This window comes from Kangiella sp. HZ709, from assembly GCF_009674675.1.
Lineage (GTDB): Bacteria > Pseudomonadota > Gammaproteobacteria > Enterobacterales > Kangiellaceae > Kangiella.
Map to the genome: position 1 here is coordinate 288,358 of NZ_WKJC01000001.1, position 230,686 is coordinate 519,043.

The 230,686-nt window shown below is 39.0% G+C and carries 183 protein-coding genes, 3 tRNA genes and 1 pseudogene (2 of these 187 running past the window's edge); 88 read left to right on the forward strand and 99 right to left on the reverse strand.

Features of this window, described 5'->3' with window-relative positions:
- The 10 genes from GJS41_RS01410 to GJS41_RS01455 form a co-directional block, all read left to right on the forward strand.
- Positions 1-865 carry the 3' portion of an amidohydrolase gene (locus tag GJS41_RS01410; protein WP_154245559.1) on the forward strand. Its footprint begins 539 nt before the window's first position, so only the last 865 of its 1,404 coding nucleotides appear in the window; its start codon lies off the left edge, out of view; its stop codon occupies positions 863-865.
- The gene (locus GJS41_RS01415) at positions 862-2,145 is read left to right on the forward strand and encodes an amidohydrolase family protein (protein ID WP_154245560.1); all 1,284 of its coding nucleotides are present in this window, start codon (positions 862-864) and stop codon (positions 2,143-2,145) included. The genes GJS41_RS01410 and GJS41_RS01415 overlap by 4 nt, the downstream gene beginning before the upstream one ends.
- A gap of 22 nt (positions 2,146-2,167) precedes the next feature.
- The gene (gene nhaC / locus GJS41_RS01420; protein ID WP_154245561.1) at positions 2,168-3,616 is read left to right on the forward strand and encodes a Na+/H+ antiporter NhaC; all 1,449 of its coding nucleotides are present in this window, start codon (positions 2,168-2,170) and stop codon (positions 3,614-3,616) included.
- Positions 3,609-5,021, forward strand: coding sequence for a transglutaminase family protein (locus GJS41_RS01425; RefSeq protein ID WP_154245562.1), 1,413 nt, complete (start codon positions 3,609-3,611; stop codon positions 5,019-5,021). The genes nhaC and GJS41_RS01425 overlap by 8 nt, the downstream gene beginning before the upstream one ends.
- A gap of 415 nt (positions 5,022-5,436) precedes the next feature.
- The gene (locus GJS41_RS01430; RefSeq protein WP_154245563.1) at positions 5,437-6,285 is read left to right on the forward strand and encodes an alpha/beta fold hydrolase; all 849 of its coding nucleotides are present in this window, start codon (positions 5,437-5,439) and stop codon (positions 6,283-6,285) included.
- Between the two features lie 16 nt (positions 6,286-6,301).
- Complete coding sequence (locus GJS41_RS01435) at positions 6,302-7,957, forward strand: AMP-binding protein (protein WP_154245564.1); 1,656 nt, start codon at positions 6,302-6,304, stop codon at positions 7,955-7,957.
- 119 nt (positions 7,958-8,076) lie between these two features.
- The gene (locus tag GJS41_RS01440; RefSeq protein ID WP_154245565.1) at positions 8,077-9,222 is read left to right on the forward strand and encodes an HRDC domain-containing protein; all 1,146 of its coding nucleotides are present in this window, start codon (positions 8,077-8,079) and stop codon (positions 9,220-9,222) included.
- Positions 9,223-9,271: 49 nt separating this feature from the next.
- Positions 9,272-9,535, forward strand: coding sequence for a YcgL domain-containing protein (locus tag GJS41_RS01445; RefSeq protein WP_154245566.1), 264 nt, complete (start codon positions 9,272-9,274; stop codon positions 9,533-9,535).
- Entirely contained in the window at positions 9,536-10,006 is a 471-nt protein-coding gene (locus GJS41_RS01450; RefSeq protein WP_154245567.1) for a YcgN family cysteine cluster protein, read from the forward strand.
- Positions 10,007-10,187: 181 nt separating this feature from the next.
- Positions 10,188-10,264 (forward strand) — tRNA-Asp (locus tag GJS41_RS01455).
- A gap of 175 nt (positions 10,265-10,439) precedes the next feature.
- Here GJS41_RS01455 and GJS41_RS01460 read toward each other — a convergent pair.
- The gene (locus tag GJS41_RS01460) at positions 10,440-10,925 is read right to left on the reverse strand and encodes a hypothetical protein (protein ID WP_154245568.1); all 486 of its coding nucleotides are present in this window, start codon (positions 10,923-10,925) and stop codon (positions 10,440-10,442) included.
- A 369-nt stretch (positions 10,926-11,294) separates the two neighbouring features.
- On the opposite strand from GJS41_RS01460, the gene GJS41_RS01465 reads away from it, so the two are divergent.
- Positions 11,295-12,050, forward strand: coding sequence for a hypothetical protein (locus GJS41_RS01465; protein ID WP_154245569.1), 756 nt, complete (start codon positions 11,295-11,297; stop codon positions 12,048-12,050).
- A gap of 24 nt (positions 12,051-12,074) precedes the next feature.
- The gene (locus tag GJS41_RS01470) at positions 12,075-12,671 is read left to right on the forward strand and encodes a tetratricopeptide repeat protein (protein WP_154245570.1); all 597 of its coding nucleotides are present in this window, start codon (positions 12,075-12,077) and stop codon (positions 12,669-12,671) included.
- Between the two features lie 10 nt (positions 12,672-12,681).
- Here the strand turns inward: GJS41_RS01470 and GJS41_RS01475 are convergent, their stop codons facing one another.
- Complete coding sequence (locus GJS41_RS01475) at positions 12,682-13,509, reverse strand: ABC transporter substrate-binding protein (protein ID WP_154245571.1); 828 nt, start codon at positions 13,507-13,509, stop codon at positions 12,682-12,684.
- Positions 13,510-13,739: 230 nt separating this feature from the next.
- Between GJS41_RS01475 and GJS41_RS01480 the strand changes: the two genes are divergently transcribed.
- From GJS41_RS01480 to argS, 9 genes are read left to right on the forward strand one after another with little or no spacing between them, the layout of a single operon-like run.
- Entirely contained in the window at positions 13,740-14,393 is a 654-nt protein-coding gene (locus GJS41_RS01480; RefSeq protein WP_154245572.1) for a MotA/TolQ/ExbB proton channel family protein, read from the forward strand.
- Positions 14,394-14,398: 5 nt separating this feature from the next.
- A complete protein-coding gene (locus GJS41_RS01485) occupies positions 14,399-14,815 on the forward strand; it encodes a biopolymer transporter ExbD (protein ID WP_154245573.1) in 417 nt (138 codons plus the stop codon).
- The gene (msbA, locus tag GJS41_RS01490) at positions 14,815-16,569 is read left to right on the forward strand and encodes a lipid A export permease/ATP-binding protein MsbA (protein WP_154245574.1); all 1,755 of its coding nucleotides are present in this window, start codon (positions 14,815-14,817) and stop codon (positions 16,567-16,569) included. The genes GJS41_RS01485 and msbA overlap by 1 nt, the downstream gene beginning before the upstream one ends.
- Positions 16,570-16,583: 14 nt before the next feature.
- Positions 16,584-17,558, forward strand: coding sequence for a tetraacyldisaccharide 4'-kinase (lpxK, locus tag GJS41_RS01495; RefSeq protein WP_154245575.1), 975 nt, complete (start codon positions 16,584-16,586; stop codon positions 17,556-17,558).
- Between the two features lie 7 nt (positions 17,559-17,565).
- Positions 17,566-17,757 (forward strand): Trm112 family protein, encoded by a 192-nt coding sequence (locus tag GJS41_RS01500; RefSeq protein ID WP_154245576.1) that lies wholly within the window; start codon positions 17,566-17,568, stop codon positions 17,755-17,757.
- Between the two features lies 1 nt (position 17,758).
- Positions 17,759-18,517 carry a 3-deoxy-manno-octulosonate cytidylyltransferase gene (gene kdsB / locus GJS41_RS01505; protein ID WP_154245577.1) on the forward strand — a complete coding sequence of 253 codons (759 nt, stop codon included), beginning with the start codon at positions 17,759-17,761 and terminating at the stop codon, positions 18,515-18,517.
- A 3-nt stretch (positions 18,518-18,520) separates the two neighbouring features.
- The gene (locus GJS41_RS01510) at positions 18,521-19,018 is read left to right on the forward strand and encodes a low molecular weight protein-tyrosine-phosphatase (RefSeq protein ID WP_154245578.1); all 498 of its coding nucleotides are present in this window, start codon (positions 18,521-18,523) and stop codon (positions 19,016-19,018) included.
- Positions 19,018-19,554, forward strand: coding sequence for a DUF924 family protein (locus GJS41_RS01515; RefSeq protein WP_154246942.1), 537 nt, complete (start codon positions 19,018-19,020; stop codon positions 19,552-19,554). The genes GJS41_RS01510 and GJS41_RS01515 overlap by 1 nt, the downstream gene beginning before the upstream one ends.
- A 60-nt stretch (positions 19,555-19,614) precedes the next feature.
- Positions 19,615-21,381, forward strand: a complete 1,767-nt coding sequence (gene argS, locus GJS41_RS01520) for an arginine--tRNA ligase (protein WP_154245579.1) — start codon at positions 19,615-19,617, stop codon at positions 21,379-21,381.
- A 35-nt stretch (positions 21,382-21,416) separates the two neighbouring features.
- Here the strand turns inward: argS and GJS41_RS01525 are convergent, their stop codons facing one another.
- From GJS41_RS01525 to GJS41_RS01545, 5 genes are all read right to left on the reverse strand, one after another.
- A complete protein-coding gene (locus GJS41_RS01525) occupies positions 21,417-22,316 on the reverse strand; it encodes an aspartyl/asparaginyl beta-hydroxylase domain-containing protein (RefSeq protein ID WP_154245580.1) in 900 nt (299 codons plus the stop codon).
- Between the two features lie 81 nt (positions 22,317-22,397).
- A complete protein-coding gene (locus GJS41_RS01530) occupies positions 22,398-23,144 on the reverse strand; it encodes a HesA/MoeB/ThiF family protein (RefSeq protein ID WP_154245581.1) in 747 nt (248 codons plus the stop codon).
- A gap of 71 nt (positions 23,145-23,215) precedes the next feature.
- Positions 23,216-24,793: a cryptochrome/photolyase family protein gene (locus GJS41_RS01535; RefSeq protein ID WP_154245582.1), complete on the reverse strand. Its 1,578-nt coding sequence runs from the start codon at positions 24,791-24,793 to the stop codon at positions 23,216-23,218.
- Positions 24,790-26,250: a deoxyribodipyrimidine photo-lyase gene (locus GJS41_RS01540; protein WP_154245583.1), complete on the reverse strand. Its 1,461-nt coding sequence runs from the start codon at positions 26,248-26,250 to the stop codon at positions 24,790-24,792. The genes GJS41_RS01535 and GJS41_RS01540 overlap by 4 nt, the downstream gene beginning before the upstream one ends.
- 29 nt (positions 26,251-26,279) lie before the next feature.
- Positions 26,280-27,650: a DASH family cryptochrome gene (locus GJS41_RS01545; protein WP_370515591.1), complete on the reverse strand. Its 1,371-nt coding sequence runs from the start codon at positions 27,648-27,650 to the stop codon at positions 26,280-26,282.
- A 413-nt stretch (positions 27,651-28,063) separates the two neighbouring features.
- Here GJS41_RS01545 and GJS41_RS01550 point away from each other — a divergent pair, with 413 nt between their 5' ends.
- Genes GJS41_RS01550 through GJS41_RS01585 form a run of 8 tightly spaced genes read left to right on the forward strand, consistent with a single transcriptional unit; the run spans position 28,064 to position 35,311 of the window.
- Positions 28,064-28,612, forward strand: a complete 549-nt coding sequence (locus tag GJS41_RS01550; protein ID WP_154245584.1) for a GbsR/MarR family transcriptional regulator — start codon at positions 28,064-28,066, stop codon at positions 28,610-28,612.
- Positions 28,613-28,656: 44 nt separating this feature from the next.
- Complete coding sequence (gene cyoA / locus GJS41_RS01555) at positions 28,657-29,523, forward strand: ubiquinol oxidase subunit II (RefSeq protein ID WP_370515592.1); 867 nt, start codon at positions 28,657-28,659, stop codon at positions 29,521-29,523.
- Positions 29,524-29,551: 28 nt separating this feature from the next.
- Complete coding sequence (cyoB, locus tag GJS41_RS01560) at positions 29,552-31,588, forward strand: cytochrome o ubiquinol oxidase subunit I (protein ID WP_370515667.1); 2,037 nt, start codon at positions 29,552-29,554, stop codon at positions 31,586-31,588.
- A 12-nt stretch (positions 31,589-31,600) separates the two neighbouring features.
- Positions 31,601-32,224 (forward strand): cytochrome o ubiquinol oxidase subunit III, encoded by a 624-nt coding sequence (cyoC, locus tag GJS41_RS01565; RefSeq protein ID WP_154245586.1) that lies wholly within the window; start codon positions 31,601-31,603, stop codon positions 32,222-32,224.
- Entirely contained in the window at positions 32,224-32,586 is a 363-nt protein-coding gene (cyoD, locus tag GJS41_RS01570) for a cytochrome o ubiquinol oxidase subunit IV (protein ID WP_154245587.1), read from the forward strand. The genes cyoC and cyoD overlap by 1 nt, the downstream gene beginning before the upstream one ends.
- The gene (locus GJS41_RS01575) at positions 32,587-33,192 is read left to right on the forward strand and encodes an SCO family protein (protein WP_154245588.1); all 606 of its coding nucleotides are present in this window, start codon (positions 32,587-32,589) and stop codon (positions 33,190-33,192) included.
- A gap of 13 nt (positions 33,193-33,205) precedes the next feature.
- A complete protein-coding gene (locus GJS41_RS01580; protein WP_227551221.1) occupies positions 33,206-34,387 on the forward strand; it encodes a YbfB/YjiJ family MFS transporter in 1,182 nt (393 codons plus the stop codon).
- A 21-nt stretch (positions 34,388-34,408) separates the two neighbouring features.
- Positions 34,409-35,311 (forward strand): iron-siderophore ABC transporter substrate-binding protein, encoded by a 903-nt coding sequence (locus GJS41_RS01585; protein ID WP_154245589.1) that lies wholly within the window; start codon positions 34,409-34,411, stop codon positions 35,309-35,311.
- Here GJS41_RS01585 and GJS41_RS01590 read toward each other — a convergent pair.
- A complete protein-coding gene (locus tag GJS41_RS01590) occupies positions 35,308-36,006 on the reverse strand; it encodes a hypothetical protein (protein WP_154245590.1) in 699 nt (232 codons plus the stop codon). The two genes, GJS41_RS01585 and GJS41_RS01590, sit on opposite strands and share 4 nt — an antisense overlap.
- A gap of 357 nt (positions 36,007-36,363) precedes the next feature.
- Here GJS41_RS01590 and GJS41_RS01595 point away from each other — a divergent pair, with 357 nt between their 5' ends.
- From GJS41_RS01595 to GJS41_RS01610, 4 genes are all read left to right on the forward strand, one after another.
- Positions 36,364-55,524 (forward strand): putative Ig domain-containing protein, encoded by a 19,161-nt coding sequence (locus GJS41_RS01595; RefSeq protein ID WP_154245591.1) that lies wholly within the window; start codon positions 36,364-36,366, stop codon positions 55,522-55,524.
- A gap of 5 nt (positions 55,525-55,529) precedes the next feature.
- Positions 55,530-55,856 carry a hypothetical protein gene (locus tag GJS41_RS01600; protein ID WP_154245592.1) on the forward strand — a complete coding sequence of 109 codons (327 nt, stop codon included), beginning with the start codon at positions 55,530-55,532 and terminating at the stop codon, positions 55,854-55,856.
- Positions 55,857-55,971: 115 nt separating this feature from the next.
- Positions 55,972-56,541 (forward strand): hypothetical protein, encoded by a 570-nt coding sequence (locus tag GJS41_RS01605; protein WP_154245593.1) that lies wholly within the window; start codon positions 55,972-55,974, stop codon positions 56,539-56,541.
- Between the two features lie 31 nt (positions 56,542-56,572).
- Positions 56,573-56,929 carry a hypothetical protein gene (locus tag GJS41_RS01610; RefSeq protein ID WP_154245594.1) on the forward strand — a complete coding sequence of 119 codons (357 nt, stop codon included), beginning with the start codon at positions 56,573-56,575 and terminating at the stop codon, positions 56,927-56,929.
- Between the two features lie 3 nt (positions 56,930-56,932).
- Here the strand turns inward: GJS41_RS01610 and GJS41_RS01615 are convergent, their stop codons facing one another.
- Genes GJS41_RS01615 through GJS41_RS01735 form a run of 26 tightly spaced genes read right to left on the reverse strand, consistent with a single transcriptional unit; the run spans position 56,933 to position 76,928 of the window.
- On the reverse strand, positions 56,933-57,631 hold the full coding sequence (locus GJS41_RS01615) for a sigma-70 family RNA polymerase sigma factor (protein ID WP_154245595.1): 699 nt from the start codon (positions 57,629-57,631) through the stop codon (positions 56,933-56,935).
- A complete protein-coding gene (gene fliP / locus GJS41_RS01620) occupies positions 57,628-58,377 on the reverse strand; it encodes a flagellar type III secretion system pore protein FliP (protein ID WP_154245596.1) in 750 nt (249 codons plus the stop codon). The genes GJS41_RS01615 and fliP overlap by 4 nt, the downstream gene beginning before the upstream one ends.
- A gap of 1 nt (position 58,378) precedes the next feature.
- Positions 58,379-58,714 (reverse strand): hypothetical protein, encoded by a 336-nt coding sequence (locus GJS41_RS01625; protein ID WP_154245597.1) that lies wholly within the window; start codon positions 58,712-58,714, stop codon positions 58,379-58,381.
- Positions 58,715-59,020 carry a FliM/FliN family flagellar motor switch protein gene (locus GJS41_RS01630; protein ID WP_154245598.1) on the reverse strand — a complete coding sequence of 102 codons (306 nt, stop codon included), beginning with the start codon at positions 59,018-59,020 and terminating at the stop codon, positions 58,715-58,717.
- 8 nt (positions 59,021-59,028) lie between these two features.
- Complete coding sequence (locus tag GJS41_RS01635) at positions 59,029-59,766, reverse strand: FliM/FliN family flagellar motor C-terminal domain-containing protein (RefSeq protein ID WP_154245599.1); 738 nt, start codon at positions 59,764-59,766, stop codon at positions 59,029-59,031.
- 4 nt (positions 59,767-59,770) lie between these two features.
- The gene (flgF, locus tag GJS41_RS01640) at positions 59,771-60,952 is read right to left on the reverse strand and encodes a flagellar basal-body rod protein FlgF (protein WP_154245600.1); all 1,182 of its coding nucleotides are present in this window, start codon (positions 60,950-60,952) and stop codon (positions 59,771-59,773) included.
- Between the two features lie 4 nt (positions 60,953-60,956).
- Positions 60,957-61,358 carry a flagellar hook assembly protein FlgD gene (locus GJS41_RS01645; protein WP_154245601.1) on the reverse strand — a complete coding sequence of 134 codons (402 nt, stop codon included), beginning with the start codon at positions 61,356-61,358 and terminating at the stop codon, positions 60,957-60,959.
- Positions 61,355-62,200: a hypothetical protein gene (locus GJS41_RS01650; protein WP_154245602.1), complete on the reverse strand. Its 846-nt coding sequence runs from the start codon at positions 62,198-62,200 to the stop codon at positions 61,355-61,357. Before GJS41_RS01650 ends, GJS41_RS01645 begins: the two co-directional genes overlap by 4 nt.
- The gene (locus tag GJS41_RS01655; RefSeq protein WP_154245603.1) at positions 62,193-62,642 is read right to left on the reverse strand and encodes a hypothetical protein; all 450 of its coding nucleotides are present in this window, start codon (positions 62,640-62,642) and stop codon (positions 62,193-62,195) included. The genes GJS41_RS01650 and GJS41_RS01655 overlap by 8 nt, the downstream gene beginning before the upstream one ends.
- The gene (locus GJS41_RS01660; protein WP_227551222.1) at positions 62,639-63,988 is read right to left on the reverse strand and encodes a FliI/YscN family ATPase; all 1,350 of its coding nucleotides are present in this window, start codon (positions 63,986-63,988) and stop codon (positions 62,639-62,641) included. Before GJS41_RS01660 ends, GJS41_RS01655 begins: the two co-directional genes overlap by 4 nt.
- Positions 63,978-64,679, reverse strand: a complete 702-nt coding sequence (locus GJS41_RS01665) for a FliH/SctL family protein (protein ID WP_195758310.1) — start codon at positions 64,677-64,679, stop codon at positions 63,978-63,980. The genes GJS41_RS01660 and GJS41_RS01665 overlap by 11 nt, the downstream gene beginning before the upstream one ends.
- A complete protein-coding gene (locus GJS41_RS11385) occupies positions 64,669-65,034 on the reverse strand; it encodes a hypothetical protein (protein ID WP_195758311.1) in 366 nt (121 codons plus the stop codon). The genes GJS41_RS01665 and GJS41_RS11385 overlap by 11 nt, the downstream gene beginning before the upstream one ends.
- The gene (gene fliF, locus GJS41_RS01670) at positions 65,034-66,410 is read right to left on the reverse strand and encodes a flagellar basal-body MS-ring/collar protein FliF (RefSeq protein ID WP_154245605.1); all 1,377 of its coding nucleotides are present in this window, start codon (positions 66,408-66,410) and stop codon (positions 65,034-65,036) included. Before fliF ends, GJS41_RS11385 begins: the two co-directional genes overlap by 1 nt.
- An 8-nt stretch (positions 66,411-66,418) precedes the next feature.
- A complete protein-coding gene (gene fliE, locus GJS41_RS01675; RefSeq protein ID WP_154245606.1) occupies positions 66,419-66,715 on the reverse strand; it encodes a flagellar hook-basal body complex protein FliE in 297 nt (98 codons plus the stop codon).
- Complete coding sequence (locus GJS41_RS01680; protein WP_154245607.1) at positions 66,712-67,125, reverse strand: flagellar basal body rod protein FlgC; 414 nt, start codon at positions 67,123-67,125, stop codon at positions 66,712-66,714. Before GJS41_RS01680 ends, fliE begins: the two co-directional genes overlap by 4 nt.
- 2 nt (positions 67,126-67,127) lie before the next feature.
- The gene (locus tag GJS41_RS01685; RefSeq protein ID WP_154245608.1) at positions 67,128-67,502 is read right to left on the reverse strand and encodes a hypothetical protein; all 375 of its coding nucleotides are present in this window, start codon (positions 67,500-67,502) and stop codon (positions 67,128-67,130) included.
- 10 nt (positions 67,503-67,512) lie between these two features.
- A complete protein-coding gene (locus GJS41_RS01690; protein WP_154245609.1) occupies positions 67,513-68,637 on the reverse strand; it encodes a flagellar basal body P-ring protein FlgI in 1,125 nt (374 codons plus the stop codon).
- Entirely contained in the window at positions 68,634-69,203 is a 570-nt protein-coding gene (locus GJS41_RS01695; RefSeq protein WP_154245610.1) for a flagellar basal body L-ring protein FlgH, read from the reverse strand. The genes GJS41_RS01690 and GJS41_RS01695 overlap by 4 nt, the downstream gene beginning before the upstream one ends.
- On the reverse strand, positions 69,193-70,152 hold the full coding sequence (locus tag GJS41_RS01700) for a flagella basal body P-ring formation protein FlgA (protein WP_154245611.1): 960 nt from the start codon (positions 70,150-70,152) through the stop codon (positions 69,193-69,195). The genes GJS41_RS01695 and GJS41_RS01700 overlap by 11 nt, the downstream gene beginning before the upstream one ends.
- Positions 70,152-70,925, reverse strand: coding sequence for a flagellar basal-body rod protein FlgG (flgG, locus tag GJS41_RS01705; RefSeq protein WP_154245612.1), 774 nt, complete (start codon positions 70,923-70,925; stop codon positions 70,152-70,154). Before flgG ends, GJS41_RS01700 begins: the two co-directional genes overlap by 1 nt.
- Before the next feature lie 18 nt (positions 70,926-70,943).
- Positions 70,944-71,633: a flagellar hook-basal body protein gene (locus GJS41_RS01710; protein ID WP_154245613.1), complete on the reverse strand. Its 690-nt coding sequence runs from the start codon at positions 71,631-71,633 to the stop codon at positions 70,944-70,946.
- Between the two features lie 9 nt (positions 71,634-71,642).
- Positions 71,643-73,670 (reverse strand): flagellar biosynthesis protein FlhA, encoded by a 2,028-nt coding sequence (locus GJS41_RS01715; protein ID WP_154245614.1) that lies wholly within the window; start codon positions 73,668-73,670, stop codon positions 71,643-71,645.
- A 1-nt stretch (position 73,671) separates the two neighbouring features.
- The gene (locus GJS41_RS01720) at positions 73,672-74,736 is read right to left on the reverse strand and encodes a flagellar biosynthesis protein FlhB (protein WP_154245615.1); all 1,065 of its coding nucleotides are present in this window, start codon (positions 74,734-74,736) and stop codon (positions 73,672-73,674) included.
- A complete protein-coding gene (locus GJS41_RS01725; protein ID WP_154245616.1) occupies positions 74,736-75,500 on the reverse strand; it encodes a flagellar biosynthetic protein FliR in 765 nt (254 codons plus the stop codon). Before GJS41_RS01725 ends, GJS41_RS01720 begins: the two co-directional genes overlap by 1 nt.
- Before the next feature lie 3 nt (positions 75,501-75,503).
- Positions 75,504-75,764 carry a flagellar biosynthesis protein FliQ gene (gene fliQ / locus GJS41_RS01730; protein ID WP_154245617.1) on the reverse strand — a complete coding sequence of 87 codons (261 nt, stop codon included), beginning with the start codon at positions 75,762-75,764 and terminating at the stop codon, positions 75,504-75,506.
- A 39-nt stretch (positions 75,765-75,803) separates the two neighbouring features.
- Positions 75,804-76,928, reverse strand: a complete 1,125-nt coding sequence (locus GJS41_RS01735) for a tetratricopeptide repeat protein (protein WP_154245618.1) — start codon at positions 76,926-76,928, stop codon at positions 75,804-75,806.
- A 418-nt stretch (positions 76,929-77,346) separates the two neighbouring features.
- Between GJS41_RS01735 and GJS41_RS01740 the strand changes: the two genes are divergently transcribed.
- Together GJS41_RS01740 and GJS41_RS01745 are read left to right on the forward strand one after the other, a co-directional pair.
- The gene (locus GJS41_RS01740) at positions 77,347-92,961 is read left to right on the forward strand and encodes a polymorphic toxin type 15 domain-containing protein (protein ID WP_154245619.1); all 15,615 of its coding nucleotides are present in this window, start codon (positions 77,347-77,349) and stop codon (positions 92,959-92,961) included.
- Positions 92,962-92,966: 5 nt separating this feature from the next.
- Entirely contained in the window at positions 92,967-93,599 is a 633-nt protein-coding gene (locus tag GJS41_RS01745; RefSeq protein WP_154245620.1) for a GAD-like domain-containing protein, read from the forward strand.
- Here GJS41_RS01745 and GJS41_RS01750 read toward each other — a convergent pair.
- Entirely contained in the window at positions 93,596-94,087 is a 492-nt protein-coding gene (locus tag GJS41_RS01750; RefSeq protein ID WP_154245621.1) for a hypothetical protein, read from the reverse strand. The two genes, GJS41_RS01745 and GJS41_RS01750, sit on opposite strands and share 4 nt — an antisense overlap.
- Before the next feature lie 69 nt (positions 94,088-94,156).
- Here GJS41_RS01750 and GJS41_RS01755 point away from each other — a divergent pair, with 69 nt between their 5' ends.
- From GJS41_RS01755 to GJS41_RS01765, 3 genes and pseudogenes are all read left to right on the forward strand, one after another.
- Entirely contained in the window at positions 94,157-94,636 is a 480-nt protein-coding gene (locus tag GJS41_RS01755) for a hypothetical protein (RefSeq protein WP_154245622.1), read from the forward strand.
- 406 nt (positions 94,637-95,042) lie between these two features.
- The gene (locus GJS41_RS01760; RefSeq protein WP_227551223.1) at positions 95,043-95,570 is read left to right on the forward strand and encodes a PepSY domain-containing protein; all 528 of its coding nucleotides are present in this window, start codon (positions 95,043-95,045) and stop codon (positions 95,568-95,570) included.
- Between the two features lie 88 nt (positions 95,571-95,658).
- Positions 95,659-96,225, forward strand: a pseudogene (locus tag GJS41_RS01765) (tyrosine-type recombinase/integrase); the annotation flags it as partial.
- A 70-nt stretch (positions 96,226-96,295) separates the two neighbouring features.
- Here GJS41_RS01765 and GJS41_RS01770 read toward each other — a convergent pair.
- Positions 96,296-97,273, reverse strand: coding sequence for a lipid A deacylase LpxR family protein (locus GJS41_RS01770; protein WP_154245624.1), 978 nt, complete (start codon positions 97,271-97,273; stop codon positions 96,296-96,298).
- Positions 97,274-97,287: 14 nt separating this feature from the next.
- Positions 97,288-97,905: a TetR family transcriptional regulator gene (locus GJS41_RS01775; RefSeq protein ID WP_195758312.1), complete on the reverse strand. Its 618-nt coding sequence runs from the start codon at positions 97,903-97,905 to the stop codon at positions 97,288-97,290.
- A gap of 72 nt (positions 97,906-97,977) precedes the next feature.
- On the opposite strand from GJS41_RS01775, the gene GJS41_RS01780 reads away from it, so the two are divergent.
- The 7 genes from GJS41_RS01780 to GJS41_RS01810 all read left to right on the forward strand — a co-directional run bounded on the left by GJS41_RS01780 (position 97,978) and on the right by GJS41_RS01810 (position 108,436).
- On the forward strand, positions 97,978-99,045 hold the full coding sequence (locus GJS41_RS01780) for an efflux RND transporter periplasmic adaptor subunit (protein ID WP_154245626.1): 1,068 nt from the start codon (positions 97,978-97,980) through the stop codon (positions 99,043-99,045).
- 25 nt (positions 99,046-99,070) lie between these two features.
- Positions 99,071-102,121: an efflux RND transporter permease subunit gene (locus tag GJS41_RS01785; RefSeq protein WP_154245627.1), complete on the forward strand. Its 3,051-nt coding sequence runs from the start codon at positions 99,071-99,073 to the stop codon at positions 102,119-102,121.
- Positions 102,114-103,496, forward strand: coding sequence for an efflux transporter outer membrane subunit (locus GJS41_RS01790; protein ID WP_154245628.1), 1,383 nt, complete (start codon positions 102,114-102,116; stop codon positions 103,494-103,496). The genes GJS41_RS01785 and GJS41_RS01790 overlap by 8 nt, the downstream gene beginning before the upstream one ends.
- Before the next feature lie 15 nt (positions 103,497-103,511).
- Entirely contained in the window at positions 103,512-103,955 is a 444-nt protein-coding gene (locus tag GJS41_RS01795; protein WP_154245629.1) for an ion channel, read from the forward strand.
- 14 nt (positions 103,956-103,969) lie between these two features.
- On the forward strand, positions 103,970-105,169 hold the full coding sequence (gene gltS / locus GJS41_RS01800) for a sodium/glutamate symporter (RefSeq protein ID WP_370515593.1): 1,200 nt from the start codon (positions 103,970-103,972) through the stop codon (positions 105,167-105,169).
- Between the two features lie 387 nt (positions 105,170-105,556).
- On the forward strand, positions 105,557-107,086 hold the full coding sequence (locus tag GJS41_RS01805; protein WP_154245630.1) for a phospholipase D family protein: 1,530 nt from the start codon (positions 105,557-105,559) through the stop codon (positions 107,084-107,086).
- Between the two features lie 15 nt (positions 107,087-107,101).
- Entirely contained in the window at positions 107,102-108,436 is a 1,335-nt protein-coding gene (locus GJS41_RS01810; RefSeq protein ID WP_154245631.1) for a patatin-like phospholipase family protein, read from the forward strand.
- 402 nt (positions 108,437-108,838) lie between these two features.
- Here the strand turns inward: GJS41_RS01810 and GJS41_RS01815 are convergent, their stop codons facing one another.
- On the reverse strand, positions 108,839-109,741 hold the full coding sequence (locus tag GJS41_RS01815; RefSeq protein ID WP_154245632.1) for a LysR family transcriptional regulator: 903 nt from the start codon (positions 109,739-109,741) through the stop codon (positions 108,839-108,841).
- Positions 109,742-109,851: 110 nt separating this feature from the next.
- Here GJS41_RS01815 and GJS41_RS01820 point away from each other — a divergent pair, with 110 nt between their 5' ends.
- The 12 genes from GJS41_RS01820 (at position 109,852) to GJS41_RS01875 (ending at position 122,578) form a co-directional block, all read left to right on the forward strand.
- Positions 109,852-110,817, forward strand: a complete 966-nt coding sequence (locus tag GJS41_RS01820; protein ID WP_154245633.1) for a glutathione S-transferase family protein — start codon at positions 109,852-109,854, stop codon at positions 110,815-110,817.
- A 24-nt stretch (positions 110,818-110,841) separates the two neighbouring features.
- Positions 110,842-111,813, forward strand: coding sequence for an MBL fold metallo-hydrolase (locus GJS41_RS01825; RefSeq protein WP_154245634.1), 972 nt, complete (start codon positions 110,842-110,844; stop codon positions 111,811-111,813).
- Between the two features lie 44 nt (positions 111,814-111,857).
- Entirely contained in the window at positions 111,858-112,715 is an 858-nt protein-coding gene (locus tag GJS41_RS01830; protein ID WP_154245635.1) for a pirin family protein, read from the forward strand.
- A 2-nt stretch (positions 112,716-112,717) separates the two neighbouring features.
- Positions 112,718-113,347 (forward strand): CDGSH iron-sulfur domain-containing protein, encoded by a 630-nt coding sequence (locus GJS41_RS01835; RefSeq protein ID WP_154245636.1) that lies wholly within the window; start codon positions 112,718-112,720, stop codon positions 113,345-113,347.
- Positions 113,340-114,764: an alginate export family protein gene (locus tag GJS41_RS01840; RefSeq protein ID WP_195758314.1), complete on the forward strand. Its 1,425-nt coding sequence runs from the start codon at positions 113,340-113,342 to the stop codon at positions 114,762-114,764. The genes GJS41_RS01835 and GJS41_RS01840 overlap by 8 nt, the downstream gene beginning before the upstream one ends.
- A gap of 6 nt (positions 114,765-114,770) precedes the next feature.
- Positions 114,771-115,049, forward strand: a complete 279-nt coding sequence (locus tag GJS41_RS01845) for a GNAT family N-acetyltransferase (protein WP_154245638.1) — start codon at positions 114,771-114,773, stop codon at positions 115,047-115,049.
- A gap of 20 nt (positions 115,050-115,069) precedes the next feature.
- Positions 115,070-115,492 carry a (4Fe-4S)-binding protein gene (locus GJS41_RS01850; RefSeq protein ID WP_195758315.1) on the forward strand — a complete coding sequence of 141 codons (423 nt, stop codon included), beginning with the start codon at positions 115,070-115,072 and terminating at the stop codon, positions 115,490-115,492.
- Between the two features lie 13 nt (positions 115,493-115,505).
- Entirely contained in the window at positions 115,506-117,038 is a 1,533-nt protein-coding gene (locus GJS41_RS01855; RefSeq protein ID WP_154245640.1) for a glutamate synthase-related protein, read from the forward strand.
- Between the two features lie 432 nt (positions 117,039-117,470).
- Positions 117,471-119,255: a cation:proton antiporter gene (locus GJS41_RS01860; protein ID WP_154245641.1), complete on the forward strand. Its 1,785-nt coding sequence runs from the start codon at positions 117,471-117,473 to the stop codon at positions 119,253-119,255.
- A 454-nt stretch (positions 119,256-119,709) separates the two neighbouring features.
- Positions 119,710-120,315, forward strand: a complete 606-nt coding sequence (locus tag GJS41_RS01865; RefSeq protein WP_227551224.1) for a site-specific integrase — start codon at positions 119,710-119,712, stop codon at positions 120,313-120,315.
- Between the two features lie 28 nt (positions 120,316-120,343).
- On the forward strand, positions 120,344-121,474 hold the full coding sequence (locus GJS41_RS01870) for an FRG domain-containing protein (RefSeq protein WP_154245643.1): 1,131 nt from the start codon (positions 120,344-120,346) through the stop codon (positions 121,472-121,474).
- A gap of 9 nt (positions 121,475-121,483) precedes the next feature.
- Entirely contained in the window at positions 121,484-122,578 is a 1,095-nt protein-coding gene (locus GJS41_RS01875) for an HNH endonuclease (RefSeq protein WP_154245644.1), read from the forward strand.
- Between the two features lie 175 nt (positions 122,579-122,753).
- Here GJS41_RS01875 and GJS41_RS01880 read toward each other — a convergent pair whose 3' ends face one another.
- The 19 genes from GJS41_RS01880 to GJS41_RS01970 all read right to left on the reverse strand — a co-directional run bounded on the left by GJS41_RS01880 (position 122,754) and on the right by GJS41_RS01970 (position 141,813).
- Positions 122,754-123,269, reverse strand: a complete 516-nt coding sequence (locus GJS41_RS01880; protein WP_154245645.1) for a DUF6702 family protein — start codon at positions 123,267-123,269, stop codon at positions 122,754-122,756.
- A complete protein-coding gene (locus tag GJS41_RS01885) occupies positions 123,269-125,710 on the reverse strand; it encodes a M1 family metallopeptidase (RefSeq protein ID WP_154245646.1) in 2,442 nt (813 codons plus the stop codon). The genes GJS41_RS01880 and GJS41_RS01885 overlap by 1 nt, the downstream gene beginning before the upstream one ends.
- A 133-nt stretch (positions 125,711-125,843) precedes the next feature.
- Positions 125,844-128,045 carry a carboxy terminal-processing peptidase gene (locus GJS41_RS01890; RefSeq protein WP_154245647.1) on the reverse strand — a complete coding sequence of 734 codons (2,202 nt, stop codon included), beginning with the start codon at positions 128,043-128,045 and terminating at the stop codon, positions 125,844-125,846.
- Between the two features lie 300 nt (positions 128,046-128,345).
- Positions 128,346-129,524, reverse strand: a complete 1,179-nt coding sequence (locus tag GJS41_RS01895; protein WP_154245648.1) for an acyl-CoA dehydrogenase — start codon at positions 129,522-129,524, stop codon at positions 128,346-128,348.
- Between the two features lie 147 nt (positions 129,525-129,671).
- A complete protein-coding gene (locus GJS41_RS01900; protein ID WP_154245649.1) occupies positions 129,672-130,457 on the reverse strand; it encodes a TatD family hydrolase in 786 nt (261 codons plus the stop codon).
- A gap of 92 nt (positions 130,458-130,549) precedes the next feature.
- The gene (locus GJS41_RS01905; RefSeq protein ID WP_154245650.1) at positions 130,550-130,900 is read right to left on the reverse strand and encodes a PilZ domain-containing protein; all 351 of its coding nucleotides are present in this window, start codon (positions 130,898-130,900) and stop codon (positions 130,550-130,552) included.
- A gap of 45 nt (positions 130,901-130,945) precedes the next feature.
- A complete protein-coding gene (gene holB / locus GJS41_RS01910) occupies positions 130,946-131,995 on the reverse strand; it encodes a DNA polymerase III subunit delta' (protein WP_154245651.1) in 1,050 nt (349 codons plus the stop codon).
- On the reverse strand, positions 131,992-132,651 hold the full coding sequence (gene tmk / locus GJS41_RS01915) for a dTMP kinase (RefSeq protein ID WP_154245652.1): 660 nt from the start codon (positions 132,649-132,651) through the stop codon (positions 131,992-131,994). The genes holB and tmk overlap by 4 nt, the downstream gene beginning before the upstream one ends.
- 29 nt (positions 132,652-132,680) lie before the next feature.
- A complete protein-coding gene (mltG, locus tag GJS41_RS01920) occupies positions 132,681-133,676 on the reverse strand; it encodes an endolytic transglycosylase MltG (protein WP_154245653.1) in 996 nt (331 codons plus the stop codon).
- Between the two features lie 19 nt (positions 133,677-133,695).
- Positions 133,696-134,496 (reverse strand): aminodeoxychorismate lyase, encoded by an 801-nt coding sequence (gene pabC / locus GJS41_RS01925; protein WP_154245654.1) that lies wholly within the window; start codon positions 134,494-134,496, stop codon positions 133,696-133,698.
- On the reverse strand, positions 134,496-135,176 hold the full coding sequence (locus GJS41_RS01930) for a murein L,D-transpeptidase family protein (protein WP_227551225.1): 681 nt from the start codon (positions 135,174-135,176) through the stop codon (positions 134,496-134,498). The genes pabC and GJS41_RS01930 overlap by 1 nt, the downstream gene beginning before the upstream one ends.
- Positions 135,177-135,306: 130 nt before the next feature.
- Positions 135,307-136,545 (reverse strand): beta-ketoacyl-ACP synthase II, encoded by a 1,239-nt coding sequence (fabF, locus tag GJS41_RS01935; RefSeq protein ID WP_154245656.1) that lies wholly within the window; start codon positions 136,543-136,545, stop codon positions 135,307-135,309.
- A 118-nt stretch (positions 136,546-136,663) separates the two neighbouring features.
- A complete protein-coding gene (gene acpP, locus GJS41_RS01940; RefSeq protein ID WP_154245657.1) occupies positions 136,664-136,903 on the reverse strand; it encodes an acyl carrier protein in 240 nt (79 codons plus the stop codon).
- 159 nt (positions 136,904-137,062) lie between these two features.
- Positions 137,063-137,809 carry a 3-oxoacyl-ACP reductase FabG gene (fabG, locus tag GJS41_RS01945; RefSeq protein ID WP_154245658.1) on the reverse strand — a complete coding sequence of 249 codons (747 nt, stop codon included), beginning with the start codon at positions 137,807-137,809 and terminating at the stop codon, positions 137,063-137,065.
- Positions 137,810-137,943: 134 nt separating this feature from the next.
- Positions 137,944-138,867 (reverse strand): ACP S-malonyltransferase, encoded by a 924-nt coding sequence (gene fabD, locus GJS41_RS01950; RefSeq protein ID WP_154245659.1) that lies wholly within the window; start codon positions 138,865-138,867, stop codon positions 137,944-137,946.
- 78 nt (positions 138,868-138,945) lie between these two features.
- The gene (locus GJS41_RS01955; RefSeq protein WP_370515668.1) at positions 138,946-139,908 is read right to left on the reverse strand and encodes a beta-ketoacyl-ACP synthase III; all 963 of its coding nucleotides are present in this window, start codon (positions 139,906-139,908) and stop codon (positions 138,946-138,948) included.
- 28 nt (positions 139,909-139,936) lie between these two features.
- A complete protein-coding gene (gene plsX, locus GJS41_RS01960) occupies positions 139,937-141,016 on the reverse strand; it encodes a phosphate acyltransferase PlsX (protein ID WP_154245660.1) in 1,080 nt (359 codons plus the stop codon).
- Positions 141,017-141,105: 89 nt separating this feature from the next.
- The gene (gene rpmF / locus GJS41_RS01965; RefSeq protein ID WP_154245661.1) at positions 141,106-141,270 is read right to left on the reverse strand and encodes a 50S ribosomal protein L32; all 165 of its coding nucleotides are present in this window, start codon (positions 141,268-141,270) and stop codon (positions 141,106-141,108) included.
- A 21-nt stretch (positions 141,271-141,291) separates the two neighbouring features.
- Positions 141,292-141,813, reverse strand: coding sequence for a YceD family protein (locus tag GJS41_RS01970; RefSeq protein WP_154245662.1), 522 nt, complete (start codon positions 141,811-141,813; stop codon positions 141,292-141,294).
- 25 nt (positions 141,814-141,838) lie between these two features.
- On the opposite strand from GJS41_RS01970, the gene GJS41_RS01975 reads away from it, so the two are divergent.
- Positions 141,839-142,561: a nucleoside triphosphate pyrophosphatase gene (locus GJS41_RS01975; RefSeq protein ID WP_370515594.1), complete on the forward strand. Its 723-nt coding sequence runs from the start codon at positions 141,839-141,841 to the stop codon at positions 142,559-142,561.
- 27 nt (positions 142,562-142,588) lie between these two features.
- Here GJS41_RS01975 and GJS41_RS01980 read toward each other — a convergent pair whose 3' ends face one another.
- From GJS41_RS01980 to GJS41_RS01990, 3 genes are read right to left on the reverse strand one after another with little or no spacing between them, the layout of a single operon-like run.
- Complete coding sequence (locus GJS41_RS01980) at positions 142,589-143,644, reverse strand: cysteine synthase A (protein ID WP_154245663.1); 1,056 nt, start codon at positions 143,642-143,644, stop codon at positions 142,589-142,591.
- A 3-nt stretch (positions 143,645-143,647) separates the two neighbouring features.
- A complete protein-coding gene (locus tag GJS41_RS01985; RefSeq protein WP_154245664.1) occupies positions 143,648-144,361 on the reverse strand; it encodes a hypothetical protein in 714 nt (237 codons plus the stop codon).
- Between the two features lie 5 nt (positions 144,362-144,366).
- Positions 144,367-145,113, reverse strand: a complete 747-nt coding sequence (locus GJS41_RS01990) for a fructosamine kinase family protein (protein ID WP_154245665.1) — start codon at positions 145,111-145,113, stop codon at positions 144,367-144,369.
- Between the two features lie 136 nt (positions 145,114-145,249).
- Here GJS41_RS01990 and rimK point away from each other — a divergent pair, with 136 nt between their 5' ends.
- Positions 145,250-146,164: a 30S ribosomal protein S6--L-glutamate ligase gene (rimK, locus tag GJS41_RS01995; RefSeq protein ID WP_154245666.1), complete on the forward strand. Its 915-nt coding sequence runs from the start codon at positions 145,250-145,252 to the stop codon at positions 146,162-146,164.
- Entirely contained in the window at positions 146,164-146,586 is a 423-nt protein-coding gene (locus GJS41_RS02000; protein WP_154245667.1) for a RimK/LysX family protein, read from the forward strand. Before rimK ends, GJS41_RS02000 begins: the two co-directional genes overlap by 1 nt.
- Here GJS41_RS02000 and GJS41_RS02005 read toward each other — a convergent pair.
- From GJS41_RS02005 to GJS41_RS02015, 3 genes are all read right to left on the reverse strand, one after another.
- On the reverse strand, positions 146,560-147,240 hold the full coding sequence (locus GJS41_RS02005) for a hemolysin III family protein (RefSeq protein WP_154245668.1): 681 nt from the start codon (positions 147,238-147,240) through the stop codon (positions 146,560-146,562). The two genes, GJS41_RS02000 and GJS41_RS02005, sit on opposite strands and share 27 nt — an antisense overlap.
- Before the next feature lie 128 nt (positions 147,241-147,368).
- Positions 147,369-148,322 carry a sensor domain-containing diguanylate cyclase gene (locus GJS41_RS02010; protein ID WP_195758317.1) on the reverse strand — a complete coding sequence of 318 codons (954 nt, stop codon included), beginning with the start codon at positions 148,320-148,322 and terminating at the stop codon, positions 147,369-147,371.
- 190 nt (positions 148,323-148,512) lie between these two features.
- Positions 148,513-150,546, reverse strand: a complete 2,034-nt coding sequence (locus tag GJS41_RS02015; protein ID WP_370515669.1) for an FAD-dependent oxidoreductase — start codon at positions 150,544-150,546, stop codon at positions 148,513-148,515.
- A gap of 253 nt (positions 150,547-150,799) precedes the next feature.
- Between GJS41_RS02015 and sppA the strand changes: the two genes are divergently transcribed.
- From sppA to GJS41_RS02030, 3 genes are all read left to right on the forward strand, one after another.
- A complete protein-coding gene (gene sppA / locus GJS41_RS02020; protein ID WP_370515595.1) occupies positions 150,800-152,674 on the forward strand; it encodes a signal peptide peptidase SppA in 1,875 nt (624 codons plus the stop codon).
- 163 nt (positions 152,675-152,837) lie between these two features.
- Positions 152,838-153,857 (forward strand): asparaginase, encoded by a 1,020-nt coding sequence (gene ansA / locus GJS41_RS02025; RefSeq protein WP_154245670.1) that lies wholly within the window; start codon positions 152,838-152,840, stop codon positions 153,855-153,857.
- A 100-nt stretch (positions 153,858-153,957) separates the two neighbouring features.
- Positions 153,958-154,545 carry a heme-binding protein gene (locus GJS41_RS02030; protein ID WP_195758318.1) on the forward strand — a complete coding sequence of 196 codons (588 nt, stop codon included), beginning with the start codon at positions 153,958-153,960 and terminating at the stop codon, positions 154,543-154,545.
- Between the two features lie 39 nt (positions 154,546-154,584).
- Here the strand turns inward: GJS41_RS02030 and GJS41_RS02035 are convergent, their stop codons facing one another.
- The 11 genes from GJS41_RS02035 to GJS41_RS02085 form a co-directional block, all read right to left on the reverse strand.
- A complete protein-coding gene (locus tag GJS41_RS02035) occupies positions 154,585-155,841 on the reverse strand; it encodes an alanine dehydrogenase (protein WP_154245672.1) in 1,257 nt (418 codons plus the stop codon).
- A gap of 11 nt (positions 155,842-155,852) precedes the next feature.
- The gene (locus tag GJS41_RS02040; RefSeq protein WP_227551226.1) at positions 155,853-156,170 is read right to left on the reverse strand and encodes a YeaC family protein; all 318 of its coding nucleotides are present in this window, start codon (positions 156,168-156,170) and stop codon (positions 155,853-155,855) included.
- Between the two features lie 134 nt (positions 156,171-156,304).
- Entirely contained in the window at positions 156,305-157,120 is an 816-nt protein-coding gene (locus GJS41_RS02045; protein ID WP_154245674.1) for an ion transporter, read from the reverse strand.
- Positions 157,121-157,315: 195 nt separating this feature from the next.
- Positions 157,316-157,392 (reverse strand) — tRNA-Arg (locus tag GJS41_RS02050).
- A 111-nt stretch (positions 157,393-157,503) separates the two neighbouring features.
- Positions 157,504-157,594, reverse strand: a tRNA-Ser gene (locus GJS41_RS02055).
- A gap of 99 nt (positions 157,595-157,693) precedes the next feature.
- Positions 157,694-157,918, reverse strand: a complete 225-nt coding sequence (gene csrA, locus GJS41_RS02060) for a carbon storage regulator CsrA (protein WP_154245675.1) — start codon at positions 157,916-157,918, stop codon at positions 157,694-157,696.
- Positions 157,919-158,066: 148 nt separating this feature from the next.
- The gene (gene alaS, locus GJS41_RS02065; protein ID WP_154245676.1) at positions 158,067-160,700 is read right to left on the reverse strand and encodes an alanine--tRNA ligase; all 2,634 of its coding nucleotides are present in this window, start codon (positions 160,698-160,700) and stop codon (positions 158,067-158,069) included.
- A gap of 69 nt (positions 160,701-160,769) precedes the next feature.
- Entirely contained in the window at positions 160,770-161,237 is a 468-nt protein-coding gene (recX, locus tag GJS41_RS02070; RefSeq protein ID WP_154245677.1) for a recombination regulator RecX, read from the reverse strand.
- A 29-nt stretch (positions 161,238-161,266) separates the two neighbouring features.
- The gene (locus GJS41_RS02075) at positions 161,267-161,410 is read right to left on the reverse strand and encodes a hypothetical protein (protein WP_154245678.1); all 144 of its coding nucleotides are present in this window, start codon (positions 161,408-161,410) and stop codon (positions 161,267-161,269) included.
- A gap of 31 nt (positions 161,411-161,441) precedes the next feature.
- Complete coding sequence (gene recA / locus GJS41_RS02080) at positions 161,442-162,473, reverse strand: recombinase RecA (RefSeq protein ID WP_154245679.1); 1,032 nt, start codon at positions 162,471-162,473, stop codon at positions 161,442-161,444.
- A gap of 179 nt (positions 162,474-162,652) precedes the next feature.
- Positions 162,653-163,213 carry a GNAT family N-acetyltransferase gene (locus GJS41_RS02085; protein ID WP_154245680.1) on the reverse strand — a complete coding sequence of 187 codons (561 nt, stop codon included), beginning with the start codon at positions 163,211-163,213 and terminating at the stop codon, positions 162,653-162,655.
- Positions 163,214-163,303: 90 nt separating this feature from the next.
- Here GJS41_RS02085 and GJS41_RS02090 point away from each other — a divergent pair, with 90 nt between their 5' ends.
- Positions 163,304-163,825, forward strand: a complete 522-nt coding sequence (locus GJS41_RS02090; RefSeq protein WP_227551227.1) for a peroxiredoxin — start codon at positions 163,304-163,306, stop codon at positions 163,823-163,825.
- 29 nt (positions 163,826-163,854) lie between these two features.
- On the opposite strand, the gene GJS41_RS02095 is transcribed toward GJS41_RS02090, so the two are convergent.
- The 3 genes from GJS41_RS02095 to rluC are packed head-to-tail and all read right to left on the reverse strand — an operon-like array spanning position 163,855 to position 166,002.
- A complete protein-coding gene (locus tag GJS41_RS02095) occupies positions 163,855-164,391 on the reverse strand; it encodes a YaeQ family protein (RefSeq protein ID WP_154245682.1) in 537 nt (178 codons plus the stop codon).
- Positions 164,391-165,044 (reverse strand): HAD family hydrolase, encoded by a 654-nt coding sequence (locus GJS41_RS02100; RefSeq protein ID WP_227551228.1) that lies wholly within the window; start codon positions 165,042-165,044, stop codon positions 164,391-164,393. Before GJS41_RS02100 ends, GJS41_RS02095 begins: the two co-directional genes overlap by 1 nt.
- A complete protein-coding gene (rluC, locus tag GJS41_RS02105; RefSeq protein ID WP_154245683.1) occupies positions 165,037-166,002 on the reverse strand; it encodes a 23S rRNA pseudouridine(955/2504/2580) synthase RluC in 966 nt (321 codons plus the stop codon). The genes GJS41_RS02100 and rluC overlap by 8 nt, the downstream gene beginning before the upstream one ends.
- A 614-nt stretch (positions 166,003-166,616) precedes the next feature.
- On the opposite strand from rluC, the gene rne reads away from it, so the two are divergent.
- Complete coding sequence (gene rne, locus GJS41_RS02110; RefSeq protein ID WP_154245684.1) at positions 166,617-169,268, forward strand: ribonuclease E; 2,652 nt, start codon at positions 166,617-166,619, stop codon at positions 169,266-169,268.
- Positions 169,269-169,431: 163 nt separating this feature from the next.
- Here rne and ligA read toward each other — a convergent pair whose 3' ends face one another.
- Genes ligA through smc form a run of 3 tightly spaced genes read right to left on the reverse strand, consistent with a single transcriptional unit; the run spans position 169,432 to position 175,895 of the window.
- Positions 169,432-171,444, reverse strand: coding sequence for an NAD-dependent DNA ligase LigA (gene ligA, locus GJS41_RS02115; protein WP_154245685.1), 2,013 nt, complete (start codon positions 171,442-171,444; stop codon positions 169,432-169,434).
- Position 171,445: 1 nt separating this feature from the next.
- Positions 171,446-172,381 (reverse strand): cell division protein ZipA, encoded by a 936-nt coding sequence (gene zipA / locus GJS41_RS02120; RefSeq protein WP_154245686.1) that lies wholly within the window; start codon positions 172,379-172,381, stop codon positions 171,446-171,448.
- A 13-nt stretch (positions 172,382-172,394) separates the two neighbouring features.
- Positions 172,395-175,895 carry a chromosome segregation protein SMC gene (gene smc / locus GJS41_RS02125; protein WP_154245687.1) on the reverse strand — a complete coding sequence of 1,167 codons (3,501 nt, stop codon included), beginning with the start codon at positions 175,893-175,895 and terminating at the stop codon, positions 172,395-172,397.
- A 168-nt stretch (positions 175,896-176,063) separates the two neighbouring features.
- Here smc and cysZ point away from each other — a divergent pair, with 168 nt between their 5' ends.
- On the forward strand, positions 176,064-176,825 hold the full coding sequence (gene cysZ / locus GJS41_RS02130; RefSeq protein ID WP_154245688.1) for a sulfate transporter CysZ: 762 nt from the start codon (positions 176,064-176,066) through the stop codon (positions 176,823-176,825).
- Position 176,826: 1 nt separating this feature from the next.
- On the opposite strand, the gene GJS41_RS02135 is transcribed toward cysZ, so the two are convergent.
- The 3 genes from GJS41_RS02135 to GJS41_RS02145 all read right to left on the reverse strand — a co-directional run bounded on the left by GJS41_RS02135 (position 176,827) and on the right by GJS41_RS02145 (position 182,307).
- Entirely contained in the window at positions 176,827-177,378 is a 552-nt protein-coding gene (locus tag GJS41_RS02135; protein ID WP_154245689.1) for a hypothetical protein, read from the reverse strand.
- Positions 177,379-177,443: 65 nt separating this feature from the next.
- The gene (gene hrpA, locus GJS41_RS02140; protein WP_154245690.1) at positions 177,444-181,340 is read right to left on the reverse strand and encodes an ATP-dependent RNA helicase HrpA; all 3,897 of its coding nucleotides are present in this window, start codon (positions 181,338-181,340) and stop codon (positions 177,444-177,446) included.
- Between the two features lie 133 nt (positions 181,341-181,473).
- Positions 181,474-182,307: a hypothetical protein gene (locus GJS41_RS02145; protein ID WP_154245691.1), complete on the reverse strand. Its 834-nt coding sequence runs from the start codon at positions 182,305-182,307 to the stop codon at positions 181,474-181,476.
- Between the two features lie 170 nt (positions 182,308-182,477).
- Between GJS41_RS02145 and GJS41_RS02150 the strand changes: the two genes are divergently transcribed.
- Both GJS41_RS02150 and GJS41_RS02155 read left to right on the forward strand, forming a co-directional pair.
- Complete coding sequence (locus GJS41_RS02150) at positions 182,478-184,889, forward strand: acyl-CoA dehydrogenase (protein WP_154245692.1); 2,412 nt, start codon at positions 182,478-182,480, stop codon at positions 184,887-184,889.
- 142 nt (positions 184,890-185,031) lie between these two features.
- Positions 185,032-186,354 (forward strand): amidohydrolase, encoded by a 1,323-nt coding sequence (locus GJS41_RS02155; RefSeq protein WP_255473385.1) that lies wholly within the window; start codon positions 185,032-185,034, stop codon positions 186,352-186,354.
- A gap of 14 nt (positions 186,355-186,368) precedes the next feature.
- Here the strand turns inward: GJS41_RS02155 and GJS41_RS02160 are convergent, their stop codons facing one another.
- Positions 186,369-188,663 carry a DNA internalization-related competence protein ComEC/Rec2 gene (locus tag GJS41_RS02160; protein ID WP_154245693.1) on the reverse strand — a complete coding sequence of 765 codons (2,295 nt, stop codon included), beginning with the start codon at positions 188,661-188,663 and terminating at the stop codon, positions 186,369-186,371.
- Between the two features lie 53 nt (positions 188,664-188,716).
- Here GJS41_RS02160 and GJS41_RS02165 point away from each other — a divergent pair, with 53 nt between their 5' ends.
- Entirely contained in the window at positions 188,717-189,271 is a 555-nt protein-coding gene (locus GJS41_RS02165; RefSeq protein WP_154245694.1) for a DUF2062 domain-containing protein, read from the forward strand.
- Positions 189,272-189,449: 178 nt separating this feature from the next.
- On the forward strand, positions 189,450-190,736 hold the full coding sequence (locus GJS41_RS02170; protein ID WP_154245695.1) for a diguanylate cyclase: 1,287 nt from the start codon (positions 189,450-189,452) through the stop codon (positions 190,734-190,736).
- Here the strand turns inward: GJS41_RS02170 and lolD are convergent.
- Together lolD and GJS41_RS02180 are read right to left on the reverse strand one after the other, a co-directional pair.
- A complete protein-coding gene (gene lolD, locus GJS41_RS02175; RefSeq protein WP_154245696.1) occupies positions 190,733-191,413 on the reverse strand; it encodes a lipoprotein-releasing ABC transporter ATP-binding protein LolD in 681 nt (226 codons plus the stop codon). The two genes, GJS41_RS02170 and lolD, sit on opposite strands and share 4 nt — an antisense overlap.
- Positions 191,406-192,653 (reverse strand): lipoprotein-releasing ABC transporter permease subunit, encoded by a 1,248-nt coding sequence (locus tag GJS41_RS02180; protein WP_154245697.1) that lies wholly within the window; start codon positions 192,651-192,653, stop codon positions 191,406-191,408. The genes lolD and GJS41_RS02180 overlap by 8 nt, the downstream gene beginning before the upstream one ends.
- A 238-nt stretch (positions 192,654-192,891) precedes the next feature.
- On the opposite strand from GJS41_RS02180, the gene GJS41_RS02185 reads away from it, so the two are divergent.
- The gene (locus GJS41_RS02185; protein ID WP_154245698.1) at positions 192,892-193,176 is read left to right on the forward strand and encodes a hypothetical protein; all 285 of its coding nucleotides are present in this window, start codon (positions 192,892-192,894) and stop codon (positions 193,174-193,176) included.
- A 76-nt stretch (positions 193,177-193,252) separates the two neighbouring features.
- Here the strand turns inward: GJS41_RS02185 and GJS41_RS02190 are convergent, their stop codons facing one another.
- From GJS41_RS02190 to nagZ, 3 genes are read right to left on the reverse strand one after another with little or no spacing between them, the layout of a single operon-like run.
- Complete coding sequence (locus GJS41_RS02190; RefSeq protein WP_154245699.1) at positions 193,253-193,588, reverse strand: DUF2288 family protein; 336 nt, start codon at positions 193,586-193,588, stop codon at positions 193,253-193,255.
- Positions 193,578-194,693: a mechanosensitive ion channel family protein gene (locus GJS41_RS02195; RefSeq protein WP_154245700.1), complete on the reverse strand. Its 1,116-nt coding sequence runs from the start codon at positions 194,691-194,693 to the stop codon at positions 193,578-193,580. The genes GJS41_RS02190 and GJS41_RS02195 overlap by 11 nt, the downstream gene beginning before the upstream one ends.
- A 36-nt stretch (positions 194,694-194,729) precedes the next feature.
- Positions 194,730-195,734 (reverse strand): beta-N-acetylhexosaminidase, encoded by a 1,005-nt coding sequence (nagZ, locus tag GJS41_RS02200; protein WP_227551229.1) that lies wholly within the window; start codon positions 195,732-195,734, stop codon positions 194,730-194,732.
- Positions 195,735-195,932: 198 nt separating this feature from the next.
- Here nagZ and GJS41_RS02205 point away from each other — a divergent pair, with 198 nt between their 5' ends.
- Positions 195,933-197,819, forward strand: a complete 1,887-nt coding sequence (locus tag GJS41_RS02205; RefSeq protein WP_154245701.1) for a M2 family metallopeptidase — start codon at positions 195,933-195,935, stop codon at positions 197,817-197,819.
- A gap of 293 nt (positions 197,820-198,112) precedes the next feature.
- Complete coding sequence (locus tag GJS41_RS02210) at positions 198,113-198,322, forward strand: cold-shock protein (RefSeq protein ID WP_154245702.1); 210 nt, start codon at positions 198,113-198,115, stop codon at positions 198,320-198,322.
- Positions 198,323-198,366: 44 nt separating this feature from the next.
- On the opposite strand, the gene GJS41_RS02215 is transcribed toward GJS41_RS02210, so the two are convergent.
- Positions 198,367-198,858, reverse strand: a complete 492-nt coding sequence (locus GJS41_RS02215) for a CinA family protein (protein WP_227551230.1) — start codon at positions 198,856-198,858, stop codon at positions 198,367-198,369.
- Between the two features lie 93 nt (positions 198,859-198,951).
- Between GJS41_RS02215 and mutS the strand changes: the two genes are divergently transcribed.
- The 5 genes from mutS (at position 198,952) to GJS41_RS02240 (ending at position 205,103) form a co-directional block, all read left to right on the forward strand.
- Positions 198,952-201,558 (forward strand): DNA mismatch repair protein MutS, encoded by a 2,607-nt coding sequence (mutS, locus tag GJS41_RS02220; RefSeq protein ID WP_154245703.1) that lies wholly within the window; start codon positions 198,952-198,954, stop codon positions 201,556-201,558.
- A gap of 45 nt (positions 201,559-201,603) precedes the next feature.
- Positions 201,604-201,927 carry a ferredoxin FdxA gene (gene fdxA / locus GJS41_RS02225; protein ID WP_154245704.1) on the forward strand — a complete coding sequence of 108 codons (324 nt, stop codon included), beginning with the start codon at positions 201,604-201,606 and terminating at the stop codon, positions 201,925-201,927.
- Positions 201,928-201,960: 33 nt separating this feature from the next.
- A complete protein-coding gene (locus tag GJS41_RS02230; protein WP_154245705.1) occupies positions 201,961-202,518 on the forward strand; it encodes a 2OG-Fe(II) oxygenase in 558 nt (185 codons plus the stop codon).
- Positions 202,518-203,690, forward strand: a complete 1,173-nt coding sequence (locus tag GJS41_RS02235) for an aspartyl/asparaginyl beta-hydroxylase domain-containing protein (protein WP_154245706.1) — start codon at positions 202,518-202,520, stop codon at positions 203,688-203,690. Before GJS41_RS02230 ends, GJS41_RS02235 begins: the two co-directional genes overlap by 1 nt.
- 165 nt (positions 203,691-203,855) lie before the next feature.
- Positions 203,856-205,103, forward strand: a complete 1,248-nt coding sequence (locus GJS41_RS02240; RefSeq protein ID WP_154245707.1) for an HD-GYP domain-containing protein — start codon at positions 203,856-203,858, stop codon at positions 205,101-205,103.
- Positions 205,104-205,136: 33 nt separating this feature from the next.
- Here GJS41_RS02240 and GJS41_RS02245 read toward each other — a convergent pair whose 3' ends face one another.
- On the reverse strand, positions 205,137-206,495 hold the full coding sequence (locus GJS41_RS02245) for a hypothetical protein (protein ID WP_227551231.1): 1,359 nt from the start codon (positions 206,493-206,495) through the stop codon (positions 205,137-205,139).
- 181 nt (positions 206,496-206,676) lie between these two features.
- Between GJS41_RS02245 and mfd the strand changes: the two genes are divergently transcribed.
- From mfd to GJS41_RS02280, 7 genes are all read left to right on the forward strand, one after another.
- A complete protein-coding gene (mfd, locus tag GJS41_RS02250; protein ID WP_154245708.1) occupies positions 206,677-210,123 on the forward strand; it encodes a transcription-repair coupling factor in 3,447 nt (1,148 codons plus the stop codon).
- 96 nt (positions 210,124-210,219) lie between these two features.
- Complete coding sequence (locus tag GJS41_RS02255) at positions 210,220-211,005, forward strand: CsiV family protein (protein WP_154245709.1); 786 nt, start codon at positions 210,220-210,222, stop codon at positions 211,003-211,005.
- A complete protein-coding gene (locus GJS41_RS02260) occupies positions 211,002-212,141 on the forward strand; it encodes a saccharopine dehydrogenase family protein (RefSeq protein WP_154245710.1) in 1,140 nt (379 codons plus the stop codon). Before GJS41_RS02255 ends, GJS41_RS02260 begins: the two co-directional genes overlap by 4 nt.
- Before the next feature lie 25 nt (positions 212,142-212,166).
- Positions 212,167-212,406: an EF-hand domain-containing protein gene (locus GJS41_RS02265; protein ID WP_154245711.1), complete on the forward strand. Its 240-nt coding sequence runs from the start codon at positions 212,167-212,169 to the stop codon at positions 212,404-212,406.
- Positions 212,407-212,443: 37 nt separating this feature from the next.
- Positions 212,444-212,764 (forward strand): antibiotic biosynthesis monooxygenase, encoded by a 321-nt coding sequence (locus tag GJS41_RS02270; protein ID WP_154245712.1) that lies wholly within the window; start codon positions 212,444-212,446, stop codon positions 212,762-212,764.
- Between the two features lie 240 nt (positions 212,765-213,004).
- Entirely contained in the window at positions 213,005-214,525 is a 1,521-nt protein-coding gene (locus GJS41_RS02275) for an aldehyde dehydrogenase family protein (RefSeq protein ID WP_154245713.1), read from the forward strand.
- 114 nt (positions 214,526-214,639) lie between these two features.
- Positions 214,640-215,671: a Glu/Leu/Phe/Val dehydrogenase gene (locus GJS41_RS02280; protein ID WP_154245714.1), complete on the forward strand. Its 1,032-nt coding sequence runs from the start codon at positions 214,640-214,642 to the stop codon at positions 215,669-215,671.
- 56 nt (positions 215,672-215,727) lie between these two features.
- Here GJS41_RS02280 and GJS41_RS02285 read toward each other — a convergent pair whose 3' ends face one another.
- Positions 215,728-221,112 (reverse strand): hypothetical protein, encoded by a 5,385-nt coding sequence (locus GJS41_RS02285; RefSeq protein WP_154245715.1) that lies wholly within the window; start codon positions 221,110-221,112, stop codon positions 215,728-215,730.
- A gap of 215 nt (positions 221,113-221,327) precedes the next feature.
- Here GJS41_RS02285 and GJS41_RS02290 point away from each other — a divergent pair, with 215 nt between their 5' ends.
- Both GJS41_RS02290 and GJS41_RS02295 read left to right on the forward strand, forming a co-directional pair.
- Positions 221,328-221,876 (forward strand): ECF-type sigma factor, encoded by a 549-nt coding sequence (locus tag GJS41_RS02290; RefSeq protein ID WP_154245716.1) that lies wholly within the window; start codon positions 221,328-221,330, stop codon positions 221,874-221,876.
- Positions 221,877-221,882: 6 nt separating this feature from the next.
- Positions 221,883-224,447, forward strand: a complete 2,565-nt coding sequence (locus GJS41_RS02295) for a serine/threonine-protein kinase (RefSeq protein WP_154245717.1) — start codon at positions 221,883-221,885, stop codon at positions 224,445-224,447.
- Here the strand turns inward: GJS41_RS02295 and GJS41_RS02300 are convergent.
- From GJS41_RS02300 to GJS41_RS02310, 3 genes are all read right to left on the reverse strand, one after another.
- Positions 224,427-224,978: a PadR family transcriptional regulator gene (locus tag GJS41_RS02300; protein WP_154245718.1), complete on the reverse strand. Its 552-nt coding sequence runs from the start codon at positions 224,976-224,978 to the stop codon at positions 224,427-224,429. The genes GJS41_RS02295 and GJS41_RS02300 overlap by 21 nt on opposite strands.
- A 24-nt stretch (positions 224,979-225,002) precedes the next feature.
- A complete protein-coding gene (locus GJS41_RS02305; protein ID WP_154245719.1) occupies positions 225,003-225,713 on the reverse strand; it encodes a hypothetical protein in 711 nt (236 codons plus the stop codon).
- Between the two features lie 86 nt (positions 225,714-225,799).
- Positions 225,800-226,672 carry a DMT family transporter gene (locus tag GJS41_RS02310; RefSeq protein ID WP_154245720.1) on the reverse strand — a complete coding sequence of 291 codons (873 nt, stop codon included), beginning with the start codon at positions 226,670-226,672 and terminating at the stop codon, positions 225,800-225,802.
- Positions 226,673-226,761: 89 nt separating this feature from the next.
- On the opposite strand from GJS41_RS02310, the gene bioA reads away from it, so the two are divergent.
- Positions 226,762-228,060: an adenosylmethionine--8-amino-7-oxononanoate transaminase gene (gene bioA, locus GJS41_RS02315; protein ID WP_154245721.1), complete on the forward strand. Its 1,299-nt coding sequence runs from the start codon at positions 226,762-226,764 to the stop codon at positions 228,058-228,060.
- On the opposite strand, the gene yaaA is transcribed toward bioA, so the two are convergent.
- The 4 genes from yaaA to GJS41_RS02335 all read right to left on the reverse strand — a co-directional run.
- Positions 228,061-228,831, reverse strand: coding sequence for a peroxide stress protein YaaA (yaaA, locus tag GJS41_RS02320; protein ID WP_154245722.1), 771 nt, complete (start codon positions 228,829-228,831; stop codon positions 228,061-228,063).
- Between the two features lie 76 nt (positions 228,832-228,907).
- Entirely contained in the window at positions 228,908-229,297 is a 390-nt protein-coding gene (locus tag GJS41_RS02325; protein WP_154245723.1) for a VOC family protein, read from the reverse strand.
- 10 nt (positions 229,298-229,307) lie between these two features.
- Complete coding sequence (locus GJS41_RS02330) at positions 229,308-230,024, reverse strand: rhodanese-like domain-containing protein (protein WP_195758319.1); 717 nt, start codon at positions 230,022-230,024, stop codon at positions 229,308-229,310.
- A 4-nt stretch (positions 230,025-230,028) separates the two neighbouring features.
- Positions 230,029-230,686, reverse strand: partial view of a 2OG-Fe(II) oxygenase gene (locus GJS41_RS02335; RefSeq protein WP_154245725.1) — the 3' portion only. Its footprint extends 305 nt past the window's final position; the window shows 658 of its 963 coding nt (coding positions 306-963); its start codon lies beyond the right edge, outside the window; the stop codon is at positions 230,029-230,031.

Sequence of the window (230,686 nt, forward strand, 5' to 3'; positions counted from 1 at the left end):
GGGCCGCTCTGTGATGGATATGAAATTTCCTGAGGCGCCTCATGGTTTGAAAATGGCTTGTGGTGAGAATCCAAAGCGTGTTTATGGTTCAAAGGGTAGAGCGCCAGCCACACGAATGGGTAATGTCGCGGGTTACCGCAAATCTTGGATCCAAGCTTCCGATTATAAGAAGCAATGGGATGCTTATAACAAGTCGGTTGAAGCAGGTAAGCCAGGTAAAAAACCAAAGCGTGATTTAAAACTTGATACTTTGATGGGTGTATTAAATGGCGAAATTTTAGTGCATAACCATTGCTATCGCGCCGATGAAATGGCGGTGATGCTCGATATTGCTAAAGAGTTTGATTATAAAGTATCAACGTTCCATCATGCGATTGAGTCCTACAAAATTGCCGATCTATTAGCTGAGAATGATGTTTGTTCTGCAATGTGGTCAGACTGGTGGGGTTTTAAACAAGAAGCTTACGATACGGTTCCTGAAAATGTGGCATTAGTCGATAAAGCCGGTGCTTGTGCGATTGTGCATTCTGACTCAGCCGTTGGTATTCAACATCTAAATAAAGAAGCCGCAAAAGCCATGACTTCAGGCGTTAATATGGGCTTAGATATCAAAGCGGAAGATGCGATTAAGTGGATCACTATCAATGCTGCTAAAGCCATTGGTGTAGAAAAACAAACGGGTTCTTTAGAAGAAGACAAAATGGCAGACATCGTGATTTGGGATGGCAATCCTTTTAGTGTTTATTCTAAAGCGGAAAAAGTATTTATTGATGGAGCTTTGAAATATGATCGCGCTAATGCAGAGCTTCAACCTGTAAGCGATTTTGATTTAGGTGCAGTTAAGCCAGAGGAGAATAGACTATGAAACTATCCAAATTCTTATTGGCAGGATTAGTAGCTGCGACCAGTTTTACTGTTTCAGCAGAATCAATTTTAATCAAGAACGCCAAAATCCATACCCTAGGTTCTCAAGGAACATTGCAGCAATCGGATGTGTTTATTAATAACGGAAAAATTATTTCTGTGGGTAAGAAATTAACCAATTCTGCGGATCGCGTGATTGATGCGACTGATAAAGTAGTGACCCCAGGTATTTTCGCAGTTGCTAACAGTTTAGGTCTAGCTGAAATTGACGCGCTTAATCAAACTGTTGATTCCGTTACTAATGATGAAATGTCAGGCGCTAGTTTTAATTTAGATGAAGCCTTTAATCCAAACTCGACTTTAATTCCTCATAATCGTGTTAATGGCGTTACTCGTACTCTTGTCAGTCCTGCTTATAGCAGCGTACATCTAGTTTATGGGCAAGGCTCGATTATGAGTTTAAATGGTAACTATAATCCATTAATTAAAAGTGCGGTTGCTATTTTTGGATCTTACGGTGAGTCAGGTTCTGGCAGAGTAGGCGGTTCAAGAGCAACGGCCTTGAAAGAACTACAAACCTTATTGGATGAAGCTAGAGAGTATGCTGATAATTACGAAGCTATTTTTGCCGGTGAATATCGCGAGTTAGGTTTTTCGATTGATGATTTAAAAGCCATGCAAGATGTTTTGAATCGCAACACGCCATTGGTTATGAGTGTTAATCGTGCCAGCGATATAATGACATTATTACGATTCGCTAAGAAAAATAGCATTCGTTTAGTACTGAAAGGAGCCGCAGAAGGCTGGATGGTGGCTAAAGAGATTGCTGCCGCTAATGTCCCTGTGTTAATCGATCCGCTTGATAATATTCCTAGAAGTTTTGAAGCGTTAGGGCAACGCATCGAAAACTCTAGCTTAATGAACAAAGCTGGCGTGGAATTGATGTTTCTAGGACCTGGTTTTCAAAATACCCATAATGCACATACGGTGCGTCACTCAGCAGGTGTCGCGGTAAGTTATGGCATGCCTTATGAAGCCGCCTTAAAAGCATTCACAGCAACTCCAGCAAAAGTTTTTGGAAGTGATACAAGCTATGGCAAGATTATGTCAGGTTATGATGCTGAATTGGTCGTTTGGGATGGCGATCCGCTAGAAGTGACTACGAGTGCAGTCAGTGTCATTATCGATGGTGAGCTTGTCAATATGGCAACCAAATCGAAGCGCCTTCGTGATAGATATAAAGATATTTCTACAGATAAGAATACGGCTTATCGTAAATAGATAAAAAAGAAAAGGATTAAAGATGGTAGATTCTCAAAGTCGCCAACCGAGTATTTTACAAGCAATAATACCAATCTTATTTTTGATTGGTTTATTGTTTTTATCGGTGCAGTTATACGGTTCAGACTCTTCCTATGGTGCTAACCAAATAGCATTGATACTAGCTGCTTCTATAGCAATTATTATTGGCCTGCTTAATGGTCAAACCTGGAAAGAGTTAGAAAAAGGTATTGTCGAAGGCATCAGTCTTGCCATGGGAGCAATGCTGATCTTGTTGATGGTTGGAGCCTTAATCGGTGCTTGGATTTTAGCCGGGACAGTGCCAACTATGATCTACTATGGATTGCAGGTCTTATCACCAGAATACTTTTATGTGGCTTCTACAGTGATTTGCGCCATTGTTTCTATCAGTATAGGAAGTTCTTGGACTACGGCAGGAACCGTTGGCGTTAGTCTTATTGTTATTGCAGACAGTTTAGGTCTAAACCCGGCAATCGCAGCGGGAGCTATTATTTCAGGTGCCTATTTTGGCGATAAGATGTCGCCTTTATCAGACACTACCAATTTAGCTCCGGCAATTACTGGAACTGATTTATTTACCCATATTCGACATATGGTTTGGACCACCTTGCCATCATTAATTATTGCTATGGTTATTTTCACCATTATTGGTTTAAGGCAAGAGGCGGCAGAAGCAGCGTTGGGCTTACAGGAAACTCTAACGTTATTAGACAGTAACTTTAATATTAGTTTGTGGTCACTAGTGCCTTTGTTAGCGGTTTTTGTCATGGCATTTAAAAAAGTACCAGCAGTAGCGACTATTTTAGTTGGCGCACTTTTAGGTTGTATTTTTGCAGTGCTTTTACAAGGCGATGCAGTAACTAACTTTGTTAATAATGATAAGTTATCAACAGTCGCGACTTACACAACCGCTGTTTGGAGTTCGTTGTTTTCTGGCTACTCAATTAACACAGGTGTTGAAGCCTTTGATCGCTTGTTGAGTCGTGGTGGAATGTCGAGCATGCTCAATACCATTTGGTTGATTATATGTGCGATGACTTTTGGTGCCGCTATGGAAAAAACCGGTCTGTTGCAAAAGTTGGTTCATTCAATTATTGGAATGGCAAAATCCACTGGATCACTTATCGGTTCAGTTCTTCTTACCTGTATTGGCATGAATGTAATTGCGTCAGATCAATATATTGCAATTGTATTACCAGGCCGTATGTATCGCGCTGAATTTAAACGTCGCGGTCTGGATGCGAAAAATCTTTCTCGTACGTTAGAAGATGCAGGAACCATTACTTCGCCATTAATTCCATGGAATACCTGCGGTGCTTATATGGCTGGTACTTTAGGTGTTGCAACAGGTGCTTATTGGATTTATTGTTTCTTTAACTTAATCAATCCAATTGTATCGTTCATTTATGGAATTTTAAATTTCAAGATCACCAAAACTGCTGATGCTTAAAGCAAAAAATACACTTGTTTTAATAGTGCTGTTAAGCCTTCTAGGTTTAGCAGCATTTTTCTTTTACCCAAATGATAAGTCTGCAACTCATCCTTGGCAGCCTGAAAATTTACAGTCGCAGAAATTTTGGTATCAAATTAATTGGCAAAACCAAGCGGTTGGTTGGGCAAGCTTATCTTTAGAAAAAAACCGTGATCATTTTGCAGTTACCGAAGAAGATTTTATTACTGGAAGGGTGCAATCCCAAAGAATGGAGTTTAGTTTTAAAAGAGAGTTGGTATTTTCAAGTAAATCACCATACCAATTAAGTCAGATTACTATTACTTCAAAAGAACCCTATTTATCAGTCGAGAAGCAGATTAACAATGGTAAACAACTATCGGCTATTGAAACTCGGAATGGTAAAGCTACGGAACTTCTAGCTCCAACCATCAACTATACGTTAGAAGATTACTTAACCAAGTATTCTTGGCTACAACGAAAAAACACTAAACCAACACAAATCGTAAAAGAATTTAATAATGACGATTATGGATTACATTATTCTCGCTATGAGTTAATGGGAACTGCTCCTAATAGCAATAACGTTTATCGAGTTAAGCATCAGTTGCAAAATAGCGCTGATATTAACGACAGCTATCAATCGCAAGCTTCACTATTAGAGTTTTCCCAAGAGGGATATTTGTTAAAAGAAACCAAAGCCAATGGCATGATCTATATTAAAAGTGATGGCAAAGTAACTATTAATCCTGAAATGCAACGGGATTTGTATTTAGCCTCGGGGATTGCTGTTGATCAAGCTTTAGGGAAAACGCAACAAATTAAGGGTTTGGAATTGCTTATAACACCTGCTTTAAAGCTTAGTAATGCCCATCCGGCTCTAAATATCGAAAATAATCGACTCAGACTTAAGCGTGGTTATGAGTATCCTGGTCAAAGGTCAACAATTGAAGCGGCGCACCCTAGAGCTGGAGCTTTAGCACAGTCATTGATAAAGTCCTCGCAAACTATTAACGAAAAAGTTGAGTCCTTAGTCTCGCATGTCCATAACCGCTTGACCTATAAAACGCTTCCGGCTAGCTTTGAAATTGATGATATTTTAGATAATGGAATAGGGGACTGTACCGAGCATGCTCTATTATTGACAGAGATGTTAAATGCTATCGATATCCCAGCCAGACAAGTTAGCGGCCTTATCTATTTAGGGGATGAAAAACAGCGTTTCGGCGGCCATGTTTGGGTTGAATTCTTTAACGATGGTTATTGGCAAGCCATTGATCCTACGTGGAATTTGACTAATGTGTCAGCGACTCATATACCCTTAATGCTTGGTGCTAATAAAACTCCTGAGTTACTCTTAAAAGCCACTGAAATTGAGTTTAAAGTAATCGATGTTCAGCGTTAATTGTAAAATGGACATGTTATTCCGCTTTAACTTAAATACTTAAGCTATTGTTTTATAAATCAAGTCTTGTTGAGATTGTAAAATGCCAGCAGAAAAGTTGCTAAGTGCTTCATGAGGTTGAACTTTTTGGCTATTTAGCACTCTTATATTATGAAGAGAGTAGAAAAGTTTCCCCTCTCTGAATTGCACTAGCAATACTTTTCTACTGTCTTGGTTGTCATTGTCACTTCTCTTTTGAGAATTCTTACTCAAATGGGTCATTTAATAAATGACCCTTTTTTTATGCCTACAAAAAATGAAGATTTCAGTAATAGAGGCTAAAGATAATAAATCTGGAATGACCAGTTTATCTTTGACCGAGAAGTCCCTATAATTTTGGCACATTTCATAAGTGGTAGTTTTAAACTAAACGCAGATGCAATTTCAATTTGAACGCGAATATCATTTAGTTGTAAATGATAAGAAGATCTCAGTGATAGAGTGGGGAGAACCCGATGCTGAGCCAGTGATCTGCATGCATGGCTGGCTGGATAATGCCGCTACGTTTCATTATCTAGCTCCATACTTGGATAAAAAATATCGGCTGATAGCTTTTGAGATGCCAGGGCATGGTCAGTCTGAGCATTTATCCCAAGACGCAGATTATCAATTCGTTTCGGGCATTTCTGTAATCGACTCTGTTCTGAACACCTTAAACATCGAATCATGTCAATTCATCGGACATTCAATGGGGGGCGCTTTGGGTTTATTGTATGCAGGAGCGATTCCAGGCAGGTTCACACGTATGGCATTGATAGATTCGATGGGGGCTATTACCGCACCTTCTGAGCAAGCAGTTGAGCATTTAGAAGAAGCTATAATCCAAAGGCGCAAAAAAACTAGTAACAAGCGATTTTTCAATGATCTGGAAATCGCAGCTAAGGCTCGAGCCCAAGTTTCAGAACTTAACTGGAAAATCCTTTATCCCTTAATCGAACGAGGTGTTATGTTGACGGATAAGGGTTATCAATGGTCCAGTGATGCTCGTTTAAAACGTATGTCCTGGTTGAGGATGACTGAGAATCAGCACTCCGCAATAATAGCCAAGGTTGAAGCAGATGTGTTATTGTTGAAGGCAAATAATGGAATATTAAATCAATTCCCAATTGGATCTCGAACGGCTCAAATAAAGAATTTTGAACAAATTAACTGTGAAGGTGGCCACCACTTTCATATGCAGTACCCCAAGGAAACTGCAGAAAAGATATTAGAATTTTTAAAATAAGATTAGTAGGTATTGAATGGAACCCATCTGGTTTAAAAACTACCCAGAAGCGGTAGCGCAAAATGTAGACTGTACCCAATATAATAATTTAGCTGAAATTTTGGCGGAAAGCGTTGAAAAGTATGGTGATAGACCTGCAGTTTCAAATTTAGGTATTACGCTTACATATAAAGAGCTTGACCAAAAAGCCACTGATTTCGCCGCTTTTTTACAACAAGATCTAGGCTTAGAAAAGGGCGATAAACTTGCTCTTATGATGCCCAATTTATTGCAATATCCAATTGCATTGTATGGTGCTTTAAAAGCAGGCATTGCAATTGTTAACGTTAATCCTTTATACACGCCAAGAGAATTAAAGCATCAACTCAATGACAGTGGTGCTGATGCGATCGTCATTCTTGAAAACTTTGCTAGCACCCTTGAAGAAGTGCTTAATGACGTTAGTTTAAAACAAGTCGTGCTGACAAATGTAGGCGATGCTTGTTCGGGTATAAAACGCTTCATCGTTAACTTTGTAGTTCGTCGAGTAAAAAAAATGGTGCCAAAACATTCTGTTAAAGGCATTTCATTTGTTGAAGCTTTAAACCGAGGCAATGCTTTAAATCTTGAAGCGATTTCAGTCAATCAATCGGATGTTGCTTTCTTGCAATACACCGGAGGTACGACTGGTGTTTCTAAAGGGGCAGTTTTAAGCCATAGAAATATGATTGCTAATTTGATGCAAACTGACGCTTGGATGCGACCATTTTTGGCGCTGGGCAAAGAAACGATCATTACTGCTTTACCGCTTTATCATATTTTTTCTTTAACCGTTAATTGCTTGTTGTTTACTAAAGCGGGCGGTCACAGTGTCTTAATCACAAATCCACGTGATATGAAAGATTTCTGCAAAACTTTGAATAAATACCCATTCACCGCTATCACTGGAGTGAACACTTTATTTAATGGCTTGTGCAACACCGCCGATTTTAAAAGTTTAGACTTTAATCATTTAAATTTAGCGATTGGCGGCGGAATGGCTGTCCAAAAATCAGTATCCGATGCTTGGCAAAAAATCACAGGCGTTCCAATTTTAGAAGGCTATGGCCTTACTGAAACCTCGCCTGTAGTGAGTATGAATCCGTTAGATGCCACTAGCTACAGCGGCACTATTGGTTTACCTGTGCCAAATACTGATATTGAAATTCGCGATGATGATAATAATGTGCTTGGGCTGAATGAAGCTGGAGAGTTGTGGGTCAAAGGTCCGCAAGTAATGGAAGGATATCTAAATCGTCCTGAAGAAACTGCAAAAGTCATTGATGCAAATGGCTGGTTGGCGACTGGCGATATGGCGACTATAGACGAAGGTGGTTATTTAAGAATTGTCGATAGAAAAAAAGATATGATCTTAGTTTCTGGCTTTAATGTTTATCCAAATGAAATTGAAGATGTAGTGGCGCTACACTCTGGTGTATTAGAGGTCGCTGCTATTGGTGAACCTGACGATGTTAAAGGTGAAGTGGTTAAGATCTGCGTCGTTAAAAAAGACGCTAATTTAACGGATAAAGATTTAATCGAGCATTGTCGCGAGCATTTAACCGGTTACAAGATCCCTAAAGTTGTTGAGTTTTATGACGAATTGCCAAAATCGAATGTTGGGAAGATTTTAAGAAAAGAACTAAGGAAATAATTAAGAGAAGAACAGGGTAAATAACTAAAAAAGTACTAAAATAAGTAATCTAGGTAATTATTCAGTAACTAGATAAAATATGAATACATATAGCAACGGAAAAATCGTTAAGGACAAACTTGCAGGATTTTAAATTATCAGAACATGATGAAAATGTTTCAGTATCCTTTATCCGTGATACTGAAACCTTAAGTCGACTTTGTTCAGAATGGCTCAGTAAAGAAGCGATAGCAGTTGATACTGAGTTTGATAGAACCAATACCTATTTTCATAACTTAGCGCTGATTCAAATTAATGATGGCCAACAAATTTGGTTTATTGATCCTCTAGAGCTTAAAGATGTCTCGCCTCTAAAAAGTGTTTTTGAGAGTGAAACGCTAGTAAAAATTTTTCACAGTTGTGGTGAAGATTTAGAAGCACTATTTAACAAATACCATTTCAAATTTAATCAAATCTTTGATACGCAAATAGCTGCCGCTTTCGCCGATATGGGGCCTAGTTTAGGTTATTTACGTTTAGTTGAATTGATTTCAGGTGTCAGTCTAGATAAAGAGCATACTAAGACTGACTGGATGCAGCGGCCCTTACAGCAAGAGCAACTTATTTATGCCGCACAGGATGTTCAGTTCTTACTGCCTTCTTATTATATGCTTCGCGATAAAATGTTAGAGCTAGGAACTTTTGAGTATGTAATTCAAGATGTGGACAGCATGTTCGAAGCGGTTTCAGCTCCAGAAAACTATGATAGTTATTACCTTCGGATGAAAGGCATTTTTCGCTTAGATGCAAAACAAACTAATCGTTTAAAGCACGTTGCCAGCTGGCGTGAGCAATTAGCCAGGCTCAAAAATATACCCAAGACCTTTATTTTTCGTGATCCACAATTATTAGAGATTTGCCAAACCCCAAATCCAAAAATGTCAGACCTATTGGCTGCTGGTTGTCATCGCGCAAGTATACGCCGCTATGGTGCTGAATTATTAGCGACCATAACACAAGCCGATCTTGTTAACCCAGAACTATGGCCAGAGCCAGTAAAAGCTTTTCATAAAATTCCTAAAGCCAAAGAGCTTTCTAGGCAATTGAAAGCTTTGGCGAATCAAGTGGCTGATAAGAATGATATTCCGCAAGAGGTTTTAACTAACAAAAGACTGATTGAATATTATATAATGCGTAATATGAAGTTGGATGTTAGACCAAACCGCTTTTGGAATGATTGGCGAAAAACATTGCTTTCGGAAGCATTTGAAGCCGTTCAATTCTAAAGTACTAACGCAGCTAAAACCAAACGCAAAAAGCTAAAGACAATTACCTATGATGTGCTCAATCTATAAAAGTTCGAAAAGGTTAGATACCTACCTCTATGTTCCTTTTAATAGCAAGCTAGAATCATTACCAGAAACCTTACTGGCCATGTGGGGCGATCCAGAACTTGTAATGCACTTAGATTTAGCTAAGAAAGATAAACTAGCGCTAGTAAAGATAGAAGATGTTAAATCTAAGCTTGAAGAAGATGGTTACTACTTGCAGATGCCGCCAACCGAAGACGATATTGCTCGCTTAATAGGAACCAACTAATTGAGTGATTTCTGGTTAGAAACGCCAATGCGAGAAATGACTTCTGAGCAGTGGGAGTTATTGTGTGATGGTTGCGCCAAATGTTGCCGTATGCAGTTTGTAGATGAGGAAGAGGGCCTTTTGATGCAAACCGATGTGATTTGTTATCTGCTGGATGAAAAGTCGCTTAATTGCACTGATTATGGCAATAGAACTAAGCTGGTTCCAGACTGTATGCAAATCACCCCGGATAATATTCATGACTACTATTGGCTACCTGATACATGTGGCTATCGCCGCGTAGCAGCTGGGAAAGATTTACCTGACTGGCATCATCTTAAAACCGGCGATAGAGAAACGGTCCATAAACTCGGTTTTAGCGTTAGAGACAAAGTTACTCCGGAGAATCTGTTAGGCGGTCAAGATATCGAAGATAGAATTATATCCTGGATACCGATTGAAGACTCAGATGAAGATCTTGACCAAGACTAAATATTAAGCAGCTTTTCATTATATATCGCTCAGCTTTGCCTTAGTTATAGCCTATTTGAAAAATATTTAAAAAAGGTGTTGACGCAAAAAACGAAGGCCAGTATTATGCACGCCGTTGACCGAGAGGTCACCCAGCAAACACCTTGTTAGTCATAGTTATCTATACACTAACACTCGTCGCGGAGCGGTAGTTCAGCTGGTTAGAATACCGGCCTGTCACGCCGGGGGTCGCGGGTTCGAGTCCCGTCCGCTCCGCCATTATTTCAAAAACCAGCGTAAGCTGGTTTTTTTGTTTTAAGGTCATTATGTCTTTCCGACGTAAGAATGCGAATGAGCAGGGGCAGCAATTAAGTCTGTAAAGGGTTTATTGAATAAATACGCTCGCCTCTGGGAAGAGGCGGGCCATAGCTGTTATATTTTTAGAATTTCTTAATTAAAAGAAAGGAAAAAGTTCTTTGGTTTTTTCATCCACGGCATCCTGCTCTGCTTGATCGCCTTCTTGATCCCACAATGTCATGCGGCAGCTTCTGTTAAAGGTGACTTCCGCTTCTTCGTATTGAGTAATGATTTCGCCATCAGGGAAGCGAACGTATTCGTAGTAATGGATATCAACAGTATCTTCGTCAATTTGCTCAAGGTGCTGAATGTCAAACTCAAAGCCGATAAAGTTAAACGTTGTCAGCCAACCAATCGGACTTAACAAGAAATTATTGGTTTTTGTATCGACGCCATTATGAAATTTTTTGAAGTTCCAAGCATAGCCTCTAGCTGCACAGAAGGCGTTTTCCACATCAATACAGTCTAAAACTCTGGTTAATTTTTCAACAGGGTTTGCGCAAGATGCGGCTTTTGCGTTAACAGATATACCTAAAGCCGCAGCAGTTAAGACTGCTGCGATAGTTTTATTAAATAGTTTCATGAGTATCCCCAAGTCATATAGTTATGATTCATTATTGTAAGATTGACTCAAGAGGCTGGCTTTATCAGTCACATAGAGATTAACAAAGTTATTCAAGCCTCTTGAAGTCAACAAAGTAAGATTTACTTCGCTAGCTATCTTACCTAGCTCCTTATTCTGAGGTTTGTCTGTAAGTGTCAAAGGTTTAACTAAAAATGCTATAAGCCGGCTTTATAACAAAGGCCGTACTTCATTTTTCAGCACGATTTCTATTTTGTGGTATAAACAATTTAGTTATCGGTTTTGTATTTTCGTGAACTGGTAAATCTTTCAACTTTGTTTTTGGTGGTAACGTTTCGTTTTTAATTTTTGTAATTCATAGTGATAAATATGAACAAAACCTCTCTAGCGTTAATCGCCATTGGTGTAACTTTTTCTGTGGTTTCTTGCGGTGATGCTAATAACGATATCGACCCTAATGCTATAGTTTCTAATAAAGAGAACAGTTCGTTTAATGAAGATTTCTTAAGCTCTAATGACAATGAGGGTGGGCCGTATTACGATGAAATTTACCCAGAATATTGCGAAGTGGTTTCTCCTAAGGCTTTGTCTGGAATTGAATGTGACTATTTAGTCCAATCGGTTCCATATCAAGAGCCGGCCTATTTACTGCAAGTTGCGATTCAAGACTATCCCTCTGAATACCTTGATGACGTTGGGGTTTTGGGGATCAGTATTCGTCCAACTGATAATAGAGCCACTTTCACAGCTGGAAAATATCCAGTGACGGGTTTGAGTTTTTATCAAGCTGAAAAAGCTACAGAATATCCTAAAGTCGCTTATGAAATGCCTTTCGGTACTATGGTTCATATTAATGAAATGAATAGTTTCTCCGATGGATTGCCTAGTGTGGTTACTCATGTCTTTCATCATGCAGAACTCGATATTACCCATGCTGACGCTATTGCTTTTGAAGATGAAGAGCAGAACCGTTGTGAGCTTTTGCAACTACAGGGGGAGTGCGGTAGGCAATACGTTAAGGGCACTGCGAGTTTAAAAATATCTACCTTAGATAAAATAGACACAGCTGAAACAATTATTTTTAAGTTTGCTAGCTATGTCGATTGGCATGATCAAAATCAATAAATCAAAAGTCATCTAGTTAAGATTATGAATCTTCGAGATACCAGCGCTAAATGGAAAAAGGCGTACCAAGCTAAACGCAAGGGCAATTACGAGCAAGCCAAGATTCATTTTTTGCATCTAGTAAATTTAGGCGAGGTTCAAGCCTATGTTGAAATCGCGCAATTGTATCGCCTTCCATCAAAAGACAACTGGAAACAGGACTATTCGCAAGCCTTAGAATGGTATCAAAGGTCAATTCAACACATCGGCGATGATTTTGCTTATCTAGGTGCGGCAGAGTTATATTTTTTAGGACTCGGAACTACGAAAGACTACGCTAAAGCCAAGGAATACTTTAGCGCAATAACCGATCCTAATATATTGCAGAAACAATTGTATCTGGCGAACTGTTATCAATTTGGACTGGGTTGCCAAGTTAGCGAGCGTCGAGCCATGGTGCATTACCGTAAGGCCGCACAAGAAGGCAATTTATCCGCAAAAAAAGCGTTGGCAAATTATTTAAACGATCAGGGCAAGACTTTTGCCTCGGCAATGATGAATGCCAATTACTTTTATTCAAAAGCTACCAGTGTTTTTAAAGCTAAAAACAGCAATACTAAAGTCACTGTATTGGACGGTTAGTATTGCTGGGCTAATCGATAATGCTTAACTGTTTAAGCTTATCGGTTACTCTATCGATCAACTCTGAATTTAAGCTGACTTTTTTATACCACTGAGTCGAATCAAACCAAGTTTTTACATCAGCCAACTCAAGTTGATACTGCTCTGCGATTAATTGCTCTGCGATTGGTGATTGTTTTAAATGTTTGGCGCTCTTTAGTACGCTTTTCATCAGCTGCTTTATTTGCTTTGGATTGTTTTGCAAAACCTCTTTTCTCATGCAAGTCACAAAGCAAGACCAAGGGGTAGGGAAGTCTGCAATTCGAATCATTTCGCCACCATCCACTAATGGTTTTGTCATAAACTTTTCCCACAAGAAAATGTAATTACCGCCTTTTTTGAATAAGTTTCGCGCACCCTTCAAGTTATCAATAATTTCGAATTTTAAATTATCAACGGATAAACCTTGAGATTCAGCTAATAAATACGCCATTAGGTTTGAACCAGAGCCATAGCGACTGATGGCAAAAGTGGCTTTACCTAGATCCTTTAGAGACTTGATATCAGTCTCTAGCGGGGTATGAACCCCCCAAATTAGGGGGGATTTAGTGTAGAAAGCATAAAGCTCAAACTGGCAGTCTTTCTGCGCGGCAGCTTTAATAGCGCCTTCGGTTAGTAAAGTCGCTACATCTACTTCACCATTGTTTAGTGCTTGAACCATAGCGCCTGTCCCGCTATGAAACTCTTGCCATTGGGCATTGATATGATGTTTTTTCAGTGCACCAGAACCAATGGCTAAGCGCCAAGGCAAGTTAAAATGTTCCGGTACGCCGCCGACTTTAAGAGATAAATGTTTCAATGGATTCCTCTATTAACTGCTTTTTACTAAAAGGGTGTTATCAACACTTTGCCCAATTATAGCGTTAGTCGCTATTTAGGGATAATTTTTATATTAATAGAAGCAGATCTCAAGAGTGAAATTAATCTCGATAGCGGTTTGTAACCAAAGGATTTGTTGACTAGAATAGGCTTTATAAAACAAATACTTCAAACAATAACTTCAGGAAGAATCAAATTGAGGACTATTCAATGCTAGCCACATCAAGCTCTACAGGCATGTTGCTGGATTTATTAAAAGCCGGCGGCTGGACCATGGTTCCAATCATTTTGTGTTCCTTTATCGCTATGGGGATTATTTTTGAGCGATTTTGGTCATTACGCAAAGACAGTATTTTGCCAAAACACTTAGTGGCTCAGGTCTGGACATGGATTAAAAATGGTCAATTCGATAAGTCCAAAATGCGCGACCTCAAGAATTCATCAGCTTTAGGCGAAGTTTTAACTGCAGGTTTACTTAATCATCAGTTTGGCCGAGAGGCGATGAAAGCAAGTATTAATGAGGCTGGGCGAGGTATTGTTATTCGTCTAGAGCGCTTCCTAAACACTTTGGGCTCTATCGCTCTAGTAGCGCCCTTATTGGGGCTTTTAGGTACCGTTATCGGTATGATTAAAGTCTTTACCGTGATTCGTCTGGAAGGTGTGGGCAACGCTGATGCGCTAGCAGGCGGTATTTCTGAAGCCTTGATAACTACTGCCGCAGGAATGGCTATCGCGATACCTACGCTTGTATTGCATCGGTACTTTACTCGCAAGGTTGAAGAGTTAGTGACTGAGATGGAGCAAGAAGCCTTAAAAATGGTGGATGTTCTTCATGGCGAAAGAGAAATCTTTACGGGAGCTTAAGCTTTATGTGGCTTAAAAAGCGAAAGGAAGATTTACAAATTAATTTAACACCTTTGATTGATGTGGTGTTTTTACTATTGATTTTCTTCATGGTTTCCACCAGTTTCAAAAAAGAAACGAAAATCACAGTAAATCTGCCTGAAGCCAGTGGCGAACCGTCAGAAGCTTTACCAGCTTCAGTAGATATCAGCATCACCAAAGCGGGTGAGATTTATATCAATGGACAAGGTTTGTTAAATCGCCAAATCGATACCATTAAAAGCGCCATTCAAAGCGTTTCAAACGATATCACTATTCCCGTGGTTATCAGTTCTGATGAAGATGCACCTGTCAAAGCGGTAATCAAAGTTATGGATGCAGCAGGGCAGTTAGGCTTTAGTAATATCCAAATGGCAACACAGCAACCAAGCGAAGAGTCTTAATGACAGAGTCATCCGCCACAGAACAAAACAGCAAACAAGTTTATGGTCGTATCTTGGGTTATACCAAACGATATAAGTGGGCTGTATTTGTCGGTATCCTTGCTAATATTTTATATGCATTAGTAGAAGCTTCTTTTGTAAATGCAATTCAATATCTGGATGTTGCCATTGAAAATAAAGATCGCTATGTATTATTGGTAAAAACACCTTTAGTAATCATAGGGGCTATTTTTTTGCGTGGCATTTTAAACTTTATTGCTACCTACTGCATTGGGTGGACCGGCCGAAAAGTGGTTCAATCACTAAGGCAGGAATTGTTTGAGCATTACTTATATCAGCCGAACAGCTTTTTTAAAAATCGTTCTGCTGGTGAGCTAATCGCTAAAATCACTTTTAATATAGAGCAAGTCGCTCAAGCAAGTTCGCAGGCTATCACCATTGCGCTTCGTTCTGGCGGCATGGTGATCTTTTCATTGATCTATATGCTGATAATCAGTTGGCGCTTAACATTGTTTGTATTGATTATCGCCCCAGCGGTTGGCCTGATTGTTAATGTCAGTGCAAAACGCTTTAAAAAAGTCAGTAAAGGTATACAAAATACTGTTGGCGATGTTACTCATAAAACTGAAGAAAGCGTTAGAGCGCAAGAAGTCATAAAAATGTTTGGTGGTCACAGTAAGCAAGTGAGTGATTTTAATCAGGCTGCAAATAAAAACCGACTGCAAGACATGAAGTTGATTATTGCCCAAGGTCTAGCATCACCTATGATTCAATTTATTGCCGGAATTGGCTTTGCGGCAGTTGTTTACTTTGGCTCATTACAAATCCTTGATGGTCGCATGGCTGGCGGCCAATTTATTACTTTTATAGGCTTCATGATGTTGATATTAAAGCCATTAAAAGAATTATCTAACGTTAATAGCATATTGCAAAAAGGTATAGCCGGCGCGCAAAGTGTCTTTGAAATTTTGGATCGACCGTCAGAAAATGATAAAGGCTCCCTTGAGCTACACTCGGTTGAGCAAGGTATAGAATATTCAAATGTCAGCTTCAGTTATAAGAAAAGTGATGAGTTAGTTCTAAACCAAATTAGTTTCGAGGTAAACAAGGGCAAAACTATTGCCTTAGTTGGGCGCTCCGGTTCGGGCAAAAGCACCATTACTCATTTGTTGCCTCGCTTGTATGATTTATCACAAGGGGCAATCAAAATTGATGGGACTGAGATTCAGAATTTCCAATTAAAATCACTCAGAAAACAAATTGCGATTGTCTCTCAGAACGTCATTTTGTTTAATGATTCAGTTAGAAACAATATTGCTTACGGTTTCGCTGAAGACGCTACTGATGAAGATATTATTAATGCTGCAAAAAACGCTAATGCTTGGGAATTCATACAAGAATTACCTGAAGGGTTAGATACCAATATTGGAGATAATGGTTCTTTATTATCCGGAGGGCAAAGACAACGTATAGCAATAGCGCGCGCAATTTTAAAAGATGCGCCTATTTTGATCCTTGATGAGGCCACTTCAGCTTTAGATACTGAGTCCGAACGTCATATTCAAAATGCTTTAGAAAACTTGATGCAGAACCGAACAACAATCGTTGTAGCGCATCGTTTATCAACTATAGAAAGTGCAGATGAAATTTTAGTTATTCATAATGGTGCAATAAAAGAGCAGGGCAGTCATCTAGAGCTTATAGCGGCTAAAGGTGAATACTATCGCCTACACCAAATGCAATTCTCAGAGTAAACCGATTAAAGTGTATGGCTATCAGTAAGTCGCAAATTTTCTTTGAAAAGTTATGGTACCGAGACACTGTTTGGTGGCTTTGGCTGTTTATACCTCTTCATTGGCTTTTAAAGGTTTTAGTTTGGCTTAGACATTCTTTTTATAAACTCGGTTTCTTTAAATCTAACAAACTAGATGTGCCGGTTATAGTTATAGGTAATATCAATGTTGGTGGTACCGGCAAAACACCTTTCGCGGTTTATTTACTTAATTACTTAAAGGAACTAGGTCATAAGCCAGGTTTGATTACTCGTGGTTACGGTAGTGATACATCTCTACATCCGCAGCATGTTCAGCAGCAATCACAACTTAATGAAGTAGGCGATGAACCACTCTTAATTGTTAAAAATACCCAATGTCCTATCGTTGTTGATTATCAGCGATCGCGTGGTGCTCAACAACTGATTGATGATTTTGGCTGTGATATTGTGGTTTGTGATGATGGTTTACAGCACTATGCTTTACAGCGCGATCTTGAAATCTTAATTGTCGATAATTCACGTGGTTATGGTAATGGCTGGCTGATGCCATTTGGACCTTTGCGCGAGCCAATAAGTCGTGCCAAGCTCTGTGATGTTAAAATCCTTAATGGTAAGGATATGACATTAGAGACATCGACATTAAAGTTCGTAGTCGATAGTTCATCAATTACGCCTGATGAATTAAAAACCCCCATCCATGCTGTTGCTGGCATTGGTAATCCACAGAGATTTTTCAACAGCCTCAAATCATTGTCTTTAGAGTTTTCCGAACAAAGCTTTCCAGATCATCATAATTTCCAAGCAGGCGATTTTACTGAGGAAGCAGGAAGTATTATCATGACTGAAAAAGATGCGGTGAAATGCAAAGCTTTTGCTGATAAACGTTTTTATTATTTACCGGTGACAGCAATACTTTCTCCAGAAAGCCAATCTGCATTACAGCAAGCCTTGAATAAATTATTAGACTGAGTGAATCATGAATTCAAAATTATTAGATATTTTAGTTTGTCCCTCTTGTAAAGGGCAGTTGTTATTCTTAAAAGATAAAGATGAATTGGTATGCTGTTTTGACAAATTGGCTTATCCGATCCGTGACGACATTCCAGTGATGCTTGAAAGCCAAGCGCGAGAATTGAGGTTCGAAGAACTTGAGGCAATTAAAGCTTAAGATGGAATTTATTGTTGTCATACCTGCGCGTTTTGCCTCAATGCGCCTACCAGGAAAACCGCTTGCCCTAATTGGTGACAAGCCGATGATTCAGCATGTATACGAACGCTGCAGACTGGCGAATGCTGCCAGAGTAATAATCGCCACCGATGATGAGCGAATCGCTAAAGCTGCATCTGAATTTGGAGCCGAAGTTTGTATGACTGCTGCTGAACATCAATCAGGCTCTGATCGGTTGGCCGAAGTTTGTAGAACTCTTAATTTTTCAGATGATGATATTGTTGTTAATGTTCAAGGTGATGAACCATTTATCTCGCCGCTTAACATTGAGCAGGTTGCTTTGGGCTTAGCAAATTCCAAATCGAAAATGGCAACTTTGTCTACTCCAATAACCAGCGATGAAGAAGTTTTCAACTCTAATGTGGTTAAAGTGGTCTCAAATAATAACGACGAAGCACTATATTTCTCTCGAGCACCCATTGCTTGGCAAAGGGGAAGCTTTGAGCAAAAAGAAGTAAAAGATTTATCTCACTGCCAAAGGCATATCGGTATTTATGCCTATAGAGCAGGGTTTTTAGCTGACTATGTTAAGTTGCCTGTATCTACTCTTGAGCAATTAGAATCACTCGAGCAGCTACGTGTACTAGAAAATGGCTATTCGATTCATATTGAACCAGCGAAAGAAGCCCCGGGTATGGGAATTGATACGCAAGAAGACTTAGCCCAAGCCCAGATAACCTATAAACTACTTCAGCTTTAGCTTATGTATTCAGTACTGTTTGTCTGCTTAGGTAATATTTGTCGCTCGCCAACCGCTGAAGGCGTCTTTAAAAGCTTGGTGACCGATGCTGGTTTATCTAACCAAGTCTTCGTGGATTCCGCTGGTACCAGTGCTCACCATGTTAATGAAGCTCCGGATCCTCGATCGCAACAAGAAGCTAAACGTCATGGCTATGATTTATCAAGGATCCGTTCGCGCAAAGTAACGCCAAATGACTACGAAAAGTTTGATCTCATTATTGCGATGGATGAATCTAATCTTAACAATTTAAAATCATTTAAATCAAATGCTTACGATTCTAAGTTAAAGTTATTTTTAAAAGATTTTGCACCGCTTTTAAATATTCATGATGTGCCAGATCCTTACTATGGTGGGGCCAAAGGTTTTACCAAAGTCGTTGAATTAGTTGAACACGCTAGCGAAGGCCTACTGGAGCTTATTAAGGCTGAAATTAAGAGCAAGAGCCAGAAATACATATGATGCATCCCGAACAGATACTCGATTTTTGGTTTAAAGAGATTCCCAGTAAACAATGGTGGATTAAAGATCTTGAATTTGACCTAGAAATAAAAGAGCGTTTTTTCGATGTCCATAAACAAGCCATGCTAGGTGAATTAGAACATTGGCGAGAGTCTATTAAGGGGCGTCTTGCAGAAATAATTATCTTAGATCAATTCTCCAGAAATATGTTTCGCAATTCTCCTGCAGCATTTGCATCGGATCCCTTGGCTTTATGTTTAAGTCAAAGTGCCGTTGATACTGGTTTAGATGTGAATATGTCTAATATCCAACGGCAGTTTCTCTATATGCCTTATATGCACAGTGAGTCAAAATTGATTCATCAAGCCGCGGTTAAACTTTATAAGCAAATTCCCGAGCATGGTTATGAATTTGAACTTAAGCATAAAGTAATTATCGATCGCTTTGGTCGTTATCCTCATCGTAATGCAATTTTGCAACGTGAATCAACTCACGAAGAAATCGAGTTTTTATCTAAGCCGGGCTCAAGCTTTTAAGTTTCAAAAGCCTATAATCTAGGTATAATGGCGCCAGTTTAAACATCCAATGACAGTCATATGTTGCTAAGTATTGAGCAAGAACTTTCGGAAATTTTCGGTAAAGCATTCGAATCATTAGAACTTCCTTTTAAATTAGGTGCTGTACAGCGCTCTAATCGTCCCGACCTTGGTGATTTCCAATGCAACGGTGCTATGGCTGCGGCTAAGCTTGGTGCAGGAAACCCTTTTGTTACCGCAGAGAAAGTTGCTGAATTGGTAAACTCTAACGATCTGATTGAAAAGATTGATGTGGTGCGTCCAGGCTTTATTAATTTATTTATTAAATCTAGCGCAATTTCGCAAAAGTTATCTCAACTAGCAGACGATTCTACTTTTGGTGTCGCTGAAGACCTGTCAGCTCACAAAGTTATGATCGATTTTGGCGGCCCGAATGTTGCCAAGTCAATGCACGTCGGGCATTTGCGTACAGCTATTATAGGCGATTCGTTACAACGTATTTTTCGTTTCAAAGGCTATGAAGTAGTTTCTGACGCGCATTTGGGCGATTGGGGCACTCAAATGGGTATGCTGATCGAAGGCCTTAAAAAACGCCAACCTGATTTAGTTTATTTCGATGAAACGGTGACCAATGATTATCCAACAGAGTCTCCAGTTTCTATTCAAGATTTGGAAGTGATATACCCAGAAGAGTCAGGCTTATGCAAAACCGATCCGGAAGCTGCCGAAAAAGCTAGAGCTGCAACTTTAGAATTGCAAAATGGCCGAGCTGGTTATAGAGCTTTATGGCAGCATTTTGTTAATGTTTCTGTTGCTACTCTAAAACGTGATTATGGAGAACTTGGCGTTGGTTTTGATCTATGGAAAGGGGAAAGTGATGCTGATCCATTTATTCCTGCAGTATTAGAAGAGTTAGCTGACAAAGCGATATCTATTCAAGATCAGGGCGCTTTAATTGTACCTTTTAGAGATGAGGAGGGTGAAAACATTATGCCTCCTTTAATCTTGCGTAAGTCAGATGGCGCAGTAATGTATGGCACCACTGATTTAGCTACTTTGTATGAGCGTGTGCGTGACGACAAAGCTAAAACTGTTTTATATGTAGTTGATGGACGTCAACAACAGCATTTCAAACAAGTCTTCGCAGCCGCAGATTTGATGGGGTTTAATGAAAACACTCAATACGAACACAGCTATTTTGGCACGGTAAATGGCAAAGATGGCAAGCCATTTAAAACGCGTTCTGGCGGTGTTATGAAGCTGCACGATTTAATTCAAATGGCCAAAGATGAAGCAAGAAAGAAAATTGCTGAATCTAATTTTGGTTCAGATTTCTCTCAAGATGAAAAAGAAGAAATTGCTCATAAGGTAGCGATTGCCACTTTGAAATTTGCAGACTTAAGAAACTTTAGAATTAAAGACTATATTTTTGATTTAGAAAAATTTAGTGAGTTTGAAGGTAAAACAGGTCCTTATTTGCTCATGCAGGTTGCTAGAATAAAATCCATTTTGCGAAAAGCGAAAGGCATTGGCGCTGAAGCTGGAGCTCTTTTAGAAACCTCTGACAACGAAAAAGCCTTAAGTTATCGTTTACTGGAGTTTCCATCAGTTATTGATCGAACCATAGATAAAAGAGCGCCGCATTTTTTATGTGAGCACTTATATAACCTTGCTCAAGAGTATAGTTCTTTTTACCAAAAACAACATATTATGAAAGAACAAGATAACTTAAAACAAGCAAGTTTGCTTCGTTTAAGTCAGATTTGTATGCAGCAACTTGAAGCGGGACTTCAACTTCTAGGCATCGAAACTTTAGAGCGGATGTAGCGGTCAGAATGTTTCTGACCACAAGAAATGATTAGTTAAAATATTATCGCGTAAAGAACTAAGCCTATGAGCAACCACTTTACTAAATAATAAAGATTCTTATTATATTGCTTAAGGTTTTTACCAACCTTTCTAATAGGATAAACCAGACCAAATATTTTGTTTAAGAAGCCTGTTTTATCTTCTTTACTATTTGGAGATTGAGTTGCCCGTGCCATTGTCATACTAAAAATCTTGTTAACTATGCTTGCCAAGAAATTATTAGTAGGGCGTTCAATATCACAAAAGAATATGATTCGGTTTTCATCAGTTTGATTTTCAGCTCTATGCACGAAGGTCTCATCGAACATAACGGCTTCACCATCTCTCCATGAGTATTTTTCGCCGTCCACGTAAATTGCACAATCATCAGAGTTAGGCGTTATAAGTCCTAAATGATATCGCAAAGAGCCCGCATAAGGATCTCTATGAGGGTGTAATTTAGAGCCCGGTGGCAAAGCAGCGAACATTGCGGCTTTTACAGTTGGTATGCTAGAAATCAATTCAACTGTTTTGGGACACGCTTTTAATGCAGATGGCAGAGGTCCGTGATACCACTTTAAATAAAATCTCTTCCAACCTTGACGAAAAAAAGAGTTAAATCCAGCGTCATTATATCTATCTGAGCTTTTTATTTGCTCTTGTGATTGGAGTGCAAGAGCTTCTTCACGGATGATTTCCCAATTATCTTGAATGACTTGCAATTCTGGGAATTGCTGAAGATCAACATAAGGTTTGTTTGGTACTTTTGAAGAGGCATACATCAAACAGTTCACAGGTGAGAAAAAAGCAGAATGATCCAAAAGTTGTCTAAATACTTTTAACCTTAACTTGCCACGGAAGTGAATGTAGCCGGTACAAACTAGGAATACGGAAATGATAATAATAGCGGTCATTATGTTTGGCTAAAACAAATAAAAATTAATTATAACTTCCTTTGTATGTTAGTGAAAGAAAGCTTAGAAAAAGACTTTGCATTAACTAGAACAACTCGGGCAACTAGGGTTTTTAGATAACTTAAAGGTATTGATCTTATTGTTTAGCAAATCAAACGTTTGATAATAGCCATCCAAAGCATTCAGCCCCAAAATCACTTTCAAGACTTCAGAAGCTTGCATGGAGCCGATTACACCTACAATAGGAGGGAATACGCCTTGTGATTCACAGTTTTCGTCATTGTGGTTGTTATTTTCAAACAAACATTCGTAGCATGGAGAGTTTTCAGTCAAGTTAAATGTAGTAATATGTCCTTGAAACTTAATTGCAGATGCATGTATCAATGGTATTTTCTTGGATAACGAATATTTATTTAACAAGTATCGAGTAGGGTAGTTGTCACTACAATCAATAATGACATCAATTTCATGATCCTTTAGCAACTGGCTGTTATCATCACTGATATTTTCGCTAACGGTATTAATTATGGTTAGAGGGTTGATGGAATTAATCTGATTTTTTGCAGACTCTACTTTAGCAACACCTATATAATCGAATGAGTGAGCAATTTGTCGTTGTAGATTGGAACTTTCTACTCGATCGCCATCCACCAATAGCATTTCCCCAATTCCTGCTGCAGCCAAGTAAAGCGCGCAACTTGAACCTAATCCTCCTAAACCAATAATGGCGACTTTGCTGCTTTTTATCTTCAACTGACCACTATCATCAATTTCAGGCATGATAATTTGACGACTATAGTGTATTAACTCTTTATCCGAAAGTGACATAGCACCAGAACGGTATATTTGGGCATTGGCAGTATTTTACTGCAACCTTAGCAATACTTCATCAAAAGCTGCTAAAGACTTTCAATATTCTCCAGTAAATACTCGGCTCTTTTAATTAAAGCATCTTGTTCTAGGTCAGTTTTATTGTTCCAATTACGATAAGCTAGCGATAATCGAGGAAGTTTGCCAAGTTGCTCTTTATTCATCGCTAAAAAGTACCAATAAAAACTATTAAAAGGGCAAGCTATATTAGTTTCTTTTTCTTTGACACTGTAGTGACAGCTCTTACAGTAATCACTCATATTATTAATGTAATTACCGCTAGCTGCATAGGGCTTGGTTGCAATTAACCCAGCATCAGCGAATTGACTCATGCCTAAAGTGTTAGGTAGCTCAACCCATTCAATGGCATCAATATAAATTCCTAAATACCATTGCTCTATTTCTTTAATGTTAATGCCGGTCAGTAAAGCAAAGTTACCAGTGATCATAAGACGCTGAATATGATGAGCATAAGAATAATCTAAGGACTGCTGAATGGCTTTTTGCATACAATTCATTTGTGTTTTGGCTGTCCAAAAATACTTCGGCAACTTTCTTTTGGTATTTAAAAAGTTCATCTGAGAGTACTCGGGCATATTTTGCCAATAAACTGCTCTTACATACTCTCGCCAACCTAGTATCTGCCTAATAAAACCTTCAATTTGGGCTAAATCTATAGCGTCATTGGCATGGTACGCACTTAATGCTTTTTTAATAACCATTCGTGGGCTTATCATTTTCGCATTCAATGCAAATGACAACCTAGAATGAAACAAAGACCAAGCGTACTCACTGTTTTCTGTCATGGCATCTTGAAATTTACCGAATTGCGGCAAGCAGTGCTTACAAAAGTAATCCAAAACTTGCATGGCTTGCTTGCGATTTACCGGCCATAACACTGCCTCACTAATATTTCCAAAGTAACTGAACCCGTGTCGGTCCAATCTTTTTTTATACTCCGTGATGTTGTTAGTAAAAACTTTCGGTTTCGGCAGACCGTTTAAATCAAAAGGTTTTAATTTGTTTCGATTAGCTTTATCAAAGTTCCATTGACCTCCAGAGGGTCCTTCTTTGTCCATTAGAATGTTAAAACGCTTACGTAACTTGCGATAAAATGTTTCTAGACGATTATGTTTTTGGGGTTTGATGTATTGTTCAAACTCGTAATGATGAAGATAAAAGTGTTCGCTATCGTATGGGGTAATTTTAATATCATTTCCAATATTTAACTTCGCTAACTGAGATTTAAGTCGGAACTCATCAGGGAGTTGATATTCAAAAGTTTTAACCTTTGTCTTTTTAGCGATAGTAGTAAGCAACTCTGTTAGTGATTGATACTGACAAGTTTCATCTAGATTTAAGTAAAGAACGTGATGTCCTGATAAGCTTATAGCATGAGCAAACTGGTCTATTGCGGCAAAAAAACTGCAGATTTTTTGTATATGGTGTTGAACATAATTTATCTCCTGCGGCAATTCTGCAATTACATATAAAATAGAATCATGATCGTTTCTGTACCATGTGTGCTTTGCATTAAGTTGATCGCCAAGTATCAATCTTAAGGTCGTAAAGTTACTCTGAACTTGATCTAGAGTTTTATATATCATCTTGGTCTAACATGCCTAGCTAAGATACGCTGATTTTCAAATTGTACTGCAGGTTTTTTTCGCCACTCCCAAAGTAATTCTCTGGTATTTCGAGCGGTTTCTTTTATATCGACTATCGGTTTGGGATAGTTTTTTCCTACTTCAAAATCATACATTGCTTGTTCCATTGAAGTTAGCTCCCAAGGTGTATGAATTAACTCTTTAGGTAATGAACTCAGTTCAGGCACATATTTTTTTATAAATACGCCTTCAGGATCTTGTTCTTGTGATTGCTTTATAACGTTATAAATCCTGATGGTATTAATCCCAACAACGCCTGCTTGCATTTGAAACTGTGAATAGTGAATACCAGGTTCAAAGTCTAAAAATAAACGAGCTAAATGATGAACACCTTGTCGCCAGTCAATCATTAAATTATGAGTCAAAAAGCTTACCAACATTGCACGCATTCTAAAGTTAATATAGCCGGTTTGGTGCAAGCAGCGCATGCATGCATCGACTAATGGGTAACCAGTTTGTCCACCCATCCATGCTTCAAGGTGACGATTAACTGTTAGATCTTCTCTGTAAGGATAGTCCTGATAGCCTCTATTAAAATGCTCAAACTCCATATGCGATTCACTCTCAAATTTTTGAATAAAATGACAATGCCAGTGCAGTCGAGAAGAAAGAGCGCTTAAGGCCCGACGCCAACCTTTCTTATTCCAATGGGATAACAACGTTTGATAGACTTCTCTTAAACTTATATTTCCCCAGGCTAAATAGGGCGATAGTCTAGAACAAGAAATTCTACTGTGTTCTGGTTTCGAAATGTTTTTTGAATAATTGATACCTCTATCATCAAAAAAAGAATTCAAATATAAATAAGCTTCGGTTGTACCACCAGTTTGAAAATCACTTTTTTTTTGTTTCCATTCGATAGGAATATCTGGCTCTTTATAATTAATGAGCTGTGCCCAATTTGCTTTAGAAAGATCTGGGATATCAAGTTCACTGCGCATTGCTTTTTTCCATTCTTTATCCCAGTTTTTACGACTCGATAAAGGACGAATTACCGCATCTTTTTGATACTCTTTCCAATCAATCTTGTGTCTAAAACACCATTTTTTGAGAGCTTTATCTCGTTGATAAGTAGCCGCCACACCTGTTTCTTCATGGCTATATATAGTATTGATGCCATGCTCTGCTTGAATAGATTTTAAAGTATCACTTAAATTCCCTACATAAATATGTACTCGCGAATTGTATTGTTTGAGATGCTGATCTAAATCTTGTAAAGATTGCCATATAAAGCGCCAATGACGAGTATCATAATGGGGGTCATTTATTAAAATAGTTTCAAAACAAAAAATTATAATGAGTGGGAATGAAGAGCCACAAGCTTGTTGCAGTGGCTTATGATCGTTAAGCCTTAAATCACGCTTAAACAATACTATATTAGCTTTATTAACTGACATATTTTATCGACAAATAGACTACGCGATTGTTATTGTTGTTCTATTGGCCAGTCGACCATATCTACTGAGTCTAATGAAACAGGCTTACTTTTATTTATACTATTAGCGCTATCATTCGCATCTGTCCACTTTTTGATGAAATCGCCATTTGGATCATACAACTGAGTTTGTTTATTCAGATTGACATGCCTTCTGGGTTGAGGATCAGCCCCAACTCCAGCAAGGTATTGCCAATTCCCCCAATTGGTAGCAACATCGTAATCTATCAGCTGTTGCTCAAAATAAGCAGCTCCAAAACGCCAGTCAAGTTGAAGTTCATTGACAAAGCAGCTAGCAACTATTTGTCGGCCACGATTGGACATGTAACCAGTGGCTTTAAGTTGTTTCATGCAAGCATTAACAATTAGATAAGGAGTATTTCCATTTACCCACATCTGATAACGCTCGGGATAAAAACAATTTAAGCCGCAGCGCTTGTCTCTAGAAGTCTGTATTCCTTTATATTGAAATAGCTGCTGAGCATACTTCTTTGAATACCAATGAAAGTATTCTCGCCATAATAATTCAAAACCAATCCAATAAGTTGAATCATTCTGTTCAATTTCAGCTTCATACTGTTTCAAACGTAAAGCAACATTTCGAACTGAAATAGAGCCATTGGCAAGCCAAGCTGAAAATTTTGTTGAGTTTTCCCATCCATCAAGCTCATTTCTAAAAACTTTATAGCTGCTAGGTAGTTGACTATTAAAGTAGTTATGAAGTTGCGTGTAACCTGCTTGAGTACCTCCTTTAAACTCAGAAGTAATATCTTGAAGGTTCTCGGTAAATAATTTTAATTTAGGGTCCCAAGTAGACTGTTCCAGTGGCTTAGGAATGTTGCTGAAACTACAGTTTGGTATATTAATTTCAAGCTTTTCTACTTTCTTACGAAATTTACTGAAAGTTTCAGGTAACTCGTCAATACTGAAGGGGAGACTAGTTTCATCAAATAGAGTATCGCTATCGTACTCTTCAAAGCAAACATCAGGGTGCATTGCTTTTAATTCTGACCAAATTCGATTCTCATAATAGCTATTAGTTTTAGAGCGAAAGACAGCGTCAAGGTTATAGCCTTTAATATATTCATCAATAACTTTAATAGGGTTAAGGAAAAATGTACCTAAGCTGAGACCTATAGTTTCAATTTGATTTTTCAAATCACCTACAGATTCAGACAGAAACTTAAGGCGATTGTCTGAAATACGACTGATGTTAAGTCGCTTTGGTTCTATCAAAGCAGGGTTGAAGCAATATATTGTGTGCAACGTAGCTGACTTCATGCAAGCTTTTTGGAAAGCTAAGTTGCATTCGACTCGTAAATCTTGGCAGAACCAGAATAAGGCTTTAGTATTTTTTTTCACGCTATTTCAACTATAACTATTTGAAAAGCTATGTTATCGATGCAGGTGTAAATTTTTTGTATGTATCAAAGCTAATAGTTAAAGCTACAAATAGAGAGTCTTTGTTTTCAAATAGTTATAAAAATGGGCATTTGTTTGCTCTAATTATCGATAAAGTTTCAATGCCTTACGATAGATTACTTCAAAGATGACTGAAAAATAATCAATAAGCTTATGAAATGAACATAAAAGCAATTTATTATTATAATAACTAATGCATAAGGTAATAGGCGATAGTGTTTTCTTATAAAGAATCGTGACAATATGCCTTTATATATAAGCTATTTATTTTATTTTCTTTGTCATTCGATTTTAATTGACTTAGAATAATTTATTGTTAAAATTTCAGTAATTTCTGAAAATTGGATATTTTGATGCAAATACCTAGCCACATTCATAGTTTTATCCAGCATTTTGGCGAAATGGGTAGCCGCTGGGGTTTCAACAGAACGGTGAGCCAGATATGTGCCTTATTGGTCATTTCAGAAGAACCTCTTAATGCTGATCAAATCTCTGAACATTTGAGTATTTCTCGTTCAAATGTCAGTATGGGTATCAAGGAATTACAGTCTTGGAATTTATTAAGGATGATATCTATTCCAGGTGATCGAAAAGACTATTTCACTACTTCCGATGATATTTGGGAGTTAGCAAGAACCTTGATCGAGGAAAGGCGAAAAAGAGAGGTCGATCCTACTTTGTCCATGTTACGAGGTTTACTGCTACAACGTGATGATACTCAAGAGAATGATTATGCTATTAATCGCATGCAAGAAATGCATGATTTGATTGAGCTATTTGTTAGTTGGTTTACTGATATGCAAAGTTTAAATTCTAAACGCTTGAAGAAGTTAATGAAACTTGGCTCTGGCGTTAATAAAGTTTTGGATATGACCGATAAACTTGCGGGAAAAACTTCTTAGTTTAACGGTGTATTAACTTACATTTTTTACCAGGTGAGACTTTCGTGAAAAATTTATTTCAGAAAAGTTTGAAAATAAGTGTTGGTGTTGCTCTTGCTTTATTTTTAACTTCGTGTGGCAACTCTGAATATAAGCTATTTGATCCAAAAGGACCTATAGCTAATGAGCAGATGTGGCTTATTATTCATTCAACTTGGATTATGCTTCTCGTAGTTGTTCCTGTCATTATTATGGCGATTTGGTTTCCCATAAAATACCGTAAAAATAATGATAAAAATGAATACCTGCCTGATTGGGAACACTCTAATAAAATTGAAGCTGTTGTATGGACGATTCCAATCCTAATTATTATTGCATTAGGTGTCATTACCTATATAACTTCTTTTTCGTTAGATCCAAGAAAACCTATTAAATCTGATAAACCGGCCATGGTTGTGCAAGTCGTTGCAATGGATTGGAAGTGGCTATTTATCTATCCAGAGCAGCAAATAGCCACTGTCAATGAGATAGCTATCCCTGTAGATCGCCCCATAGAATTTTTAGTTACTTCTGACACTGTTATGAATTCATTTTTCATTCCAAATTTAGGCTCTCAAATTTATGCGATGTCTGGTATGGAAAATCGCTTGCATTTAATAGCTAGTGAAGTTGGTACTTATCAAGGCATCTCTGCAAACTATAGCGGATTCGGATTCTCAGGGATGAAATTTTCTACCATAGTAACTAATGAACAAGGTTTTGATGAATGGGTTGTTAGTGTTAAAAGTTCGCAAAGCCCATTGGATGATTCAGCTTTCAGAGAACTTAGAGTTAAAAGTAGAGATGTTCCCCCTAAATATTTTTCAGACGTCAATCCATTATTGTTCAGTGAAATTATTGAACAATATACTGGAGGTTTAAATGGCAAGTAAGCATACAGTGGTTACCGATCCGGATCCTATTTTCGGTAAATTGACCTGGGATTCTTTCCCTTATCACGATCCAATTCTAGTCACGACTTTTATCGTTGTGATTATTGGCTCAATTGGAATTATTGGTTCGATTTTATACTTCGGAAAGTTAAAATATTTATGGAAAGAGTGGATAACATCAGTCGATCATAAAAAGATCGGCATCATGTACATTCTTGTTGCTTTTATCATGCTTCTGCGAGGTTTTTCAGATGCGCTTCTAATGCGCTCTCAGCAAGCTATTGCAGTAGCTAGTGAATCCGGGGCAGGTTATTTACCACCAGAACATTACGATCAAATCTTTACCGCCCACGGCGTGATAATGATTTTCTTTGTTGCTATGCCGTTTATTGTTGGGTTGATGAACATCGTTGTCCCATTACAGATCGGCGCCCGAGATGTTGCTTTTCCATTTTTAAACTCACTAAGCTTTTGGTTGTTTGTGGCCGGTGCTTTATTATTAAATATTTCACTGTTTGTAGGTGAGTTCGCAGCAACAGGCTGGTTAGCATATCCGCCGTTGTCTGGACTCGAATACAGTCCCTGGGTTGGGGTCGATTATTGGCTCTGGGCGCTGCAGATATCCGGGATAGGAACATTGCTCACCGGTGTAAATTTTGTGGTGACCATCCTTCGGATGAGAGCACCGGGCATGACTTTAATGAAGATGCCCGTATTCACTTGGACATCTTTTTGCGCCAACGTATTAATCGTAGCAGCATTCCCAATTTTAACAGTTACTATTACGTTATTAACTTTAGATCGTTACCTAGGTACTCATTTCTTTACCGGCGATATGGGTGGTAATCAAATGATGTACGTTAACCTTATTTGGGCTTGGGGTCATCCGGAAGTTTATATCTTAATTCTTCCTGCATTTGGTATTTTCTCAGAAATTACAGCTACCTTCTCGAGGAAAAGGTTATTCGGTTACACATCTTTAGTCTGGGCGACCGCAGCTATCATGATTTTGTCGTTCATTGTTTGGCTGCATCACTTCTTTACTATGGGCGCGGGGGCGAGTGTTAATGCTTTCTTCGGTATCGCAACCATGATTATATCGATACCAACAGGTGTGAAACTCTTTAATTGGCTATTTACCATGTACAAAGGTAAAGTTGAATACAGTTCACCCATGTGGTGGACAGTAGCCTTTTTCTTAACCTTTGCTATCGGCGGTATGACCGGTGTTATGCTCGCCATTCCAGCAGCAAACTTTGTATTACATAACAGCTTATTCCTAGTGGCTCATTTCCATAATGTAATTATAGGTGGCGCTTTATTTGGCTACTTTGCAGGATTAACATACTGGTTCCCAAAAGCAACTGGCTTTAAGTTAGATGAGAAACTAGGTAAGTGGGCTTGTGGTTTCTGGACGGTTGGTTTCTTTGTCGCCTTTATGCCTTTATACATCTTGGGCTTTATGGGTATGACTCGTCGTTTAAATTATTACGATAATCCAACCTGGAACTTTTGGTTATTAGTAGCTGGCGCAGGGGCACTAATTGTATTAGTTGGTATTTTAATTCAATTTTATCAAATCTTTGCCAGTATTCGAGATCAACGGAAAAATCGTGATCGGACCGGTGATCCATGGAATGCAAGGACACTTGAGTGGTCTACATCTTCACCGCCACCATTCTATAACTTTGCCTTATTACCAGAAGTAAGAGACCGTGATCATTGGCATGATATGAAGCAACTTGGTTTAGCATATAAAAAACCTGAGCAATACCATCGAATTCATATGCCTAAAAATACCTGGGCGGGCATCGTCATTAGTGGTTTTTTACTAGTGTTTGGTTTTGCTATGGTTTGGCATATTTGGTGGATGGCAATTGCTGGCTTTGTTGGCATGCTTGCTTCTTGGATTATCTACGCATTTGAGCGTAAAAAAGATTACTACGTTGAAATCAATGAAGTTGAAGCCGTAGAAGCGAAACGATATCAACGCTTAGAGCGTGCTAAGCAACTAGCTGAAGAAGCAGAACGCGACGCCGATAAAGCTACAACCATTAGTGTATAAGGTGGTAATAATATGAATGCAACTTTAGGAAAGCCAAGACCAGGATTTACAGGTTATGTTACCGAAGAAAGTCATCATGATTATGCTGGCGATACGGTTTTTGGCTTCTGGGTTTACATACTCAGTGATTGTATATTGTTCGCGACTTTATTTGCGGTGTATGCAGTTATAGGAACTAACTATGTTGGTTCTACTGACGCTTTAGAGCTATTCGATTTAGGCTTTGTCTTAGGAGAAACAGCTTTACTTTTATTGAGTAGTTTCACTTTCGGTATGGCCATGTTGGAAGCTAACAAAAGTAATATGAAAGGTTTAATTGGCTGGCTTGGAGCCACTTTTGTTTTGGGCTTGGCTTTCTTGGTAATGGAAGTATACGAATTTGTACACTTTACCCAAGAAGGTGCTGCAGCTTGGGATAGTGGCGCTTGGTCAGCTTTTTATGCTTTGATTGGCACACATGGTTTGCACGTATTTGCCGGCATGATATGGATGATTGTTTTAGTCATTATGATATTGAAAGAGGGCCTAACAGGCGATAACAGAACTCGTTTGATGTGTTTAAGTTTATTTTGGCACTTCTTAGATATTATTTGGATATGTGTATTTAGCTTTGTATATTTGATGAGGTTTGTCTAATGGCTTCAATAAATGAAAATCAATCGCAAGGTCATGAGTCTCATCATGCAGGTGGGGCGGCTCATGGTAGCGTTAAAGAATATGTTACTGGATTAATCTTATCCGTCATATTAACAGCAATACCTTTTGGTATAGTGATGTCAGGTAGTGCAGGAGAAGTACTGAGTATTAGCTTAATACTGCTATGTGCCGTAGGGCAGATATTTGTGCAGCTTATCTATTTCTTACACATGAACACATCTTCAGAACAGATGTGGAATAATATTTCAGGGATACTAGCATTTATTTTAGTGGCGATTCTTATCGTCGGCTCAATTTGGATTATGCAGCACCTGAACCATAATATGCTTATGGGCCATTAGATGACTAGCAGTAAGAAGTTTATTTCGATTGCTTTATTTATTGCTTTTGCAATCGTGGGATTACTTGGATATGCATTGCTTACCGGTAATGAACATCCCCTGATAGGAGTCGGTGGTAAAGATGGCAAGCTTGGTGGCAATTTTACCTTACAAAGTGCTGATGGACCTGTTTCATTAACTGATTACCGAGGTCAAGTTGTAGTTGTTTATTTTGGTTTTTTGAGTTGCCCAGAAGTTTGCCCGACTTCAATGGGTATTTTAAAAAAAACCTTTAAACGATTATCAACAGATGGTTTGAATAACGTGCAAGGTGTATTGATAAGCATTGACCCGAAACGGGATAGTTTCGAAAAACTAAAGAACTTCTCTAGCTTCTACCATCAAAATATTACTGGTGTGACAGGAACGCCAGAACAGGTGGATCAAGTTGCACGAGATTATGGTGCATATTTTAAGATGATTGAGGCTGAGGAGTTTAAGCAAGAATATGCTTTTGAACATACTTCTCGTTACTATGTCATTGATCAAGAAGGCCGGTTAGTTGACGCTATGCGCCATAGTACGACAGCCAATGAATTAACTGCGAAGATTAAAACGCTTTTATAAGTGGAGAAATATTTTGTTTAAAGCAAATAGAATTAGTGTCTTAATTTCAGGGATTTGTGCCTTAATTTTAAGTATGGGTATAGCCCGTTACTCTTTCACGCCAATGATTCCAAGTATGCAAGAGCAGGTGGGAATGACCGAAAGTCTTTCAGGTTGGTTAGCCGGTTGGAATTACATGGGCTACCTGACAGGTTTATTTATTGTTTGGCTAGTCAGTAACTTAAGGGCTAAGGATTTCTTCTACCGTTATGGGCTGCTCGTAGCAGTAGTTGCCACACTAGCTATGGCCGCTTCTGATCATGTTTTAGTCTGGTACGTCAGTCGATTTTTTGCCGGAATAGCCACGGCAGCTGGCTTCATGTTAGGAACTGGCTTAATTGTTAATTGGTTACGAAATAACGGCTACAGAAGTGAGCTGGGAATTCATTTTTCAGGTATTGGCTTAGGTATCGTTGTAGCCGCTGTGATAGTAGACGTGACCAATATAGGTTCAATGTTTGAAACCAATTGGCGTTTACAGTGGGTCGTTTTGGCTGCAGTTGGCTTTATTTTGTTATTGCCATCAATGTTTATGTTACCAATACCAAAAGATGATGAAATAGAGAATTCTCGAGGAGAAGCTCTGGGTGTTGGTGAAGTAAAACCGCCGTCAGAAACTTGGCTATGGCTTTTACAAATAGCCTATTTCTGCGCGGGTTTTAGCAATACCGTCAATGTTACATTCACTTCTTTAATAACAGAATTACAGCCGTTAGATGGCTGGGGTGCCAAAATGTGGCTAGTGGTAGGTATTGCAGCTACACCAGCCCCATTTATTTGGGATAGGGTTGCCAGGAAGATTGGACGCTTAGATGCTTTACGCCTAGCGTTTTTAATCAATGTAGTGGGTAATATTACCTTGGCCCTAACATTCTCAATGACCACTACTATTTTAGCAGCAATATTATTTGGCTTTACCTTTATGGGTATCGTTTCTTTAACTTTAAGTACTGTAGCCAGTCGATATGGAAATAAAGCAACTCAAGTTATGGCTCGTTTGACATTAGGCTATTGTGTGGCACAAATTTTATCACCTGTAATGTCCGGTATTGTGGCGGAAAAAACAGGAAGTTTTGCTATCCCACTTTACATTGTTAGCGGCATTATTCTAATTGGACTCGTGTGCTTACTTCTTATGAAAAAGCACCGCGCATAGAACTGTTAGTAGGGGAGAGCTGTGTTGAGGCTAATTTATAGAGTCTTAATTTTTACACTCACTTTCTTTTTATGTGATTTGGCTATAACAAAAGATTATCAAGTCACTGATACTTTTGGTCGCCATTGGTTTAAGAAAACGCCTGAAAGAATTGTAGTGACTGATTGGACTTTGCTACAAAACCTTCTGGAGCTAGGGATCACACCTTTGGGAGCTCCAGAAATTGATAAGTATAAACAATATGCCGTGGAACCGGCATTACCAAGTTCGATAGCAGATATTGGCTTAAGAAAAGCTCCCAGCTTTAAACAGATCCAAGCCCTTAAACCAGACTTGATCATTCTTGGAACAGGACAAAAAAAGCTTGCAGTCCCCTTATCGAGAATTGCAAAAGTTGTCTATTACAAATCGTTTAGTTCTCACTATAGAACTAATGGCAAGAAATCTAGAACCATTTTTTTGCAAATGGCAGAGCTTTTCCAAAAAACAAAAGAGGCTGACCACTTACTTTCTTCTTTAGATGAAAATTTTAAAGTGCTTAAAACACAGCTGTCAGCAAAGTTTAAAACGAACAAACCTAAGGTTACATTTATTCGCTTCAGTGAAGAAGCGCAGCCGCTTGTTTATGGTAATAACAGCATGCTAGATCACATGCTTAAGCAACTGGATCTCAAAAGTGAATTTGAAATTCGGAAAAACAATTGGGGCGAGCAGCGTATAGCAATATCCGATTTGAATACAATCAATGGCTACCTAGCCATAATTGAGCCTATCGATAAACAGTTCCTAAATAGCCATCCAGATTGGAAGGAAATACCGGCAGTAAAAAATAATAAAGTTATCTTTATACCCGCCAATTGGACGTATGGCGGGGCACTGTCTATACTTCCTATCGCACAGTCACTTATACAACAATTGAATTAGCGCAGCTCATTAATCTCAAGGTAAATATTTTGCAATGATGATGCTTTAACATCGAGTGCGTCGGCCAATTCCATAGTTTGAGCATATAAGTTCCTGGTTTTTATATGTATAGTTTTTTTTACGACCAAAGGGGCGCTAACCCCAATAATATGATCAGAAGCGGGGCGACCGTTAATAACTCTATAATAAAAATGACTATTATCACTTTTAGATGGAAGGTGACGATATTCAATAAGACCATCGCCCAACGAAGTCCCTAATACTTTATTCTCATATAATTGCTCAATTTCAAAACGAGCTAATTCAATCGCTTTAACACCTTGTCGTTCAAAATGGCCATCATACACTGAGCCGGAAAATTTAAAATTTTTCTCAATTTTATTGAGATCAAACACCTCTGGCACTAAAGTCAAATATGTATCTTTATTTAGTAACACGCTCAACTGCGCCATTAATTCATTGTTAACTTTGATTTTCGCAATGACCTGCATATCATGCGGATGATTAAAAAGAGGTAGGTGGGATACATAAATATTCTCTGAATCACCAAAGATCAGCATGCCGTGCGTGCCTATGCGCATTGAATCATTTGAATCTAAATTTTTATGATTATGATTTATTGACTGAACGCAACTAGTAAGGGCAGTGACTAAAACGATGACAATGAGTGCTAAAGCTTTACTAAGAAAAGTCATGAAAATACTCCAGATGATGAATAATTAATGGAGCCGTCCCCGATGATATTGAGAGGTAAGGTCGTCCTTACTTCATAAGAGTTCCAATTCTACCATATAAATAATGCTCCAGCAGTTCTTGCTGTTTTACATGCAAAATTCTAACGCTTTGTGAAATATACCTTTCCAGAATTTTTTTCCGAATGCCTAGAATCACTTATTTCATTACTGACAAATATTTAATGATCATACTTAAAGTAACTTCTAGGCACATATCAATTAAATGCAAATTTGCATTAAACAATCCTAATTTTTATTCGAATTAACTAATAACGAAAAAAGATAACAATAATCATCATTATTGATCAGGAATATTTAATGAGCGCAACGATTCTTTCGAACGATTTAGGTCTTATCAACTCATCTTTATCCTTGTTGGGTCAATCCTTTGGCCAAGCGGCTTTAGGCCAAGCAGGGGAGCGCAGTTACGTCAATGCGTTATCGGGCAATTTAGTGGTCCAACATCGCGACCAATTGTTGGTGGGCTTAGGCGTCGATGCAGCTTATACGCGCACTTACAACAGCCAAGGTCAATTGGATGATGATAACGGCGATAATTGGCGCACGGGTGTTGCTCGCTTAAAGCCCGTTCAGGGGGCGGCTAATAGTGCTAGTAGCAGCATCACTCGGGTGAATGCTGATGGTAGTGAGACGGTGTATTTATACGATACAGCCAGTGGCAAGTATCGTTCAACGGATGGTTCGGGTGCTCACGATACCATCGCATTGAACGGTGACGGCACCGCGATTTGGTATCAAGACAATGACACAGGCTTGCACGAGATTTATGCTGCCGACGGTCGTATGATTGAGATGCGCGATAGGGACAATCGTAAGACCTGGTTCAGCTACATTAACCATCCGACTTCCAGCGGTGACTGGTTGCTTAAAAAAATCACCAACTCTTCGCAAGCCATCGTTTTGGATTACCTGATGGGCACCAGCACCTTAAGCGCTATCCGTATCAATACAACGGAAGTTAATGGCGATGAAGAGACCAATACCAGTAAGACAGTTTCTTATGGCTATGACGGTAATGGCCGCTTGGATAGAGTGTCGGTGGACTTAACACAGGAGAATGCTAACGACAGCAGTTTCTACGAAACGACCTATTCTTATGTGGGCGATACCAATCGCATTCGCACCATCAGTCAAAGCGATGGTACCAGCGTTACTTTCACTTATGAGAATAATGCAGGTCAGTACCGCGCCAAGACGGTGACCGATGGTACTGGCAATGTGATGACTTATACTTACGACTTAAGTAACAGCGTTGGCACCTATACCAAAGTCGAAGATACGCAAGGTCACAGCAGCCGTTTTTATTACGATACCGAAGGCCACTTAACGCGCAGCGAGAGCACGGCGATTGATGGTCGTAATTATGGCGTGGATTATGCTTACGATGCTGCCGGTAACGTTACCTCCATTACAAAGTATGGTCGCTTAAGTACTCAAAATAGTTTTGAGTCGTCTGACACGACGGTTTTTGAATACGATGCTCAGGGTAACTTGACCTTAGAGCGCGATGCTTCGGGCAATACCATTACTCGCACATATACCCCTAACAATCAGTTGGCGACGGAAACACTGTATTTAGTGGCAGATCCGGATGGCGCAGGCGTCGCTCTGCCTAGTGAGCCGTTAACGACCCGCTATGTCTACGACTTAGAAGGTCATGTGCGTTTTATTTTAAGCCCGCAAGGTGAAGTGGCCGAGCGTTTGTACAACCCGTCGGGGACTTTGGCTAAGGAGTACATTTACAGTCAAAACACCTTTGATGTGAGCAGTTTCAGTAAAGAGCAGACGCCAATCTTATCGGCGTTAGAGTCCTGGTCAGCAGGCTTGGATAAATCGGGCTCTATCTTGACTCAATACGCAGTGGACTTTAGAGGTCAGGTCATCAGCTCAACCATCTTTGATGAGGTGAATGCTGGCGGTGCGGGTGTTGGCACTGGCTCAAAAACGGAATACATCTATAACCACCGCGGTTTGTTGCTGCAAACCATCTCGGCTAACGGTCAAATGACGTCTGATTTAAACGATTATAAAACTTCGTACAGCTACGATGGTATGGGTCGCTTGTTGAGCATGACGGATCCTGAAGGCAACGTGGCTTCGACGGCTTACCACAATGGTGGCCAAATCGTCTCCAGTTCGCCGAACGGTTTATTGCGCACGACTCAATACGACGCAGCAGGTCGATTAATCAGCAGTGTGGCGACCGATGGCGCTTCAGCTCAGTTTGGTGCGAGCAGTACCCATTACGATTCGCGCGGTCAGTTGGTGGCGAGCCGTGACCAAGATGGGGCGATTGATTATATTTTCTATGACAACTTAGGACGCGTCAGTCATACGGTGGATGCGACTGGCTCAGTGGTTGCTTTTGAGTATGACTTTAGAGGCAATGTCGAAATCACCACGGCTTATGCTAACCGCATTAATACCACCGGTTGGTACAACTCGACGACGGATACTTACAGTTTAGCGGAGCGTTTTGATGCGGCTTGGTTGACGGTGGATTCAGCTCATGACCGCGTGAGCAGTAGTACTTACGATGCTTCCGGTCGTTTGCAGAGCATGACCGGCCCTGAAGGTACCGTGACTGAGTATTTTTACGATGGTGCCAACCGAGTGGTGAAGACCGAAATCAGCGGGGTTGATGGCACTCGTGTTACCCGTACGTTTTATGATGATTCTGGTCGCATTGAAGCGGCTTTGGATGCTGAAGGTTATTTGGTTCATAACGAATACGATGCCGCCGGCCGTTTAATTAAAACGACGGCTTATGCTAAACAAACCAGCGAAGGGTTACGAGCCACAAGCACCTTCGCACAACTGCAAGCAGATGCCAGCAACGACTTAGTGTTGAATCTGAATAATGTCGTCAGTCGTTTGATATATGACAGCCAAAACCGCGTAGTGGGTTCGATTGATGCCGAAGGTTATTTAACCGAGACGGTTTATGACTTACAAGGTCAAGTGACGAGTACGACTCGTTATGCGAATCCTGTAGCGGATGCGAATTTAGATAAGGCTTCCTTAGGAGAGGTGCGTCCAGCAGCCGTAACTGGCAAAGATCAAACCTCAAGCTTTACTTACAATGAACGCGGCTTGTTAGAAACGAGTACGGATTATGAAGGTGTGGTGACGAGCTATCGTTACGATGCACAAGGTCAAGTGATTGAAACCACTCGTGGTGTAACGGATGTTCGTCGCTCCTACAACCAGTACGATGCCGCAGGGCGCTTGATTGGTAGCGTTAATGGTGAAGGCTCGGATGAGCTGGGTGCGAATGCTACGGATACAAACATTGCGGGTAAAGTTTCAACGCATGGAACTCAATTTATTTACGACCAAGCCGGACGTTTAGCTAAGAGCATTGATGCCAATGGTAACACCAGTATTTTCTTTTACGACCACGAAGGTCGCCAGATTTTTACGGTGGATGCTGAAGGCGCCTTAACCGAAACGGTCTACAACGCTTTTGGTGATGTACAAAAGAGCATTCAATATGTTAACCGTTTCCCAGAAGGGCGAATGGACGCTTGGGAAGGCGGTTACATTGATCAAGCAGCCGCTCAAGCTATCGTCGATGAAATCCGTGATTCATCCAAAGACACAGTAACCGAATTTAATTATAACCGTCGTGGTCAGTTATTAGAGGCGATGCGTCAGGTGACTAACTCGACGGGTAATTTATCGCACTATAACTCGAGCAACGCTTACAATACTTGGGGTGAAATGAAGGCCTCGACTCAAGGAATAGACTTTGAGTCGGTAGCCAACGGTAAAGCGGTGACCACCGAATACCTATACGACCAACGTGGTTTAGCCACGAGCGTTATCCGTGACGCCGGCGGTTTAAACCTCACCACCAAAACCGAATACGATGCTTTTGGTCGTGCGGTGAAAGTTTGGGATGCCAATAACAATTTTAGTCAAATTGAGTATGACCGATTAGGTCGTACCGTGGTCACGACAGATCCATCCAATTCAACTCGCTCAATGGCTTACGATGCCTTTGGTCGAGTGCTGACGCAAACCGATGCCTTGGGCAATCAAGTGCGCTATGAGTACAGCGACTCTGACAAGAGCTTAACCAGTTTCTTTGAAGAAGGCGTGTCTACAAAATCAATCCGTAATGAGCATGGCGAGACGGTGGTTGCGTTCGACGGTAAGGGCAACAAAACCGAGTTTGTTTACGACAAGAACGGCCAGCTGAGCAAGACGATTGATGCTTTAGGCAATGAAACGCGTAACGAATACGATAACGCGGGTTTATTAACCGATACTTATGATGCTAAAGGCAATCGTACTCAGTTTAGTTACGATGCGGTGAATCGTGTTTTAGAAAAAACTATTGATCCGGATGGTTTAAACATCAAAACGACTTACGCTTACGATGGCAAAGGTCAAGTGGTGACTGCAACCGATGCTAAAGGCGTTAAGACACAGACGCATTACGATAAGCTGGGTCAGGTTACCGAAATCGTTGTAGACTCAACGGGCTTAAACATCAAAACTCGCTACGAGTATGATGGTCAAGGCAATCAACTCAGAGTGATTCAAGCGCCAGGTCAAGCTGAAGAGCGAGTGACGGAATATCAATACGACAATTTGGGTCGTTTAGAAACAAAGATCCAAGATCCAAGCGGCTTAAATATCCGTGAGAGTTACGCTTACGACTCGAACGATAATTTAATACAGTCGACTGATGCTAGTGGCGCAGTTACTCGCTTTGCATACGACGAGAAGAACCAACTTCGATTTACGGTAGATGCTGAAGGGTATGTCTCTGAGAATGTCTATGATGTTGAAGGCCGAGTCATTGAAACTAAGCGCTATGATAAAGCTATATCTTTATCAGGGACTATTTCTGAAACGAGTGTTAGTAACTTGTTAACAGGCTGGTCTGTAATAGAAGATTTTACCGATGTATCTTCTTCTGATTTCAACACTAGTACGTTTGATCATCCATCTGGGGCATTGACGTTAGTAGATGGAAAGGCAGTACTACAAAAACAAGACTACTCCACTAATACTTGGCCGTCTTTAATAACGAATAAACGAGTAGACATGGACTCAAAAGTAAATCTTACTTTTGAACTTACTACAACTGATTTTTCAGGAAACTACTCTATTACGGGTTTGCACAACACCAAGAGCTGGGGCAGTGACGAATTATTTAGACACTCTATATATATAACTGGCGGTAATATTTATGCTTATGTGGTCGAGCAGTCAAATAGTAAGAACGTACGTTTAGGCAGTCCAAATGCCAATACGACATACGTAATTGAGCAAATTGTAGAAAATGGAGTATCGACTTTATATGTTTATGAGAAAGGTCAGAGCCGAGAAGAAGCATTTACACATTCCTTAGCTGTTTCTGGTGAAGTTTGGGGTGATACACGCTTTCAAGCCTACTCCTTTGCCGGCCCAGGAGTATCTGGTGATGCAACTTACCTAGACAACTTTAGTATTAGAGAAGAATTGGCTTTTAGCGGTACTAAATACTTTTATGATGATTTAGGTCGCCAACAATACTCAATTGATGGAAATGGCTATGCATCTGAAACGATTTATGATGCGAGTGGTAACGTCGTTCAAGTTAATCGTTTTGAAGGTAAAGTTGCTAGCCGAGATTTGGCTGGCATTAGCTCATTGGACAAAACCACGGTTTCTACTCAGTACTTCTCGTACGATGCTGCTAACCGTCAGGTGTATTCGATTAATGCTGAAGGGCATATCACTAAGAATGAATTTGATGCCAATGGCCAAGTCATTGCTCAGCATTTATATACCGATTTAAATCTTTCAAATTTAAGTTTATCTACCGATTATAATGCACCCTCCGAGGATATTAACTCTTGGGAAGTCTACGATAAAACGCCTGAAGGGGCGACTATCAGTCGCGTTTTTGATACTGAAGCGAATAAAGAAGTTATTCAGCTACAAGGTTCTGGTCGAAGCAATGGTTATCGTTTGTGGAGTAATAGCTCAAAAGCTTCATGGGTAAATACTAATCAATCGACTATCAGTTGGGATATGAAATATTCCCAAGGATATACGATTTATGTCAGCACCCAAACCAATAAAGGGCATCGTTATGCAACTTATTACGTGGGTGATGGCCAAGACCGCTACAACAATAACGGTTACTCTCTTCATTATCTAGGTAACGATTTACATGATGGAAATTGGCATACCGTAACCAGGGATTTGCAAGCGGACTTAGCACAAACGGACCCTGATATTGAGCTTCTTCATGTTAATGCTTTCTTGATTCGTGGTAGCGGTTTAATTGGCGACATTTCTTTAGAAACCAACTTGTCAAAAGCTTCAGAGGTTGAAGCGGCGATTAATGCTTACTCTGGTGATAAAACTACCAATGCCTCTCGCACTATTTATGATAATGCTGGTCGTGCGCAATATGTGATTAATGCTGAAGGGCATGTCTCTGAAAATGTGTTTGATGCCAATGGTAATATTGTTGAAGTTAAACGCTATGCATCACAAGGGCATGAATCAAATTCTAATCAGTTCATCGGTTCAGTAAGCTGGCAAGATTATGAAACAGGTATAGAAGCTTCTGGGGATTCATTAAAGTTAGACGATGCTGCACCAGCAGGATGGAAGTATGGAACTCGAAGTCAAGAAACCATTCGAGGAGAAGGTTTTGTTGAGTTTAGTATGCCTGTGGCGAATAAAAATGTCATGGTCGGTTTTAATGATGCATTTGCGACTAATGGCTGGACAGATTTAGATTTTGCTTTCTATCATTATACTGATGCTCATCTTAGAATTTATGAAGAAGGCGCTATTGAAAAACTGATACATAATGCAGCTAATCCAGACAATCGCTACCGTATCGAACTGAAAGATGGCAAAGCGCATTACTACGTAAAAGCCCCTGGTTCTCAAAGCTTTGACTTAGTGCACACTTCAACTCGTAATGTTGATCCAGCTAAAGAGTATTTTGTGGACACTTCAATTTATCGCCCTGGCGGTGAAGTTGTCGATGTTGAGTTAGGACCTCTTTCTATAACGAATCAAAATTATATTTCGACAAAAACCATCGTTGATAATTTAGGTCGCGGAGTTTATAGCGTTGATGCGCTAGGTTACTTAACAGCAAGTATCTACGATGATGTAGGTAACTTGATTGAGTCGCGCCAGTATTCGGATGTTTTCAATACTATCGCTGCAAATTCAACAATTGCAGAAATTAAAGCCTTAACCGCAAATAAAGACTATCGCTCAGAACGATTTACTTACGATGATTTAGGACGTGTGGTATTCAACGTGGATGCAAAAGGCCATGTGATTGAAAATGGCTATGATGCTAATGGCCGGGTTACGCGTGTGTTTGAATATGAAAAAGTTTACGTTGGAAATGACTTTTCTTTATCGGCCTTGCAAACGGCCTACAATAGAAGTAGTACTGCTTTAGTCTATCGTGAAACGCAAACGCAATACGATGACTTAGGTAATGTGGTAAAAGTTATTGATGCTGAAAATTATTCAGAATCTTATACGTACAATTCGCTCAATCAAGCCATCACTTTTACTAATAAAAAAGGTGATACTTGGAAATATGCATATGACCGGTTAGGTAACTTAACCAGCGAGATAACACCTCAAGAAACGGTTCATTATTATAATTCAGCTGGAACACTAACCTCTGAGTTATTAAAGCTAGTCACTCGTATGGAATACGACTATATGGGCAATGTGACCTCTCGTACTGAAGCTTATGGTGAGGCATTTGCTCGTACCACTAAGTACGGTTATGACGTTATGGGCCGTCAGAACCGTGTTGAACATCCAATCACTAAAACATCAACAGGAACTGATGTTAAGTATGAAGTTGATACTTGGTTTGATACGCAAGGTAATGCCGTAGTTAACCGTGATGTACAAGGCAATTACAGTTACAAAGCCTATGATGATTTAAATCGCGAACGTTTTGCAGTAGATGCCGAAGGCTATGTTACTGAATACCGTTATGATGCTTTTGGTAACAAAACCGATTTAATTCGTTATGCGAACAAGTTATCGGGTTTCGATGCTAAAGGCGCTAATGCTTATACAGAAATAGAACTAGAAACAGCTGTTCAATCACTTGCATCCAGTGATGACCGTCGCTTGCAGCATCTGTATAACGATAAAAATCAATTGATTGAAACGATTGAGCCGCAAACTTTGATTTACGATGCGCAAAGTCAAACCACTTATCAGTTTGCACCAAGAACGACCTACCAATACAACGCTTTTGGTGAGCTGGTGAAAACTGCTAAGTTGATCCAGGATGCGCAATCAGGTCGAGGAGAAGTGTGGGCTTCAACTTTCTATTATTACGATGATTTAGGTCGCAAGGTCACTGAAGTTGATGCTGAAGGTTACATGACTCAATACACTTATGATGTGTATGACCAAGTGGCTTCTCAAACTGAATATGCAACAGCTATCGATTCATCGGTATTGGTTACTACTAATGCACCAGTTGTTCCACTTGCTGGTTCCAACACCGGTAATAGTGCTACTGGCTTAGATCGTCTAATTTCTTTTGAGTACGATAAGCTGGGGCAGTTAGTAAAGCAGCATCGTGAAGACGTTATTTACCAAGATGATGATGGTAATAGCTTGGCACCGAGTCGTATCACTTCAGAGAGTGTTTATGATGCGGTAGGGAATGTAGTTCAGACCATTCAGGCTGGTGTTACGGTCAATCAAACTTTCTACAACAAGTTAGGTTCGAAAGTTGGTATTAAAGGCGCCGCGGTATCTGTTTTAAATGATACCAATGTCAATGGTGGGATTGATCCGTCTCAATTAGTGACTCAATCGGATAGAACGACTAATGATGTGGTTTCGCATGCATTCAATACGACGACTATGTCTTCTTACAGCAGTTTTAAAGTTGATGCATTTGGAAATGTTCTGCAAGTAAGAGATTCTGCTGCCGGCTATGTATCCAGTATTCCGGCCGAATCCGCTGATGACCGAGTTTCAAATTATGTGTATGACGCCCATGGCCGTGTGACTACTGAGACCAATGCAGAGAATCACTCTACTCGATATCAGTACGATCAATTAGGCAATATTCTAGTTACTGAAAAAGATTATCAAGGCAGTAAGGGCACCCAGAGTTTTGTGGCTCGCAGCACTTATGAGTACGATAGAGCGGGCAGACAAATTGTTACTGAAATTGAGTTAGGTGCAGCAAATCAGTTAGCCTCTGCGGCAGTTGAGAATCAAGTAGTTGCCGTGGTGTATAACGCCTTTGGTGAAGTGATTGCAAAAGGTGATCATAAACAGGGTAGCCTGAGTGATTCGGACTATATTACCAGCTTGCAAGAGCAAATGATCTACGATAATGCAGGACGAATAGTCGAAGAAAAACGTCTTGATTATGCATACGATAAAGATACCAAGCAAATACAAGATAATGGATTTATTGTTCATAAAAGTTATAGCTACAATGAGTCTGGAAAGGTTGCAAAAGAGTCTGAACTTTCAATGGGCGACAAAGTTTATTATTACGATAAGTTAGGGCGGGACTTAAAGACTGAATATCAATCAACTACTCAAAACTTTAAAGATTCTGCTGCACCGGCTACTTTGACACCTACAACTGAAAAAACTTTAGACCGTTGGGGCAACGTTTTAAAGTTTGTCGATATGCGTAGTCAAACGAGTTATATGCGTTACAACCAGAGTAATCAGGTCGTTTTCCACCAAGCTCCAACTATGTTCGTTAATGGACAAGAAGCTTGGCCAACGACCACTTACGGTTATGATAAATTTGGTCGAGAGATTATAACTGAGGATGCTCGTGGTAATAAGCGTTTAAAAGAATATAACGACCTTGGTCAATTAACAGTTGAGAAAAACACTTTAGGCTATGAAACGCATTACGCTTACGATGTACTAGGCAGACAAATTGCTAAACAAGCTGCAAACGGTTATGTCACTACTCAAATTTATGACAAGTTGGATCAAGTTTTGTCGATCGGAGATCTTCGTAAAAATGATTCTGAGTTATGGGTTAACCAAGTCTTAACTCAATTTGAATATAGTGCCTTAGGTAATAAAACTAAAACAAGTCATGCACAATCAATTGAAGCTAATGGCACCATCAAGTGGGCTGATAACTTTGTTGATTACGATGTAAAAGGTAATACGATTCGCGAAGAAAAAGTTATTACCGGTTCGACAAATTTAATCAAAGAGCACGTCTATGATTCGCAAGGTTTTAAAATTGAAACCGCAAATAATCTTTCAATTAATAACAGCTTAGAAAATGATCGCTTAAGCTGGACTTATGACTATTTTGGGCGAATACATCACTATAACGATTTAGCTGCTAGAGATTATATCTACGTCTATGATGATAAAGGTCAACTTACCTTCAGAGGCTATACTAATCAAGTTACGGTTGTAGAAAGAGAACCAGGCTCTCCGTTAATTGATTTTACTTATGATGAAACGGTCGGCATTCATTACGAGTATTATGAGAATGGTCAAATTAAGTCGGTGGATGATTATACCACTGACCGTCATGCTAAATATGAATATGATGAGCAAGGTCAAAGAACTTACGAACATATTCAAGGCAAAACTAAAGTTGGCAACGAATGGGAGACATACCAACAAAAAACGATGACTGATTACGATAGTCATGGTCGTATGGCTCGGGTTGTTGTTGATGATGTTATACAAAATAAAGTGACATTAGATGCCCGTTATTTCTATGATGAAATGGGCAATCGTACTTTAGTTCGTGTAGCTGATAGTTACTCTTCAGATGATATCGTTGAATTTAATACCGCACCAACAGTAAACAAAGCGATTAATGATGTTAGTCTTGAAGAATTGGCTACATTACCTGTTTCAATCGGAACAGATCTGTTTACTGATTTAAATGTTGGAGATACCTTAACGTATTCTGCTCGCTTAGAATATGGAGTTTACGAAGGTAATGTTTATAACAGTTTAGCAACAGCAGATTTACCGCAGTGGCTCCAGTTCAATGCAAATAATATTTCCTTTAATGTAGCAAGCCCGCCAAAAGGTGCTTCGCAATATACAGCTTCTGGAGAAGGTGCAGGCGTACATCGTGTTTTAATTACTGCAACGGATTCACAAGGTGCAACGGCATCCACTCATTTTAATGTCGCCATTACTCCTTATCAAAATAAACGCCCGACAGTCGATGCTGGAGTTTCCACTATCGCCGTAGATGAACTGTCGGTTATTAACCAACCGATAAATGCTAATGCTTTCGCCGATGTTGAAGGTGATGTTTTAGCCTATTCTGCAAAATTATTAGAGTGGGTCGATCCGCCTGCTTACACTGTTACAGAAGGGCCAGATACTATTGTCATTGATCCTCCTGGAAGATGGGAAGTACGAGACTTACCATCTTGGTTATCGATTAACGCAGCAGGTGTTTTCTCTGGAAATGCTCCTGCTCTAGCTGACCATCAAGATACCACCTATCGTTTACGTGTTTATGCAACAGAGACAAGCACTTCAGAGTTATATCAAACTTATAGTGATTTTGACTTTATCGTTAAGGGTATTAACGTAGCGCCTACTATTGACGCGGGTTTAGGCGGTGAAAAATATGCCGAAATCGGCACTGCATTTAATTTCCCAATTCCAACAAATGCCTTTGAAGATGGCAACAATGACGCTTTAACTTACACCGTTACCGGCAAGCCTTCTTGGATGCAATTTGACGGTGCCAAGTTGTATGGCACGCCGCCATTAGGAAGCGATGGTTTGTTTACTATTACGATTACTGCAAGTGATGGTGAGTTCAGTGCTAGCACGACGGTAAAAGTTCGAGTGAATTCTAAGCCTACAGCTTCAGGAACACTGCCTAATTTAAGTTACCAAGCTCAACGACCAATGAGTTTTAATGTCCGCACGCCGTTTGCAGATGCTGATGGTCACGGTCTAACTTATGAAGCAACTTACTGGAACGGTTCTACCTATGTAGCATTACCAAGCTGGTTAGCAAGTGGTTTTAATGCTTCAAATGGTTCCTTCACAGTGACTCCGCCAAGCTCAGCTGTTGCTAACTATACCATTAGAATTCGCGCAACCGATGGCTTTGCTATTTCTAGCCCTAAAAACTTTACTTTAAGTATTACACCTTATGTCAATCAAGCGCCAACGGTTGTTAATGCTATAAGTAATAAAACCGTCAACGAAAGTAGCTTATTTAGTTATACGGTCCCAACGATGACGTTTAACGACCCAGACGGGCATAGTTTAACTTATACAGTTGTTAAAGTGGTTCCGGGTCATTACGAGTGGGTTAGTGTACCTGGAGGTCCTGGAGAGCCAGATGATTATGTACAACAGTGGGTTCCAGAAGCAGAAGTTGCCTTAAACACAACAGGCTGGTTGTCTTTCAATAACTCAACTCGTGTAATTTCAGGAACACGCAACGGTATTACCACTAACGAGCTAACAATTTTGCGAGTTAAAGCCACCGATCCGCATGGCGCAGTAGCAAAAGAAGATTTCAATTTAACCGTTTTAGCAGCGAATGACGGTCCTACCGTAACCGTTGCTCCGGCGGCCAGTTATTATGCTGAAATTGGTCAGGCGCTTGTTATTGATTTACCTCAAAATACTTTCACAGATATTAATGGTGATAGCTTAACCTATACGGTAACCAATAAACCTAGCTGGTTAACTTTCACAGCTTCTACACTAAAATTTACGGGTACTCCTACACTAGCAAATGCAGGCACCTATAATATTAGTTTAAAAGCGAATGATGGCCGAGGTGGAACGGCAACTACCATCGTAAAAGTTGTGGTTGATGCAGCACCAGTAACGACGGGTACTTTATCCAATAAGTCATACCAGGCGACCCGCACCTTTAGTTTGAACTTGGCTCAGTATTTTAACGATCCTAACGGTGATGCATTAAGCTTTGTTGCCAAGAATAAAGTTACCACCACGATTCATGATCATGAACATGGAACTACAGAAACATTTACCTCATATCAAAACTTGCCAAGTTGGATGAGCATTAATGCTTCTACAGGTATTTTGACTGGTACACCGCTAACTTCCGAAGTAGGCGATACTTTTACACTGCGTATCACTGCATCTGATGGCCAAAACAGTGTCTATCGTGAGTTTAATTTGTCGGTATCTGCCTTTGTAAATCAAGGTCCTTATGTTAACAGTTATTTAGCCGATCAATCAGTTCAAGAAACTGGTAGTAAAGGCTATACCTTCTCGTCTACAGCATTTAAAGATAACGATGGGCATAGTCTAACTTATAGTGCCAAGTTAAACAGTGGTGCTAGTTTGCCGAGCTGGATTAGCTTCAATGCTTCGACGCGTACTTTTACCTTTAATCCGGCTTACGGCCACAAAGGTGCACATGATATTCGTGTCACTGCTAGTGATGGTAATGGTGGAACAACATCTGATGTGTTCCGTGTCAACGTATCGGCAGGTCCAAACCGTGCGCCTTATGTTAATGCGGCTATTCCAAATACTTCAGTTCAAGAGACTGGAAGCAAAAATTACGTATTCTCATCAACGGCATTCAAAGATCCTGATGGTAACGGTTTAACTTACAGCGCCACTTTATCAAACGGCACAAGTTTACCGAGTTGGCTGACCTTTAATGCTTCGACTCGCACATTTAGCATGAGTCCTACTTACGGTCATCAAGGTGCTTACGATGTTAAAGTTAAAGCCCAAGATCCGTCTGGCTTAAGCATTACAGATACATTCCGAATCACAGTTACTCAAGGCCCAAATAGAGCCCCTGTTTTAAACACCGCTCTAGCCAATAAAGCCGTTCAAGAAACAAAGACTTTAACTTATCAATTTGCCTCAAATGCCTTTACTGATCCGGATGATCATGGCTTAACTTATAGCGCTTCCTTATCAAATAACAGTAGCTTACCAAGCTGGATTACGTTTAACGCTTCCACTAGAACATTTAGTTTCAATCCGGCTTATGGTCATAAGGGTGAGTACGATATTAAAGTCACAGCAAACGATGGTAATGGCGGCACAAAGTACGATGTTTTCCGTCTTTCGGTAACGCAAGGTCCAAATCGTGTACCTTACGTTTCTACGGCTTTAGTTAATCGTTCAGTTCAAGAAACTAAAACGGCAACATACCAATTTAGCTCGACTGCATTTAGAGATCCGGATGGAAATACGTTAACTTACTCAGCTTCACTATCGAACAATAGTAGCTTACCAAGCTGGATTACCTTTAATGCATCCACAAGAACGTTCAGTTTCAATCCTGCTTACGGCAATAAGGGACAATATGACATTAAAGTCACTGCCAACGATGGTAATGGTGGAACAGTCTATGATGTATTCCGTTTAAGTGTTAGCCAAGGCCCTAATCGTGCCCCTGTGGTAAGCGCAGGCATTCCGAATGTGGCTGGACAAAAGAGCACTGCGTTTAACTACACATTCCCAAGCAATGCCTTTAGTGATCCAGATGGCAATACCTTGACTTATATTGCGCAATACTACACGCCAGCAAGCTGGGAAATTACTGGTTGGGATCAACATGGCGAGCCTATTTTAACGCAAACGCCAGCGCATTGGTCCAACACCTTACCGAGCTGGCTAAGCTTTAATGCAAGCACGAGAAACTTTAGTGGTACGCCGCCACGTAACTTTGCAAGCACAGTGCAAATGCGAGTTTTAGCCAGAGATCCGTCAGGGGCTCAAGCGATAGATACGTTCAATATTAATTTATCGGAAGCGCCTAACCGAGCTCCAACAGTTGTTAATCCAATAACGGATAAGAGTATTTATCAAGGACAAAGCTGGAGCTATGCGTTTACGACCAATACTTTTGCCGATCCAGATGGCAATCCTTTAACCTATACTGCTAAACAAAGTAATGGTAGCGCTCTACCAACTTGGTTAAGTTTCAATGCTTCGACTCGAACCTTCTCAGGTAATCCGACTACAACTGGCATCTGGTACATACAAGTTACCGCTAATGACGGAAATGGCGCTACTGTTAGTGATACCTTTAAGTTAACCTCGGTAACTCAGCCGAACTCAGCTCCTTACGTGGCGACAGCATTACCTAATCAAGTTGTTGATCAGTACGATAGTTTAGTATGGTCATTCTCAAGCACAGCTTTCCGCGATGCTAATAATGACGTTCTAACTTACAGCGCAACCTTAAGTAATGGAGCGGCGTTGCCCAGTTGGTTAACCTTTAATGCTTCAACCAGAACTTTCGTTGCAGGACCAAATACTTACGGTGCTTTTGATATTAAAGTCACTGCTAATGATGGCAAAGGTGGTACTGTTTCTGACATATTCCGTTTAACCGTTGTTCAATACAGCGGTGGTGGAGGCGGTGGCGGTGGAGGCGGCGGTGGCATTCAGCTATTTAGCGTAGCCTCACCAACGCTACTGGAATCTAGTAAAACAAATAAAGGGCAGGGTAAAGGCAAAAAAAGTAATGATTTGAATAGTTTCTCTTTAGAATCGAGTAACCGATTGTCAACAACATCGACAAGCAGCTTCTCGACTCAAAGTCTTGAGGAACCAAATACAACGCTAGACGAGCCAACGATTATTCCTGATGCGCCAGAGGTCCCAATTTATAACCCCGGTGATTACAATTTTGATACCACCGTAGTGGGTAACATCCGCGAATATACCTTCGCATATGATTCTGAAAACCGTGTTGTCGATATGTTGGATTATAAAGTTCAAGCATCGGGTAACGACTATGTTCAAGCGGCAGGAACACAAAAACGTAGTTGGATTGAGTATGATGAAACGGGTAATCAAATCCTACGAGCGACTAAAAATACTCATGGTGCGATTGTTGCTGAGATGTTTGAGTATGATCAACAAGGCCGAGTCACCAATGTTTATAACAGTAGAACCTTAGCTTCAAGCAAACCAGGTACAGCTGCGATTCCTGCTGTGAATTGGGAAAATGCAACTGAACGCCGCGCTGCAATTAGCAACGGTGATGTTTGGGACTTACATTTGACTAAGCGTTATGACTTAGCAGGTCGAGTGGTTGAATCGCGCGAATATACCAGAGAAGTTAATACCCATACGGTCAATTATGCAAGCCAGCTACCTGGATCAAATCAAGGGCAACAGGACTATTACAGCATTGACTTTGGTAAACAATTGAAACGCCATACCGTAAACTATTATCGTGATGATGGTAATTTAACGAAGAGTGAAATTTTAGGTTTAGGCAAAAATACTTACCAATCAATGATGCAGACTATCTATTTAGATTTTGTGCGTGATATTGGTTACGACCCGAATGCAATACAACAAGAAATGCAACGAGTTGCTTATCAATTTAATGCTGAGACCAGTGGTAGTTTAAGACTCTTAAATACCGTTAGTTATGGTGGTAGCTCTACAATAGGTTATGATAATACCGGTAAAATAATCGGTTATACCTTAACCAAGCATACGGCAGGCTTGAACGATAACGAATCTAAATCGTCTTATATACATACTTATCAGTATTCCTATGTGAAGTTTGATGGTTATTTAGAGTCAAAGGTTCATGGTACCAGTAAAGATTTAGACGGAAGTTCGAATCATTATAAGCCGGGTACGACTTTGTCTTATTACGATAAGCACGGTAATCGCACCAGCGTTACTGAATCCTACGATATCGATGGCTATAAGAAATACCAAGCACGTTTCTTAGCGTATAACTTAGATGGCCATATTATTCGTAAAGATACAGGCGAGTTTGATGACGGTATTTATACCTCTGAACACTTGATTGAAGATGAAGACGGCGCCCAAGCAAACAGTAGCTGGAATCTGCAAAAGAAAGAACACGGAACCACGCATTATTATTACGCTAATGGAAAACAATTAGGACAGATCGACGGATACGGCCGTATCGACTTTAGCGACATGGGCTTTACCGCCATGACTAAAGATGTCTCGACTTCGGATACGACTTATACCGCTAACACAGGCGATACACTGCGTAGTATTTCTCAGATGTTCTATGGAACTTCTGATTTATGGTATCTAATTGCTGACGCTAATGGATTCCAAGAAGACAGCGAGCGCATTGTTCAAGGCCAATCCCTAACCATTCCAGGTAAGGTTAATAGCTTTAATGATGCCAACACTTTTAAAACCTATAACGCTGCGGAAATCGTAGGCGATACCACCCCAGGTATCCCATTCGTACCGCCACCGCCAAAACCAGGTTGTGGCATTATCCAGATCATTATGATTGTGGTTGCGGTTGTGGCGACAATTTATACAGCAGGAGCTGCTGCGAGTGCATTGGCTGGAACTACTGTTTCAGGTACAGCCGTTCTTAGTGGCGCCGCCGTAAGTGCAGGAACAATTGGCGTCGGAACTGCTGTTGCGGGAGCTTTTGTCGGTGGTTTTGTTGGAAGTGTAGCTTCTCAATTGACAGGTAAAGCTTTAGGTGCTGGCAATAGTTTCTCATTAAGAAGCGCCTTCTCCAGCGGATTAACAGCGGCCGCTACCGCAGGTATTGGAGGTTACTTATCGGGAACAGAAACGTTTGGTGAAGCTCATAAAGCGATAGAAGGAGCTAAGCAGTTAAACACTTGGGGTAAAGTTGCAGCTGGTGCTTTGTCCGTTCCTATTGGAGTTGCTTCAAATAAACTTGCAGGGATAAAAGATAGTTTTAGCTGGAGAAATGTTGCTGTTTCTGCAATTTCAGCTGGTATTAATAGTTATATTGGTGAAACTGAAATTGGCAATCAATTGGGGCTTGGAAGTGCTATTGATGATAAGAGTGGATTTAGTTTAGCCAATGTAGCTCAACAAACTTTACAAGGAGTTGTTCAAGCGGGTGTTAGGCATACAGTGCAGAAAAATATTGCAAAAAATGGTACTTGGAGCTCTCGTCAAGTTGCTGCTAATGCCTTTGGAAATGCTTTAGCTAATGGCATTATTTCAGAGATTCAGTTGCAATCAGTTCCAAAGAAAACCCGTGAACTTGGAGATAAAGCTACTAAGGCTTATCTAGCATCTATGGCAGCAGGGTTATCTTCAAAAAGTTCAGAAAGTAATGGTACTACTGCATATAATAAAGAGCTCAAAAATGCTTATGCTAGATATGAGGCTGACCCTTCTGACTCTAACAAAAAAACCATTACAGAAATTCTTGGGCGCTCCATAGGCGGTTTAGGTGCTTTATCGGATAGCTCAGGTTCTGAAGATGCTACAAGTATCAATACTAAAGCTCAAAATTATAAAGACTTAATAGATCATGGAACCAGTATAAATCAAATTGGTACAAGAGCTTCTGAAGATGATGAGTTTTTTAATCAAATAGTCAATGACATACGTGAAAATGGCTACAGTTCTGATTATGCAAGAATTAGTGGTTTGACTTTAAAAACTGATGATAATGATTTATTAGCTAATACGGTGCTTTCTAATAAAGAGCAATTTGTAAATTCTATTTATGATAAAGCAGAATTTGCTATTGCTTTAGGTGTAAAAGGGTTAAGAACTATCGGCTATACAGAGTTTACAGATTTACAGTCTTTAGGCCTAAGTGAACTTCCTGACGTTGACCATAGTTTTATGAAGTATGTTGGGAGTGATACTTTGGACTATTTTGGTGATCCAGAATCCATGCAAGGCTTGAGCCGAACAACACTAGGCGCTTTAAATATGGCTGGATTTTTAGATTTTAAGACCACCTATATGTTAGATAACTTAGGTGGGGAAATTAGAGGTTCAAAAATTGATTTAGCTATGGCTGCAGTTACACTTGGCGGAAGTATACTTAAAAATCCGAAAGGAGTAGTTTCTGCTTTTAAAGGCGCTAAAGGTTTTACTTTGAATACACTTGCCTTAGGAGTTAAACAGTTAAAATTAATAAAAGGTATTGCAGCTGGAAAGCTGTCAATGATTTATTCTAAGGTAGGTAATTTAAGATCTAGTCTGACACATATTGAGAATAGGATTGCTAGACGAATAGACGGTAGAGAAATAGGTGTTATTATTGACTCTAAGAATGGAAATGTAATTAATATTACTAAAGGAAATCGGCCGATAAACGGTGCTCCTGCTTCAGTAAGATTTTCGAGCGATGCTATTAGAAGTATGAGAGGAAATATAGTCACTCATAATCATCCTAGCGGCGCTACGTTTTCGTGGCAAGATATAGGTACTGCTTTGGGTGCTGGCGTTTATGAGATGAGGGCGGTAGTCGAATCTGGTACCCATATTATAAAATTTAGAGATGGTGCAAAGTACTTTGGTAAAGGTGATGATGCTATGAATCATATTGCTGGTGCTTATAAATCAACTCAGGTTGAAATTCTGAGTGATATTAAGTCTGGGGCTTTAAATGTTAGCAACTTAAATACGGTACAAAAGGTAGATCTAGTATTTCAAAGAATGTTACCTAAAATTGATGGTATTATTTATGACTTTATACCTAGGAATTAAAATCAATGAGCAATAAAATGTATAATAGTATAGAAGACGTAATTCAGATCTTTTTAGATTCTTTAAATGTAGAGAACAAAAAAATATTGCTAGATTATGTACCGAATATAATGGTAAAAAATGATGAGTTTGATTTTTTTAATCATTTAAACGATATTTTCGAATTAACAGGTAAAGATAGCTGTATTATCGACTTAATACATATGGAGTCTCCCGAAGAGGCTAGCGTCTTTAGTCTGGGTAATACAGAGTGGGAGCAACATTATATTTTAGATAAGGCTATCGAAACTTTAAAAAATACTGACAAAAGCAACTCCTATTCTTGTTTATAGTATATAAATGACAAAAGCAACTTGACTAGAAAAATTAGATTAATGATATTTGTCTAACTTAATTTATAACCGTATAATTCAGCTAGATAAACTTTATTTTTCTCTAAAAATTATTATGAAATACACCGTTGAAGAATTACTCCAGTTAGCTATCCGTGCTATGAATCAGTCACAAGATGATCATGCGTTGAATTATCTTAATCAGGCGCATGAACAAGATTCGGATAATGCATCTGTTAATTATTTATTGGCTGCACAGTTTGCGGAGATGGGCTTGTATGAGAAGGCTCTAGCCTCATTTGAAACTACTTTATCGAAAGAGCCAAATATGCATTACGCACGTTTCCAGTGTGGCTTATTGCAGTTAACGCAAAATATTATCGAGCCGTCTCGTGAGAATTTTGAGTATTTAACTCAGCAAGAAGATAACCCTGAGCTTGCACTGTTTGGCCGTGGGTTGATAAAGCTTATTGAAGATGACTTTGAAAACTCTAAGATTTTATTAAATGAAGGTAAGTCGATTAATACTTTAAACCCGGCGTTGAACAATGATATCGATAAAATTTTAACTCAAATCAATATTCACCTTAAAGGTGGCGATGCAGAGTCTGGGAAAGCTGCTGATGCTTCGAAAGGGCAGTCTTCGGTCTTTTTGTCGGCCTATCAAAATAACGATGACGATTAATTAATTTACATGTTTGTTATGGAAAACAATTATGGTTGATAAAATTAATCAAGCGACTTCTATACCGAAGTCGCGATCGGTAAAACGCTCAAAAGAATCGAATCAAACTCAAAAACAAAATGGTTCTTCAGACGAAGAACTGCTGGACTCTCCTTTACTAGAAGGTGGAGTTAATCCATCAAAGAAATTACAACTATTAGTTGAAGAGCAGGGCGTTGATGTCGCTCGAAGACAATTAATTCGTGAGATCCTATTGGAAAAATTTGGTTCTGAGTTAACGAGTAGCGCTGAGTTTGAGCATTCTTTAGAAAAGTTGAATCAACGGATTGAATCTATTCCAGAGCTTAAAAATGAATATGATAACTATTTGTTAAAACTTAAAACCTAAGTTTTATGGTTCTAGGTAAGCCTCTTTGAGTTTCTGAATGGCCAGTTTGTGCATTTGCGAAACTCTACCTCTGGTTAATCCAAGGTGTTCTGCAATTTCAACAAAGCTCCACTGATAATAATAATGGTATTGGATCAAGATTTTCAGTGGCCCCTCTAAACTATCAATAATACCCAACAGTTGCTTTTTAAGCTGCTCAAACTCCATGCTATTATAGGGAGAATGGGTGACTTGATTGATTAGATAGAAATTCTGATCTTCTAATAGCTCTAATAGATATAAATCTACCGTTAATTCTACGATTGCTTCGGTTGGATTCTTTTTATGGCGATTTATAAAAGAAATAAACTTACTGGTTTCTGCTTTTCTGATCTGATTTAAGTGATGTGTCTTTTCAGTAAAAGTAGCTACATTATCTAATATTTCACCTTTTAACCGCTTTATGGCAAATGCTTCGAACGGAATTTTTAGATCGCTATTATAGCGTTCGATAGATTCTAATAAAGCAATGGTGGCATAGTGGATATAGTCTTTTAGATCCGAACCATTAACCCGATACTTGTTATATAAAAATTTAGCTTCAGACACAGACCATTCAGCATAAACATCGAAAAGTTTATGCTTAATCTCTACGGTAGGGTTCTCTTTCCATTTAGTCCAAAGCAACAGCTTTGGACAGCTCTCATCCTTTGGCATCGTCATTGAAAACTTGTAATTAAAGATCCTGCGATGAGTGTCCAGCCATCAATTAATACAAACATTAATACTTTCATCGGTAACGATATGGTCATTGGCGGAACCATGATCATACCGAGTGACATCAATGAGCTTGCCACCACTAAATCTATTAATAAAAACGGCAGGAATAGGACAAAAGCTATTTTAAATGCGGTTTTAAGCTCGCTAATCATAAATGCCGGTATTAATTGCTTTAAGCTAACCTCATCAATCGAGTTCGGCGCTTCTTCACCGGAGATATCAATAAATAGTGCTATAGAGGATTCATCCGTTTGGCTCGCCATAAAGCGTTTTAAAGGGGCTACGCCGCGATCAAGAGCTTCTTGTGTGGTGATTTGATTTTGCGAATAGGGATCGTAGGCTTCTTCTTTTATCTTCTGAATGGGCTCCGCCATAATGAAAAAGGTCAGAAACATGGATAACGCTATTAGTACGTTATTGGGCGGTGTTTGTTGCATACCTAATGCGAATCGCAACATCGATAATATAATAATGATCCGAGTGAAGGATGTAACCGCAATAAGTAGAAATGGAATAAAAGATAAAGCAGTTAAAAAGATAACCAGCTTTAAAGGTGTACTTATGCTATCAAAGCTGGAATTCAGCAATGAATCCAAATCACTGGTAGTCGGCAAGCTAGTTGCCATACTTTCAGGTGAAAAAAATAGTCCTAACAATGCGAGTATTGTTAGCAAAGATTTACTTTTCATTTTAGTCAGTCTTTTTATTATCGAGAGTATTACTCAAATCCAAGAGGTGATTGCCATTGTCCATAATCAAATATTCTTTATTCATATATTGATAGTGAATCAAAGATGTATTTTGACTTAACTTACTTCGATGCAGAACCTTAAGAGATTTATCCTTGCCTTGTATGCCATAGGGCTTGATAAGGCCAAATTTCTTTAGCAAAAGCAAAATTGCTACATAGGCAATGATCAGCCCCATCAGCACTAGAAATATATAACCAATATAACTAGTCGGAAGTGTCTCTGCAGAGCGAAACAAAGGCTCTTTTGGTACAGCAGTCAGTAACGAAAAAAACATTTAGTTTGCAATCTCCGTCACTTCAACACCAAAGTTTTCATCAACAGCGATTAAATTGCCTTTAGCGATAAGTTTGCCATCAATAAATAAGCTAATAGGAGTATTGATTTCTTCGTTTAGCTTTATTTTGCTGCCTTGCTTTAAATTAAAAAGCTCATCTACAGATAATGTGCTGGTGCCTACTTGAGCGGTTAGCTCGACGTCGACGTCTTTAATTAAGTTAATATCCATGGAGACTATATTTCCACCTTGTTTGCTTTCTTCTTGAGATTCAAGTTCTATCTGTTGTAGGGTTTCTTCGCTCATAAGATCCTCTAAGAAACTAAAATTGATTTATGATGCTGATCTTTGCCAAGATTACACTTAGCAATTTCAACGGAATTCTCAAGCCTTAAATTTAACGGCTCAAATATTTTATGCTCTAGCTTTAAAACATCGCCCACACTAAGACTAAGAGTGTCATTGACCTTGATAGTGGTATTGTTCAAACTGATATTAATATTAATGTCTTGTTTGCCCAAAGCACTTATCGCTTTAACCAAAGGCTTGTTGTTAGTTTGCTTTGAAAATTTAGCGGCCAGCCAATGGTTTGGTAGTTGGATAAATAAAGATTCATTATCTATTTTAAGTTCAAAATACCAGCTGATGAAGTCATGAGAATCTGATTTGCTTTCTATGGTGCAAGTTGTAATGTCCAAACTGGTTATCGTGGCCATTAGATCTTGTAGCATGCTGCTAACAATTTCATCGGTGTATTTGGACTCTTTGATTTGTTCTGAATCAGAAGGAACCAATTTACTTAATAACAAGCTTTTGCAGTCAGCAGAAAATACAATGCTATTAGCAGAAGCATTAGTTTTATAATGCCATATGCTACTGCTATTACTAATAGTTGCTTTGTTTACTATTGCCAGCTCATAATCCAGCGTTATAACGTTGCCTGCCGAGTCACGCAATAACCAATCTTTAAACAAGTTCTTGACTGGTTCTGAAACTTCCTTGAGCAAAATTTCTTTGTGATTATCACTAAGAAAGATAATAGGGGAGCTCATAACATTAGCCACCCGTATTACTGTATAGCTGCTCAATCATTTGATTGGCCACATTCATAACTCTTGAACTAGCTTGATAACCGCGCTGAACAATAATCATATCCGCAAACTCTCTTGCTAACTCAACGTTTGATAACTCAATACTGCCAGGAGCGATGCTACCAAAGACATCTTCTCCGGGTTCGCCCATTTGAACATCTATGGCTGAATTTGCAGAAAAGCGATAACCATCAACTTGATTTAATGCATTTTCATTTTGGAAAAAAGCCAATGCCAGTTGAGCACCGGTTTCTTCTTCGTCATTTGCGTAGCGAATAATAACTTCGCCTTGTTCATTGAAATTAATGCTAACAAATGGCTGGGCCGCATTACCGTCTTCAATTGTTGCAGATGCAGTTGAAACAGTTCCGCCTGAGAAAGAAGTAGTAGAGGAAAAAGAGCCTGGCTCACCAAAGGACAGCGAGACGTCCATAGCGGTACCTAATGTTCCATTTATATCGGCTGGTATAGTTAAGTCAACAGAATTAAAACCATCTAATAAAGTTCCATCAGGACCGAACCTAACTTCTCCATTCCCAATCACGCGGCCATTTTCGTCTGTAACTTCTACTAACCAGTTGCCTGCGGTATTAGCTGTATCGTTAGTGAAATTAAAGTTAACTAAGATTTCTTCGCCAATTTCATTAAAAACTCGAATATCATTAATTTGATGTGCGTCGTCACCAGTTGATAAGTTACCTTCAAAATTAATTTGAGAGGTTACCTCTGGTGGCAAAGTTAATAGATCTTGAACATTAATTTCAGTCAAAACGCCATTCTCATCAAAGCCCATAACTCTAGAATCAGAATTTTGGTCAACAAGAACGCCATCATTATCGAATGTAAACTGACCGGCACGAGTATAGAAGTACTCTCCATCCTTCTCTAGAATAAAGTAACCTTGGCCTGAAATAGCTAAGTTAGTACCATTACCCGTTTGACGGATGTCACCAGATTCAAAACGTAAATTTTGATCTAAAATTTGCGGGCCAATGCCTACGCCTCTTGAGTTAATAAGGTTGCGATAAAAAACATCACTACCTCTAAAACCAGGGGTGTTCATATTCGAGATATTATTACTGATAGTATCTAAGTTTCCAGAAAAGGTTAGCATTCCGGATAGTGCTGTAAAGAAAGCTTGAGACATCGGTTTACTCCTGTGAAATTATTTGTCTAATTTGGCTAAGAGGAATGTCGTTAACAAACTCTCCTGCAGAGGTTTCTAGACGAAATCTGGGACCTTGTTCAGAGAAGGTAACGGCTTTAATTACACCATCGATATTCCCTAAATCAACTCTCTGGCCTAATAAACTTGATGCTTGGCTAGAAGCAGTGGTAAATAGTAGGTTTTCAATATTTTGACTGGTTTGTCTTGCTTGTTCTAAAGCAGAGAACTGTGCCATTTGTGCCAAAAACTCGCTGTTATCCACCGGCTCTAACGGATCCTGATAGGTCAGCTGCGCGAGAAATAGCTCAATAAATTCTTGTTGATCAATATTGTTATTTTCGTTCTGTTGAGTCTGAAAGACGGTACCAATTGATTCTATGTTCATTTGACCTTCCTATATGTTGTTCCATTAATAATCACTTTCGTTTGTTTATTAATAGATTCTTGTGTATTTAAAAATTCTTGGGCAGTTTTTGCTAATTGTTCTTCTTGTTGCTGACTTAATCGATAATCTCTTAACAACAAAATATTGTGATCTTTTGCTTCAATAAAATTAAAGTTTTTTGCCATGATTTTTTGATTGCTCAGAGAAGACTTATAAAGCAAGGCTTCTTGAGATTCATTCAATTCAAAATTAACTTTGCTATTAGTTTTAACGTTACCACTGGCGAATTGCTGGTTTGTAGGCTGAGTCACTTTGCTTTCGTTAGGCAGTGATTTCCCTGGCGCCGGATAGGTAGCAGAGTAAGAGTGAGTTACTTTCTGATTAGATTCAGAAGTCGTATTTGAAGCTATATTACCCACTAAAGATGTATTAAATTCATTTTTAAACGATAATGAGCCTAAAGCGAAAGCTGTTAGCGGCAAGACTTTTTCATTTGCTGTTTTCTGATTTAGGTATTGCTCGGTGCTCTCTAATTGATTTAGATTAGAATCGGACTGCGCATACTTTTCTTCACTTATTGCATGGACCTCATCTTGTGACAGAATGTACTGAAGCTCTTCCTCTTGCTGAAGATCTTCGATATCTTGCTGTTCATCGGCAAGCATATTTAAATCTGTATTTTCTTTAAACGTATCAGGCATCATCAAGTTGTCAGTTTTATCACCCATATTTTTTTCATTCAGCAGCTCATCAAATGTCCTATCAAGTTGCTCTTTTACACCTTGAGTCTTATTTTGAGTTTGCAGAGACAATGAGTTTATTAAGTCTGTTAAGTTAATCATTTAAGTACCTATTAGATTGCCATTGCTCTTGCAACTTAGAATCTTCGTTTTTATTGAGCATCTCAATCTGTTTTTTTCTTTCGTTGTTCGCTAAATTTGAATATAGCTTTTCTTTTTTATATTCACTTGCCACTTCAATTTTGAGGCTTGATTTTTCTTTTTCTACAGCAATCAATTTCTGTTGTAAATTAGCTATATTTTTTTGCACTATAGTAATAGTCTCTGATTCTGCTAAATACTTGGTGCTATCAATTACAGCTGAAGAGACTCTTGTTTCTCTAATTTTTTGATACATGCTTTTAAGTGAGACTTCTTCATCTGCGATTGATTGCTTAATATTCTTAATTTCATGATTGATAGCATCTAATTTTTGAGCAACCAAAAGTTTTTTATTGTTTTTAATCTCAGATAACGTATCCAGGCTTTTTATATAGCTATTCATAGATTACCTTCGAGTAAATTATACTTTCTCAATATATTTTTTAATAACACGATTAAGTCAGCATATTGAGTAACTTCATCAGAATCCTGTTTTAAAAAGGATTCAATTTCCGGATAAGCTTTTATAACATTATCTAAATATACGTTTTTACCTTCTTCATACGCGCCAATATCAACCATATCCTTAATCTGTAAGAATTCAGAAATCACTTTCAAGCCATTATTTATAAGCTTAATATGCTCTGCATCTACCACCTTACTGGCTAAACGGCTACTACTTTGCTCAACAGATATAGGAGGGTAATGACCTTTATTGGATAGTTTCCTATCCAACATGATATGTCCGTCAATTAACGAACGCATGCTATCCGAAATCGGCTCGTTAAAATCATCGCCTTCTACTAAGACTGTATAGATTGCAGTAATAGAGCCCTTATCTTTGAAGTTGCCAGCTCTTTCCAATAGCGGAGGCAGGTTCGAGAACACAGAGGGCGGGTACCCTTTTGTAGTAGGGGGTTCGCCGACTGCTAAACCAATCTCTCTTTGCGCCATGGCAAATCGCGTTACTGAGTCCATAACAAGCAGTACATCTTTTCCTTGGTCTTTAAAAAACTCGGATATGGATAACGCAGTAAATGCTGCATGGGTCCTTTCTAAAGCAGATTGATCTGATGTAGAAGTGATTATCACAGATCTAGCTAAACCATCCTCACCTAAGTGGTCAGTTAGAAATTCATTAACTTCTCTTCCTCGCTCACCAACTAAGCAAATAACGTTAACATCAGCCGTTAAGTTTTTCGCCAGTTTACCTAAGAGAGTACTCTTGCCAACGCCGCTGCCAGCGAAGATACCAATTCTTTGTCCTAACCCAATTGGTGTGAACATATCAATCGCTTTTACACCTGTTTCGAGTAGTTTATTAATAGGGGAACGCTCCAAAGGATTCGTTGGTTTTGTATAGAGAGGATATTCTGTAGCGCTTTCTAATTTGCCTTTATGATCAATTGGTTTACCAAAAGCATCGACTATTCTTCCAAGTAGGCTATTAGAAACTTTGACACTAGAAAGTTGACCTGTTGCAAATACTTTAGAGTTGATGGATATGCCTCTCAATTTAGAGTAGGGCATTAATAATGAACGGTTGCTCTTAAAACCTACGACCTCAGCCTTAATTCGCTCTCCTTGGCTAGAAACTATATAACAGAGCTCACCTAAACGAACATCAATATTCGTAGCCTCAATGATGCCACCATAATATTGATATACTGAACCAAAAGAATCATAAAAGGAATGATTCGTTGCTTCAATTTTTAAATCGTTTAGAAGTGCGCTAATTTCAGCCATCATATTTCGCTCTTAGTAGCTTTTTCACATTGGATAAGATAATTTCTAGTCGGGCATCCAAAGTACAGTTATCTGTTTCTATGTATATTCCGCCATTATTTAAAGATTTATCTTCAACAACTTTATATTTGTCAGATTTATCTGTAAGAACTTCAGATTCTATAAAGTGTTTATCATTCGGATGAACAAATATAGTGTAAACCTGTTCTTTATTCGTCGTAGCTGCTGCCTCAATGGTTTTGCTAACAAGGTCTTTATAGAAGCTAGGTTCCTCAATCAAATTTCCAATTATTGAAAAAATGACTTCTAGTAATTGCTCCTTTTGGTTGCTGACTATAGCTTCAGACTTCTCAACGAGAGCCTTGTCTAGGCTTTCTATAAGCTCTAGCTTTTTATCTAGCTCACTAATTTTTTCGGCATTCGAAGCATCAGTTTCTTTTTGAGCTTTAACTAACCCTTCTTCGTAACCTTGTTTTTTAGCCGCTGCTCTAACATCGGATTCAATTTTTTCGATCTCATTTTGATACAAAAATTTGAGTTGCTCGATATCTACTTCAGGTTTTTTGTCAGTCTCATTTTTGTCTAAGTCTGATCTATCAGTTTCAATAGTTTCATTTATAGCTTCAATTGTTCTAGTGCCAATTTTCACTCTCGATTCTTTATAATGGACTTCAGATATTTTTTTAACGGTCATTATCTTGTCCATAATCGTGTTGCTCCATCTGGAAAAGTTGCTGCTTGACTTTAAACGAGGGAACATAGTCTGCTTTTCCATCTAGGCAATACTCAATAAGCTCTTTAAATTCAGGCTGAAAGCTAGGTGAACTGATTTTAGTTAGTAAATCCAGCTCTTGTTTGCTATAAGACAAATACCTGTCAATAACAAGATCAGTTAACTTTGTATCTGCTTTATCTGATATAGCAGACAAAGCAGAGAGATGGCTGCGGATTTCAGAGACTTCATTTTCATTTAATTGGTGTAAAAGCCAAGATCTATCTTCTTCAGAAATAGACCATAACTTTACAGCTATCTTCTTAAACTTACTCATTACTCTTTTAACCAGTTTTGGACATCTGTTAAAAGCTTTTCACGTTGATAATTGTTCAGCTTTTGGTTTCTTCGAAATAGAAGGCTGATCAGCAGCAAAAATAGAGACAAGCCAAGAGCAATAACCAGATACTCTTTCTTTAAATAGGGATGCTCTAAAAGACTATTTATTTTAGGCTGTTCATTTATCGCCACTTTACTTACATCTTCTTTTAGAACTTTTACGGGTAACGAAGGCTTTATAACCTGAAGATCACTCGACGTAACGACCTTGTCAGCATTGTCTTTAGTAACAGTGTTTTGAGTTGTCCCAATAGCTAGACCATCCTCAAGCTTGTCAAAAACAACCACTGTCAAACTGTCGCCTCGCTCCTTATTGATACCAATGGCATCTAAAATAACTTGATTCAGCTTTTGAATTGCAGCGTCAGACATTGATTTTGTTAAAATAATGCCCGCACTAATTCTTTTAATTTCGCCCGTTGAATGCTCTATCGATTCTATTTTTGTTCCATACCCATACTCAATATTTTGATTATTGGTCTTCTTGTTTCCTGTGGAAGTTGACTTCTTAAGTATTATTTCTTTGCTAGGCGAAATAAAGTCGTTGTTTGTTTCTTTGATTTTGTTGAAATTCAACTCAACATTTACCGATAACTCATATTGAGTAGGCTCTATTATAAGATTTAATATTGTTGATATTTTATTTTCAATCGCACTCTCATGCATTTGTTTTTGTTCTAGCTTTCCAGAAACGTTAGAGCCAACGTCTGCTTTAGAGTTAAAAACTGTACCTTTGGTGTCGGTTATAATAACGTCTGCTGGTTCTAAGTTGTCAATAGATGCAGCAACAAGTTCTTTAATCGAATTAAGTTTGATGTTGCTTATGTCTGTTCCAGCTATTGCTACTGCTGCAGTAGCTTTTCGCTGGTCATTTTTAAATAAACGCTTTTCTGGTGTTGATAAATGAACTCGAGCATACTTTATTCCATCTATATTTTTTATGCTTCTTGATAGCTCACCTTGCAAAGCTCTCTGGTAATGAACTTTCTGCGAAAACTCTGTCATTCCATAATCAAGGTTATCAAAAATTTCTAAACCGACAGCTTCACTCACTAGAACTTTTTCAGAAGTCAGTTTTAATCGTGTATTTGCTTTTTCAGAAGCCTTTACCATGACAGTGCCATCAGGTGATACTTTATGCTCCACCTTTAACTCTTCTAGCGATTTGATTATTTTTGCAGATTCAATTTCATCAGCGTTATCGGTTAAAGCTACCCAAGAATTAGTAGATTGCCAAAAATAAAACCCAACGATTGCAATAAAAGCGATGCTGAAAGCAATAATAACGTGCTCTTTTTTAAGATTGTTAAACATCAGTTCACCTATATTTGCATGCGCATTACTTGCTGATAAGCTTCCAGCATTTTATTTCTAGTTTCAATCATGAGTTCGAACGACATTTTTGCTTGTTCCATTTGAATTAGAACTTCATGGGTTTTTATTGGTTTTCCCAGCGCCGCGTCTTGTAAGCTAATATCAGCTTGAACTAATTGATCATTAATCTTATTTAGGTGTTCAGCAAAACTTGTCAAACCAACATCATTGGTGCTGCTACTTACTAAATTTGTAGCAGTCATATTTGCTGCTGTGATTGCCTGAATACTCTCTATAGAACTCATCGGTTTTTACCTATTTCCATTGTTTTTTGAGCCATTGAATAGATTGTGTTTAATGCTTTAACATTGGCTTCATAACCGCGCTGTGAAGAAGTAAGCGTTATCATTTGATCACTTAAACTTATACCAGGCATAAAAACCATCCCATCGGAATTAGCTTCGGAATGATTTGGTTTATGGACACTTCTTAAATCACCATCATAGTAATAGCTGACACTTCCAGAGTTATTGAGTGAATCAATAAACTTAGGCGAAGCGTTAACTTGAACAGCACCAAGATTTGATTTATTTTTTAAAGCGTTATTACTATATATAGTGTTTTCATTAGCAATATTTAAAGATGCAGCTTTTAGACGCATTCTTTCTAAGTTCATTCCGTATTCGCTAATAGCGTAGATTTCTCCAAAGCTCATTCTTATCTCCTATTACTTACTGCCATTTTCATTAAGCCAAAGTTCCTATTAAGTAATTCAACGATGCCGTTGTATTGCTTTGAATTCTTAACTAATTCAGCTACTTCTTTATCTAATTGAACAGCATCATTTAATAAACCCTCAGCTCTATATGTCATAGCAGGCGAGAGTTCGCCAGACTGTAACTGTTGACTTAATAAATTATGATTTTGCTGTATGCTTTGTAATTTATTTAATGCATCTGAAAAGTCAGCTCTAACGGCCTTGTAGCCATTGACATTAGCATTTGCAATATTTTGCGATATGTATGACTGCTGTTCTAAGATACGGCTTAAAGACCATGTTGCTAACTTAGTAGTAACGTCAGAAATTTCCATAATGTTGCCTTTACTGTAGGATTAAATTTGCGTGTAATGCACCAGCCTGTTTTAAGCTTTGCAGTATCACAATTATATCTCGAGTGCTTAATTTAACTTCTTGCAATCTCTCGACTAACTCTATGACGGTAGCACCTTCTGATAATGAAACGGATTGAGGGTTTTCCTCCTCAACTAAAATATCCGTTTCTGAAACGATAGCGGTAACAATGCCATCTGATTCATTTCTACCTATGAAACTTGGCTGAGAGACATTAAACCGAGTTTTAATAGCTACCTTTATATCCCCATGAGAAATAACAGTAGGCGCTATATTGATATTGCCTCCTGATACTATTGTTCCTGTACGTTCATTAATAACAATTACAGACTCAGAGTCGGGTTCTACAACGATTGATTCAAGCTTGGCCAGAACATCAAACAGTTGTTTTGAATCTTGGCTGGTAGGTTCTATCTCGATTTTCCCAGGTTGACTAGCAATGATTTTATTGTTGGGCAATGCTATTGCTAACGTTTTCAATACTCTTTGGGATGTCGTAATATCAGGTTTATTTAGAATTAAACCAATGTTGCCATTTTTATTAAGTATTTTTTCATTAGTAGTATTTTCAATAGTTGCACCCAAAGGAATTCGGCCTACAGTAGGATGATTTTTTTGAACCACATTTCCATTCAAATCATATTTATACCCACCAATACTGATAGGCCCTTGTGCCAAGGCATATACTTTCCCATTGGGTGCTTTCAAAGGTACCATTAATAAGGTTCCGCCAACTAGGCTTTTAGCATCGCCCATTGATGAAACGTTCACATCAAGTTTATCACCTAGCTGAGAGAAGGGTGGGAGAGTGGAAGTTATCATTACTGCTGCAACATTCCTACTGCGAATGTCATTGCTATGAATATTTAGATCAAATGCCTGCAAGGTATTTGCAATAGATTGTATGGTTGCTCTATTTCGGGACGAATCACCTGTGTTAGCTAGACCAACAACAATACCATAACCTACCAGAGCATTGCTCCTGACACCTTCAAATCTAGATATCTCTTTAAGTCTAATGCCGGCATTCTTACTACTAGCTACAACAGAGTCAGTAGATAAAATGAGTGCGATAAATATTAAAAGGTTTTTCATAAAATACCTAACCAACCTAAAATTGTTTGTATTATCCCTTTGCCTTGGTCATCACCAACCGTGCCTTCTCCGGTGAAAGTAATTTCTGCTTCAGCTAATCTATTCGATAAAGCAACATTCTTAGAATTAATGTCTTCTGGTCGAAGCACTCCTTTAATTCCAATTATCTGCTCTTCATTATTTATATTTAGAACTTGCTTTCCTTCAACGATATAATTTCCTGCAGGAGTCTTATCTATAATCGTCACAGAAATTTGCGCTTGCAAAAAACCTTTCCTTACAGTTCTAGCATCAGTATCTGAAGAACGGTCAAAGTTGATCGCAAACGATGGCTCGCGGGTTGTATCAAAAGCGTCAAGGCCTATGCTGGTATCTCTTGAGCGGCCAGTGCCTGCTTGAGATTCAGCTTTTGACGCTTCAACAACGACTAAAGTTATTAGATCACCAACTTGAGTTGCTTTTCTATCAGCAACGAGCGACTTAAACCTGTCTTCTTGATATAAGTTTTCTGCCAAACTTATCGGCATAAAAACGATCAAGAAGAGTATTAATACTTTATTTTTCATATAATGTTAACTCTCTATCTCCGGTGACTTTAGCTAAAAGCATTTCGTTGCTCGATGGAACTGTCACTTCGACTAAATCATTTAAATATCCATTCTTATGAGCAACAACTTTAAGTTTAACTTCGAAGCCATTTTTGTTATGAATTAATGTGCTGGCCATACTATCAAAAACTAAAGGGGTGGGAGCTAAATCTCCTGCAAATAATAGCGAGCCCTTTGCTATCTCTTTTTTAGCGACATATTTTCCCGATATAATATCGTCAGCGGTAATTAACTTGCGAGAAAGACCTTTACTAATTCGAATGCTTTCCTCTAGATCTTCAATTAAAATTGATTCATTTTTCTTAAGGTTTTTATTAATCCTTAGAACTGTTAATTCAAGCTTAATGTCAAACCAAAACGTACGACTAACCAAGCTTTTAGTATCATTCAAAAGTTTAACTTTAACACCTACAGCTTTTGCCACTTGCTCTTTAGTCGGTGCATTTAGAATTTCGCAAGCAAGCGAAAACGTTTTTGAATTAATGACGACTACACCATCCGAAAACGAAGTTCTACCACTAACGCTAGATAAAAAACCTAATTCATTTAACTTATCGGTTAAACATTGCTTTGCTTTCGCACTAATTTCCAATAGTTTAACTTTAGATTGAGAGGTGGCTCTTTGATAGATCTTTCCTTTTCCTCGCCAGGTAATGTCGTAGCCAGACAAATAAGATTTTATGGTAGAAACATCGATAAAACTTGGATGATCTGAAGTGCTAATTACTATTTCTTTAATTTTTTTAATTACTGCTTCTTCACCTCTCAGGTATACCAAATCAACCAACTCAACTTGAGAGTCAGCAGGGTAATGATGTACCTTGAAGCTACCTGTAATGACAGCTTTAGCATTTAAACTATCAATACAAAAGAGTAATGATATTAATAGAAATAGTTTTAGTTTCATTATCTTCTAAGATTATTAATGGTTTCTAACATTTGATCTGATATTTGCAGTACACGCGCATTTAGCTGGTAACCGCGCTGTGCTAGCACGAGGTTAACCATTTCTTCTACCATAGATACATTGGATATTTCTGTATGCCCTTGTAATAGAGAACCGAATCCATCTTCGCTAGGCTTGCCAAAAATCGCTTCACCAGATTTATCCGTAGAGCCATATAGGTTGTTACCCAACTCCTTTAAACTCTCGGCGGACGAAAACTTAGCTATATCAAGTTGCCCTAAATTGATCGCCTCATCACCGTTATTAGAAAAACCAGTTATTTGGCCATCTTGCCCAATAATCACATTGGTTACATCTGGTGAAACCACTATATTTGAGCTAAGCTTATAACCATGAGTGGTAGTAAGATATCCATCGTTGTTAATCATCAGTCTGCCTGCTCGAGTATAAGCATTTTGTCCGCTGGGTAATTCTACTTCAAGGAAGCCTTGTCCTAATATGGCGACATCTAGAGGGTTGTTTGTCGCTTTAATCTCACCAACAGTAAATACTTTATTTGTAGAGCCAATGCTGGTGCCAGTTCCTACTAAATTACCAGTGTTATCATTTGAAACTGTATTTGTATTGTTGTTCTTATACACAAGGTCTACAAAATCGACGCGATTTTTTTTGAAACCCAGTGTGTTAGAGTTAGCAATATTGTTTGAGATCACATTAATCAATGTCTCTTGAGCATTTAAGCCTGACTCAGCTATGTATAGCGCATCTATCATTTTATTCTCCTACAAATTCTAACGTTGGCCTAAGGTATTAATACCGGTATTTAATAATTGGTCATATGCCATTAAAGCTTTCTGATTGCTTTGCATATGTCTAGATATTTGGATCAGCTCAATCATCTGTGCACTTGAAGATACGTTTGATGACTCAAGCACACCTTGTTGCACTTGAATATCTTCAACCGACTCTGAGCCACTAGATAATTTATATAAACTTGAACCTAGATACTCGAGCCTTTCAGGAGAAGAGGGCCTAACTAACGAAAATTTATTTACTTTTCTTTCGTCAATAATAAAATTGCCTTCTGCATCAACAGAAAAGCTTTCGCCATCTAAGACGATTGGCCCTTGCTCACCAATCACTTTATTTCCATTGTGCGTCACTAGATTGAAGTCATTATTCAAATAGAAAGAGCCATTCCGAGTAAGCTGAATCGAGCCATCTTCCGACAGTACTTGGAAAAAACCAGAACCTAATATAGCAAAATCTAAATTCCTTTCGGTCTTTTTAATGGTACCGGCTTCCATATTAATAGACATCGTTAAAGAAGGCGCAGTGGCGTTATTTTTACTCTCACTTTCCGTTAAGGTCATAGCTTTAAAACCTGCCGTATTAACATTCGCTATGTTATGACTTAAATTGCTAAATTTTTTCATATCAGCATTAATACTATCAGCTATTATTTCAGTTACTTTTGGCATATTTTCTCCTTAAAGTTCGACAATCCCATAGGATTGAACATTGAGATTACTCGGCAATTCAGAAATTGATATTACTGATAAGTGCGGCATAACTCGGTCTGTTAACTTCTTGACGTGCCGCCTTAATAACGGTGAACACAGTAATATTGGCAGTTTATTTTCATTCATCATGCGCTCACTATTGTTTGCCAAACTGACCATTAACTTTTCTGAAATATCAGGGTTAATTACTAGGCTTGGACTATCGTTATCAAGTCTCAATTTTTGAGTTAGATTAGTCTCTAACTCTGGGTCTAATGTTAGAACGCTTAACTCCCCGTTTATCGCTAATTTATCGCAAATATGTCGACCAAGAGACTCTCGAACTTTGTCACTAAGTACCTCTGGGCGCTTTTCGTTTTTTGCGGTATCCACGAGCGACTCAAGAATAATATCGAAATTTCTAATTGAGACTCTTTCATCAAGCAATATCTGTAAAACTTTTTGAATATCACTCAAACTCAAAATATTAGGTATAAGCTCATCAATTACAGAGCCTGAGGTGTCTTTATATTGGATTAGTATATTTTCTAATTCATTCCTGGTTAGAAGTGCTGATGCATACTTCTTCAAAGTTTCAGTTAGGTGGGTGTTAATTACTGTTAGGGGTTCAACAATAGTTAAACCTAATGATTGGGCTTGTTCAACTTTATCGTTCAAAATCCATTTTGCTGGAATTTGATAGGTTGGTTCAAGTGTCTCTTCACCTTTAACCTCGGCTAAAAGGTTCGCATGACCGATACAGAGGACGCTATTGGGCACAAGTTTGTATTCTGCGACTTTTGCACCGGATAACAATATCTGGTACCCATATTCATCTAATCTTTTGCCTACAGAAATGTCCATTTCAGGTGGCACATAACCATATTCAAGTGCATGTTTTTTCCGTATTTGATTGACCCTACTTGGAAAGTCATCAGACTCATCGAGATAAGTTTGTAACTTATTGTTAATTTTAATAGTAATCGGGGCTTGCTTTATTTCATCATAGACTGAGGATTTTTTCTTTTTATCATCGCTTTCATCACTCACATCTGTATCTTTTTTGGTAAAGGCGAAGTAGGTTAATGCTGTAAAACCAGCTAAAACTATAAGTATAGGAAATGTGGGCAAGCCAGGTAAGAAGACTAGAACTGAAAGCGCAACCACTATTATCATTAATGTCTTAGGGTATGCCGTTATTTGCTTTGAAAGCTCAGAACCGAGCTGTGCGTCTGTAGCAGCTCTTGTTATAATGATACCTGTTGCTGTCGCTATTACTAATGAAGGTATTTGAGTAACAATACCATCACCAACGGTTAGTAGAGTATAAGTTTGAAGTGCCTCTCCCCAGGCCATACCTTTCTGACCTAAACCTATCGAAAGGCCACCGATAATATCAATAAGAATGATGATAATTCCAGCTATAGCGTCTCCCTTTACAAACTTGGTAGCACCATCCATTGCACCATAAAAATTTGCCTCTTTTTCTATATTAGCTCTTCTTTCTTTTGCTTCAACTTCATCAATAAGCCCCATATTTAAATCTGCATCAATACTCATCTGTTTACCAGGCATGCTGTCTAAGGTAAACCGAGCTGCAACTTCAGCAACTCGCTGGGCACCATTGGTTACTACTACATATTGAACAACGATTAAGATTAAAAATACGACCATACCGATAACATAATTACCTCCAACAACAAAAGAACCGACAGCATTAATTACCTCACCTGCATCAGCATCATCTAAAATTAGTCTAGTAGCGGAAATATTTAATGCCAAGCGAAAAAGTGTCGCAATAAGCAATAGTGAAGGGAAGGTAGAAAAGCTAAGAGGCTTGTCAGTATAAAAAGTGATCAATAATATTAATAAGCCAAAACTAAAATTGGTTATTAATAAAAAGTCTAACAACCCAGAAGGTATCGGAAGAAATAAAATCATTAGAATGGCTACCATGCCAATAACTAATCCTAGATCAGAAATATTAGTTTTAATTGTTTTTAACATCGAAGCCATTTTAGACTTTACCTTCAGAAATTAACCAGCGATATATTTCTGCAATTTCATCGAAACTTTCTTCTGAAACTGCCGAGCCAATAGCTGTTTTTTTATACAGCAACCTTGCTAAAGGCGGCTTTCTTATAATGGTTTTATTATTAGCTCTTCCAAGCTCTTTGATCTTTCTGGCTAGCTCTCCAGTGCCTTTCGAAACAACGATTGGGGCAGCCATTTTTAACTTGTCATATTTAAGAGCAACAGCAAAATGAGTAGGGTTCGTAATAATTACGTCTGAGTCCTTTACTTTAGATAAAGATGTAGTTTTTGCTACTAACTCCTGATGCAGTTCTTTTCTTTTTGATCTGACTTCAGGGTGTCCTTCTCGACGTTTGTGTTCCTCTTTAACATCTCTTTTACTCATCCGCATTTTTTTTGCGAACTCCCATTTTGAAAATAGAAAATCAATCAAAGAGATGGGGAACAAGAATAAAATAGTTAAAAAGGCTATTGCTGACAAAATTGATATGATTTGAGTTGTTATAGTGTTGCTAGATACATACATTAATGTTTGTATGCTTGGAAACAATATGGAGAAACCGATATAAAAAATAGAGCCTACCGCTACTATTTTCAACAAAGCTTTGAATAGTTCAAACAGAGTTCTCATTGAGAATATTTTTTTAAATCCATTTACAGGATTAAGTTTTTTAAAATCCGGCTTTAATGGATGTGTAGAAAATATTGGTTTTGTTTGGAACATGGTGCTGACCACACCAATCACTAAATTTATTAAATAAATAGGCAAAACTATTGCTATAGTTGAAAAAGCGATGTGCAAAAACCATTTAAATATATTTTCAATGTTATAAACAAATTGTGATGAGAAGTTAAATATTTGCTTAAACACATCTGAAAACTGGGTGATTACCTTAGGGCCCAATGCAATAATTAGAGAAGAAAAAGCGAGTAATTGTAGTATTGTATTAATCTCAATGCTTTTGCTCGCTTGACCTTTTTTTCTTGCTTCCTCAAGTTTATGGGGAGTTGCTTTCTCTGACTTGTCTAGGTCTTGATTTTCAGACATCAAGCCACCCCCAGTACATCGTTCCAGAAGGAGTTGACAGCATTGAACATATTTTTAAATACGTTGCCGGAGGCTGGTATCGTTAAGAATAGTAGGAATATCCCTGCGCCAATTTTCAATGGCAAGCTAACGAAGTAGATGTTCATTTGAGGCATAGACTTAGAGGTGTAGGCAATAACCAAATCTAAAGCCAACAAACCAATCATAGTTGGTAGAATCAAACTCAAGCCAAACAGAAATTGGGAGCTTAAATAAGACAATATTTTAGAACTCGTGATGGTCTCAGGCAAAGAGCCAAAAGGAACTAAAGAAAATGACTCTGAAATTCCTTTTATAAATAAGCCATGCACATCCAATATAAAAAACAAAGTGATAGCAAGCGTGGTGAATATTGTTCCAAGTAATGCTTCGCTGTTGCTGGTAGTGGGATCGATAATATTGGCCGCACCAAAACCAATCTGCAAATCTAGTGCTCTACCTACGAATGATAAAGCTGCAAATAAGCAAATGATTCCAAAAGCAAGAGTTGCGCCAAGTATGGATTCTAATAATAGAACTGCGATTAGTCCTGTAACAGAAGAGGGCAGATCAACTGGCACTTCAGCATAAATGAAAATGGTGATAGAGAGAACAATGCATAAATATAGCCTTACAACGTTTGGTACTCTGCCGAGTAGAGATTGCGCCGTTAAAAATAAAGCCGATATTCTTACAAAGATAAGAAATCCTAAAAAAGCCTGTTGTAGAATTAAGTTATCAACCATCGTCTAAACCGGTAGGTTTGTTAATAAATCTTTAGCGTAATTAATTAAGGTCGATAACATCCAATGACCAAATACGGCTAAAGCACCTACAACTGCAATAATTTTAGGCACAAATGTGAGTGTCATCTCTTGTATTTGAGTGACAACTTGGAAGATACTAATTAACAGGCCCACAATTAAGCTTACGCACAAGATAGGTAATGCGATTACTAAAGCCGTTTTAAACATGTTAGATAGTAAAAATAAAGCGGTATCTGTATCCATTTCCTTCTACAATGTGCTATATGATTGTGGTTGTTTATTTTATTTTTGTAATGTATTAATGAAGTCTAATGCTTCTTTGCCTTGCTCGGTGTTAAACACATTGCTAACAATAGACTGAACCTTTTCTTGATTTTTATCTGATTCAGCCAAAATCATCAGCGTATATTGGGCGCTAAAACTGTTAGGGTCTAATCTAAGAGCTACACGAGCAGTTCTCTCTGCTTCTTCGTATTTACCTTCAAGCGCTTCAACTATTGATAACCCTCCATGTGTTTCGCCAAAGTTTCTATCGATATCCATAGCTGTTTCATAACAAGCTCTCGCATCAGCAACGCGATTTTGCAATAAAAAATTCCAACCAAGAGAATGCCAACTACCAATATGCTCCGGCATTAAACTGCATGCTTTTTCTAAGAATGACTCTGCTGTAACTAAATCCTTTTTCATCATCAGTGCCAAGCCTTTATACAGCCAACCTCTGCCGACATGAGGGTGCATTTCAACTGCTTTATCAAAGTACTCTTCAGCTTTTACTAATTCTTTTAGATGTTGTTGGTTGAGCATGCCTGCAGCAAGTAGACTCTCAATTTGATTAGGATCTTTGGTTAAAGCCTGCTCTGCATAATCTAATGATGCCTGAGAGTAACTACCGTTATCGAAGGAGATAAGTGACATTAGCCCTTGCAAACTTGTTTCATCGTTGAATTTGGCTAATCCTTTTTCTAAAACAATAACTGCTTTATCCAGTTCACCTAGGTGGTGAAGACTTCTGGCATGAAGACTGTAGACAGATGGTTCTGGATAGAAATTTATAGCAGTTAAAGCTTCGTCAACTGTTTCAAAGTTACCAAGCTGAAAGTTAGCATGAGCTAAGTTGATAGTTACGAAGTTATGAGCCTGTTCACTAAATTTATAGTTTTCTAACAGCGCTACAACTTTGTCAGGCTTGCCTTGCGCAAGGAGTATATTACTTTTTTGGAATATTATATCTTCCGAAGCTGATCCTGTGGATTCAAGCTTCTCAATAAGACTCAAGGCATCATCTGAGTTACCAAGATGGTAATTGACACCTATCAACTCCCTAATGATAGAAGTATTTGAAGGGTCTTGCTTTAAAAAGGTGAGGAGTGCGTCTCTTCTCGTTTGTAATTCTTTATTATTCATTGTAAGAAGCTTATTTTAAGCTCTTTCCAGCTATATTTTTATACTATTTATTTTAAGGCTGGCGATTATAGGCTTCTTGTTAGAATTAAACAACCAGTTATATATTCATAATTTTTTCATAAATGTTTAGTATTTTTTTTAAATAATATTTATGCTCAAACAATATCTTAAATAAACATTCTAATTTATTGTTTTTAAAGTCTGAAAAGCAATAATTTGCATTTGACACTCACCCCCCAAAACAGCAATTAACCAAAAAAGCATATTTATCTAATTGCTGCTCAATGTATCCATTTGTAGAAATGTGATGTCGTACACAAAACTGAAAGTTTCAATTAAACAAAAACGTATCTACAGCGAATGACTAGTTAGAAGAAATATTTTAATAACTATTTTACTAAATTAGCTGAGTATATTAATGGATAACATCATCGTCGCCTCTGGGTTAGGTTTATTCAATTCATCTTTATCCGCTTTAGGTCAATCCAATTCATCGTCGTTAGGACAAGCCGGTTTAGCGGCTTATATTAATGCCCGAACAGGTAACCTACACCTTAATCAATCCGATACCTCATTGGTGGGCTTAGGTATTGATGCAAGCGTTTTGCGCAGTTACAACTCGCAAGGTTTACTGCAAGATGATAATGGGGACAATTGGCAGTTTGGGATCGCTCGTTTAAATGGCATTAACAACGGTAATTGGATAAAGCGTGTTTCTGGTGACGGTGCTGAAATAACTTATACCTATAATTCCAGTAATGCCCGTTATGAAAATACCGACGGTAGCGGCGCTCACGATTACATGACTTTCAGTGGCGGTGTGGCTAAGTGGTTCCTTGATGGGGATACCGGCTTAACTGAAGAGTACAATGCGACGGGGCAGTTACTCAGACAAAAAGATCGCGACGGAAACGTGACCAACTTTGCCTATAATAGCTCAGGCAACATTCTCACCATTCAAAATTCAAGTCAAACGCTTCGATTTAGTTATTCAGGTAGTAAGGTCACGTCGGTTCGCAGTGAAACGTATACCAGCAATAGCACTGGAACAGCACTTAACTCAACGGTGGTTCGTTATCAATACGATTCTAGCAACCGTTTATCGAAGACCATTATTGATTTAAGCCCTGAAAATAATAGCACTACAGACGGCAATACCTATAGCACAACTTATACTTATGACGGCAGCAGCAAACGAGTCGCCTCGGTTACACAAAGTGATGGTACTTCGGTTAATTTCACCTATCAACTGCACTCAGGAAGTTACAAAGTTAAAACCGTCAATTACGGCAACGGTGAAAATTATACTTATAACTACGGCCTAAGCAATTCCAATGGTGCCTATACCCAAGTCATTAATGGTGTTGGGCAAAACACATTGTATTTCCATAATGCAGACGGTGAGTTAACCCGGGTTGAAAGTCCAGCCATTAACGGGCAGCGTCTAGTCACTAAATACACTTATGACAGCGCTGGCAATGTGATTTCTGTTATTGACGCTGAGAATAAAACCACCAGCTATCAGTACGACAGCAAAGGCAATCGAATATTAGAGCGTGATGCCGCGGGTAATACGGTCAAACGAGCTTATAATAGCAAGAATCAACTGATCGCTGAGACGGTTTACTTGGTAGCCGATCCCGATGGCTCAGGCTCAGCTCAAGCCTCCTCGCCGATAACGGTTCGTTACATACGCGACAGTGAAGGTCATGTACGTTTTGTGATAAATGCCGAAGGCGAGGTTACTGAAAGTCACTACAGCTCAACGGGGTTGAAGACTAAACAATACCGCTATTCGGGCAACGCTTATAATATTTCTGGTTTGTCGGAAACTCAAGCTCCCAGCTTATCTCAGATGACCAACTGGTTAGGCGGCATAGATAAGAGTCAAAGTTTATTGACTCAGTATCTATATGATTTCAGAGGGCAGCTGACCAGCAGTACAGCTTACACAACTGTCGACGCGAATGGTAACGGTGTGTCATCCACGGCAGCAAAGACGAGTTATGTCTATGACTATATGGGACGTTTATTAGAAACCATTACACCTCGTGGTAATGCAACTTCAACGGCTAATGATTACCGCACTATGTTGTCTTATGATGGTCTTGGACGAGTGATATCAACGACGGATGCTGATGGCAATGTGAGCAACATCCAATATGTGTCGAGTCAAAATAAAGTGGTAAGTGTGAGTGCTAATGGGCTCTATTCAACCAATGTCTACGATGCTGGTGGCCGACTGATCAGTAGCAGCGAGTCCAACAGTGCGAGTGTCAGCGATAATTTAGGCAGCACCCAATATTATTACGATGAAGCAGGGCGTTTGAGAGCTACCAAAAATGCTGATGACTCCATCAGTTATGTCTTTTATGATGCCGCCGGTCGAGTCAGTGCACAAGTAGACGGTTCAGGCTCCGTGGTTGAGTTTATTTATAATAAGCGCGGCCAAATTACTCAAACCAAAGCTTACGCGAATGAAGTGAACACCAGTAGTTGGTTGAACGCTTCTACTGGAGTAGTCGCCCACTCCACGTTTGATGCTATCCGCCCGGCAAACCACTCCGATGATCGAGTCACTCTTAACACCTATGACAGTGCTGGCCGTTTAACCTCTTCTAAAGATGGTGAGAATGTCACCACAACCTATCAATACGATGGCGCCGGACGATTAACTAAAACGCAAACGGCAGATCGTTTTAGCCGAAGCTTTTATGATAAAGCTGGCCGTGAGGTTGCCATTTTAGATTCACGTGGCGCATTAAGTGAAAGCTTTTATAACGAAGCAGGGCAGCTGATTAAAATGGTGGCCTATGCCAATTTCACTCCGGCTGCGCAGCGAGCCAACGGTACCTTATCACAACTACGTCCAACGGCTAACGCAGCTCACGACCAAATAACTCGCTATTATTATGACGACAAAGGGCAGTTGATTGGTGAGTTGAACGCGAACCGTCATTTTACGGAAGTTACTTACGACCGAGACGGTAACGTGACACAGCGAAGAGCTTATTATAACTCCTCTAACGGTACAATAACCGATAACACCAGCTTCAGTAGTGTGCGTCCAGCAACGAATGTTAGAGATCAAGTTTCGAGTTATCAATACGATGAGCTCGGCCGTTTAAGCCAAGAGACAAACCATGAAGGAACAACGACGAGTTACCGTTATGATTCGGTCGGGAATGTAACCAAAGCGCAGATAGCTGATCGTCGCAGTTACTCAGCATATGACGAGAAGGGACAGCTAACCCATAGTGTGAATGGTTTGGGGTCCCATCAGCTGGGGGCTAATGCTTCAGAGTCTCAAATTCAGAGTAAGGCCGACACCCATGGCATACGTTTTATTTATGATGAGATGGGGCGTGTAGTAAAAAGCATTAATGCCATTGGTGCACAAACTTTGTATTTTTACGATACTGATGGGAATGCAGCCATCACGGTTGATGCAGAAGGTGGCGCCACGGTCAACGAATACAATGCGTTTGGCGAAGTAGAAAGCACGCGCATGTATGCCAAAGCGATATCCTTATCGGGTTTACAAGGCGGTTCTATCACCAGCACTTTACTGTCGCGCTTAAATACGGCTAGAGATGATGCAAAGGATAGTTACACTGAGTTTAGATTCAATGCTCGTGGCGAGCTGGAGAAAGTACTTAACCGAATCATCAATAACTCCGGGGCTACAAGCTGGTATGAAACAGTTAATGAATACAATTCTCATGGAGATTTAACCCTCACGACACAAGATAAGGCAGCTGGCGATACGTCAAAAACCGAGTACCTTTATGATAAAGGTGGCTTAGTTACCGGGACTAAATCCTATTCAACGGGTGGTAGCTTTTATCAAGATGAAAGCGTGTACGATGCTTTTGGCCGTTTAGTCGAATACTATGACAATACCCAAAATAGCGTGGTTGAGCGCCATTACGATCGGTTAGGGCGTGTGATTGAGTTGGTGGATGCCGAAGGCGGCACATCGATTAAAGCCTACGATGCCTTCAATCGAGTGGTCTTTAGTGAAAACGCTCTGGGCGATGAAACCTTATATTATTACAGTGACAGTAATCGCAGTTTTGTAGTTGAAACTCCCAATGGACGTGAAACCACGACCTATCGTAATGCCCATGGCCAAACCGTAACCATCGAAGACTCCAATGGTAATGAAACGAATTATAACTATGACCTCAATGGCAATGTTGAGGAAATTGAGAATGCGTTAGGGGAAATTGTTGATCAACAATTTGACCAAGCAGGTCGTTTAATTGCTAGCTGGGATAATAGCGGTGTTAAAACTGAATACAGTTACGACCAAGTAGGTCGCTTGTTGACTCAGGTGGTTGATCCTAATGGCTTGGCAATTACCACTAGCAGTAGTTTCGACGCTAAAGGTCAGATTTTAACTTCGACGGATCCACGCGGCATTGTCACTCAAACTCAATACGACACTTTGGGGCAAGTGGTAGAGATTATCCGTGATTTGGGTGGGATGAATGTTACCACCCGTTTTGAATATAACGGTTTAGGCAACCAAACACGGGTGATAGAAGCGGCTGGCAGTGCTTCTGAGCGTGTGACGGAATATGTCTTTGATGACCTGGGGCGCAGAATAAAAAGCATTGTTGACCCTGATGGCTTAGCGTTAACGACCGAGTACAGTTACGACGCCAACAGCAATGTCTCCGAATCGATAGATGCCAAGGGAGTGGTGACTCGTTATGAATATGATGGCAATAATCGTCAAGTAAAAGTGATTCAAGATTTTGGTGGTCTAAACCTGACAAGTCGAACTGTATACGATGCACAAGGGCAGGTCACCAGTCGTTTCGATGCTCGTGGTGTTGAAACCCGTTATGAATACACTCCTGATGGTTTGTTAGTTAAACAAACCCGAGACTTTGGTGGATTGAATTTAATCACTCAATATGAATACGATGGTAATGCGAATCGTATTCGGATGACTGATCCTAAAGGGGTAAAGACTCGCTATTTTTACGATGATGTTAATAGGGTTTTTAAAACGGTGCGTGATGAAGGTGGTTTAAATAACACCACTTTGACCTCGTATGATGACAGTGGCAATGTGACTAAAGTGACCGACGCAAATGGCAATGCAAGCCATTACGTATACGATAACTTGAATCGTGCTCGGTTTGCCATTGATGCTAAAGGTTTTGTTACTGAATCTATTTATGATGAAGCCGGGAATTTAACTGAGAGACGTGCTTACCAATCACCAGTACAAACAACTGGCAGCTGGACAGAATCTCAATTAGCAGCGTTATTATCCGGAGTTTCAACAAATAATTTTGTAGAGGATTTTAGTAATTTAAACAATACAAAATTTAACTTTAGTGCTATTGGGAACTCTCAAGGGACTATAACTCATGCCAATGAAACAATAGTCTTCCAGAATAAAAACGCTAGCACGGAAACTCGTTATTCATTAAGTAGAAACAGCGGATATTTATTATCTGAAGGTTATAATACAAGCTTTGACATTTCGACGAGCAACCTTGATCAAGGCATCGACTTTAAAGCATTACTTAAAAATGCAAATTCTAGTTTTTTCTATGGTTTTGAAATAAAAACTCCTCCGCCAATAGGTCCAATCGATCCAATCGATCCAATCGATCCAATCGATCCAATCGATCCAATCGATCCAGGTCCGATTGATCCTGCAGACCCAATAATAATTGGTCCTGGGGGTGACTTGTTAACTCCAAGTTCAACACAATCATCGCCTGAGCTACTGTCGGCTCGCTCTAGCAGCAATACTAGATTAGTAATGCTTGATTTTATTTCTTCTGAAGAAACTTCTCGTAACTTCTTGGCCAGTTTGCAAAATGATAAAACTTATACAGTAGAAATAGAAACGTCTGCAGAAAAAGTTACTATTTATGTATATGAAAAAGGTACTTCGCGAGAAAGTGGCTTTAGAAACTTTATTACTTTAAATTCTGATACAGTGGGAGAAGTTAAATTTGAAGCTTCAACAAGCGCAACCCCCGACCTTGGAACCACCCTGTTAGGGTATGGCTCTATCAGTTTAGATAACTACTCTGAACAGCTTAGCGCTATAGAATATAGCCAACAAAACTTTGCATATGACGCTTTAGGAAGAAATACTTACTCCACTAATGCCGAAGGGTTTGTCACTAAAAACACCTATGACCGACTTGGCCAGATGGTAAAAACGGAACGTTTTGATAAAGCCGTTAATCATTCAACACTACGAACTGAACATGATTTTGAAGTGGCTTTACGAACAACTTGGTCTCAGGACTTTTCGGAAGGTGTATCCGGTTTTGGGCATAATCTTAGTTCTCATCCGCACTTAGTATACCAAAAAGATAGTCAAATAGTTTTTGATCGTGAGCATCATGCTACTAATACTTGGCCTGGAATCTATCAAAACACCTGGAATGATTATGAGGCGGGCATAGGCTATAGAATAGAAGTAAACACAAAAGATTTAGGGGGCGAATATCTATCAGTCGCCATGGATAATAATAAATCTTATGGGGATGCTTTATATAGAAGGCATAGAGCGCACTTTGGCAACGGTGGTATCAGTGCAATTAATAGAGCAAACGCTACCACTTCGTCTGTATCATTAGGTCAATCAAAAGCTAACACAAGCTATATTGTTGAGTTTGAAACGTTTGAATACGTGACCCGCCTTTATATTTATGAAAAGGGCACCAATAGAAATGATGGTTACTCGCATGAGTTTGCAGGCGGTGATTGGGATAAGATAAGAATTAGAGCATTCACTCATGGTGGCCCTAATATATCCGGTGCCCCAATATCATTAGATAATATTCATGAATACAGGCTTGCTGCTGAATTACCGTCGTCCGTAGAAACAGAATATGTGTACGATAATGCTGGTAGGTTAGCCTTCTCTAAAGATGGTGAAGGTAATCTGACCCAATATCAGTACGATGCCAATGGTAATTTAGTCACTAAAATACAACATGGCTCTTTTGATATTAATAATGCAAGCATTAATAGTGACTTATCTAAAAACTACAATACACCCGATAAATTATCTGCTTGGCAGGTTTATGATGCCGATCCTGTAGGCGCAACATTTAAAACAGTGTTCGATGAAGAAAAGGATCAGTATGTAACGGAATTAACAGGCGCCGCTACAGCAAACGGTTACCGCTTATGGAATGAAACGATAAACGCTAAATTTAGTCAAGGAAAAATAAGCGACATCAGTTGGGACATGAAATATGGAGAAAACTTCACTATATATATCAGTGTTCAAACAACAGAAGGGCACCGTTATATCTATTACACGCCTACTGAAGGTAACTCGAGCATATCCAACGGTTATATTCTACATCGCATTGGTACTGATATTAAAGATGGGACATGGAGAACTATAACCAGAGATTTAGAGGCGGACTTAAAGGCACTAGAACCTGATAATGAGCTACTAAACGTCAATGCGTTCTTGATCCGTGGTAGTGGACGAATAGGCGAAGTTAAATTACATGATAGTGCAGAATCAACTTTAGAGCGCTATCAGAAGTTAGTTGATACAAATTCTATTAATCCAGATTTGGATACAAAGAATACCATTCGCTATGTATACAACAACCTTAATCAAGTTGAATATACTGTCGATGCTCGCGGCTATGTTACGCAGAACATCTACGACTTCTCAAACCAGATGATTGGTACTCGCCAATATGAAAGGGCAATTAATCCTGATGCTGTATCAACGATAGATGATGTACAAACTGCTTTAAGAACATTAAATCATAATACTTTCGAACAAGGTGTAAGTGGTTTTAACAGTAGTATTAATACGCATCCAAACTCTTTAAAAGAAGAAAATGGAAGGATAGAGTTTGCTCGTGCATTAAGAGCAACGGGCGATACAACAGCTAATGCAACAGTTTCTTTATACGAAAGTTATGAAACCTATGAAAATGGAACAGGCTATAGAGCAGAAGTAAGCACCACAACGTTTGATAATCAATATTTTTGGATAACGATAAACAACTCGGGTTCTAGCGCCGATCATAAACGCTTAGGTTTGTATTTACGAAATGGGGTAGTCAAAGGCTATCAAAGAGAAAACAATGTTTCTCCATATACCACTCTTGGTAATTTAAAAGAACATACAACTTATGTAGTTGAGTTTGAAATGCATGGCGACAAAACCGTTGCGTACATGTATGAAAAAGGTACTTCTAGAGAAGATGGGTTTGTTCATGAAATGGAGTCTGAGCCTTGGGGAAATGTACGCTTTTGGGCATACACTTATACGGGGCCAACTCACGAAGGCACAGGATCAATATATTTAGATAATTTCAGTGAGTATGCGCTTAATGATAATTTATCAAAGTATAAGGAAAATCGTTATGTATATGATGATGCTGGTCGCTTAAGATTTAGCATTGATTTTGAAGGTTACGTGACTGAAAACGTATTAGATTCAAACGGAAATATACTTCAAGTAAAAAAATATAGTAAAGCTGTAAATAAGGAACAAATAGCGAACGAAGCTGATGTTTATAGAGCTTTGCGTAGTACATGGAGTCAAAACTTTAATGATAATCTGAGTGGCGTGTCGTTATCATTAGGTGGTACCGATGGTGTCAGACATGAAAGCGGAGAGCTTGTATTTGATCGAGGTGAGGACACCTCTCTTTCTGCTAATAAATCACCGCTAGCTTATCGTCCTTACGCAAATTACAGTGCAGGAAAAGGATTTGCAGGGGAGATCCGTTTAGATGAAGTAGGGGATAATGAATACACTTTATTTACAATTGAAGGGAATCAAACTTGGGCGCAACGACCAAGACTTGCCTTGTATGTAATAGATGGAAATTTAAGAACTTACCAACACCGATCAAATAACACGACAGCATATACCACTTTAGGTCCTGCCAAAGCAGATACAACATATAAAGTTGAGTATGAAACCCAAGCAGACAAAGTAATCATGTATGTATACGAAAAAGGCACTAACAGAGCTGACGGTTTTGTTCATACCTTTTTAGAGTCTGGTTGGGATAAAATACGAATGATGACCTATACCAGTGTCAGAAACACAGAAGTGGGTTTAGATGGTGTTCCTGTTTATTCAGATAATTGGTATGAATATAATGTATCAGGCTCGTATCAATCAACTCAAATAACTACTTATACTTACGATGATCTAAACCGTGTCACTTCATCAAAAGATACGCAGAACAAGATCGAAACTTATACTTATGATGCCAATGGCAATCGCTTAAGTTTGAAAAATAAACGTGGTCATACCTGGAATTATGAGTACGACAAAAATAACCAGTTGGTAAAAGAACTAAGTCCCCAGGTAACTAACTATCATCGTAATAGCACTACGCAAAATGTACCGACAGCTTCAACAGCACGTATAGAAAAAACTTTTACTTATGACTATATGGGTAGCGTGACTTCGATAACGGATGCAGCAAATACAGATTTTGCTCGAACCACTCGCTATGAATATGACAAAGCGGGTCGTCAAATAGGTGTTGTTCATCCAAAAGTAGCCTATACGACTAGTCAAAGTAACACTTGGTATGATGCCCATGGCAATGCTGTGGTTAATAAAGATGTTGGCGGCCACTACAGTTACAAAACTTACAATGGCAATCAACAGGTTGAATATGAAGTTGATGCTTTAGGTTTTGTTACGCGGCATGAGTATGATGCCTTTGGTAACGAAGTTAAAGTTACTCGTTATGCTAATGCCATTAACATTGCAGGTCGTGATGAAGAAGCTTATACCTCTTCGCAGGTGGCTGGATTAATCACTACGAATAGCACCAAAGATCGTGTGATATTGATGAGCTATAACGCTAATAATCAACAGATATCGATAAAGCAATCTTCAGTAACTTATTATAAGGGTTCGACAACTGATGGTACAAGTTACACCTCAACGCCAACAGTACAATATACGTATGATGCTTATGGTAATGTGACAAAGCAGTCGGTGAAAGTGGATAGCAGTCGCTGGGCACATACGTATCATTATTATGATGATAACAATCGTAAAGTGGGCACCTTAAGTAGCGAACGTTATTTAGCAACAAATGACTATGATGCTTATGGAAACTTAACTCAAACGCGTGAGTATGCTCGTCAATTATCGAGTGCGATTAACCCAAATTCTTTACCAGCAGCTCCTAGTCAAGGCAATGCGACTATAGGCTATGACCGTATTACTACTTACGCTTATGATTCGTTGAATCGTCAGGTGAGTGTTAGTAAGTCGACGGGTAATGGCACATCAGCTGTATTTAGTCAGAATACTTATGATGCTTTGGGTAATGTTGTGACAACTACAGATGAGTTAGGGAACACTTCTACCAACACCTTAGATGCATTAGGAAGAACGACTAAAGTTACAGCCTCTCCTAGAACTGTAGCCAGTAGCTATACTAATTTTAGCGCCACACAAAATGTTAGCCCGACCATCAATTATTATTTAGATGTACACGGAAATGTTTTGCGAGAATTCCATGATTCAAAACAAAGTTCTACTTTAGCCATGGATAGAAACCTTTATAATTATTACGATGAGCAAGGTAAACTTACCAAGGCTGTGGATGCTAATGGTGGGGCAACAGAATATAAGTATGACGTTTTTGGTCGAGTAACCGAGAATAAACAGAGAATTAGTTACAGCTTCAGCGGCTGGTATAGCGGTAACTATAGTTATGATAAAAAAGTACGTTATGAATATGACGCAGTAGGTCAACAAATCGCCACTTTAACCGACGGGAAAGTTAATGGTGCTAACCGTACAATTACTCAGAAGTCTTATTTCAATGCCTTTGGAGAGCAAACCAAAGCCTCGGTAAAGGACAATACCAGCTCAGAATACATCTTAGCGACTTATGCCTATGATAAGAATGGCAATATGGTTAGCTCAAATGAGCGCGGTGTCGCGAAGTCTTATAGTTATAACATGCAAGGTAAAATGACGCGCCAAACAATTGGTTCAGGTTCTTTAGCACAAAACACCATCAATCAATACGATTTGTTAGGTCGATTAGTACGGCAGCAGACCCCTAAATTTACAGGGGTTCAAGAAGATCAAGGTGGCCCTGGCCCTGACAAAAGACCAGTTATTGAACAGGTTTTTGATGCTTGGGGGAACGCACTTCAAGTTAAGGAGCAAAAAGAAAATAGTAGCGGCCAATATACTGCGACTACAACATTGCAATACAATTTCGATAATAAGATCACCTATAAACAGCAACCTTCGGTTAATCATTATGCACTAGGCGGCACCTCAGGAACGACAAGCCCTGTTACTCGTTACGAATATAACAATTCGGGTTCATTGACGAAAATTACTGATGCAAAAGGTTATGTACAACGTAAATACTATGATTCTGTGGGTAATTTGATTCGCGAACAGGATTCGTTAAATCACTCAACATATCATGCTTACAACTCTTATGGTGAGAAGATATCTACTAAAAATGCTATCGGAACTATCACTACCGAACACTATGATCGGTTGGGCAGAGTCACCAGTTCAGGAATAGTCCGTTCGGGTAACGAAATTACACTTAGAGCTTTTGCTTATGATCAAGCTGGTAACCGTGTTAGGACTATTCGATACTTTGGTGGTGTTCCCGCCGGAATGGATTATACGAGCTACGATCAAAATGGCCAGGTATTGAAAGCGCGTAATGCGGCGAATTTAGAGACCCATTACAAATACGACATGATTGGCAATAAAACGTTCGAGTCTGATGGTAATACACGGGTATCGTCAACTGGTTTTAAGCATAAGACTTGGAGCTATTCAATTGCAACTGGACGCTTGACCGGCCATAGCGATTTAAAAGATCGTGACTATACATACACCTACAATGGTATAGGCCAGTTAACACAAGAAAAAATCAAGTTTAATGGTGGAGAATTACAAACCAAAGCGTATCAATATTACGGCAATGGCTTGTTGAAAAAAATCACTCAAACAGCTCCTGATGGAGTGGTTGCTGCTGATTACTACAATAGTCCTTATGTTATTGATTACAGTATTAATTATACTGAGATCAGTAGTTTTGAATATGATATTGCAGGCAATCGCACCAATGAGTTCCACTCAACCAGTCGACAGGCAACATTAAGCGTAGAAGATTTGTATTACGATGATTATGGCGAGGCGCAAGGTGGTACTGTGCAAACTGAAAATCATAATTTCAACATCAGTCGTAATGTTAATTTTGAATACGATGCACTGAATCGTTTGGTGGAAATTAGTAGCCCTCAAGGTATTCAAAATAAAAATGGTAATACGAAAAACACTACCGCTATTGATTATTTACGCTACTCATATGATTTAAATGGTAACCGTACTCGGGTTCAGGTTAGGCACAAAGATCGAGCGACTAGTTATTATAAAACTCAAACAATGTACTACGACTATGACAATATGAATCGGATGATTCTAAGTCAAGGTACAGGCTCATCGAATCAAATCAGTCCGGGAAAAGGGACTATATTAACCTATAACGCTTTAGGGCAACGGGCAACAGCCACAACGCTCGAGGGCTACGATAAATATTATGGGATGGAATACATCAATCATAATGGTCAGTCTGCCCATCGAGAGGTTCGAGGTGATAAATATATTCAGGAATCCTATTCTTATAATGACCTAGGGCAAATGAGTCAAATCCGCAAACGTACTAACTGGAAACAAATGGAGTACAAAGTAGTATCTGGCGGTAACGGTGGAGGTGACGATCCTATAGACCCAATTTTTCAAAGGATAGCAGCTCCGGATGAAAGTTTTAATCGTAATCTACAACCGATAGATGTGATTGATGATACAACAGGCGGTAATAGTAACAGTAGTACCTATACAACTTGGTACTACCGAACGCCGAGAGATAAAACTGGCACTTATAAAACCATTAATCTAAAAACTTATGATAATCAAGGTCGTTTACTGACGAATATCGATAATTACGATAATGGTAATCGTAAGTCTCATACCACGACTCAATATTATGCTGATGATAGAATAAAGAAGCAGTATCAATATAAACGTTTTGGCTCAACCGATAAGTTACAGGTAACCACGTCTTATGATATAGCTGGCGCTTATGATTATGCGGGTAACTTGACCAAGTATGAGGTACGAGTCAATCACGATAACAGTACAAACTATCATTACACCAATACTTATACTAAAGAGTACGAAGGTTTTGGTGGTTATAAAGAAGCTCGCGCGACAATTTCTTCAACTCTGGCAAATCACCATAACGGAGTAGTTTCATCGAAATATGATGCTCAAGGTAATCTAATGAGGGTATCAGGAAGAAATGAGGATGGTAACTTTAATCGTGAATTTGTATACTCACGCGAAGGCGCTATTTTGTTCCGCTTGGAAGGATACAAGGGGCAAGATTATTTCCATAAACAAGGGAATCAAGTGGCTTCTGCAGGTGAGATTTTGGATGCTGATTTTGATTATAACTATCAGGCAGTTTCTCAATCATACCCAGCAGCAACACCTAATAGTTATACAGTAGGTAAAGTCTCCGCAAGTAGTGGCACAGCAACATTACGCAGTATCGCACATTCCGTGTATGGTGATGCGAGCATGTGGTTCCACATTGCCGATGCGAATAGTATTCAAGACGATGGTGATCTTGATGAAGGAATGCGTTTAACCATTCCTAATATTATTGGCAATGTTCACAACAATGATTCGACTTTTAAACCCTTTAACTTTGAAGAGACGATTGGAGATACTACTCCGTCCCTGAACTATATTCCGCCACCGCCGCCAAAGAAAGGTTGTGGCATTTTAGCGATTATTCTTATTGTCGTGGTAGCAGTGGTAGCGACAGTTGTCACCGCTGGTGCTGCTGCTGCTGCAATGGGAGCTACCGCAACAGCAGCTGGTGGTACAGGTGTTTTCTCACTAGGTGCAGCAGCTCTATCTGGAGGCGCTTTAGTGGGTGCCGGTGGTGCAGCTGTTGGAGCTGGCGTAGGCATTGCTGCTGCTGCTATTGGGGGTGCCGTCGGGAACGCCGCAAGCCAATTAACTGGGATGGCACTTGGTGTCCAAGAAAAGTTTAGTTGGAGTAGTGTAGCTGTAGGAGGACTAACTTCAGCATTTGGTTCTGGCCTGGGCGCTGCCACTAGAGGAGTTACAGCCGCAGGAGGTTGGGCTAATAAAGGTTCCAAAGCTGCTATTTGGTGGAAAAATGCTGCTGTCACTTCTTCAAAAGCCGTGGTAACCCAAGTGGCAAACTACGGAGCCAATCAATTAGTAGGCAATAAGTCCAAATTCAACTGGGGCAGCCTTGCAGCGACAGCTATTACAGCGCCATTATCTGCAGAAATTAATAAAATCGGTAACAACTCTGCTTCTAAATGGGGAGAGGGTTTTGGGGCAAAATTTGTCAAAAATTTTGCTACTGGCACTTTTGAACAGGCGGCACAAATTGCTCTTTCTGGGAATGGAAAATATGAATGGACACAAGTAGCAGCTAATGCATTTGGAACAACTATAGGCAACTCTATTGTTGAGCACTTTAGTAAACCAAAGGCTATCCGAGATCTAAATGTCAAAAATCGTCGTGAAGAAGAAGACCTTAATCAACTTTACAACTCCGCAAAAGAAAATGGATTTAGCGAAGAGGAAGCAACAAGTTTAATTGAAAAACAATTTGGTGATAATCATGACCCATTGTATGGAGAAGACGCTTTCTTACATTGGATCGATGTTCAGTCGGCAAAAGGTAATAATGTATCTGAGTTGTTATCCAATCAAGAAGCATACAATGAAGTAAAAAATATTATTATAGATAGCCGCAGCAGAAGTCATGCTATCGCATTTAATACAGCGAGCGGGAATACTGAAAGAGTTAAGGAGTTAGTTGCTGAAGAAAATGCAGAGCTGAAAAAGAAGTATGGCGACACAATTTTAGATGAAGTCATCGTTACTGCTAAAAGAGGCCAGCCTGTAAAATTGTCTAAAACGGGGCAGTTAATAAAAGACTACTCAAAGCCATTAGAGTATGTCGGTGAAGGTGCTATGAAATTGGGCGCATTCATCCAAAAGCATAAGTGGGCAGGTTGGGCATTAGAGGCTGTTGACTTTATTGGAGGTCCAGTTAAATACGTAGTCGGCAAGGCTATCATGGAATCACCCATTGGTAAGAAAATTACTAATGGCATTGCGAAGGTTTTCGACTCTGCAGCGACTTATATCCATGAAGAAACCAATGGATATGTTTCAAAACAAGATGCTGGTGAAATAACGGTTGGTGCTATCGCTGCTGGCGCTTTACTTTTAAATGTAAAAACATTTAAAACATTTATTAAAAATGCTAAAGGCTATTTACAAAAATTCAAAGCTAAAGTTAGCAAGTTTGATGCAGCCCCAGCTAATGTTAATGCTGCCGCTGCGCCAAAAGTTAATAACAAGAAGAATTTACTAAAGGTTCTAAACCGTACAGAGCTCGAATTCAACCCTAGAAATTACAAAGGTTTTGATAAGATGTCTCCAAAACAGCAAAAGAAATTCTTGAATGAATATTACGATCAGCTCAAAGGTCAACAAGATGCTTTGAATAAAATGACAGTCAATGAATTTAAAGCTGCTAGAGATGCGTTTAAAGAAGTTGGCCGTAATCCTTTAGGTAAGAATGCCCAAGCTGCAATGAATAATGATCTTCTTAAAAAGATAGAAGCAAGTGTTGCGAAAACGTTAAAGAAAAAGCATCCAGATTTATCTAATAAGGAAATCAAAAAGTTAGCTGCCGCTGAAGCAAAAGTAATTAAGAAAAAAGTCAACGTAGCCGCATTACACGAGCCGGATATGGTTTTTGGTGGCTGGAATCACTATAAACCGACTAGAATGGGGAGTAGTAGTGTAAACTCTTCTATAGGCTCGACGTGGAAAAATCACTTATCACATGTAGATAATATGATAGACTCCGCCTTAGACGCTGGAAATGGTAATGCGTTACTTAATTTTGACTTGAACTTTAGAAGGTAAAAAAATTGGATAAAGATGATCCTTTTTCAATATTTAAAGAAGATATCGGCGCTCCTTATTTAAGCAAGGAAGTGCCGGCTTCTTCTATAGAAAAATATAAAGGTATCTTACCTGCAAAGCTGCTTGAGTATTGGCATACAGAAGGATGGTCTGGTTACTCAAATGGGTTGATTTGGACTGTAAACCCAGATGATTACTCTTCTATTTTAGAGCACTGGATAGAAGGTACTGCTCTTTCTGATAAAGATGGTTTGTATGTGTTCGCTAGAACTGCATTTGGTAAGTTATACGTTTGGTCAAAGTCTGTAGGTGACTATATTGTAATAACGCCATATTATAACAATATATTTGCACCTCAATTACAATATATAGGCCAAACAGATGAGTCTGATTTAAATATTGAAATGTTTTTTTTGAATGCTAACAAAGAAGATTTTGATATTGAAAATGATGATGGTGAATATCTTTTTGATTCTTTATTAGAAAAGCTTGGACCTTTGAAAGAAGAGGAACTCTATGGTTTTGAGCCAGCTTTGATTTTGGGCGGGACTGAGACAGCAGATAACTTAAAGAAGCTAGACTTAATAGTTCACTTATCAATTTTGAGAAATTTTTCTGAACCAGAAGTTTACGGCTAAGGCTTGTTAGTTTTCACTAAAAAATCTAAATCCTTTTGATGAACCGCCAAGCGATTCCGGGTGTTTTCGACAGCGTTCTCTTTATGAACTACAAGATCTTGTTTACTTAATATCCTAACAAAAGGATCCGTAGGACTAAATATATGAGCCCTTTGAAGCAATTCATCAAAAGGCTCGAACTCCCTAGGAGTTATAATATCCATATTGACGTTGTGAGTTTTTATCGCAAGCCTTGCGTATGGCTTTAGCATTTTTTCAGGATCAGATACTAATTTCATATCAAAAAACTGGAATACATGAGTTAACTTTTTAATGTTTTCCAAACTAGGGCGGATGTATATATCTATATCATCGACACCACCCAGATGACGTCCGCCATGATAATATATAGCAGCTCCACCTATGATAATATAATCGACTTCTAATTGCGCAGCTCTTCTAATAAATTTAATATTGTGTCGATTGCTACAAAGTTCTGATATATGCATTGATAATATTTTTAATAATTTTTAATATATTAAAATTATAACTAAAATTTTACGCACTTAGTAATTTAAATGCCGATAGCTGTTAAAAATTTTAATAAACAAACTTTGATTAGTCCCGAAGAGGTGGCTGAGTTGATTAAAAAAGCTCCAGCTTCCCATCTAAAAGGTTTACGATATGTTGTTTATGATCCTAATCGATTCTATCAAAGAAGCTATGTACAACCTGTAATTCCAGACCGAAGAGTTAAAGGGCAATATTACCCTGATATGCTTGATGCCATTATCATTTATGAAATAAAAGATAAAAAACTTTTCAGTCATATTCTTTATCACGAGTTAGGCCATTATGTTTTTCAAAGACTTCTTTCTGCAGATCAAAGAAAAACCTGGGTCACTAAACTCTATAACTCAGGCCAATTCGTTAGTGATTATGCCAAAACAAATGCACAAGAGGACTTTGCAGAGACTTATGCCTTTTTTATACAAAACAAACCCTTTGGGTTTAACTTGCAAGCTAAGTATCGTTTTCTACAAAGATACTTCCTCTAAAATAAAATCTTTAATTATTTTTTCAAAGTCTTGGTAAGCAAGTTCGAACAGCAGTTGGAAGGGGCCACTGCCACTAGCCGCTATTAAAAATAAGTTGTAGTTGAATTTTATGATTATAGAAAATGAGAAAGGTCAGCTAGTGTAGGCTCAGCTTAATCATGATTGAATGTCCATGAACGAATTCATAGGCGCTTACCAATACTCAGAAATAACTGGTGCAATAGATAGAAACTACGCTCGAAAAACTTGAACCAGCTTTAACAAAACTGTTTAATGATGAATTCCCGAAACCCTAGAGCTTGCTAATGCAAGCGAAAGCCCTTTGGGTTCCGAATAGGCAAGTTAAGCGGCCTAAAGATGAGCCTTTAAAGATCGATTAAAAGCTATAACACAGAGATTTAGTTTTATGAAAATGCCTGTTTTGTTGAGAAAACTGCACTACTGGGGTTCGATAGTCATCGCCTTACCCTTAGCTATTATGATAGGGGCAGGGCTTATGTTGATGCTAAAAAAAGATGTAGAGTGGATTCAGCCTTCCTCCCAAAAAGGCATTGTGACTAATGTATTTCCCAAGGCTTCATTAACCGAGCTTTACGCTTCAGCCAAATCTGTAGAGCAGGCTGGTTTTACTTCTTGGGCTGAGTTAAATAGGGTAGATTTTAAGCCCAATAAAGGCATTGTTAAATTTGTCTCTAAGAGCAACTGGGAAGTTCAAATTGATACTCAAACCAGCCAAGTCCTACAGGTAGCCAAAAGACGTAGCGATGTGATAGAAGCCATCCATGACGGCAGTTTTTTCGCAGACGGAGTTAAATTAGGTGTGTTTTTACCAGCAGGAATCATACTATTTCTTCTATGGCTTACCGGAGTTTATTTGTTAATCACCACTGAAATAGCTAAAGCAAAAAGGCGCCGTCGAAATACTATCACTTAGAATTTTCTAGATGTTGAAGCTGATAGGTTACTTGTGATTTTACTAAGTTACATTACCTCCTAGTTGTACGCCCAACTTATTACGACCAGAAGTGAACCGGATCATCAAGGAAGAGCGCTCGGCAGAGTATGTCGTTATAATGACGCTGTTGTGGGTAACTGGAGCCCGGATCTCCGAAGTTCTGGCATTAACGCCGAACCACTTTAGAACGCTTAGCACAGACGATTTTGGAGTGACACTGCAAACGCTTAAGAAAAGAGGCCGCCCACGAACGCGTCTTAGAGGCGAATCATTGCAACGTTTTGTTCCGATTTTGGATCTCAATGCTCAGCAGCGGATCATCAATTATCTAGAAATGAGTCGAGGCCGAGCTTCTGAGCGTCTTTTTACCATGAGTCGACAATCGGTTGATAATCACATTAAAGCGGCTTGCCGTCTGGCAGGCTTTGATTGGATAAAAGCCAGTGCTCACACGTTTAGACACAGCTTTGCGATCCACCTATTGATCCATGCCCGGCCCTTAAAATTTATCTCAAAGATGTTAGGGCACAGCTCGATCCAATACACAGAAATTTATACCAACGTGCTCACCTCGGACATGGATCATTTTTTCGAAGGCATTGAGTTTTGCAGTTTGGAATATTCACTGAGATAAGCTCTTTTGCAAAGATAGCCTTCAGATATGAAGGCTTCTAGTGATCCTGTGCCTAGTTCTTCAACTACAACTATAACTTCCACGCAACGGTGATTGAGCCATAACGGTTGTATTGTTCGAAGTCACCATCAACTTCTTCATTAAGTATGTCCTGATCGGTAAAACTAAAGGTCAGGGAGATGTTCTGCCATGAATAGGCTATGCCACCTATAAAACCGAGGTTGAATCGCTCATAATCAACAGAGGGGCTATCATCTTCAAAAGTATTACCATCGAGGAATATTGTATTGAAAGTGTAACGACCCATTAATCCAAAATAAAAATACCAGTCACCATTGGTGGCCGTGGGATTGCTTAGGCGAGAGCTATTAAATCCGGCAGTAGGGTAGGACGTTTGAAGGTTATGACCATATCGATACAACAGCGATGTTTGAATACTTGACTCTAGGTTGCCTAATCCGGCTTCGTATCTAAACAAAACGTCTGAAGTTTCATCTTGATATTTCCATGCCCTGTAGGTTCTTCCATAGTTTAACTTAAAAACAGGTTCATTTTTTAACTGAAAGCTCCATCCCATGGGTTCATCGGCGCCAAATAAACTATGAACTAAGCGCTGCGTTCGTTTTGCACCTGATGCCGGTCCGACGATACCAACCGTTGTCGTAAAGTCTTCACTATAATTTTCGTACACTTTGATGTAATTATTAGCCACATACAATAATCCGGCATAGGGAACATCGCCTTGTGGAGGAACTGGAAGAGTGATATCACCCGGCGTTTGCATGATTTGACCTACGGTATAAATATCTAAAGTAGCCAATGATGCTTTATCTGACATTATCCCAAGAAATGGAGATGTCATCCAAGAGGCTTCTAATGCTTCCTCTTCAGAAATATCGTATAGCGATATTGTTAATCCGTTGGTATATCCATTATCACTACCTGTAAACAAATCGTTGTCAAAGGTGACTGAAGTCCATTCAAAGTCCTCAGCAAGAGCCATAGATTGAAGGGCGACTAAAAGTAATAAAGTATATATTTTTCGCATAGCGATTATCCTTTTTATATCTTCAAAGGGTTAAGTAATAGTTCAATTAATGATTTCGCGTAAGTAGAAATATCTAAATTTATATCCTTGGGAGAGGCATACCATGAATCGAGAACCCCGGTAAGATAAGCATTGTATGCAAAGGCCAGCACTTTAGGATTGTTGGCTTTACTGATGAGTTTGTCTTGCCTTGCTTGTTCAAATTGCTCTTCATAAAACTTCAGCGAGTTGTAATATACCTGTTCGCTATGAGCATGAAATATTGGCATATTTTTCTCAGTTCCGATAGTTTGCATAAATATTGCAAATGATTTTTTTTGCTTTTCATCTTGATAAATAGTGGTGAAAAGGTTCACGGCATGCGTTTCAAGAATGTCTAACGAATTCATCTCTTTATGTATTAGTCCTTCGAAGTACTCTTGATATGTAGCTATGGTTTGATCCAACAAGGCATTCAACACTTCTTCTTTATTCTTAAAGTGCCAATAAAAAGCGCCCCGAGTTACCCCGGCTTTTTCAACAATTTGTTTGATACTGGTATTGGCAATACCATTTTGATAAAACTCATCTTTAGCTGCCTCTAATAACGACAGACGTGTTTGCGCGGCTTCATCTTTGGTTTTCTTTGGCATAAACAACTTTACATACATTCGTGTATGTATGTATACTAATCACAACTAGCCATAATTGCAAGGTAATTGATCGTGAAGAAAATACTCTTACTAACTTTAGCCATCACTTCAATGATGATCACTGGATGTACAGAAGACGGTAGTGATAATCTTCTTAATGAAGAAATGATAAGGCCAATAAAGTTTCATACCGTGGTTAAGTCAGACTCTAGTGTTGAAAGAGAGTACCCAGCGACGATCAAAGCTGCTGAATCATCGGATCTAGCATTCGAAGTCGGAGGTAAACTCATAGCGTTAAGTGTCAAGGAATCAGAAGAAGTCAGTAAGGGAGATGTTTTAGCAAGGCTGGATACCAGAAATGCTAAAAACCAAATGAATGCTCTAAAGTCACAATACAACAATGCCCAGACAGAATACGAAAGAGCACTTAAGTTATTAAAAGAAGATGCCATTGCCAAGACCGTTGTTGACCAAAGAAAAACACAATTGGATGTACTGAAGAATCAACTGGATACTGCGAATAAATCCTTGAGCGACTCTGTGTTGAAAGCACCTTTTGATGGCGTGATCGCCACCACGTTTGTTGAAAATTTAGAAAACATCCAACCTCAGCAAAAAATATTAACGCTTATTGGCAAAAATAGGCTTGAGGCAGAGATCAATGTCCCAGCCAGTGTGGTCACCCAAATACCAAAAAGAGAGGCCGAAAGTAGCTATATAATATTTGATAGCGAGCCAAATCGCAGGATTGATACTGAATTTGTAAAAGCGAATTTAGTGGCAGATAGTGCTACTCAGACTTATCAAGTAACGTTCGGATTTAAAAACCCAACTGATATTTTAATCTTACCGGGTATGAACGCGACCTTAGTTATTGATACCACCCTGAAAAGTCAGGTTACGAGCGGTAGTTTTGTTTCAGTGCCATTAACCGCTATACAATCTATCGAAGGGATAAATTATGTATGGGTAATAGATCCACTTCAACTGACCGTTGAGAAGAAAGAGGTCACCGTTGAGCAAAGTGTTGGCAGCTCAGTAAAAGTTTCTAAAGGGCTGCAAGAAGGACAGATCATTGCCGCGACGGGACTCTCGCATTTAAGTAAAGGTATGAAAGTGAAAGAATGGAAAAGCAATTAACAAATAAGAACAAGAGGAACTACTAATGAATATTGCAGAGTTTTCTATCAGGAATAAAATCCTAAGCACTCTTGTCATTGTTTTTGCTTTAACCGCAGGGTGGGGTGCCTACAAAGATATGCCCCGTTACGAAGATCCTGAATTTGTGATTCGAATCGCTCAAATCATTACTCAATATCCAGGAGCAAGTCCTGAAGAAGTTGCAAATGAGATCACCGATCCTTTAGAAAAATCCATTCAACAATTACAAGAAGTGAAACTCATTAATTCGACGTCTTCTGCGGGATTATCTGAAATACAAGTAGAAATAAAATATGAATTTTCTAAGAGTAAATCAGACTTACAGCTGATCTGGTCGAAACTGAGAAATAAAGTTAGAGATGCAGAGCGTTACTTGCCAAGTGAAGCTACATCCCCAGCGGTTTATGACGATTTCGGCGATGTCTTTGGAATGTACTACTTCATCACAGGCGAAGGCTATTCAATGAGTGAGCTTAGAGATTTCGCAAAGACATTTCAAAGTGAAATTTTACAAGTAAAGGGAGTAGCTAAAGTAAGCTTTGCTGGAGAACAGCAAGAAGCCATTTATGTTGAAATTTCTAGACAAAATGCATTATCTGTAGGGGCAGATATTTCCAACATATATAACATTTTATCGCAGCAAAACTCCATCGTCTCAGCAGGAAACCTTGCTATCGAAGATCAACGCTTGGTGATAGATCCATCAGGAGCCATAGATTCAGTCGATTCAATTAAAAATCTGCTGATTTCTTCAAACGAAGGGAAAGTGACTTACCTCAAAGACATTGCGCATGTGTGGAGAGGTTATCAAACACCCTCATCGAAAATAATCCGATATAACGGAAAGCCCGCAATTGCCATTGGTGTGTCAAACGTCAGCGGTGAAAACGTAGTTAAGCTCGGACAGCGAGTGGATACAAAAATAAAAACATTGAAAGAGCTTCAACCACTAGGAATGGAAATCCATGAGTATTACCATCAAGGAAAAGTGGTCGATACATCAGTTCAGAACTTTGTAACAAACGTAATTGCAGCATTAGCCATTGTGATTATTACGTTACTTATCTTTATGGGCTTAAAGTCTGCATTGGTAATAGGGGCAATCTTACTGCTAACTATCGCCGCAACTTTAGCCACTATGAATTTAGTTTCAATTCCAATGCATCGAATATCACTTGGGGCACTTATTATTGCCTTGGGAATGATGGTTGATAATGCCATCGTGGTGACAGAAGGGATTTTAGTTGGCGTAAAAAATGGACAGAAAAGAATGGCGATCGCTAAATCCATTGTCAGTCAAACTAAGTGGCCATTATTGGGCGGAACTCTTGTAGGGATAGTTGCTTTTGCCCCCATTGGGTTTGCCCCTGGTAGTACCGCAGAATACACCCAACATCTTTTTTGGGTGATTCTAATTTCTTTGATGTTTAGCTGGCTATTTGCGATCACTTTAACCCCTTTATTTTGTTATCACTTATTTAAAGGTGAAGCTTCAAATAGTAAAACTTCAGAGGGTAGGTTTCTTCTAGGTTACAAAAAGTTTTTATCGCATCTCATCGATAAACGAATCTTTGTAGTTGCTACCGTTTTAGTTATTTTTGCAGTATCAGCATGGGGCTTTAAATTCGTTAAATCGGGTTTTTTCCCTGCCTCAACAACACCGCAACTGGTTGTTGATTATTGGCTACCTGAAGGAACTGATATCACTCAAGCAGAAAAAGATGCAATTGCGATAGAAACTTACATCCGTGGACTCGACAGTGTTAACTCCGTTCAAACTTTAATAGGTGCCGGTGGCTTAAGGTATATGCTCATCTACTCACCAGAGTCCCCAAACTCTTCCTATGCTCAGTTATTAGTTAAAGTTGATGACTATAAGAAATTGGATAATTTACTCATTGAAGTTCAGCAGTATATCGATAATAACTATAATAATGCCCAAGCCAAAGTCTGGCGTTTTGTACTTGGACCAGGAGGAGGCTCAAAGATTGAAGCGACATTCAAAGGGCCTGATCCCAAGATATTGAGAAATTTAGCAAACCAAGCTAAAGCCATAATGATTAAAGATGGACAAGCCTTATCCATAAAAGATAATTGGCGAGAACCTGTGCCCTTTATCGAGCCAATATATTCAGAGAGATTAGGAAGAGCATCAGGTATCTCACGAGAAGATTTAGCCAATGCCTTAGCTCTAAATTTCTCAGGTAGAACGGTTGGGGCATATCGCGAAGGCAATGATATTTTACCCATTATTTCTCGGGCGCCAAGTAATGAAAGGGCGGACGTCAATAGCATTAATGACATTTTAGTGCAAAGCTCTACAACTGGTAATTTGATACCTATAGCTCAAGTAGTCGAAGGCTTTAATACACAGTGGCGCGATAGTAGGTTACGTCGTGAAGACCGTGTTTGGACTATTAAAGCTCAGTCCGATCCATTACCTGGCAATTTATCATCAGAGTTGTTTGAAAGGATCAGGCCTCAAATTGAATCGATTGCATTACCACCCGGTTATCAACTCGAATGGGATGGAGAGTACGGAGACTCCAAAGAATCAAATGAAAATTTGGCCTCTACTATTCCATTAGGCTTCTTGACTATGGTTATCATTGTGCTTCTTTTGTTCAATGCCATTAAGCAAACCGTGGTTATTTGGTTGGTCGTGCCGCTGGCTATCATTGGAGTCGTTTGGGGTTTGGTTGTTACACAAATACCTATGGAATTCATGGGTATATTAGGGGTCTTATCCTTATCAGGATTATTGATCAAGAATGCCATTGTATTAGTCGATCAAATGGACTTCGAAATTGAAGAAGGGAAGCCTAGGTTTAATGCTGTCTTAGACTCAGCTGCTAGCCGACTAAGACCTGTTATGATGGGAACCTTAACCACAGTCTTGGGCGTAATTCCGTTATTTTTTGATGCCTTTTTCCAATCTATGGCTGTCGTTTTAGTTTTTGGACTATCCTTTGCAACAATATTAACTTTAGTAATAGTCCCAGTTTTATACTCTATGTTTTTTAAAATTACTTCCCAGGAGTCGCATAATGCTTAAGAACTCTAAAACGGGTTTGGTATTGTTAATCAGCTTTTCAATCTTAAGCTGCGCAAATTTATCAACCAAAGATGATGTTAAGTCGACCATTAATTCGAGCTTGCCTGACATCCCTGACAATTGGCACTCTTTGAAAATTGATGGTGAGTTTGAAAATGATTTTATTGATCAATTTAACGATCCAATTTTAGAAAATTTAGTTAATGAAGCATTAAGCAGTAACAACGATTTATTATCTGCTGCTGCCAATGTCGAACGCTCAAAAGCACTAGCTGAACAAGCGGGCGCATCGCTGAAGCCAATGGTTAATTTAGCTTTTGGCGGAACTCGCTCAGGAGGTGTTGAATCAAACACCCCTAAGCAAACCTCCTTAAATGCTAATCTACAAGTTCAATGGGAATTAGATTTATGGGGCAGAGTACGCTCAGGAGCGAAAACAGCCTATGCCAGTTATCAAGCAGTAGAAGCCGATTATCAATATGCTAAGCACTCCATTGCAGCGAACGTTGCAAAAGCCTACTTTTCGACTTTAGAAGCTGCTAAGCAAGAAACTTTGCTACTCAGTACATTAGCAAACCTGAATAAAACCTCTCAGATTGTTAACCTTCAATATAAAAATGGCTTAGCGTCTTCACAAGATGTATCTTTAGTAAAGACAGACTTAGCGAATATTCAAGAGCAATTAGAAACTCTAAAAGCTTCAAAAAGACAAGGCCTAAGAGCTTTGGAAATTTTAGTGGGCCGGTATCCATCAGCAGAAATCGATATCGCCAATAAGTTGCCGGTTATTCCACCTTTTCCAAACTCAGGAATACCTTCCGAACTCTTAGAAAGGCGCCCTGATATTGTTGCTGTTGAGCGAAGAGTGGCTGCAGCTTTTTACGCACTTGATCAAGCAAAGGCAGCTCAATTGCCGACGATATCCCTAACAAGCGGAGTAGGGGGAACTTCCAGTGAGTTATCCAATGTTTTAAAGCCGGAAAATTTGGCTTGGCAGTTAGCCAGTAATCTATTAGCTCCCTTGTTTGATGGTGGATTACGTGAATCACAAGTCAATGCTGCAAATGCTGATCAAAAAGCTGCGATAGCGGCTTATACACAAACAGTACTGACAGCATTTTCAGAAGTAGAAAACAGCTTAGATTCAGGAATCAGTTTACAAAATCGTTTAATGCTATTGGAAGAAGCAAAAAAAGAATCTAACAACGCCTTGAGAGTTGCTGAATTAAATTATAATGAAGGTGAAATTGCACTATTAGATGTTCTTACAATACAGCAAAGAGTCACTGCCGCTGAAAGTTCTTTGGTTTCTGTTTACCGCAGCCTACTTGAACAAAGAATTAATATCTTTCTTGCTTTGGGAGGCGAGTGGTAAAAAAGTGAGAATTAAATGTTTACACAAATAATGCTAGGGACCACTGTTATCCTAGTAACTCTTATTATACAAGTCGTATTTATTGCAATTGCAATCGAGTTACTAACTAAAAAGGGTGCTTGGTTTGTAAAACCACCCTTGTTCACAAAGAACATTATTGGGTTAGTTATTGTGGTGCTTTGGCTGATTGTTGGGATCAGCTTAAGTGCTTGGTCATGGGCTGGCATCTTTCTTTATACAGAAGCTTTTGATTCGCTTGAGCTAGCACTATATTTTTCAGTAGTGACATTCACGACACTCGGTTATGGCGAAATAACTCTTGGTCCTGAGTTTCGACTATTAGGTAGTTTCTCCGCTGTGAATGGCTTAATTATTTTCGGATTGAATACTGCGTTTTTGGTTGAGTTTTCAAGTCGGCTTCGTATAAGCCAAGAAAAAGCATCAAGCAGAACTGGTTAATGAGGACCTGATAAGTGACTACTTTTTTAGCAGATAACTTCATAACTTTCACTCTAAGTATAATAGTGTTTTTCATTGGGTTATACATCAATAAAAAAATACCTTTATTACGAAAATTTAATATTCCCGAACCTGTAACTGGCGGTTTGATTGCATCATTAATTTCACTTTTTTTGTATCTATCAATAGATTTTGAAATCAGCTTTCAATTAGGTGTACGCGATATCTTGTTGGTGTATTTTTTTACTGGGATCGGTCTTAACGCAAAACTGTCGGATTTAATAAAAGGTGGCAAACCATTATTGATAATGCTGGGCTTAACTATTTCGTATATTATTATCCAAAACGTTGTAGGTATTAGTGGTGCTATGATTAGCGGGGTACCTTCGCAAGTCGGCGTACTCGCTGGCTCTGCTTCGTTAATTGGCGGCCATGGCACTACAATCGCTTGGGCTCCTGAGGTTGCCTCTATGGGCGTAGATAATGCTCTTGAAATAGGAGTGGCTAGTGCAACACTTGGTTTGATACTTGCCAGCCTTATAGGCGGACCTGTAGCTCATATTCTGATTAAGCGATATAGGCTTTCTGGCACTAGTGGAGATTCTTTAATCATCGGAATTTCTTTTAAAGAAGAAAAAACAGAAACTATTGACCACGTAAATTTAATGTCCGTTTTCTTAGCTCTGCACATAACTATAATAATAGGCTGGTTTGGAAATCTTATTGCTACAGAGTTAGGACTAAAATTACCTTTATTTGTTACCTGCTTACTCACGGGCATTATACTGTCAAATTTAATTCCATCCGTGCTACCTAAGTTAAAGTGGCCAGCAAGAACAAAAGGACTTGCTATCATCTCTGACTTTTCATTGAATCTATTTTTAACCATGTCACTGATGAGCATGCAGCTGTGGACAATCACTAATTTAGCAGGATCATTATTGTTAATTCTGCTAATGCAAACACTAGCTGCCATACTTTTCATACTATTTATTTTGTTTCCATTGATGGGGCGTAACTATCAAGCAGCCGTTCTTAGTGCTGGCTTTGGAGGTTTTGCCCTAGGCGCAACACCAACTGCTATTGCTAATATGACGGCTGTAACCAAATCTTATGGGGCTGCTCCTTTAGCTTTTATAATTCTACCTCTAGTAGCGGCTTTTTTTGTTGATATTATTAACTCGTTTGTAATCGGCTATGCGCTCACTTTTTAAAACGAAGACTATGCTAATGATGACTACTCTTATAGTCATTATTGGATGTCAAAATGCAACTTTAACTCACAAACACAATGACAGATTTATAAATGAATTAGTGATTTTTAATAACACAAATTACTATCTAGAAAATATTGTTCTCATAAATATAGATACAGGCACGAATGTTTCTTGTAGTTCAATTCTTCCACGTTCTCAATGTTCAGTCGGATTCTCTAAATTACCCATAACCACTCACAGAGCGGTAATACAATGGCTCGACCCTACTGGAACCTACCAAAAGGATGTAATAGCAAGTAATTTAGACTCTATACCAAATATGACTGTGTCTAAAATAGTGATTGAAATTGAAGATTTGGGAATCATAAAGGCCTATTACGAACAATGAGGAGCCAAAAGCTTTTCCTTTTAGCTTTTCTGTTAATTAGCGGATGCGTTGCATTGCCGCCGCATACTAACGAGCTTGTATTGTATGCCTACCCAGAGACCTCTACTACATTACTTGGAAGATCTGCTAGTGATTTCTATAGTAGAAATAAGATCGATCGTTCTCAAAGCGGATTATCCTTAATACAAAATGCTGCAGACGCCTATATTGCAAGAATCACCTTAGTCCGACTCGCTGAGAAATCACTTGATCTCCAATATTACTTATATCATGACGATCAAACCGGTAGTTTTTTATTTAATGAATTATGGAAAGCTGCAGAAAGAGGAGTCAGAATTAGATTGCTGCTTGATGATATGGATGTACATAGAAATGATTCAAACTTAGCCTTATTAGCGCAACATCCCAATATTAACATCAAAACCTTCAATCCCTTTGACCGCAAATACTTTAAGGGGATTCAATATGTGACCAAGTTCGGCAAAGTAACTCGCAGGATGCATAATAAATTATTTATCGCTGATAACCAGTTTGCCATACTAGGTGGAAGAAATATTGGGGATGAATATTTTGGTGCTGACAGTGATAAGGCCTTCGTAGATTTAGATGTAGCCATAATTGGTAATAAAGTAAAAGAGGCCTCTTATGCTTATGATTTATATTGGAATCATCAGCTTTCATACACTCCAGAAGAATTAAATATTCGGACTCCCCAGTTAAATATCATTGAAACCGGCGAACAATTAAATTCATATGCAAAAAGCATTAAATCAAGTAACTTTGAAGAAGCCTTAAGCAAAAGCACACTTCCAATTAAAATCGCCTCCAACAATATTTCTTTTGTCATAGCTGAAACTGAAGTTCTTTATGATCATCCAGATAAAATTATAAAAGAAAATAGTCAAAATAAGCTTCTAACAAAACTAATTCCTTACCTCAGTAATATACAAAAAGAACTGATTTTGATAACCCCATACTTTATACCAGGCGAAGAGGGCGTTGATTTTTTAAAAACTTTAGCTTTAAGAGGGATAACGGTCAAAATACTAACCAATTCTTATGCTTCAACTGATGTTCCGCTAGTTCACGCGGCCTATACTAATTACAGGAAAACTCTTGTTGAATCTGGAGTTGAAATTTATGAGCTGGCTATTGCTAATGACATTAGCAAAAAACAACATTTAAAATCAGGCCGCTCTAATAGCAGCTTACATGCGAAGTACTTTTCGGTTGATGAAAAAAATATCTTCATTGGCTCATTTAACTTCGATCCTCGTTCGGCAAATCAAAACACCGAGATAGGCATTATGATCAAATCTGAAGTAGTCACGAAAAAAATGCTAAGAAGTTTTAATCAACTAATAGAAAAAAATTCATTCAAACTTAAAATTATTAATGGTGATTTGAATTGGTCTAAGCTTATAAAAGGTAAGGAAGTTTTATTTGATACAGAACCAAACACCACAGTAATTGATAGACTCTATATAAAGCTCATGTCCAAACTACCTATTGAATCTCAACTATAGCGCAAGGAAACTTTGATGAAGAAGAAAGCTATAAGCCTTATGTTTCTCTATTGTATTTTTTATTTACTGCAGAGTTGTGCTTCTTATGGGGTTATTAGCAATAAGCCCATAACTGTAGAACCCAAGAAAAGTTATTCTATGCACAAAAATATTAACCTCCAAAAAGACAGAGATTTAGGTGTTTTTTTAGCATTCTCAGGCGGGGGTTCAAGAGCATCAGCATTGGCTTATGGTGTTCTTAAAGCCTTGAAAGATACAGAAATAGGTGGGAACAACCTTTTGGAGCAGGTTGATAGCATTAGTAGCGTTTCTGGAGGGAGCTTTACAGCAGCTTATTACGGATTATATGGAGATAAAATATTTTCAGATTACAAAGATCAATTTTTGAGTAGGGATATAGCAGGGGAGCTATTTACAGGTTTATTTAATCCGCTTTTATGGTTTTCGTCACAGGGAAGAACTGAAATGGCAGTAAGGCACTATGAGAAAGATATATTTAGAGGAGCTACTTTTAACGACTTGCACAATAATAAAAATCGACCAATGATTTTTATTAACGCCACTGATTTGGTTTCAGGCTCAAGATTTACGTTTACTCAAGAATACTTTGATCTTTTATGCTCCGATTTAAATAGCTTCCCGATAGCAAAAGCAGTGACTGCTTCATCAGCAGTCCCAGTAGTATTCAATCCGGTTGTATTAAAAAACTATGATGGCTGTGAAAATAGTACTTCAGACTGGCTGCAATCAAGAGTTATTAATGAGTCTGACGATCTTCTCATAAAGCGAAGTATAAAAGGGCTTAAGTCGTACAGTAATAAAAAAGAGAAACCGTATGTTCATCTTGTTGATGGTGGCATTACCGATAATTTAGGATTACAAATAATTTACGAATCAATCGGAATTGTTGGCGGCATCAGCAACTATTACAAATACTATCAAACTAAGCCACTGGATCGCTTCCTTATCATTTCGGTAAATGCTTCTGCAGAAAGTAATAGTGATATCAGTAAATCAAATAAGATTCCATCACTAAACTCTACTGTCAACGCTGTCACAGACACTCAAATTCACCGTACAAACGAGTACACTTTAGAATTATTGAAAAACAGTTTTAGAAAGTGGGGAGGGGAATTATCACCAAATAAGGATACTCAACCTCAAGTTTTCTTCGTGGAAATCAGCTTTGAATCTATCAAAGAAAATAAACTTAGACTTTTCTTTAATGAAATACCCACAACATTTTATCTTAGTGATGAGCAGATCGAGCTATTAACGAATGCGGGTTACGATTTGTTAATAAATAACCCAGTCTTTCAAAGTTTTTTAGCTTCTTATCTAGATCAGTAAATAAATCACTTAGAACTCTACTAGGCCATAGCTGGTCATGAGACTCCCTTTATTTCTATAGAAACTTCAGCATGACTAACTTTCGGTTGCCGACTTTAATACTTTAGTTGGAGTTTTAATACTTTAGTTGTGAGAATTACAATACTTAGGTTGTACATCCAAGTTGGACGCCAAACTTAAGGTTAATGGACTTGTATGAGCTAAGCCATTGACTCTATGATTTTTTATAGATAAAAACCAAGTAATAAATTAAAATTTTACGTAAAACTCGTATTTCAAGTAACTCTTTAAATTTTGTGTCCGAATTTGGTAAATACTGATTAAACTTCTATTAAATTGAGGCTTCCTTGCTTGAAAACACTAAATAGCACTAACCATCCGATTATTTATTTCTAAAATATATCAATAAACATCCCAATAATGAGGGGTTCCAAAGCATTGAGTTAAAAAGTCGATGAGAGCTCTAACTTTAGAAGGCAAGTACCTGTTTGCTGGGTAAATCGCGTAGCCATGCATTGTTGGGATTTTATACTCAGAAAATAAAGGAACTAATGACTTGTTCTTTATTTCTTTCCACAATATGAATGTTGGAAGGATTACAAATCCATGGCCAGCTTTAGCAAGTGAGGTTAAAAACTCACCACTATTTGAACTTGTATAACTATTTAATAGGACTGTCCTAACACCGGACTTATGGTTAAAAGTTATTTGTTCGGAGGGCCTATTGTCATATTTAAGATATTTTAATTTAGATAATTGCTTAATATCATTTAATGGACCTACTTCATTTATATAATCTGGACTAGCACAAATGCAATGTTCGATGTTGACCAGCTTACGTGCTTGCAATGTAGAGTCGCTCAAATTACCAATTCTGAAAGCTAAATCGTAGCCTTGCTCAACCATATCAACTTGATATTCGCAGAAATTTGTTTCTAACTGAATTCTAGGGTGGGCTTTTAAGAAAGCATTAAAAAAAGGTAAAAGGTGATTAATTCCAAATGATAAGGGAAGAGCCACTTTTAGCTTTCCCTCTAAAGTTTTGTTGGAGGAGGTTATGTCTTGATTTAGCTCCTCAATCTCTAATATCAGATCCTTTGCTCTATTATAATAATTATTTCCAGCTTCCGTGAGACTAGAGCTTCTGGTAGTTCGGTTTAAAAGCTTAGTGCCAAGGTTCGACTCTAGCTCTGATAAGCGTTTACTCACAGCAGACTTTGTCATACTTAATTGTTCAGCTGCCAAGGTGATTGTTCCAGCCTCAACGACTCGAACAAAGATTTTCATAAACTCTAATTGACCCATGATTGTTTACGATATAGAAACAGAATGTTCAAATAATCAATCTTTTTTTCCATTTAGTCAACAATTATAGTGGTTGGCAAGTTAAATGACGTTGTTTCTAAAAGGTTTTTATGACTATAACAAGTTGGAAGTCGAGTATTAAAGATGGTGAATATAAAAGAAAGAACTCTCAGTTTAGAAATTGGATTACACCGGATGGCAGTAAGGACCTAACTGGCGTCGGTGGTTTTAAAGCTGAAAAAGATAGATATCACTTATATGTTTCATTAGCTTGTCCATGGGCCCATAGAACTTTAGTTTTCAGAAAGTTAAAAAACTTAGAGGACTACATAACAGTAAATGTTGTCCACCCTGTAATGCTTGATAAAGGCTGGACATTTCAACATGACCAAGATTCCTCTGAGTTATTTGGGACAACCGGCGATGAGCTCTATCAATCAAACTATCTCTCTGAAAGATATTTTGAGGCAAATCCTGACTATATGGGCAATATAACAGTACCTGTACTTTGGGATAAAGAAACTAAGACAATAGTAAATAATGAGTCGTCAGAAATTATTAGAATGTTCAATTCATCTTTTGATGGACTAACAAACAATAGTGATGATTACTATCCAGAGCCAAAAAGAGAAGCCATAAATGAGATTAATGATTTTGTCTATAACAATATAAACAATGGAGTATATAAAACCGGGTTTGCAACGACACAAAATGCTTATACACGAAATGTTACGACATTATTTGCAGCATTAGATAAAGTTGAAGAATTATTATCTAGTTCGAAATATTTAGTTGGTGATCAAATCACAGAAGCGGATTGGCGTTTATGGACCACGCTAATTAGATTTGATTATGTTTATCATACTCACTTCAAATGTAATATCAGATTGTTGCAAAGTTATAAGAATATTTATGAGTACATGGTTAGTTTGTACCAAATCCCAGGAATAGCTGAAACCATAAATATTCCCCATATCAAAACTCATTATTACGCAAGTCATTTATCAATAAATCCATTTGGGATTGTTCCTTTGGGCCATGACCAAGATTGGTCTATCAAAAATAATCGTAAATAACATATAACACGTTAGGAGAGTTCAATGAAAAAGCTAAGCTTATTACTTGTATCAAGTATGTTAATGTCATGTGCTGCTGCAGAAGAAGAGCAGCAGCCGGTGTGGGATGGAAACAAAGTCGTTTTAAAATCTGAAAAATTGGCTGATGGGGTGTTTGCTTTTTATCCTTCTATGGCTAAAGAAAAAGAGCAAAAGGGCATACCTGTAGCAACCAGTGGGGGCTTCATTGTAGGCACTGACGGCGTTTTAGTAATCGATACGATGTTGAATAAGAGATTAAATATGCAGGTTCAACAAATGATCAAAGAAGAAGCTAATATGCCCATAGATTATGCTGTAAATACTAGCTTTCACGGAGATCACTCATATGGAAATATGTATTTGCCTGAAACTACAAAAATTATTCAACACGAAACCGCAAAAAACTATATAGACCATCATTTCAAAGCAGACACAGAGTTTATGATTCAAAACTTTGGTAAAGGTCGTGGTATTGAGGAAATAAAGCCTGTAACAGGTGACCTGCTCATTTCTAAAGGTGGAAAGCTTACTTTAGACCTCGGGAACAAGAAAGTTCAAATTATAGATTTTGGATTTGCTCAAACAGGCGGTGATTTATTCATATGGGAGCCTGAATCGAAAGTCATTTGGACCGGTAATCCTATTATTACTGTAAAACCATCTTTACCTTGGTTGCTTGATGGTCATTTAGTAGAAACGCTGAATACATTGGAGAAGCTTTATGAATTTCTTCCATCTGATGCACGTATTGTACCTGGCCATGGAACAGTCATGGGCAAAGAGGATTTGGTTTGGCATATTGATTATTTAAAGGCTGTTAAAAACCAAGTACAAAAAGCTATTGATGAAGGATTAACTCTAGAAGAAACAGTAGCAAAAGTTACACTGCCTGAGTTTAAAGGCTATGCACTATATGGCTGGGTTCATCCGGGCCTTAATGTTCCTGCGGCTTATAAAGATTTAAGTAAAAAATAAGCATAATTACTCCTTGCCAAGGAAGGCGCTTAAATATCAATATTATGAATATCACAATAAATAGTAAACATTACCCAATCTCTATTACTGACGGTGCTGGAGTAAAGATAAATCGCTTATTCCCTGTGCCAGAATTAGACTATATAGATCCTTTTTTGTTATTTGATCACTTTGGTTCAGAAAATCCTAAAGATTATATTTCAGGGTTTCCTATGCATCCTCATAGAGGCATTGAAACGGTAACTTATATGCTTGAAGGTGTTGTTAAACATCACGACTCAAACGGTCATCAAGGCGTTATCAAAAAGGGCGGTGTTCAATGGATGAGTGCTGGTCAAGGTATCATGCATGAAGAAATGCCACAAATATCCGATGGTAAATTAAGTGGTTTACAGCTTTGGATTAACTTGCCTGCAAAACTTAAAATGAAGTCTCCTGAATATCAAGAGTTTTCCGCAGAAGAAGTCACAAGCTATAAAATTAAAAACCACCATGTAAATTTAATTTCAGGGAATTTAAATGGTAAGCAAGGGCGAGTTACTAGTATTAGTATGAGTCCAGTATATGCAGATATTCAAATGGAATCAGGTGAACTATCCTTAGATATGAATGAGGAATACAACTCTTTTATTTACCTTTTAGAAGGTAGCTTAGAAGTTTTAAGCGATAATGCCAATAGCATTGATAACATTGGACCTATGCTTCTCACATTAACTAAAGGTAGAAAGTTAGTTTTACGAAGTAAAAAAGGTGCTCGATTCATCTTGGCTTCTGCACAACCAATCAGCGAACCTGTAGCTAGATGGGGGCCTTTTGTAATGAATACTCAAGAAGAAATTCAGCAAACTTTACAGGAAATAATAGAAGGAAATTTCCCACCTGTAATACAAGCACAGGAATAATTATGAGCAAAGAAAAGCATGAAACTGCGGAAGGAATACTTTATTTTGATTCTAAAAAGTGTATCCATTCAAGAAATTGTGTTTTGAAAAGGCCTGACGTATTTGTGCCGAATATTGAAGGTGAGTGGATACACCCTGAGAATGCCAATCGATCAGAATTAATCACTTTATCAGAAAACTGTCCTTCAGGTGCTATTGAATTCCACCCATATGATTCTAAACCATCGTATCCTCTTGTTAACACACTCCATATCCGAGAGAACGGTTCATACGCTATTAAGGCAAACATCAATATAGACGGAGAAAGCGAGCAGAGGCTTACATTATGTCGCTGCGGAGCTTCCAAAAGCAAACCTTTATGTGATGGCTCCCACAGTAAAGTTGGCTTCTTGGCTACAGGTGAGCCGAAGAAAAAAGGGTCTGAGCCATTAAATAATAGAAATGGCGAAGTACACGTAGAACCTCAAAAAAATGGCCCACTAAAATTAGATGGTAATTTAGAGATTTGTAGTGGCACTGGCAGAACTGTTAATCGAGTTGATCAAATTTTTCTATGTCGATGTGGCGCCTCTAAGAACAAGCCTTATTGTGATGGTAGCCACGTGGCTATTAACTTCCTTTCAGATGAATAAAATTGCAGATATGAGCAGGAACATTATTTTCATTCTGACTTCTATGTTTTTTTTCTTATCTTCAACAATGTCTTTAGGAGAAGAAAAAGAAAGTAAGCAGGAATCAAGTTTCAAGTTATTACGAAGTGATGAAAGCTATTCTTATTTGGCAAATCAAAATGAGCTTTCGGATTGGGAAACATTCAAGTACATACCACTAAACAAAGCAAATGATATAGTTCTTACTTTAGGAGGCGAGTTTCGCCCACGATTTGAATTGTTTAATAATCGGCTATGGGACAAAGAACGGGACCAAAATTATTATTCTCATCGTTTAGCGTTACATTCAAACATACAATTCGGAGAGAAGGTCAGATTTTTTTCTGAGTTATATCATGGCTTTGTAGATGAGGAAGAAGAATTCGCTGAGTCGGACAAGGTAGATTTGCATCAAGGTTTTATAGAGTATCAAATACTAAATGATGGAGTAGGTTGGAAATATACATTAGGTCGTCAAGAATTAGCCTTGGGAGCGGCGCGGTTAGTTGGAATACGAGAAGGACCTAATATTAGAAGAAGCTTTGACATGATTAAAGTACAACGTGTAGGCAATCTAAATCTCCAGTTCTTCTTAGGTAAAGAAGTTATTCCAAGTTTCGACGCTTTTGATAATGGGTCTAACTTTTTTGGGGAAAATAATAGAAATAACCCAACATTATGGGGCATATATTCAAAGTTTAAAATCAAAGGAGATGTGGGAAGTAATGAATTATACCTTTTAGGATTTGACGTGGACTCAGCTAGTTATAATGACATAACTGATGAGGAAAGACGCTATACCTTGGGCTTAAGAAGGTTTGGAACCATTGGGGAGGGTTTTCAATACAACACTGAATTAATGTATCAATTTGGAGATGTAGGCCCTAATGATATCGAAGCATTCAATATCGAAACTGATTGGCATTATCATTTTAGACGTTATCCAATGAAGCCTAGTTTAGGCCTAAAATTAGAATGGTCTACTGGTGACAACAAAGTTAATGATGGCGAGATAAACACCTTTAACCCCATGTTTGTTAATCCTAATTATTACGGTATTTCGGAAGTGATTACTCCAGCAAACATTATTTCTATTCACCCGTCGCTTACTTTGCACCCAACTAATAAAGTTCAGCTATATTTTGAGTGGGCAGTATTTAAGAGAGAATCGAATAATGATGGTTTATATAGAGTCACAAGGTTTATATCAAGGGATGCAAACCTAGGTGACTCAAATTCTATAGGGGAGCAGTTTGGAACTAAAGTAAAGTATGAAATAAATAATCACTGGTCTTTTGATATTGACATTAGTTACTTTAAAGCCGGTCGTTTTTTAAAGCAATCGGGAGATAGTGAGAATATCCTTCACGTATCTTCACAATTTAAATTTATATTTTGAGAGTTAATGGAAGAGCACATTGAACACGATATAGAGCATAGCCGCTTCATAATGAACTCTGATGGCAAAGTGTTTTATTTAAACTATATTGCAAAGAATAATGTTGTAGAAATTACAGAAGTTATTATTCCTGAAGACGTAAGTTTCGATGAGATTTGTTCTAGTTTTATAGAGACTGTTCTTACATATTTCTCTGATGCACATAAAAAGGTAATACCAACATGCCCTTATGTTGCAGCTTATATACAAAGGCATTACTACTGGAAAATGATAACAGTGAATTAAAATTTTATATTGGAGTATTTATGGGTAATGAAATCGTAAAAAAGTACAGTAATGGTGATTTAGACATTATTTGGAAGCCTGCTAAGTGCATTCATGCAGGAGAATGTGTTAAGCGATTGCCAAGTGTTTACAACCCTGATCAGAAACCATGGATAAAACCTGAGAATGGGGCAAAACAAGACTTAATTGAACAAATAGAAGCTTGTCCATCTGGAGCTCTTAGCTATCAACTTCAAAATGCAAAACCAAGCCATTTACTTAACGATAAACTGACTAATATCAATGTCATAGAAAATGGTCCTTTGGTAATAATGGGCAATGTAAAAATTTCGCATAATGGGAATGCCGAAGTTGTTGATAAAGTTTCGTTATGCCGTTGTGGGTATTCGAACAACAAGCCTTATTGTGATGGTTCGCACATTCATAAAGAGTTTAAAGGGTAAATGGAGGAGTAAAATGGATAAGCCAATAGTTTTTGATAATGCTCCAGCTAAAGTTTCTTTAACAAAAGACAAAGAGTACTACTTTTGTAGTTGCGGCCGTTCAAAATCTCAGCCATTTTGTGATGGTTCTCATGTATCAACTAACATTCAACCCAAATCATTTAAAGCAGACGATAGTGGTGAAGCCTTTTTATGTCAGTGTAAACAAACAAAGACTCCCCCATACTGTGATGGTAGCCATACGAAAATCAAAGATTCTCAGATAGGGAAAGAGTTAAAGATAATTGATGCTGCAAGTAATACTGCGCCTCAAGCAGTTGCAACTAAAGAAGAGCCAACCGTTGCACTTATACATCAACTAGCAAAATCAGGTCTCGATGAAGTCGGCAAGCATGGGCCTATGGGGTCAATGGGTGTACCTAGAACTGAGCTTCCTAGTTGGGATGATATACAACTACTACCAGCACAACTGGCTAAGAAACCTCTTTTGGACGATGCGTTTGTTTCAACATCTATCGTCATCGGTCCTAATGCTAAAAAACCTTTAGAGTTAAAAATACCTCTTTTAGTCTCTGATATGAGTTATGGAGCACTTTCTGAAGAAGCTAAGGTAGCTTTATCAAAGGGAGCGCAACTTGCCGGAACTGGCATATGCTCAGGTGAGGGAGGAATGCTTCCTGAAGAACAAGCCGAAAACTCACGTTACTTTTACGAATTAGCTTCTGCAAAGTTTGGATGGGATATAAATCTTATGAAAAATGTGCAAGCCTTCCATTTCAAAGGTGGGCAAGGTGCAAAGACGGGGACTGGTGGACACTTACCTGGGGCTAAGGTAAAAGACAAAATCGCTGCGGTTCGAGGGTTACAGCCAGGCCAAGCTGCAATTTCGCCATCAACTTTTCAGGATTTAATAACGCCTAGAGACTTTAAAAAGCTAGCAGATGAAGTGAGAGAAATATCTGGAGGTATTCCTATCGGATTTAAGCTTTCAGCAAACCATATTGAGGAAGATATTGATTTTGCTCTTAAAGCTAGTGCGGATTATATCATCATAGATGGAAGGGGTGGCGGGACAGGCGCAGCACCATTACTATTCAGGAATAATATATCCGTGCCTACTATTCCGGCTTTAGCTCGAGCAAGAAAACACTTGGATCTAAGAAAAAAGAAAGATGTCACGCTTATTGCCACAGGTGGTTTAAGAGTTGCAGAAGACTTTGTTAAAGCTATGGCATTAGGTGCAGATGCAATAGCCGTTTCTAATTCTGCGATGCAAGCTATTGGTTGTGTCGCCGCTCGAATGTGTAATTCCAATAATTGCCCAACAGGGATAGCTACGCAAAAAGAACATTTAAGAGCTTTATTAGATGTAGAAGAAGCTTCCCAAAAGCTAGCCAGATTCTTTTTTGCGTCAGTCGAACTTATGAAGGTTTTATCAAGAGCCTGCGGTCACAACGATTTATCACAGTTTAGTACTTATGATTTAACTACATGGAAAAAAGAAATGACTGAACTTTCAGGAGTTAAATTCGGTGGGGTTCTTTAATTAGTCTATAGAAGAGGATTTATATGATTTTTGCACGATTGGGTTCGGCTTTTTATCTGCTTTGGGGCATTTTGCATATATTTGCTGCATATCAAGTATATTCATTAGCCTCTAGCATTGAATATAACCTGACTCAGGGGCGAGTCTACCAATATGCTTTTTATTTATTTTTGCTATAACCAGCATTTATATCGCTCTTAAATACAATTGGAAAAATAGCAAAGAAGGTTTCTATTATAATTCCATAATCGTTACCGCGGCTGATATCGGGTTTATTGCCTTCCTTCTGTTATCTGGACACATACCATTACTTGCGGGCTTATTAGGTCCATTAACATGGTTGTTAGCGTTAACATTTTCATTTTTGGGCATAAGATCTAATAACACTTAGAGATTGCCATATATTTAATATAACAACCAAATAGAGAGTTTATGAATATTCAATTTAATCACTTAGAAATATTGTTTTTGCAAGCCCTAATGCTTGTTGTTGCTGCTTGTGCTTTCGTACCTTTATTTAAAAAGCTGGGCTTAGGATCAATCTTGGGTTTTCTTTTCTCAGGGGTGTTTGTGAATATTATTTTTTCTGGACAATTTTCCGAACATCCAGAAGAGCTATTACACTTTTCAGAATTTGGAGTTGTACTTTTTTTGTTTGTAATTGGTTTAGAGCTTAAGCCAGCCGCACTATGGCAGATGAAGCATGATATTTTTGGGCTAGGTCTAGCTCAAGTTATAGGATGTACATTAGCTACTGTAGGGGTATGCATCCTTTTAGGATTTAGTTTAAATGTATCAATCGTGTTAGGGCTTGGCATGGCTTTATCCTCAACAGCAATAGTCATGAGCAATTTAAATGAGCAGGGGCTCAGACATAGTAAGCACGGTAAAAAAATGTTTAGCATATTGCTATTCCAAGACTTAGCTATTGTCCCTGCACTATTAATCGTAACGGTATTATCTCCTAGTGAACAAGAGCTCTCCACTTCACAAAGCTTTATCAATATTGGCATTGCCATTCTTGCTATCGGGATTTTGATTTTTATAGGGAAGTATTTATTGAATCCTATCTTTAACATTCTCGCGAAAACAAAAACGCAAGAAATAATGACTGCTAGTGCATTAGGAGTTGTTATCTTTGCGGCCTTGCTAATGGATATAGCTGGTATGTCCTATGCAATGGGAGCTTTTCTTGCTGGCGTGATGTTAGCTGAATCAGAGTTTAGACATGAAGTAGAAGCCAATATCGAGCCCTTTAGGGGATTGTTTTTAGGTCTGTTTTTTGTTGCAGTAGGTTTATCCATAGATTTAGAAGTAGTTCTTGAGCAGTGGATGATTATAATAGTTTCTGCTCCGCTAGTTATGCTCTTCAAAACTGCAGTAATTTATATTATCGCAAGGCTATTTAAAAATAACCACTCCGATGCGAATAAAATTTCATTTGGCTTATCACAATTAGGTGAGTTTGGGTTTGTTTTATTTGGAGCAGCAGCTGCTCAAAAGATCTTTTCTTCAACTGACGCCTCTTTATTTATAGCCATTGTTTCTGTAACCATGGCAATAGCCCCTCTACTAGAAAGAGTAGCGGTGTTATTTGAAAAAAGAGAAAACTCAATTGCTTCAGAAGAGCAGAGTGCTGATGGCATAGAAGGTAATATTTTAATTATTGGGTTTGGTCGCTTTGGACAAATTGTAAGTCAACCATTATTTTCCAATGGATACAACATAGCAATATTAGATAATGACCCTGAAAAAGTAAAAGAGGCAAGAACTTTTGGGTTTGAGGTTCATTATGGTGACGGAGCTAGAAGGGATATTTTACGAGTAGCAGAAATAAATAAATATGAAGCTGTTGTAGTGTGCACAGACAAGCCTAAGATTACCAATCAAATTATAACAACAATTCAAAATGAAAGTGCCACTGCTAAAATTTTCGTTAGATCTTTTGACCGAAATCACTCTATTGATCTATACAGCAAGCACATATCTTACTCGGTTCGAGAAACATTTGAGTCGGCTCTAGAGTTAAGTAAACAAGCACTTCTTAAATTAGGAAACTCAAGCGAGGCAGTCAAAAAGCATATTGAGGATATCCGTAAAAGAGATTTAGAAAGATTAAAAGAACAAGTGGAGGGCGATTCCTACTCAGGAATGCATCAACTGCATAAATCAGCGGCTCCGACGAGCAAGTTAGAACTAAACAACCAAGATAAGTAATTATTAACAGCAAATTTATTCAAAGTCACAAAAAAATAACCGCGGGTTACTTTTTGGTTATATTTTTTCTAGAAAACTTTTTTATAAATTTATCTGATTTTGAGAACTGGATTACAACAATGGAGCTTGATAGTCGCTCGGCTTTGCTGGGGATCCCTTACAGTTAAAAAATCTGTACTGTTTATAATTATTATAATTTTTTACCATTTACTTATATTTTGGTGCATTTTATAACCTACTGATTTATTAGCTTATATATTGCTATTCTATTGATATAGGAGTATTTTATTAGTTCAGAAATGCTACATTTACTAGGAGGGTAATGGTGCATTCTTCTCAGATCGACAGTGGTTTTTACCCTGCAAATCAAAAAAGTAGCTCGCTCTTAAAGTCACAACAAAGAGTGCCAGATAGCTTCCCTATACAAAACGTGCAAATAGACTGGGAATGGTTAATGTCAAAAAGACACGCCGTCTTAGTCTTGAATGAAGACATGCCAGAATACCTTCTAAAACCTGAAGTGAATTCAATTCTAGACTGTGAGCCTAACCCAGCTTATAGGCTGATCATTGATTTGATTTGGTCAACTGGTGGGAGGGTATCGGAAATATTAGCGCTAACTCCTGAGCGTTTCCTTTTCGATGGGCACGATTTTATTATTAAGTTAGATACACTAAAGAGTAGAGGGCGCCCTAAAAAAAAATCTGTGGAAAGATCACCTAAACGGCTTATCCCATTATTTGATGAAAAACTTAAAAGCGCTATTCAAACTTTTCTTTATGTAAATAAATTCCGTAAAGGAGAGAAAATTTTTAAGGTTTGTAGGCAAACAGTTAATCGAAGAATTAAGAGGGCAGCTATAAAAGCTGATGACTTTCCATTTGCTATTAGTAGCCATACGTTTAGGCATAGCTTTGCAATTCATTTAGTTCTGCATGGCAGACCGTTAAAGTATATTAGCCAATTACTAGGGCATAGCTCAATTAAAAGCACCGAAATTTACACCAATGTTTTAACTGTGGATGGAAGTCATTTCATGAAGGGAATTGACTTCCATTAAACAATAATTCAATTAAACAGGATAGATTATGAGTTTAACCGGTCAATGGAGTGGCACAAAAAGTGACGGCTCTTATATAAAAGTAAATTTGATTGAATCGCAAGGAGAAATCGAAGGAACAATTTCAGAATTAACAGCACTGATAAGCCAAGATAAAAAGATTTCAATTTGGGGGTATTCAACTTTCATTGGCACAATAAATGAAACCTCATTATCTGGTGTTACACATATTATTGGAGTTTATACTATAGACGGAAGATTATTATCAAAAAATCAAATTGTTGAGTTAGAGGAATCCTATGAAATAAAGTTTAATAAACAAATTAATTTTAGTGGAGAGCTCTTTTCAGGAAGAACAGCTATTAACGTCAAGACTTATAGGTGGAATAACAACTCAAAAGAAATACTTGACTCATTTGCCATTAATAAAAGTATTGTTGATAAGAGCATTATTGAAAGTGAAGTAACTACTTGGAATGAATTCAAATCATTTATTCTTACTGAAAGCTCTGGAAAACTTTTTAGAGGACAAGAGCAAGATTGGGCTTTACAGACTTCATTTCATAGGTTTAGCCACAGCGACATCCCAAGCTATTTAGATAACGAATTTAAAGAAGTAGAGCATCATATTAATTCATCTACTAACAATATGTACGATACTAATACTAATGCCTCATTAGCTAAGCTACTACATTTAGCACAACATCACGGCTATCCTACACCTCTTCTAGACTGGACTAAAAGTCCTTACATTGCAGCTTTTTTCGCTTTTCATAACGCTAAAGAAAATAATGATGGAAACGTGTCAATATTTATTTTCGACGATGAATACTTTAAAAGAAATCATCAAAATAAATTATTTGAAGACATTTATTTGTATACGCCAATAAACTTAGTTCTATCGTTAGAATTGAGCAGTTTTAACAATCCGAGAACTTTACCACAGCAATCTGTAACAATGTTTAGCAATATCAATAATATCGAGCTGTATTTACAAGGTTTCAATCGGCCTAAAATTTTAAGAAGAGTATGCATTCCTATTTTTGAACGAAAAATGGTGCTCAAAGAATTACAACTAATGGGAATAAGCTGGAACACTATGTTTCCTGGATTAGATGGTGTTTGTAAAAACTTAAAGTGGCAGCACTTTGAAGCATAGGTATTGCAAATGGGACCTGATTTCAGTAAAAACACAAAGGAATTATTGGCAAAGAGGGCAGCCTACACTTGTTCTAATCCTGACTGCAGAAAATTAACTGTCGGCGCTAATACAGATCAACATAAAAGCACTTTAATAGGCGAAGCCGCACACATTTACGGAGCTAGAAAGGGTTCTAAAAGATATTTTGAGAAGATGAGTGATAAAGCACGCTCTGAAATCACTAATGCCATTTGGCTATGTCGAAATTGCCACAAACTAATAGATTCAGATGAAAACCAGTATTCAAGCGAAGTTTTATTTGTATGGAGAGAAGTTCATGATGAATACACATTAAATAATATTGGTAATACTACTGACAAAATTCTTCATCAGAAGAATATGAATTTAACAGAAGAGTTTTCAGACTATCCAGCAATAATTAAAAGAATCGTTATTGATAAGCCACCAGTTTGGGAATATAGGTTAACAGCAGAGTTACTCAAATATTTTAACACCCCAATCTTCCAGCGTTTAAATGATCTACGCGATGGCTTATACATTAAGGACCAAACTCATATAAAAGATCATGAGGTTTATGATTGGGTTCAACAGCAACTCGCTGAGAAAAAAAAGTTAGTGAGCCCTTTAATTCCATTGATAAACAAACTAAATAGTAGTTGGGGTGAGCCTGGTGTAGAAGGTGATGTTACTGAAATACATCATATAAGCAAATTAATAAGGGACTATTTAAAGTCTATAGTAGAATTTGAAGAAAAACTTTTTTTTACACATGTTAGTAAGCGATATTCAAAAATACTTAATCTGCTCAGCAATAACTTTGGTAATCAAATATTAAAATTTAAAAGAATCCCATTAGTATTAGACGACATTTCTGCTCAAATTGAAGATGAACTTAATAGCGGAATTACAAACCCAAATTCAGAAACTCGTGTAGTAGAAGAGGTTATATCATTTGAATTACCCAAAGGTTGGGAGAAACAAATGAATAAAGAATTAAATCGCTTACATAGTTCTAAACTATTAGATGATGATGAAGTTGAGGGTTATGGTTGTGGCACTATTTTAATAATACTCATATTTCTTTGGATACTTTTCGCATAAATTTTAACTCAATTCTTGATGGTTATTAAAGTTAATAGGTTACTTGGAGAATTGTTAAAGAGTTTCTTGGACGTCCAAAGTCCATTTAAATAATAATTGCTTATAATTCATTATTTAACATAATATAAATTATGCGCAAAAAGGAACTGATTTATTATATAAACAGGATAGTATGCTAGTCCGTCGCTTTGTGACTTAAGCTGTTATTGTCTAGTACGAAACTTTCTTTAAGATTTGCCGGTAATTCGACATGAAATAACCAATACTTTGGCTTCCATCGGTTCTTCATAGCGGATATATCAACTGACAAACTATTAAATGTATTACTTGATTTGTCACCTGTATATTCTTGATAAATATAGAAATATTTATTCTCAACTTCAGAACCAATAAAACTAATATCAGTACTTTCGTTATTGCTACCAATAACCGTTTCGAGATTATTGAGGATATAATCTGCAAAAACTTGGTATTTATCTTCCTGGCTGTTAATTGTCTTATCGGTTGCAGCTAAAGCTTGAGTAAGGTGATTCACGTCATGCAGGTAAAACCTATGAACGATCTCGACAGTTTCAGTGCGAATGTTGTATTTTATGGTACTTTCCGCTGCATTTAGCTTATGAGCTAAAACTGGCTTGCAGAATATGCAAGCCAGTAGCAAGAAACATAATGGATAATTAAAAAACTTCATTACTTTTTATAAGGTTTTTCTTTTGGTTCTTTTTTCTCTGTTTTAATGTCATGCATTATGTCACGGCGTACTTTATCGGTACTAGGTTTTGATTTAAAGGCCTCTATTCTTGAAGGAATAATACGACGGGGATAATGATTATTTTCCATATCAACATCAGCCGTTTCCCATTTTGGATCAACTGTTACTTGTACCAACTCTTTATCAGTAACAATCAGTTTACTGACAGCTTTTGGCGAGCGTCTCCATATTTCAGCAGGAATATGCATCATCTCGGTATCGCCATTTTCATATTCAAGTTGCAACAATATAGGCATAACTAAGCCACCAATGTTTGAAAAATCAATCACATAGTAGTTCTTATCTTCTTTAACTGCCCTTTCTAAGACTTTGCGCTCCCAAGGTTTTAAATTTGCCAAATTTTGCTGGTACTTGTTGCGCTCTTTATTAGTCACTGTAAAGCGATCATTTTCATCATAAAAGTCTTTTACATCTGGATTACGGTCAATCCAAGTTTCGTTGCCGGCATCACGCTCTCTTTCGACAAATAATGAAGTTGGTTTATCTGCTTCTTCTTTGCGTAATAGATCGAATTCAATGTCTGGGTCTTGAGTATCCAGGCGCAACTTATAAACTTTATCTACCGAAATATCGACATGGTCCGTAGTATAAAACCAACCACGCCAAAACCAGTCTAAGTCTACGCCTGAAGCTTCTTCCATCGTTCTAAAAAAGTCAGCAGGTGTCGGGCGTTTGTATTTCCAACGAGTTGCATATTCTTTAAAAGCAAAATCAAATAATTCACGCCCTAGAATCACTTCTCGTAAAATGTTTAATGCTGCAGCGGGTTTCGTATAAGCATTAGGTCCAAGGCGTAAAACGCTGTCAGACTGAGTCATAATTGGCACTTGGACATTAGACTTCATGTAACCAGTAATGTCTCTTGGCTCTACACCCCAAGGAATATTAGGGTCCCATTCGCGCCCTGCTACGCCATCTAAAAAGCTATTCAGCCCTTCGTCCATCCAGGTCCATTGACGTTCATCAGAGTTAACAATCATTGGGAAATAAATATGTCCAATTTCATGGATAACTACTCCAATCAAAAAACGCTTTTCTGCTTGGGTATAGGTTCTGGAGCCATCTTTATGCCAAGTGGTTCTGGGACCATTGAAAGTAATCATTGGATATTCCATACCACCAACAGGACCATTAACACTTATCGAAGTCGGATAAGGGTAGTCAAACGTGAAGCGTTCATAAACTTCCATAGTATGAATTACAGATTCTGTTGAATACTTTTTCCATAAGTCACCGCCCTCTTTGGGGTAAAATGACATGGCCATGACATGCGGCATAGTCTCGCTTTCTTGCGCATAACCTTTTGCATCCCACATAAATTTTCTGGAAGAAGCCCAAGCAAAATCTCGTACATTTTCTGCTTTAAAGTTCCATGTCTTAACTTTATCAGTACCTGCACGCTCGTTCTCTAACGCTTCTTCTGCAGTGACAACAAATACAGGACGTTTAGCATCTTTTGCATTCTTTAATCGCTGTCTTTGTTTAGCAGTTAAAACTTCACCATCATTCGTTAAAACACCCGTTGAGGCGACTATGTGATCCGCAGGAACTGTTATTGAAACGTCATAGTCGCCAAACTCTAAAGTAAACTCGCCGCGACCAAGAAACTCTTTGTTATGCCATGCTTCGTAGTCAGAATAAGTAGCTAGTCTTGGAAACCATTGCGCAACTAAGAAAATATCATTACCGCCCTTTCTAACATCATCAGGAAAGTGTTCGTAGCCCGCGCGAGCTGAAACTGCATTTTCTTCAAGTAGTTGATATTGGTAATCCAAGTTAAATTCAAAAGATTCGCCTGACTTTAAAGGCTTTGGTAAATCGATACGCATTTGCGCACTATTAATAACAAATCTAAGAGCTTTATTTTCTGCATCTCGAACGTTAGAGATTTTATAACCCACGTCATGGTCGGCAAGCCATTGTTGTGCACGTAACGCCCCATAGCTTATTTTAGCTGGCTTATCCGCCGCCGGAGCTGACGTTGTAGGCCCTCTACGGCCAATACCACCAAAATCAGCCGATAAATTAGCGATAGAATCTTCTTTAAATTTATTTTGTTCTAGCTGTAGCCATAAGTATTTTAAGCTATAAGGAGAGTTATTATGATAGACAACTTTTTGCTTCGCGGTTAAAACGCGCTTTGATTCATCAAGCGTAACGTCAATTTTATAATCTACTTTTTGTTGCCAATAGTCTCTACCTGGCTCTCCAGCCGCATTACGGTAATCATTAGGAGTTGGAAGAACTTCCTCTAATTGTCTAAATTTATCTTCAAAATCACCTTTTGACTGAACAATGGCGGCGCCTAAATTAAAACTAATAAAAATGCTAACAATGGAAGTTAAAGCGGCTGTCTTCATGAATTACTATCCTGTTATAACTTATAATTTTCAGTTCACACATTATCCAAAATTGTGTGAGGCTATCGTTAAGGAGCGACCACAAAACCAGCAAAGGCCAGCAGTGTTGCTGGCCTTTGCTGGTTAAGCAGTGTTAATTTATTTTCACTTCTTTCTTTGGTTCTAGCTTCGCTAAGCTAGGGTTACTTTGAACGGCGATAAAATCTTGTAAGATATTTGCAGTTTCATACAATAAAAAATCACCTTCGAAGTTAATGCCCTTATAGTTACGCTCAACTTCGTCTTGATCTTTAATATATTTTTCGTAAGCATCTAAATCTTTAAATGGCTTATTGCCTTGTGCCAATTGCTTCGCGTTGGCTCTAGTTAAAGTTTTCTCTTCATTTTTTAATCGCTCAGCCAATCGCTGCTTATAATTTAACGAAATACTTTTCTTATTCCGTTCTTTTTTTACATGAGCAACATCATCTAGCAGATTTTCAAATTGCTTGTTAGTGGTTGCTCTTTTGCTATGAGAGTCCATCAAATAGCTAAGGTAATTCTGCACATCGTTTTTAGCATCAAAGTTTGTGGTTTTGATGGTATCCCAATCTAAAGCATTATCGTACGAAGCTTCACCATATTCATCTAATGCATAAAAGCTCGGGAAGCTGATATCAGGCTTAACGCCTTCTAGCTGGGTACTTTCACCGGTAACTCTATAAAACTTCTCAATGGTGAACTTTAACGCTCCCATATCAAACTCTGGGTTACGTACCAAGCGGCTTAATTCACGAACGGTTTGCACAGTACCTTTACCGAAAGTATTTTCACCGACCACTATGCCACGACCATAATCTTGGATAGCGCCAGCAAAAATTTCTGATGCAGAGGCACTACCGTTATTAACCATCACAGCTAGAGGACCCTTATAGAAGGTTTCTCCATCACTATCTCGCAATACCCGAACATTACCCTCGAAATCTTTGCCTTGAACAACAGGGCCTTTATCAATAAACAACCCTGTCATATCGACCGCTTCATTCAAGGATCCGCCACCGTTATTTCTTAGATCAATGATTAGACCTTGTATATCTTTCTTTTCTAATTCAGCAATTAATCGCTTAACATCAGATGTGGTGCTGGTAGGCTCTTTAGAGTCACTTGAAGAGAAAGCCGTTTCGGCATAAAACGATGGCAATTCTATGACACCATATTTTAAAGTGTCATTGCCCTGCTTAACTTCTAATACATCACCTTTTGCAGCTTGGTCTTCTAATTTAATTTCTTCACGAATAAGACGAACAACTTTTGCAGCTGCATCACCGCCGCTAGTATGAGGAATAACTTGTAGGCGAACGATTGAACCTGCTTCACCACGAATCAAGTCTACGACGTCACCATTTCTCCAACCAATCACGTCAACAATTTCACCCTTGTCACCTTGCCCGACACCAATAATTTTATCGTCTTTATGTAACTGACCGGATTTATAAGCAGGCCCTTTACTCACGATACGAACAACTTTGGTAAATTCGTCTTCTTGCGTCAACACTGCGCCAATGCCTTGTAGTTTAAGACTCATGTTAATATTAAAGTCTTCAAACTGGCGAGGAGTATAATAGGTAGTATGAGGATCGATTGATGCATTAATTGCATTCATAAAAAAGCCGAATACATCTTCACTATTGGTTTGTGACATACGACGGATATTGCTTTTGTAACGTTTAGTCAGCTTTTCTTTAATCTGCTCATCCGATTGATCAGCAAGCTTTAGATTTAAAGCATCATATTTAACTTTTTTTAACCAATAGTCATCTTGCTCTTTTCTTGTTTTAAACCATTCACTCTCACGGCGATCAAATTGAAAATCTTCTTCTTGGTCAAAATCAAATTTTTGATTTAAAGCTTTTAAGGCAAAACTGTATCTGTCTCTATAACGCTCTTCATACATCTCAAAAAAATCATAACCTAGCTCAATTCTTCCTGTTCGAATAGCGTCATCAATTTTCTTTTCAAATACTTTAAATTGCTCCACATCAGAGGCCAAAAAGAATATGCGGTTACGATCAAACATTTTAATCATTTGCTTAAATGATTCTTTAGACAATTTATTATCAAAGATTGGATGTTCGTAATGAAGCTGCATTAAGATAGAGCTGTTGATTTGCCCAGCTCTTCTAAGCTTATCTTCCGGCATCAAATTTTTGCTAGCAGATGCTGGGATCTGATATTCACTTTGATCAAATTTTGTTGGCTTGCTTTCATCAGCAGCCACGGTGCCAATTAAGAGTCCCAGCGCAACAGACAGGGAAGTTACTAAGGATTTTGTTAGGAATTTTGCTTCAAACTTCATTTATTACCTTCATTCATGAGTATGTCTTTCTGGCTGTAGAAAACATCTTTTTTCATATTATCTTAAAAGACGCATTACTATGCCTAAGGTTGCGTAAATTTAAGTAAATTACAAGAAAAAGAATGTGAAAAAATGTGTAAACCCACAAAAATCCATCAAATCGATAGAAAATTGGCATTATAGGTTGAAATTTAGAGCCGCAAACCAGCATTTAAACTAGCTCTCTGCGATAGAAAGCAGATATAAAAAAGGAGCTATGAAAGCTCCTTTTGTGACATCGAAGATTTAAATTTATTTAACTTACATAAAAGCTTGCAAACCCGTCTGTGAACGACCAAGGATTAGGGCATGTATGTCATGCGTGCCTTCATAGGTATTCACAGCTTCTAAATTCATCGCATGACGAATTACATGATATTCATCAGCAATACCATTTCCACCATGCATATCACGCGCTAAGCGAGCAATATCAAGCGCTTTACCACAAGAATTACGCTTCACTAAAGAAATCATTTCAGGTTTGAACGCTTTCTCATCAATCAGGCGCCCTACTCTTAAAGCACCTTGCATACCTAAACTAATCTCTGTTTGCATATCCGCTAACTTTTTCTGGAATAACTGCATTGAGGCTAATGGCTTATCGAATTGCTTACGATCCATACCGTATTGACGCGCTGCGTGCCAGCAGAACTCTGCTGCGCCTAATGCGCCCCATGAAATACCGTATCGAGCGACATTTAAACAACCAAAAGGTCCTTTGAGGCCTTTAATTTCAGGGAATTTATTCTCTTCAGGAACAAATACCTCATCCATTACAATTTCACCGGTAATCGAGGCTCTTAAAGCGAATTTGCCTTCGATTTTTGGTGCAGACAAGCCTTGCATGCCTTTTTCAAGGATAAAGCCACGAATATCACCAGCATCATCTTTCGCCCACACCACGAAAACATCGGCTATCGGCGAGTTGGTGATCCACATTTTATTGCCGGTTAATTGATAACCGCCATCAACTTTCTTAGCGCGCGTGGTCATGCTAGCAGGATCTGAACCAGAATCTGGCTCAGTTAAACCAAAACAGCCAACCCATTCACCCGTTGCTAATTTAGGTAAGAACTTTTCTTTTTGCGCTTCAGTGCCATAGGCATTAATTGGATGCATAACTAAACTGGATTGAACCGATAGTGCTGAACGATAACCGGAGTCAACACGTTCTACTTCGCGAGCTACTAAACCATAAGCCACATAAGAAGCCCCAGCACAACCATAACCATCGATTGTTGAGCCTAATAAACCCAACTCTCCTAACTCGTTCATAATTTCGCGATCGAAATTTTCATGACGGTTGGCCTCTAGGATCCGTGGCATTAACTTTTCTTGGCAATAATCACGCGCAGCATCGCGGATCATGCGCTCTTCTTCGGTTAATTGCTCATCCAATAAAAGGATATCATCCCAGTGCTCTAATAATGCTTTTGACATAGTCTTTTCTTAAGGTTTGTTGACATAAAAATCTGTGATGGAAATATACGCAATATCATCGAGTTTCACCAGAGCTTATCTTCTGGTCTGACCTTGAGATTTAAACTGTAACTTATGACTCGATAGTCTTGATGTAAAAATATCAGCTTATTTGATATTACTATTAAATAGGCTATTAAAATTGCTGGAAGTTATTTCACAAATTTCTTCAAAACTAACATGATGTAAATCAGCTACAAACTGCCCTACTTCTTTAACATAAGCGGGCTGATTTGATTTGCCACGGTACGGAACAGGCGCCAGGTACGGCGAATCAGTTTCTATTAGTAAACGGTCAAGCGGGACCTTGCGGCAAACCTCTCTTAACTCTTCTGCATTTTTAAAAGTTACAATGCCTGAAAATGAAATGTAAAAACCTAAGTCCAAAGCCGCCTTTGCCATTTCCCAGCTTTCAGTGAAACAATGTAAAACGCCGCCGCACTCCTCTGCTTTTTCTTCACGCAAAATATCGAGAGTATCTTGACGTGCATCACGGGTATGAACAATAACTGGTTTGTTAGCAATTCTTGCAGCTTCTATATGCTTGCGAAAACTCATTTGTTGTAGAACATGGTTCTCAGCAGTTTTATTGTAAAAATAATCTAATCCGGTTTCACCAATTGCCACGACTTTTGGGTGCTGAGATTTCTCCACTAATAAATCCACATCAGTTTCAGCAACTGCGTCGTAAAGAGGATGAATTCCCACTGAGCATGAAATGTCATCATGCGCTTCAGCAATGGATAAAACATCTTGGAATTTATCCATAGTGATGCCGACACAAAGCATATGGCCTACGCCTTTAGCTCGGGCAAAATCTAACGCCTTATTTAAGTCATCATCGTATTGACTTAAATCTAAGCGATCTAAGTGGCAATGGGAGTCAATTAACATCTAGCGGCCTGAAATTAAATATTAAATCTGTCTTGATAGATTGTATTAAAAAGAAGTGGTTGGATAAAGTTTAAGAAGAATAACTCTGAAGGCTACATGGTATGAGTAGCCTTCTCCGAATCTAAACGTCCTACTAGGAAATTCTCAATTTTGCTTTTAACTTTGCCTTGGTCTTGATCGCTAAATTGGATGCCGATACCCGCTCTACGATTAGCTTGAGCATTTTTTGGAGTAATCCAAGCAACTTTACCGGCGATAGGTAACTTTTCAGGATCGTCAATCAAGGCTAGCAACATAAAGACTTCATCACCTAAGTTATAATCTTTGCCGGTTTCAATAAAAACGCCACCGTTTTCAACAAATGGCATATAAGAGGCATAGAGATCGTCCTTATCCACAAAGGTAATGGTTAATATGCCTGGGCCGGTACGTTCAATTTTCATGAGTGTTCCTTAGTTATTGCTCTGCTATTATCTTGTTGTTGATTTCTAAGCAATTCTTCTAAATTTTTGTGCTAATTGTGTGCAGTAAATAAGTAAAGACTGCCACGATGAGCTTAGGTTAACTGGACTTTTCTTCATTATCAAGCTTCTCAGTTCGATGATTTTGTCATTAAGCTGCAGCAAACCTTGGTTTGAAAGGATGCCACATATGATTTCTATCGCCTCTTGCTGCCCTTTCAGAGCAATTAAGTCTTTATTATTGGTTTGCGCAAACAGCAACAAATCACGCATCATCAACTGCATCCACAGGCAACAATCTTCTACATCAGGTAACCATTTTTCTGCTAAAGCTAACGCAGGCTCTTTAGCTTCCAGTAAAAAAGCGATATCGAAAATAAATTCACCGCACTTAAAAGCATCGCCATTATTCGCAAAATCTTCAGCTTTATAAGGCGCTTGTGGAAATAGATTCAAGGCTAAAGTTAAATCATCAGTCGAATGTCCTTTTCGATCTTCTAACCAGGCTTGAATAGCTTCTTGGTCACTAATACTCAAGGATAATAACTGACTACGACTTCTAATAGTTGCTGGCACTTGCTGCAACTGTTCTGTTTGTAAAATCAGCAAAGTTTTAGGTTGAGGTTCTTCTAATGTTTTCAAAAGCGCATTGTATGAATTTTGATTTAGTGCCGAAACCTGATGGATATTAGCCACTTTCCAACCACTTTGGTGAGCAGATTCCTGCAGAGAACTTATCAGTTGTCTAACTTGATCCACGGCAATTTGAGTTTTCCCGTCTTCAATTGCTAAAGGATAATAATCGGGGTGGCTTTGAGATTCATATAAGTGGCAAGACTTGCAGTCACCGCAAGCTGACTCCACTTCTGAATGATTTTGGCACAGTACCCAGCGAGCAAATTCATCGGCAAAGGCATCACGACCAATACCATCGGCACCTAGCAACAAAACTCCATGGTGCATAGAGCCTGAACGAAATTGCTGTGCTAACTGCTCAAATGATGTTTGATTCCAAAAATCGAGTTCAGACTCTCGAGTTGCAACTATCGGTAAATCTTCATCGCCAAATAAGCTCATAGCTCTGCCTTGTTTATCGCAGGAGAGTTAACTTGATAAAACTCACTTAAGACTTTCTCAATTTGCTGTTGAACTTGTTTAATCGAACCAGTCGCATCAATAACTTTCATGCGCTCAGGTTCCGCTTTAGCAATGGCCAAATAACCATCGCGAACACGTTTAAAGAACTCTATTTGCTCAGACTCAAAACGATCTTTTTCGCCACGCTGTTCTGCTCGTTCTAAACCAATCTCTATTGGTAGATCGAGCATAATGGTTAAATCAGGCTTAAACCCCTGTAATGACCAATCATCAAGTTCTTCAAGTCGCTCAAACCCTAACTCGCGACCTGCGCCTTGGTAGGCATAACTGGCGTCAGTGAAACGGTCGGATAATACCCAATGGCCGGCATCTAAAGCAGGTCGTATTTTTTGCGAAACATGCTGGCAACGAGCAGCAAACATCAATAAAAGCTCAGTACGACTATCCACTTGTTCATCGCGCTTATTCAATAATAATTCACGAATCTCCTCAGCCAAAGGCGTGCCGCCAGGTTCGCGGCTGTGCATTATTTCGATACCTTTATCGGATAACCATTGGGTTATAAAGGCGATATTGGTAGATTTGCCAACGCCTTCCGTACCTTCAATCGTGATAAATTTGCCTGCTTTGCTCATAAAACTATCTGCTGCCTTTATTCTTCAGATTAGCGCTTAAGCTGATACTTGCGCACTGCATTGTTATGCTCTTTTAAGGTTTCGCTAAATTGATGGGTTCCATCGCCTTTGGCAACAAAATACAAGGCTTTGCCATCTTGCGGATTCAAAGCAGCGTTAATAGCTTCGCGACCCACCATAGCGATTGGACTTGGCGGTAACCCTTTGTGAACATAGGTGTTCCATGGATGAGGATTTTTGATATCTTTACGACGAATATCCCCATCAAAACCAGGCAGTAACCCATAAATAATGGTTGGATCGGTTTGCAGTAACATGCCTTTTTGTAAACGTCTAACAAAGACACCTGCAATAATAGGTCTTTCTGCTGCCACCGCAGTTTCTTTTTCGATAATGGAAGCCATTATCAAAGCTTCATAAGGATCTTCATAAGGTAAATCAGGAGCGCGATTGTTCCACTCTTCTTCAAGCACTTTTGCTAGTTGCTGGTTAGCTCTTTGATAAATATCTAAATCGCTATCACCTTTATTAAACTGATACGTTTCTGCAAAAAATATGCCTTCTAAATACTCATCATTAGCTAAACCAAATTCAACTTTTAGCTGTTCTAAGTCATTAATCTTTTTGTCGAGTCTTGAGTCGGTACTGATGCTATTAAAGAGCTCATAGATATTAGAACCTTCAATAACCGAAACTTGATAACTTTTAACTTTGCCTTCGACCAAAGTTGCTAAAACTTCTGTCGGGGTCATGGTTGGCGAAACTTGATATTCACCTGCTTTTATCGAGCGCAATTCAGGCTGCATCTTGAGTAGCAATTGATAATAGTAAAAATTATCAATATGCCCTGCCGCCTGCCATTTTTTGCCCAACTTATAAGCTGAGTCGCCTTTCTTTACAGTTAAATCAGAGTTTAAGCCTAATGGTGTCACTAAAAACTTTTGATAATTGGTCCATTGAAACCAAGTAACTGCTGCTAACACAATGACGAGGATCAAGAATAATAATGGGATTTTTTTCTTCATTTAAATTGGTTGTTCAACTTTAGTAGTTTACAGTCACTTTATTATAGTCAGCTTGTAGCTGTTGTAAGTCAGGAGAAGCTTTAAAGGTAACAACCTTGTCCGCTAATTGGATCTGAGTTACCGGAATAATACCGACAATTGCATTAGAAACCAAACAATATTCAGCTCGCCCAAGGATTTCCAAACCAAACTTGGACTGATACACATTATTTTGGGTATGCAGTAGCCAGCGCCTTGCTGTTCCATTGACTCCAGCTTTATTGACCTTTGGAGTTAACCAACGGTTTTTCACATAAAAATATATATTACTTTTACTACCACAGATCATGAATTTTCCGTTCAGCATAATACTATCAAAGCAGTCTTCAGAAATTTCACTGGTCGCTAATACTTGATCTAAACGATTTAAATGCTTGATACCTGCTAAAGCTTTATTCTGACTGATGGGTGTTTCGCAAATGGCTAATGTAACGCCTTTTCCTAAAGCTGCTATTGAAGATAGATTTAATGGCGACCACTGCATATAAAACTGATAAGTCGGATCTTTAGGAATCCCATAGCCTCGTTCGTTTTTACCGCTGGCACCGCGACTAATAGTGAGTCTTAAAGCACCATCTTTTTCAGGCTGTTTGGCAATAAAGTTGATTAAATCATGATAGATTTTATCTGCGTCCAGTTGATGAAATTTTAGCCTTTCGGCAGAAAAGCTAATTCGCTCAAGATGCAGTGGCCAGCGGTGAATTTGGTTATCGACTACTTTCATGGTGGTGAAAAAACCATCACCGTATAACAAGCCTCTGTCTAAATTATGTGCGTTCATTAATTAAAAATATAGCTTCCTTGGTTGTTCTCAGTATTAGGAGGAAATTTGTTTTTTTCAAAATAATCATACCCTTCTTTTAAGTTTTCCCAAAAACTAAACCATTGATTATTTTTATAACGCTTCATGTTTTCTTGGCTCATTCTAAATGGAAATGCGTGCACTCTAAAAAATGGCTGGCCTTTGTTTAAAGCCGCATCGGCGAGTATATAAATTTCTTCAATCAATGGATCGGTCATGGTATAACAGCCTATTGATACGCAATTGCCGTGAATCATCAAGGCACTGCCAGTGCGTTGATGATATCGATCATATGCATTGGGAAAACCTAAATTAAATGATAAGTGAAAGCGACTATTAGGGTTCATTTGATTTGGCTTAACAAAGTAAAACCCCTCAGGGCTTTGCAGATCACCCTCTTTTAACTTCGGTCCTAGTTTTCCAGAAAAAGTACAAATGGGGTATGTTTTAAATAGTTTAAACTTATCTGTGTTAGTTTCTTGCACCCAGGCTTCTAAAGTTGACTCCTGTTTAAAAACCCTGAAATAAACAGGCGAACCCAGCTCAAGCCCTTGTAGTTTGAGTGCTTGTGCTAGCGGGCTACTGACTCTACTAATAACCTTTTTAGAGCGAGCACTTTCTGGAACTTTACTAGATATAGACGTAGAGACTAAATTCATAATGACTATCAGTAGCAATAAGCTCTTTTTATGCATCTGCTGGCTTTTATTTGATAAGTACTACTAATGATAATAACAATAAAAAAGGCAAGTAGAAACTTGCCTTTAAAACTTAAGCTGTAGCTAATGTTTAGATTTTGCTGAAAATTAACGATCCGTTAGTACCACCGAAACCAAAAGAATTACACACTGTATTGGTTATAGCTGTTTGGCGAGCGGTATGCGGGACATAATCTAAATCACAACCTTCATCAGGGTTGTCTAAATTAACGGTTGGCGGAGCTACTTGATCGCGAATAGCTAAAACACTGTAAATAGCTTCTACAGAGCCTGCGGCGCCCAATAAATGGCCAGTCATGGATTTTGTTGAACTGACCATAACTTTTTTAGCATGCTCACCAAAAACAGTCTTAACTGCAGCGGTTTCAGCTTTATCACCCGCTGGGGTTGAAGTACCGTGAGCGTTAATGTATTGAATATCTTCTGGGTTCATTGCCGCATCATTCAAAGCATTTTGCATAGCACTGGCGGCACCTTCGCCGTCGGCTGGCGGTGAAGTAATATGGAAAGCATCACCAGACATGCCAAAGCCTGTTAATTCAGCATAAATCTTAGCGCCGCGAGCTTTAGCGTGTTCATACTCTTCAACTACCATAACACCAGCACCATCACCCATGACAAAACCATCGCGATCTTTATCCCAAGGACGCGAAGCTGCATGCGGCTCATCATTACGAGTTGAAAGTGCTTTCGCTGCCGCAAAGCCGCCCAAAGAGACTGGTGTAGAGCCTTTTTCTGCGCCACCAGCAATCATTGCGTCAGCATCACCATAAGCAATCATACGTGCCGCATGGCCGATTGAATGAACGCCCGTTGTACAAGCAGTAACAATAGATATATTGGGTCCTTTTAATCCATATTTAATGGATAAATGGCCAGAAATCATATTAATAATAGAGCCAGGGATAAAAAATGGAGAAATTCTACGAGGCCCACGCTCATGGTTTAAAATTGAGGTGTCTTCGATGGTAGTCATGCCCCCAATACCAGCGCCAACACAAGCACCTATGCGACTAGCATTTTCTTCAGTAACGACTAAACCTGAGTCTTCCCAAGCCTCAGCGCCAGCGACTATGCCGTATTGGATAAAGATATCCATCTTACGGGCGTCTTTTTTAGCTAATACCGGCTCTGCATTAAAGTTTTTAACCGAACATACAAAACGAGTACTGAGATTGCTAGCATCAAAGTCTTCAATCATATTGGCACCGCTTTTAGCCGCTAAGATACCATCCCAAGAATCTTTAATATTGTTACCTAAAGGACTTAACATGCCTAAGCCAGTAACTACCACTCTACGCTTTCCCAAGGAACTACCCTCTTATATTTATCAGTTAAACGAGCGTTTTATAGCCCTAAAAAACAAATGGGTAAAACACTTTCGCATTTTACCCATTTTAGCACTTATATATTTCAGACGAGTGAAATTAAGCGTCTACGTTCGCCTTGATGTAATCAATAGCAGCTTGAACAGTATTGATTTTCTCAGCTTCCTCATCAGGAATCTCAGTATCAAACTCTTCTTCTAAAGCCATTACCAACTCAACTGTATCAAGTGAATCAGCACCTAAATCGTCAACAAAAGAAGCTTCTGTAGTTACTTCGTCTTCTTTAACACCTAGTTGTTCAACTACGATGTTTTTAACGCGTTCTTCGATATTACTCATCTGTATAAAATCCTCGTATATAACGCAAATTAGTTATTGCGTGCGTATTTTAATTAAACCACGCAAAGTAGCAAGTCTCATTTCACATTTTAAGCAAAGGTCAGACCTGGTGTACATTACTATATTGTGACAAAAAGTTATTTTTAAAGCTCTTTAACTTTAAATCATGTGCAAGCCGCCATTAACGTTAATAGTCTCACCCGTAATATACCCCGCATCATCACTGGCTAAAAAACCAACTGCATTAGCAATATCTTCTGGCGAACCTAAACGTACCATTGGTACCTGATCAAGCATCACTTTTCTTTGATCATCATTTAAAGCTTTGGTCATATCCGTATCGATAAAACCGGGCGCCACAACATTGACGGTAATCCCGCGTGAGCCAATTTCTCGAGCTAAGGATTTAGAAAAACCAATCAAGCCAGCTTTAGCGGCTGAGTAGTTTGCCTGCCCAGGATTACCCATAGTGCCAACCACTGAACCGATGGTGACGATTCTGCCCCACTTGGCTTTCATCATGCCGCGTAAGCAGGCTTTTGATAGACGAAAGACCGAAGTTAGATTGGTGTTCATAATGGTTTCCCACTCGTCGTCTTTCATGCGCATCAATAAATTATCACGCGTTACGCCTGCGTTATTAACTAAGATTTGTGGTGTAGAGCCAAACTCACCTTTGATGGTGTCTAGCACGCTCTCAATAGATTCAGGATCGGTGACGTTTAAGCACATGCCTACTCCGTCCAAACCTGCGGCTTTGAAATTCTCGGAAATTTTTTCTGCACCAGTATCTGAAGTAGCAGTACCAATTACTTTCGCGCCTGATTTTGCTAGTTTATGGGCAATGGCTTGACCGATACCACGACTTGCACCTGTTACTAAAGCAATCTTTTGTGTCTCACTCATAAGTTTCTCGTATTTATTATGAATTTAATTGTTGGCAAGATTAGCAAAGTTTTTACAGGACTACCATTAACTATTGGTCTGATTAGTTACTTTATAAGACATAAAAAAAGCAGCTCGAAGGCTGCTTTTATAAACTAGGAAAGTTCCTCAAAAGAATCCAATTTCGATAATTGCTTAGAATTTAAACTGCGATCTATTCGCTTAGCTAACCCTGATAAGACATTACCTGGACCGCATTCGTAAAGATTCTCGATATTACTTTCAGCTAGCTTTTGCACTGTTTCAGTCCAACGAACTGGTGAATAAAGCTGGCGTACCAGTGCTGATTTAATACCGTTAGATTCAGACTCTACCGCCACATCAACATTATTAATTACAGCAAATTTAGGCGCATTAAATTCAATCGATTCCAGCATCTCAGACAATTTGTCTGCTGCCGGTTTCATTAACGCACAATGTGAAGGTACGCTTACTGGAAGCGGCAGCGCTCGCTTAGCACCAGCTTCTTTACAAGCTTCCATTGCACGCTCTACCGCTGTAGCGGAACCAGCGATGACAACTTGCCCTGGCGAATTATAGTTAACTGCTTCTACCACTTCACCTTGCGCAGAACTAATGCAAGCCTGTCGAGTTTCTTCATCTCCTAAGCCGATAATCGCAGCCATTTTACCAGTACCTGAAGGAACTGCTTGCTGCATAAATTGACCACGAGCTTCTACCAGTTTTACAGCATCTTGCAACGATATAACTTCTGCCGCGACTAAGGCACTATATTCACCCAAACTATGACCTGCTAAATACTCAGGCTGTGGTTTATCTTGCTGCTTCCATAAACGCCACAAAGCAATTGATGCGGTTAACAGAGCTGGCTGGGTGAATTCAGTCTGACTCAACTTACCCTCTTCATCTTTTTGTACTAACTCCCAAAGATCATAAGCCAAAGCTTCACTTGCTTCAGCAAAAGTTTCTTCAATAACCGAAAATTCCTCAGCAATATCTGCCAACATACCTACGGTTTGAGATCCCTGACCAGGAAATATAAATGCACTTTTATTCATAATTTAATTTTAAATTTATTTTTAAATATTTATGCCATGCGTAAATAGCAAAGCACTCATGACAATTTAACTCTTAATTTAATATCGAATTAGAGCGGAGCCCCAAGTAAAGCCACCGCCAAAACTCTCCAACAAACATAAATCGCCACGTTTAACGCGGCCATCCTTAATCGCTTGATCCATAGCAAGTGGAATCGATGCGCTGGAAGTATTGCCATGCTGATCGACTGCAACAATAACTTTATCCATTCCGGCGCCTAATTTTTTTGCGGTAGCTTGAATAATTCTTATATTGGCTTGATGCGGAATTAACCAATCAATATCTTCTTTCTCAAGATTATTAGCGGCTAGTGTTTCATCCACGATCGCACTTAATGTTTTAACTGCTACTTTAAATACTTCATTACCACGCATAACAATTTGTGGTTCAGGATAGTCCCCTAATTGACCACGAATGCCATTGTTACCAAATAGTAAGTCGCCATAAGAACCATCAGAATGAATATGAGTTGATAAGATCCCTGGCTCATCGCTAGCGGTTAATACCGCAGCGCCAGCACCATCACCAAAAATCACACAGGTACTTCTGTCTTCCCAATTCATTAGACGTGATAAAACTTCTGTACCCACGACTAAAATATTTTTAGCAAAGCCTGTTTTAATATATTGATCAGCAATACTTAGACCAAATATAAAACCAGGACAAGCTGCCGTCACATCAAATGCAGGGGCGCCATTAGCGCCAATAGCATCACCAATATAACAAGCAGTTCCTGGGAACATTTTATCTGGAGTAGCCGTTCCAACAATAATCATATCAATGTCTGAACCAATAACACCTGCATCAGCCATTGCCCTTTTAGCAGCTTCAATGCCTAAATCAGAAGCATTTTGGTCATCGGCTACGATATGGCGCTTTTTAATACCAGTCCTTTCTGTGATCCATTGATCCGTCGTATCAACAATTTTTTCTAAGTCTTCATTCGTTAAGACTTTTTCCGGAAGGTAGCTTCCTAAACCTAATATTTTTGAATTCTTCACTTTGATACCTAAATTATTAGCACTTGCTTTATTCACTTGTTTCTTGTGCGTTTAACAGATCCGAAATTTTATTTTGAATCTTTTGTGGAACCTGTCGTTCAATCTCAATAATGGCTTTATTGATAGCCGCCAAAGTGGCTTTCTCATCAGCCGAACCATGACTTTTAATCACAATTTCGCGTAATCCTAACAGACTTGCACCATTATACTGGTCGGGGTTGATACGCTTTTTAAAAGCATTTAATACCGGTTTAACCATTAGAGCCGCCAGTTTATTTTTCCAGCTTGAATCAAACTCTGCTTTTAATCGATCATACAGGAATCGTGTAATCCCTTCACTGGCTTTCAAAACGTTATTGCCCGTAAAACCATCGCATACAATGACATCCACATCGCCGTTAAATATCTGATTAGCTTCGATATAACCGCAATAATTGAGATCTGCCTGTTGCTGTAATAAACCAGCTGCCAACTTGATGCTATCACGTCCTTTTATTGCCTCTTCACCAATATTCAGCAAAGCCACTTTCGGCTTAGTCACTTGTTCGCTAATAGCTTCAGCTAGTACTGAGCCCATAACGCCAAATGTAGCTAACTGCTCACTTGTGGCTTCAATATTAGCGCCTAGATCAAGCATATGGGTTTCTGTTCCCTGACGATTAGGCAGCTCAGCGACTATCGCAGGCCGCTCAACTCCTGACAAGGTGCCAAGCAAAAGAGTGGCCAAAGCCATTAAAGCGCCAGTATTGCCAGCGCTAACACAGGCTTGCGCTTGGCCATCTTTAACCAGTTCAATCGCTTTACGCAATGAAGAGTCGGCTTTGGAGCGGATGGCACGGCTTGGTTTTTCGTCCATAGCAATAACTTCACGAGTATCTTGCAAGTGAATACGCTCATGAAAACCAGGATGTTTTTTGATTAGAGGGCTAATTTCTTCTTCTTTACCCACTAAAAAGAGGTGTAAATCAGAATGGTTAGCTAAGGCTTTTAAAGCCGCAGGAATAATAACTGAGGGGCCGAAATCGCCCCCCATACAATCTATTGCCAACGTTTTATTATTAGCAATAGACTTATTTTCTTTTTGAGTCTGACTGAATGATTGATTCATGCAGTCTAGTATAGTAAATCAGTAGCTTATATACCAATCTTATTAAACTGGTTTAAGCTTTTCTCGCTCAAAAACTGACGAGAACTGAATTAAACTACTTTACGACCTTTATAGAAACCATCTTTAGTCACGTGGTGACGACGATGTACTTCACCAGTTTCGCTTTCTACTGATAAAGTTTCCGCAGTCAATGAATCGTGTGAACGACGTTGACCACGACGTGAACGAGTTACTTTACTCTTTTGAACAGCCATTTCAGTCTCCTGATATATAATCTAAATCTTTAAATTTTTTAACGCTGCGAAAGGATTTTCTTTCTCAGCCTCTTCATCTGTTAATTCTGGAAGCTCACCTACTTCGTATACTTCCAACGCTTCGCACTCACCAAATAATGGTATCAGTGGAAGCGATAAAATCAGCTCATCTTCAACCGCTGACTTTATATCTAATCCATCTTCCTCAGTTAATACAGCCTCACCATCTTCTGGCACTGACTTCATTTGCTCCTCATTATAACAAGGATACAAAATTCGAACATGCTCCATCTTATGGATAAATGGCTCTGTACAACCTTGGCAAACCAACTCTACTTCTCCTGAAACCTCAAGCTTCAGCATTCTTCTGCCTGTATCATAGTCTTTTAGACCATTGATTTTACAAGCAATTTCTCCCTTGTCAGAGTGTAACTCCAAACAAAGTCTATCGAAATATGCTGTCGCGAAGATCCCATCAATAAGCTTGCCAACTTCGGCAAATTTAAAAGGATCGATCCGCTCAGGAAAGCTACGAGTCGCCATAGGCGCGCAATGATACCCATATCTTGTGTCTGAGTCAAAAGAAATGCCACTAAAAACCACTATTTTTCTAGGGTTTAGCATCATTTTCTTGCTTTCTAAAGATTTTCACTCAAAAATGAGTCAATTTTATAAAAAACTCATCTTTGAAAGTCATTTATCAATGAAAAAATATAATAAAATCATCCTGGCCTCCTCCTCTGTCTATCGAAAAGAATTGCTCAGTAGAATTCTTGATAATTTCGACTGTCTATCTCCTGATATAGATGAAACCCCTTTCCCTGATGAAGAACCTATTGAGCATGTAGCTCGTCTGGCGCAACAAAAAGCATTAGCCATTGCAGTCAAATATCCACAATCTATCATCATTGGTTCAGATCAGATTTGTGTATTGGATGGAAAAATCATGGGCAAACCAGGCAATCAAACCAATGCAATCGAACAACTCACTAGCTGTTCTGGTAAAAGCGTCTATTTTTATACCTCGGTTTGCGTCACTAATGGAATCAGCGAGCCCAATGATATTAGTGTAGTCACAACTAAGGTCACATTTAAAGAATTAACCCAGCAACAAATCAAAAACTATATCGAACGTGAGAATCCAATTGATTGTGCGGGATCTTTTAAATGCGAAGGTCTAGGAATCCTGTTGTTTGAAGCTATTGAATCTAAAGATCCAACTGCTTTGATTGGCCTGCCGTTAATTGAAACAGCTAAATCTCTAGCTAAATATAGAGTTGTTCCTCTTTAACTGCATTATCGCAGCCTTATAAAAGTATTATTTAAGGTTAACAATTTGCGTTAGCGGATAGCTTAGGTATCGCTGATAGAGTTGCTCAATGGTTTCCTTGTTGGGGTCAATCCCTTTTTCAGCCAAGAACTGAGGGTTGTAAAGCTTCGAGTAAGAACGCTCGCCACCATCACAGGCAAAGGTCACGATAGTACTATTGGATTGACCATTTCTTTCGGTTTGAGCAGCCACAAATAATGCTCCAGCCAAATTCAAAGCTGAACTACTACCAAGCACAATCCCATCCTTATCCCGTACAGAACGAGAAATAGTCACTAAATCCTGGTCAGGCAAAGTTATAGCCTTATTAATTTTGGCAAGTCTAAAATTTTCTACCGTACGCATAATACCAATGCCTTCAGTAAAAGAACTGCCGCTAGCTTTATAATCTCCATCTTTTAAATAACTATAAATACCCGAACCGTCAGGATCGACCAGCCAAGTTTTAACGTCTGAGTTTTGCTCTTGCAAATAGCTTGAGCAACCGGCGATAGTACCGCCCGTTCCGCAGACCGAAACTAAAGCATCTATCTTACCATCCGTTTGCTGCCAAATTTCTGGCCCTGTGGTTTCATAATGCGCTTTATAATTACTAGTATTTTCAAATTGGTTGGCCCACCAATAATCATCATTTTCTTCAGCAAGCCGTCTCGCGGTATGATAAAAATGATTCGGATCGGCGAAAGGACAAGGTTCGACTAAGTGTAGCTTAGAACCATGTAAAGCAATCATTCGCTCTTTCTCGATGGTTTGCCCTTTTGGCATGACCGTTAACATTTCAAAACCAAGAGCCTTTGCTACCAGCGCCAAACCGATACCTGTGTTGCCAGCGGTTCCTTCAACAATAGTCATTCCCGGTTTTAATTGACCTGAATCAATAGCATCTAAAACCATTTGCAAAGCAGCTCTATCTTTTATTGAGCCGCCAGGATTTTGGTATTCACATTTCAAAAGAATAGTTGAACCACTTAATCGACTAAGTGATGGTACCTTGACGAGACTGGTATTCCCTATTGTCTCTGCAATGCTATTTTTTATACTCATAATTTAACCTGCTGCAACCGAATAATATCCCACATAAATACCCATCAAGAAAACTGTAATTAGTAAGTAAATCAAATTAAATATGATGAATGCTGAGAAGTACAAAATCTTAAATGCAGGGCCCCTGCTTTCAAAACACTTTAAAGTAGCCCAAAAGAAATAAATGATATTGATTATGAAAATCAAAAACTGAAGATTCGTATAAAAGTCTATTGAGAATAAAACGCCTATATAAGAAAGAAGATTCAACATAATCATTTGACCAGAAATATAAGCATTAAGAATAAGGTGTTTCAAGTAAGTTTGCTTATCCGATTTAAACATTAAGAAAGTAAATGCAGCGGTTAGCGGCAAAAATACAATGGTTATATAGGCCAAATAACGATTAAATGATGTCACCATGGCCGTTACAGCCTCTTGACTGATAGATACCTTTTGTTGAGCGCTGCTGTTTAGGCCTAGAGCAAACTCTTCTGCAAAACTATTAACAAAATCTTTTGGGATGACAAACTCCCATAAAAGCGCATACAAAATGCCTGCAATAATGATGTAGCGCACAGGTGGGAAGAAAGCATCTTGTTTATTCCAGTAACTATCAACAACAAGCTTTGGGTTTAAAAACATTTGTTTAAAGGTTCCGGGAAAGCCCTTATCTAAATCAAAAATATTGCGTATTGCTTCACCTAAGAAGCTAAATAGGGATTGTTGTTCTCGCATAATGTTTATATTGCCCTTATTATATTTTTACAGCTGTTAAAGTAGCTTTCACCAAACAGATTATAATGATTTAAATAATGATATAAATTATAAATTGGTTTCTTTTGTCGATATTCATCAGTTCTGGAATATATAGCGTCATAACCATCATAAAAGCTTTGGCTAAAGCCACCAAACATTTCAGACATTGCAATATCTACTTCTCTATCCGCATAATAAACCGCAGGGTCAATTAGCCAAGCATTCTGCTCATCAAACAAAACATTTCCTGACCATAAATCTCCATGCACTAAACTTGGATGTATCTTTTTATGGTTCAATAAATTGATTATGGACCGTTTTTTTGAATCAAGAGTATTCCAAAAACTTTCTTGAGTTGGCTTATCTTGAATTAAACTCACTTGATATAACAATCGATACTCAAAAAAGAAAGTACCCCAATCTTGCGACAGCAGGTTTTTCTGAAAATTTCGCCCAATATAGTTGTCAGTTTTGAAACCATAATTCAGCTGTTTTTCGTAATGAAGTTGAGCTAAGCTTTCACCAAAACGAAACCATTGAGCGTTTGTTGGAGTTTGCTGGTTGATTGTTTCTAAAACTAACTTTTGATTATTTACCTCAATAACTTCGGGTAATTTAATAAAATCATTATCTAAGAGGGCTAATTGCTGATGCAAAACCTTCAAGCCCTCAGCTTCCCGAATTAACCAATCCTTATGCTCACTATCGTTTGTTTTGATAAATGCTAACATGCCAGGAACCCTCTATCTTTCAATAAGTTATAAAGCATAATTAAAAAGATTGCTAGAAATGAAATTTGTGATAAATTTGCAGCTTGAACCTAAGATTTTGTGCGTTTTTTGCACACTCGATTTCCTGGAAATTTGCATGAAAATAGGCATTTTATCACGTAACAAAAACCTCTATTCTACACGCCGATTAGTTGAAGCTGCAGAAGCCCGCGGTCATGAAACACATGTAGTTGATGTTTTAAAGTGTTACATGAACGTTACCTCTAACCGCCCGACCGTTCACACTAAGGTAGATGACGAGGATCTTGTTTTAAGGTTTGATGCTGTAATTCCAAGAATTGGCGCTTCTATTACCGCATACGGTACCGCGGTTTTAAGACAGTTTGAGGTAGCTGGCGTATACTCTGTCAATGAATCCATAGCAATTACGCGCTCTAGAGATAAGTTACGTGCACATCAGCTATTGGCAAGAAAAGGCGTCGGTATGCCAATTACCTCATATGCACATTCGGCAGATGCTACCAATGAGCTCATTAAATCGGTTGGTGGTGCTCCCTTAGTCGTCAAAATCATTGAGTCAACTCACGGGAATGGCGTCGTATTGGCTGAAACCAACAAAGCTGCTGAAGCTTTAATCAATGCATTTCGCAGTTTAAGTGCGGATTTCTTAGTGCAAGAATTTATCAAAGAAGCCAGTGGTTCAGATATTCGTTGTTTTGTGGTTGGCGATAGAGTTATAGCCGCAATGCAGCGAACCGCAGAAGAAGGCGAATTTCGTTCTAACTTACATCGCGGTGGTGAGGCGACTCTGATCAAATTAAAGCCTGAAGAGAGAGCTTTAGCGGTACGCGCAGCTAAAGTGATGGGCTTAGATGTAGCTGGCGTTGATCTGATACGCTCAGCTCATGGTCCATTGGTGATCGAAGTAAACTCTTCGCCAGGTATTGAAGGCATTGAAAAATCAACCGGCAAAGATGTAGCGGATGCCATTATTAAATATATAGAAAAGGATGCTTTAAAAGGCCCAAACAAACCTAAGGGTAAAGGTTAATGTTAACTGTTGGTTGGTGTGAACTTGCAACTTTAAGCGAATTGGGTATTTTCAATTTACCTGTGAAGATCGATACCGGCGCAAAAACCTCAAGTATTCATGCGGTTAATATCGAAACTTTTCAAAAAGAAGAAGAGCTTTGGGTTCGCTTTAATACGACTGACACTTCTGAAGCCATTAAAGTTATTGAAGCACCTGTTTTTGACCAAAGAGACATCACTAGCTCTAATGGCATTACTGAGACTCGTTTTGTTATAAAAACCTCACTTCAAATGGCCAACCAGTCTTGGTCTATAGAGTTGACTCTTGCTGATCGTTCTAAAATGAGATTTAAAATGTTGTTAGGGCGAAAAGCTATGGACAACATCCAAGTAATACCGTCTAAAAAGTGCTTACTAAAAAACGTAAATATAAATAGATAAAAAGTGGCAAACCGCCCCGCCTAATACGAATAGGTGCCATATGGCATGATTATAAGGAATTTTTCCATCAGCAGCATAAAAGATTGTGCCGAAGGTATAACTTAAACCACCTGCTAATAATAACCAAAGACCACCGGCAGGTACCTTCTCTAGCATCTCAAAGATTGCAATAACGACAATCCAGCCCATCAAAATATAAGCAATTAATGATGCTTTAGGAAACCGATGTTTAAACTTTAACTTAAAGATAATACCGGCAACGGCCAACAGCCAAATCACTCCAAACAACCACCAGCCCCAAGCGCCATTTAAACTAATTAATAAATATGGCGTATAAGTTCCAGCAATAAGAGTATAAATCGCGCAATGATCTAAAGTTTTAAATATTTTCTTAACTTTGGCAGAACGAAACGAATGGTATAAGGTTGATGAGGTAAAAAGGATAATTAAACTGATACCGTAAACAATACCTGATGCCAGCTTCCAACCATCATCTGCGATCATAATCATCATGGTCAAAGCCGCAACGCCCAAAAAAGCACCAAGCGCGTGACTAATAGAGTTAGCTACTTCTTCGCCATGACTATATTGGTAATCATCGTCGTAAATATCAAACGACGGCTCTTCAATATTTTCCGTTATTGTTTCAGTCATTGGTATCAGTGGTGTTTAACAGGAATGGATAGATTCTAGCAACTTATAATAGAAATTACTCTGGTTGTTTTCTATTTTATTAAAATAAATAAGGAAGTGAGATAGGTGTATAGCTTTGAATAGAAAGCTTATTCATCTTCATAAAAACAATAAGTGTTTTTTCCATTATTTTTTGCTGAATACATGGCCCTATCTGCAAGCTTAATCAGCTTTCTAGGGCTTTGAGCGCTTCTTGGATAAAAGGAAATTCCGATAGATAAAGAAGCTATCATTTGTTCGTTAGCAATATTAAATCCATTAGACAAGTCTTGGTATATTCTTTCTATAACGTTTAGTACTAATTCCTTTTTGTCGACATTATCCAAAATGACTACAAACTCATCGCCACTTAGCCTTACTAAGGTATCAGGAACCCTAAGCGAGTTTCGAATGCAAGTTGAAAAATTGACTAGAAACTCATCGCCTGTTGCGTGCCCATAATTATCATTGATTTGTTTAAAATCATCTAAATCTAAAAACAAGAGTGCAAAGGTTTTATGGGGATAAGACTCAAGGTCAGTTAATTTATCTAACTTCTGGAATAAGTAAGTTCTGTTAGGGAGTTGAGTTAAGGAGTCATGAAGAGATCGATAAGTAGCAATTCGCTCTTGAGTTTTATGCTCTGTGATATCAGAAACGGACCAAACGATGCCTTCTATTAAACTATCTCTTAATACAGCTTCAGAGGTACAAAAAAGAACCTTGCCATCTTTAGTTTCTAATACAAGTTGCTGCGGCTCATAATAATCCTTGATAGGAAGCAGAAAAACCCGCTCCATATCCTTAGCATTTTTTAAAATACGATTAGCGTAAACTAACATTTCTCTAAAGTCAGGCATGTCGTCTTCATCTAGAGTTATATCTAAAATTTGCAGAATTTTTTTATTAAAACACCGAATAGTTCCGCCTAATCCAAGGTAAAATATTCCAATAGATGTATTATTAAATGCATCTTTCAGTACATCACCTTTTGCGCAACTAGGTTCTTTAACTGCAGAACCTATAATCTCGACCTGTAAATTATCCTTAATATGACGCCCCATATGATTGAACCCCAACCGCATCTATTAAACACAATAAAACATGTTTAAAACTTATACAGTCAGTTTACAATGCAAATATGACTTGTCAAACAATCAATGCAAATATGACTTGTTAAACAATTAAGTAAAAAATTGATTATTTCCTTATTATTTAGATAATTAGCGTGCAAACTTAAAGCAAAGTCTTCATTTAAATAGCTATGGCTAACTCTGTTCCTTGTCGTATTGCGCGCTTAGCATCAAGTTCGGCAGCCACATCTGCACCGCCTATTAAGTGTGTTTTGATACCTTTTGACTCTAATGCGTCTTGTAAAGCTCGCAGAGGAGTTTGGCCAGCACAAATAATGACATTATCAACTTCAAGAAGCTCTTCCTTAGAATCTCTAGTATGTTCAATCAGCAAGCCCTTGTTGTTAATCTCTTTATATTGAACCCCCGAAACCATCTTAACTTTTTTATGCTTCAAGCTAGCACGATGGATCCAACCAGTAGTTTTACCTAGCCCCTTGCCCATCTTACTCTCTTTACGCTGTAGCATTGTGACTTGTCGTTTTGATGGCTCAACTGTATTTTGTGATAAAAGGCCGCCAGGCATTTCATATAAGGCATCAATGCCCCACTCTTTTAACCACTCGTCTAAATCTAGAGTTGGAGAATCTCCTTCGTAAACCAAAAACTCTGAAACATCAAAGCCAATACCACCAGCACCAATCACGGCAACTTTTTCTCCCACTGGTTTTTTATGTTTGAGTACATCGATATAGTTCATGACTTTATCGGACTCAATACCTGGAATATTAGGCATTCTAGGTGTTACTCCAGAAGCCAAAACAACTTCATCAAACTCGCTTAAGTTATCGATTGTGGCTTCTGTTTCTAAATGAAGCCGAACATCAGAGAGCTCTAATTGTCGCTTAAAATAATTAACCGCTTCAAAGAACTCTTCCTTCCCTGGTATTTGTTTGGCAATATTCAACTGGCCGCCTACTTGATCGGATTTATCAAATAAGTGTACCTCGTGTCCACGCTCAGCAGCTTCTAGAGCAAAAGACATACCTGCAGGGCCTGCTCCTACTACCGCTAATTTTTTCTTTAAAGACTCATCTTTAATTGGAATCGAAACTAACTCGGTTTCGTAACAAGCTTTGGGGTTTAAAAGACAAGATGCTCTCTCACCTTTAAAAACATGATCTAGACATGCCTGATTACACGCGATACAAACGTTTACTTCATCGGCTCTATCTTCTTCAGCCTTAACCACAAAATAAGGGTCTGCCAATAATGGTCGAGCCATAGACACCATATCTGCAGCTCCATCTTGTAGTATTTCTTCAGCAACTCCAGGAGTATTAATTCGGTTTGAAGTAATTAGAGGCACTGAAACTTCATCTCGTAACTTTCTAGTGACCCAAGTAAAAGCACCTCTTGGCACAGAAGTTGCAATAGTTGGCACCCTAGCCTCATGCCAGCCTATACCTGTGTTAATAATAGTGGCTCCCGCTTTTTCAACTTCTTTAGCCAGCTGTACGACTTCTGGCCAACTAGAACCATTTTCCACTAAATCAATCATCGATAAGCGATAGATAATAATAAAATTCTCACCCACCGCTTCGCGTACCGACTTAATGATTTCTAATGGGAAGCGAATTCTATTTTCATAAGAACCACCCCATTCATCGGTTCTTTTATTGGTTCTCTTAACAATAAACTGGTTAATCAAATAACCTTCAGAGCCCATAATTTCGACACCATCATAACCGGCTTTTTGAGCCAGCTTAGCGCTTTTAGCAAAGTGTTTAATCGTCTTGTTAATGCCACGTTTAGAAAGTGCTTTCGGTGTAAAAGGCGTAATTGGCGATTTTAACTTTGAGGCTGAAACAGAAAACGGATGGTAGGCATATCTTCCTGCGTGTAGAATTTGCATAGCGATTTTACTGCCTTCTTTATGCACTGCATCGGTTACGACTTTATGATGCTTGACTTGCCAGCCGAAACTTAGCTGAGATGCAAATGGTGATAAACGACCTCTAAAGTTTGGCGAAATACCACCTGTAACCATTAGAGCCACGCCACCTTTTGCGCGCTCGGCATAAAAAGCAGCCATCTTCTCATAGCCACCTTTCTCTTCTTCCAAGCCAGTGTGCATCGAACCCATTAAAACGCGATTTTTTAGTTGAGTGAAGCCAAGATCTAATGGTTCTAATAATTTTTGGTATTTCACGATTTATCCGCCCATTCGTTATCTACAAACACTTGTTTTTCATGAGTTTACTGGTATAACCAGTAGCTATCAAGCTCATTCCATAGTTTTGAAGTCCTAAAGAATAAAGTTTGTAATATTTAATTACAAATTGCTGTGAAATTGACTGTTTTAGAAATGAAGTATTAACATCCCTATGGTTTAATATTCATTGAACATTGGACAACAGTCCTTAAAAACTGTTGTCTGTTATTTTTATAACTAGAAGGATAAATTTGTGGCTCAACCAACTTCAATGATAGGTAAATTCTTTTACCGTATTTGGAAAACAATCGATGTAGCTGGTCGTTTATTAATCGGCTTGCTCGCTATTTTTGCCTTTGTTTTCTTGATCCGTGGCTGTGTTAAAGGTCCAGACCTGCCAACTTTTGATAAAGGCTCTGCTTTAATTCTTGCACCAAATGGTGTTTTGCAAGAGCAACTGACACATACCGACCCAATCCAAGAGATCATTAATGAGGCTCAAGGAAGTCCGATTGTAGAAACTTCAGTTGGTGATATCGTCGATGCGCTTGAGTACGCAAAAAATGATGACAAAATTAAAGTCTTAGTTTTAGCCCCAGGTGCCTTACAAGGTGCTTATGGAGGTATTTCTAAATATCAAGACGTGCGCAAAGCTTTGGCGGACTTTAAAACCAGTGGTAAAAAAATCATCGCTAACGCCGATAATTATTCACAAGCACAATATTACTTAGCTTCTATGGCAGATGAGATTTATATGAATCCGCAAGGCATGATGATGCTTGAAGGTATGGGGCGTTACCGTACATATTACAAAAGCGCGATTGATAATGTTGGTGTAAAAATCAATTTGTTCCGCGTAGGCACTTTCAAGTCAGCTATGGAGCCTTACATCCGCGATTCTATGTCTGAAGCCGCTAAAGAAGCTAACTTGGAATGGTTAGGCGATTTATGGTCAGCCATGAAATCTGAAATTGCTCAATCGCGTGGTATCAATGAAGCAAAGCTGGATAACTTTATTAATAACTTCCCTGAGTTACTTACCGCCGCAAATGGTAATGCCGGTAAACTGACATTAGAGCAAGGCTTTGTTGATAAGCTTATGACGCGTGGCGACTTCCGCAAGTATATGACGGAATTAGTAGGTATGAATGAAAAGAAAACAACCTACAAAAATATTCATTTCAAAAGCTATTTAAAAGCCAAGCGTCCAATTATTGAGTTGCCGGTTGGTGGTAAAAACCAAATTGCAGTGATTGTTGCTAAAGGTAGTATTGTCGACGGTTCACAAAGAGAAGGCACTATTGGTGGCGATTCCACAGCTAAACTGATTCGCAAAGCTCGTATGGACGACAAAGTTAAAGCGATTGTCTTACGTGTAGACAGCCCTGGTGGTAGTGCTTTTGCTTCAGAAGTGATTCGGGCTGAATTAGAACGTGCACAAGACGAAGGCAAGATAGTTGTAGCTTCTATGGGTGGTATGGCTGCATCAGGTGGTTACTGGATTTCTGCAACCGCAGATGAGATTTGGGCTCAACCTACAACAATTACTGGCTCAATTGGTATTTTTGGTATGATCCCGACTTTCCAAGATCCTGCGAATAAACTCGGTGTTTTTGTTGATGGTGTGGGCACTACTAAATTTGCAAATGCAATCAACCCACTTCAAGATCTGTCTCCTGAAGTAAGGAGCGTTATCCAAAACATGATTGAAAATGGCTACGATGAATTCTTAGCGCTAGTAGCTCGCGGACGTAACATGACAGTTGAGCAAGTTGACCAAATCGCCCAGGGCCGTGTTTGGTCAGGTATCGATGCTAAACGTTTAGGTCTAGTAGATGAGCTTGGTGGTTTAGAACAAGCCATTGAGTCAGCTGCTAAACTTGCTAATGTTGAAGATTACTCTGTTAAACAGTTTAAGCGTGAGCTTACTGAAAAAGAAATTTTCATGAAAAATTTATTAGACAATGCTGAACTAACGGGATCGTTACAAGCGTTAGGTTCTGCTGACGTTAAAACCAATCCTATGATTCAAGCTTTGACAAATGAAGTTAAACAAATCATTAACTCATTCAGTCAATTCAATGATCCAAATCATGCCTACGTTCACTGTATGTGTGAGATAGACTAAGTATCAATTAAAAGGCGACCTTTGGTCGCCTTTTCCTTATCTATTTTTCAGTCTTAGTCCTCTGCCTTTATCTTTGCTTAACTCCAATTAGGTAGTTTTAAAACCTTTTTATATTAAAACATTCTCGCTATACTTGCAGCCATAAAATAAAATCCGACTCGCTATGGCAAATTCTAAAAAAGTTTATATCGCTTACACAGGTGGCACCATTGGCATGAAACCTAGTAACAACGGTTTTATTCCACAAAATGGTTTTTTAGAACAGACACTAGCTAGTTTCCCCGAATTTAATCATAAGCAGATGCCGCAAATCACCATTCATGATTATGCCGAACCAATCGACTCAGCAAATATGTCTCCTGAAGATTGGTATCTTATTGCAAAAGATATAGAAAAAAACTATCACCACTATGATGGTTTTGTGGTACTCCATGGCACTGACACTATGGCCTACACAGCCTCGGCTCTATCCTTCATGCTCGAAGGTTTACAAAAACCAGTCATTATTACCGGTTCACAAATTCCGCTGACGCAGTTAAGAACTGATGCCAGAGATAATATTATTAATGCCATTTATCTTGCGGCGAATTACCCTATTCCTGAAGTTAGTTTATTTTTTCATGACCATTTACATCGAGGAAATCGTTGCACTAAAACTGATGCTGATGGCTTTGCTGCTTTTTCTTCTCCAAATATTCCACCTATTGCCAGTATTGGTAGCAAAATAAAAGTTAGGGATCATCTAATATTTAAGCAACATCGAACTGAACTGAACGTACAAAGATTTAGTTCACCAAAAATAGCCATCTTAACTTTATTCCCAGGTATCTCTGCTGAGTTTGTCAGTGACTTTTTGGCTCAACCAAATTTGGATGGTGTGGTTCTACAAAGCTATGGTATGGGTAACGCGCCTATCAACAATCAACCTTTAATCGAAGCGCTGAAAGAGGCTTGCGACAAAGGCATGGTAATAGTCAACTGTACTCAATGCTTGCAAGGTAGCGTTAATATGAGCACCTATGAGACAGGAAAAATTTTAATTGATGCTGGCGTTATTTCTGGTTTTGATATGACCACCGAAGCGGCCCTAGCTAAGCTCTACTATTTATTTAGTCGCGATCTCAACATTGAGTTAGTGCGTGAAAAAATGATTACTAACCTCCGTGGCGAATTGACTATTTAATACTGTTAAAAAACTCCCCGTTTACATTTTCTTCACCTTCACTTCTCAGCAAATTCACGAGCCAATGATTATCATAAGTTTTTTAGCAGAGGATAAAGCTATGTTTAAAAAACTCATCATTTCTAGTCTCGCCCTATTGGTGTCGTTACTATCAAATAACGCTATGGCCATTGAAGAACCCAAATATAAAGTTTTAAAAACTGCTGAAGATTCCAGCGAAAACTGGGAGTTAAGGCACTATGAAAGTTTTAATATTGCTAAGGTTTACGTTAAGGCTGGAGAAAACAACGCTAGCAGTTATGGCTTTAGACCTTTAGCTAATTATATTTTTGGCGGCAATGACGAATCAAAAAAAATGGCCATGACAGCTCCGGTAATGCAGCAATCTATTGATGATAATTTGCACCAAATTTCTTTTGTGATGCCAGAGAAATTTAATCTTGAAGACTTACCCAAACCTGATAATCAAAAAGTTAAGATAGAACAATACCCTGAGTCAAAATTTTTAGTGGTGCGTTTTTCTGGGGGTTGGTCTGCAAAGAAATGGAAAAAAAGAGCACTAAAGCTACAAGAACAAGCGGAGAAAAACAATTTTGAGGTTTTATCCACACCTATCTATGCAAGATATAACGATCCATGGACACCAAGTTTTTTTAGAAGAAACGAAATTTTAATTGCCGTGAAGTAAACCAAGTAAGCTTTTTAATAAAAGCTTACTTTAATTAACTTATAGAAACTCTTTTAAATATTGATACTTTGGCGTTAGCTCACCTTTGTAAGTAATCACCGCTTCTTTCAAATCATCCGGTAAGCCGCACTCGGCAAATGATTTGCTTAAATCCATTGCCATGATTTGCGGAGCATAGGTTTTTAACGCTTCTGAAAAATCATTGGAAGCATCGATCGGTAATTCACAAGGCAAGTTATCGATTGACATGATCGTAATACCATCCCAAGAAATACCATCTTCTGATTCATCATTATCAATATTATAAGTAAAGGCTGGAGTATCGATATCTGAAGCTTTAGTAGTGCATTCTAAGCTACCATTGATATCGCAAGAAATATCACCAATCACTAGCGGTAACTTTTCCTTATGCTCGAGCATACGACCTTTATCTAAATGCTTAGGATATTTTTCTTCCCAATATGGCGTTTGTAATAAAATATTAAATTGCCCTAACACTTGATCAAAAGAGCTTTGGTAGGCTTTAACTCCCTGCTCTACGAAATCATCCATATCAAACTCGCTGCCATCAATACGCTTATTAATATGACGAGAAGAAAGCACAGCGTAGAAACTACCATCAGGTAAGTTCCCTGCCAAGAAATCTTCAGCAGAAACTTTTGGCAAGCCTAACCATTCACACACTTCAATAGAACCTTTACCGACTTTACCCGTGCCAACCACTAGTGCTCGAATTGGCTCACCTTGTTGTAAATCATAAGTCGCTAAATGTTCTTTTAACTGTTCCACCGTGCCATAGTTATAAGTCATTTGAAGATTCGATAAGGGCGTTGAAAGCTCTTTTTGCTGTAACTTCTGACCAAGGATATGGAAACTATCTACTGCACCGGCAATACCTGCATAGCGGCCAAAAGCGATGGTTCTTTGACCTGTCGCTGGATCTACAATAGGTTCATAATCAAATAAGGTGGCTTCTTCATCTAAGAACTTTTGTAATAAAGGCATATTGTAGTCTTGACCTTTAATGGTATGCGAGAATGCCAAGTGAACTTGTCTGTGCCTAATTGAGTCGACTGGCGGTTCTTTGATCCCTAGAACAAATTCTGCGTTATCTGGATGTGCTGGATACTTCACGCCAGCTTCTTGATACTCGCTATCCGAGAAAATTCGAATATCACAAGGCTCTAACTCTATCTCTAAGTCTTTGGCGACAAGCATCTCCACCGCTTCAGGTGTTAGTGGCGCTCGTTTTTCCCATTGGTTTTTGTGCTCTTTGCGAATAATCGTTTTTAACATGCGGACTCAGTCTATGATTCGTTATCGTCGGAAGTATCGGTTTTAATTGAAATGGATGATTCTATGCGATGTTTTTCAGTGCTAGAAAGGCCACTAAATTCACTTCGTATTTTTTTGCCAGTGATCAGTTCACCCTCTTTAGATACCGTAAAAGGCTCGTCATTCTGCTCTGAGAATCGTGCTCGATAGAGCATGATAGCTTGAATACAGGACTCTTTTTGCTCAGGACTTAACTGCTGACCATCTGGCCACTTACCAGTTTCAACTGCTTCAGCAAAACGAGCAATCATATCAGGTGTCAGTGAGTCTATTAACTTTGAATAATCCATAAAGAGTGATCCACGGAATAGCATCCACAGAAGTGTTTAAAACGACCTTTTTGAAAGTGGCGCAATTATGCTTTATTTTGTGCTGAGATTCCAGTCTGGCTGGTCAATTGAGCTCTTTCCAGACAAAATAAGATCTATGACTTGTTTTGTTGGTTTCTGTTTGCCAAGCCCATCTCAAGCTCCTGTAGTTTCTGTCGCACTACTACAATGTTATGTAAAATATCTTCTTCCGTTTTCTGGGTTTGCTCAAGCACGACTCTTTGTTCTTTTATCTCATCTAAGTTATTGATCACTAATGCAATAAATAGGTTCACAATGATAAAAGTCCCGACCACAATAAAGCTCACGTAATAGATCCAAGCCCATTCATGATTGGCTAAATCTAAATACATGACTTCTGTCCAACCTTCTAAAGTCACGACCCTAAACAAGGTTAACAACGAAGTTCCTAAGCTGCCCCAGAACTGGGGATTGGTTTCATGGAAGAAGTGATAACCGGCAACACCATAAATATAAAATAAAACCATCATCAAAATCACTACATGGAACATTGAAGGAATGGTCTTCAATAAAGTGCTTACAATTAGGCGTAGTTCTGGCAAAGCTGATAACAAACGAGCAACACGTAATAGCCTTAATAAGCGTCCTATCATCGCGTACTGCCCAGCAAACGGTATTAGCGACAAGACTACTATGGAAAAGTCAAAAAGATTCCAGCCATCGCCAAAATAACGCCCAAACTTCGGTGCCACCGCATAAATTTTTAAAATAGCTTCTATAACAAAGATGACTAAAATCACTTGATTAGCTCTTTGAATTAAAGATGCTTGAGTCTCAGTAAGCCCCGATATAGTTTCCATACCTATCAAAATGGCGCTGACCAAAATGGTTGCAATAATGAAATACTCAAAAAACTTGCTATTAACTAGCTTGGCGATTTTGACTTGCATAGGAATTTGAATTCAGAGTTATAGTTTTAATTTATAGAGCTAAATTATCATTAAAAAAGATGCCATTCAATTACAGTTTGTTTGAAGCTTTTGATAAAACTATCATGCAAACAAAAAGAATGTATTTTTAACCGGTGAAATCTGAAGAGCTTAAAAAAGAAAAGGCTTTCAATTTCTTGAAAGCCTTTTCAGATATGGCGCGCATGGAAGGAGTCGAACCTCCGACCGCCTGGTTCGTAGCCAGGTACTCTATCCAGCTGAGCTACATGCGCATCGTGGGCGGTATTATGCCACCAGTTTAAAGGATGTCAATCAACTTTTAGAAAGATTTTTGACTATTTTTAAGCTGGTTTAATACCTATTGCGACTATCTATTACGATAATGGCGGTGAAGGAGGGATTCGAACCCTCGATACCGGATTAGGGTATACTCCCTTAGCAGGGGAGCGCCTTCAGCCGCTCGGCCACTTCACCTAAATCGCGAGCGAGATATTACCCTATTCAGTGGATATTGCAATATCTAAATAACGATTTTTTATGACTTTTTTAGAACTTATTTAAAAACAAATATGATTAGTACTTGAATTCGTCATTAGGCACAAAAGCCGGTTGCTCACCATATTGCTGAGCGTTTTTTTCGTGCTGAATTCTCATGTATATTTCTTCACGGTGAACCGCGACTTCTTTCGGCGCATTGATACCAATGCGTACTTGATTCCCTTTTACGCCAAGAACTGTGACCGTGATTTCATCACCGATCATAAGAGTTTCGCCAACACGGCGAGTAAGGATTAACATAATATTCTCCCTAACACCTTTCTACTACTATTTAAATTTATGCTTTCTAGCTTCTACTACAAAACCTTCAGCTACGACCAAAGTTAGCTCCGCCAACTATGTCAATAATTTTAACAACTTAATGCAAATATGACTATAGCAAAGTGTATCAAATTAGCTTTTCTTCTAACCAAGGTAACACAGAATCCAAAGCTTTCGGTAATGCAGCTTCATCAGTACCACCAGCCTGAGCCATATCTGGACGACCGCCGCCCTTTCCGCCTACTTGCTGCGCCACCACATTAACTAATTCGCCAGCTTTTACCTTTGAGGTTAAATCTTTACTGACACCTGCAATTAGGCCTACTTTACCGTCATTAGCAACGGCCAACAGCACAATTGAAGAACCCAGCTTATTTTTTAGCTGATCCTGCATCTCGCGCAACGATTTAGCTTCGACACCTTCTAACTTCGCGACTAGAACTTTAACACCTTTAACTTCAACAGCCTGTGAAAGTAAATCACTGCCTTGACTAGAGGCTAACTTCGACTTCAGTTGCTCAATATTTTTTTCCAATTGACGCGCTTTTTCCATCAATTGAGATACTTTCTCAGCTGCTTGAGCTGGGTCAGACTTTAACAAACCGCCAATAGCATTAAGCGTTTGTTCGCTAGATTGCATCCAGGTCACAGCCCCTTCGCCGGTTACGGCTTCAATTCGCCGAACCCCTGCAGCGATACCTGCTTCAGAAGTAATTTTAAACGGACCAATTTCGCCGGTATTACCTACATGAGTGCCACCACATAGTTCTACAGAGAATGGCGACATACTTAAAACACGCACTTCATCTCCATACTTTTCGCCAAATAAAGCCATAGCACCCTTTTCTTTTGCAGAATCCATATCGGTGACTTCAACATCAACCGCATGATTTTCATAAATCTTTTGATTGACCAACGCTTCTATTCGATTTAATTCATCGGCTGTTACCGCTTCAGTGTGCGAGAAATCAAAACGTAATTTATCTGGCTCAACCAAAGATCCTTTTTGCTGCACATGAGTTCCTAACAGTTCTCTTAAAGCCGCATGCATCAAATGAGTTGCAGAGTGATTCCGCATGGTGGCTTGACGAAGGTTGGTATCAACCTCTGCTGTCACAGAGCTATCAAGAGTTAAACAACCGGATTTTAGATAGCCAATGTGAGCAATCGCATCACCCAGTTTTTGAGTATCTGTGACCATAAACTCTGCATTAGATGAAACTAACTGCCCTTTATCACCAACCTGACCGCCAGACTCAGCATAAAAGGGTGTATTTTTCAAAACCACAATCGCTTTATCACCAGAGTCAATAGATGTAACTTCTTCATCACCTTTTAACAGCTTAGAAACCACAGAATCTTGCGAGACATTCTCGTAACCGGTAAATTCTGACTTCTCATCAATTGACAAACTATCATTGTAGTCAACTCCGAAATTGCTTGCCGCACGAGCTTTTTCACGCTGAGTTTCCATAGCTTTCTCAAAGCCATTCCAGTCAATCTCTAACTCTTTTTCGCGGGCTATATCTGCTGTTAAATCTTTGGGGAAACCAAAAGTGTCGTAAAGCTTAAAGACCGTTTCACCAGCGATGGTTTTTCCTGACATTGCAGCTATATCAGCTTCTAAAATTGCCATACCACGATCTAATGTCTTAGCAAATGCAGCTTCTTCTTTAGCTAACACTTTGACGATAAAGTCGTATTGCTCACTTAACTCAGGATACGCCGAGCCCATCTCGTTAACCAATGGCTTGACCAAATCAGCAAAAAAAGCAGCTTTGTGCCCTTCAGTGCCGGCTCCCAACTGATGGCCATGACGAATAGCGCGGCGCACGATACGTCTCAATACATAACCACGGCCTTCATTTGAAGGAATCACTCCGTCCACCACCATAAAAGCACAAGAGCGAATATGATCAGCTATAACTCGTAAAGATTTATTATCTAAATCTTTAACATTCAATAAATTAGCTGTTGCTTTGATAAGATTTTGGAAAATATCAATTTCATAGTTACTATGAACGTTTTGCATGATCGCAGAAATACGCTCTAACCCCATACCAGTATCAACGGATGGTTTAGGCAATGGCTCCATAGTGCCGTCTTTGTGACGGTTATATTGCATGAAGACAAGGTTCCATATTTCTATAAAACGATCACCGTCCTCTTCAGGTGAACCAGGTACACCACCCCAAATATGCTCTCCATGATCGTAGAAAACTTCAGAGCAAGGGCCACAAGGGCCAGTATCACCCATCGCCCAGAAATTGTCTGAAGCATAACGAGCGCCTTTATTATCGCCTATTTTGCTAATCCGATCGGCAGGAAAGCCTATTTCATTGACCCAAATATCCAAGGCTTCTTGATCTTCATCGTAAACTGTAACCCAAAGCTTTTCTTTCGGTAATTTCAAAACCTCAGTTAAAAATTCCCAGCAGTACTTTATGGCGTCTTGCTTAAAATAATCACCAAAGGAAAAGTTACCTAACATTTCGAAGAAAGTATGATGGCGTGCGGTATAACCGACATTTTCTAGATCGTTGTGTTTACCGCCAGCACGCACACAGCGTTGTGAGCTCGTTGCGCGGCTATAGCTGCGCTTATCCGTACCTAAGAAACAATCTTTGAACTGCACCATACCTGCATTGGTAAACAGCAAAGTAGGATCGTTAGCGGGAACCAAAGGACTTGAATCGACCACTTGATGATTGTTACTTTCAAAGTATTTTAGAAATGCATCACGAATTTGATTCGTGCTCATATAATTCAGCTGGCTCACACTAGCACCTTCTACCTTTTTTAACTTTAAGTTATTCTTATAAACAATTGATTAATATAGATCTTCACGATTCTGACTAAAGATCCAATTGATAATATCGAAATCAAAACCACGGTATTGTAAAAAACGACTTTGCTTGGCTTTTAGTTTTAAATCACTACCGGGAAGTTGATTATATTTCTTCTGCCAAATTTCTAAAGCAATTTGATACCAATCAAGCTCCAATTCTTCATATATTTGGCTAATTTTTGATTCTGCAATGCCCTTTTGTTGTAACTCTTGACTAATTCGCCTTTGACCATAACCAGAGCCACTTCGCATTCGAACATAACTTTCAGCAAAGCGCTGATCCGACTGGAGCCCATTCTCTGCTAATCGATCGAGATACGCTTCAACTTCTTCACCTTCAAAACCTCGAATTTTAAGCTTGTTAATAAGCTCACGCCGGGAATGTTCCCGGCGTGCAAGCAAATCCATCGCTATATGTTTATGGTCTCTTGGCGGTCGTTTAAAAGCCATAAAAGAACTATGCTATTCCAACCTGATTTTTAATTACGGAAGATTAAAATCAATACACTAATCAAACCTAGTGTCACAAAGCCAGCAACGAACCCTTTACCAAAAGCTGTTAAAAACCTTCCTGATTTAGAGACTTGGCTTTTAGAATCAATTTGTTGTTTCTCTGTCGTCATTTTTATAATTCTCTCACAAAGCTAATGAAACTTATGCTTCAACTTCTTCTTCAGAATCATCTTCTGCTGAAGCCGTCACTAAAAGCATATTGCGCAGCTTAGTTTCAATTTCTTCTTTAACTTCAGGGTTTTCTTTTAAGTACTTAATGACGTTTTGCTTACCCTGACCAATTTTACTTCCATTGTAAGCATACCAAGCGCCGGACTTATCAACTAAATCGTGCTTCACGCCCCAATCTAAAATTTCGCCTTCTAACGACGAGCCTTCACCATAAAGAATTTGGAATTCAGCTTGTTTAAACGGCGGTGCCACTTTGTTTTTAACGACTTTAACCCGAGTTTCGTTACCGATAATCTCATCACCTTGTTTGATTTGCCCAATACGGCGAATATCTAAACGAACTGAGGCATAGAATTTCAGTGCATTACCACCGGTAGTCGTTTCTGGACTACCGAACATAACGCCAATCTTCATACGAATTTGGTTAATGAATACACACAAGGTGTTTGAGCGCTTGATATTAGCAGTCAACTTACGCAAGGCTTGCGACATTAAACGTGCTTGCAAACCCATATGAGAGTCACCCATGTCGCCTTCGATTTCAGCTTTAGGTGTTAATGCAGCCACCGAATCAATCACCAAAATATCTACCGCACCAGAACGAACTAGCATGTCCGTAATTTCTAGAGCTTGCTCACCCGTATCAGGCTGAGAAACAATTAAATCATCAAGGTTCACGCCTAATTTTTCTGCATAAATTGGATCAAGCGCATGCTCTGCATCAACAAAGGCAGCCGTCCCACCATCTGCCTGACAAGCAGCAATTGCTTGCAACGCTAAAGTTGTCTTACCCGATGATTCAGGACCATAAACTTCTACAATACGACCTTTCGGTAAGCCGCCTATTCCTAACGCAATATCAAGACCTAAGGAACCTGTTGAAATGGTTTGAATACCCTTCGCTGCGCTGTTGTCACCCAAACGCATAATCGAACCTTTACCAAACTGACGCTCGATTTGAGTTAAAGCTGCGCCAAGTGCTTTCTTTTTATTCTCATCCATTAAAGGACCTCTATAATTTGTCTTAAATGTATTTTTCGTTAGGAAACAATTTTCATAAACTGTCGCTGATTATTCCATAATTCGGCAACTATAGTAATAGGCATTTCTCAGGAAATGGCTAAGAATTTGACCATTAACCTTGTAAGTTCTTAATATTTGTAAAAAGCTTCTAGTTATACCTATTTAGTCGCCAAGTATTCTTGGCGTGTGATCCTATAAACCTCTACATTTAACCCCATCATCTCTATGGTTTCTGTGTATTTTTCATTCAACTTTTTAGCCAATTTTACTGATGGCTGATTGCTTTCGACAATTAAACTGATCAAATGCTCAAAGCCCAATTCTTCAAAGCCAAATTGCATGGCTTTTGTTGCAGCTTCGTAACCATAACCAAAATTTTGAAACTTCGGATTAATGCCCCAGCCTATCTCCACATCTGGCCAATCTTCGGGATAATGAATACCCACATGACCCACATATTCACCTGTTGCCTTGTCTTCTAAGGCCCAAAATCCAAAACCCCGTAATACCCAGTGACCAATCATGGCCGTATAGGCACGCCAAGCCATTTCCCGATTAAGCAGATCACCGTTACCCAAATAGCGTCTAAATACTGGATCCGCTACTAAATCGGCATAAGTATCAAAATCTTCGAGTCTAAACTCACGCATAAAAAGCCGCTCAGTCTGCAATAAAGGGATCTGATACTCAATATTAGTTATTGAATTTTTCGACAACATATTCACACCTCTAAGAATAAGTTACTATAGTGTTATACAAAAGGCATTGCCTGATTACTTTTACCGATATTTTCACTGATGACTCTTACTATGAAAAAACTATTAATAATTACTGCTATATTGGCGCTACCTTTTACCGCATCTGCCAGCGAATTTGTTGGTCAATTGGCGCCCAACTTTAAACTCATGTCACAAAATGGTGCCTATAAGTCGCTTGAAGATTATAAAGGGCAATGGCTGGTGTTGTATTTTTACCCTAAAAACAACACGCCTGGTTGCACCACAGAAGCTAAAAAGTTTAGAGATAATTACAAAAAGTTTAAAGCGATCAATGCAGAAATTGTGGGGGTTTCATTAGATGATAATGAGTCGCACAAAGGTTTCAGTAAACAATACCAACTGCCTTTTGATATTTTATCAGACACGAGTAAATCTGCCGCAGAGTCTTATAAAGTTTTGGGTGGGTTTGGTCCTGTACAATACACTAAACGCGAAACTTTTATTATTGACCCTGCTGGCGGCATTGTATATCACTTCGAAAAAGTTAGCCCGTCAGAGCATGCCACCAATGTTATGGCTAAGTTAAAGGAACTACAAAAAGACCTGGGTTAGTAGAAAAGCTTTGAATCGCTTCAATATACTTATTGAAGCCTTTCCACCTCTATCAATTGACTGGTCTCATTATTACTGAGCCATAGTTGACCGTCCTCAATGGTAGCTTGCAATTGCATGGTCCGCTCTATCATAGACTCCAGCCCTGCCACTTGCTCATCGTTCAATGCATAAATTTCTAGATTTTTATAATCTCTAACCTTATTACCTAAAGCTTTCCACCATATCGCGCTGGCATTCTCATTGTAACTGTAAACCAAAACTTTTTGTGATTTATGGCTGGCCTTTCTTAGCCGAGTTTCATCAGGGCGACCTAAGTCAATCCATAGCTCAATGTCATCCGTGTAATTCTTAGCCCAAATTTCAGGTTCACTCTCTTCTGATAAACCCTTAGTAAATTCCAGTCGCTCTTGAACATTTAAAATATAAGCCACTAAACGGACCATCATTCGTTTATCGCTTTCCGACGGATGCTGCGCAATGGTTAGATTTAACTCATCATAATAATGGTTATCCAAATCTGAAATATTGACCGTTGCTTTATAGATCGTAGCTTTTAGAGCCATTAAAAGAGTTCCTTTAAATTAGAAAAACAGTGAACTATTTTTGCTGGTTCGTAATTTTTCAACGTCTCTTTTGTTTGAGCACCAAAAGTAACGCCAATCGAATAAGTTCCTGCATTATTGGCCATTTCTAAATCGAAACTGGTATCGCCAATCATAATCACTTCTTTAGCGTTGGTATTTGTTTTTTGCATTAAAACATTCAGCATATCAGGTGCTGGTTTTGCATTACCCACTTCATCAGCACCAATAGTATGCTCAAAGTAATGCCTCAAACCTGATTCATCCAAAACCCTATCTAAACCATGGCGAGCTTTACCCGTGGCAACAGCCAGCATATGACCTTTTGCTTTAAGTGTTTGCAGAACCTCTTCCACACCTTCGAACACTGGTGTTGGCGTTGTATCAGCTTCTACATACTGATAGCGATATTCTTCAGTGATGGCTTTATGGCATTTTAGTTCTGGAAATAGGATGTTTAAGCACTCCGTTAAACCCAGCCCAATAATACCTTTTACTGCTTCATCCGTTGGTACTAATAAATCTAGCCGACGAGCAGATTCTTGCATGGCTGAAACTATGCGACCTGTGGAGTCCATAATGGTCCCATCCCAGTCAAACACAATTAACTTTATATTCGAAAGCGATTCAGCCAATAGCTTTACCCGCTCGAAGATAGGTTAAAGTTTTTTCCAATTCCTTAGGCAAAGGTGCTTCGACGGTGATCGGTTTAGCATCTACTTGGATTTTGAACTTTAAAGAATAAGCGTGTAAGAATAAGCGTTCTGACAACTTGTTAGACTTAAGCGATTGATTGATTTGGTCAACTCCGTATTTTGGATCGCCAACTAAACCATGACCAACGTATTGTGCATGCACCCTGATTTGGTGAGTCCGTCCAGTAATCGGTTCCGCGGAAACCAAACTGAAATTATTAAACTTTTCAATCACCCGAAATGAAGTCAGTGAGGCTTTACCTTCCTCAGTAACACGAACCAAGCGTTCACCAGATTTGACTTGATTCTTTGCCAAAGGCGCATCCACTTGTTTCAATTTTTCAGACCATAAGCCATTAACTAGCGCCCAATAACGCTTAGTCATAGTCTTTTTCTGCAATTGTTGATGTAAATAACGTAAGGCGCTGCGTTTTTTAGCTATCAATAAACACCCTGAAGTATCCCTATCGAGCCTATGCACAAGCTCAAGGTAAGGCGCTTTAGGTCTAAGTGCGCGTAAAGCTTCAATCACGCCATAACTCATGCCGCTACCGCCATGCACGGCCATACCATGCGGTTTATTTAGCACAATCACCCGCTCATCTTCATAGATAATAGCTTTTTCTAAGTTTTGAACTTTGTTTAAACCTGTGGGCACGTCCGTTTTAGATTCAGAGACTCTGACAGGAGGTATGCGCACAGAATCGCCTTCAACGATTTTGTACTCTGCTTTTACTCGGCCTTTGTTAATCCTAACTTCGCCTTTACGCAGCATTTTATAAATACGGCTCTTGGGGACGCCTTTGAGTTTTTTTACCAAGAAATTGTCAATTCGCTGTCCTGCTTCTTCAGGCTGCACTTCAACAAATTGGACTTTTGGATAGGAGATTTCGCTCATGCAGCGCACTATACCGGAATTTAAGCTAGCTGAGCACCCCTTCCTTGGAAAATAGATGTTGTAAGGCTCAAAATAAAATCAATAAGTTATATTCGTGATAAAGATTGCTACCCATGCTATGACTGGCTATAATGCACTCCGTGAGCAAATGCTCCAATGAAAGGCTTGATGAGCAACTTTCACTCTATATCAACCTAAAAAGAGTGATATACAAGAAAGCTCTGCGACATAGATACCAAGCGAAAAATTTACGTTATATCCGAATGCGGAAATAGCAGGAATATAAAAGTAGCGCTATCGGCAGTATAGAAAAGAACTGTTTGAATTGAATTAATAGCGCGGTTAGATTGGCTTCTTTTATGCAGGTTTGAATAAAGAAATAGACCTTAAGACATAGAATAGCCCATCATTAAAAAGTGAAAATCAACATGAAGTATCGACTTTAACTATATGATATTTCTAAAAATACGGTCATTTACATGACTCAAGGAAGACAATAGAGAGTAAGCTCTACAGTTTCGTATGATGAGAAACTGGCTTTTCTGTTTTCTGGTTTTTACCTCAAAATTCTCCTGCCTACTGTCGCATTCTATTTTAAAAATAGAGAGACAATCATGAAAAGAATGTTAATTAACGCAACTCATCATAACGAAGAGATGCGTGTTGCTTTAGTCGATGGCCAAAGGCTATTCGATTTAGATATCGAACTTGCAGGTCGCGAACAGAAGAAAGGTAATATCTACAAAGGCAAAGTCACCCGAATTGAACCCAGCCTTGAAGCAGCCTTTGTCGATTATGGCGCTGAAAGACACGGCTTCTTGCCATTAAAAGAAGTCGCCCGAGAATATATGCACAACCCTCCTTCACGCGGCCGCCCTACTATTAAGGATGCGCTAAAAGAAGGTCAGGAAATTATCGTCCAGATCGATAAGGAAGAACGTGGTAATAAAGGTGCAGCCCTAACCACATCGATAAGCCTTGCAGGGTCCTATATGGTATTGATGCCTAATAACTCTCGCGCAGGTGGTATTTCTCGTCGAATCGAAGGTGAAGAGCGTCAAGAACTAAAATCAGTCATGAGTCAAATTAATGTCCCTAAAGGCATGGGGTGCATTATCCGTACTGCAGGTGTGGGTAAAGACTTCGACGAGATCAATGGTGACTTTTCTTACCTACTAAACTTCTGGAATAGAATTAAAGAAGAAGCAGACAAACGCCCTGCTCCATTTTTTATCTATCAAGAATCAAACGTTATCAATCGCGCTATCCGTGATTACTTACGCCCTGATATCGGCGAAATCTTAGTCGATAGAAAAGAAATTTTTGAATTAGCAAAATCTGAATTAGCAAAACAACGCCCAGACTTTGTACGCAAGATAAAGTTATATCAAGATGAAATCCCTTTATTTAATCGCTACCAAGTAGAAAGCCAAATCGAAAGCGCCTTCCAACGAGAAGTACGCTTACCTTCTGGCGGTTCAGTAGTTTTTGACCAAACTGAAGCCTTATTATCGATTGATATTAACTCTGCTCGCGCTACTAAAGGTAGTGATATTGAAGAGACCGCATTACACACCAACAAAGAAGCCGCTGAAGAAATTGCTCGTCAATTGAGATTGCGTGATATTGGTGGCCTTATTGTGATCGACTTTATTGATATGGGACCTCCTCGTAATCAAAGAGAAGTTGAAAACGTATTAAGAGACTCTGTGAAACGTGATCGTGCTCGAATTCAAATTGGTCGTATTTCAAAATTCGGTCTATTAGAAATGTCACGTCAGCGCTTACGTCCTTCTTTAGAAGAATCAAGTCAACACGTTTGTCCGCGCTGTACAGGGCATGGCGTAATTCGTGGTACTGATTCTTTAGGCTTATCAATTCTTCGTTTAGTTGGCGATGAAGCCATGAAAGAGTCTACAGCTGAAGTGCATGTAATTGCGCCGGTAGAATTGGCAACTTTCTTGTTAAATGAAAAACGTCGTAAGATTGAGCAAATCGAAAAACAGCAAAAAGTTCGTATCATTGTTGTGCCAAATCCGCATATGGACACGCCGCATTATGAAGTTTTGCGCGTTAAAGCCGATGAGACTCATCAAGGCTCTAGCTATGACATGGTAGATGCCCCCAGCCAAGTTGAATATGTTCGTTCTACTAACCCAGATCTTGCCGCTAATATTGAAAAAGCTGCAATTCAATCAGTACCAGAACCAGCTGAACAAGTAGCGCCGAAGAAAGTAAAAAATAAAAGACCTGTTAAAAAGAAACCTGTTAAAGCGCAGAAGAAAGACGGCTTCTTCAAGCGATTATGGGACAAATTAACGGGTAATGACAAAAAGAAAAAAAGTCGTCAAAACAACCGCAACCGTGGTAGAAACAACCGTAACAATCGTCACCAAGGTAAAAACCGTAATCGTAATTACAATAAAAACCGCCATGACAATAAGCAACACGGTCAGAAAAATAGTCAACAAAACAAACAGCAGTCACAGAAACAATCGAAAGCAGCTGACAATAAGCAGCACAACTTTGTAGATAATAAAAAGCAGCAAAGTAAGCAACATGCCAACAAAGGGCAAAAGCCACACAACAAGCAAACAGCTAAGAATACTCAAGCTGCAAAGCCAAAGCACCCGCCTCGTCCAGAACGTAAGACTCGTGCAGAAAGAATGGCTACTGTTGACGGTGGTGTTGCAGAGGCAAACAAGCAAGCTGCAGCTCAGGTCGCAACAAATCAAGCTACGCAACAGGCGCCACAACCGAAACCGCCTGTTAAAGCTGCAACTAAGGCTCGTAAGCCAAAAGCATCTCCAGAAGAGTTAATGGTTTATAAGGCACAGAAGTCACTTGAACAGTCAGTTAAGGCCGTTATTGGTGGCGCTGATAAAGTTGCTTCGAATGATCTTAATCCGAATGCAGCTAAACCCAACGGTGTTAGTGCTGAGTTAACAAACGCTCAACCAGTTAAAGATGTTCAAACAGCTAAAGCCGATGTAAAAGAAACTGCCGTAACTGCTATGAATGAAGCAAAAACTGAACAGCCAGTGGTAGAAACTCAAGTTACTGCTATCAGAAAACCAAAAGTAGCCAAACTAATAGAGCTTTCTGCATCAGCACCTGCAGCAAGAGCCATCACATCTGATCCAATTCCAGCATTAACTGAGATGACTAGAATTGAATTCGCCGATGGAGAAATTATTACGCAGAACATTCTTGATGCATCAGTTAGCCATAGCTCAAGCCAAGCAGCTAAGACTAATATTGATTAAGAATAGTTAAGCATAACAAAACCCTATAAGCCCTCTTAACTGAGGGCTTTTTTTTTGCGTGATTTTTTTATGAGTGCTTATTTATTGAGGATTCTTATAAAGGAGCTGCTAAAACCAATCGCGAAGGTTATAGGGTTTTAGTAAGACTCTAGATTTAGAAATATTAGATGGTTGATAAATATTCTTCGCTTAAAATTTGCACACCTAACTCTTGTGCCTTTTTGAGTTTCGAACCGGCCTTTGCACCAGCAATTAATGCGTAGGTGTTTTTAGATACTGAACCCGCAACTTTGGCACCTAAAGCTTCAAGCTTTGCTTTAGCTTCTTGACGACTATGATTGGTTAAAGTGCCCGTAATAACGAACGTCTTACCTTTTAGAGTTAAGTCTCCTTCAGATTTCTTCACAATAACAGGCCAATGGATGCCAGCATCAACTAAAGCCGCTACCTCTTTTTGGTTTCGAGGGTTAGCAAAGAAATTTATTAGATGTTGTGCAACAATGGGCCCAACATCGTCAACCTCTTCTAAAGTTTCACCAGTAGCTGCTTGAATGGCTTCTAAGGTTGAAAAGTGTTGTGCTAGGTTTTTGGCGGTTACTTCGCCGACCTCCCGAATACCTAATGAATAAATAAATTTTGCTAAAGTAGTTTCTTTACTAGCCTCGATTGCATCTATTAAGTTTTGAGCAGATTTATCGCCCATTCGTTCTAAATCGGCTATCTGTTGCTTTTCCAATCGATACAAATCGCTGATACTTGAAATCATTTCTAACTCTGAAAAAATATCCACCAGCTTATCGCCCAAACCATCAATATCCATAGCTTTACGAGAAGCAAAGTGCTTAATAGCTTGTGTCCGTTGTGCAGCACAAATTAGACCACCTGTACAACGTATAGCGGCTTCACCTTCGGCTCTTTCGACTTGAGAGCTGCAAACAGGACAGGATGCTGGTGATTCAATTTTAGCTGCGTTTGTAGGTCGTTTTGACTCAATAACGCTGACGATCTGCGGGATCACATCCCCTGCTCTTCGCAATATTACTGTGTCACCAACCATAATGCCTAAGCGCTCGATTTCATCCATATTATGCAAAGTAGCGTTACTGACAGTAACGCCGCCAACAAAAACCGGATTAAGTCGAGCTACTGGCGTTAAAGCACCAGTTCGGCCAACTTGAAAGTCTACATCAAGTAGTTCCGTCATTTCTTCCTGCGCCGGAAACTTTAACGCAATCGCCCAGCGTGGCGCTCTAGAAACAAAACCCAACTGATTTTGTTTTTCAATCTCATTGACCTTGCAAACCACCCCATCAATTTCAAAACTCAATTGATTACGCTTCTCTAAAATATCATCAAAATATTTTAAAACTTCATTTGAGCCATGAGTAACTTTAATTTCAGAAGTGATCGGCAAACCTAGAGTTTTAATTTGTGCTAAACGTTCAGAGTGACAATTAGCCAGTTCAAAGTCTTCAGAGACTAAACCTGTAGAGTAAGCATAGAAAGCCAATTGACGCTGTGCCGTAATTTTAGGGTCAAGTTGACGCAAGCTACCAGCGGCTGCATTTCTAGGATTGGCGAAAATTTTATTGCCGGTTTCAATAGCTACTTGATTTAAACTATGAAAAGCTTCCAAAGGCATAAAAACTTCGCCTCTAACTTCAAACACTTCGGGTGGCTGCTCACTTCTTAATTTAAGAGGAACTGAATTAAGAGTGCGGATATTTAAAGTAATATCTTCCCCCTGATTACCATCTCCTCGAGTTGCAGCTCTAGTTAACAAGCCATTTTCATAAATAATACTAACGGCTAACCCATCGAGTTTCGGTTCACAAATATATTCAATATCTTGTGAGTCTTTTAGACGCTCTTTGACTCTTTTATTAAAACTTAAGAACTCCTCATCATCCATTGCATTATCCAGCGATAACATGGGCATTTGATGGGTCACTTGGGCAAAACCTGAATCTGGCTTAGCGCCAACTCTTTGGCTAGGCGATGAGGAAGAAATAAGTTCAGGATGATCCGCTTCGATTTGCTGCAGCTGGCGCATTAAACGATCGTATTCTGCATCAGGAATCTGGGGATTATCTAAAACATAATATTGATAATTATGCTCATCAATTTCACTGCGCAGCCTATTCAGCTGCGCTTCTAATTGTTTAGTATCGGACATTTTAAGATTGCTTTAAAAGAAGCTTACGCTCAAATTCTTGAATCTGTTCTTTATGGTGGGCTTCAATTTGTTTGCTAAAGTGAGCTTTGCTTGAATCAATGATGTAACCACCTAATTCAGAAACGATGGCACGGCAGGTTTTAATCATTAGATCGTAAGCTTTCATCGGATGCTTGGCGCCTGGTAAAGCCATAAAAACAGCAAGTCCTTTAGTTTCAAGCTTATCTAAATTATCTAAATCAAAGGTTCCTGGTTCATAAGCATTAGCCAAACTAAACTGCACTTGCCCTCGGCCTGTTGCTTGACTATGACGATGGAAAATATCCATATCGCCGTGACGCATGCCTTGATCGAGTAGCGCTTGTACCAGCTTTTCACCTTGAAATGAGGAATCATTTTCTGATACTAAATACAAAGTGAAAATTAATTCCGGTTCTGTTTGGATACTTGGTTCTTGCTCTTGCTCAAACAAAGATGCTTGGCTTGGTTCCTCTATCTTTGGCTCTTGTCTCTCTTCTTTAATAGGCTCTAATTTATCTTTATCAAAACCAAATAACATATCGTCTAGCACTGGCACAGAGGTTTCACCAACTTCTGGTTCTGATTTACCAACGGCGGTTTCTGAATTAGCAGCCGCTTCACTCACTTGCTGTTGACTTGCTTTTTGTTCTGTTTCAGCAACTGATTGTTTTTTTGCTTCAGAAGCTTTAATTTTTTCTTGAATCACTTTTTGTTGTGCGGCTTCAACCAGTCGCACTTGACCAACACCGTCAATATCAAAGCCTTCACTATCACTTGAGTTAGAAAACTGTTGTTCGAATCTTTTTTGATCTTGTTTTTCACGACGACTGACTTGTCGACGTTTAGCATCAAAATAGACAAAGCCAATGATTATTAAACCAACAACTACTAATAAGATGAATAATACAGGATCCATTTCAATGCCCTAGTTACGAAGCAGCTAATGCTGCAGCCTCTTCTACATCAACTGAGACCACGCGTGACACACCTGGTTCACTCATGGTTACACCTAATAGCGTATGCGCCATTTCCATTGCAATTTTGTTGTGAGTAATCGCTATAAATTGTACCTGATCGCTCATCTCTTTCACCAGATTAGCATAGCGACCAACATTCGCATCATCTAGCGGCGCATCAACTTCATCCAACATACAAAATGGTGCTGGATTCAACCGGAAAATCGAAAATACTAACGAGATAGCAGTAAGCGCTTTTTCACCGCCTGATAATAAGTGAATAGTAGAATTACGCTTACCAGGAGGACGAGCCATAATCGAAACCCCCGTATCAAGTAAATTTTCGCCTGTTAGTTCTAAATAGGCATGGCCACCACCAAAGACTTTGGGGAATAACTCTTGAACGCCACTATTAACCTTATCAAAAGTTTCTTTGAAACGAGTACGAGTTTCATGATCAATTTTTCGTATAGCCGCTTCTAACGTCTCTAACGCATCGGTTAAGTCATCATTCTGTGCATCTAAGTAGACTTTACGCTCTTCCTGGGCTTTATGTTCTTCAATTGCCGCTAAATTAATAGCGCCCAGTCTTTGTATTTTTCCTGTAATGGTTTCGATTTCGCTTAGCCATTGATCCTCGTTAGCACCCTCGTCTAATTCTTTTATTAAATCCCTTGGGTCGAGCTTCGCTTCTAACAACACTTCTGATTGAGTATTTTGCTTAGTGGTAGCTTCTTGCCAATCCATACGCAACTTTTCTAAGCGAGAGCGAACACCTTGCGCTTGCTGCTCGGCTTCATGTCTTTGACGCTCAATTTTACGCATCGATTCATCTATTTCAGACAGTTTATTACGAGCCTGACGTAACTCTTCTTCGACCGTTAAACGTTTTTCTAAAGCAGCTTCTAATTCGATCTTATGTTCTTCCGTAGGATCTTGATCTAAGTTCAAACGATTATCCAGCTCTACTTTTCTAGCAGTTAAGTCGCCAATTTGGCTATTAACTCGCTCAAAACCCGAGCGAGTAGAGTTCACTTCAGCTTGTAATGAACTCACTCTAAGCGCTAACTGATGCTCTTGCTCTTTAGTTTCACGAGCGGTTAAACGTTTATTTTCCAATTCCTGACGCTTAGATTCTCGCTCAGCAGTTAAATACTCCCGCTTATCCGTATCAGTAGCCATGGCATCAACCATCTGCTCAATTAGATTACGGCTTTTTGCTAATGCTTGTTCATCTTCTTGAATTTGCAGTGCTATATCTTTCCGCTCTTTTTGCAAACGCTCCATACGAGTTTTTGTTTGCTCTAATTTTGCTTGTTGAGAGCCTACTTTAGTTCGTAAATCCGTATAAGTTCTATTGGCTTCGGTCAACTGAGCTTGCTTGGTCTGCCACTGGCTCTCTTGTTGTTTTAACTGTTCCGCTAGCGATTCTTTTTGTGCTTCAAGCTCGTCAAACAAAGCCTGCTTTTGTTCTAATTCGCTATTAATTTCTGCTAACTGGGCTTCTCTTTCGATAACACCACTTTGATTTTCTTCTTGGCGTGAGACTCTTAACCAATTAGCACCCATCCATAAACCATCAGCGGTAATAACCGATTCATCACCCTGCAAGCTTTGGCGTAAACTTAACGCCACAGACAGATCATTCGCTAACTTAACTTTATTCAAACGAGAAGCCAGTGAATCTGCGCCTTGTACTTTACTTAACAAGGTATCTGCCGCTGGACTGATTGCTTGATTAACCGCTTCAACCAGCAACACTTTACCGCTTACTAAATCTGACAAAGAGTTCGCGTAATTGCTCAAATCATCAGCAACTACCGCTTCTAAATGGTCACCTAGAACCGTTTCAACAGCTTTCTCCCAACCAGAATCTACTTTGATTTGCTGAGCTAACCTTTTGTTCTTAAATATCTTTTCTTTTTCCAGCCATTGGATTGCAGACTCATTATCATTGCCAAGCGCTGCGCTTTGTAATGCCTCTAGTGAAATCTTTCGCGAATCCAAAGAGCGAATTTCACTGCGACTTTGCTCAAGAGATTGATTATGTTCTCGTTGCTTTTGACGGATCTGATTGATTTGCTCAACCGCCAAGCCCACTTCTTCGTCTAACCGTTCAGTTTTCTCTTCAACCAAGCCTAACTCTTCCGCCATTTTAAGCATTTCGGCTTCTATCGGTTCAGATTGGTGGCTTTCTATTTCTGAGGATACTTGCTCTAAGCGTTTGCCATAGCGGGTAAGATGCGACTCAAGATGCTGAATTCTAGTTTTCTCAACTTCTGTTTTTTGAGCATTGGCGGAAGCTTGTTGATTAAACGCATCCCACTCTTGTTGCCATAAGCGCATACCTTCTTCAAAATCTAGCAATTGTTGCTGCTTCTCTTCCACTAAACCTTGTTTTAGCTCTAAATCAGGTTCTGATTGCAACAGCTCTGTCATCAACTCTTCAAGCTTAGACTCGTCAAACTTTAATTGATCTCTTAAACGATCCAATGAAGCCTGAACCTGAGTCTTATCTTCAAGTAATTGCTGTTTCTGTTGTTTAGTATGTTCGATAGCTTGCTCAAGGCGTGCGATATCCGCACCAATACCATAAAAGCGACCTTGAACCTCTGAGTGGACATCCGTTAATTCCGTATGCAAATCCCTCGATTTTTCAATTTCTGCATCCGCTTTACGCTGATCAGCAACTCTAGCCTCAACTTCAGTTTCCATCTTTTGGATAGCGTCATCTAGGCTTTCGATGGTTTGATTGAACACCTGCCAGCGAATAGCAGCAAGCTCAGCACGCAATTGGCGCTCAGTTGCTTTATATTCTTTATAGCGTTCAGCAGAAGTCGCCTGACGCTTAAGATGAGCTAGTTGTTTACCTAATTCATCTCGTAAATCACTTAAACGATCGAGATTCTCTCGAGTGTGCTTAATGCGATTTTCCGTTTCACGGCGGCGCTCTTTGTATTTGGAAATGCCCGCAGCTTCTTCCAAGAACACCCGTAGCTCGTGAGGCTTGGACTCAATTAAGCGGGAAATCATACCTTGTTCAATAATGGCGTAGCTTCTTGGGCCTAGGCCGGTGCCAAGAAAGATGTCAGTGATGTCTTTACGACGGCAACGTGTACCGTTTAAGAAATATGCTGACTGTGCTTCTCTGTTAACTTGTCTTCTAACAGCGATTTCATTGTAATTAGCAAACTCACCTTGAATGGTGCCATCGGAATTATCGAACACTAACTCAATACTGGCTTGACCTATCGGCTTTCTACCGGTTGAACCATTGAATATGACATCGGTCATGGCATCGCCACGAAGATTCTTGGCAGAAGACTCACCCATGACCCACCGAACGGCATCGATCAAGTTGGATTTTCCGCAACCGTTTGGACCTACTATCGAAGTTAAATTACTGGGCAATGAAACCGTAGTTGGATCTACGAAAGACTTGAATCCTGCTAATTTTATTTGTTTTAATCGCATTTAATTATCGTATAAAAATCAACCAGTTATACTGGCCTATTATTGTCATTTTCACAAGCTCAACTTCCCTGAAAATCATTCTGTTACAAAATCAAGCTTTCTTGTTGTTAACTTTTAAGTTTAAATGATTTTAAGCAAATTAACAGCCCAAAGAATAAAAAAATCCCAATGGCGCAAAATAGTTTCCAAGGAGCCCATTACCTAGGTCAAGGTTTTAAAATGCTCACCCAGAAAGGCATAAAACGTTATGTTTTTATCCCTTTAAGTATCAATCTTGTTTTACTTTCTATTGCTTTGATTTATGTAACTAGTCAAGTAAGTGATTGGACATTAAGTATCAATAATTGGCTGGCCAGCTTAGGCGCTTTCGAATGGATAATGGCTTTGGTTTCTTGGTTAATTTGGCCACTGGTGATTATTGCTATTGTTTTATTCGTATTTTTCTTCTTTTCCATGATTGCTAACTGGATAGCTGCACCGTTTAATGGGTTATTAGCCGAAGCTGTTGAAAATAAACTCCGCGGAAAGCCATCCATTCCAGAACAAAGCTTTAAAGAGATCATGCAAGATGTGCCAAGACTGCTAGGTCGCGAGTGGACCAAGCTAAAGTATTATCTCCCTAGAGCCTTGGCTTGCTTACTAATTTTATTTATTCCTGTCTTAGGCGCTCTACTTTTTCCAATCCTCTGGTTCGTTTTTAGTGCTTGGATGATGTCGGTACAATATATCGACTACCCGATGGATAACCATAAAGTCCCTTTTGATGAAATGTTAGCAAAGCTTAGAAATTCGCGAACTGGGACGTTAGGCTTTGGTTCAATGGTAATGCTATTGACCATGTTACCACTAGTGAATTTATTAGTTATGCCTGCCGCCGTCTGCGGAGCAACCAAACTATGGTTTGAAAACCATCAGAAATCACCCGAATAGTTCAATGTGCTAATTCAGCAGTGACATCATTATAATGTTTTTTCCATTCATAAGAATCTGTTAAGACTGGTGAATAGTGAAGCTCTCCAGAGTTTCGCCAAGCATCAAGCACTATCCCATCTTCTAAGTCTAATTCTGATGGAGTCACAATAACTGCGCTATGCTCCATTCTAAAATTAGCCTCTCTATTAGCAACGCCCCAGTAAAACTTTAAACTTGTCAGCTTTAAAACGCTTAATTTTCTTATTAAATCTTCCGTCCAATGGATACAGAGCCCTCTCTCACGCATGCCTGAGTTAACCAAAATATTATGCAAAATTGGACTTTCGACTAATTTATATTCTTGGCTGAGTTTTAGTGGGTAGTAAACAGAAATCTTAGCTACTTTCAACGCTTCCTGTGGCAATACATTAGGTCCCAACTGACTAATAGACTCTGTTAACTGCCTAACTTTTGATTGTAATTGGGACGACGGGATTTGGTGATTAACTGTCGCGCAACCAGTCAGTAATAAAAAAGAAATCGATGAAAGAAACTGGAGTATAGGCTTCATGCTAGCTGGCTATTAAGGTTTAACTGAGTGATTGACTATAAAAGAGTATACTCCTAATTATAAGCTTATTGGTATTTAGAATTTAGCTTATCAACGATTTTCTCTAAGCGTTTGGCTGAGATTGGAAACTGCGTTTTTTGCCCTTGTGAAAATAATGAAATCCGAAACTCTTCGAGCATCCATAAAAATTCAAGGTATCCGTTAAAAGGTATTTTAGAAGACTCTTCCAATTCAATTCGCATATCAAGCCAAGGATTGATTGTTGCTGCAGCCTGATTTTCTTTAGTAAGATTTTCTTTTGCTTTGTTGATTCTGGCAGTTAATGCTTGTAAATATCTAAGATAATCGTGGTATTTATCAACCCCATAACGATAACTAAAGTCATCAACGAATAAATAATCCAGCTGCTCATTGATGTCATCTTTCAAATCAGAGAAGTTATTGGATAAGCCTTTAGCATTGGCTAATATTTGGGTGCGGTGCTTTAGAATTTTTGCTAGTAATCTTAATGACTCCTCGACTTTGGCAACAAGCTCAGAGCTGACTTTCTTAAGGCTGTCATTATAACTAGCTTTAGTGCTTGGCGCTTTGTTTTGAATAAGCAGCTTTATTTGTGCCAAAAATACTGAACTGACTAAATCTTGATATAAGCAGAGCGAAGTTGTTCCTAAGGATAAGGATTGTTTAACCGAATTACTTTTTATTAAGTACTTAAGCTTGTCATGATTTTTTATTGCGATTAAACGACACACTCCTCGCAGATGCGTTTTGTCAGCATCTTTTTTACTAACCGAATAAATAAGGCGCACTTTATCTTGAGCATCTTCTATCGCATAAAATACGGGTATATTGGTTCCGGCCTCTTTGATTTGACCTTGAGACTTAAAGTCAAAATCCCAATCTGTATAGGTATGCTTCGCTTTAGGTTTCGATTTAACATCAATAGGTGCCGCCTTATTCTGATTGGTTTTAACCTCTAAAGTACGGCTTGAATCTAACAGTTTTTTCTTATCATTAACAAACTGATAGCGCATCGACAGATGTTCTGGCAGATTAATTTCTGCCCAAGCTTCTTGAGTTAAAATAACGCCTGTCATTTTATACAGTGTTTTACTGAGAATATCTTTTAAAGTTCCTGTTTGCTCAATAACCGCTTCATAACAAGCTTTTGCATAGTGCGGTACTGGCAAGAAGTTCTTTCGAAACCGTTTAGGCATCGAGCGGATCAAAAATTGTATTTTTTCTTCTAACAACCCGGGAACCAATCGCTCAAAATCAATATCAGAAAAGCGATTTCGCAAGCTCGATGGAATAATAACGGTTACCCCATCCTCTTTATGCCCTGGTTCGAAGTGATACTTCACAGGTAAAGTAATGGACTTAATATTAATAGTTTCAGGAAATAGAGTAGCATCCTGTCGCTCCTCACCAAGCAGCAACTCCTTGTTGAATTGCAAAGCTTTAGAGTTCTGCGCATCCTTTCTTAGCCATAAATTTAAGGCTTTAGCATTGCAAACTCTAGTCGGAAGTTTTTGCTCAAACCAATCTACCAATTCTTTCTCAGGAATACGCAAATTTGCTTGCCTGGCTTTAGCAATTTCTTGTTCGACTTCCTTTTTAATTTTCTCATTAGCCAGAAAAAATTCTTGATTAGAGTTTAATTCGTGTCTTACAAGTCCATGCAAAATAAAAATACTACGAGCTTGCCCAGGATCCACTTTTGAGAAATCAACTTTACGATCGACGACTACTTTTAATCCAAATAAGGTTTGCTGCATAGGAGCGATAGCCGTTCCACGACTTTTACTCCAATAAGCATCATAATAATGTGTTTTTAATAAATGGGACGCAACATCTTCAATCCAACTTGCTTCTATAAAAGCGGTTAAGCGGGCATAAGCCTGTGTGGTTTCAACCACTTCAAATGCCATTAACCATGCAGGTTGCTTTTTAAAGTTGGTCGATTGTGGATGAATAAAGTATTTAGTTTGCCTTGCAGCCAAGTAGCCTTTTTCGGTATCTTTTTGTCCAACAAAACTAATAAGACCGGCCAATAAACATTGATGAAAGTTTCTATAATCAATTGCTGCCTGCTTTTTATCATCATTTTCAAAGTTTTTAACCGAGGGTAATTTTTTGTTTTTCTCAACTAATAATGATTTTAACTGGCGATAGGTACTGCGCCATTCTCGATAGGCATTAGGATTAATAAGTTCTTGGCGGCAATAATCTTTAAACTGCTTATTCGATAGCTCTGATTGTTGTTGATGCAAATGCACCCATAAATTAACAATCGCTATAAAGTCAGATTGACTATGAAGATATTTTCGATGCTTTTGATGAGCTAATTCTTTTTTATCAAATGGCCATTCGCGAGGATCTTTAACCGAAAGAAAAGCGGCTATCACCAAACATTCATTAAGTTGCTGTTTAGCCTGTCCTTCCAATAAGATTCGAGCCAGTCTCGGCTCTATCGGCAGTCGAGCCATCTGTTTGCCAATCGATGTTAATTGCTTGTTTGGATCTATCGCTTGCAGTTCAATTAATAGATTTTGTCCATCACTGATTTGCTTAGCTGCAGGCTGATCGAGAAACGGAAACTCCTCTACATCGCCAAGACCTGCTTGTTGCATCTGCAAAATAACCGAAGCAAGATTAGTTCTTAAAATTTCTGCGTCGGTAAACAGCGAACGATTGTCAAAATCTTCCTCTGAATAAAGGCGAATACAGATACCATCAGAAACTCGTCCACAGCGACCTTTACGTTGATTCGCACTAGCTTGTGATATTTTCTCGATCGGCAAGCGTTGTATTTTATTACGCACAGAGTAACGACTAATACGAGCAAACCCAGGATCAATCACAAAGCGAATGCCGGGAACCGTTACCGAAGTTTCTGCTACATTGGTCGCTAATACTATTCTTCGCTTCCCCCCGGAAGGTTTAAATATTTTCTCTTGTTCAGTAATTGAAAGACGCGCATACAAAGGCAAAACTTGGCAATTAGAAAACTGTTCTTTCCTAAGGTACTTAGCGGCCTCTCGGATTTCAGCCTCACCAGATAAAAAGATCAATATATCCCCTGTATCAACAGTCATAATTTCTTCAACTGCCTGGCCAACTTGTTGCACTTGGGGAGCTGGATTTTCTTCATCGGCTGGACGATACCAGACATCTACAGGATAAGTCCGTCCACTGACTTCAATTACTGGAGCTAGCTTTTTAGCCAGTTTAAAGTGATTCGAAAAACGCTCTAAATCTATCGTTGCCGAAGTGATAATAATTTTAAGATCAGGGCGCTTTGGTAATAGATTTTTTAAGTAACCCAATAGAAAGTCAATGTTCAGACTACGCTCATGAGCCTCGTCAATAATAATAACTTGGTATTGCTGCAGTAGTGGATCATGAGTTATTTCATTGAGCAAAATACCGTCCGTCATGATCCGAATGGGGGTAGCATTATTGACTTGGTCATTAAAACGAATGCTGTACCCTACTGTCTCGCCCAATGGGGTTTCCAACTCTTCAGCTATTCTTCTGGCAACGCTAGTAGCGGCAACTCGTCTTGGTTGGGTGTGCCCTATCCGGCCTTCTATTCCATAGCCTAATTCCAAGCAAATCTTAGGTAACTGGGTGGTTTTACCTGAACCCGTTTCACCTGCGACCACAATCACTTGATTATTTGTTATTAACTCTGCAATTTCTCGACGCTTATTGGAAATTGGTAAAGCATCATCAAATTTAATCGCTCGATTAACTAAGCGTTGCCGTTTTAATTTACACTCAGAAGAATCTTTGAACAGTCGCTTAAATTTGCTAATTAGTTTATCGCAAGGCTGCTGCTGTTTTTGTCTCTTTAGGATGACATTAGCTAATTTTTTCAACTCAAGCTGATCCACCAACAAACACTGCTTGATCAATTTATTATCAATTTGAAATGGCTTAGTCTGTTCTTTTGTCATTTAAGTATAGAAATTAGTTAGGTAATAAAGCTAAAGATATCTTGCTGCAATTTATTTAGGCAATAAAAAATCTCTTGCTACTAAGTCTATACTTAATAACAAGAGATCCCTATAGACGAACTTTAACGAACGCTTATAACTTCCAGAATTCGTGCGGCGCTCTGATCTCACCTAAATATTTTGCTACTGGCTTGATAAAATCTTTATCTTCCCAATAACCAGTGTGACACGCAGGATTCCATGAAGTCGCTGCAGAACCAACATTAATCTCTTGATCTTCATCGACCATTTGATTGTATGCTTCATTCACATTCTTCATTGGATAGGCAACTACATCATCTTTATCATAAAAGTTTAGCCATTTAACACGCTCTTTTAAGCCATCCTCCAACTCGCTACCTACCTTATTAATTGGGCGACTAAAGTCACCTGTTTGAGTAGAGTAAATTGGTAAAGGAGATGCAAAAGTAATGACTCCTGCTAGTGTTTTAAAGGCTTCAAAGTTGGATAAACTTTCATTACTATGCTGTAAATCATAGAAATAGTTAGACATGATCACAGAACCAAAAGAATGCGCCATAATCACTAGCGGCGTATCGTCTTGATCGATATTACGATGCGATGCGAACTTGTTTAAACTGGTTTTAATGCGCTCATGTATTGCATCATATAAACCTGATTCAGCACCTTTACTGTAACTATTACCTAGACGCATAAAGTCGATAAAGATATTACGCAAATCTTTATAAGTTAGCTCTTTCCTGTAATCCAGTTTTTGCAAAAGGTCTGCATCATGCTCTTGTACTAAGTCTCCCCAATAGATCTCGTGGAAAAGTAAGTCATCTTCCAAGCGATTGTTTGGATCAGCCTTTAAATATTCTTCTACGATTCGGTGTTTCAGCTCTACTGAATAGAATTCTTTTTCCGATCCGATACCATGAATGATGGCTACGGCAAGGCGTTTCATAGGGGCTCCTCAAGTTATATTTATAGTTAAACCCCACTATATTCTTACAAACCCTAAATAAGTTCAAGTAGTTAGCTATGATCTTATGCAAATAACGACGGAAAATACTGGTACGATGTCTTTAGGGCATGTTAAAGTTAGTAAATGAACTTAAATAAGTGGACTTATCAATGTTAACGATTTCATTACTTCTGGTTTTAGCAATAACGCTCTATCAAAGAGCCAGTTTAAAAGTTACCAGCTTAGCCATTCTAGCAGTATTGCTAATTTGGGGATTTGTTTATTCTGTTCCCTACATACATTGGATTATCAGTGCAATTATCTTGATACCTTTGAATGTTCCTGCGCTAAGACGTCCGATATCTGCAAATATCTTGGGCGTTTTCAAAGGTATTATGCCGAAAATCTCTGATACCGAACAAGAAGCCCTAGATGCTGGTACAATTTGGTGGGAACAAGAAGTTTTTGCAGGCAAACCTAATTGGAAACGTTTCCATAACATACCTAAAGCGACTTTAACTGCTGAAGAAGAAGCCTTTTTAGCTGGCCCAGCAGAAGAATTGTGCTCAATGATCAATGAATGGCAGATCACCAGCATTGATCGTGACTTACCACCAGAAGTATGGCAATTCATCAAAGACAAAGGATTCTTTAGCTTTATTATTCCTAAAGAATATGGCGGTTTGGGTTTTTCTGCTTATGCTCAATCGCAAGTTCTGATCAAAATTAATTCCTTAAGCCCAACTGCCGGTAGTGTAGTTTCAGTTCCAAACTCGCTAGGACCAGCTGAGTTATTGATGCATTACGGTACGGAAGAGCAAAAGAAATATTATTTACCTCGCTTAGCTGATGGCAAAGAAGTACCTTGTTTTGCTCTAACAGCAGTTGAAGCTGGCTCTGATGCTGGCGGCATCCCTGATAGCGGCGTAGTCTGCAAAGGTCAATGGAATGGCGAAGAAGTTATCGGCATTAAACTGAACTGGAATAAGCGTTATATTACTCTCGCGCCGGTAGCCACTTTATTAGGCCTAGCATTTAAAATGTATGATCCAGACGGTTTATTAGGCGATAAAAAAGAACTGGGCATCACTTGTGCTTTAATTCCAACAGATACAGATGGCGTTGAAATTGGCCGCCGTCATTACCCGCTCAGCACCCCATTCCAAAATGGTCCGACCCAAGGCGAAGATGTTTTCGTACCTTTGGACTATATTATTGGTGGTCAAGCTATGGCTGGTCAAGGTTGGCGTATGTTAGTGGATTGCTTATCGGCAGGACGTGCAATCTCTTTACCATCAGGAGCTACCGGCGGTGCCAAGATGGTCGCCTATACTACCGGTGCTTATGCTCGCATTCGTAAACAATTCAAAGTGCCTGTGGGTTATATGGAAGGCGTGATGGAAGCATTAGCCCGAATAGCTGGTAAGACTTATATGATAGATGCAGTAAGAACTTTCACTGCCGCTGGTATTGATACAGGGGAAAAGCCATCGGTTGCTTCTGCTATTGTTAAAATGCATACCACCAAACTTGCGCAAGACTGTGCGATTGACGGCATGGATGTTCATGGCGGTAAAGCCGTAATGATGGGGCCAAAAAACTATCTAGGCCGCGCTTACCAAGGTGCGCCAATTTCAATCACCGTTGAAGGTGCCAATATCTTAACCCGTAGTTTAATTATTTATGGGCAAGGCTCTATTCGCTGTCACCCTTACGTTTTAAAACTAATTGAAGCTTCACAAAACGAAAATAAAACCCAAGCCATCAAAGATTTCGATAAAGCATTATTTGCTCATATTGGTTTTGCCATGAGCAATAAGGTAAGAACTTTCTGGTTAGGGCTAACAGCAAGTCTATTCGTCCGTAAGCCTCAATCAGACTTCACAGGCCGTTATTATCAAAGAATCACTCGCTTTAGTAGCGCCCTAGCCTTTCTATCAGACGTGATCATGGGTGTTTTAGGCGGTGAATTGAAACGCCGTGAATCTATTTCTGGTCGTTTGGGCGATATGTTAAGCAATCTATTTATTGCCAGTTCAATTTTAAAACACTTCGATGACAAAGGCCGTCCGGCGCATGATCAGGATGTTGTAAAATGGTCAATGGAACATTGTTTATACGAAACGCAAATGGCGGCTGATGGGGTACTGCGTAACTTCCCTATCGGTTGGATGGGTAAATTACTTCGTTTAGTCGTATTTCCGCTAGGGTTACCGTTATCCCCTCCTTCGGATAAATTGGGCAGAAAAGTCGCTAAGCAATTGCAGCAGCCTGAAGCCATGCGCGAAGAACTAACTCACGGTATATATAAGTCAGAATCACAATACAGCAACTTGTTTAAAGTGGATAAAGCACTTCGACTGCAATTAGAAATGGAGCCTGTAGTAGCGAAATTCTCGGCAGCATTAGGCAAAAAACCTTTAAATCATGAAGTCGTTAGCTTTGCCAAAGAAGCTCTGGATGAAGGACTTATTCATGACGATGAATTTAAATTGGTAGTGGAAGCAGAAGAAGCCCGATTAGATATCATTAATGTTGATGATTTTTCTAAAGAAGAAATGAGCGATACTTTCAACAGCTAAAAGACTCTTCTTGTTGGTTTCCAAAGGCTGCTTTTGCAGCCTTTTTTATTGCCTTTTGATTCTTTAACTCGTTGCTTTTTAGGGTTAAAAAAGGCAAAGTGGCTTTTTAGTTCAATGACGATGGAACCCCATGGATAAAAACATGATGAATAAAAAAAGAATCAATACAATTTTACTGGGAGCCTTTTGCTCTGTTGCTGTTTTAGCACCAACAACTTCTTATGCCAAAGACAAGCCTAAGCTTAGCCAATCAACCTACGATATTGAAAGTAAGGTTGTAGAATGGCGTCGTCATATTCATGAAAACCCGGAGCTTTCAAATCGAGAGTTTGAAACCGCTAAATACATCACTAAGCATTTGAAATCTCTTGGCCTAGAAATTCAAACTGAAGTTGCTCATACCGGCGTTATCGCAATTCTAAAGGGTGCCAAGCCTGGTCCAGTAGTTGCTCTTCGCGCGGATATGGATGCTCTACCTGTTAAAGAGCGTACTCCTGTGAGTTTTGCTTCTAAAGTGATGGCTGAGTACAACGGCGAGCAAGTTCCAGTAATGCATGCCTGTGGGCATGATACGCATGTTGCCATTTTAATGGGCGTTGCAGAAGTTTTAACCGGTATGCAAAACGAGTTAGCTGGAACAGTGAAATTCATCTTTCAGCCGGCAGAAGAAGGCTCACCTGTTGGCGAGGAAGGTGGCGCAGAATTAATGGTTAAAGAAGGCGTACTAGAAAATCCAAAAGTTGATGTGGTATTTGGCTTACATATAAGTTCAGGCATGGACGTAGGTACTATCGGCGTTAAACCAGAAGGTATTATGGCCGGCGTAGATGATATGAAAATAACCATTAAAGGTAAGCAATCGCATGGCTCTACTCCGTGGAATAGTGTCGATCCAATCGTTACCAGTGCGCAAATTATAAATGGTTTGCAAACCGTAGTAAGTCGTCATATGCATCTTACAAATAGTCCGGCGGTAGTTACTATTGGTTCTATTCATAGTGGGGTTCGCTCTAACATTATTCCTGAGAAATTAGAAATGTTAGGAACTGTCAGAACTTTCAGCCAAGCTGATAAAGAAAAAACCCGTAAACTCATCACTGAAAAAGCCGAGCTAATTGGTAAGAGTATGAATGCAAAGGTGGAAGTACAGATCCCCTATTCCTCTAACTACCCAGTGACATTCAATAATGTGGCTTTAACTCAGCAGATGTTACCTACACTTGAATCCGTAGTTGAAAAAGTCAATATTATTAAGCCCATTACTGGGGCTGAAGATTTTTCTTTCTTTGCCAAAGAAGTTCCAGGCTTATACTTCTTCTTAGGAGGAAAACCTAAAGATACTCCTGCTTCTGAAGCAGCAGCACATCATACTCCAGATTTCTTTATCGATGAGTCGGGAATGAAATACGGTGTTGAAGCATTAACCCAATTAACCTTGGATTATATGAAATTGCAGCAAAAGTAATAATCTAAAGTAGCTTATAACTGACATTCTTTAAGTCTCCAAATGCGCCTGTGTTGGCGCATTTTTTCTGTCTGCAATTCTAAACTGCCTAACTTTATTGTTACCATACCTGCACAACCGGTAGACAACTGACGATAGTGCATTTCACTATAACGCTTCAACACTGCATCTTTTGGGAAACCATAGCGGTTAAATCTATCCGTGGAATGTATGACTAATGGTGCATCAACCGTTTTTATAAACGGATATGTTGAAGAGGTATTGCTGCCATGATGAGGAGAAATCAAAACATCTGCTTTTAACTGATTACTATCATTATTTAGCAAATATTTTTCAGCTTCCTTTTCAATATCACCGGTTAGTAAAATAGAAGTGTTTCTAATGATAACTTTCACCACACAAGAGCTGTTATTTGGTTTTAAATTATTAAAGCTTTTATAGCTAAAAGACACTAGCTGTAGAGCTTTAAAGCTAAAGTGGTTAAGTTGTTGACAACTACTGCTATCGATAACCTCATCTATAACAAAAGCATTTTGAATAGCCTTTGCTCCTCCTGAGTGATCTAAATCTTTATGACTGATAATTATTAAATTAATCTGCTTAATTCCAAGCTTTCTTATAGTTGGGATCAAAGTTGATTCCGCATAAGAAAAGCCATCATTAGCAAAGCCTGTATCATATAAAATTGCATATTCATCATTGTAAATTAAATTAGCTGAGCCATGCCCTACATCAAACACTAACAGTTTATAAACCAGATCTTTTTTCTGATTCAAAGTTATAGTTAAAATAGTTAGACATAAAGCCATAATGGGCAAAGCCTTTAATTTGCCTATAGGAATTAATAAAAATAAGTAAATCAATAGCAGAAGAAACAACATCGGTTTGATTATATAGGCTTTTAAAAACAACCCTAATGACTTTAATGACTCTACATTTATCCAACTAAATATTGATGATAAGGCGTTATCGATGACAGCTATTGGGTAATTAACATCAAAAAATATTTCCAATAAAATGCTAATAAATATCAATGGCAAAAGTAAAATACTAAACACAGGAATCAGCACTAAATTTATTGCAAATGAAATCAAGCTGATTTGCTGAAACATAAAGACAACCAACAACGCCATACCCAAACTGATATGCCATTGAACCTTCACACCGAGTAAAAATTTGCTTTGCGAGGTTACCCTACCGAATAAAACAGTACCGATAATTACTATGGATAAAAAGGTTAACCAGAAACCATAGGAGAGAACGCTTACTGGATCGAAGAGTAAGACCATCAATGCAGCAATAGCAAGAGCTCGTATAAGACTGTTATGACTCGAAGTTGAAATAGCCAATATAAAAACTCCCCACATTATCATCGCTCTGACTGTTGCTATAGAAAAACCGGCTAAAGCACTATAGGAAATCGCAGCCAGCAAACTAATAACTCCGGATATATAGATTGGTGAAATGCTGAAACCTAGTTTGTTTATTGCAATGATAGTTTTATAAGATAACCAAAAGCACAAGCCAGCGATAATACTGATATGCAGTCCTGAGATTGCTAATAAATGACTAATACCTAAGGCTTGAATGATTTGTCTTTGCTTAGCACTGACTAGGGATTTCTCACCAATTAACAAAGCCTGAAAAATACCAGCATTTTCATGCTCAGATAAGCGCTCATAGATGAGTTGCCTTAGAGCATATATGGAGAAATTAGATACTAATGACAGCCTTTTAGCATCGCCATTTTTGATGTTCGCTTTTCCGCTAATCGACTCTAGAAAGGCTTGTCGTTCGGCATCATAGCCAGCAATATTAAGTGCTGAAGTAATCGGCTTGATGCTCACCTTAAACTGCCATAGCTCGCCTAGTTTAGGGATCTCAACAGTGGCAAGCTTTTCTACATCTCTATCTTTGTACTGATACCAACTAAATTTAAGCTTTAACCCTTTCAAATTCTGCTTATCACTAGTTAGCACTTTCGCTTTAAATACGATCAGACCATCATAAACTTGTGGAATTGAAACCACTTTGGCTTCTATAATATGAGATTCAGTTAGTGGTTCTCTAATTTGCTTAGATAGCCTCAGTTGCGAGTGAATGTTTAACCAGGCAACTCCAGCGGCAAAACCTAGGGATATTAACAAGCCCGTTTTTAAACGGTAAGATTCTTTTTTGATTCTTCCTAATACTACTAGCAGAAACAGTATTGCGATAATGATTAATGAGCTTTCTAAAAGTAAAAACGGCTCTTTTAACCAAAAAATACTGCAGCAGCCTATTAGGAAGCCCAATATCCATTTGAGCATAACATTCCTTATAGAATAATTTTTAATCAATTACAGTATAAATTTTATAGCCGATGCCACGCAAGTTTTTAAAAAAAATTTCGCCAGATCATAAAAAAATCAAAGAGAACCGCTTCTTAAGCATTTTTGGGAATTGGCTACATGAACCGCAATTGTGGCACCTCAACCGTTACTCCGCCTCTATGGCAATCGCTATTGGTCTATTTTGTGCCTTTATACCAGTACCCTTTCAAATGGTCATAGCTGCTGCATTAGCCATTATGCTTAAAGCAAACTTACCGGTAGCGGTAGCAACTTGCTGGGTAACCAATCCAATTACCATTCCGCCAATGTTTTATTTTGCCTATAAAGTTGGCGCTTGGACATTGGGCACTCCAGAAAGTCCGTTTGAATTCCAACTTTCTATGGAGTGGTTACAGAATGAACTGGTGCTTATTTGGAAGCCATTCTTATTGGGTTGCCTTATTTGCAGTATCGTTGCATCAATATTAGGCTATTTTAGCATCCAACTGGCTTGGCGCTATCATGTGGTTATGGCTTGGCGCGCTAGAAAAGAACGTTGGAAAGAGAAGTTAAAAGAAAAGTTACATATTGGTGAAGATGATTAACTTTTATTTACTATTTTTTAAATAGAGTTCAATGGGAAATAATTATCACCTAAAAATTTATATTAATCTCTTAAGCACTCCACCCTTTCTATTAAAATCAAAAATCTGTATATAAATCAAACAATTTCCTGTATATTGCGCGCAAGTTTGAGGTTTTCAATAATAACTAGAAAACATAATGAACACTATTGTTGTTGTTGATGATAGCAAATTCTTTTGCCAACTCATCAAAAAGCAAATCGAAGCAGAGCTACCCTATAAAGTTGAATACGCGACTACTTATGCAGAAGCGCGCCAGCTTATGGAGAGTGTTAGTCTAGACTCTATCGATGCAGCACTTCTTGACTTTCGTTTGCCTGATGCGCCAAATGGCGAAATTATCCAACTCTTAGTTAACTACGAAATCCCTTCGATTGTTATGATCAGCGATATTACAGAAAAAATTCGCGATTTTATTTGGTCACACCGTGTAGTTGATTATGTTATTAAGCACGATAAATATTCGATAGATTACATTATCAAATCGCTTGCTCGACTTAGAAAAAACTACAATACGGAAATTCTTGTAGTAGACGATTCAAAAACCAATATCACTTTCTTAAAGAAGCTTCTCGAGGTGCATGGTTACACTCTGCTTCTTGAAAGCGAGCCCAAAAAGGTACTGCAACAAGTGCAGAATAACCGAAATATAAAAATGGTTATTACCGATTACCATATGCCCAAAATTAATGGCTGCGAGTTGGCTAAGAAACTTCGGATGCAATTCAATAGAGATGAGTTGGTCATCATCGGAATTTCTGCAAATGGCGACCCATTAATGGCAGCCAATTTCTTAAAACATGGGGCAGATGACTTCATTACTAGACAGACATTATTGGCAGAAGAATTTTATCTTCGAATCAATCAACACTTAACCCGTATTGAGCAAGTCGAAGAATTGAAAGCTTTAGCAACTTTAGATTACCTTACTGGAATCAACAATCGTCGCCACTTTTTAGAACTCAGTAAGCATTGCTATAAGAAAAACTTGAGATACAAAGAATCTTTTGCATTTGGCCTAATTGACATCGACCACTTTAAGGAAGTGAACGACACTTATGGCCACCATGTAGGTGATGTTGTAATTAAGGAAGTCGCCTCGATTTTAAAAGATAATATTAGAGCATCTGATTTAGCTGGAAGATTTGGCGGTGAAGAATTTGCTATCTATATCGACAAGGTTGATCTCAAAAATACCGAAATTATTTTTAACAAACTGAAAGATGCCGTAGAAAATAAGGTTATCAAAGTCAACGGTAAAGCCGTTAAAGTAACTATAAGTATTGGCATATGCACTCAAAAGCTAGCAAATCTAGATGAAATTATCCATGAAGCTGACATGAAATTATATCAAGCCAAAGCTGAAGGTCGTAATCGAGTTTGCATCAGTGCTGAAGATAAAAGTATAGAAAAACTTGTCCGTTAATCCATACCGGTTAATTGTCCATCTTCTAGCTTAACTTGCCTTTGCATCTTACCAGCCAACTCTAAATCATGAGTCACGGTTACAAAGCTAGTGCCTAGCTCTTGGTTTAACTCACACATCAAATTATAAACTTTTTCAGCCGTAGCGTGATCAAGGTTACCTGTAGGCTCATCGGCTAATACTACCAGCGGCTTATTAACAATCGCTCTAGCAAAGGCTATCCTTTGTCGTTCGCCACCTGATAGCTCTGCGGGTTTATGGAGTTTTCGATTAGATAAATTAACTTTTTCAATTACAGCATCTGCTTCAGCTAACGCTTTAGAACGATTCATACCACTAATTATTAATGGCATAGCGACATTTTCTTGTGCGGTAAATTCAGGTAATAAATGATGGAATTGATACACAAAACCAATGTATTGATTACGGAAGTCACCTTGAGCTTTGCGAGATAATTTATGAATATTCTGACCATTAATAATCACTTCACCAGAATTGGGTTTATCCAGGGCTCCAATTAAATGTAGTAAAGTACTTTTACCCGAACCAGAAGCACCAACGATCGCTAGCTGTTCAGATTTGCCAACAGTAAAGTTTAAATTCTCTAAAACATCTACCTGCAGAGCTCCGTCCTTATAGCTACGGCTTAAGTTATTAACTTCTATTAAATTACTCATAGCGTAGCGCCTCTGCTGGTTGAATACGAGAAGCCTTCCATGCTGGATAGATAGTAGCAAAAAGACTAATAGCAAAAGAGTAAATGCCAATTTGTATAACATCTTTCATAATAAGATGAGTCGGCAATTCGTTTACAAAATATACATTCTGCGGGAATACTCGAACGTCAAAAGTGACCTCTATCCAACTGACAATATCTGGTAAATAGGTTGCCAACAGCATACCTAAAACCACGCCAACAACGGTTCCAATCAAGCCATTAATAAATCCAGAGGTCATAAAGATTTTCATTACAGAAGCAGGGCTAGCACCCAAGGTTCTTAGAATCGCGATATCCGATTGTTTTTCATTTACCAGCATCACCAATGAGGTGACGATATTAAAGGCTGCAACCATAATGATAAAGATCAAAAGAATAAACATTATCTTTTTTTCCATATCAATCGCATTAAAAAGTGTTTGATGCTGACGCGTCCAGTCAGACAACAAGTAATCGCCTTTTAAAATGTCATTCACTTCATAAGCCGTATCATAAGCTTTCATAACGTCTTGTGTTTTTAGCTGTAACGCTGTTACGCCATCTTTAATTCGCAAAACGCTCGCGGCATCATCCATATGCACAAAAGCTAAGCCTTGATCGACTTCCGACTTAGTATCGAAAATACCGACAACCGTGAATCGTTTACTGCGAGTATTGATCCCCGCAAGACTCATCTTGGTTTGACTTAAAATCAATAGAGTAACTTTATCGCCAACACCTGCTGCCAAGCGTCTAGATAAAGTTGAGCCAAGAATTATGTTGTACTTACCTTTTTCTAAATCGTCAATTGAACCCGCTTTCATATTGGCCGGAACTACAGAAACTTCAGATAATTTTTCCGGCAAGATACCTTGCACCATGCCAACTTGATTCAAGCCAAAATGTCTAAACATGGTTTCCGACTGAATGTAGGGGGAAGCACCTAGTATTTGCGGACTTTGCTTGACCTTTTCTTCAACTTCTTGCCAACCTTTCAGTTCACCTGAAAAATCTTGCACTAATACGTGCGGCGAAACGCCTAAAATACGATCTCGTAATTCACGTTCGAAACCATTCATTACCGACATCACGGTGATCAAAACCATAACGCCTAGCGCGATCCCAACCATAGAAATAATAGAGATCAGTGAAATAAAGCGATCACGACGCTTAGCACGGGTATAGCGGAGTCCAACGAATAAGGAAAAAGGTAGCTTCATATTTAAATAGGGTCAGAGTTACTTTTCTGACCTCCTAATAATTTTGTAATTCTTAATTTATGCTAAAAAGTAACTCTGACCCGACTTAGAGCCACGTTACGTCTTTGATAGGCGGTATAGTGAATGGTTCACCTTTTAAAATCAACCAATTCTCAATAATTTGGATTAAACCTTGAAAATATTTTACTAAGTATTTGTTTTTGCTATTATAAGGCTAAACAAATAAGGAATTTTAGCCATGAAAAAATTAGCAGTCTTACTTTTAGCCAGCGGACTTGGACTTGGTACCAATACTGCGATACTCGCTGATGAAGTAAAAGTCCCTGTAGGCGCCCAAAAGCAAGCAAATGTTGAAACTCCTAAACGTGGAATTTCTAAATCACAAGTGCGCAAGAAATTTGGTGAGCCATCATCAATGTCTGGACCAGTTGGCCAGCCACCAATATCTACTTGGCGTTATGACAATATGACTGTTTATTTCGAATATAACCATGTGGTTCATGCTGTAGTGCATGCTGGTTAAAGAATTTGGTGTTATTTCTTCAGAGCAATATCTAGTTATTGAAATATAAAGCCTGAGTTAATCTCAGGCTTTTTTCTTATTTCAGTTGCGCCAAAATATATGGCGCTACCACTACCGTCCAAAATTCTGTTTCGGGCTTGCAGTTTCTCTTTACAAACTCTACAGGCATCGCTTGAATTTTCTCTTCATTAATCAGCTTGCCAATTTCTTCACCATTATCCATAGACATATCTGCCGCGCAATTAATCAAATCAACGTCCTTTTCTACCAATAACAAATTACCTTTAGCAAAAAAACGCTCTATTTCTTGCCAAGCGACAATCGCGGTTTCGCCATTAAGCTTAGCCACCAGCTCTTCTCTTGGCGTTAATTCGGTAAAGCTATCGGTTTCTTGATCGGTTTTATGATTCATGGCTTTTCTCTAATACATTAGTATTCATATGTAAGGTCGACGTTGGGAAAGCAATTTCTGCACCTTCTTGTTCAATGATATTCATGATTTTAAGCAAAACATCTTGCTTAATTTCGTGATACTCAGCCCAGTCGCGCGTTTTGGTAAAGGTATAAATAAAGAAGTCTAAAGACGAAGCGGCAAATTTATCGAAATTCACCATAAGGGTTGCAGTTTGATCGATTTCTTCGTGCTGCTGCAACATAGTCTTAACCTTCCCAACAATGGTCTCTACTTTTTGCCAATCATCATAACGTAAACCAATACTCTCATTGATTCTGCGATTGGTCATGCGCGAAGGATTTTCTACCGAGATATTGGTAAAAGTAGCGTTCGGCACATACAAAGGTCTTTTATCAAAAGTTCTAATACGAGTTTGTCGCCAACCAATATTTTCAACCGTGCCTTCTATCTCTTTGTCCGGCGAGCGGATCCAATCACCAACTTTAAAAGGCTTATCTAAGAAGATCATTAAGCCACCAAAGAAATTTGCCAACAAATCTTTAGCAGCGAAACCCACAGCAACACCGCCAATACCACCAAAAGTCAACACACCGGCAATCGGAATATTTAGTAGCTGAAAGATAATTAAAGTGCTAATCACAATAACGATTAGTCGCAATAATTTACTGACGGCTAAAACGCCAGTTTCATCAAGCTTTACCTGATAATTACTATCGCTGTCTAAAATGCTCGCTTCAACTTTATTAATCAATCGAATCAAGCCTAAAGTAATAGCAAAAACCACCAATACCCGCTTCAAACTACTCAGTATCTCTGCCGAGATAACTGGTTCATCCAGATAAGTATTTTGCACTGACTCTAAACCAAACAAAAAACCTATAATGATAATGGCCATGGATACTGGTTTATTTAACGCATGCAGGATTGCGTCATCCCATAAATTTTTAGTAGCTGCAAATCGCTTGATCAAGCGAGCATTTAAAAAGCGCCACAGCATATAAAAAACAATGGTTAAAGTAGCAATCGCAATCAATTGCCAGTAGCTCGGCAATGCAGCTAACCATTGTTCAAGCCTTGAGGTGGTTTCTGTAATTGTTGTCATATTCGATTAATAACTTTTGATAAATCTTAATAGGTGCTAAGCGAGTTTCTGCTTAATTTGTTGCCACTTTTCACTGTCGAAAACCTTAGCTAAATCGTATTCGATAGCTTTACCCGCCATAGTCGCAATTCGAACAGAGTTTTCGCTATTTACAGTTAGCTTGGCAGCATCAGCCAACTCTTGAGCTTCTTTTGGATGATTGCACACCAGCACCATATCGCAGCCGGCTTCAAGAGCTATATCAGCCCGAGCATGATAATCTCCTGCAACAGTTGCCCCTTCCATGGATAAATCGTCGCTAAAGATAACACCATTAAAACCCAGTTGCTGACGCAAAATATCCTGTAGCCAAGTTTGAGAAAAACCAGCAGGATGCTTATCAACTGACGGATAAATAACGTGCGCTGGCATCACCGCTTGATAGTCTTGCGCTAACTCAGAAAACACTCGCATATCCTGCGAAATAATTTGCTCACGAGGTCTATCATCAATCGGTATTTCTATGTGCGAATCCGCGCGTACAGAGCCATGCCCTGGAAAATGCTTAGCCGTAGTTGCCATACCATAGTCGTTCATACCTTTAATAAAAGCTCGGCCTAGCTCGATCACTTCGTCAATCTGACTTGAAAACGCTCGATCGCCAATCACTTCACTAATTTCACGATTTAAGTCCAGTACTGGGGCAAAACTAATATCAATCCCAACGCCCTGCACTTCCATCGCGATCATAGCACCGCAGTTATAAGCTTTTTCTTGTGCTAGTTGGATGTCTTGAGTTTGCTGTAAAATGTCACCCATTGGCGGAATAACACTAAAACCTTCCCTAAAACGCTGAACTCTGCCACCCTCATGATCCACAGCAATAATAATATCGCCCGCAGACTCTTCACGCACAGCCATGCATAAGTCTGCGACCTGATTAGTTGAGGCATAGTTTCGGCTGAATAAAATCAAGCCGCCAACCATTGGGTTTTTCAATAAATCCCTTTCACGACTATTAAGCGTTAATCCCTCTAAATCGAGCATTAATGGGCCATACATTAGAATTGCAGCTCCAAAATTAGTATTTTTCTAATAATTGTGGTCATTCTACCCAATTCCTTCACAAGACACACTAGTGCAATCTTCTAAAACAACCGAAAATAGTTATAATGACTGGCTGATATATTTGGGAATATCGATTCTGAAGAGCTGCAATATTAATTCGGCTCCAGTAAATGACAAAAGAGACTATTATCTATGAAAAAATTTAGGAAAAGTATTGCGAGCACGCTAACTATCGCAGCCATATTTGGCATCACGGCCTGTAGCGATGCAAACAATAGCCAAGAACAATCTACGGAAAGTCCAAAAGCAATCGCCAGCGCCAAAGCACCAACCGCTGAAGAAGCAGCAATTTTTGTTGATGAGGCTGAAAAAGAGCTATCGGATCTATCGGATTATGGCGCTAAGATCGCTTGGGTCAATGCAAACTTTGTCACTGAAGACACCACTGCTTTGAATGCAGAAGTTGGTGAGCGTTACACCAAATTAGGCGTTGAACTCGCTAACAAAGCAAAAAGGTTCAATGGCTTAGACTTACCTTATGATGTGGCACGCAAACTGGAAATGATTAAGCTTGGTTTAACTTTACCAGCACCATCTGACGCTGATAAAACTAAAAAATTAGCAGAAATCACTTCTAAGTTAGACAGTATTTATGCGCAAGGTCGTAGCCCAGATGGCCGCCCTCTTGGTCAATTAACCCAAACTTTAGTCAAATCTCGTGATCCAGCAGAACTATTAAAAGCTTGGCAGGGTTGGCGCGAAATTTCTAAGCCAATGCGTCCGCTGTATGAAGAAATGGTCTCAATCGCTAACGAAGGTTCGAAAGAGTTAGGTTATAAAGACACTGGCGCTATGTGGCGCTCGAAATACGACATGCCAGCAGATGACTTTGCAGCAGAGCTTGATCGTCTATGGGGACAAGTCAGTCCTTTGTATGATGCGCTTCACTGTCACGTTCGCGCAGAAATGAATAAACAGTATGGCGATGAAGTGGTTTCTACGGAAGGGCCTATGCCAGCACATTTATTCGGTAACATGTGGGCACAGCAATGGGCTAACATTTATGATATCGCTGGTCCTAAAGATGGCGGCAAAGGCATTGACATCAACCCTTTACTAGAAAAGTTTTATGGGGTTGACCATGAAGTAGTGACCCATGCCGAAAAAGAAACTGCGGTTAAGAAAATGGTTAAGACTGGAGAAGATTTCTTCTCGTCGCTAGGCTTTGATCCATTACCACAAACTTTCTGGGATCGTTCTTTATTCGTAAAACCTCGCGACCGTGATGTACAGTGTCACGCTTCAGCTTGGGACTTGGATAATAAAGAAGATATCCGCATTAAAATGTGTACAGAAATCAACGCTGATGATTTCCAAACCGTACACCATGAATTAGGCCATAACTATTACCAACGCGCATATATGGATCAATCTTTGTACTATAAAAACAGTGCTAATGATGGCTTCCACGAAGCGATTGGTGATACCGTCGCCCTTTCAATTACACCAAAATATTTAAAACAAATTGGTTTAATTGATGCAGAGCCGGACGCGTCAGCGGATGTTGCTTTGTTAATGCGTTCTGCTTTAGATAAAGTAGCTTTCTTACCATTTGGTTTATTAGTCGACCAATGGCGTTGGAAAGTTTTCAACGGCGAAATTACACCTGAAAACTACAACCAAGGCTGGTGGGATCTGCGTGAAAAATATCAAGGTTTAAAACCGCCAGTAGCACGAAGTGAAAGCGACTTTGATCCAGGTGCAAAATATCATATCCCTGGTAATACACCTTACTCACGGTATTTCTTAGCGCATATTTTGCAATTCCAATTCTTCCGTGACATGTGCAAAATGTCAGGCAACGAAGGTCCACTTCACCGCTGCTCTTTCTATGGCGATAAAGAAGCGGGCGCGAAGTTAAATGCTATGTTGGAAATGGGCGCTTCACGTCCATGGCCAGATGCATTAGAAGCCATGACAGGCCAAAGAGAAATGGATGCTACAGCTGTACTAGAATACTATGCACCACTTAAAGCATGGTTAGACGAGCAAAACAAAGATCGTCAGTGCGGTTGGTAAAACACTAAAAACACGCCATCCCCGCGCAAGCGGGGATCATCTTCAACCTTAAATCAAGATTCAAGCTAGATTCCCACCTCCCGACAAATCACAGAGATAAAATAAAGCTCGACACAGCGATAGTTTGTCTATAGAGTGTGCAACAGCTAGAAAGCAAGTCTATTATTTACATCACTACATTTCGCAGTTTTTATTCGTAATATCTCGTCCTGCAGTTTTTAAGTCACAGTCTATTTTCAAAGCAATTCATGCCTATTGAAGGCACACTTTTATTTAAAATACAGGATATTATTATGTCTAACACAGTTAAAGGAACCGTTAAATGGTTCAACGAATCTAAAGGTTTTGGTTTTATTGAGCAAGAAAACGGCCCAGACGTTTTTGCACACTACAGCGCTATTAGCAGCTCTGGCTTTAAAACTCTTGCAGAAGGTCAACCAGTTGAGTTCGTTGTAGCACAAGGTCCAAAAGGCCCACAAGCTGAGAACATTGTAGCCGCTTAATACGACTACTCTTTTAAAAAAGCAGACTTTCGAGTCTGCTTTTTTTATGCAAAATCTTCAATCAAACTATCAATCAATTCTAAAGCTTTTTCGACTGTTTGTTGGCGCACTTGCACCCTATTTCCCGCAAAAACTAATTTATGAGCACCAGCTCCTAAAGCATGAGCATAACCAAACCAGACAGTTCCAACTGGCTTATCTTCAGAGCCCCCATCTGGACCTGCGATACCACTTACGGCTATTGCGATGCGCTTACCTTTACCTGCGCGATTATAAGCGCCTTTGGCCATACTTTTCACCACATCCATGGAGACGGCGCCAGCCGCTTCGATAAGCTCCATGGGAACGCCTAACATTTCATGTTTTGCATTGTTGGAGTATGTGATAAAAGCTCTATCAAACCATTGCGAACTTCCGGCCAAATTCGTACAAGCAGCTGAGATCATGCCGCCAGTACAAGATTCAGCCGTAACTACCATCAGTTCTTTGTCGATTAATTTTTGTGCGGTTAATTTCAGTTGTTCTAATTGTTGCAAGCGTCACCTACTGGTTTTCTTTATTTATGTTTATAGCCAGATCCGTTAAGCTATAGGCAATAGATAATGGCATCATAATATAATAATTACTCCATGGCGAAATCCGATAAAACCTCTGCAAATGATCCTGCTTTGCAGCAGCATACTCCAATGATGCGCCAATACTGGCGACTTAAAAACGAACATCCCGATTATCTTCTCTTTTATCGTATGGGTGATTTTTATGAGTTGTTTTATGAGGATGCTAAACGCGCTGCTGAAATTCTTGATTTAACTCTGACCAAACGCGGTGCTTCTGCAGGCGAGCCAATTCCAATGGCAGGAGTTCCGTTTCATGCGGTAGATGGTTATTTAGCGAGATTAGTTAAACTAGGCGAATCAGTAGCGATATGCGAGCAAATTGGCGATCCCGCTACCAGTAAAGGACCGGTTGATCGGAAAGTGGTTCGCATTGTGACTCCGGGAACCCTTTATGATGAAAACCTGTTAGATGCCAATTCAGAGCAACTGCTAGCCGCGGCTTACAAAAAATACCATAGCTATGGACTGGCTTGTATTGATATGGCTTCTGGCCGTTTTTGGTTATCTGAATTTGATAATAAAAGTGATTTCCAAGCGGAGCTATACCGAGTAAAACCTGCAGAAATGGTCATTAGCGATGCACTACAAGAAGATGGTTCTCAATCTCTTCTAGGCAACTTAGAAACCAGCATCAAGTGGCAACCTGATTTTGCTTTCGATTATGAGCAAAATCTTGCTAATTTATTAAACCATTTTCAAGTTAAAAACTTAGATTCTTTTGGTTGTGATGATTTTAATTTAGCCGTTTGCGCTGCCGGTGCAGTTTTAACCTATGCAAAAAATACTCAGCTAAATTCTTTACCCCATATCCGCACTTTGCAACGTCACCAAGACAGCCAACAGCTTACTCTAGATCCGGCAACTCGTCGTAATTTAGAGCTCACTGAAAATTTACAAGGCGGTACTGCAAACACTTTATTTGAAGTATTAAACTCTACCAAAACGGTCATGGGGGCTCGTCTATTAAAACGCTGGTTACATGCTCCATTAAGTACCAAAGCTCAGATTGAGTCGCGCCTAAATGCAGTTTCTCAAATTCAACAAGAACACCGATTTATTGAGCTGCAAGAAATCTTAAGTGATATAGCCGATATCGAGCGCATATCCACCCGGCTGGCCTTAGGCAGTGCCAACCCTCGTGACTTAAAGCGACTCGAAAATGGTTTGTGTGCATCGCAAACTTTAAATCAATATTTATCCGATAATAAACTTTCAATTGATTTGAGCTCAACCATTCATAGTTTAGAAAACATTCAAGACCTTTTGAATCAATCAATTATTGAGCAACCTCCAATGGTTATTCGTGATGGTGGCATGATTGCCAATGGTTTTAATGCTGATTTAGATGAATTAAAAAGTCTCGCTTCTGATGCCAGCGACTTTATGTTGCGACTTGAAAATGACGAAAAAGAACAAACCGGCTTAAGCACTTTAAAAGTTGGTTACAACAAGGTGCATGGTTTTTATATAGAAATATCCCGGGCTCAATCTGAACAAGCTCCTGCACATTATATTCGCCGACAAACCTTAAAAAATAACGAGCGATTTATTACGCCCGAATTAAAAGAGTACGAAGAAAAAGTCTTATCCAGCAAATCAAGAGCCTTAGCGCTGGAAAAGAAAATTTACGCAAAACTCATCTCTGAGTTGCAGCAATATGTAGCAAAAATTCAATCCACCGCCAATGCAGTAGCTGAGCTTGATTTGCTCACTTGTTTTGCAGAACGCGCTGAATCATTAGAGCTTAACCGCCCTACTTTAATCAATGACAACTCCATCGATATTCAACAAGGCAGACACCCTGTAGTAGAATATCATTTGGATGAGCCCTTTATTGCTAATGATTTAGCTTTAAATAAATCTCGTCGTAGTTTGATTATTACGGGGCCAAATATGGGCGGTAAATCGACTTATATGCGACAAACTGCCTTGATAGTACTAATGGCGCATATTGGATGTTTTGTGCCAGCTCAAAGCGCTGAAATAGGCACAGTTGATCGAATCTTTACCCGTATAGGTGCTTCTGATGATTTAGCTTCTGGCCGCTCAACCTTTATGGTTGAGATGTCGGAAACTGCCAATATTTTAAATAACGCCACTAACAAAAGTTTAATTTTGTTGGATGAGATTGGCCGAGGAACCTCGACCTTTGACGGTTTAGCTTTAGCTTCTGCAACGATTCAATATATCCATGAAAAAATAAATGCCTTTACCCTCTTTGCGACCCACTATTTCGAGCTGACCCAACAGGCTGAATCTTGGGATAAAATGGAGAATGTGCATTTTGGTGCCACCGAGCATCAAGACTCCGAAGGCTCGAACTTAATTTTCTCGCACAAGGTTAATGATGGCCCAGCCAGTCAGAGCTACGGCATTCAGGTCGCCCAATTGGCTGGCTTACCTAAAGTGGTCATCAGCGTGGCCAATCAGCTATTAAAACATTTAGAAAAGTCAGGTACTAATGAAGCGGCAATACCAGAAATTGAACTATCGCAAATCGAACAAATAACCCAGCAGGAATCAGAAGTAGAGAACACTTTAAAATCTATTGAGATTGACGAATTATCACCAAGACAAGCACTCGATCTATTGTATAAACTTAGAGAATCGCTAAAATAGCGCCTGTAATCTTGATTTCAATTATTGACCGACCCAGGAAATAGCATGGCCTTTGTAGTAACTGATAATTGTATTAAATGTAAACACACCGATTGTGTTGAAGTTTGTCCTGTGGACTGCTTTTATGAAGGTCCCAATTTTTTAGTGATCAATCCTGATGAGTGTATTGATTGCGCTCTATGTGAACCTGAGTGCCCCGCTGAAGCTATCTTTGAAGAAGATGATGTGCCGGCTGGTCAAGAAAGCTTTGTTGAATTAAATGCCGAGCTATCAGAAATTTGGCCCAATATTACCGAGAAAAAAGATGCACCTGAAGATGCAGAAGAATGGGACGGTGTTGAAAATAAATTACAGTACTTGGAAAGATAATTTAGAGCTAAACTTATATTCGAGGAGCCTCAATTGAAGCCAGTAAGAACCGGATCAATTCAAGATAGAAAAATAGCCATTTATGACGGGCTACTCAAGCAAAATGAAGTTGTAGCTTTAGATCGAGCTTTTCAAAATGCTCCTTTCACCAAAAACGAAGTTGCTAAAGCTGAAACTCAAAACTCTCCACATTGGGCTCTTAATTTGTCTATAGAAGAGTTTAAATCGACACCAATGTATTCAAATTTGTTATTAGCATTAAGCGACTTTACAGGTGATGCATCTAATTATCATCCTTACCGACATTATTGTAACTACGCTAGTTTTGGCGATATGCTTTATAGCCACAGAGATAGTTCAGAGCCAGGTGCCGAAATAACCGCTTTGTGGTTTATTTGCACTAAATGGCACCATGACTGGGGCGGTGAAACTTTATTTTATAGTGATGAAGGTGATGCCGAGTTTGTATGTACGCCCAAACCTGGCCGCTTGGTTTTATTTGATAGCCATCTTTTACATGCAGGCAAAGCACCGAATAGGAACTGCCTTCAGCCAAGATTTACATTTGCTGTGAAATTAGAAAAAGCGTAATGAATGATTTTTTTGAATCTGCATTCGCTGCCTATAAGAAAAAAAATTACAATACAGCTTTATCAATTATTGACACTATTTCAAGCAAAGACTCAGGTAGTTTTGGTAATTCTTTACAGTTAAAAGCTCAAATATATTTTGAACTACAAAAGACTGATTCATTTATAACTACGCTAAAAGAAATTTATCAGTTCAATCCAAATGACAAATCTAACCTACTAGCATTAATAATCTGGCTCAATAATGATCAGAAAAAAAATGATGCATTTAATTATCTGAATATTCTATCTAAAAAAATCATCGAAGAGTCTGACAAGGATTTTTTCAATAAAAATGTCAAACAATTATCTTCGTTTGTAAACTTATCATTAGATATTTTGAAATCTCAGATTCTAGATAAGAATAAACAACTTGAGGTAAATCTTAATTTTAAAGCCTTCGTAAACAACATATTCAACTCTAAATTGGCATTAAAAAACATTCATTCAGAATATCAACGCCCTACATATCTTCACTATCCAGGACTGAAAGAGTCCGCATGGCACAATACTGAATCAGTCAAGCAATTAGCTCCCTCTGATTTTCAATCATTAAAAGAAGAAATAATTGACTTATTCAGCTCCAGCCAGTCTCGCCCTTACTATCAATCTGATGCTCCGACCAAAAGCTCTCTAGAATCTTTGAGGAATAATGAGAATTGGAGTTCTATAATTCTCCAAAATCAGAAAGGAGTGCGTTACGACTCCAGTGAATATCCAGTATTAGCAAGTTATATTAAGCAGTTACCTCTAGCGGACTGCCCACCTCATGCTCCAGAGGTGATGCTTTCTATCTTAAAACCTGGAACTCATATCCCGCCTCATTACGGACTTTCAAACTTTAAATTAACGCTTCATCTACCCATAATGGTTCCAAAAGGTGAGTTGTTTATTAAAGTAGGCGATATTAAAAAAACATGGAAGGAAGGAGTCCCCCTTTTATTTGACGACTCTTATATTCATGAAGCAATAAATAATAGTGAGCAGGTTCGGTTGGTTTTGATAGCCGATATATGGCACCCAAGCCTGTCGAGCAGTGAACGTATACTATTGCAAAATAGCATAGAAATTATCGATAACTGGCATAAATACTCTTTTAATCATTTGTTCAGTTATGGTTTACAGTATAACTGAAGATTTTGTAAATTTGGCTGACACATTTTTACCCTAAAAAATCAAAAAGTTAGCTAAATCAATAAGTTTCACTGAGTACGCTGTAAGAATTACTCTTTTGTAAAATCGACATTCTGTGATAGAGTTAACATTGATAGATAGATCCAGTTATCATTGGTGGGGCGAATGTTAGTAACAACTAAGGTGTCTGTTGCATCCCTGGAAATAGGTATGAGCGTGGTCAATTTAGATCGCCCTTGGACAGATCTGCCTTTCCCCCTTCAAGGTCTAGTTATAACTAGCGATTTTGAAATAGAAGTTTTAAGAAAGCACTGCAAGTTTGTTTATATTGAGCATGATTATACAGGCACTACATCAGGCCAAATTAAGCCCAGTCAAAACTTCACCCCTTCTTTGCAGAACAAAAAAGCCTTTACCCGGAAAATTCGCGGTCTTCAACCTAAAACTGAGTTGAATAACGAGCTAGCAAGAGCCAACAACGTATACATGCAAGCGAGAGAGCATTTAGAAAAAATTTTTACGAATGCTCGTCAGCACAGAAAAATAGAATTGCGCGAAACAGAAATTATCGTTAATAAGTGTATTAGTAGCATTCTTTCTAATGCCAATGCTTTATTTTGGTTAACTCGTATCCAAGATGTTTCTAAAACAGAGGCTAACCACAGTCTACGCGTAGCCATTTTATCAACAGCTTTAGGTCATTATATTGGTATGAATCGAAAAGAATTGATTCAGTTGGGCTTAGCAGCTTTACTGCATGATATCGGTAAAACCAGAATTCCTACTGATATCGTGAACAAACAATCAAAATTATCGATTGCCGAAAGACGAGTTATGGAGCGCCATACCAGTTTAGGCTTCGAGCTTTTAAATGCTGATACCCAATTAGAAGCCGTCATTAAAGAAGTAGCTCTTAATCACCATCAACGTCCGGATGGCAAAGGCTATCCACATCAACTACGAAATAGACCTTTATCTTTATTTACAAGAATTGTTTCTATTGTTGATTGTTACGATGATATGACTCATGAAATATCTCACTTTAAAGCTACTTCGCCACGTTTAGCTTTAAAAGAAATTTATGAAAACGCCGACACTCAATTTGATAAAAACCTTGCCAAAGCCTTTATCAAAATGGTCGGTATATACCCAGCAGGTTCGCTGGTAAAAATGACAAATGGTGAGGTAGCGATGGTCGTTTCGGCCGAATGCGAATCAAAACTATCACCTAAGGTTGAAGTGATTTACGATAACAAAGGCAAAATGTGCAAGCCGTTTATCATCGACTTGCAAAAAGCGCAAAAAGATAAGAATGCCCAACTCTACAAGATTGCGGGCTCCTTACCTGATGGTAGTTTAGGTCTGGATATGCAGCAATACATCAGCAGCCGTTTAAATGCAGAAACTTTTTAAGGCTCGCTTAGAAACTTATCTTAGTACCTGAAACTAATAACCATCTCCAAACAACACCCCCTGAACTCCGCGCACCGTCCAATCACCAGTACCGCCGGCTGCTAAAGGCATTTTAGGATATTTGCGACTACCCTCTTCAAGTTCATCATTATTAAGTATATAAGCCATCTGACCTATTAATCGACTGGCCTTTATTTGCGTATTCCAGCTCCTATAACCATTAGGCCAATCCAGACTATATTGTCTAGGACGAGTACCACCCCATCCTGGGATAGTACCAATTCCGTCAAATCGCTCAGCCAGATCTTCTACACCTGCTTCTGCTAATAAAAAATCCAAGCGTGAAATAACACTGGCTGCAATTCGACTATTCCAGGTTGCCATAGGTAAGCGCCCCACTAAGCCATTTAAGTGGTCAGTACAAACGGCAGCTAAATAAGACCAGCCAGAGTTCATTTTTGCAGCAGCATTTTCGTTTCCATCAACCGCGGCTTTAATAACAGCTTTAACATTCTCAATAGTCACATCTTTTTGCGGTGTACCACTGATTTGAAACAGTTCGTTGGTAGTTTTTACTGCCATATCACGCCACTCTTGATCCCACTCCTCACCTTTATCTAATGTCTTCGCTAACTCATTAGCACGATAATACAGTGGGTTTAAGTTGGCATGGTGCAGAGAATAGCCAATACGAGGTTTCGGCCAAAAGAATGCCAATAAACGATTATCCCAGCCAGAAACGGTATCTCCTGCGGCTTGTTTTAAATAGTAAGGTTGAAAAGGTGCATCCTGGATCCAATCAACCATAGCACGAACGAAATCAATATCTTTAGCATCTTTTGCAGGCACATAAGGCGGGTAAGTATCTTCGCCAATAAGCTCAATGCCTTGATCATCAAGCACCACAGGATCTTTTGAGCGCACTTCTATATCAGCTTGAACACGCGACTCTGCATAGGACATATAATCATCTTGCTCAGCAAAGCTCATGGCATTCCAGATTTGTAAAGCACTTGCAGATAAATTAGCCGCCATAACTTCACGACCTTTTTCATCGGTTAAACTACTGATTTCAAAAAGCACTTTGTAATCACGTAAAAACACATCATCCACTTGCTGATCATTTCGAAAAGACCAAGGCACCATCATTCTACATAGCATTTCCATACTGAACCGCTGCTCATTTCGAATTAAATCACTTAATGAGTTGTCACTAGCGCCTATTGGCATTTTGCCAAACTTCCAATCGATTTGATGGTTACCGCCATCACTATTTTTAAAGCGTTTAAACCAAACTTTCCAAGCTGCAAGAAACAATGCTTTATTAATAGCAAAATGTTCTGCATGTTTGAAATACATCATTGAATCGGTCGCTGGGTTGGCTTTATTCATAACGGCTCAATTGGTTCTTAGTGGATAATCTAACCATATCGAGAAAGCTTTATTAGTGCAATCATCGAAATTGCTTTTTGTCTTGCAATTCAAGCCACTAAAACTATTCCATCTATTATGTCGATACTAACTAAGCTATAATTTCAGCAAATTACACAGAGTCACAAAACATTCCTAGAAAATGATATCTGAACTTCTTCTGCCCATTCCAGAGATCAAATCCAAAACTCCCTATATCAACTACTGGCGTGGATTAAGTGGTTCAAGTCGTGCACTAGCAATCAGTCAACTAGCCGATTCGTTAGACTCACCTTTGGTGATTATGCTCGATGATGCGCATGATTTATGGTTGCTGGAAAAAGAAATTGGCTACTTTCTAGAATCTCAATCACTTGAAATTCCCCTGCTGGTATTTCCTGATTGGGAAACTTTGCCTTACGATAATTTTTCACCGCATCAAGATATCGTTTCACAGCGTCTATTAAGCCTCTATCAATTGCCAAGATTAAAACAAGGGATCGTTTTGATTACGGTTAATAGCTTGTTACTTAAAGTCGCACCCAAAGACTATATCGAGCAAAACAGTCTAATGCTTCATAACGGGCAAGCACTGGATATGCATGAAGTTCGTTCTTTATTCGAACAAGCTGGCTACCAAAATGTGAACCAAGTGTTTAGCCATGGAGAGTATGCAGTCCGCGGCTCGATTTTAGATCTGTATCCCATGGGTTCGGAAAGGCCTTTAAGAATTGATTTTTTCGATGATGAAATTGACTCTATTCGCTATTTTGACCCTGAGTCACAACTCTCCGATGAAAAAATCACCAGCTTTGAATTATTACCGGCTAAAGAGTTTCCCACAGATGATGATGCCATATCTCAATTCAGACAAAGTTTTCGTAGCGAGTTTGATGTGGACTTGCAAAAAGTATGGCTCTATCAAGAAGTTTCCAATGGTGCTTCACCGGCAGGTATCGAATATTATTTGCCACTATTTTTCGATGAACTAAATACTTTTTTTGATTACTTACCAGATCAAACCTATTACTTAAGCTTAAGTGATTTCGGGGCTAATTTAAGTAACTTCTGGCACGAAATTACTGAGCGTTACGAACAACGTCGACACGATGTTGAACGCCCTATTTTAGCGCCAAATCGACTTTACTTATCCATAGAAGAACTGAATCAAAAATTAAAAACTAGCCTACGGATACATTTTGAACCAACTCAATCGGATAGTGATTTTTTAACTGCACCAATTCCTCCTTTAACTATCGAGCATAAAGCACAAGATCCATTAAAAGCATTACGTAGTTTCTTAAGTCATTGGTCCGGTAAAACCTACATTGCTAGTGAATCAGCTGGCCGTAGAGAAGCTCTGAAAGACTTATTTGCAAGACACGATATAAAAGTGACTACCTTAGAAGTACTAGCTGATCTAATGACATTAGCCGATCATGAAGTAGCTATTGGCGTTGCACCTTTACATCAAGGCTTTGCATACCGCAATATTGCCGTGATCACAGAAGAAGAATTATTCGGCGAACAGGTACTACAAAAAAGAAATCGTGAAGATAAAGCAAGTCCTCAAGCAGAAGATGTCATTCGAAATCTTGCAGAGCTAAAAGAAGGCGATCCAGTTGTACACTATGAACAAGGTATAGGTCGCTACCGTGGCATGATAAAGCTTGATTCTGGTGACATCGAAGCTGAATATTTAATGCTTGAATATTCTGGTGGCGACAAATTCTACTTACCTATTCAATCGTTACATTTAATTAGCCGTTATTCAGGTTCAAACCCGGAGCTTGCGCCATGGCATAAATTAGGCACCGATTCATGGGATAAAGCCAAGAAAAAAGCCGCAGAAAAAGCGCGCGATGTTGCTGCAGAATTGCTCGACGTTTATGCTCGCCGAGCCGCCAAAGAAGGCATTTCCTATGAATTAGATGAAGTGGATTATCATCGATTTTCAGCCGAGTTTAGGTTCGAAGAAACCGTCGATCAAACCACCAGTATTAACTCTATTATTCGCGATATGACTTCGAACCAACCAATGGATCGCCTAGTCTGCGGTGACGTCGGCTTTGGTAAAACTGAAGTTGCCTTAAGAGCGGCATATATTGCCGCGCAAGCTGGGAAACAAGTGGCAGTTTTGGTTCCAACAACCTTACTGGCACAGCAGCACTTCGAAACTTTCTCAGATAGGTTTGCTGACTGGCCAATCAAGATAGCCCAGCTATCTCGCTTTGCAACAGGAAAAGAAACTAAACAAACATTAGCGGGGTTAAAAGCTGGTACCGTTGATATCGTTGTAGGCACCCATAAATTAATCCAAGGCGATATTGAATTTAAACGCTTAGGCCTGCTGATTATCGATGAAGAACATCGTTTTGGTGTGCGACAAAAAGAACAACTAAAAAAATATCGTAGCGAAGTTGATATTTTAACCTTAACAGCGACTCCTATTCCGAGAACTCTCAATATGTCCATGTCGGGCATGCGCGATTTGTCGATTATTGCAACGCCGCCAGCTAAACGCTTATCGGTGAAAACTTTTGTTCGGGAATATAACAAACCTTTGATCAGAGAAGCTATTTTAAGAGAAATATTACGAGGAGGTCAGGTTTATTTTCTGCATAACTCTGTTGAATCTATCGAGCGTGCGGCAAATGAATTACAAGAACTATTACCCGAAGCAAGAGTACGATTTGCTCATGGTCAAATGCGAGAAGCACAGCTAGAGCAAGTAATGCGCGATTTTAGCCACCAGCGCTTTAATGTTTTAGTTTCTACCACTATTGTCGAAACTGGAATTGATAACGCCAATGCCAACACAATGATTATCGAGCGTGCCGATAAATTTGGTTTAGCTCAACTCCATCAACTGCGTGGACGTGTGGGACGTTCTCACCATCAAGCCTATGCTTATTTGTTAACTCCCGCTGAGCGTAAAATTAGTCGAGATGCAGAAAAACGCCTTGATGCGATCTCACAGCTGGAAGATTTGGGTGCTGGCTTTACTCTTGCCACTCACGACTTAGAAATTCGTGGGGCGGGTGAACTATTGGGAGACGAACAGTCAGGGCAGATGCAAGCGGTTGGCTTTAACCTCTATATGGATATGCTTGAGTCTGCGGTGCAAGCATTAAAAGATGGCAAAGAGCCTAGCTTACAGCAGTCTTTGAAGCATAAAACTGAAATTGATTTAGATGTAGCCGCATTAATTCCAGATGATTACGTCGGCGATGTAGCCACGCGATTATCCCTATATAAACGCATTGCCAGTGCTAAAACTCAAGAACAATTAGAAGCCTTGCAAGTAGAGTTTATCGACCGCTTTGGTCTATTACCCGATGCATTGAAAAACTTATTCGTTATTACTCAACTAACTCTAGACGTTGCTAATCTAGGCATTTCTAAAATTGACTTAGTGAAATCAGGGGTGCGGATTGCCTTTACCCAAGATACTCAAGTTGACCCAACCAAACTCATTCGCCTTATTCAAATGAATCCTGCTCTATATAGATTTGAAAATAATGTGATGTTAAAAATACTCACAGAAGAAGAAGAATTAGAACCTTTGCTGAAAATTATCCGCTTGGTGATCGAAAAAATTTCAGAATAAAATCAGAAACCATGAGGTAATATTTCGAAAAGTCAAGACTACCTATTTTAATTGGTCGTGCTAAACTTTCTGTTCCAAAAGAGTACTAACGATACTATGAAAAGAATAATTACATTAATAGCCCTGGTTTGTGGCTTATTAATCACAAACTTTACTTTTAGCAATAGTGCAAAAGCACAAACTGTTTTTGATGTGGAGTTCGTATTTTTTAAACGTTTAGACGCAGACGGACAATTAAACTATTTGGCCAAAGATGAAAATTTAGTTTTCCGTCAAAATTACACTTTAAATCAGCCCATTTCTTTGCCTGAAGGTTATCAAAGTTTAAAACGTTCAGAAAGAAGGCTAGAAGGTGTTTTTAAGCGTTTAAGAGCGAGTGCGAATATGCGCCCATTATTACATTTGGGCTGGCGTCAACCATTAGAGAACAAAGAAAACGTCGCTTGGTTATCGTTTTCTGTATCTGATGAACCTGAGCAAAAAGGCTTATTGGATTTCATTGGAAAGATTCGATTTAGTCGCAATAAGGGGTTATTAATTGAAAGCCAAATCAATGGTTTTCGAGCTACCCTTCCAACAAACTTTACCGAAGATGATGATAATACGTCTGGAACTTCAGGTTTAGATTCTGAAAACACTAATGAAGAATCTGAAGAGGACCTTTCTGAAGTTCAGATACCAGATCCTTTAGCTGGTCACTTTTTATTAGAAGAAAATCGGAAGATAAAAATTAACGCTTTGAATTATTTTGACCACCCAACAATGGGTATACTAATCAAAGTCACGCCATATCAGGCAACTATCGAACAGCAAGACGCGCTAGAAGCTGAGCAAGCTTTACAGACATCAGAAATTAATAAAACCAATAAGGAATCAGAATGAGTAGTATCATCGTTTTAGGTGCAGGGATGGTCGGCAGTGTTATGGCTCGCGACTTATCAGAAAAATATGATGTTACAGTAGCGGACATCAATAAGCTGACTTTAAGCGCCTTAAAAAAGCGTCAACCGCAACTCAACACCCTTGAATTAGACTCTACCGATTTAGAGGCGCTACGAAATGCTATCGCGCCTTTTGATTTGGTTGTATGCGGTGTGCCAGGTCATTTAGGCTTTGTTACTTTAAAAAACATTATTGAAGCCGGCAAAGATGTGGTAGACATTTCTTTTGCCCCAGAAAACTGTTTGGAGCTCGATTATTTAGCTAAAAAGAACAATGTTACCGCCGTTATCGATTGCGGCGTTGCTCCAGGTATGGATAACCTATTATTAGGCTTTCACAATACTCGGATGGAAATCGAGTCCTTTGAATGCTTGGTAGGCGGTTTGCCTAAAGCGCGCCGCCGTCCGTTTGAATATAAAGCGCCTTTTTCACCAATTGATGTCATTGAAGAATACACACGCCCTGCTCGATTTATTTCACACGGACGCATGGTAACTCGCGAAGCATTAAGTGATAGAGAATTAGTCGAGTTTGACCGAATAGGTACTTTAGAAGCGTTTAATACCGATGGACTTCGAAGCTTAATGTTTACCATGAAAGACATTCCTCATATGAAGGAAAAGACTTTACGTTATCCTGGTCATGTTGAATCCATCAGAACCTTAAAAGCCAGTGGTTTTTTTAGTGAAGAGCCCGTACAAGTTAACGGTATGGAAATCACTCCTTTAGAGTTCACTTCTAAAGTTTTAATTAACGAATGGAAGCTAAAACCTAAAGAAGAAGAATTTACCGTTATGCGAGTCACTATTCGTGGGCAGGAAGGTGGCAAGACCAAAGAATACATCTACGATTTGTATGACGAGTATGATGTCGTTAAAAACGAAACCTCTATGGCTCGCACTACTGGCTTTACTGCTACGGCCATTGCACAACTGCTCCTTAAGAATAAATTCGATAAAGAAGGCGTATTTGCACCTGAGCATATTGGCGGCCATGCCGACTGTTGCAAAACAGTCATTGACTATCTAGAAGAACGTCGTGTACGTTACCGTTTAGATGAAAACACTTTAAGTTAAGAATTCAAAATTTAAGAGAATAACAATGAAACCATTATCAGAAGAAAGCTTAAACGAAGTACGCAAGAACTTTACCTTTTTTGACCGCGATGGCAATGGCGAAATCGACGTTGAAGAGTTTGAAAAGCTACTCCAAGTTTTAAGCCCAGATGCTACAGAAGAACAAGCCAAACGTGGCTTTGAAATTATCGATGAAAACAACGACGGTCATATCGATTTTGAAGAATTCTTAGAATGGTGGCAAACCTGCTGGTGGGAGTTCTAAAACCATTTGCTTAAAATGACTGCTGAAGAACCTACTCTTGTTTATTGTCGTTCTTGAATTTAACGTGAAGCCAGGCTTAGAAAATAAATTCTTAAAGTACTGGCAACTCACCACCGATATTATCTATAAGAACTTCGGAAGCTTAGGTTCGCGACTTCATATCTCTGATACAAACACCTATATTGCATACGCTCAATGGCCTAGTTTAGACGTGTACGAAACTGAACAAGATTGGTCTGAAGTGGATATAGAAATACGAAACAAAATGCGAGAAACCTTAATTGACGGACAAGTTAAGGTCATTAATAAATTCGCAGTTATGTCAGATCTTACTAAATCAAAACCGTATCAAGAATAATAATTTCGACCTTTTAATTACTTTTACTAATCCAATCCCCCTTGTTCAATAGCTTATCTAAACCACTTATCCGACCAGCTTCAAAACTGCTCATTTCTTAGTCATAACCGTTAAAATTCACTGGCGAAAATGCCCTTCTGGTGGTAAGGTAGCGCCGCATATTACTTCGGGTAAATAGCTATCAAATCTGATGGTTTTAATCAATATTTGCCCTACTTTATTTAATTTTAGAGGTTTCCTATGGATTTCTTAAAAGAACTTGGTATCCAAGACATCAATCAATCAGCAAGTTGGGGCGAAGGCTACACTGACACTCAAGACGCTGGAGTTATTGAATCTTATAACCCTGCTACTGGCGAATTAATCGCTAAGGTTTATGCATCATCAGCCACTGACTACGAAAAAGTGATGTCAGAAGCAGAAACTGCATTCGCAGAGTGGAAAAAAGTTCCAGCACCATTACGTGGTGAGTTAGTTCGTAAGATTGGTGATGCTTTAAGAAAACATAAAGACGCATTAGGTAGCTTAGTCGCGGCTGAAATGGGCAAAATCAAAGCTGAAGGCGATGGTGAAGTTCAAGAGATGATCGACATGGCCGATTTCGCCGTCGGTCAAGGTCGTATGCTTTATGGTAAAACCATGCACTCTGAGCGTCCAGAACACCGTATGTACGAGCAGTGGCACCCTCTTGGTATTACTGGCGTTATGTCAGCGTTTAACTTCCCTGTAGCGGTTTGGTCTTGGAACGCATTCATCGCCGCTATTTGTGGTAACACTACGGTATGGAAACCTTCTCCAAAAACGCCTTTGTGCGCCATTGCAGTACAAAACATCTGTAACCAAGTTTTAGAAGCTGAAGGCCTTAAAGGCATCTTCGGTTTATTCATCGACACTGATGAAAACAAATTAGCCAATACTTTCATTGAAGATAAGCGCGTTAAGAAAATGTCTTTCACAGGTTCTAGCGTAGTTGGCCGTATGGTTGGCGTTAAAGTTGCTGAGCGTATGGGTAAAGTCTTGTTAGAACTTTCAGGTAACAACGCATTAATCGTTGACGAATCTGCTGACTTGAACTTAGCGGTACCTTCAATCGTATTCGGCTCAGTTGGTACTGGCGGTCAACGTTGTACCACTACCCGTCGTTTAATCGTTCACCGTAGTCGTATGGATGAAGTGGTTAACGCTATTGTTAAAGGTTATGGTCAAGTTAAGATTGGTAATCCGTTAGATACAGAGACATTGATGGGTCCATTAATTGACGAGCAGGCAGTTCAAAACTTTGAAGCTTCCGTTGCTGCAGCCAAAGAAGCTGGCGGCGAGATTCTATTCGGTGGTAAGCGTATTGATGGTCCAGGTCACTTCATCGAGCCAACCATTATTCGTGCAGAAAACGATTGGGATGTAGTGCAGTCAGAAACTTTTGCTGCGATCTTATACGTGATGCCTTTCGATACGATCGAAGAAGCTATCGCGATTCAAAACCATTCAAAAGCAGGTCTTTCATCTGCAATCTTCACTAACCACGTTCCAAACGCAGAAAAGTTCTTATCTTCTGTAGGTTCTGACTGCGGTATTGCAAACGTCAATATTGGTACTTCAGGTGCTGAAATCGGCGGTGCATTCGGCGGCGAAAAAGAAACTGGCGGCGGTCGTGAAGCTGGTTCAGACGCTTGGAAAGCATACATGCGTCGTCAAACCAACACTATCTTCTGGGGCGACACCCCTACTCTAGCCCAAGGCATTACTTTCGACCTAGGCTAAGCTTATTTCAGGCCACATAAACTGTTATTAGTTTAGTGGCCTTTTTAATTATTTTGTTGTCCAATTTTATATAGAGTGACGAGAAAAACTAATCTCTAGAATAAGGAGAATTTTATGGCAGTTTTTAACCTAAGAGCATACGACTCACACGAACAAGTGGTTTTTTGTCGTGATGTTGATTCTGGTTTAAGAGCAATTATTTGTATCCACAATACCAACCTTGGCCCTGCTGTTGGCGGTTGTCGCATGTGGGACTATAACTCTGACGAAGGCGCTTTGATTGATGCTTTGCGTTTGTCACGCGGTATGACTTATAAAAACGCTATGGCCGGTCTGAAAATGGGCGGCGGTAAATCAGTCATCATTGGTAACTCTAAAACCATGAAGTCTGAAGAGCTATTCCGCGCTTTTGGACGCTTCGTTGATAAATTAAGCGGCAAATACATTACTGCTGAAGACGTGGGCATCAACCCTAAAGATATGGCTGTGGTTAATAAAGAAACCAACCACGTTTTAGGACTGGAAGGTAAATCAGGTGACCCTTCTCCTGTAACTGCTTACGGCGTTTATAAAGGCATTAAAGCAGCAGCCAAGCATAAACTAGGTCGTGATGACTTAGATGGCTTAAAAATCTCTGTACAAGGCCTAGGTCACGTTGGTTATTACCTATGTGAACACTTGCGTAAAGAAGGCGCTGAATTAATCGTTACCGATATTAACCAAGACAACATTGATCGTGTGGTTGATAACTTAGGCGCTACAGCCGTAGGTATCAATGAAATCTACGAGCAAAGCGTTGATATTTACGCACCATGTGCTTTAGGCGCAACGGTCAATGACAACACTTTAAAGCGTCTTGATACAAAAATTATTGCAGGTGCGGCGAATAACCAATTAGCAGAAGATCGTCATGGTGATATCTTAATGCAACGTGGCATCTTGTATGCGCCTGATTATGTGATCAATGCTGGTGGTATTATCAACGTATCATTCGAAGAGAACTACGACCAAGCTGCAGCGTTAGAGAAAGTAGACGAAATCTATGGCACGCTAACTGAAGTATTTGAAGCGTCTGATGCTGAAAAACGTCCGACTAACGTTATCGCTGATGAATTAGCTCGCCAGCGTGTGGCAGCGGCCAAATAATCAGATAGATTAGTGTTAAATAAAAAAGCGGACATAGTGTCCGCTTTTTTTATAACTTAATTCCTTATTTTTCTTACCCTAGCGAAGAACAACAACAGCAGCAGCCCTAAAATATTCCAACTACCGCCTCCTCTTGTGTCACGAGTATTATCTAACGGGAAGTCGTCATCTGTGTCAGAAGTTCCATCGTTGTCGTCATCATTATCCACACCATTATCACACAAGCCATCGCCATCCGTATCGGTAGGAAGAGAAGCTGCATCTAACGGATCAGTACCACAAGTGTCCTCATCCACATCAGAGAAAGTATCGTTATCGTCGTCATCATCGATACCATTATCACATAAGCCGTCACCATCCGTGTCGGTAGGAAGAGAAACTGCATCTAATGGATCACTACCACAAGTGCCCTCGTCCAAATCGGTAAAAGTATCGTTATCGTCGTCGGTATCGGCATTGTTACCAGTGCCATCTGAATCCGTATCTAACCATTCAGTTGGATCCAATGGGAAAGCATCAATGCTATCTAAGAAGGTATCGTTATCGTCGTCATCATCAACGCCATTGTCACACAGCCCATCAGAATCCGTATCCGTAGGTAGAGATAACGCATCAAGTGGATCACTGCCGCAAATGCCCTCATCCACGTCGGTAAATGTATCGTTATCGTCGTCCGTATCGGCGTTATTACCGATACCATCATTATCAGTATCGGTGTCCTCAGTAGGATCGAATGGGAAAGCATCTAGGGCATCTGGCGTTCCATCGTTATCATCATCGTCGTCAACTCCATTGTCACATAATCCATCACCATCCGTATCCGTTGGTACTGAGCCGTTGTCTAAAGGATCAGAACCACATACGCCTTCATCAAGATCCGAATAGTTATCACCATCATCATCTGTATCGGCGTTATTACCGGTTCCGTCAGAATCTGTATCCAACCATTCCGCTGGGTCCAATGGGAAAGCATCGTTAGTATCTAAAAAGTTGTCGTTGTCATCATCCAGATCAACACCGTTATCACAGAGACCGTCACTATCCGTGTCAACAGGAACAGAAACAGCGCTTAATGGGTTGGAACCACAAATATTTTCGTCTATATCCGAGAAGGTATCACCATCATCATCCGTATCGGCGTTATTTCCAATACCGTCCGAATCCGTATCCAACCACTCTGCCGGATCCAATGGGAAAGCATCATTGATGTCTAAGTAGGTATCATTATCATCGTCATCATCAACACCGTTATCACAAAGACCATCAGAATCGGTATCCGTTGGTAACGATAACTCATCAAGCGGATCACTACCGCAAGTACCCTCATCAACATCTGAGAAGGTATCGTTATCGTCGTCGGTGTCCGCATTATCGCCAGTACCATCGCCATCGGTATCAGTCGTTTCATTAGGATCTAGTGGGAAAGCATCATTAGCATCATCAACCCCATCTCCATCGGTATCCGCATTTCTTGGATCGGTTTCACCTGCATCGACAATGTTGTTGAAGTTAGTATCTTCGTGAATATCTAAAATACCGTCGTTATCGTCGTCTTGGTCACCAAATTCAATCGCACCTGAAGCATCAATCACGCCATTAACGCGCCCATCACCGTCCGGATCATTTGCCCAAATTAGTGTTGGATATTCAGTATCAGTTCCAAAATCCCAAATCGCCGGATCCCAGTCTTTAAAGATAGTGGAACCGGGCTTACAAGCTGTATCATCAGGCGCAGTCGGACACTGGATTTCGGCGGTGGTTAAACCAAAACTGTTGGTTCCGGTAAAGAAACCTTCATTTCTACCCATCATCTGTAATTGGGTTGAGGCCTCTTGATCCCAATAACTTGAATTTACATTCGCAACCTGTTGGTTTACTCCAATTAAAGCCCCAGTAGTAAAATTTCCAATAACTTTTCCATAGACGTAACTATTGTTATAGGAGTTATCACCCCGATCCAGCGCTATAATTCCGCCTACCCTTTGAGGGCCAAAAACCTCTCCAGCAGCATAAACGTTAGAAAAATCGATCTCAGAGCCCTCACCGACAATACCTCCTACCCAATCATTACCGGAGACTCGTCCTGAAAACACCACCTGCTTAATCAACGAACGGTCAAAAATAATGCCAACGATACCTCCAATATTGGAAAAATTGCCACTTACTTGGCTACTGACTTTTAATCTGCCGATACTTGTATTGCGTGCTCTTCCGACTACCCCTCCAACATAAGATCCACCTACAACTTGAGACAAAGAACCTGATAGTTCTAAATTCCTAATGACAGCGCCTCTAGAAGCTCTAAAAAATCCAACATAATCTTCATTGGCTCGGGCAATATATAAGTTTCGAATAGTTTGATAATTGCCATCAAAAATCGCTGTAAATTCTGCTTGTGCCATAAACAATCTGAAAATGCCTATTGGCTCCCAGCCTTCTCCGCCATTCCAATAAGTATCATTGGCATTCATCACACCATCGCCATTGGTATCGAAATCCAAGTCATTCATTAGCTCATAGCCGGTACAAGGACTAGAACCATCAGCAACGCCATTACAACCGCGCGAATCCTCAGCGCTCATGTGGGCATAACGTAAACCAGCACCATCTAACGCATAACGAATCGCATCTAAATCTTCTAAGGTATCAATTTCGATCAGACCGTCATCATCTAAATCCACATCATCAACCACACCAACTAAGTTGGGTTTATGATCTTCCGCGTCATTAACGCTGTCACCGTCCGTATCCGCTTCTAAAGGATTGGTATTATGGATATTGACTTCATCAAAGTCAGACAAGCCATCATTATCCGTATCTGAGTCAAAAGGATCCGTGCCTAAAGTTGCTTCTTCGCTATCGGTTAAACCGTCGTTATCGTCGTCATCATCATTGACATCTAAAATACCATCGCCATCGGTATCTCGCTGTGGCACTCCGTTAAAGATTAACACCGGATACTGTTTATCAGTTCCAAAATCCCAAATCGTAGGATCCCAATCTTTAAATATCGTAGAACCCACTTTACAACTGGTGTTATCAGGAGCCGTAGGACACTGAATCTCAGCAGTCGTCAAACCAAAACTGTTGGTAGCTTCAACAGTAGTACTACCGCCATCCGCAATTAAATTCGATTGGGTCGAAGTATCTTGATCCCAATAACTGGAATTTACCTTTTCAGGGTCAATTGGTGGACTGCCATTTCCGATTAATGCGCCGGCTCCTCTATTGCCTGAAACTTTTCCATGGACATAACTGTTATTATAGGTATTTGCAATAGTACCACTGGGGTTCCCCATAATTCCGCCAACAGCTTCAGAACCTTTTACCTCTCCAGCGGAGTAAACATTGGAAAAAGTTGTATTATAGCCGTTAGCGACAATTCCTCCTACGGAGGTGGAGCCAGATACTGTTCCTAAAAAAACAGCTTGTTCTATCGTAGATTGGTCTAGAGCCGAAGCAACAATTCCTCCAGCTTGGAAATAAATGCTAGTTACTTGGCTATTGACTTTCACTCTGCTGATACGGGTGTTATCAGTTGCTTGCCCGACTAATCCTCCAACTCTAGTTGAACCAGTAACTCGAGATAAAGAACCCGATAATTCTAGGTTTCGAATAACAGCACCTTTAACCGCGCCAAAAAAACCAACAAAATCTTGTGTTGTCCTAACAATATATAAGTTTCGAATCGTGTGATAATTGCCATCGAATGTTGCTGAAAATGGTACTGCTGCTCCAAACCCTGTCGTACCTACTGGATCCCAGCCTTTTCCGCCATTCCAATAAGCATCACTGCTACCCATAACGCCATTGCTATTGGTATCGAAATCCAAGTCGTTCATCAATTCATAGCCGTTACAAGGGGTAGAACCATCAGCAACACCATTACAGCCTCGCGAGTCGGCTGAGCTCATGTGAGAATAGCGTAAACCAGTACCATCTAGGGCATAACGCATGGCATCTAAATCTTCTAAGGTATCAATCTCAATTAGACCATCATCGTCTAAATCCACATCATCAGTCGCATTAGCATCATTCGGATTAGAATCAGCGCCATCTAGTTGACCATCGCCATCAGTATCGGAATTAAAGGGATCAAGTCCTAACTGATTTTCAACTAAGTCAGAAATTCCATCATTATCATCGTCATCATCGTTCAGATCAGAAATCAAGTCGCCATCGTTATCCGGCGGCGTACTGGCCGCATCCACGGGATCCGTACCATTAGCATTTTCATCATCGTCACTGTAGCCATCATTGTCGTCATCGGTATCGTCAACATCCAAAATACCGTCGTTGTCGGAATCACGTTGCGATACGCCATTGATGATTAAAACCGGATATTGCTTACTCGAACCAAAGTCCCAAATGGTATCGAGCCATAATTGATAAATGGTGCTACCGCTTTTACAAACGGTATCGTCCGCTGTAATAGGGCATTGCATTTCAGCAGTCGTTAAACCAAAAGTATTGCTTCCGACAAAGTTATTACCAGTAGCTTGAGTCTGTTGAGTCGTTTGTGTATCCCAGTGACTATTGGTAATGGTGAAAGTGCCGCTATTGTTATTGAAATTGCCGACTAAACCACCAGCTGATGAAGAACCATTGACTTGACCATATGCATGGCTATTAATAATAGACTTTTCATAAGTTTCGCCGACTAAACCGCCTGCAGTGGCTCCCGAAACTTCAACATTCGCCCAGTTATTTCGATTAAACTTTACTGATGCGGCGCCTTGCGCAAAACCAATTAAGCCGCCAGCAATGTTACTTGATTGCACTCGGCCTTCCGCGTAGGAAGCTGCCACAACTCCTAAATCGACACCAACTAATCCACCAACAAAGTTTACACCCTCAACACGACTGCTTGCGGTTGTTCGCATTCGAATAAAATTTCTACTGACAGAGCCATTGTTATATCCGACTAATCCACCGACTGCCTGATTACCGATTACTCCATAGATATTGGTAAGACCTATATTTACAATAAGAGCATTAATACTAGTCGAACCAAATAAGCCAACATAGTCTTCAGTGGGTCGATTGATTAATAAAGCATTAATAACAAAGCCATTACCATTAAAAGTAGCATTGAAGGGAGTATTGAAATCACCTATAGGAACCCAGCCTGCTCCGTTATTCCAATACCATTGAGAAGCATCAAAAGGATCAAAGTCCAGATCATTCATCAACTCATAGCCGTTGCAACCCGATACGGGACAACCGGTGCTATTGTTAACGTTATCTGCGCCATCCGAAAATGCAGAGCCATCCAAGTGATTACGCATCGCATTTAAATCTTCAATGGTATAGATCTCTATCCACCCATCATCATCGATGTCAACATCGGCTCGTGACGCCGCATTAATCGCCACCGAGAAATTCAAGATTAATGCTGTTAGCACTGTAATTAATAACACTTTATTTAAGTTGGTATACATCTTTATTTGCTCCCCAAAGGTCCCTCAAATATGGTTTCCATAAAAATTGCCTATTACCCTTTAAAGCAAGAACTAGCGGGAAAACTGTCATTAGTTATAAATATTTATTGATAGAAACCAGTAAAGCATTGAATTAACAGGTAAATTTTTGAATTATTCGACATTTCATGGCGATTAAATTAGGATAAAACGCAGTAATCACTCTATTTTTGTATATGAATAAAGAAGTCACTCAATTATTCAATCAATGGCAAAGTGGCGATCAAGCAGTTCAAGAGCAATTAAGCCAATTGATTTATCAAGAGCTACATCGGTTAGCCTCTTTTTATATGCAAAAAGAAAATCAAGGCCATACGCTGCAAGCGACAGCCATCGTCAATGAAGTTTATATTCAGTTAAACAATCAGAATCTCAATGTGAATAACCGCCAACACTTGTTTGCGTTAGTCTCTAACATGATGCGACGTTATTTGGTTAATCATGCCAAAACCAAGCTCACGCAAAAGCGCGGCGGCGATTGGTCTAAAGTTGAAATTAATAGTGAAGTCGATGGACAACAACTTAACCTTGAGCAATTACTCGACTTTGATGAGGCGCTAGATGAGTTAGCGAAAATCGACGAAAGAAAAGCACAAATTATCGAACAACGTTACTTTGGGGGGCGAGAATTAGAAGAAATTGCTATAGCATTTGACATTTCAGAGTCTACCTTACATCGCGATATTAAAATGGCCAAAATATGGCTTATGGAAAAAATGAGCTAATCGATTATGGATAAATCACTTTGGAAAAAAATTGAGCCGCTGTTAATTGCTTGTGAAGAGCTGCCGAAAGAAGATGTTTTGGACTATCTAAATAGCCAAACCAATGATCAAGAGTTAATCGAACGCGTCTTACATTATTTAAATTTTTCCAATCAATCGAATACCATTTTTTCAAGTATTATCGGTGAGGCCGTTCAATCGAGTATCGAACTTTCTGAAGAAGGCATTCCAAAAAAAGTTGGTCCCTACTCCATCATCGAAAAAATTGCACGTGGCGGCATGGGTACCGTTTATTTAGCTCAGCGTGATGATGACATTTACGATAAAAAAGTCGTTATCAAAATCGTTAATGGTATTTTAAGCGAGCAACATAAATATCGCTTCCAACAAGAGCGAAAAATCTTAGCCAAGCTGCAACATCAAAACATTGCGCAAATCATTGACGGTGGTTCCGTAGATTCTGGTCAACATTATTTGATTATGGAATATGTTGAAGGTATTAGAATTGATCGTTATTGCGATAAAAATGATTTAAGTATTGAGCAACGCATTAAACTTTTTAAACAAGTGGCCGAAGCCGCTCGTTACGCTCATAGGAATTTAATTGTTCACCGTGACATCAAGCCTTCGAATATTTTGGTGGATAATAGTGGAAACGCCAAGCTATTAGATTTCGGCATCGCTAAAATTTTAAACCCAGAAGAAGAGATGGATTTAGGGCTGACGCGTACTCATATGCGCTTAATGACGCCTGAGTATGCCAGTCCAGAGCAAGTCAAAGGCGAAGATATAACTCTTTTAAGCGACGTTTACAGCCTAGGGGCATTATTGTATGAGTTAATTGTTGGCGCAGCGCCAATTGTGATCACTAGCAGTAGTCCTGCCGAAATTGAACGAACTATATGTGAAACCACGCCAGTAAGGCTTAGAACTAGCTTAAAACGCCAAGACAGCAATAGAGTTATTGATAAGAAACTCATTAATAGCTCTTTAGTAAAAGATCTTGATAATATTTTATTGAAAGCTTTAAGAAAGGAACCAGAAAATCGTTATGAAACGGTTAAGTTATTTATTGATGATTTAGACAATCTTCTCAATAACAAACCTGTTACAGCGAGCCCAATATCAAAGCTCTATTTGGCTTCCAAATTCATAAAACGGAATCTGTGGCAATCGTTATTAGCAGGGGTTTCAGCTACAGCTATTGCCGGCCTTATTTCCATTCAGTATATAAGTAATAAAAAGCTCCAACAAGAAAAGGAAGAAGCAGAAACTCAAGCTGAAATTTCCCGTCAAACAGCTAATTACTTTTCTAAGCTTATTGAATCAGCGGATCCTGAGTTTTTCCAAGGAAGAGAAATAACTGTAAGGGAAGCTCTCGATCAAAGCGTTGACGAATTATTGGCTACTGATGAACTCAATGGAAAAATCAAGTCGCGCTTATTGCATATGTTAGGGCGAGTCTATAGGAACCGTAACAACCCAGAAAAAAGCTTACCACTGCAAGCTAAGGCAATTGAATTAAGAGAAGCACATGATGATGGAAAACCTAGCTATCAGCTGGGGCAAATGTATGGCGAATATGGTGATAATCTACGCCAACTTAATCGTTACGATTTAGCTCCTGAAGCGTTCGAAAAATCCATTGCGATTTTAGAACAATTGACCGATGACCTATCGATTAAAGAAAGAGCGAACACTTATAATAATAGTGGTATCGTATATAGTCATATTGGTAATTACCAAAGAGCAAAAGAAGTTTTAGAGTATGCGATTGAATTAACCCCTGAGCCTACTGGGCAAAAAAGCAGCTATTACTTTAACTATGCGCGAAATTTTCTTTTCCAGAAAAAATTAAAACTTGCCCAAGAATTTTATCAAAAATCATATGATCTTAAATTGGATATTTATGGTCCATTACAACGCCGAACTTTAAATACACTTTACGGCATGGCTTTGACTGAGTATGAGCTAGGGAATTATAAAAAGGCAAAAAATCAAATGGAATTAACATTAACTGAGCGAATTAAAATGTTTGGTGACGATAATAGCATTGTAGAGTCAACTCGAAGCTTCTTAATGCTTATGCATGCAAAGCTAGATGAATGGGAGCAAGCAGAAACTATTTTCAAGAGGCTTAGAAATAAAGCTTTTGATGAAGATTTTAAGTTAGTTGAAAATTCAAACCTTCCAAGAATGGCGACTTATATTGAAATAAAAAATGATAAAGAGTTAGCGTTAAATTATTGGTCACTACAACTAGATTATTTGCAAGCAAATCAACCTCATAGAACTCGCTCAATACATATTGCTTATTATAATAAATTACGTTTATTACATGAGCTTAAAAAATCTCATGAGTTAACTGTTCTGGATAAGGCGTTTTTTCAAACGGTTAAAGACTATTATCCGAAAGATAGCTTAGAAGTTGCTCGAATTAACTACCTTGAAGCACAGTATCTAAACCGTGTTGATTCGGAATTAACCAACTCGATTCTAAAAGCTCTTAATTCTGAAATCATTGATGACTTCAAAAAGAGCTTGTTCGCATCACAACCTGAGCTTAATTAACTCTATAGCCTCTTCGCACCACTCTACAATCGCCCCAACTTTTTTAACCCCCATCAATAAAGTCAGCTGTGGATAAAAGCTTTCATCTGGAACATCATAAGGAAAGTTATCGACCTCAGACTTAGCTTGCTCTAATATCCCGCACAAGTGCTGATGCCATTGATGCATTTCTTGATACAGAGCCTGCATAAAAGCTAGCTTTTGCTCAGTAGAATTTAAACTATTTAAAAAGAAGGTTTGCGCTAAATAGGCATGCCGCTCAGTATGCACGACAGGCCCCTGTTCTATCCAATCAACTAATTCTTCTATGCCTTGTTGAGTAGTTTGATAAACTTTTTTATTAGGGCCTTTGCTAGACTCTACTTCGGTAATAGAAAGCTTGCCATTATCGGCAAGCTTTTTCAGTTGAGGATAAATTTGTGATAACTCTGCCGACCAAAAGTTACTGAAGATTTCGTCAAACATCTTCTTTACGTCATAGCCACTTTTTGGTTCTTGTAAAATACCCAGTAAAATATGTTGTAAGCTCACTATGTCAGCCTCTTATTCTTGCTATTAAACTTCTTTGAATTTCTTCTGATAATGGCGCTTCCAAATGAACTGTGCAGGAATACCAATTAAAGCTGGTAAAATCCAAGGAATAATCGCAATAGTCCCCTCTAAACCAATATCAAAAATTCGAGTAATACCAAATACTGCAAAAGCAGTATGGAAAGCTATGCCTGCGCCCAGCATTGAGTTCAAGTGTTCATATAACCATGCTTTTGGAGAGCTTTGTTTACCGCGGATATACTGCAGAATTTGTAGACCGGTAAAAATACCAATTGGGCTTAAGGCCAGTAAAACTGCCATAGAACCTGGCTTAACTATTAAGGCAAAGCTTATAATGAAGATACTGGCTGCAAAACAAATAGCTAACATTGTTTTCCAATAAGCCGTGTTCATTACCTTAGGATCCTTTTTCGAATCTAAAACTGCAACTCCAAAAGCAATAACAACATATGTCACTATCGATAAGTAGCCTAAAAATAATAAAAAAGCATAGTTATTAGGGGATATATTCTTTTCGATGATTTGAGGAATATACAAAAATAGGCCTGCTAATGCCGATAAAACAACCACCCTACCTAACCAGGTCCAATATTTACCCGTTTGGCGATGAATCTTACCGCCTTTTTTGCTAAAGATTGGGATCCAAAATAAAAACAATCCAACAAAGCCACCAATAATGTGGGTGTATCGAAGAATTTCGTGAATGATGTCCATTTGCTCACCTCTATATAAATTTTTATATAGATTACTATATAATTTTTTACATAGTCAAGCTGAGCTTAATTAGAAGATGTTACTAATTATGAACTCAGGCGCCTGGAACGGTAGATAATACCCGCTAAATTGGCACTTAAGATCAAGCTTGCCCCAATAATTTTATTCGATGTCATCGCTTCATTAAGCACAAAAAAGCTTAATAGCATGGCCAATGGTACATATAGATAATACACAATTGAGGTGACAACATGATTTAATTCGGTAGTGACTTTGACCCATAAGGTATGCCCAATGAGTGTGCTAAAAACACCCATAGCCGCAAGTCCCCACCAGGCCTCCGAGCTGAGTTCCAAAGTAGATTGGGGTAAGAATGGTAGTGCTACAGCAAACACTAACATGGCAATAAAAAACTGGCCAAATGCCCTTCTTTGATTATTAATCGTATTATATTTTTGATGCAGTAATGGTAAACAGGCATACAAAAAACCTGAAACCACCCCAAGAATTAGTCCTAAGGTCATTTCGTTTTCAAGCGAGAACTCAGGCACGATAAAATAGACGCCAATAAAAGCTGTAACCACACAAGCAAACTCAAATAAGCTGGGTTGCTGCCCTTTAAAAAACCAACCCAGTAGCAGTAAGTGAGCACCGTAAGTTGAAACGCCAATGGCGGCTATCGCTGCGGTAGAAAACTGAATACTATAAAAATAGGTGAGCCAGTGAATAGAAAAAATGAAACCAATAATGGTGATGGGCAACCAGTTTTTCCTTTGCGACCAAACCGACTGATTGATTAATTTCGCAAAAATAAACAACCCAACGACCGCAATCGCCAAACGTACGAAACCGACTATCCAAGCGTTTACTTGAATCATTTTTATAATCACTGGAACGATTGCCATTGCAAAGACTGCAACCACTGCTAAAGAAATTAAACGCCAGAAAGAGGTTTGCATAGCCAAAGAAGTTTGTTTTTTTGCAGTATATCTAAGCAACTCAATTTTAGATATAATTTAAGTCATTAATAGTACCTATAAATACACACATGGATTTACTATCCCTAGATAGAAATGATATTTGGCATCCTTATACCAATACCTCTAAAGACAATCCTCTTTATTTAGTTAATTCCGCATCAGGTGTAGAAATATACTTGGAGAGTGGCCAAACGTTAATAGATGGTATGTCGTCTTGGTGGGCTGTTATTCATGGATATAACCATCCAGAACTCAACCAAGCGGCAAAGAATCAAATTGATAAAATGAGCCACGTGATGTTTGGCAGCTTGACGCATGAACCAGCAATTAAATTAGCTCAAAAGTTACTATCACTCACATCAACTAACCAACAGCAAGACTTTAATAGAGTCTTTTTCTCAGACTCTGGTTCAGTCAGCGTCGAAGTGGCTATCAAAATGGCCATTCAATATTGGTTTGCCCAAGGAAAGTCCGAGAAAACTAAACTCCTGACTATTCGCAATGGTTATCACGGTGATACCTTCGCCGCCATGAGTGTTACAGACCCAGACAATGGTATGCACTCAATGTTTGAAGGTATTTTAGCAGAGCACTATTTCGCTGAACTTCCTGTCTATGGTGAGAATATTGAGTGGCAAGCTAAATACCTTGATTCAATTAAGCAACAATTGGAAAAAAATCACAGCAATATTGCAGCAGTTATCTTAGAACCTTTAGTTCAGGGTGCGGGAGGCATGAAGTTTTACGACGTCGAGTATCTAAGGCAAATAAAGGCACTGTGTGATAAACATGATGTGCTATTAATCTTTGATGAAATAGCCACAGGTTTTGGCCGAACAGGCTCATTGTTTGCCTATCAAGGAGCTCAAGTGGTTCCTGATATAATATGTTTAGGTAAAGCTTTAACCGGCGGCTATATGACGCTTGCTGCGACTCTAGCTAATAAAAAAGTTGTCGCAGGTATTCATGCCGATCAATCTGGCGTACTAATGCATGGTCCAACATTTATGGCCAACCCGCTGGCTTGTGCCGTAGCCTTCAAGTCACTTTGTTTACTTGAGGAGTCTAACTGGCAGCTTAAAGTTAGATCCATCCATAATCAGCTATTGGAAGAGCTATCACCTTTAGTAGACAACCTTTTGGTTAACGACGTTAGAATCAAAGGAGCAATAGGCGTTGTTGAAATGAAAAAGCCTGTAGACTTCAACTGGATAGTACCAAGGTTTGTAGAACTAGGAGTTTGGATTCGTCCATTTGGAAAGCTCATCTATATTATGCCGTCCTATATTATAAAGCCTGAGCAATTATCTGTATTAACTCAGGCTATTAAAACGGTTATTTATGAAATGAGTGTTAGTGAAGATTAGTTACTGCTTACGAGTGAAAGTCCAAGTATTGTCTTTTGATAATTTTTTGCTGAATTTATAACCTTCAAGATTAAAACTTTTAATATCTTCAGGAGCAGTAATTCTATTATCAATAATATAACGGCTAAGCAAACCTCGAGCTTTTTTGGCGTAAAAGCTAATCATCTTATAATCGCCATTTTTATATTCCTTAAACGCTGGCGTGATCACATCAGCATTTAATATTTTCGGTTTTACCGATTTAAAGTATTCATTAGAGGCTAAATTGATCAGCACTTCTGATTTAAGGCTTTTCAATTGTTCATTCAAAGCATCAGTAATTTGCTCTCCCCAGAATTGATATAAGTTGCTGCCTCGCTTGTTTGCTAGCTTCTTGCCCATTTCTAAACGATATGGCTGCATTAAGTCCATTGGACGCAACAAGCCATATAAGCCTGATAAAATTCTTAGATGTTTTTGCGCAAATTTAAAATCATTGGCTTTCATAGTTTCTGCATCAAGTCCGGTATAGACATCACCTTTAAATGCCAACACTGCTTGTTTTGCATTATCGGCAGTAAATGGCTTTTTCCAAGATTGAAAGCGCTCTACATTTAAGTCTGCTATTTTCTGACTCACGCCCATCAAATCAATGACATCTTGCGATTTAAATTTTTTAAGTTGATTTATTAATTCTTGCGAATCATCTAAAAAATCAGGTGAAGTACTAATTGAAGACTTAGATTTTGTTTCAAAATCTAAAGTCTTTGCAGGAGAAACGACCGTAAGCATAATAAACAGTTTTTATATGTTAATGGATAAAATTATGCCTTGTTGCAAAGGTGGCTACAAGGCTTAGCTAGTAATATTACTCAAACTTTCCTTCATTAAGGATTTCCCAAAGCTCAACTTTGTTGCCTTCAGGGTCCATAAACCAACCAAACTTTCCATAAGATTCTGCACATGGCTCGCCAATTAATTCGCCACCATTGGCTTGCACTTGTTTCAAACATTCACCCAAATTATCAACTATCAAATTAAACATGAAGTCATTTTTCGACGGGTTAAAGTAATCCGTGTCGCTTTTAAAGGGTCCCCAAACAGTACATGCCCCTTTCGGCGCTGCATCCAGTGCAAAGCTAGTGCCTCCATAACTTTTATCAATGTCAAAACCCAAGGTTTTTTTATACCAATCGCCTAGTGCATCCCTATCCTTTGCCTTAAAAAACACACCGCCAATTCCTAATGCTTTACCCATATTGCTCTCCTTACATTTTTACGCGAGTACCAAGAGTGTCATGCATTTTATCTTGGTTAATACCGTTAATCACGTTAGTGTAGCCTTTTTCTTCTAATAGCGCTTTAGCAATACCAGAGCGACGCCCACTGCGGCAATAAACATAGATTTTAGAATCCTTTTCTAAGTTTAAAGTACTGATAGTTTCTTCAATGGTTTTATAGTCGAGATTCTTAGCATTGGGATAGTGACCTTGCTCATACTCACCTTTCGAGCGAACATCGATAATGACGTGTTCGGTTTTACTGAATTCTTTCTTTACGCTGACAGAGGTGGTAACCAAAAGCTCTGCTTTGATTTGAGTTCTATCTATCCTGATGTTAGTGGCTGGATAAGGCCTAATCTTATCCAATGTGAATTGATAGCCGTTTGCCAATCCAGATTTAGGGTATTTTTCGCCGCCATGAGTATTTAGAGTCAAAGTTTGGGCTGAATCGTTTCCGGTCACTAAAAATACTGCCTGGGCATTACCTGCCCAAGAACATTGCATGCCTTTTGGGCAGCGAGAGTCACCGGCTAACTCGAGGAACTCAATATTAACTTGATTAATATTGAGTTTTTGCCCAATCTTTATTGGCAATGATATGTTCAGGTTCTCTTTTTGCTCTTTAGGTAAGCTTTCTTCTTTAAAGTTAGACTTAGAGCATGAAACCAAAACAAGCATTAAAAGTAAGGCTAAATTTCTCATATTCTCAATCCTCTGGATTTTCTCTATACCAAATTGATAGCAGCCACTTTTCACCATCTGTCACTGGCCTGCCTTCATGTAGTGACTTTTGTAATAAGTCTCCGGATTTAGACACATTGTCGAACAATAATACGGAGTTTTTAACTGGCTTTATCATTAAATCTAACTCATTAAAGTAGGTTTCGCCATTGGTAAAATTATCATTAATATAAAACAGCAAGGTTTTTACTCTCTGACCTAGCTTTTTCTCATAGTGGTTACTATTAATGATATCTAAATCAATAAAGTCATGATGGGGTTTGAATTTCTGCCCTTTTTGATACCTCATCAACATCGGCGGTTCAGAGTGATTCATTGGCATATTAGCTATTTTAGAGAAATAATACTTAATAATTGCAAAAGGAATATAGGGTTGAACTTGCGAAAAGTTAATAGCGTAATTGTCTCGAACACTATTGAAATTTGATACCTCCTCGCCAGGCTGATATACCTTGGAAGGTTGTAAATTATTTCCCAACATATTAATTAGAAGTTGCCCAAGTAAATCTGGCCCTACATTAAAGATAAGGTCTATATTAGGTTCTTCATTTAATTTCTTGGATTCTAGTGTTTTGAAGCTATAGTCTGCATCCTTTTCGATTAAAGAGCTTACAAGCTGTGCA

Coding starts and splice junctions, on each gene's coding strand:
- GJS41_RS01595 (WP_154245591.1), top strand. CDS start 36,364: ATGAGCGCAACGATTCTTTCGAACGATTTAGGTCTTATCAACTCATCT.
- GJS41_RS01685 (WP_154245608.1), bottom strand. CDS start 67,502: ATGGAAATTTCTGACGTTACTACTAAGTTAGCAACATGGTCTTTAAGC.
- GJS41_RS01980 (WP_154245663.1), bottom strand. CDS start 143,644: ATGAGTATAAAAAATAGCATTGCAGAGACAATAGGGAATACCAGTCTC.
- GJS41_RS01860 (WP_154245641.1), top strand. CDS start 117,471: ATGAATATTCAATTTAATCACTTAGAAATATTGTTTTTGCAAGCCCTA.
- GJS41_RS01755 (WP_154245622.1), top strand. CDS start 94,157: ATGCCGATAGCTGTTAAAAATTTTAATAAACAAACTTTGATTAGTCCC.
- GJS41_RS01525 (WP_154245580.1), bottom strand. CDS start 22,316: ATGACCGCTATTATTATCATTTCCGTATTCCTAGTTTGTACCGGCTAC.
- GJS41_RS01445 (WP_154245566.1), top strand. CDS start 9,272: ATGATGTGCTCAATCTATAAAAGTTCGAAAAGGTTAGATACCTACCTC.
- GJS41_RS01855 (WP_154245640.1), top strand. CDS start 115,506: ATGGATAAGCCAATAGTTTTTGATAATGCTCCAGCTAAAGTTTCTTTA.
- msbA (WP_154245574.1), top strand. CDS start 14,815: ATGACAGAGTCATCCGCCACAGAACAAAACAGCAAACAAGTTTATGGT.
- GJS41_RS01500 (WP_154245576.1), top strand. CDS start 17,566: ATGAATTCAAAATTATTAGATATTTTAGTTTGTCCCTCTTGTAAAGGG.
- GJS41_RS01990 (WP_154245665.1), bottom strand. CDS start 145,113: ATGTTAGCATTTATCAAAACAAACGATAGTGAGCATAAGGATTGGTTA.
- pabC (WP_154245654.1), bottom strand. CDS start 134,496: ATGAACGCACATAATTTAGACAGAGGCTTGTTATACGGTGATGGTTTT.
- GJS41_RS02185 (WP_154245698.1), top strand. CDS start 192,892: ATGAAAAAATTAGCAGTCTTACTTTTAGCCAGCGGACTTGGACTTGGT.
- GJS41_RS01900 (WP_154245649.1), bottom strand. CDS start 130,457: ATGTTAATTGACTCCCATTGCCACTTAGATCGCTTAGATTTAAGTCAA.
- GJS41_RS01835 (WP_154245636.1), top strand. CDS start 112,718: ATGAGCAAAGAAAAGCATGAAACTGCGGAAGGAATACTTTATTTTGAT.
- GJS41_RS01710 (WP_154245613.1), bottom strand. CDS start 71,633: ATGCCAAAAGTAACTGAAATAATAGCTGATAGTATTAATGCTGATATG.
- GJS41_RS01720 (WP_154245615.1), bottom strand. CDS start 74,736: ATGTCTGAAAATCAAGACCTAGACAAGTCAGAGAAAGCAACTCCCCAT.
- GJS41_RS02135 (WP_154245689.1), bottom strand. CDS start 177,378: ATGAAGCCTATACTCCAGTTTCTTTCATCGATTTCTTTTTTATTACTG.
- GJS41_RS02145 (WP_154245691.1), bottom strand. CDS start 182,307: ATGAAACGCCTTGCCGTAGCCATCATTCATGGTATCGGATCGGAAAAA.
- GJS41_RS02325 (WP_154245723.1), bottom strand. CDS start 229,297: ATGGGTAAAGCATTAGGAATTGGCGGTGTGTTTTTTAAGGCAAAGGAT.
- GJS41_RS02035 (WP_154245672.1), bottom strand. CDS start 155,841: ATGTTAAAAACGATTATTCGCAAAGAGCACAAAAACCAATGGGAAAAA.
- GJS41_RS02260 (WP_154245710.1), top strand. CDS start 211,002: ATGAGTAGTATCATCGTTTTAGGTGCAGGGATGGTCGGCAGTGTTATG.
- GJS41_RS01810 (WP_154245631.1), top strand. CDS start 107,102: ATGAAGAAGAAAGCTATAAGCCTTATGTTTCTCTATTGTATTTTTTAT.
- GJS41_RS01790 (WP_154245628.1), top strand. CDS start 102,114: ATGCTTAAGAACTCTAAAACGGGTTTGGTATTGTTAATCAGCTTTTCA.
- GJS41_RS02045 (WP_154245674.1), bottom strand. CDS start 157,120: ATGCAAGTCAAAATCGCCAAGCTAGTTAATAGCAAGTTTTTTGAGTAT.
- GJS41_RS02235 (WP_154245706.1), top strand. CDS start 202,518: ATGAATGATTTTTTTGAATCTGCATTCGCTGCCTATAAGAAAAAAAAT.
- GJS41_RS01460 (WP_154245568.1), bottom strand. CDS start 10,925: ATGAAACTATTTAATAAAACTATCGCAGCAGTCTTAACTGCTGCGGCT.
- ansA (WP_154245670.1), top strand. CDS start 152,838: ATGGCAAATTCTAAAAAAGTTTATATCGCTTACACAGGTGGCACCATT.
- mltG (WP_154245653.1), bottom strand. CDS start 133,676: ATGAAGAAAAAAATCCCATTATTATTCTTGATCCTCGTCATTGTGTTA.
- rpmF (WP_154245661.1), bottom strand. CDS start 141,270: ATGGCTGTTCAAAAGAGTAAAGTAACTCGTTCACGTCGTGGTCAACGT.
- GJS41_RS01875 (WP_154245644.1), top strand. CDS start 121,484: ATGGGACCTGATTTCAGTAAAAACACAAAGGAATTATTGGCAAAGAGG.
- GJS41_RS01600 (WP_154245592.1), top strand. CDS start 55,530: ATGAGCAATAAAATGTATAATAGTATAGAAGACGTAATTCAGATCTTT.
- GJS41_RS01695 (WP_154245610.1), bottom strand. CDS start 69,203: ATGAAAAATAAAGTATTAATACTCTTCTTGATCGTTTTTATGCCGATA.
- GJS41_RS01865 (WP_227551224.1), top strand. CDS start 119,710: ATGTCAAAAAGACACGCCGTCTTAGTCTTGAATGAAGACATGCCAGAA.
- GJS41_RS01690 (WP_154245609.1), bottom strand. CDS start 68,637: ATGAAAAACCTTTTAATATTTATCGCACTCATTTTATCTACTGACTCT.
- GJS41_RS01575 (WP_154245588.1), top strand. CDS start 32,587: ATGACTAGCAGTAAGAAGTTTATTTCGATTGCTTTATTTATTGCTTTT.
- GJS41_RS01650 (WP_154245602.1), bottom strand. CDS start 62,200: ATGATTAACTTAACAGACTTAATAAACTCATTGTCTCTGCAAACTCAA.
- fliE (WP_154245606.1), bottom strand. CDS start 66,715: ATGAGTTCTATAGAGAGTATTCAGGCAATCACAGCAGCAAATATGACT.
- GJS41_RS02040 (WP_227551226.1), bottom strand. CDS start 156,170: ATGGATTATTCAAAGTTAATAGACTCACTGACACCTGATATGATTGCT.
- GJS41_RS02075 (WP_154245678.1), bottom strand. CDS start 161,410: ATGACGACAGAGAAACAACAAATTGATTCTAAAAGCCAAGTCTCTAAA.
- GJS41_RS01845 (WP_154245638.1), top strand. CDS start 114,771: ATGGAAGAGCACATTGAACACGATATAGAGCATAGCCGCTTCATAATG.
- GJS41_RS01890 (WP_154245647.1), bottom strand. CDS start 128,045: ATGAAGTTTGAAGCAAAATTCCTAACAAAATCCTTAGTAACTTCCCTG.
- GJS41_RS02095 (WP_154245682.1), bottom strand. CDS start 164,391: ATGGCTCTAAAAGCTACGATCTATAAAGCAACGGTCAATATTTCAGAT.
- recA (WP_154245679.1), bottom strand. CDS start 162,473: ATGGATGAGAATAAAAAGAAAGCACTTGGCGCAGCTTTAACTCAAATC.
- GJS41_RS02180 (WP_154245697.1), bottom strand. CDS start 192,653: ATGAAGCTACCTTTTTCCTTATTCGTTGGACTCCGCTATACCCGTGCT.
- fabD (WP_154245659.1), bottom strand. CDS start 138,867: ATGAATAAAAGTGCATTTATATTTCCTGGTCAGGGATCTCAAACCGTA.
- fliF (WP_154245605.1), bottom strand. CDS start 66,410: ATGTTTAACAATCTTAAAAAAGAGCACGTTATTATTGCTTTCAGCATC.
- GJS41_RS01830 (WP_154245635.1), top strand. CDS start 111,858: ATGAATATCACAATAAATAGTAAACATTACCCAATCTCTATTACTGAC.
- GJS41_RS02245 (WP_227551231.1), bottom strand. CDS start 206,495: ATGAATAAAGCCAACCCAGCGACCGATTCAATGATGTATTTCAAACAT.
- mutS (WP_154245703.1), top strand. CDS start 198,952: ATGGCGAAATCCGATAAAACCTCTGCAAATGATCCTGCTTTGCAGCAG.
- fabG (WP_154245658.1), bottom strand. CDS start 137,809: ATGAGTGAGACACAAAAGATTGCTTTAGTAACAGGTGCAAGTCGTGGT.
- GJS41_RS01770 (WP_154245624.1), bottom strand. CDS start 97,273: ATGCGAAAAATATATACTTTATTACTTTTAGTCGCCCTTCAATCTATG.
- tmk (WP_154245652.1), bottom strand. CDS start 132,651: ATGAGCAAAGCAGGCAAATTTATCACGATTGAAGGTACGGAAGGCGTT.
- kdsB (WP_154245577.1), top strand. CDS start 17,759: ATGGAATTTATTGTTGTCATACCTGCGCGTTTTGCCTCAATGCGCCTA.
- fdxA (WP_154245704.1), top strand. CDS start 201,604: ATGGCCTTTGTAGTAACTGATAATTGTATTAAATGTAAACACACCGAT.
- GJS41_RS01510 (WP_154245578.1), top strand. CDS start 18,521: ATGTATTCAGTACTGTTTGTCTGCTTAGGTAATATTTGTCGCTCGCCA.
- GJS41_RS01825 (WP_154245634.1), top strand. CDS start 110,842: ATGAAAAAGCTAAGCTTATTACTTGTATCAAGTATGTTAATGTCATGT.
- flgG (WP_154245612.1), bottom strand. CDS start 70,925: ATGATAGATGCGCTATACATAGCTGAGTCAGGCTTAAATGCTCAAGAG.
- GJS41_RS02290 (WP_154245716.1), top strand. CDS start 221,328: ATGAATAAAGAAGTCACTCAATTATTCAATCAATGGCAAAGTGGCGAT.
- GJS41_RS01515 (WP_154246942.1), top strand. CDS start 19,018: ATGCATCCCGAACAGATACTCGATTTTTGGTTTAAAGAGATTCCCAGT.
- GJS41_RS01885 (WP_154245646.1), bottom strand. CDS start 125,710: ATGAAGACAGCCGCTTTAACTTCCATTGTTAGCATTTTTATTAGTTTT.
- GJS41_RS01895 (WP_154245648.1), bottom strand. CDS start 129,524: ATGTCAAAAGCATTATTAGAGCACTGGGATGATATCCTTTTATTGGAT.
- GJS41_RS01470 (WP_154245570.1), top strand. CDS start 12,075: ATGAATCTTCGAGATACCAGCGCTAAATGGAAAAAGGCGTACCAAGCT.
- nhaC (WP_154245561.1), top strand. CDS start 2,168: ATGGTAGATTCTCAAAGTCGCCAACCGAGTATTTTACAAGCAATAATA.
- GJS41_RS01840 (WP_195758314.1), top strand. CDS start 113,340: ATGAATAAAATTGCAGATATGAGCAGGAACATTATTTTCATTCTGACT.
- GJS41_RS01680 (WP_154245607.1), bottom strand. CDS start 67,125: ATGAGCTTTGGAGAAATCTACGCTATTAGCGAATACGGAATGAACTTA.
- GJS41_RS02160 (WP_154245693.1), bottom strand. CDS start 188,663: ATGCTCAAATGGATATTGGGCTTCCTAATAGGCTGCTGCAGTATTTTT.
- GJS41_RS01775 (WP_195758312.1), bottom strand. CDS start 97,905: ATGCCAAAGAAAACCAAAGATGAAGCCGCGCAAACACGTCTGTCGTTA.
- GJS41_RS01645 (WP_154245601.1), bottom strand. CDS start 61,358: ATGAACATAGAATCAATTGGTACCGTCTTTCAGACTCAACAGAACGAA.
- GJS41_RS02155 (WP_255473385.1), top strand. CDS start 185,032: ATGATGAATAAAAAAAGAATCAATACAATTTTACTGGGAGCCTTTTGC.
- GJS41_RS02305 (WP_154245719.1), bottom strand. CDS start 225,713: ATGGACATCATTCACGAAATTCTTCGATACACCCACATTATTGGTGGC.
- smc (WP_154245687.1), bottom strand. CDS start 175,895: ATGCGATTAAAACAAATAAAATTAGCAGGATTCAAGTCTTTCGTAGAT.
- GJS41_RS02275 (WP_154245713.1), top strand. CDS start 213,005: ATGGATTTCTTAAAAGAACTTGGTATCCAAGACATCAATCAATCAGCA.
- zipA (WP_154245686.1), bottom strand. CDS start 172,381: ATGGATCCTGTATTATTCATCTTATTAGTAGTTGTTGGTTTAATAATC.
- flgF (WP_154245600.1), bottom strand. CDS start 60,952: ATGTCTCAAGCTTTCTTTACAGCACTATCCGGAATGCTAACCTTTTCT.
- plsX (WP_154245660.1), bottom strand. CDS start 141,016: ATGAATCAATCATTCAGTCAGACTCAAAAAGAAAATAAGTCTATTGCT.
- GJS41_RS02085 (WP_154245680.1), bottom strand. CDS start 163,213: ATGTTGTCGAAAAATTCAATAACTAATATTGAGTATCAGATCCCTTTA.
- GJS41_RS01550 (WP_154245584.1), top strand. CDS start 28,064: ATGCAAATACCTAGCCACATTCATAGTTTTATCCAGCATTTTGGCGAA.
- GJS41_RS01630 (WP_154245598.1), bottom strand. CDS start 59,020: ATGAGCGAAGAAACCCTACAACAGATAGAACTTGAATCTCAAGAAGAA.
- GJS41_RS11385 (WP_195758311.1), bottom strand. CDS start 65,034: ATGAGTAAGTTTAAGAAGATAGCTGTAAAGTTATGGTCTATTTCTGAA.
- rluC (WP_154245683.1), bottom strand. CDS start 166,002: ATGAGCGAAATCTCCTATCCAAAAGTCCAATTTGTTGAAGTGCAGCCT.
- alaS (WP_154245676.1), bottom strand. CDS start 160,700: ATGAGCACGAATCAAATTCGTGATGCATTTCTAAAATACTTTGAAAGT.
- cyoD (WP_154245587.1), top strand. CDS start 32,224: ATGGCTTCAATAAATGAAAATCAATCGCAAGGTCATGAGTCTCATCAT.
- bioA (WP_154245721.1), top strand. CDS start 226,762: ATGGATTTACTATCCCTAGATAGAAATGATATTTGGCATCCTTATACC.
- nagZ (WP_227551229.1), bottom strand. CDS start 195,734: ATGTATGGCCCATTAATGCTCGATTTAGAGGGATTAACGCTTAATAGT.
- lolD (WP_154245696.1), bottom strand. CDS start 191,413: ATGAGTAATTTAATAGAAGTTAATAACTTAAGCCGTAGCTATAAGGAC.
- GJS41_RS02010 (WP_195758317.1), bottom strand. CDS start 148,322: ATGGGGCGTCATATTAAGGATAATTTACAGGTCGAGATTATAGGTTCT.
- fliP (WP_154245596.1), bottom strand. CDS start 58,377: ATGAAAAGTAAATCTTTGCTAACAATACTCGCATTGTTAGGACTATTT.
- acpP (WP_154245657.1), bottom strand. CDS start 136,903: ATGAGTAATATCGAAGAACGCGTTAAAAACATCGTAGTTGAACAACTA.
- GJS41_RS01415 (WP_154245560.1), top strand. CDS start 862: ATGAAACTATCCAAATTCTTATTGGCAGGATTAGTAGCTGCGACCAGT.
- GJS41_RS01815 (WP_154245632.1), bottom strand. CDS start 109,741: ATGGGTCAATTAGAGTTTATGAAAATCTTTGTTCGAGTCGTTGAGGCT.
- rimK (WP_154245666.1), top strand. CDS start 145,250: ATGAAAATAGGCATTTTATCACGTAACAAAAACCTCTATTCTACACGC.
- mfd (WP_154245708.1), top strand. CDS start 206,677: ATGATATCTGAACTTCTTCTGCCCATTCCAGAGATCAAATCCAAAACT.
- recX (WP_154245677.1), bottom strand. CDS start 161,237: ATGGCTTTTAAACGACCGCCAAGAGACCATAAACATATAGCGATGGAT.
- GJS41_RS02170 (WP_154245695.1), top strand. CDS start 189,450: ATGAACACTATTGTTGTTGTTGATGATAGCAAATTCTTTTGCCAACTC.
- GJS41_RS02205 (WP_154245701.1), top strand. CDS start 195,933: ATGAAAAAATTTAGGAAAAGTATTGCGAGCACGCTAACTATCGCAGCC.
- GJS41_RS01660 (WP_227551222.1), bottom strand. CDS start 63,988: ATGATGGCTGAAATTAGCGCACTTCTAAACGATTTAAAAATTGAAGCA.
- GJS41_RS01880 (WP_154245645.1), bottom strand. CDS start 123,269: ATGAAGTTTTTTAATTATCCATTATGTTTCTTGCTACTGGCTTGCATA.
- GJS41_RS01665 (WP_195758310.1), bottom strand. CDS start 64,679: ATGACCGTTAAAAAAATATCTGAAGTCCATTATAAAGAATCGAGAGTG.
- GJS41_RS01805 (WP_154245630.1), top strand. CDS start 105,557: ATGAGGAGCCAAAAGCTTTTCCTTTTAGCTTTTCTGTTAATTAGCGGA.
- GJS41_RS02255 (WP_154245709.1), top strand. CDS start 210,220: ATGAAAAGAATAATTACATTAATAGCCCTGGTTTGTGGCTTATTAATC.
- lpxK (WP_154245575.1), top strand. CDS start 16,584: ATGGCTATCAGTAAGTCGCAAATTTTCTTTGAAAAGTTATGGTACCGA.
- GJS41_RS01615 (WP_154245595.1), bottom strand. CDS start 57,631: ATGACGATGCCAAAGGATGAGAGCTGTCCAAAGCTGTTGCTTTGGACT.
- GJS41_RS01850 (WP_195758315.1), top strand. CDS start 115,070: ATGGGTAATGAAATCGTAAAAAAGTACAGTAATGGTGATTTAGACATT.
- GJS41_RS01655 (WP_154245603.1), bottom strand. CDS start 62,642: ATGAATAGCTATATAAAAAGCCTGGATACGTTATCTGAGATTAAAAAC.
- GJS41_RS01540 (WP_154245583.1), bottom strand. CDS start 26,250: ATGTCAGTTAATAAAGCTAATATAGTATTGTTTAAGCGTGATTTAAGG.
- GJS41_RS01795 (WP_154245629.1), top strand. CDS start 103,512: ATGTTTACACAAATAATGCTAGGGACCACTGTTATCCTAGTAACTCTT.
- GJS41_RS01970 (WP_154245662.1), bottom strand. CDS start 141,813: ATGGCGACTCGTAGCTTTCCTGAGCGGATCGATCCTTTTAAATTTGCC.
- GJS41_RS01535 (WP_154245582.1), bottom strand. CDS start 24,793: ATGATATATAAAACTCTAGATCAAGTTCAGAGTAACTTTACGACCTTA.
- GJS41_RS02285 (WP_154245715.1), bottom strand. CDS start 221,112: ATGTATACCAACTTAAATAAAGTGTTATTAATTACAGTGCTAACAGCA.
- GJS41_RS02000 (WP_154245667.1), top strand. CDS start 146,164: ATGTTAACTGTTGGTTGGTGTGAACTTGCAACTTTAAGCGAATTGGGT.
- GJS41_RS02030 (WP_195758318.1), top strand. CDS start 153,958: ATGTTTAAAAAACTCATCATTTCTAGTCTCGCCCTATTGGTGTCGTTA.
- GJS41_RS01430 (WP_154245563.1), top strand. CDS start 5,437: ATGCAATTTCAATTTGAACGCGAATATCATTTAGTTGTAAATGATAAG.
- GJS41_RS01930 (WP_227551225.1), bottom strand. CDS start 135,176: ATGAATTTAGTCTCTACGTCTATATCTAGTAAAGTTCCAGAAAGTGCT.
- GJS41_RS02240 (WP_154245707.1), top strand. CDS start 203,856: ATGTTAGTAACAACTAAGGTGTCTGTTGCATCCCTGGAAATAGGTATG.
- GJS41_RS01985 (WP_154245664.1), bottom strand. CDS start 144,361: ATGCGAGAACAACAATCCCTATTTAGCTTCTTAGGTGAAGCAATACGC.
- csrA (WP_154245675.1), bottom strand. CDS start 157,918: ATGTTAATCCTTACTCGCCGTGTTGGCGAAACTCTTATGATCGGTGAT.
- GJS41_RS01820 (WP_154245633.1), top strand. CDS start 109,852: ATGACTATAACAAGTTGGAAGTCGAGTATTAAAGATGGTGAATATAAA.
- GJS41_RS01905 (WP_154245650.1), bottom strand. CDS start 130,900: ATGAAAATTGAACGTACCGGCCCAGGCATATTAACCATTACCTTTGTG.
- GJS41_RS01735 (WP_154245618.1), bottom strand. CDS start 76,928: ATGAATAATAAAGAATTACAAACGAGAAGAGACGCACTCCTCACCTTT.
- GJS41_RS01425 (WP_154245562.1), top strand. CDS start 3,609: ATGCTTAAAGCAAAAAATACACTTGTTTTAATAGTGCTGTTAAGCCTT.
- GJS41_RS02190 (WP_154245699.1), bottom strand. CDS start 193,588: ATGAATCATAAAACCGATCAAGAAACCGATAGCTTTACCGAATTAACG.
- GJS41_RS02280 (WP_154245714.1), top strand. CDS start 214,640: ATGGCAGTTTTTAACCTAAGAGCATACGACTCACACGAACAAGTGGTT.
- GJS41_RS02265 (WP_154245711.1), top strand. CDS start 212,167: ATGAAACCATTATCAGAAGAAAGCTTAAACGAAGTACGCAAGAACTTT.
- hrpA (WP_154245690.1), bottom strand. CDS start 181,340: ATGACAAAAGAACAGACTAAGCCATTTCAAATTGATAATAAATTGATC.
- GJS41_RS01625 (WP_154245597.1), bottom strand. CDS start 58,714: ATGTTTTTTTCGTTACTGACTGCTGTACCAAAAGAGCCTTTGTTTCGC.
- GJS41_RS02310 (WP_154245720.1), bottom strand. CDS start 226,672: ATGCAAACCTCTTTCTGGCGTTTAATTTCTTTAGCAGTGGTTGCAGTC.
- GJS41_RS01605 (WP_154245593.1), top strand. CDS start 55,972: ATGAAATACACCGTTGAAGAATTACTCCAGTTAGCTATCCGTGCTATG.
- GJS41_RS02330 (WP_195758319.1), bottom strand. CDS start 230,024: ATGAGAAATTTAGCCTTACTTTTAATGCTTGTTTTGGTTTCATGCTCT.
- GJS41_RS02295 (WP_154245717.1), top strand. CDS start 221,883: ATGGATAAATCACTTTGGAAAAAAATTGAGCCGCTGTTAATTGCTTGT.
- GJS41_RS01715 (WP_154245614.1), bottom strand. CDS start 73,670: ATGGCTTCGATGTTAAAAACAATTAAAACTAATATTTCTGATCTAGGA.
- GJS41_RS02150 (WP_154245692.1), top strand. CDS start 182,478: ATGTTAACGATTTCATTACTTCTGGTTTTAGCAATAACGCTCTATCAA.
- GJS41_RS01610 (WP_154245594.1), top strand. CDS start 56,573: ATGGTTGATAAAATTAATCAAGCGACTTCTATACCGAAGTCGCGATCG.
- cyoC (WP_154245586.1), top strand. CDS start 31,601: ATGAATGCAACTTTAGGAAAGCCAAGACCAGGATTTACAGGTTATGTT.
- GJS41_RS01480 (WP_154245572.1), top strand. CDS start 13,740: ATGCTAGCCACATCAAGCTCTACAGGCATGTTGCTGGATTTATTAAAA.
- ligA (WP_154245685.1), bottom strand. CDS start 171,444: ATGTCCGATACTAAACAATTAGAAGCGCAGCTGAATAGGCTGCGCAGT.
- GJS41_RS01530 (WP_154245581.1), bottom strand. CDS start 23,144: ATGTCACTTTCGGATAAAGAGTTAATACACTATAGTCGTCAAATTATC.
- GJS41_RS01590 (WP_154245590.1), bottom strand. CDS start 36,006: ATGACTTTTCTTAGTAAAGCTTTAGCACTCATTGTCATCGTTTTAGTC.
- argS (WP_154245579.1), top strand. CDS start 19,615: ATGTTGCTAAGTATTGAGCAAGAACTTTCGGAAATTTTCGGTAAAGCA.
- GJS41_RS01635 (WP_154245599.1), bottom strand. CDS start 59,766: ATGAGCTCCCCTATTATCTTTCTTAGTGATAATCACAAAGAAATTTTG.
- GJS41_RS01700 (WP_154245611.1), bottom strand. CDS start 70,152: ATGAAACTAAAACTATTTCTATTAATATCATTACTCTTTTGTATTGAT.
- GJS41_RS01465 (WP_154245569.1), top strand. CDS start 11,295: ATGAACAAAACCTCTCTAGCGTTAATCGCCATTGGTGTAACTTTTTCT.
- rne (WP_154245684.1), top strand. CDS start 166,617: ATGAAAAGAATGTTAATTAACGCAACTCATCATAACGAAGAGATGCGT.
- GJS41_RS02165 (WP_154245694.1), top strand. CDS start 188,717: ATGCCACGCAAGTTTTTAAAAAAAATTTCGCCAGATCATAAAAAAATC.
- GJS41_RS01785 (WP_154245627.1), top strand. CDS start 99,071: ATGAATATTGCAGAGTTTTCTATCAGGAATAAAATCCTAAGCACTCTT.
- GJS41_RS01485 (WP_154245573.1), top strand. CDS start 14,399: ATGTGGCTTAAAAAGCGAAAGGAAGATTTACAAATTAATTTAACACCT.
- GJS41_RS02005 (WP_154245668.1), bottom strand. CDS start 147,240: ATGACTGAAACAATAACGGAAAATATTGAAGAGCCGTCGTTTGATATT.
- holB (WP_154245651.1), bottom strand. CDS start 131,995: ATGAGCTTATTTGGCGATGAAGATTTACCGATAGTTGCAACTCGAGAG.
- GJS41_RS01725 (WP_154245616.1), bottom strand. CDS start 75,500: ATGGTTGATAACTTAATTCTACAACAGGCTTTTTTAGGATTTCTTATC.
- GJS41_RS02210 (WP_154245702.1), top strand. CDS start 198,113: ATGTCTAACACAGTTAAAGGAACCGTTAAATGGTTCAACGAATCTAAA.
- GJS41_RS01760 (WP_227551223.1), top strand. CDS start 95,043: ATGAAAATGCCTGTTTTGTTGAGAAAACTGCACTACTGGGGTTCGATA.
- fliQ (WP_154245617.1), bottom strand. CDS start 75,764: ATGGATACAGATACCGCTTTATTTTTACTATCTAACATGTTTAAAACG.
- cysZ (WP_154245688.1), top strand. CDS start 176,064: ATGGCGCAAAATAGTTTCCAAGGAGCCCATTACCTAGGTCAAGGTTTT.
- GJS41_RS01435 (WP_154245564.1), top strand. CDS start 6,302: ATGGAACCCATCTGGTTTAAAAACTACCCAGAAGCGGTAGCGCAAAAT.
- GJS41_RS01870 (WP_154245643.1), top strand. CDS start 120,344: ATGAGTTTAACCGGTCAATGGAGTGGCACAAAAAGTGACGGCTCTTAT.
- yaaA (WP_154245722.1), bottom strand. CDS start 228,831: ATGCTTACGGTCGTTTCTCCTGCAAAGACTTTAGATTTTGAAACAAAA.
- GJS41_RS02195 (WP_154245700.1), bottom strand. CDS start 194,693: ATGACAACAATTACAGAAACCACCTCAAGGCTTGAACAATGGTTAGCT.
- GJS41_RS01740 (WP_154245619.1), top strand. CDS start 77,347: ATGGATAACATCATCGTCGCCTCTGGGTTAGGTTTATTCAATTCATCT.
- GJS41_RS01750 (WP_154245621.1), bottom strand. CDS start 94,087: ATGCATATATCAGAACTTTGTAGCAATCGACACAATATTAAATTTATT.
- GJS41_RS02090 (WP_227551227.1), top strand. CDS start 163,304: ATGAAAAAACTATTAATAATTACTGCTATATTGGCGCTACCTTTTACC.